Here is a 230686-nt window from a genome sequence, read left to right as displayed (position 1 = left end):
GTCGTGTCGACGAGCACGACCTTGATGCCCGCCGCCTCCGCCGCCGCGATCGGCGCCTGCATGGCCGACACGTCGGTCGGGGCGATGAGCAGCGCGTCGGGCTTCGACGCGACGATCGCGTCGACGATCGGCTTCTGCAGGGTGGGGTCGAACTTCTCGGGACCCTGGGTGGTGACGGTGGCGCCTTCCTTGGCGGCTTCGTCCTGGATGCCGCACTGCATGGAGATGTAGAACTCATCCCCCGCGACGCCCTGCACGAACGCGATCTTGTACCCGCCCTCCGCGCCGCCCGACGCGGAGCCCGACGAGGCTCCGCCGGAGCACCCGGCGAGGACGAGGGTGGCTGCGGCGCCGAGGGTGGCGAACGCGAGAACCTTGCTGTTCCACTTCATTGTGATGACCGTTCTCTCTTGGTGGGGTCGGATGCCGGGCCTCAGCCGCGGCGTCCTCCGCTGACGAACTTTCGCCAGAGGCTTTGGGTGTTGCCGCGGGTGGCGGCGGTGCGGCGTACCTGGTCGACGTAGACGGCGGTGATCAGCACCGCGCCCACGGCGACCTGCTGCCAGAACGGCTGCACGCCGGTGATGACGAAGCCGTTCTGCAGCACGGCGGGGATGAACAGGCCCACGACCGTGCCGAAGATCGTGCCGACACCGCCGAACAGGGACGTTCCGCCGATGACGACGGCGGCGATGACGTTGAGGTTGGTCTGCGACTGTCCCGCGATGGCGGTGGTCGAGAACTGCGAGAGGGCGAGGATGCCGGCGAGGCCCGCGAGTGCTCCCGACAGGGTGTAGACCGAGATGAGGTGGCGGTCGACTTTCACGCCGACGCGGCGGGCGGCCAGCTCACTGGAGCCGACGGCGTAGGTGTAGAGCCCGAACTTGGTGAAGTGCAGCACGATCGCCCCGATCACGACGACGACGAGGGCGATGACGCTGATGATCGGCAGCGACCCGAACACGTTGCCGTACCCGATCGACACCGTCAGCACGGTGGGAACGTCGCGCACGTCGACGCCGCCGGTGAGGATCTGCGCGAGGCCCAGGGCCATGCCGAGCGAACCGAGCGTCACGATGAGCGGCGGGATCTTCGCCTTGGCGATGAGGAAGCCGTTCAGCAGCCCCCAGCAGACGCCGCTGAGGATCGACACCAGGATGCCGATCGTGGCGACGCCCCACCCTTCACCGCCGAGCGCTCGCATCACGAGGGCCGAGACGACGCCGGAGAACACGAGCACTGATCCGATGGAGAGGTCGATGCCGGAGGTGATGATGATGTACGTCATGCCGACGCCGAGGACGGCGAGGATCGAGGCGTTTTGGATGATGAGGCGGAAGTTGGACCACTGGGCGAACGAGTCCGGCGCCAGGGCGCTGAAGATCAGCACGATGACGATGAGGATGATGAGGATCTGGAAGGCCTGCGCCTTCAGCAAACCGACGAAGAAGTTCGGTTTCGAATCGTCGAACGTGCCGATCGCGACGGTCTCCGTCGGAGGTGTCGTGGTGCTCATTTCTGGTCGTCCTTCGTGACGGCGCCGGTCATGAGCCCGACGAGTTCTTCCATGGAGGTCTGTTTCGCGTCGATGTTCGCCACCCGGGTCCCCAGGCGCAGCACCTGGATGCGGTCGCACACCTCCATCACGTGCGGCATGGAGTGGGAGATCAACACCACCGCGATGCCCTTGTCCCGCACCCGCCGGATCGTCTCGAGCACATTCTTCGTCTGACGCACACCCAGAGCAGCGGTGGGCTCGTCGAGGAACACCAACCGCCCCGCCCAATGCACCGCACGAGCGATCGCGATCGCCTGCCGCTGCCCACCCGACATCTCCCCCACCGGCGACGTCAACGAACGCACCGTCGCGCCAAGCTCATCGAACGCCGCCCGCGAGGCGACGGCCATGTCCTTCGTCTTCATGAACCCCAGCGCACCGGCCAGGCCCGGGCGGCGGATCTCGCGGCCCAGGTACATGTTCTGCACCGGATCGAGATGCGGGGCCAAGGCCAGGTCCTGGTACACCGTCTCGATCCCCAACGCCGACGCGACCTGCGGATTCGACATCTCGATCGGCTGCCCATCGAAGAGGATCTCGCCCTCGTCGACGGCGAGATTGCCCGACAGGGCCTTCACGAGCGTCGACTTTCCGGCGCCGTTGTCACCGATGAGCGCGGTGACCTCCCCCGGATAGACCTCGAAATCCACATTGCTCAACGCCCGGACAGAACCGAACTGCCGCGACAGTCCCCGCGCCTGCAGCACGGGAACGGCGGTGGTGACTGACGACATCGTCAGCTCCTTTCGTTGGTGAGAAGAGGGCTCTCGTCCGCGACGAGAGAAGAAGAGAGGAACGCCTCGGCGACGTCCTCGAAGGACCGGGATGCCGCGTCGGCGGCGAACGCGGCGAACAGCGCCGCGCCGTACGCGGTGCCCTCGTCGTGGGTCGAAACGGTGACCTCGGGCAGCAGCGCCGAGCGCGAGCGCACGACGGACGCCATGGTCGACCAGCCACCGGTGAGCACCGTCGAGGTGGGCGGTGCGACTTCGCGGTCCATCACCGCCATGCACTCCGCGAGCATCTCGTTGCCGTGGCGCAGGCTGGTCGCGAACAGTTCGGCGGGGCTGAGTCCGTCGCTCTGCGCGACGATCCTGAGCACGCCGTCGTCGTTGCGGGCGCCCGACACCTCGAGACCGCCGTCGGCGAGCGTGCCGTCCACGGGAAGAGCCACGGCCGCGTCGTCGATGACCGCGCGCCCCGTGGCATCCGTGATCCCGAGCAGCTGCAGCACCCGCCGCATGAGCAGTCCCGACTTGGTGCCCGCGAGCAGCACGTACTTGCCCGGGATGACGTGGCGCACGCAGTTGATACCGGCGTGGGCGAGACGCTCGCGCGCGGCGAACGGAAGGGTGTCGTCGAGCACGCGCACGAGCGCTTCGGCGGTGCCCATCGAGTCGTACAGCTGTCCCGTGTGGGTGGCGCCGACGGCGACGGCCGAGACGAGGTGGTCGTGCCCCGCGATGGTGAGGGCGGCGCCGCGGAAGCCCGCGGGCATGGCCGGGTCGCTCAGCGTGCCGACCGCCTCGCCGGCGCTGACGCGAGCGCCGAGGATCGTCTCGTCCACCCCGAGCACGTCGAGCGCCGCCTGCCAGGGGGTGCTGTCGTCCTGGTCGATGAGTCCGGTGCGCGAGACGAGCGAGTACTCCGCCACGCGGGGCCCGCCGAGGGCGTGCACGACGAACTCCGGAACGTTGAGGAAGGTCGTCCCGGCGAGCGCGATCCCCCGGTCCCGCAGGTGCAGGAGCTTGGCGATGGATGCCAGGGGCCCGACCGGCAGCCCCGTGCGGCCGGGGAACTCGGCGCGGAACGCGTCGGGGGTCGCCGCGATCTGAGCGGCGCCGCGCGGGTCGAACCACGCCATGATCGGGGCGAGCGCGGTGCCGTCGGCGTCGAGCAGCACTCCCGCCTCGGCCATGCCCGACACCCCGAGGGCGACGATGCGATAGCCCGCGTCGAGGCGTTGGTCGGCCTCGGCCGCGAGCTCGCGGACGACGGCGATGGCACGGTCGGCGGGCATCTCGGCCTGGCCGTGGTCGAGGTTGGTCCAGGGTGAGCGGCGGCTCACGACGAGCACCTGGCGCCCGTCTGGGGTGGCGACCAGCAGCTTGGTGCTGGTGCTTCCCATGTCGATGCCGACGACGTAGTCGCTCACCGCACTCCTCCGCCGCGCAGGGTCCCGGGCCAGCCGGCGCCGGGCGCCGCGACGAGCACGTCGGCCTCCCCCGCCAGGCGCCAGGCGCCGAAGGCGTGCGGGACGGCGTAGACCTGTCCGCGCTCGACGTCGACCGAGCCCGCGTCCGACACCAACGCGCCGGACCCTTCGCGCACCAGCACCACCGCGAAACCGGCTTCACGGGCGGCGGTCTCGCCGGCCGCGTCGAACAGGCGGAAGTACGGGTCGGCGGCGGCGGGCAGCAGCGAGCGGAAGTCGGTCCCCGCCGGCGTCGTGCCGGCCGTGCTGATCAGGGCGTCGAGGGCTGCGGCGTCGAGCTTCTCGGTCGACACGGCGGGCATGACGGCGTCGAAGCCCAGGTCGAGGTGCGATTCATCGCGGGTCGAGGTCGTCACCGACCACTCGAGCAGGATCGAGAAGTCGGTGGGCTCCTGCACCTCGGCGACGAAGATCCCGCCGTCGATCGCGTGCACGGTGCCGGCGGGCACGAGCACGCCCATCCCGGGGCGGACGACCACGCGGTTCATCCGCGAGAGCATCCACTCGCTGTCCTGCGCGTCGCGGCGGCGGTCGAGCTCGTCGCGGTCGACGGCCCGGTTCCAGCCGACGTGCACGGCGCAGTCGGCCTCGGTCTCGAGCACGTACCAGGCCTCGGTCTTGCCGTACGGGCAGTCGAGGTGCCCGCGCGCGAACTCGCGGTCGGGGTGCACGTGCACGGGAAGACGCTGGCGCGCGTCGAGCAGCTTGACCAGGATGCCGAGATCCGCGGCGTCGCGTCCCCCGCGGGCCCCCACCCACGCGGCGCGGTCGGCCGTGACCAGGTCGCGCAGGAACGCGCCGTCCTCGGCGATCGCGAGGCCGATGGTGTCGGAGCCGAAGCGCGAGACGGTCGAGCCGAGCCACTCCTCGGGCTGGCGGTCGGTCTCGGGCACGATGCCGCGGAGGGCCGCGATGCGGTCACCGCCGAGGTAGAAGTGCTGCACGGGGTTCGGGGGCAGCAGGACGGGCTTCATCACGAGGCTCCGATCGGTTCGGAGGACGACACGGCGGCGACGCCGGAGGTCTCGGTGCGGGCGAGGGCGAAGGCGGTCGCCACGAGCGCCGCGGCGGGCTCGATCACGGCGACGGAGAGGGCGGCGGCTTCGGGCGGGGCGGGCTGCCCGGCCGACGCTGACGGGGCGGGCTGCTCGGCGGACGCCGACGGGGCGGGCTCCCCGGCAGGCGCCGAGGGCACGGCGGACCGCCCGGCGGACGCGGGCTGCGCGACGGACGCCCCCTCCGCGGCGACGGCGGGCAGGGATCCGGCACCGACGCCGACCTCGCCCGATCCCCGCGGGACGAGGCGGGTCGGCACGACGATGCGCGCGGGACCCTCGTCGGGGCGCGCGGCGCGCTGCCGCAGCAGCCGGAACGCCGCGACCGCGAGCAGGCGCGGGTCGTGGTCGACGTAGGTGATCGCCGGCTCCAGCACCTCGGCGAGGGTGAAGTCGCCGAACGAGATGAGCGCCGGCATGCGCAGGCCCTTCGCGCGGATCGCCCGGACCGTTCCGATCGCCGCGAGGCTGGTCGCGCAGAGCAGCGCGGTGGGGGCGTCGCCGCGTTCGAGCAGGCGCGAGGCCTCGGCGGCCTCGCCTCGGCCGAAGCGCTCGTGGGTGACGACGAGCGAGGGGTCGAACGGCAGACCCGCCGCTTTCAGAGCCGAGCGGTAGCCGGCCAGGCGATCGTCGACCGTGGGATAGGGCACGTCCTCGCCCATGAAGGCGATCCGACGGTGCCCGTGGGCGACGAGGGCGGCGGTGGCCTCGGCGGCGGCGCCGAAGTCGTCGATCACGACGGCGTCGATACCCGGGCGCGAGCGGTCGATGCAGACGACCGGAAAGCGGGTGCGCAGCCCCGCGAGGGTCGCGGCGTCCACGGCGACGGGCGCGACGATGAGGCCCGCGAGGCGGTGCCCGGTGAGGCGGTCGAGCTGGGTGCGCTCGTGGGCGGCGTCGTAGCCGGTGCTGGCGAAGATGACGCTGAGTCCCTCGGCGACGGCGAGCTCTTCGACGACGCTGACGAACGCGGCGAAGAACGGGTCGCTGATCGCGTCGATCAGAATGCCGATCGTGTCGGCGTCGCGCCGCTTGAGTTCCCGAGCGCTGCGGTCGGGGACGAAGCCCAGTTCGCGCACGGCCCACAGCACGCGATCGCGGGTGGCGGGCAGCACGCCGGCTTCGTCGTTGACGACACGGGACACCGTCTTGGGGCTGACCCCCGCGGCCGTGGCGACGTCGATGAGTCGGGCGCGCGACCGGGGCGCCATGGCCTCGGTGGCCGCCGTGGCGGCCGGTCGCTCGTCGTGCGTCATCGCATCTCCGACATCGTTGTCATGGGGACGAAACCCTCGGGCGGGCTGCGCTGGAGTCAGCATGAGCCCGATGGGACAACGTTGTCAAGTCACGGAAGCATCTCGGATGACAGCGATGTCGAGACCGAGCTCCCACGAGGCTCCGGGGGCGAGTGCGCGCAGCAGCCCCCTCGCCCGCGCGTCGCCGCGACCGAGGATCGTCGCGGCCGTCGCCGGCTCCACCCCGAGCACCACCCCGCCCTCCTGCGCCACGCGCCACTGGAACATCCCCGGCAGCACCGAGGTGTCGAACGAGATCCGGATGCCGAGCCCCGACGGCGCGATCACCTCGGCGCTCACCCGACGGTCGGTCGGCAGGTCGTGCGCGAACACCTGCTCGGGGTAGTGCGCGACGGGTTCGGGGAACTCCGCCCACGACGACAGTCCCGCCTCCGCCGCGGCGTCGCGCGGCCGCACGCCCGTGGCGGGAGAGCGCAGCACCGAGCCCGTCTCCACCAGCGGCCAGCCGAGGTTGACGTGGTACAGCACCATGGGCTCCACCTCGCGGGAGCCGCGGTTGACGATCTCGTCGCGCAGCTCGATCCGCCCCTCACCGAGCGGAACCCGCACGCTCCGCCGCAGCTCCAGATGGGCACCGAGCACCGTGGCCTCCACGACGACCGCCTCGACCACCACGGCGTCCGGGGTCACCTCGGCCCGGGTGACGGATGCCGAGAGCCCGCTGTACCGCCCGTGCTGGGGGTGCTCCCCCTCGGCGTCGACCGACGGCGGGCCGAACGACAGCAGGCCGCAGGTCGTGACGAGACCTCCCCCGAACGAGGCGCCGAAGCCCCCCGCTCCCGGCCGCGGCCAGCCCGTGGGCGACACCCAGGCGAGCGGCACACCACGGTGACGCACCTGACCGAGATCGAGGCCGCGGTCGGGCAGCAGCTCGACCTCGAGGTCGCCCGCGATCACGCGCAGGCGCCGGGTTCCGACATCCGGTCCGTCGGTGCGCACCGATGCCTCCACGCTCGCGACCTGCGCCGTGCACCCCGCCCTGCGGCGCGCCTCGTCGATCGTCGATCCGTACAGCTCGCCCATGAGCGCCGCCTTCCTCGCCGTTGCGCGGCCCACGTTAGCAGTCGTTGACAACGTTGTCTCGCGCCCCGCATACTGACGGTCGAGCGCAGAGCCGCGCCCCGACCCGACGTCTCGGAGACCCACACCCCATGTCGAAACCCCGCCTCCACCGCCTCTTCAACGCGACCTCCGGCCGCGCGCTCGACGTCGCCGTCGACCACGGCGCGTTCCACGAACACGGCTTCCTCACCGGTATCGAAGACATGGCCGCCACCGTCCGGACGCTCGTCGAAGCCGGCCCCGACGCCGTGCAGCTCACGCTCGGCCAGGCTCCGCTGCTGCAGAGCGTCCCCGGCAAGCAGAAGCCCGGCCTGGTGCTGCGCACCGACATCGCCAACGTGTACGGCGACCCGCTCGAATCCCCCCTGCACAGCATCCACGTGCCCGACGCGATCGAGGTCGCCGTGCGCCTCGACGCCGTCGCCGTGTGCGTGAACCTGCTCGATCTGCCCGGCGAACCGCAGGTGCGCGAGCAGTGCATCCGCTCGATCCTGGCTCTTCGAACCGACGCCGAGCGGTACGGGATGCCGTTGATGATCGAGCCCCTCGTCATGCAGACCAAGCCCGGCAGCGGCGGGTACGGCGTCGACGGCGACACCGCCAAGATCGTCACCCTCGTGCGTCAGGCACGCGAGCTCGGCGCCGACCTCATCAAGGCCGACCCCACCGACGACATCACCGAATACCACCGGGTGATCCAGGCCGCCGGGGACACCCCCCTGCTGGTCCGCGGCGGGGGACGCGTCGACGACCGCACCCTTCTGGAGCGCACGCGCGCCGTGCTCGAGCAGGGCGCCCGCGGCATCGTCTACGGCCGCAACGTCATCCAGCATCGCGACCCCGCCGGCATCACCGCGGCCCTCATGGCCGTCGTGCACGACGACGCCTCGGTCGACGAGGCCCTGAGCCTGATCGGCGGTGCCGCATGACCGGCAAGAAGGTGGGCATCGGCATCATCGGCGGAGGACTGATGGGCCGCGAGATCGCCGCGGCGCTGCGCCGCTGGCCCGCCCTCATCGACCACCCCGTCGAGCCCGAGCTCGTGGCCGTCTGCGACATCAACCCCGCGGCGCTCGAATTCTTCGAGCGCATCGACACCGTGCAACTGACCACGACCGACCACCACGAGCTGCTCGCCGACCCCCGCGTCGACGTCGTCTACATCGCGGTGCGCCACGACCTGCACGAGCGGTTGTACGTCGACACCATCCGCGCGGGCAAGGCCCTGCTCGCCGAGAAGCCGTTCGGCATCGACCGGGCCGCCGCCGACGCGGTCGTCGCCGCCATCGCGGAGAACCCCGTGTCGTTCGTGCGGGTCTCGAGCGAGATGCCGTTCTTCCCCGGCGCCCAGTGGGCCGTCGACTACGTGCGCTCGGGAGCCCTGGGCCGCATCGTCGAGGCGAACTGCTCGTTCCTGCACTCCAGCGACATCGACGTGGACAAGCCGTTGAACTGGAAGCGGCAGAAGCAGTTCTGCGGCGACGCGGGCGTGCTCAACGACCTCGGCATGCACACCTGGCACGTGCCGCTGCGGCTGGGGTGGACGCCCGAGAAGGTGGTCGGCATCCTGCAGGACATCGTCACCGAGCGCCCCGGTCCCGACGGTTCCCCGCAGCCGTGCGACACCTGGGACAACGCCGTGATCCACTCCTGGGCCCGCCACGACGGCGCCCCCTTCCCGCTCACCACCCAGACCAAGCGCATCGCGCCGGGCCACAAGAACACGTGGGAGTTCGAGGCCATCGGCATGTCGGGTGGCGTGCGCTTCAGCACCAAGAACCCCAAACAGGTCGAGGTCTTCGCCGTCATCGACGTTCCCGGGGTCGGGCGCGAGCAGAGCTGGCAGAAGATCGACGCGGGCAGCCAGTCGGTGTGGCCCACGGTGACCGGAGCCAACTTCGAGTCCGGCTTCTCAGATGCCATCCTGCAGATGTGGGCGGCCTTCCTCGCCGAGTACGTGGGCGAGCTCGGCGACGGCTTCGGCTGCGTCCGCCCGGATGAGGCCGCGCTGACGCACCGGCTGTTCGCCGCCGCCATCGCCTCGCACGAGACCGGCGCGCTCGTCGCTCCGAGCTCTGTCTGACCTGCTCCCGCCAAACCCGTTGAGTGTCCAGGACTCGCCGCATCCGTCGCGCTGGCAGCGGCGTGTCTTGGACACTCGACGGGCGCATCAGCCCCCGCCGACGCGCGGATCCCGAAGTCGGCCCGCCCGGATCCCGAAGTCGGCCTGCCCGGGTCCCTATGCTCGGAGGATGCCGTGCCCGACGGCATCCGAGGAGACTCATGCGCAAGACCGGCCGCCCCACGATGGTCGACGTGGCCGCCGACGCGGGCGTGAGTCTCAAGACCGTCTCGCGGGTCATCAACGGCGAACCGAACGTCGACCCCGCGATGACCGAGCGGGTTCAGTCGGCCGTCGCGCGACTCGGCTACCACCGCAACGCCCTCGCCGCGAGCCTGCGCTCCGGCAATCGCGACACGGTGGGCTTCATCGCCGCCGACCTGTCGAACACCTTCTACATGGCCGTCGCCGCCGCCGTCTCGACCGTCGCGGCCCGCGAACGCATGCACCTGGTCATGGCCTCCAGCGAAGAAGACGCCGACACCGAGCGCACCCTCGCCCTCGACCTGTGCCAGCGTCAGGTCGGCGGACTCATCGTCGTGCCGACGGCCGACGACCACTCTTACCTGCGGCGCGAGGTCGAGCTCGGCACCCCGGTCGTCTTCCTCGACCGTCCCGGCAGCGGTGTGCCCGCCGACGCGATCCTGCTCGACAACCGCGGCGGGGCGCGCGCCGCCGTCGCCGAACTGCTCGAGGCCGGACACCGCCGCATCGCCGTCCTGATGGACGCCCGCGGGATCTACACGATGGCCGAGCGCTGGGCGGGGGTCCACGAAGCCTTCCGCGCCGCGGGACGCGAGCCCGATCCCGCGATGGTCGTCGACGGCCTCCACACCCCGGCGGTCGCCCGTGAGGCGATGCAGCGCCTGCTCGACCTCGACGATCCGCCCACGGCCGTGTTCTGCGCGAACAACCGCGTCACCATCGGCGCGCTCGAGGCCATCCTGCCCCGCGGAGCCGACGTCGCCATCGCCGGCTTCGACGACTTCGAACTCTCACGTCTGCTCCCCCGGCGCATACGGATCGTCGACTACGACGTGGCCGACCTCGGCACGCGCGCGGCCGAGACGCTCCTCGCCCGCAGGGCCTCTCCCGCGACGGGGTCGCACACGCACCTCGTTCCGACGCGTCTGGTGGACCGGGGCGGCGTGCGCTGAGTCGACGTGCCTCGCGCACGTGCGGTGGCGAGGGAACGCGCGTCGCGGGTGATGTCGCGGACGAACTTCTCGTCGCCGTCCGACGGCGGAGGGCGCACATCGATCCGCGCGCGCCGCGGCACGCGGAAGAGTGAGAGATCGCCCACCACCCACCCGGGAGCGTTGCATGAGTTCTTCCCCGCCCGCCGACGGGTGGTTCGCGATCGCCCACGGCGCCCTCGACGTGCGGGGGTCGGCCCTGTTCGACGCCGGTGCCGAGATCCTGATGGTCCCGACCGACCCCGGTGACGCCCTGTGTCTGGTGGGCGCGGGCGCCATCCTCTGGCGTCGACTGATCGAGCGGGCCCCCGTCGGCGACGGCGACCTCGAGCCGGCGGAGCGCGAGATGCTGGCCCAGATGAGCGTCGCGGGCCTCGTCTCCCGCGATCCCTCCCACCCCGCGCGAGTGCTCCGGCTCGACCCGCCGACGCTGTCGTCGCCGCTGCACGAGCTCGTCTACGCCCTGACGGCCCGCGTGGCCGCGCAGCACGGCATCCCCTGCGTGTTCACGAAGGGCCCGGCGCTCTTCCTCCAGGGGTTGCGCGAGCGCGAGCACTCCGGCGACGTCGACGTGTGGTGCGACCCGGCTCAGGGCGACATCCTGGCCGCGGCCCTCGAGCCGTGGGGGTGGTCGCGTGAGCCCGATCCGTGGCGCGGCACCTCGGTGCACCACACCGCCACCATGACGCCACACGGCTGGGGCTGCGAGATCGACGTGCATCGCCGCTTCCCCGGTCTCACCCTCGCCGACGCCGACGCTCTCGCGATCGTGCTCCGCGACGCCGAGCCGATGCGCTTCGCCGGCGTCGAGATCCGGGTGCCGCGCGCCGACACGCACGCCGTCCTGGCCGCCGTGCACGCCGTGCGCCCCGTCATCGGGGCGGGACCGCGCACGCGGGCGACGTCCGACACGGCCGCCCTGCTGCTCGCCCGGGCACCCGGTTCCCTCGATCGCGCGCGCGAGCTCGGCGCGGTCGGCGTGCTGCGCGACGAGCTCGCACCCCTGGCTCCCCCGGGGTCCCTCGACGGCGACCACGGCGTCCCGCGCGACTGGGCCTGGCGCGCCGAGTCCAGCCGGGCCCGCGCCTACTGGGCGGCGCTTCGGGGCGAGCCCCCGACGACGCGGGCGGGTCTGCTCCTGCGCTTCGTCTGGCCGCCCGACGACATCGCGCTCGCCTCGGCCCGCCGCGCGGGTGAGGCCACCGACGACCCCGACCGGGCGCGCCGCCGGCGCCTCGTGCGGGGCCTGCGCGAATGGCTCCGCGCGCGCGGGTGACGACGCGCCCGGCGTCGAGGGGTGAGGAGCAGCGTGAACGAACGGTGAGCACCGCCGCCGCGCGTATCCCCCTCCGCCGACGAACCCGGGCGCGGCCCGCGCTTCACCCGGGTGATCACCTTTCGGGGCGCGCGAACCGCGGCGAGCGCAGCGCCGAAGCTGAGACGTCGTCGCACCGTGTGTGCCCGCCCTGCCCACTCACCGCCGTCTCACTCCGGAGCCCTCCCGCATGTCTGCTTCCGACACCCCGCTCGTCGTCAACGGCCGTTTCCTCACCCACCCCACGACGGGGGTCCAACGATTCGCCCGCGAGATCGTCCGCGAGCTCGCCCCCCTCACCGACCTCGTGGTCGTCGCCCCACCGGGTCGTCTCCTCGACGCCGACCTGGGCGTCGAGATCCGACAGGTCGGACGCCGCGGCGGTCACCTCTGGGAGCAGATCGATCTGCCCGCGCACCTCCGCCGATCGGGCACTCCGCTGCTGCTCGGCCTGGCCACGACCGGACCGGTGCGCTATCGGCCGCAGATCGTCGCGCACCACGACATCACCTACGTGCGTCATCCCGAGAGCTTCGCGCGATCGTTCCGCCTGCTCTACCGCGCCTTGATCCCGCCCCTGCTGCGCTCGAGCGCCCGCGTCATCACCGTGAGCGGGTTCTCGGCGCGCGAGATCGCCCTGCATTACCGAGTGCCGGCCGACAAGCTCCGCGTGGTCGCCAACGCCGTCTCGAGCGACTTCCCCGCCGACGGCCCCGCGCACGACGAGGGGTCCCCGTACCTGCTCGCGGTGTCCTCACCGAACCGTCACAAGAACTTCGACGCGCTGCTCACGGCCTTCGACCGGGCCGACCTGCGGCAGATACGCCGCCTGCTCATCGTCGGCAACCAGGCGAAGGCCTTCCACGCGTCGATGAGCGCCACCGCCGGCGACCGGGTGCGCTTCCTCGGTCGCGTCGACGACGACGAGCTCGCGCGCCTGTACCGCGGCGCGACGGCGTTCGCCTTCCCGTCGCTCTACGAGGGCTTCGGGATCCCCCCGCTCGAGGCGCAGCGCATGGGTACGCCGGTGCTCGCCGCGCGGGCGGCCTCTCTTCCCACCGTGCTCGGCGACTCCGCCCTGTGGGTCGACCCGAGCGACCCCGACGACATCCGCCGGGGGATCGAGCGCCTCGACGGCGACCCCGCGCTGCGGGCCGAGCTCTCCCGTCGCGGTCGCCTGAACGAGAGCCTGTACTCGTGGGCCGACTCCGCCGCGCGCGTGGCCGCGATCGTGGCGGAGGTGCGCGCCGAGCTCCGCCCCTGACCGGCGCCGTTCCGCGGGCGCGTCAGACGACGGCCCGTCAGCGAGACCCGCCGTCGGCCACCTCGCCGAACCACGCGCGCTCCAGCGCCACCCGCTGCGCCCGCGCGGTGCGGTCCCCGAGGTAAGCGCTCCAGGCCGCGTGATTCGCGTCGCTCCACGCCCCGAGCCGGCCGGCGCGAACGGCATCCACGAAGCCGCCGAGACCCTGCTCGATCGTCAACGCGGGCGCAAGCCCGGGCAAGGCGGGAATGGCGCGCGCGAGGATCGGCGCCCCTACCGCGTGGGCATCGAGCAGCGCGATCGGGAATCCCTCCCACGCGGCGGTGTGCAGGTAGAGGTCGAGCTCTCTCAGCTGCGCACCGACCTCGGTCGCGGGGAGCCATCCGGTCACGTGCACCCGCGGCTCATCGTGCCCCGCGGCGGCGGCGCCCCCGTCGGCGCTGCCGATCCATCGGGCCTCCACCGGTTCGGCCAGCGCCGCGCGCAGCTCCTGCACCCGCGCGCGGAAGTAGTCGGGGTCCTTCTGGGCCGCCCAGCGTCCCAGCATGCCCACGCGCAGCGACGCTCCCGCCGTCCGCGTGCGCCGAGCGGCGATCGGCGCGGCGGCGTCGGGAAGCGACGAGACGTTCGGCACCGTGACGATGTGCTCCGGCGCGACACCCAGGCCGAGGGCCTCGGCGCTCTCCCCCGGGCCGCACGCGGCCACGATGGTGGCGCGTCCGCGCAGTAGCGTCTCGACGGCGCGGAAGGCCGCGCGCACCGGTGGGGCGACGTCGGTGCGCACGAAGGCGTAGCAATGAGGGGTGTAGACGACGCGGGCGCGGCGCGGCGCCCCCCACAGCCGGAGGTACGCACCCGGAAAGGTCGAGTGCGCGTGCACCACGTCGAACGACGCGGTGCGCAGCAGGTGTCGCAGCCCGAGAACCGCCCGCCCCACCGATGCCGTGTCCCACTCCCGATGGATCGCGGTGGTTCCTTCCCACACCGCGGCGGGGGCGCCGTCCGAGAACGGCGCGGCGATGACATGGTCGACGCCGGCCGGGGAGTTCGCGACGTACGTCCGCACCGCGACGGGGACACCTCCCGTCACCCGGTCGACGAGGTGCAGGACACGGCGGGGCGCGGGGGCGGTCACCCGTCGACGCTAGGGATCCTCCGCGCCGTCACCGGCGGGCGAGGGCGGCGGCGCCCCCGGGTGAAGCGTGGCGTGCGCGGCATCCGCACGTCCGTCAAGGCCCCGACCCACACGGGGGCCGGTGCGTACCGTCGGGCCATGACTTCCGCTCGCGACCAGTTCACCTTCGACAACCCGGTCACCCGCTACGCCCGCGTCGAGCCGCCCGTTCAGCATCAGCCCGAGCCCGGCGTGCAGGCAGACATGACCCCCGTGCCCGACCTCGGCGAGAAGACCTACCGCGGCCTGGGCCGCCTGGTCGGACGCAAGGCACTCATCACGGGCGGCGATTCCGGCATCGGCGGGGCCGTGGCGATCGCGTTCGCCCGCGAGGGCGCCGATGTCGCGATCGTTCACCTGCCCGCCGAGCAGCGCGACGCCGACCACATCCTGCAGCAGATCCGGGATGCCGGGCGCACGGGCGTCTCGATCGCGATCGACATCTCCGATCCGAGCGCGTGCCGTGAGCTCGTCGCCCAGGCCGCCGAGGCGCTCGGCGGCCTCGACATCCTGGTGAACAACGCGGGCAAGCAGGTGATGGTCGACAAGGTCGACGACCTGTCCGACGAGCAGTTCGAGCAGACGTTCCGCACGAACGTCTTCGCCCCGTTCTGGATCACCAAGGCCGCGCTCGCGCACCTTCCCGAGGGCGGCACGATCATCAACACCGCGTCTCTCGAGGCCTACGTCCCCGCCCCCGACCGCCTCGACTACGCCGCCACCAAGGCGGCGATCAACAACCTGTCGAAGGGCCTCGCCCAGCAGCTCGCCCCCCGCGGCATCCGGGTCAACGTCGTCGCCCCCGGTCCCACGTGGTCGGCGCTGCAGGTGAGCCAGGGCGTCTCCGACGACCAGATGGAGCACTTCGACGACGAGAGCACCTACCAGCGCGCGGGGCAGCCCGCCGAGATCGCCCCGGCGTTCGTGTTCCTGGCATCGGCGGAGTCCAGCTACGTCTCGGGCGAGACGTTGAACGTGAACGGCGGCATGGTCACGCCCTGACCGGCCCGCCTCGCGCCCGGCCCCGCCCCGGGCCGAACTCCTGACTTCTCCACCTCCGCCGATGCCGCGCGCCCTTACGCGCCCGGTGGCGCCGGTTTCTCAGGAGTTCGGCCCGCATCCCGCCTCCACCGCCGCGAGGCCCGCGGTGCCCTTGCGCAAAACGTCCCGATCCGCAACCGACCCTTCCGCACCCCCGCGGTAAGCGAGCGTGAAGACATGCCCTCCGAGAACGCCGTCGCCCCGGGCGAGGCGCCCGTCACCCTGTACATGCTGCACGCGCTCGGCGCGAGCGCCGACTCCTTTGATCGCGTCGCCGCACAGCTCTCGGGCCGGGTGCGCGTCGAGGGCATCGACCTCCCCGGCTTCGGCTCGGCGGCGGCCGCGACGGACTCCTCCCTCGACGCCACCGTCGCCCACGTCGTCCACCACCTCGCTGCCCACGCGCGCGGCCGGTGGATGCTGGGCGGCCACAGCATGGGCGGCAAGATCGCCGCACTCGTCGCCTCCCAGGTCCTGCGCGGAGACGCCCCCCTGGTCGGCCTGAGCGGCATGGTGCTGATGGCGCCGTCGCCCCCGCGTCCCGAGCCGATGGACGAGGAGCGCCGCGAGCTCATGCTGTCGTGGGTGTCCGACGGGGCGATCTCGCAGACGGATGCCGAGACCTTCCTCGAGCAGAACACCGCCGAGCCGCTCGATCCCGAAGCCCGCCGCCTCGCCCTGGCCGATCTCGGACGCACCTCTCCCGCCGCGTGGCGCGCGTGGCTCGAGACGGGCAGCCGCATCGACGCGACCGCCGAGGTCGGCACCCTCGACCTCCCGGCGCTCGTGCTGGCGGGCACCGACGACGCCGATCTCGGAGCCGCGGCGCAGCCGGGCCTGCTCGCCGCGGTGTACCCGCGCGCGCGGTTCGTCCCCCTCGACGACACGGGGCACATGATCCCCCTGGAGCGCGCACCCGAAGCGGCCGACGCGATCGCACGGTTCGCGACCGACGAGGCGCTGCTCGGCCCCGTCGTCCCCGCAGAGTGGGCGACCCTCATCGCCGGCGACCGCGTGGATGCCCGCGTGCGCGGCATCCTGAACCGTCGCGCGGTTCCCGACGACCGCGGTTACGCCCCCGAAGTGCTCGACGTCGCACAACTCATGCTGCTCCGCGAGATCGCCGACATCGTCGTCCCGCAGGAGGGACCGGCGATCGACCTCGCCGCCCGCGTCGACGCGCAGCTCGCGCGCGGTGAGGGTGACGGGTGGCGAAACGCCGACCTGCCGCCCGACCCCGAGGCGTATCGAGCGGGGCTCGACACCCTGGCATCCGTGTGGCCGACCGACCCCGTCGCGCGCGAGGACGTTGTGCGCGCCGCGATCGAGGGAACGACGGCGGCGACGGGCTCCTTCGACGCCGCTCAGCTGACGGCATGGCTCGAAGACGCCCGCAACGACCTCGTGCGACAGTGGCTGGCCCACCCGGCGAGCATGGCGCGCGTCGGTTACGACGGGTTCGCCACCGGCGGCAGTCCGATGCGCGGCTACGTGGAACTGCGGCTGGGACGCCGAGAAGACTGGGAGCCCGCCGGTGTCGGCGGCTCGATCGCGGCGGGAGACGCAGCATGAACCTCGAGCAGATGCGCACCTTCACCGACGACGAGATCGTCGACGTCGTCGTCATCGGTACGGGCGCCGGTGGCGCGCCCCTGACGGCGGAGTTGGCGGGCAAGGGCCTCAGCGTCGTGGCGCTGGAGGCCGGACGCCACTTCTCGCTCGATGACCTGACCCCCGACGAGACCGAGGCCGTCGAGATCAACTGGATGTCCGAGCGCCTCAGCGGCGGCGACGATCCCACCGCGTTCGGACCCAACAACAGCGGGCGCGGCGTCGGCGGCTCGATGCTGCACTGGGGGGCGTTCACGCCCCGCCCGGACCGCCGTGACCTCAAACTGCGCGCCGAGTCGGGTCAGGGCCGCGACTGGCCCGTCGACCCCGACGAACTGCTGGCCTATGTCGAGCGCGTCGAGGGCGACATCGGCGTCTCCGGCCCGACGCCGTACCCGTGGGACCCCAGCCGCCGGTACGCCTACGCGCCGGCGAAACGCAACGCACCGGCGAACCTCGTGGCGAAGGGCTGCGACGCCCTCGGCATCCGCTGGGCCGACGCGCCGGCGGCCGTCCTCACCCGGGCGCGCCTGCAGGATCACCACGGCGAGCGCGGCGCGTGCATCAACTGCGGCGAGTGCCACCAGGGATGCCGGACGGATGCCAAGGCCTCCACCGCCAACACGTATCTGCCCGCGGCGGTCGCCGCCGGGGCCGAGATCCGCAGCGAGGCGATGGTGCACGGGATCGAGCTCGACGCCCGCGGTCACGTCGAGGCGGTCGTCTACCGCAAGGACGGTGTCGACCGACGCCAGCGCTGCCGGACCCTCGTCCTGGCCGGAGGCGGGGTCGAAACGCCCCGACTGCTGCTGCACACGGGTCTGGCGAACGACAACGGTCAGGTCGGCCGCAACTTCCTCGCGCACGGGGCGACGCAGGTGTGGGGCCGGTTCGACGAGCCGGTGCGCGGGCACCGCGGGTATCCGTCGTCGCTCATCAGCGAAGACATGATGCGTCCCGCCGACGCGGACTTCGCCGGGGGCTACCTCGTGCAGAGCCTCGGCGTCATGCCCCTCACTTTCGCCACCACGCTCACCCGCGGGGGCGGCCTGTGGGGCCCGGAGCTCATGCAGCGTCTCGACCAGGCGCGCTTCATGGCCGGCATCGGCATCAACGCCGAGTGCCTGCCGTCCGACGACAACCGGCTCGAGCTGGTCGACGAGACCGATGAGTTCGGCATCCCTCGCGCTCGGGTGACGTTCACCGCGGGCGAGAACGAGAAGGCGATCGACCGCCACGCCACCGCGTTCATGCTGCGGGTGATGCAGGCTGCGGGGGCGCGCGAGACGATGGTGCTGGCCCGCTCGGCGCACACCATCGGCACGTGCCGCATGTCGGACGATCCCTCCGACGGAGTGGTCGACGCCGACGGTCGCTCGCACGAGATCCCCAACCTCTGGATCTGCGACAACTCGGTGTTCCCGTCGGCGATCGCGGCGAACCCGGCGCTGACGATCATGGCCCTGTCGCTGCGCACCGCCGACCGTATGCTCGCCTCAGCCGCCTAACCCGCCGCGCCGCGCCGCGCCCGCCCCGACGCCGTGCCGCCCACCCCCCTGTTGAGTGTCCAAAACACGCCGCAGGGCCCGGTGCGCGGGCGGCGCGTCGTGGACACTCAACGGGCTGCCGCCGAACACGCGAGAATGGATGCTATGAAGCTCGAGCACCTCGTCCGGTTCACCGCCCTCGCCGAGGAGCTGCACTTCCCCCGCGCGGCGGAGAAGCTCCGCATCCCCCTCGCCTCGCTGTACACGACGATCGACAAGCTCGAAGAAGAGGTGGGGCAGCCGCTCGTGTCGCGCACCCCGCCCACGCAGCTGACCCCCGCGGGCCAGTTGCTCCTCACCGAGGCCCGGCACCGCATCGCCGACGCGCCGCCCGCGGCTCCCCGCCAGAAGGCACCCGGCGGAGGCAAAGCCAAAGCGTCGAAGGGAAAGGGCCGCGCCCCCATCGTGAAGGGCGAGCCCAAGCCGTACAAGAAGCGCCAGGGCCGCTGACCCCCGCCCTCCCCACGCATAAACGCTGATCCTGCACATAAACGCGCTGTCTGAGCGTTTCCGCGCAGGATCGGCGTTTATGCGGGTCTCGCTACAGCTCGGTCACGACCCCGGCTTCGACGCGCCAGCGCCGGTCGGTCTGCACCGCGGCGAGCATGCGCCGGTCGTGCGTGACGAGCAGCAGCGTGCCGGTGTACGACTCCATCGCCTGCTCGAGCTGCTCGATGGCGGGCAGGTCGAGGTGGTTGGTCGGCTCGTCGAGCACGAGCACGTTGACGCCGCGGGCCTGCAGCAGGGCCAGCCCCGCGCGCGTGCGTTCCCCCGGCGACAGCTGATCGACGGGGCGGGCGACGTGATCGGCCTTGAGCCCGAACTTCGCCAGCAGCGTCCGCACCTCGCCCGCGTTGAGCTCGGGCACGAAGCCCTCGAAGGTCTCGGCGAGCGGGCGCTCCCCCACGAACAGCGAGCGCGCCTGGTCGATCTCGCCGATCTCGACGCTGGCGCCGAGGCTCGCCGAGCCCTCGTCGGGCGCCTGACGACCCAGGATGCCGCGCAGCAACGTCGATTTGCCGGCACCGTTGGGGCCGGTGATGCCGATGCGCTCGCCCGCGTTGACCTGCAGCGACACCGGGCCGAGGGTGAAGTCGCCCTGCCGGAACACCGCGGCGGACAACGTAGAGACGACCGAGCTCGACCGTGGCGCCGACCCGATCGTGAACTCGAGCTGCCATTCCTTGCGGGGCTCCTCGACCTCGTCGAGCCGCGCGATCCGGCTCTCCATCTGTCGAACCTTCTGCGCCTGCTTCTCGCTCGATTCGGCCGCGGCCTTGCGGCGGATCTTGTCGTTGTCGGGTGACTTCTTCATCGCGTTGCGCACACCCTGACTCGACCATTCGCGCTGGGTGCGAGCCCGCCCGACCAGGTCGGCCTTCGTCTCGGCGTACTCCTCGTACTTCTCGCGCGCCTGCCGGCGCACCGTCGCCCGTTCCTCCAGGTAGGCGTCGTAGCCGCCCCCGTACACGCGGTGGGAACTCTGCGCCAGGTCGAGCTCGAGCACTCGCGTAACCGAGCGCGCGAGGAACTCGCGATCGTGGCTGACGAGCACCACGCCGCCCCGCAGCCCCCTCACGAACGTCTCCAGTCGCTCGAGGCCGTCGAGATCGAGATCGTTGGTGGGTTCGTCGAGCAGCGCGATGTCGAACCGCGAGAGCAGCAGCGCCGCGAGCCCCACGCGCGCGGCCTGCCCTCCCGAGAGCCCGGTCATCTCGGCATCCGGTCCCACCTGCAGGCCGAGGTCGGCCAGGACCACCGGCATCCGCTCGTCGAGATCGGCGGCGCCACTGGCGAGCCAGCGTTCGAGTGCGGTGGCGTAGGCGTCGTCGGCCCCCACCGCATCGGGATCTCCGAGCGCGGCCGCGGTGGCGTCCATCTCGCGTGTCGCCTCGGTAGACCCGGTGCGGCGGCCGATGTACTGGGCGACGGTCTCGCCGGGCACGCGTTCGTGCTCCTGCGGCAGCCAACCGACGAAGGCGTCGGCCGGAGCGAGGGTGATCGACCCGCCCTGCGGCTCGTCGACGCCGGCGAGCAGACGCAGCAGCGTGGACTTGCCCGCACCGTTGGCCCCGACGACCCCGATCACGTCCCCGGGGGCGACGGTGAGGTCGATGCCGTCGAACAGGGTGCGGTGTCCGTGGCCTCCGGCGAGGCCCTGTGCGACGAGCGTTGCGGTCATCCCTCTAGTCTCTCAGGGCACGCTGACGCCCCCGTCACCGCGCCCGCGGATGCGACGTGGCATACACGTCGCGCAGCGCGTCGACCGTGACGTGCGTGTAGATCTGCGTCGTGGCCACCGACGCGTGGCCGAGCAGTTCCTGCACCACCCGCACGTCCGCCCCACCCTGCAGCAGGTGCGTCGCGAACGAGTGCCGCAGCGTGTGCGGCGAGACGTGCGCGGTGAGTTCGGCGCGCTCGGCGGCGGCCTGGATGATCAGCCAGGCGCTCTGTCGCGACAGCGGCGCCCCGCGCACCCCGAGGAACAGTCGCGGTGTGGCGCGTCCCCGGGATGCCAAGCCCGGACGCACCCGCGTCAGGTACGCCTCGATCGCGGCACGCGCGTAGGAGCCCACCGGCACGATGCGCTCCTTGTCGCCCTTGCCGCGCACCCGCAGCAGGTCACCGTGCGCGGTGTCGTCGACGTCGAGCTGCACGATCTCCGACACCCGCGCGCCGGTCGCGTACAGCAGCTCCAGCAGTGCCCGGTCCCGGATCGCCGACGGTTCCGCCGCTGAGGCGTCTTCGGTCTTGGGCGCGGGACCCGCGGCATCCAGCAGCAGGTCGACCTGGGCGATGGTGAGCGCCTTGGGCAGACGGCGGGGTGCCTTCGGGGGCCGCAGTCGACCCGTCGGGTCATCGTCGGCGCGCCCCTCACGCACGAGGAAACGGTGCAGTCCCCGCACCGACGACTGCAGGCGCGCGAGCGACGACGACGCGGGAGGAGGTTCCGCCGACGCGCGTTCTGCGGCGAAGTCGGCGATGAGAGCCGGCGTCACGGCATCGATCGTCGTCACCCCTCGCTCCCGCAGCCAGGCGACGTACACCGTCAGGTCACGGCGGTACGCGGCGGACGTGTGGTCCGAGAGCCCACGCTCGAGCGCGACGTGGCGGAGGTAGGTCTCGACCGCGCGCTCGAGCTCCACGTCAGGCCGACGCGGCCTCGCGGCGCAGCACCTCGGCCGCGGCGAGCGCGCCGGTGGCGAGGATGCCGTTGCGCAGGCGCCCCGACAGCACACCGTCGATGACATCGGCCAGCGGCACCCGCTCGACGCGCATGTCGGACTCTTCGTGCTCGCGCTGGTAGTCGGTCTCGACCGTCGTCAGTCCCCGCGCGAGGAAGAGGTGCACGACTTCGTCGTTGCCACCGGGGGTGGTGTGCATCGACACGAGGTGCTGCCACCGCGACGCCTCGAGGTCGACTTCTTCGGTCAGCTCGCGCTTCGCCGTCTCGAGCGGGGGTTCGCCGGCCACGTCGAGGAGCCCGGCCGGGATCTCCCAGTCGCGTTCCTTGATCGGGTGCCGGTACTGCTGGATGAGAACCACGCGCCCGTCGTCGTCGATGGCCACCACCGCGGCCGCTCCCGGGTGGGCGACGTACTGACGGGTCATCTCGCCGTCGCCGTAGCGCACGGTGTCGGAGCGGACGTCCCACACCGCGCCCTCGTAGACGAGCTCGCTCGAGAGCACCTCGAGCTCGACGGATTCGTCGCGCAGTTCTTCCACGTCAGTCCTCCTCGACGTCGAACAGCTCGCTCGAACGGTGACGGTCGAGAGCCGCCGCGACCAGGCCGCTGAACAGCGGGTGGGGCTCGGTCGGGCGCGAGCGCAGCTCGGGGTGGGCCTGGGTGGCGATGTAGTACGGGTGCACGTCGCGCGGCAGCTCGACGAACTCGACGAGGTCGAGGTCGGGGTTGAGGCCCGAGAACACCAGACCGGCGTCGCTCAGCTGCTGGCGGTAGGCGTTGTTGACCTCGTAGCGGTGACGGTGGCGCTCCGAGATCTGCGACTGCCCGTACAGGTCTGCGGCGAGCGAGCCGTCGGCGAGGGCGGCCGGGTACAGGCCCAGGCGCATCGTGCCTCCGAGGTCGCCGCTCTCGAGGATGTCGACCTGCTCCGCCATGGTCGCCACGACGGGGTGGACGGTGTCGGGGTCGAACTCGCTGGACGAGGCACCCTCGAGACCGGCCATCGTGCGCGCGTACTCGATGACCATGCACTGCAGACCGAGGCAGATGCCGAGGGTGGGAATCCCCTGCTCGCGCGCGAAACGCAGCGCGCCGAGCTTGCCCTCGATGCCGCGGATACCGAACCCGCCGGGCACGATGATGCCGTCGACAGCCGCCAGAGCCTTCTCGGCGCCCTCGGGCGTCTCGCACAGGTCGGACGGGATCCACGTGATCGTCACGTGGGTCTCTTGGCCGAAGCCGCCCGCCTTGATCGCCTCGGTGACCGACAGGTAGGCGTCGGGGAGGTCGATGTACTTGCCGACGAGCCCGATGGTGACTTCGTGCTTGGGGTTGTGCACCGCCTGCAGCACACGCTGCCACCGCGACCAGTCGACGTCGGCCGCCTTGTCGAGGTCGAGCGCGTCGACGATGTAGGCGTCGAGACCCTGATCGTTCAGCATCGAGGGGATGTCGTAGATGCTGGGCACGTCGATCGCGTTGACGACCGCGTCTTCGTCGACGTCGCACATGAGCGCGATCTTGCGCTTGTTCGACTCGGTGACGGGACGGTCGCTGCGCAGCACCAGGGCATCGGGCTGGATGCCGATGGAGCGCAGCGTCGCGACGGAGTGCTGGGTGGGCTTGGTCTTCTGCTCGCCCGACGCGCCCATGAAGGGCACGAGCGAGACGTGCACGAAGAAGACGTTCTTGCGGCCGAGCTCGTGGCGGATCTGGCGTGCCGATTCGATGAAGGGCTGCGACTCGATGTCGCCGACCGTTCCACCGATCTCGGTGATGATCACGTCGGGCTGCGGGCTCTCACTGGCCTGCAGGCGCATGCGGCGCTTGATCTCGTCGGTGATGTGCGGAATGACCTGCACCGTGTCGCCGAGGTACTCGCCGCGGCGCTCGCGCGCGATGACCTGCGAGTAGATCTGGCCGGTGGTGACGTTGGCCGCCTGGCTCAGCTCGATGTCGAGGAAGCGTTCGTAGTGCCCGATGTCGAGGTCGGTCTCGGCACCGTCATCGGTCACGAAGACTTCGCCGTGCTGGAACGGGTTCATCGTTCCCGGATCGACGTTGAGATACGGGTCGAGCTTCTGCATGACCACGTGCAGGCCTCGCGCCGTGAGGAGATTGCCGAGGCTTGCCGCCGTCAGGCCTTTTCCGAGGGAGGAGACCACTCCTCCGGTGACGAAGATGTGCTTCGTCGTGAAGATCTTGTCGTCTGAATGTCCCGCGTCCGAAGTCTGCATCACGGGCTTCGATCCTATCAGTCAGCTCGGTCGATGGTTCTCGCGGATCTCATCCGCCTCGTTCGGGAGTCTCGCACCACCCTCCGACATCCGCATCACCGCAGCGTGAAGATCGTGCGGCGAGCGCGCGTCACCGAACGGAGCGTCCCGTTTGCAGCAGCTCCCGGGCGTGGGTGAGGGCGGCGTCGGAATCGCTCAGGCCCGACAGCAGGCGAGCCATCTCGGCCTCGCGTTCTGCGCCGTCGAGTCGCCGGACACTGGATGCCGTGACCGCACCGTCGTTGCCCTTGACGACGGTGAGGTGGTTCCCGGCGAAGGCGGCGACCTGGGCCAGGTGGGTGACGGCGATGACCTGCGACGACTCCGCCAGCCGTGCCAGACGGCGGCCCACCTCGATCGCCGCGGCGCCGCCGATCCCGGCGTCGACCTCGTCGAAGACGAACGTGGGAACCGGGTCGACTCCGGCGATGACGACCTCGATGGCGAGCATGACACGGCTGAGCTCTCCGCCCGAGGCCCCGCGCGATACGGCTCGCGGATCCGCGCCGGGGTGCGGGGCGAGCAGGATCGTGACCTCGTCGCGGCCGTGCCCGGCGGGAACAGCGGGGGCGACCTCGACCGTGAGCCGGGCGTCGGGGAGCGCCAGAGCGTGCAGCTCCTCGGTCACCGCGGCACCGAGGCGCGCGGCGGCGTCCCGTCGCGCGGCGCTCAGGTCTTCGGCGGCCGCATCCAGTTCTGTCGCGGCCGCGTCGCGCTGCGCGCTGAGGCGTTCGATCCGGTCACCGTCGTCGTCGAGTTCGACCAGACGGGCCGAACCCGTCTCGAGCAGCGCGATCGCGGCATCCACCGATCCGTGGGCGCGAACGAGACCCGCGAGCACGCCCCGTCGCTCGTCCACGGCCGACAGCTCATGCGGACCGGACTCGTCGAGATCGGCGAGGTACCCCGACAGCGCCACCGACGCGTCGGTGGCGCGGTAGCCGAGATCGGCGACCTGCTCTCCGATCGCCGCGAGCGCGGCGTCGCTGCCCGCGATGCGTTCGAGGGCTCGGCGCGCCTCGGCGAGCAGGGTGACCACGTCAGGGGTGCCGTCGTCGTTAGACAGCGCCGCGTGCGCGGTGACCGCCGCCAGGCGCAGTTCCTCGGCGTTCGCCAGACGCTCCGCGCGCCGAGCCAGTTCGTCTTCTTCGCCTTCGACGGGGGCAGCGGCTTCGATCTCGGCGATCGCGGCTCGCAGCTGCGCGGCTTCTCGGGCGCGATCGTCGCGATCGGCGGTGAGGGTGGTCAGCTCGGCGTCGAGGGCGCGCCAGAGGTCCCACGCGCCGCGGTAGGCGGTGCGGGCCGCCGTCACCGGGCCGCCGCCGAAGCGGTCGAGTGCGTCGCGCTGTGCCGACGAAGACTTCAACCGCAGCTGGTCGGACTGCCCGTGCACGACGACGAGATCGTCGGCGAGGTCGGCGAGCACACCGGCCGGAGCGGTGCGTCCGCCGACCGTCGCGCGTCCTCGTCCCTCGCTCGAGACGGTGCGACCGAGATACAGCTCAGCGCTGCCGCCGCCCACCGGTTCGACGTCACCGCCGGCCTCGCGCACGCGGGAGGCCACGGGGCCGTCCTCGGGAACGAGCCAGACGCCCTCGACCGTCGCCTGCGCCGCGCCCTTGCGCACGGCGCTCGAGTCGGCGCGCTGGCCGAGCAGCAGTCCGAGACCGGTGACGACCATCGTCTTGCCGGCGCCGGTCTCGCCCGTGATGGCGGTGAATCCCCGTCCCATGGGCAAGGTGGCGTCGGCGATCACACCGAGATCGCGCAGGCGCATCTCTTCGATCATGACGGTCCCCCCGCCACTCCCCGCCAACCCGTCACGGGGAGGTGGAACTTGCGCACGAGGCGATCGGTGAAGGCGGCCGGGTGCAGCCGTGCCAGCCGCACGGGCCGGGACGACCGGCGCACGACGACGCGCGCACCCGGGGGCAGGTCGTGCGAACGGCGACCGTCGCACCACAGGATGCCGCTGCCGCTCGTGCGCTCCAAGACCTCGACCGCGACAGTGGCCTCGGGGCTCACCACCAGGGGGCGCGCGAAGAGCGCGTGCGCCGACAGCGGCACGACGGCGATCGCCTCGACGGTCGGCCAGACGATGGGGCCCCCGGCCGAGAAGTTGTAGGCGGTCGAGCCGGTCGGGGTGGCGACGACGACGCCGTCGCAGCCGAACGACGACAGCGGGCGACCGTCGACGGCCATGACGACCTCGAGCATGCGCTCGCGGCTGGCCTTCTCGACGGTGGCCTCGTTGAGCGCCCACGTCTCGAAGATGACACGGTCGTCGGCGTCTTCGATCTTGACGGCGAGCGCGAGGCGCTCCTCGACCGTGTAGTCCCGGTCGATCACCCGACGCACCGCGTCGTCCATGTCATCGCGTTCGATCTCGGCGAGGAATCCCACGTGCCCCATGTTGACGCCGAGGATGGGGGCCGTGCTTCCGCGCACCATCTCGGCCGCGCGCAGGATGGTGCCGTCCCCGCCGAGGACGATGGCGAGCTCGACGTCGTCGATGCCCACGTCGACACCCAGGGTCGCCACGCCCTCGAGGCCGAGGCGCTCGGCGAGTTCGGGGCGGTCCTCGGCCGAGACGACGGGAGTCGCCCCCGCCGCGCAGATGGCCGTGATGATGCGTTCGGCGGCATGGACGGTGTCGTCACGGCGCGCGTGGACGACGAGGAGGATTCGGCGATCGCTGGGGGTCATCGGCTTCCGGTCAGTCGGGTCACGGTGCTCTCCCATTGTGAGGGCTCTGTGCCGTGGACGGCCGAGAACCACGCGACGTACTCCTGGTTGCCATGGGTTCCGACGATCGGCGACGCGATGAGACCCGCGGTGCGCAGGCCCACGTCCCACGCGGCCCACAGCACGCCGTGCACGGCGTCGGACCGCAGAGCCGGGTCGGTGACGAGCCCACCCTTGACCGCGGTGCGGCCGACTTCGAACTGGGGCTTGATGAGCAGCACGACGTCGGCGGTCGGATCCATCGTCTCGACGATCGCAGGAAGAACGTGGTGGAGCGAGATGAACGAGAGATCACCGGTGACGATGCGTGGCCGCTCGTCGACGCCCGTCGCGGCGGCGAGAGAGGCGGCGGTCATGAACCGCACGTTATACCCCTCGACCGACACCACGTCCGGGTCGGACTCGACGACGGTGGACAACTGCCCGTGGCCCACGTCGACGGCCAAGACGGGGCGAGCGCCGCGTTCGCGCAGAACCTGGCTGAAGCCGCCCGTCGACGCGCCCAGGTCTACGGCGACGACACCGTCCACGACGATGTCGAAAGCGTCGAGCGCCGCGAGCAGCTTGTGGGCTCCCCGACTGACGTAATGGTCGGATCCGGCCACGTCGATGACGCTGTCGTCGCCGACCTGCGCCGACGTCTTGACGACCGGACGCCCGTCGACGCTCACGAGCCCGTCGACGACGAGCTGAGCGGCGTGCGAGCGGGAGCGGGCGAGCCCTCGGGCGGCGAGCTCCGCATCGAGACGGGGAGTCACGCCCGCCGCGCTGCCGGGGTGTCGGTCGGTGCCGATTCGAGGCGGCGCGCCAACTCGTCCTGCACGGCGGCGTAGGCCTCCGCGCGCGCTCCCAGCGGCTGCTCCTCGATCATCCGCAGACGATCGACGAGTTCGGGAACGGCATCGGGGGCGGAGCTGTCCGACATGGATGCCATGCTACCGACGTCAGCGCACGCGGAACGGGTCCGCGTACAGCTGTTCGGGTACGCGGAAGCCGAAGATGGCGCGTCCGGAGTTCCAGATCGCCGCGGCTCCGGCGCGCAGAAGGTCGATCTGCCGACCGCCCTCCGCGACGATGCGCAGGTCGACACCATCGACCTCGACGATCGCGTCACCCACGCGGGTGCGTGCGCCCTTGACGATGGTCTCGGGATACGGTTCGAAGAGTTGGCGCAGATCCTCGACGATGTAGTCGGGACGCTGCGACGCAATGGCGGCGAGCACCTGCTTCGGCCGGTCGATCCCGGTCAGTACGAGCAGCGAGGGCATGCCCGCGGTCCGCGCTCCCTGGATGTCGGTGTCGAGCCGGTCTCCGATGAACAGCGGCGCCTTCGCCCCTGTCCGGGTGATCGCCTCGTCGAAGATCGGACGCTCGGGCTTACCGGCGATCGTCGCCAGGCGTCCCACCGCCGTGTGCACGGCCGACACGAGGGTGCCGTTTCCCGGGGCGATGCCACGCGCCTGCGGAATGGTCCAGTCGGTGTTCGTCGCGACCCACGGGATGCCGCCGTCTTCGACGGGGGTGGCAAGCGCGTAGGCCGCCTCCGCCAGGTGCGCCCATCCCACGTCGGGGGCGAAGCCCTGCACGACGGCCGCGGGGGCGTCGTCGGCACTGCGGGTGACGACGAAGCCGGCCTTCTCGACCTCGACGACGAGACCCTCGCCGCCGATGACGAGAAGGGTGGAGCCCGCGGGCACGAGGTCGCGCATGAGCCGCATGGCCGCCTGCGGACTCGTCGTGACGTCCTCGGCGGCGACGCGGAGTCCGAGCGACGAGAGGTGCTCCGCGACCGATGCATCGGTGCGCGAGGCGTTGTTGGTGATGTAGCCGAGCCGGCGCCCCTCGTCCTGGGCCCGGTTGAGACTGTCGACGGCGTGCGGGAGCGCACCGGGGCCCGCGTACACGACGCCGTCGAGGTCGGCGAGCACGACGTCGATGCCGTCGAGCGGAGTCGACGCCGTCCTGCCGCGGCCGAAGATCATCGCGCGTCCTCGTCGGGGGCGGAGGACTCCGTCGAAGCGTCAGAGTCAGCGTCAGCCTCGTCGACGTCCACTGCGCCAGCAAAAACCGCATCGGCGTCAGCATCAGTGACATCGGCGTCGTCAGCGGAGGTGGAGGTGTCGCCAAGGTCTTCGATGTCGTCGACGCCGAGGTCTTCTGTCGGGATGACCCCGGATGCCACGTCCACACCGCCCTCGTCGTCGATGAGTTCGATCTCCTCGACGACGATCACTTCGCGGTCGGCGACGCCCGCTGCGGCGTCGAGGGCGTCGGCAGCGATCTGTGCACGGCGTTCCCACTCCGCCGCTTCGGCGTCACGCCCGAGCTCCTCGAGCACCGCGGCGCGAGCGCTGAACAGCGCGGGGCTCCACTCGAACGCACGGTCGGGGTCGGCCTCGGGGATGTCGAGTTCCTGGAGCGCCCGTTCCGTTTCTCCGAGGTCCAGACGAGCACCGGACATCGCGATCGCGAGCTGCACACGGACCGGGACCGAGAGCTTCGAGCGGTCCACCGCGCGGCCCTCTTCCAGCGCGCGATCGGGTTTGCCGACTCCTCGCTCGCTGTCCACGATGAGCGGCACCTGATCGTCGGAGCCCGTGATGCGACGGTGGGTGCGCAGCTCTCGCAGGGCGAGGGCGAAGTCCCCCACCGCATAAGCGGTGATGGCGACCGTCTCGCGGACGACGCCGACACGGCCGGCGCTCCGAGAGGCCGCCAACGCGTGCTCGTGCGCGAGCGCGGGGTCTTCGTCGATGAGACGCGCGGCCATCGCGAGATGGCGGGCGACGTTCTCGGCGTTGTCCTTGCTCAGCGTCTTCAACTCGTTGCGTGCCGCGCCCGGCAGATCCCAGGCCGTGATCTCTTCGGGGATCTCCGGACCCCGCTCGCGCCGGTCCTGCGGCGGACGCGTGGCACGTGCGTCGTCACGATCGAAGCGGCGGGGTGCGCCCGCACCGGGACGCCGGTCACCTGAGGGACGACGGTCATTCCCGCCGGCGAAACCGCGATTGTCGCCCTCGCGACGATACGGACGATCACCGTCACGCGGCGGACGCGAGTCATTGTCGCGACGGTAAGGGCGATCGCCATCACGCGGCGGACGCGAGTCATTGTCGCGACGGTAGGGGCGGTCGCCGTCACGCGATGGACGGGAGTCACCCGAACGGGGCGGACGTGAATCGTTGTCGCGACGGAACGGGCGGTCACCATCACGCGGCGGACGCGAATCATTGTCGCGACGGTAAGGACGATCACCGTCACGCGATGGACGGGAGTCACCCGAACGGGGCGGACGCGAATCGTTGTCGCGACGGAACGGGCGGTCACCATCACGCGGCGGACGCGAGTCATTGTCGCGACGGTAAAGACGGTCACCATCACGCGGCGGACGCGAGTCATTGTCGCGACGGTAGGGGCGATCACCGTCACGCGATGGACGGGAGTCACCCGAACGCGGCGGACGCGAATCGTTGTCACGACGGAACGGGCGGTCGCCATCACGCGGCGGACGCGAGTCGTTGTCGCGACGGAACGGGCGATCACCGTCACGCGATGGACGAGAGTCACCCTCACGCGGCGGACGCGAATCCCCCGAACGCGCAGGACGCGAATCATTGTCCCGACGGAACGGGCGGTCGTTGTCGCGCGGAGGACGGGCATCGCCCTCACGACGGAATGGACGGTCACCGCGTGGCGACGCCCCGTCCCTTCCGGAAGACTGCCCGCGACCGGACGCGCGGTCGCCCGAGCGTCCTTCGTTGCTCTTGCGATCGTTCGCGTCATTCGTCGACATGACTGGCCTTCCCGGGAAATGTGCCCGTAAATGCGAAATGGCCACCCAACATTGGGTGGCCATTCCGACTAAAAGAAGTCCGGCGGTGTCCTACTCTCCCACAGGGTCCCCCCTGCAGTACCATCGGCGCTGAGAGGCTTAGCTTCCGGGTTCGGAATGTAACCGGGCGTTTCCCTCTCGCTATGGCCGCCGAAACACTATTGATGTTTCAAAAACCAACAACGACATCATCATTGTTGAGTTCCCGACCGTACATCGAGAACCACTCAGTGGACGCAAGCACCAAAAACGGTGTGTTATCAAGTCATCGGCTTATTAGTACCGGTCAGCTTCACGTATTGCTACGCTTCCACATCCGGCCTATCAACCCAGTAGTCTGGCTGGGAGCCTCTCGCCCCGAAGGGCATGGAAGTCTCATCTTGAGGCCGGCTTCCCGCTTAGATGCTTTCAGCGGTTATCCATCCCGAACGTAGCTAATCAGCGGTGCTCCTGGCGGAACAACTGACACACCAGAGGTTCGTCCAACCCGGTCCTCTCGTACTAGGGTCAGATCCTCTCAAACTTCCTACGCGCGCAGCGGATAGGGACCGAACTGTCTCACGACGTTCTAAACCCAGCTCGCGTACCGCTTTAATGGGCGAACAGCCCAACCCTTGGGACCTACTCCAGCCCCAGGATGCGACGAGCCGACATCGAGGTGCCAAACCATGCCGTCGATATGGACTCTTGGGCAAGATCAGCCTGTTATCCCCGAGGTACCTTTTATCCGTTGAGCGACAGCGCTTCCACAAGCCACTGCCGGATCACTAGTCCCGACTTTCGTCCCTGCTCGACCTGTCAGTCTCACAGTCAAGCTCCCTTGTGCACTTACACTCGCCACCTGATTGCCAACCAGGTTGAGGGAACCTTTGGGCGCCTCCGTTACATTTTGGGAGGCAACCGCCCCAGTTAAACTACCCACCAGGCACTGTCCCTGAACCGGATCACGGTCCTAAGTTAGATATCCAGAGTGACCAGAGTGGTATTTCAACAATGACTCCACACTCACTGGCGTGAATGCTTCACAGTCTCCCACCTATCCTACACAAGCCACACCGAACACCAATACCAAGCTGTAGTAAAGGTCACGGGGTCTTTCCGTCCTGCTGCGCGTAACGAGCATCTTTACTCGTAATGCAATTTCGCCGAGTTCGCGGTTGAGACAGTTGGGAAGTCGTTACGCCATTCGTGCAGGTCGGAACTTACCCGACAAGGAATTTCGCTACCTTAGGATGGTTATAGTTACCACCGCCGTTTACTGGGGCTTAAATTCTCAGCTTCGCCTTACGGCTAACCGGTCCTCTTAACCTTCCAGCACCGGGCAGGCGTCAGTCCGTATACATCGTCTTGCGACTTGGCACGGACCTGTGTTTTTAGTAAACAGTCGCTACCCACTAGTCTCTGCGGCCACCACACCCTTTCGGAGCAAGTCCTAATAAGTGGATGGCCCCCCTTCTCCCGAAGTTACGGGGGCATTTTGCCGAGTTCCTTAACCACGATTCTCTCGATCTCCTTGGTATTCTCTACCTGACCACCTGAGTCGGTTTGGGGTACGGGCGGCTTGAACCTCGCGTCGATGCTTTTCTTGGCAGCATAGGATCACCCACTTTTTATCCGCATCGTGTCTCAGCCTCAATGAGTGACGGATTTGCCTATCACTCGGCCTACGCACTTGCACCAGGACTACCATCGCCTGGCTTGGGCTACCTTCCTGCGTCACACCTGTTAATACGCTAGCCGCACCAGCATGGGGTCGAGCGTTCACACAGACGTCCATCACCCCGAAGGGATCCAAACAATTCTGAGCTAGGACTCTTAGCACCACTGGATTAACTTGGGCGGTTCTTCGCCGGTACGGGAATATCAACCCGTTGTCCATCGACTACGCCTGTCGGCCTCGCCTTAGGTCCCGACTTACCCAGGGAAGATTAGCTTGACCCTGGAACCCTTGGTCTTTCGGAGGACGTGTTTCTCACACGTCTTTCGCTACTCATGCCTGCATTCTCACTCGTGTGGCGTCCACGGCTGGGTCACCCCGCCGCTTCACTCGCCACACGACGCTCTCCTACCCATCAACACGGCTGGACCACGAAGGCCTACCAAAAATGCTAATGCCACAACTTCGGTGGCGTGCTTGAGCCCCGTTACATTGTCGGCGCGGAATCACTTGACCAGTGAGCTATTACGCACTCTTTCAAGGGTGGCTGCTTCTAAGCCAACCTCCTGGTTGTCAAAGCAACTCCACATCCTTTCCCACTTAGCACGCGCTTAGGGACCTTAGTTGGTGGTCTGGGTTGTTTCCCTCTCGACTATGAAGCTTATCCCCCACAGTCTCACTGCTGCGCTCTCACTTACCGGCATTCGGAGTTTGGCTGACGTCAGTAACCTTGTAGGGCCCATCGGCCATCCAGTAGCTCTACCTCCGGCAAGAAACACGCAACGCTGCACCTAAATGCATTTCGGAGAGAACCAGCTATCACGAAGTTTGATTGGCCTTTCACCCCTATCCACAGCTCATCCCCTCAGTTTTCAACCTAAGTGGGTTCGGTCCTCCACGACGTCTTACCGTCGCTTCAACCTGGCCATGGATAGATCACTTCGCTTCGGGTCTAGAACACGCGACTCAAACGCCCTATTCAGACTCGCTTTCGCTACGGCTACCCCACACGGGTTAACCTCGCCACGTATCACTAACTCGCAGGCTCATTCTTCAAAAGGCACGCTGTCACCCCTACTAAGGAGGCTCCAACGGTTTGTAAGCAAACGGTTTCAGGTACTATTTCACTCCCCTCCCGGGGTACTTTTCACCTTTCCCTCACGGTACTTGTCCGCTATCGGTCATCTGGGAGTATTTAGGCTTATCAGGTGGTCCTGACAGATTCACACGGGATTTCTCGGGCCCCGTGCTACTTGGGATACTTCTCACGCCAAGAACAGGCATTTCGACTACGGGGTTCGCACCCTCTATGACCGGCCATTCAAAACCGTTCGTCTATACCTACTTGTAACGTCGACTGCTCGGCAGAACAATCAGAAAAGTCCCGCAACCCCCAACGTGCAACACCTGCCGGCTATCACACACGCTAGGTTTAGCCTCTTCCGGTTTCGCTCGCCACTACTTACGGAATCGCTTTTGCTTTCTCTTCCTGTGGGTACTGAGATGTTTCACTTCCCCACGTTCCCTCTACCCGCCCTATATATTCAGGCGGGAGTCACCAGGTCGGCACGCCGCCCAGCGGGGTTTCCCCATTCGGACACCCTCGGATCAAAACTCGCTTATCAGTTCCCCGAGGCTTATCGCAGATTGCTACGTCCTTCTTCGGCTCCAGATGCCAAGGCATTCACCGTTTGCTCTTAAAGACTTGAAATCACATGAGTTGAATCGTCAAAAAATTGACTAATGATCTTTAAGATCATCTTCACGACACCATCCCGAAGGACAATGTCGAAGATGCTCGCGTCCACTGTGTAGTTCTCAAAGTACGGGCGGTACCCCACCCCAACCACCGGAACACCGGCGCCGAGACGAGGCCCACAAGGAAACAGCCACCAACCACCCCAGCCCGAAGACTGACGCAATCAGCGCCCGGTCCCTCAGGACCCAACAGCGTGCATGTGCAAAAAACTCCGACCCAGATCATTCCAATAGCAAGCTACGTACTAGACCCGGAAACATCGTCCCTCACACCTCATCAAATGTTCCACCCATGAGCTACCGGCAGACACATTCGGTCTGATCCGGCGCCTGGACACCACACGCTCCAAAGAACACGTGATGCCAGATGCTCCTTAGAAAGGAGGTGATCCAGCCGCACCTTCCGGTACGGCTACCTTGTTACGACTTAGTCCTAATTACCGATCCCACCTTCGACGGCTCCCTCCACAAGGGTTGGGCCACCGGCTTCAGGTGTTACCGACTTTCATGACTTGACGGGCGGTGTGTACAAGACCCGGGAACGTATTCACCGCAGCGTTGCTGATCTGCGATTACTAGCGACTCCGACTTCATGAGGTCGAGTTGCAGACCTCAATCCGAACTGGGACCGGCTTTTTGGGATTCGCTCCACCTCACGGTATTGCAGCCCTTTGTACCGGCCATTGTAGCATGCGTGAAGCCCAAGACATAAGGGGCATGATGATTTGACGTCATCCCCACCTTCCTCCGAGTTGACCCCGGCAGTATCCCATGAGTTCCCACCATTACGTGCTGGCAACATAGAACGAGGGTTGCGCTCGTTGCGGGACTTAACCCAACATCTCACGACACGAGCTGACGACAACCATGCACCACCTGTTTACGAGTGTCCAAAGAGTTGACCATTTCTGGCCCGTTCTCGTATATGTCAAGCCTTGGTAAGGTTCTTCGCGTTGCATCGAATTAATCCGCATGCTCCGCCGCTTGTGCGGGTCCCCGTCAATTCCTTTGAGTTTTAGCCTTGCGGCCGTACTCCCCAGGCGGGGAACTTAATGCGTTAGCTGCGTCACGGAAACCGTGGAATGGTCCCCACAACTAGTTCCCAACGTTTACGGGGTGGACTACCAGGGTATCTAAGCCTGTTTGCTCCCCACCCTTTCGCTCCTCAGCGTCAGTTACGGCCCAGAGATCTGCCTTCGCCATCGGTGTTCCTCCTGATATCTGCGCATTCCACCGCTACACCAGGAATTCCAATCTCCCCTACCGCACTCTAGTCTGCCCGTACCCACTGCAGACCCGAGGTTGAGCCTCGGGATTTCACAGCAGACGCGACAAACCGCCTACGAGCTCTTTACGCCCAATAATTCCGGATAACGCTTGCGCCCTACGTATTACCGCGGCTGCTGGCACGTAGTTAGCCGGCGCTTTTTCTGCAGGTACCGTCACTTTCGCTTCTTCCCTGCTAAAAGAGGTTTACAACCCGAAGGCCGTCATCCCTCACGCGGCGTTGCTGCATCAGGCTTCCGCCCATTGTGCAATATTCCCCACTGCTGCCTCCCGTAGGAGTCTGGGCCGTGTCTCAGTCCCAGTGTGGCCGGTCACCCTCTCAGGCCGGCTACCCGTCGACGCCTTGGTGAGCCATTACCTCACCAACAAGCTGATAGGCCGCGAGCCCATCCCAGACCGAAAAATCTTTCCAAACACGACCATGCGATCACGTCTCATATCCAGTATTAGACGCCGTTTCCAGCGCTTATCCCAGAGTCCAGGGCAGGTTGCTCACGTGTTACTCACCCGTTCGCCACTGATCCACCAAGCAAGCTTGGCTTCACCGTTCGACTTGCATGTGTTAAGCACGCCGCCAGCGTTCATCCTGAGCCAGGATCAAACTCTCCGTAAAAGAAAAATGCCCACCCAACCGGAATAAGGTCAAGGCAAGCGAGTTCAATCTGACCAAACAGGAAGTCAAAACTGACTATCCAGATGCCAACCCCCAAAAAGAGGATTGGACTTTGATCCAAAGGAATTCTCGCGATCCGAAGACCAACGAGGAATAAATTGGCATTTGACAAGTGCACGCTGTTGAGTTCTCAAGGAACGGACGCACCCACAGAAACAATCTCTCGACCTACCCGTGAGGCAATACGCCTAACACCACCGACACAACCACAACACCACGCCCGAAGACGACCAGTGAAGGATGTACACGCCGAGTGGCAGGATCCCAACCTTAGACCAGAGAACCGAAACTCTCAAGACCACAGATCAGGAAGTGGTTCGCTACATGAGGGGCTGCGGGGCCTTTCGGCCGCTCCGCTCTCCCCTGTGGGGCGAACAAGTAAAAGATTACGTGCCACCCGCCCCCTCAGCCAATCCAGCCACATCCCGGGCGTGTCGCACCCCCACACTCCCGGAAACACGCGGGTGTGGGCCGATCAGACGAAGCGGTCGACGCCGCCCCACCCGCCGACCCACGCCTCGAGGTGGGGCTCGTCCCTCGTCGGATGCACTCCGTCAGCCACCCGGGTGTCTCGGCGGAAGGCCGCCGACGTTCCCCATCGGTGGGTGCGCCGACGCGACCGACGCGACTCCGCGAGTCCGAATCGAACGCCCTCCGCGGTGACCAGGTCGAGCGAGCCGATCTCCCCGTCATCGAGCGATGCCACCGCGTCGATGAGGGTGGTGGCATCCAGGATCACCACCGCCCGGGTCAGGTGCAGGGTGATCCGCGCGTCGGGGGTGGAGGCGTCACCGGAGAAGAGCACGCGGGGATCGGCCGTCCATGCGTGCTCGCGCAGGGAAGAATCCACCGCCACGGACGCCTGCGGGAACGCCGCGAGGACGGAATCGACGCAGAGGAAGGCCGCCGACGGGGTGACCGCATCGGGCAGACGGACGAGGAGGTCGGGCACCGCGGGGAGAAGACCCCTCCCCCGTGACCCCCGCACCGGGATCTTCGCGGCGAGGACCTGCGTCTGGCGATTGCCCTCGGCCGCGCGGTCGCGGTCGTCGCGTGCGGCCCAGTCGGGACCGTCGTGCCAGGCCACGGCATCCGGGATGTGTGCGAGCACTGCGCCGGCCTGCCAAGCACGATGCGCCCACTCCCAGTCCTCGCCGCCATAGGAGGAGAACGACTCGTCGAATCCCCCGATCTCGTCGAAGATCGCGCGGGAACACGCGGCCACCGCGCTGATGACATACCGGTAGGAACGGTCGTCGGCGTGGAGGAGGTTCGCGGTGCGCGCATACGCCTCGACGAGCCACTCGGGTTCGGTCAGCTCCCGCGGCGGGGCGACCTCGGCGATCGGGAGGCCGGCGGGCACTTCGGACAGGTCGGCGTGACGACGGCGTCCGACGGTCACCGCGTCGGGGAGCAGAGCCGGGAGGCGCGACATCCGTCGGATGTACTCGGGCTCGGGCGTCGTGTCGGCGTCGAGGAAGCAGAGGACCTCACCCGTGGCGGCCGCGGCCCCCAGGTTGCGTGCGGCCGCGGCACGGAAACCCCGATCGTCCTGGCGGACGAGCCGAACGCCGCGGGGGACGACGGGCGACTCGGGCGAGCCGTCGTCGGCCACGATGATCTCGAGCCGGTCGGCGGGGTGGTCCTGCTGCTGCAGCGCCGCGAGGGTGCGGGCCAACTCCTGCGGCTGCGCGTAGTGCGTGACGATCACGCTGACCCGCGGCGGATCCGGCTCGCGATGCGACACCAGGTCCCACCGGTTGCCCGGAACCCACGGCATCCGATCGTTCCATCCGCCGTCGTCCGCGTTCACCACGACACGTCCGCCCACCAACGGCGGTAGGCCCGCGCGGCATCGGCGCGGCCGAACGGGACCGGGTCGACGCCGTGCCAGGTGCGGCCGGCATCGGCGCGCGCGGCCGCGACGGCCGAAGCGAGATGCTCGGGCTCGACGACGTCGAGCGTTCCGGGCCGGAGGGCGGCCATCTCGTCGACGTAGCGGTTGCGCACGGCGACCGGCCGGCGGCCCCACCCGATCCACGAGGCGAGAGACCCCGACGCCGACACGTGACGGTGCGCGATCACCGGGACCGCGACCCGCCGCGCCCGCGCGATCATGTCGGCGTCGTCGAGCCACCCGGTCACCTCGACGGTGACACCGGCGGCGGCCGCGGCGCGGACGAACGCGTCGAGGTCGGCCGCGTGGCCCTCGGACGCGCGCCCGAGCACGCTCAACCGCGTCAACCCCGAGGCGGCGGTCGCGGCGAGTGCCTCGTCGTGCCCCTTGCCGGGGTAGAAGTAGCCGAGGACGCCGACCGCGTCGTCGGAGGGAGCGGAGACCGAGGGCGGAACGCTCGCGACGGGGAGCGGCACGACCGTCACCGGACCGTCCCACACCCCCTCTTCCCGCAGGAGCTCCCGCTCGTGCGCACTGTTCACGGCGACGGCGCGCGCCGCCTCGCTCACGGATCGGTAGAACGCCCGACGCCGGGGACGGTTGCGCTCCCCGTCGGAGGCCTGCGGCACATCGTGCAGGGTCGCGGTCAGCGGATGCCGCCGGGCCAGAGCCTCGACGGTGCGCGTCGCCTCTTCGGGCGAAGCCCCCCAGAGCCGGTCGGTGATGTGCGCGTGCACCGGCGTGCCCGGGGCAAGGGAAGCCGCCTCGTCGGGCGTGATAACCCGCACCCCGGGGGCACCGCTCACGACTTCGGCGGCCATCTCGCGCGCGTACACGGCGACGCCGTGCGGCCCCGGGTGGGCGAGCAGCACCGGGAGGGTGGCATCCGGGATCGACGTCGTCATGCAGCCTCCGCCCACGTGCGCAGCAGCGGAGCCAGACGTTCCGCGACGGCGGCGAGCAGCGCGGGGCGCTCGGCGTAGTACGCGAGATGCGCCTCGCGCACGAGGGCGGCCGGCACCGTCTCGCCGTCGACGATCCAATCGGGCCGCGGGGCGGTGTCGAGATCCCACGCGTCGACGACCCAGCTCTCGAGCGGCGCACGGACGGCGGCGAGGATCGAGCGGCCCGGGTCGACCACCCGGCCGGGCGCCCCGAGTGCGGCGACGATGCGCTCCCCCAGGGGGAGGAAGAGCGCGTTCCCGGGATGATTCACCGTGCGGGCGAGGTCGTCGACCACCGGAGCGAAGAGATCGGATGCCGCGACGTCGAGCCCCCGGGCCTCGCGGCGCCGCAGTTCCGCGATCGAGGCGTCGGCGATCGCGCGGACCGTGGCGGCCGGCACGCTCGACGCGACCGGAGTACCCAAGGCCTCGGCGACGATCCGGACGTCGTGGTACGCGACGAGCGGCGGATCCTCGGGGAAGTCGGGGAGGCGCAGAACAGCCTGGAACGGGTGCAGTCCGGCGAAGCGCACGGCCGGGACCGTGACGGTGCGGGCTGCGGCGGGAAGAGCGGCGCGCAACTGGGCGGTACCCAGCGGAAGGCCGCGGTAGTCGTCGCGGATCGGCTGCGCGACCAGGAACGCGGCATCGGCGAGGAGGACGTGCAGGCGCCGGGCATCGTCGGCGGTGAGCTCGTGCACCGCGGGGACGCGCACGGCGGGAAGAACCTCGGACGAGATCACCAGCCGCAGTGACTCCGCCTGGCAATTGCCCACCACCAGGCCGAAACCGTCGGCCGGGGCCTTCTCGCCGTAGAACTCGGCGTAGTGGCGACGGCGCGCTATCACCGCGTCGCCGTGGTCCGCAAGGCTTCGCAGTCGCGCCCTCTCACCACCCATGATGTGAAGGTATCCGTCGGTGTCATCGTCGTCCCAACCGCCCCGTTGCATTGCGATGTGCCTGGCGATGCGGTACGCGCACCGTCACGCACGCAAGCACGAGGAGAACACGAGATCGTCGTCACCACCGTCCCCCCGGTCCGGGTCGCGGCCGTCCCCTCGGCCCACCCCTATGTCGCCGCCATCACCGACCGCGACCACGTGACGCTGCTGTCGGACCCGCCGCCGCCGGGAGCCCCCGCCGGCCAATGGTGGCCGCCGCAGGTGCTGCTGCCCTCGTGGCTCGAAGCGCACGCCGACGACTTCGACCTGGTGCACGTGCACTTCGGCATCGAGTCGTACAGCCCGGACGAACTGCGCGCGACGGTCGAGACGCTCCGTCGGATCGGGCGACCCCTCGTCTACACGGTGCACGACCTCGAGAACCCGCAGCTGAGCGAGCAGGACGCGCACCGGGCGTCGCTCGCCGTCCTCGCCGCGGGCGCCGACGCCCTCGTCACCCTCACCGACACGGCCGACGCCGAGGTGCGCGGGATCGTCCACCGACCGACGACGGTGATCGCCCACCCCACGCTGCTCGGCGACGCACCACGCCCCACCGGTCACGTCCACGACGTCGCCCGCATCGGCGTGCACCTGCGCGACCTCCGCCCCAACATCGATGGGGTGGGGACCACCGCGACCCTCGTCCGCGCCGTCGCCGCCCTGCGCGCGGAGGGCGCGCGGATCGAAGCCGTCGTGCGGATGAACGAGCGGGTGCGCGACGCCGAGGCGGCGGCATCCATCGACCTCCTCGTCCGTGATGCCGACGGTGTCAGCGTCGAGCGCGGAGCCCGTCTCGACGACGACGCCCTCGCCGAGTGGCTTGCCGACCTCGACGCGTGCGTACTGCCGTATCGACACGGCACCCAGTCGGGCTGGGCGGAGCTCTGCTACGACCTCGCCGTTCCGGTCGTCGGCACCCGCATCGGCCACATCGCCGCCCAGCATCCCGGCGACTTCCACGCCTTCGACGTCGGCGACCCGCTCTCGCTCGCACGCGCGATGGTGGAGGCCACGGCTCCGGCCTGGTCGACGCCGGGATCGACGTCGCGCGCGGCCGAGGTGGACCGGCGACGGGCCGAACGTCTCGCGGAACGGAGCGAGGTGCGTGCCGCGCACGTCGCCGTGTACCGCCGCGCACTCGACACGGAGGTGGCCGCATGATCCGCGGCGCACGGTCACTGCGGGTGCTCGTCGTCGCCCCGTCGCGCTACCCCCTGCGTCAGCCGCACGCCGGCGGACTGGAGGCGTGCGTCTGGGACCGCGTGCGCTGGCTGCGCGCGCGCGGGCACGAGGTGACCCTGTGCGCCGCCGAGGGCTCGGACTTCCTCGGTGACACGCCGGAGTTCTCGCTGCCCGCTCCCGCCTGGACGCGGCCGGAGGCGGCATCCGACACCGAGTACCCGGCCGGGTACGCGGCGGCCGTCGACACCGCCTTCGATGCGGCCCGCGACCGCCTCATCGCCGACCGCCACCTGTACGACGTCGTGGACAATCACAGCCTGCATCCCGCGCCCATCCGGTGGAGTCGAGAGGCGGAGATCCCGGTCGTCACGACCCTGCACACGCCGCCCCTGGAACACATGCTGGAGGCCGCGGCCGACGTGCGCGACAGCCCGCACCGTTTCATCGCCGTGAGCCAGGCGACCGCGCGCGCGTGGTCGGTCGAGGGGGTCGACGCCTTCGTCTTCCCCAACGGCATCGACACCGACCAGTGGACGCGCGGCGCCGGCGGACCGTCGTGGGTCTGGTCGGGGCGCGTCGTGCCCGAGAAGGCACCGCACCTGGCCATCGAGGCCGCCCGCTCGGCGAACGCCCACATCGTGCTCGCCGGCCGGATCGGGGACGTCGACTACTTCGAGCAGGAAGTCGTGCCCCGGCTCGGCGTGCACGCGCGCTACGTGGGCCCGCTGCATCAGCCCGACCTCTGCCGCCTCGTCGGATCGTCGGCCGTCGCCCTGGTCACGCCCATGTGGGAGGAGCCCTTCGGCCTCGTCATCGCCGAAGCGCTCGCCACCGGCACCCCCGTCGCGGCCTTCGACATCGGCGGGGTCTCCGAGGTGCTCGCGGGCATGCCCGGATCGGCGACGGTCATGCCCGGCGACGTCGTCGCGTTGGGCAAGGCCGCGGCCGAGCTCGCCGCGCAGGGCGCGCGCGAACCCCTCACCCGCGTCTGGACCCGCCGGGCGGCCGTGCGACAGCACTCGCTCACGGAGCGCTACCGCGAAGTGGAGCGGGTGCTCACCCACACCGCTCAGCCCGTCGCCGCGCGACGCGTGCCGGCGGTGTCGCGGTGATCGGCTGGTACGTCCACCACCACGGCTTCGGCCACGTCGCGCGTTTCCTCGCCGTGCACCCGCACCTGCGCACCCCCGTCGTGGCGTTCTCGTCGCTCGCCCGTCCCGCCGGACTCGCCCCCGAGACCCAGTGGGTCGTGCTCCCGCCGGACGCCGATGTGGTCGAGGCCGCCGACGGCACGGTGCTCGACCCGCGCGAGGCGGAACCGACCGCCCGGGGGAAGCTGCACTGGGCACCCCACGGGCACCCGGGACACCGCGCACGACTGGCCATGATCGCCTCCGCGGCGGTCGACCTCGATCTCGACGTCTTCGTCGTCGACGTCAGCGCGGAGGTCGTGGCCCTCGCGCGACTTCTGGGGCTCCGCACCGTCGCGGTGACCCAACCCGGCGCGCGCACCGACGCGCCCCACGCCCTCGCCTACGCCCTGGCCGATCGCATCGTGGCCCCCTGGGCGCACGGCGCGGTGCCCACCCCCGCCCTCGCCGAGCACGGCGACCGCGTGGTGTGGACCGGGGGCATCTCACGCTACGACGGACGCACCCCGCCCGAGTCCGCGACCGAGCGGTCAGTGCTGCTGCTCGGCCGTGTGCTCGAGCCGGAGGTCCGCGACGAGGCCACCGCACGTCTTTCCGCCCGCGGCTGGCGGGTCACCGCGATCGGGCACGACGAGGCCTCCCGCGTCGACGACCCCTGGCCGTTGCTGGCCGGCAGCACGGTGGTCGTGAGCGCCGCGGGCCAGAACAGCGTCGCCGACCTCGCGGCATCCGGAGCCCGCGCCGTCGTCATCGCGCAGGACCGCCCCTTCGACGAGCAGCGTGCGACCGCCGACGCCCTCGCCCGCTGGGGCCTCGCGCAGCGGGCGGACGACACCGTTTCGGCCTCCGACCTGGTCGATCTGGTCGAGCGGGCCGCTTCGACCGAACCGGACTGGTCGCGCTGGCAGGTCGCGGGCGCGGCCCACCGCATGGCCGCCGCCCTCGAGGCGGTGCGGCCGTGAGGACGGCGCTCATCACGGTCGCCTCAGCGGCGCGGCGCGAACACCTCGAGCGCCAGCGCCGCGTGATCGCCGAACTCGCCGACGACATCGTGCGCGTCGAGGCGTGGCTGGACGAGACGCCGCCGGACGGTGTCGCGGAGGCGGGGACGCTCACCGTGCTCGTGCCCCCGGGGCCGCACGGACTGCGGGTGGGCGAGGGGCGGAACCGCGCGGCGGACGCGGCGATCGCCGCCGGCGCCGAACTGCTGGTGTTCCTCGACGTGGACTGCCTGCCCGGGCCCGACCTGCTGCCCGCCTACCGCGCCGCCACCCGCGCGCACCCCGACGCGGTGCTCTGCGGAGCGGTGACCTACCTGTCGAGCGTGCAACGGCCGGAGAACCTCGACGACCTGCCCTTTCTCACCCGCCCGCACCGCGCCCGCCCGGCGCTCGGACCCGGCGAGACGCGGCGGGCCACCGACCGGGAGTACGACCTGTTCTGGTCGCTGTCGTTCGCCGTGACCCCGGCGACGTGGGACCGCATCGGCGGCTTCCACCCCGGGTACGAGGGGTACGGGGCCGAAGACACCGACCTCGCCTGGTCGGCTCGCGCTGCGGGCGTCGAGATGCAGTGGGTCGGCGGGGCGGACGCGTACCACCAGTGGCATCCGGTCTCTTCTCCCCCGTGGCAGCACCTCGACGACATCCTGCGCAACGGGGGCACGTTCTTCGAGCGGTGGGGAGCGTGGCCGATGGGGGGATGGCTCGACGCCTTCGCCGCCGCCGGGGCCATCGAGCGCCGCGGCGACGGCTGGGTGCGCGTGCGCTGAGCCGGGGCGTGACGGCGTTGAGTGTCCGGGACACGCCGCCCTCGCGCGGCGCGCTACGGCGTGTTATGGACACTCGACGGGTGTTTCGTCGACGCGGGGGGCGGGCGGACGACGGGCGTGCGGCCGTCGCGGGGCGGAGGGCGTGTGGCCGACGCGGGACGTGAGCGTGCGCTGAGCCGTTGAGTGTCCGGGACACGCCGCCCTCGTGCGGCGCATGACGGCGTGTTCTGGACACTCAACGGGTATCCGTGGCGCGGGGCGGAGGGCGCGGGAAAGCCCCGGCGCGGACGCCGGGGCTTTCGGGGCGGGTCAGGCGCCGCGGAGCCAGGCCGTGGTCTCGCCGGGCAGCGTTTCGCCGTCGAGCGCGACGCTGGCGAGCAGCACCTCGCCCGCGGGCAGCGCCGCGGGCTCGGTGCCGAAGTTCGTCACGACCGTCCAGCCGTTCGGGCGGGCGAACGCCACCACGTCGTCGCGACCCGTCTCGATCCACTCCATCTGCTCGTCGGTCTGCAGCTCGTGCCGCAGGTCGAGCGCGCGGCGGTAGAGCGACAGCGTCGAGGCCGGGTCGCCGTCCTGCAGGTCGACCGCGTACGTGCCGAACCACTCCGGCTGCGGAAGGTGCGCGCCCGCCGTACCGAACCCGAACGCCGGGCCGTGCTCGGTCCAGGGCAGGGGCACGCGGCATCCGTCACGGCCCTGATCGACGCCGGGGCTGCGGAAGAACGTCGGATCCTGACGGTCGGCGTCGGGGATCTCGGCGACCTCGTGCAAGCCCAGCTCCTCGCCCTGGTACAGGTACGCCGAGCCGGGAAGGCCCAGCACGAAGGCTGCGGCGGCGCGGGCGCGGCGCTCCCCGCGGCGCGAGTCGAGAGCCGGCGACTGCCCGCCGGAGAGCAACCACTCGTTGCCGTGCTTGAGGGTCGGACGCCCGTCGGCGGCGCGCTCGGCGTCGGGGAGTCCGTACCGCGTGGCGTGGCGGACGACGTCGTGGTTCGACAGCACCCACGTGGTGGACGACCCCGACTCCGCGGCCAGCGCGAGGTTGTCGGCGACGATGCGCCGGAACTGCGCGGGGTCGAAGTCGGCCTCGAGAAGGTCGAAGTTGAACGCCTGGCCGAGGCTGTCGGCGCTGGCGTACAGCGGCACGCGCGAGGGGTGCACCCACGCCTCGGCGACGGCGGTGCGCGGCGGGTCGTAGGAGTTGAAGACCGCGCGCCACTCGGCGTAGACCTCGTGCACGTCGTCGCGGTCGATCATCGGGTGGGTGCCGTCGTGCGGCAGTGCCTCGAGCTCGGCGCGCGAGCGCAGGGGCTCGCTGAGGTCCTTCGTGAGCATGTGCGCCACGTCGATGCGGAACCCGTCGACCCCGCGGTCGCTCCAGAAGCGCAGCGTCGTGACGAAGTCGGCGCGCACCTCGGGGTTCGCCCAGTTCAGGTCGGGCTGCGAGACGTCGAAGTTGTGCAGGTACCACTGCCCGTCGGCGACCCGCTCCCACGCCGACCCGCCGAAGAGCGACACCCAGTCGGTGGGCGGCTCGGCGCCGTCGACGCCCGACCCCTCGCGGAAGACGTAGCGCTCGCGCGCCGCCGAGCCCCGGCCCGCCGCCAGCGCCTCCTGGAACCAGACGTGTTTGTCGGAGGTGTGGTTGGGGACGATGTCGACGACCACCCGGATGCCGTGGGCGTGCAGCTGCCCGATGAGCTCGTCCATGTCGGCCAGGGTGCCCAGTCGCGGGTCCACGTCGCGGTAGTCGGCGACGTCGTACCCGCCATCGGCGAGGTCGGAGGGGTAGAAGGGGCTCAGCCAGACGGCATCCACCCCCAGCTCGGCGAGGTACGGCACGCGCGAGGTGATGCCGCGGATGTCGCCGAGGCCGTCGCCGTCGCTGTCGGCGAAGCTGCGGGGGTACACCTGGTACACCACCGCCTGACGCCACCAGTCGGGGGCGTCGGACAGCTCGCGGGTACGGGCGGAGGGGGATGCGGTCGTCACGGGGAGGGTTCCTTTCGAGGGGAGGGGAGGGGGAGGGTGTCAGCCCTTGACGGCGCCCTGGGTCACGCCCGCCATCACCCAGCGCTGGGTGAAGAGATAGGCGACGATCGCGGGGGCCATGGCCATGAGGTAGGACGCGAAGGCGACGTTGTAGTTGTTGCTGAACTGCGTCTGGAAGAGGTTCTGCCGCACCGGAAGGGTCTGCAGCGTCGGGTCGCTGATGATGAGCGAGGGCATCATGAAGTCGTTCCACGCGTAGAGGAAGGCGAAGATGCCGACCGTGGCGCTCATGGGAGCCAGCAGCGGGAAGATGAGCTGCCAGAAGGTCTGCCAGGTCGTCGCGCCATCGATCCGCGCGCTCTCTTCGAGTTCGAGCGGGATGGAACGCAGGAACGCGGTGAACAGCAGCACGCTGAAACTCAGTTGGAACATCGTGGCGAGGATGATCACGCCGAACGGGTTGTCGAGGCCCACCCGGCCGGTGAGCTGGATCTGCGGCAGGGCGACGACCGGGAACGGGATGAACATCGCCGCGAGCAGGTAGAAGAACGAGTAGCGGAAGAGCTTGCGCTCCCAGTTGCGGGCGATCGCGTACGAGGCGAAGGCGGCGAGGACGATGGTCGCCACCACCGTGCCGGCCGTGACGAGGAGCGAGATCGCGAGGCCCACGGGGAACTTCGTCAGCGTCCACGCCTGCACGAAGCCGTCGAAGCTGATCGGCGAGGGGAACGAGAACGCGTTGCCGTCGACGATCTGCGTGCCGCTCTTCAGCGCCATCGAGACGGTGACGTACAGCGGCAGCAGGACGGTGAGGGAGCAGAGCACCAGGATGGTCGTCGTCGACCAGTTGATGCGCTCCATGCCGACGCGACGGATGCGGCGCTTCTGAGGCCGGTCGGCGGGGACGGCGAGTTCGGCCTGCTCGAACGCGAGCGCGGGCTGGTTGAGAGCGGTCATGACAGGGTGTTCCTTCCCCGGGTCAGCGAGAGCTGCAGGAGCGAGATGACGATGGCCACGACGAAGAAGAGCGCCGCGTTCGCCATCTGGTACGCGTAGTCCCCGCCGTTGAAGCCGAGGATGATCGACATCGCGACGCTGCGGGTCGCGGTGCCGGGACCGCCACCGGTGAGGCCGACGATGATGTCGTAGGCGTTCAGGAAGCCCTTGAAGCCCAGGATGATGTTGATGACGACGTACCCCGCCACCAGCGGGAGCGTGATGCGCAGCAGCTGCTGGGTCTTGCTCGCCCCGTCGAGGCCCGCGGCCTCGTAGACGTCGCCGGGCACGGACAGCAGGCCCGCGATGTAGATCAGCAGCGTTCCGGGGATCGCCTGCCACGCGGTGACGATGACGATCGCGACCCACGCGAGGTCGGGGTTCGCCAGGAGCGAGGTCTCGAGCCACGGGATGCCGAGCGAGGCTCCGGCCTCGGGCACCGAGTTGCTGAAGAGGAAGTTGAAGACGTAGGCGATGATGATGCCCGAGATCACCATCGGGATGACGAAGACCGTGCGCAGCGCCTTCTTGAAGCGGATCTGCGAGGTCAGTCCCACCGCCAGCAGGAACGCCGCGATGTTGACGACGATCACCGTCGCGACCGAGAAACCGAAGGTGAACAGGTAGCTCTGCAGGATGGCCGGGTCGCTGAAGATCGCGATGTAGTTCGTCAGCCCGGTGAAGTTCCACTCGCCGAGGCCGATCGAGTCGGTGAAACTGAAGAAGATCCCGATGACGCCCGGCACCGTGATGGCGAGGGTGAACAGCACGAGGGTCGGCAGCAGGAACAGGTAGTAGATCGGTTCGACGCGGCGGCTGCTGCGCCGAGCGGTCGTCTTCCCGCCGGTCACGATCGTGGTGGTGGTGGTCATCGCGCGTCCTCCTCGACGGCTGCGTCGGTCGTGGACGCGGGCGGCTGACGGAACGCGAGGCGCGACCAGTCCTCGTCCATGGTGCGAAGCGTGGCCTCGGGCGAGGCGCCGAAGATCATCGCCTGGGCGTAGTTGAAGGTGGGGATGGTCTTGGGCACGAGCACCGAGGCGCCCTGGTAGATGCGGCCCTCGTCGTAGTACGGGATCATCCCCGCGACGCGGGGGTCGCTCGGCGACGGGGCGTCCTTCGTCGGCGCGAAGCCGAGCTGCGACTCGTTGTAGGCCTCGATGATCTCGGGCTGGTACAGGTACTCGAGGAAGTCGCGCGCGGCATCCTGGTGTCGGGAGGCCTCGGGGATGATCGCCGCGAGGTCCATGTTGACGCGGACGGCGAGGTCGTCGGGGTCGTCGGTCATCGGCAGGGGGAACGTGCCGACCGCCAGGTCGGGCGCGGTCTTCGCGATCTCACCCAGCGCCCACGGGCCCTGCAGGTACATCGCGGCCTCACCCTGGGCGAACGCGAGGTTGCCGTCGCCGTAGGCCCGGCTCTCGGCATCCGGATTCGTGTAGTTCTGGGCGAGCTGCATCATGCGGTCCATCGGCTCGGTGAAGTCCTTGGCGAACGAGACCTGCGACTCGGGCCCCACCTCGGCGCCCTCCGCGGCGAGGCCGTCGAAGAAGTCGAGGACGTCGAGCGAGCCGCCGACGGAGTAGTCGTACCAGCCCTGCGCCACGGTCCAGTCGTCTTTGAAGGTGCCGTAGAACGGCGTGATGCCGTTGGCTTTCAGGGTGTCGGCGACCGCGAGGAGCTCGTCGTAGGTGGTGGGGACCGACAGACCCAGCTGCTCGAACATCTGCGTGTTGTAGATGACGGATGCCGCCATCACCGAGTACGGGAGCGCGCTGGTGCGCCCCGCGCAGGAGCCGTACTGGTCGAGCAGCGGCTGCAGGTCGTCGCGCACGCTGGCCGCCGCCTCGGTACCGCCGAGATCGCTCAGCGCGCAGCGCTGCACGAAGCGGGCGACCTCGTAGTTGTAGTTGGCCAGCATGATGTCGGGCGGGTTGCCGCGTACGAAGCTCGCCGACACGACGTCGACACCCGAGCTGTCCATCTCGACGCGCACGCGATCCTGCGAGGCGTTGTACTCGGCGACCACGTCGTTCATGAACGACAGCGCCTCGCGCTTGCTGAAGGTGAATCGAATGGTCTCGCGGCCGTCGGAGGAGCAGCCGGCCAGCATCGCCATCCCGAGCACCCCCACCGTCGCCGCGGCGACCCATCGTCGGCCCGCTCTGGTCTTCGTCGACACGTGTTCCTCCTTCGCTGCACTGCGAATATGTTGTCCCGTCGAGTAAATCTACTCGTCAAATCAATGTCGTGCAGGCAGTATTGCAGCAGAACGAAAGGGGGTCAAGAGTGTCGATGGATGCCATCACGACGACGCCGTCGCTGCGTCGCCACAACCTCGATGCGGTCCTGGGCTACGTCTGGGACGCCGACGCCTTCACCGCGAGCGACGTCATTCAGGCCGTGGGCGTGACGCGCTCCACCGCCATCGACGTGCTCGACGAACTGACCGCCCGCGGCCTGCTCACCGAGATGCCGAACGCCCGAGCGGTGGGCGAATACTCCAAGGGCCGACCGGCCCGACGCTTCGCCTTCGACCCCGGCGCGGGCCTGGTCGTCGGCGTCGACGCCGGCCGGGGCCACCTCACCGCCACCGTGGCCGACCTGCGCGGACGAGCGCTCGCCACCTCGCGGCTGACCGTCGACCCCGAGCTCGATTCGCCCGAGCGACGCCGGCGCGCGGCCGAGGCGACGGTGGACGCCGCCCTCACCCGCGCACGACGCGCGCGCACCGAGATCATCGGACTGTGCGTCGGTGTGCCCGCCCCCGTCGCCCGCTCGGGGCGCTCGCCCGTGCACCACGACGGCTTCTGGGCGCGCATGAACCCCGACTTCATCGACAGCTTCGCCGCGTGGGCGCCCGTGGTGCGCGTCGAGAACGACGCCACCCTCGCTGCCGTCGCCGAGCGCACGCACGGAGCCGCGATCGGCAGCGACGACTTCGTCGCCCTTCTCGCCGGCGAGCGTTTCGGCGCCGGCATCAGCGTCGACGGACGCCTGCTGCGCGGCGCGCACGGCGGAGCGGGCGAGACCGTGGCGTTCGATCGCGTGGACGGGGTCGGCAGCGCCTGGGGCCTCGCACCGCGGTGCGTCGACGCGGCGCGCGAGGCCCTGGCCTCGGGATCCCTCCCCCGCGACAGCGCGCTGCGCGACATCGACCCCGACACCCTCGACGCCAAGACCGTGCTCGACCTCGCCGCCGCCGGCGACGCGGGTGCCCTCGGCGTCGCGCGGGCGGTGGGCCCGGCGCTCGCCGGGGTGGCGGCGGTGTTCGGCAGCCTGTTCGACGTGGAGCGCGTGGTGGTCTCGGGCGCGATCGCCGCCGGAGCCGGACCCATCATCGACGCGGCCATCGGCGCCCTGCCCGCGTCGCTGCACCTGCCGGCCCCGCGCATCGTCGCCTCGACCCTCGGGGCGGACATCGTGTCGATCGGGGCCGTGGCCGCGGCCGTGGAGACGGCCCGCGCGCACGCGCTCGACCTCGACGCCTTCGCCCTGCCCGCCGATCGCGCGCGGGCGTGACGGGGAGACCCTCGGGGGAAGAGAGGGTGGCGGGCCGCGGCATCCGAAGCCGACGCCGACCGCACGACGAGAGGTCGGGCGGCGGCAAGCCCCCTCGCCGGATCCGACGCTGCGGATAGCGTCGGGACCGTCTCATTCCCGATCGAGAGGAAACCGGATGCCCGCGTGGCCCGAGCACGTCTTCTGGTGGCACGTCTACCCGCTGGGATTCGTCGGCGCTCCCATCCGCGACGACGTCGACCCGGATGCCGAACCCGCACACCGCCTCGACCGCTTCGAGCCGTGGCTCGACCACGTCATCGAGCTGGGGCTGAACGGCTTGCTGCTCGGCCCGGTGTTCGCGTCGGAGACGCACGGCTACGACACCGTCGATCACTTCCGCATCGATCCCCGCCTCGGCGACGACGAGGACTTCGACCGTCTCGTGTCGGCGGCGCGGGAGCGCGGCATCCGGATCCTGCTCGACGGCGTCTTCAATCACGTCGGCCGCGGGCACCCGGCGTTCCGCGCCTTCGCCGACGGCGGCGACGACCCGGGGCTGTTCCGCGCTCGTCGCGTCGACGGCCGGGTCGAGGCCGACGTCTTCGAGGGGCACGACGCGCTCGTGGCGCTGGACCACTCCTCGGAGGCCGTGGCCGATCTCGTCGTGGAGGTCATGTGCCATTGGCTGGAGCGGGGCATCGACGGCTGGCGATTGGATGCCGCCTACGCGGTACCCCCGGAGTTCTGGGCCCGGGTGCTCCCTCGCGTGCGCGAGCGGTTCCCCGAGGTGTGGGTGGTCGGCGAGGTCATCCACGGCGACGGCGCCGAAATCGTTCGCGCCTCGAGCATGGACGCGCTCACCCAGTACGAGTTGTGGCAGGGCGTCTGGCACGGGATCTCGGACCGCAACCTGTTCGAACTGAGCCACGCGATCGAGCGTCACGACGAGCTGCTGGCGACCTTCGTGCCCCAGACCTTCGTCGGCAACCACGACGTCACGCGCATCGCCTCGGCGGTGGGCCCCGACCTCGTGCCCCACGCCCTCGCGGTGCTGTTCACCGTCGCCGGCACGCCGTCGGTCTACGCCGGCGACGAGTTCGGATGGACCGGGGTGAAAGAGCAACGCCTCGGGGGCGACGATGCGGTGCGGCCCGAGTTCCCCGCCGATCCGGGCGAGGTCGACGCCGACGTGCGGATCCTGCAGGCGCACCAGGAGCTCATCGCCCTGCGGCGGCGGAAGCCGTGGCTCTGGCGCGCCCACACCGACGTCATCGAGGTGACGAACACCGCCGTCGCACTGCGGACGGCCGTGGACGACGACGCCGTGGTGGTGGCGCTGAACATCGGCGACGAGCCGGTGACCCTGCCGGTCGCCGACGGGCGGACGGTGGTCGCCGGCGAGGGCACCCCGGCCGACGGGCGGCTCGAGCTGGGCCCGCGCGGGTGGGCGGTGCTGGAGGCCTGAGTCGGCGGCATCCACCTCGTTTCCGCCGGGCATGTCCCGAAATGTGCGAGTTCGGCGGGCTGGAGCTGCACGAAGTGGGACATGCGAGGTGGCGACGGCGACGCAGCAGCAGCGGCGGCGACGTGGCAACGACGACGCAGCGGCGACGGCGCCGCTCAGGCGCCGACGCGGAAGCGGTGCTCGGGGCGGCCCGTCGAGCCGTACCGGAGGCTCACCTGCACCAGGCCGCGCTCGGCCAGGGCCGTCAGGTGCCGCTGCGCGGTCGCACGCGAGACGCCGATGCGCTCGGCCACCTCGCTCGCCGAGGCCTCGTCGGCGCCCAGAGCCGCCAGCACGGTCTGCTCGGTCGCCGAGCGGGCGAGCGACGGCCCCTCGCGCTCCCCGCGCATCACGGATGCCGCGCGGTCGATGTCGTCCTGCGACAGCGGCCGCGAGTTGGAGAGCAGGTTGCGGTACCGGGCGTAGCGGTCGAGACGCTCGGCCAGCACGCGCGTGTCGAAGGGTTTGACGAGGAAGGCCAGCGCCCCGGCGGTGAACGCGCGGCGGACGGTCGCGGCATCGGTCGCCGCGGACAGCACGAACGCGTCGACGCCGACCGAGCGCACGAGGTCGACACCGTCGCCGTCGGGCAGGTACACGTCGGCCAGCAGCAGGTCGGGCTGGTGCGAGGCGACCGCGGCGCGGGCCTCGCCGACCGTCCGCGCCGGCTCCAGGGCGACGAAGCCCGGGCGGGCCGCGACGGCGTCGCGGTGCAACCCCGCCACACGGAAGTCGTCGTCGACGACCAGGACGCGGATGTCGGTCATTCGTTCTCTCCTCGCAGGACTCCCGGCAAGCGGGCGGCCACGACGGCACCGTGGCCGTCACCACCCGGGTCGACCACCCACACCTCGCCCTCGCGACGGCGGGCGAACTCGCGCGAGAGCGGCAGCCCGATCCCGAGGCCGTGCACCGCGGTCGGGTCGTCGTCGCGCTCGCGGGGGGCGAAGACGGCATCGACGTCGGCGATGCCCCCACCCGTGTCGGCCACGGTCATCACGATGGCGTCGCCGTCGCCCAGCACGGCGACCTCGACTCCGCGCGGCGCGGGGGCCGAGGCCGCGGCGGTCACCGCGTTGTCGACGAGGTTGCCGAGCACGGCCACGACGTCTTCGACGTCGTCGACGGTGCCCCGCAGGAACGTGTCGTCGGAGACCCTCAACGTCACCCCGCGTTCGCGCGCGGCGAGCGCCTTCGCCCCGAGGAAGGACTGCAGCATCGCGTCGCCGACGAGGTCGATCCCCGGCACCGCCCAGTCGACCGAACCGCGGTCGACGAGGTCGGCGAGGAAGGCGCGGGCCTCGGCCGTACGCTCCGCATCCAGCAGGCCCACCGCCGCGTGCAGACGGTTGGCGTTCTCGTGCCGCTGCACGCGCAGGGCGTCGCCCATCGCCCGGACGCTGTCGAGACGCCCCGACAGCGCGGCGACGTCGGTACGGTCACGCAGAACCGCGACGCGCCCGAGCGTGCGCGCACCGCGGCGGACAGGGCGCACGTCGATGAAGACGACCCGGCCGCCGACGGGCAGCCCCGTGCTCGCGCCGGTGCCGGCCAGGGCGGTGGCGACGGCGGGCGCGAGGGCGAGGGCGGAGAGGGGGCGGCCGACGGCATCCGTGATCCCGAGCAGGCGTTCGGCCGCGGCGGTGCAGACCCGCACGACCCCCGCGTCGTCGAGCGCGAGCACTCCCTCGTCGGCGCCCTCGAGCACGGCGGTCTGGGTCTGCACGAGGGCGACGAGCTCCTCGGGCTGCACCCCGAGCGTCAGTCGCTCGAGCCGGCGGCGCATGAGCAGCGCGACGGCCGCGCCGATGGCGACGGCCAGCAGCACCGCGACCGCGATGCCGACGAGGAGGGCGGGGAGATCGTCGAAGACGCTCGCCCGCTCGAACCCGACGCTCACCTCGCCGACCGGGGCACCGCCGGCGGGCGGATAGACGGGGACCTTGGCGCGGGCGGACTCCCCCAGGGTGCCGACCTCCCACGTCACGACCTCGCGGCCCGCGAGCGCGTCGGTGAAGCTCGTGCTCACCACCTCGCCGAGGCGGTCCGGATCGGGGTGGGCCAGACGGATGCCGTGATCGTCGGTGATCACGACGAACAGGCCTTCGGTGCGGGCGGTGACGTCGGCGGCGTACCGCTGGAGGACACCGTCGCGGAGGGTCGCGGCGACCGGCGTGCCGGGGTCGGCGGAGTACTCGGCGACGAGGTCGCGCACCTGGGGCGACTCGGCGACCGAGCGCGCGATGTTCAGCGCCGAGGAGTCGGCCTCGGCTCTCAGCTGCTGCACGCCGAGCCACGCGAACACCGCGGTGCACACCGCGACCACGGCGACCTGCGTGGCGACCTGCACGACGAGCATCCGGGTGGCGAATCGCATACGCACCTCCGGGCTCGTGCTGCGCGAAATGCGCAGAACACACGGTACGCGCATAACCCGCCGCAATGCGAGCAAGCGCGCGCCCGGGGGCACGGCATCCGTAGTGTCGCCGGATCGAGAGCGCGAGAGCCGCGCCCGTCACGACGAAGGAGTCGCGATGACCCCCCTGATCCTTGCGGCCGAAGCGGCCGAGTACCCGGTGGCCTATACGCCCGCCGACGGGGTGCTCGTGGCCCTCGGCTTCCTCATGGTCCTGTCGTTCATGGCGCTGATCATGACGCGGCGCCTGACCCCCATGGTCGCCCTCATCGTGGTTCCCACGGTCTTCGGCCTCATCGCCGGCGCGGGCCTGGGCCTCGGCGACATGGTCATCGACGCGATCAGCACGATGGCGCCCACCGCGGCCCTGCTGATGTTCGCGATCATGTACTTCGGCATCATGATCGACGTGGGGCTCTTCGACCCGCTGATCCGCGTGATCACGCGCGTGCTGGGCGACGATCCGGCCAAGATCGTGCTCGGCACCGCGATCCTCGCCGCCGCCGTGTCGCTCGACGGCGACGGGTCGACCACCTTCATCATCACCACCTCGGCGATGCTGCCGCTGTACCTGCGGCTGGGCATGAGCCCCGTCGTGCTCACCTGCGTCGCGGGACTCATGAACGGCACGATGAACATCGTGCCGTGGGGTGGCCCGACCGTGCGCGCCGCGACCGCCCTGGGCCTGCAGCCCACCGACGTGTTCGTGCCCATGATCCCCTCGTTGATCGCGGGCCTGGTCGTCGCGCTCGCCTTCGCGTGGTTCCTCGGTCTGTCCGAGCGCAAGCGTCTCGCGGGCTCGGTCGACACCTCGAAGCTCGACGCCCCCGGTGGATTCGGTCGCCTCGGCGCCCCGAAGATCTTCCGCGGCGCGGAGCACAAGCCCGGCGCGGTCGCGTCGCTGCGCACCGGCAACATCGTCACCGTCCGCGGCGGGCGCGACGCCGTCGCCGCGACCCAGCTCGTCGACACCGCCGACACCGCGATGGCCGACACCATGCTCGATCCGAACCGCGCGACCCTGCGCCCGAAGCTCATCTGGTTCAACCTCGCGCTGACGGCCGCCGTCATGGTGCTGCTGGTGATGGACCTGTTCCCGCTCGCGTTCGTCTTCATGGTCGGAGCCGCGGTCGCCCTGATCGTCAACTTCCCTAAGCTCCGCTCGCAGGCCGACGAGATCGTCGCCCACGCGCCCAGCATCGTCGGCGTCGTGTCGATGGTGCTCGCCGCCGGCGTGCTCGTCGGCGTGCTCAACGGCACGGGCATGGTCACCGCGATGGCATCGTGGATCACCGAGGTGATCCCGACGTCGATGGGCCCGTTCCTCGCCGTCATCACCGGGGTGCTGTCGATCCCGTTCACGTTCTTCATGTCGAACGACGCGTTCTACTTCGGCATTCTGCCCGTGCTCGCCGAGAGCGCCGCGAACTACGGCATCGCCCCGGTCGAGATGGCGCGCGCCTCGATCACCGGCCAGCCCGTGCACCTGCAGAGCCCGCTGGTTCCCGCCATCCTGCTGCTCGTCTCGCTCGCCGGCGTCAACCTCGGCGACCACCACAAGAAGGTGCTGTGGCGCGCGACGATCGTCTCGCTCGTCATGCTCGGCGTCGGCGTGCTGGTGGGCGCGGTGCCGCTGCTGGGCTGAGACCGCGTGCTCGAACGAAGACCCCGGATGCCTCGGCATCCGGGGTCTTCTCGGTTGACGGCGTCAGCGCGCGAGAGGCGCCGACGACCGCACGACGAGACGGGTCGGCAGGGGGGTGCTCTCGGTCGCGGTGTCGGGCTCCTCGACCAGCAGCAGGACCTTCTGCATGAGGATCTCGCCGAGGGCGGCGAAGTCCTGCCGCACGGTCGTCAGCGAGGGGTACACGAACGCGGCCTCGGGCACGTCGTCGAATCCGACCACCCCGATGTCTTCGGGCACGCGCAGCCCGCGCTCGCGCAGGGCCGAGAGCACGCCGATCGCCATGTGGTCGTTGGCGACGAAGATGCCCTCACCGGGAGACAAGTCGGCCTCGGACGCGATGCGGTACCCGCTCGCCGCCGACCAGTCGCCGTGCACCGCCGGCGTCGACTGCGCGCGCGCGGCGGCGATCTCTTCGCGCCATCCGCGGATGCGCTCGACGGCGTCGGGGTTGCGGGCCGGACCCGCGATGTGGCGAACCGTCTCGTACCCGGCCTCGAGCAGGTGGCGCACCGCCCCGCGCGCGCCCCGGTACTGGTCGATCGCGACCAGGCGCGGGTGGGGGCGGGCGCTGGCGGCCGCGGCGACGATGGGGATGTCGAGGTCGAGGGCCTGCACGGCGGCGAGCACCTCGGTGTCGACGACGACGAGCACGATGGCGTCGACGCGCTGCTTGAGGAGCCCGTCGATCGCGGCCCGCACCGGGGCGACGTCGCTCTGGGGCGAGCTGATCGCGTCGACGTTGTACCGCGCGGCGCGGGCGGCGAAGTTGAAGTTCGTCGCGATCGACGAGGGGCCGTAGTCGACCGTGCCGGGGGTGACCAGCCCGATCGTGCGGGTACGCCGCGTGACGAGCGCGCGCGCCGCGGGCGAGGGGCTGTACCGCAGCTGGGCGATGGCCTGCTCGACGCGCGCGCGGGTCGCCGGTCGCACGTTGGGCATGTTGTTCAGTACGCGCGACACCGTCTGATGCGACACCCCGGCCAGACGGGCGACGTCGAAGATGTTGGCGGTGCGCGAGGCCTTGTCGTCAGCCACCCAGGTCCTCGTCCCCGCTCGTGTGCCCCGCGACCAGGGCCAGCAGCGCGTCGGAGGTGAGATCGGCGGCCGGCACGATCTGCGCGAGCACGCCGTCGCGCATGACCGCCACCAGGTGCGCGACGCGCAGCACTTCGTCGAGCTCGGCCGAGATGTAGACGATCGACAGACCGTTGTCGCTGAGCTCTCCCACCAGCCGCTGGATCTCGGCCTTGGCTCCGACGTCGATGCCGCGGGTCGGTTCGTCGAGCACGATGAGGCGGGGGGACAGGGCCAGCAGCCGCGCGAGCAGCACCTTCTGCTGATTGCCGCCCGACAGCGTCGACACCCGCCGATCGATGTCGGTGGGGCGGATGTGCAGCGCCTCGACCCAGCTCATCGCGAGCTCGCGTCGACGCGCGGTGCTGAGGCGGTGCAGCACTCCGCGCTGCGCCTGCAGTGCGAGCGTGATGTTGTCGAGCACGCTGAGATCGCCGATGACGCCCTCGGTGCGCCGGTTCTCGGACGAGTACGCCACCCGGCGACGGATCGCCTCGCGCGGGTTGCCGAGCTGAGCGGTCTCGCCGTCGATGCGCAGGTCGCCGGCGTCGGGGCGGTCGACGCCGGTGAGGGCCCGAGCCAGCTCGCTGCGGCCCGAGCCGAGCAGTCCCGCCACCCCGATGACCTCGCCCTCGGCGATGTCGAGGTCGGCGGCGCGCAGACGGCTTCCGGATGCCAGACCGCGGGCGCTGAGCAGGCTCGGCCCGTCGGCGGCCTCGACCTCGCGCTGCCCGAGCGGGGCGAGGGTCTCGACGGTCGCGCCGAGCATCTTCTCGACCAGGTCGATGCGCAGCAGCTCGCGCGTGCCGTACTCGCCGACCAGGCGACCGCCGCGCAGCACGGTGACGCGGTCGCAGATCTCGTACACCTGGTCGAGGAAGTGCGACACGAACACGATCGCGATGCCCTGCGACTTCAGGTCGCGGATGACGCGGAACAGTTCGGCGACCTCGTCGGCATCCAGGCTCGAGGTGGGCTCGTCGAGAACGAGCACCTTCACCTCGGTCGACACCGCGCGGGCGATGGCCACCAACTGCTGCACGGCGAGCGGGTGCGACGAGAGCACCGAGGCCGGGTCGACGTCGACCCCGAGAGCGGCGAGCGCCGACTCGGCCCGCGCGCGCATCTCGCGGTGATCGATCACTCCCCAGCGGCGGGGTTCGCGCCCGAGCGAGATGTTCTCGGCGACGGTGAGGTTGGGGAGCAGGTCGATCTCTTGGTAGACCGTCGAGATACCCACCGCCTGCGCGTCGGCCGGAGACGCGAAGCGCATCTCGTGCCCCTCGAGCAGGATGGAGCCGGCGTCGAGACGCATCGCGCCCGTGAGGGCCTTGATCAGCGTGGATTTGCCCGCGCCGTTCTCGCCCATGAGCGAGTGCACTTCGCCGGGGAGGAGGCGGAAGTCGACGTCGGCGAGCGCGGATTCGACGCCGAAACGCACCGTCGCCCCGCGCACCTCGAGGAGGGGCGGGGCGACGGCGGACATGGGCTCAATCATGCCCGCGCCGACGCGGGAGTGCGAACACGACCCGGCTGATTCAGCGGCTGAGCGCGGAGCGCGAGACGATCACGCGCTGCACCACCACGAACAGCAGCAGAAGGGCTCCGACGGTGATGCGCGTCCACGACTGTTCGGCTCCCGAGAACGAGATGATGGTGCGGATCAGGCCGTACACGAAGACGCCGATCATCGAGCCGACGACGAACCCGCTGCCGCCGGTGAGGAGAGTGCCGCCGATGACGACCGCGGCGATCGTGTCGAGCTCGGTGCCGACGCCGTTGAGGGGGTAGCCGGCGCCCGAGTAGGCCGTCAGCACGATCCCCGCGAGTCCCGCGCACACGCCGCTGATGACGTAGACCGAGAGCTTCGCCCGCACCACCGGCAGACCCATGAGCCGCGCCGACTGCTCGTTGCCGCCCACGGCGTACACCGTGCGGCCGAAGCGGGTGTAGCGCAGTACGAACGCGGCGAGCGCGACCGTGAGCAGGGCAATGATCCCCGTGGGGGTGATGTACCAGCCCGCGAACGAGAAGCGCGTGGACTGCAGCCAGAGCAGTCCTTCGTTCTCGACCTTGATCGACTCGAGGCTCACCACGAAGGCGAGGCCACGGGCGAGGAACATCCCCACGAGCGAGGCGATGAACGGCTGCACGTCGAAGAACTGCACGAGGATGCCGATGAGCAGGCCGATCGCCGCGCCGATGAGCACCATCGCCGGCAGCGCGACGGCGACGGGTACGCCGTCGCCGAGCATCTTGGCGCAGAGGATGCCGGTGAAGGCCATCACCGCGCCGACCGACAGGTCGATGCCGCCGGTGAGGATGACGAAGGTCATGCCCACCGCGAGCACCAGCAGATAGGCGTTGTCGAGCAGGATCGACGACATGATGCGGTTCAGCTGGAAGTTCGGGAAGTACCACATCGACCCGGCGATCATCAGAACGAGGATGATCACCGCGGCGAACACCGGCACCCACGAGATGTGACGGCTGAGGAAGCGGCGGTACGTGCTCGCCGGTGCCGCCGAGCCGTGTCGTTCTTCGGTGAGAGTGGCCATCAGGACAGCACCTTTGCGTCGGGACGTCGGGTCAGGGAGCGGATCTGGAAGTAGGCGCGGAAGCGGCTCGACTGCAGCAGCACCACGATGAGCACGGCCGCGGCCATGAACACCGGGCTGACCGCCGGCGGGACGCCGAGGAAGGTGATCGTGCTCTTCAGCGTCTGGATGGTGAACACGCCCACCACGGTTCCGGCGAGACTGAATTTGCCGCCGGCGAGGGAGGTGCCGCCGAGGACGACCGCGAGGATGGCGTCGAGTTCGATGTACAGACCGGCCGCGTTGGCGTCGGCCGCCATGATGTTCGAGCTGTAGAGGATGCCGGCCATGCCCGCGAGCGCGCCGCTGGCGATGTAGGCCCCCCAGATGATGCCGCGGGAGCGGACGCCGGCCAGGCGGCTGGCCTCGGGATTGATGCCCACCGCCTCGGTCAGCATGCCGAGGGCCGTGCGGCGCTCGATCACGCCGATGAGGATCACCGCGACGATCGAGACGTAGAAGGCGAAGGGGAGGCCCAGCACGTACCCGCCGGCGATGAACTTGTAGGGGTCGCTGTTGATCGTGGTGATGAACCCGCCCGTGATGAGCAGGGCCACACCGCGACCGGCGAGCATGAGCACCAGGGTGGCGATGATCGGCTGGATGCCGAGGACCGAGACCAGGAAGCCGTTCCACACCCCCAGCAGCAGAGCGACGCCCACCGCGGCGGCGATCGCGGTGAACACCACGCCGAGGTTGCCCGGTTCGGGCGAGGCCTCGATGACGGTCAGCGCGACGGCCCCCGACACCGCCATGATCGCTCCGACCGACAGGTCGATGCCGCGGGTGGCGATGACGAGGGTCATGCCGAGCGCGACGAGCATGAGCGGCGCGCTGTTGCGCAGGATGTCGATCAGCGAGCCGTAGAACTGACCGTTCTGCATGGTGATGCTGAGGAACGACGGCCGCGAGATGGTGTTGACGGCGATGAGCGCGACGAGAGCCGCGATCGGCCACACGAGGCGGTGCGAAAAGAATTTCTTCATGCGATCTTCTCCCGATCGGACGACGGTGTCTCGGGGGCGGTGGGGGATGCGGCGGTGGGCTGGCCCTCGGCGATGTAGGACACCAGCGCATCGAGATCGACGTCTCGGGTGGCCAGTTCGCCGATCTTACGACGGTCGCGAAGGACCGCCACGCGCTGAGCGAGACGCAGGACCTCTTCGAGTTCCGACGAGATGAAGACGACCGCGAGGCCCTTCGCGGCGAGCTCGGCGACCTTGCGCTGGATGTCGGCCTTGGCGCCGACGTCGATGCCTCGGGTCGGCTCGTCGAGCAGGAGGAGCTCGGGCGCGGTGGCCAGCCATCGTGCCAGGAGCACCTTCTGCTGGTTGCCGCCGGAGAGGTTGCGGATCAGCGCGTGGGGGTTGGCCGGGCGCACCCCGAGGGCGGTGATGTACTCGTCGACGATGGCCGCGGTCTCGGCGGCGCCGACCTTGCGCAGCGCACCTCGACGCGCCTGGATGCCCAGGACGATGTTCTCGGCGACGGTGAGGTCGCCGACGATGCCCTCGGCGCGGCGGTCCTCGGACGAGAAGGCGATGCCGCGGTCGAGCGCGTGTCGCGGAGACCCGGTGCGGGTGGCGGTGCCACCGACCTCGATGGAGCCGCCGTCGGGCCGGTCGGCGCCGGCGATGAGGCGCGCGAGCTCCGTGCGCCCCGAGCCGAGCAGGCCCGCGAGCCCGACGATCTCGCCCCCGAAGACCTCGAGATCGACGGGCTCGAGGGCGTTCTTGCGCCCGAGCGACAGGGCGCGCAGCACCGGGGTGCCCGACCGGTCGATCGGGCGTTCGGCGCTGGCCGAGATGGCATCCAACTCGCCCAGTTCGCGGCCGATCATCTTGGCCACGAGCTGTTCGCGACCGAGTTCAGCGATGGGGTATTCACCCACGAGCGCTCCGTTGCGCAGCACCGTGAGGCGGTCGGAGATCTCGTAGATCTGGTCGAGGAAGTGCGAGACGAAGAGGATCGCGACACCGCGGTCGCGCAGGTCGCGGACGACGCCGAAGAGCTGCTCGACTTCGCCGCGGTCGAGGCTCGAGGTGGGTTCGTCGAGAACGAGCACCTTGGTGTCGACCACCATCGCCCGGCTGATCGCGACGAGCTGCTGCACGGCGATCGAGTGGCTGGCGAGGATCGAGCGGGTGTCGATGTGCACCCCCAGGCCCGCCAGGTGCGTGGCCGCGGCGGCGTGCGTCGCCTTCCAGTCGACCATGCCGGCGCGGCGGATCTCGCCGCCGAGCATCACGTTCTCGCCGACCGTGAGGTTCTGGCAGAGGTTGACCTCTTGGTAGACGGTGGCGATGCCGGCGGACTGCGCATCGGCCGTGGAGCGGAACTGCCGCTCCTGGCCGTCGACGAGGATGGTGCCCTCGTCGATGCCGTAGACCCCGGTCAGGGCCTTGATGAGAGTGGACTTGCCGGCGCCGTTCTCTCCCATGAGGGAGTGGACTTCGCCCGCGTGGAGGGTGAAGTCGACGCCGTCGAGCGCCTTCACCCCGGGGAACTGGATGCTGATCCCGCGCATCGCGACGACGGGCGCACGTTCGGTTGTCATGCTCGATCGCTTTCTCGGATCGTGAGGCGTGCGGGGTCGGACTCGCCGACCCCGCACGCCGGGGAGGATGTTCCGTCGATGCCGGGGCGATCGGACGGGGTGCCGCCGAGGGGGAGCTCGGCGACGGGATCCGAACGGATCAGTAGGGGCGGCTGTCCAGGACCTTCTTGGCCTGCTCCTGGTCGAACGCCTGGTCCTCGACGACGTAGCTCTTGTCGACGGACTCGCCGGCGACGACCTTCTTGACGACCTCGGCGGTCTTCTCACCCAGGAGCGGGTTGCACTCGACGATGTAGTTGAACTCGCCCGCGGCCAGAGCGGTCATGCCGTCCTTCACCGCGTCGATCGTCACGATCTGGATGTCCTTGCCGGGCGTCATGCCGGCGGCCTTGATGGCCTCGAGCGCGCCGAGACCCATGTCGTCGTTGTGGGCGAAGAGCAGGTTGATCTCGGAGCCGTACTTCTGCAGGAAGCCCTCCATGACCGTCTTGCCGTCGGCGCGGGTGAAGTTGCCCGTCTGCGAGTCGAGCACCTTGATGTCGGTGCCGGCGATCGCGGAGTCGAAGCCTTCGGCGCGGTCGGTGGCGGCCGACGAGCCCGTGGTGCCCTCGAGCACGACGAGGTTGGTGGGCTTGTCCCCGAAGTTGTCGGCGGCCCACTTGCCGGCCGTCTCGCCTTCCTTCTTGAAGTCGAGGCCGATCCAGCTGGCGTAGAGGTCTTCGGATGCCGAGACGGTGCGGTCTTCGAGGACGACGGGGATGTTGGCATCCTTCGCCTCCTGCAGCACGTCGTCCCAGCCGTCGGTGACGATCGGCGCGAGCACGATCGCGTCGACGCCCTGGTTGATGAAGCTGCGGACCGCGGCGATCTGCGCCTCGGGCTTGTTGTCGGCCGCGTTGAAGATGAGGTTGAAGCCGTTGGCCTCGCTGAACGCCTCTTTCATCGACTCGGTGTTGGCGCTGCGCCATCCGCTCTCGGAGCCAGTCTGCGCGAAGCCGACCGTGATGGTGTCGCCGCTGCCGCCACCGGCACCGCCCGCCGCGCCCCCGCCGCCGGCACAGCCGGTCGCGGTGAATGCGATGGCGCCGACCAGGGCCACGCCCGCAATGATCTTGTTCGCCTTCATGATGAAACCTCCTCGTTTCGCCGGCTGCGATGCCGGTTCATGTGATGCAGCCCCTCGGGTGAGCCGTTGCTGAATGTTAGCGCTCACACAACCAGGAGTGTCAAGCGATTTCCTGCCGCGAAAAGTCACGGATTGATAAATGTGAAGCCTCACACTGAGCCGCCCGGCGGGGTGTCGACGGTTTCGCCGTGTTGCGCCGACGATGCCGACCCCCGCGTAAGCGCCTACCGTCGTAGTCATGACTTCGCTTCCGCACGGGGACCACGAGAGCACCCCCGCGATCGGCACCACCGTCTCGGCGGACGACTTCAAGCGCGCGTTCCGGGGCCACCCGGGCGGCATCGCGGTCATCACGGCGTACGGCGAGAACGGCCCCGTCGCACTGACCGCTTCGTCGGTGTCATCGGTCAGCGCCGACCCGCCGCTGCTGATCTTCTCGGTCTCGGCGCTGTCATCCGCGACGCCGACGATCATCGCGGCCGACACGATCGTGGTGCACCTGCTCGACGCCGAAGACATCGGGCTCGCGCGAACGGCCGCCACGAGCGGTCTCGACCGCTTCGCCGACACCTCCACCTGGTCGCGGCTGGCCACGGGCGAGCCCGTGTACCACGGGGTGCGCGCGTGGCTGCGGTGCCGGATCGTGAGCCGCATGGATGCCGGCGGCTCGACGGTCATCGCCGCTCAAGCCCTGCAGGTCGACGTCGAACGCGACCTCGAACCCGGCGAGTCCGGCGCCGCGCTGGTCTACCACAACCGCGCCTGGCACCGCCTCGGCGACCACTCCCGCCTGGACGACTGAGCCGGGGCGACGGTCGCGCGGCGCGCCGTCAGCCGCGAGAACACACGTTGTCGCCGAGCGCACACGCCGTCACGTGTGCGCTCGTGCAGAGCGTGTGACCTCGCGAGTGCGGCGGGCGGCGCGGTCGCGCGGCCGGCGGGCGGCGCGGTCTGGCGGCCAGCGGGCGGCGCGACCGCGCGGCGACGACCCGCGTCAGGCCCAGGCCACCTCGGCCGTCGCGAGCACGACCTCGCCGGGGCCGAGTGCCACCACGCGGGAGGCGTCGGCGGTGCCGCACAGGCGGATCGCGGTGTCGACGAAGGCCGGCGCGGTCATGCGCACGCGCAGCGCCGTGATGCGTCGATCGGGGGCATGACGGCGAGCGGCGTCGACGAGCAGGATGCGCAGCAGCGGACCGTGCACGAGCAAGTCGTCGAGCCCCTCCTCGTCGCGCGCCCAGCGGCGGTCGTAGTGCACGAGGTGGGTGTTGAACGTCAGCGCCGAGAAGCGGAAGAGCTGGCGGGCGTCGAGGGTGACCTCGTCGATCCACGCGGCCTCGGCGGCGGCCGCGGGGTCGGTCCGGGGCGGGCGGGCGGGGCCCGAGGCCGCTCCGAGGAAGACGTCGTGCCAGGTGCTGCGCACCACGACCTCGCCTCCCACGGCGATCGCGCGCTCGATGTCGGCGAAGACCAGTCGGCCGCTCGCTCCCGTCTTCTCGACGAGCGAGCCCGCCGTCGCCGTCTGCGCCGCGACGTCGCCCACACGCAGGACGCCGGGGAACACCGTGTCCTCGCCCGCGTACATCCGCCGGGGCAGATCGATCTCGGGCAGGATGCCATCGCGCGCGGGCGTCCCATCGGGGCGCAGGTCGTCGAGCGCGACGGCGAAGGGGAAGAAGACGCCCTCCCACCCGGGCGGGAGCGTCGCGCCCTCGGCACGCACCGGGTCGGCGGGGGCGAACGTGCCGCGGAAGGCCTCGACCGGCACGGCATCCAGGACCTGCGTGCGGGTGGTGCTCACGACAGCGCGCCCGAGGCGCGCAGCGCCGCGATCCGGTCGGCGTCGTACCCGGCGAGACCGGTCAGCACGGCATCGGAGTGCTCGGCGAAGCGGTTCGCGACGCGCGCCGGCGTGGCGGGGGTGGCGCTGAGCTTGATGGGCTGCCCGAACATGCGCAGCACCCCCAGGTCGCCGTAGTCGGCCTCGACGATCATGTCGCGCTCGGCAATGCCGGGGTCGTCGACCACCTCGCCGATCGTCTTGATCGCGGTGAGGGGGATGACGTCGCCGGCGAGGGCTTCGAGCTCGGCCTTGGTGCGGTCCCGGAGCCACCCCGCCACCACCGGCTTCACCCGGCGCGCGTACACCTCGGCGTCGAACCTCTTGCGCATCGTGTCGATCTCGGGATCGTCGGCCACCTCGGGCGACCCGAACAGCTCGCAGCTCGCGCGCCACAGCTTGTCGGTGTAGGCACCGAAGAACACCTGACCGTCGGCGCAGTCGAACAGCTCGTACGGCCGCACCCACGCGTGCTCGTTCCCCGCGGGCTCGGCCTCGACCCCGCGCACGGTGTAGTCCACGACGGCGGTCTCGGTGAGCGCCAGGATGCTGTCGACCTGGGCGACGTCGACGAGCTGGCCCTCGCCCGTGCGCTCCGCGTGCCGGAGGGCGGCGAGCGTGCCGATGACGGCGAACAACGTCGCCGAGAGATCGCCGATCGTCACCCCCACGCGCACGGGCGGCTGCCCGGGGTAGCCGTTCATCGACCACATGCCGCCGGCCGCCTGCGCGGTGTTGTCGAAGGCGGGGCGGCGGCTGCGCGACCCGGTCTGGCCGTAGCCCGAGACGGCGACGTAGACGAGGTGCGGGTTGGCCGCGCGCAGCACGTCGTAGCCGACGCCGAGCTTGTCCATCGTGCCGGGCCGGAAGTTCTCGACCAGGATGTCGGCCCGTCGCACGAGGTCGAGGAGAGTCTCGGTGCCGCCCGGAGCGGCGAGGTCGAGGCCGACGCCGAGCTTGCCGCGGTTGTACTGCGCGTAATAGGCGCTGAACTCGTCGTCGCCGTGCGTGAGGTACGGCGGGAAGCCGCGGGACACGTCGGGATCGCGGGGGTTCTCGATCTTGATGACCGTCGCGCCTAGGTCGGCGAGCGTCTGCGCGGCGTAGGGTCCGGCGAGCACGCGCGACAGGTCGAGCACGACCACGCCCGCGAGGGAGCCGGATCCGGGGGCCAGGGGAATGCTCATGCGGGGGTCTCCTCCAGGGGGACGGGGGCGGTGCGGGTGAGCGCGGCCGCGACGCGGGAGACGTGCGGGCGCCCGCGGACGCCCGCGAGCCACGCGCTCGTGCGGGCGAGGGCGACGAGGTCGAGACCGGTGCGGATGCCGAGACCCTCGAGCATCCACACCAGGTCTTCGGTGGCGAGGTTGCCGGTGGCACCGGGGGCGTAGGGGCAGCGGCCGAGGCCGCCGACCGAGGAGTCGAACTCGGTCACCCCGTTCTCCACCCCCGCGAGGACGTTCGCGAGGGCCTGACCGTAGGTGTCGTGCAGGTGCAGGGCCAGGGCGGAGCGCGGGATGCCGGTACCCGCCACCGCCTCGATGACCGCCTCGACGTGTCCCGCCGTGGCGACCCCGATCGTGTCGCCCAGGGCGAGGGTGCGGCATCCGGAATCGTGCAACGCGGAGGCCGCGTCGACCACGGCGGCGAGGTCGACGTCGCCCTCCCACGGGTCGCCGAACGCCATGGAGACGTAGCCGCGCACCGGGACCCCCTCGGCCCGGGCGGCCGCGACGACGTCGGTCGCCCGGGACACCGCCCCGGCGCGGTCGGTGTTGAGGTTGGCGCGGGCGAAGGACTCGGTGGCGCTCACGACGACGGCGACCTCGCGGATCCCGGCGGCGAGGGCGTCGTCGAGGCCGCGGCGATTGGGTACGAGGGCCACCGCGCGGCTCGCGGCGGGGACGGCGACCGACGCCACGAGGGGGCGCGCGTCGGCGAGCTGCGGGATCCACGCGGGCGGGACGAAGCTGGTCAGCTCCAGCGCCGTGACGCCCGCGGCGTACAGGCGTCGGCAGAGCTCCGCCTTGACCGCCGTGGGAACGACGTCGGTCTCGGCCTGAAGACCGTCGCGGGGACCCACCTCGTAGACGGTGACCTCGGCCGGCATTCCCGCACGGGCGACGACGCGGGGGAACGAGCGGGGCGCGAGGCCCGTCACGACGAAGCTCCGCGCAGCTCGGCGAGCACCTCGCGCGCGTCCTCGACGCGGATGCGGCCCTCGGCGACGATGCGGGCGGCGACGGCCGCGACCTCGTCGACCGCCGCCCCCGCGCTGGCGGCGATCGTGCGGGCGTGCAGCGTCATATGACCGCGCTGGATGCCCTCGGCAGCGAGCGCGCGGCACGCGGCGAGGTTCTGGGCGAGCCCCACCGCCGCGATGGCGGCGGCGAGCTCGCGCGCCGAGCCGACGCCCAGCAGCTGCACGGCCGCACGGGCGGCGGGGTGCGCGCGCGTCGCTCCCCCGACGAGCCCCACCGCGAGCGGCACCTCGAGGGTGCCCACCAGGTCGCCGTCGGCGTTCTGCTCGAACCGCGAGAGGGCGCGGTACGCGCCGGTGCGAGCGGCGTGCGAATGGCATCCGGCCTCGACCGCCCGGGTGTCGTTGCCGGTGGCGAGCACGACCGCCGAGATGCCGTTCATGATGCCCTTGTTGTGCGTGGCGGCGCGATAGGCGTCGGCCTCGGCGAAGGCGCTCGCCGCGACGATGTCGGCCACGACGCGCGGCCCGCCGAGCAGGTCGGCCGGGAAGACCGCGCGAGCGCGCGTGAGGCGCAGCTCGGCCTTGTTGGTGAGGATGCGCAGCAGTGTGCGGGCTCCGGCGATCTCGGCGATCCGGGGGGCGAGGGCCTCGGCCATCGTGTTCACCGCGTTGGCGCCCATGGCGTCGCGCACGTCGACGTGCAGGTGCAGGATGACCTGCACCCCGGCGCGGGTGGCGAGGGTGCGCACCGACACGTCGACCGCTCCCCCGCCGAGCGACACGAGCATCGGGTCCTGCGCGTCGGCCAGGGCGAGCAGCTCGTCGCGCGCCTCGAGCAGGCGCAGGCACGCCCCCTCGGGATCGACGGCGTCGAGCACCTGCACCTGGGCGATCATCACGTCGCCGGTGGACGAGGTGAAGAAGCCGCCCGTCTCGCGGGCGATGCGTGCGGCGTTCGAGGCGGCCGCCACGACCGAGGGTTCTTCGGTGGCCATCGGCACGAGCCGGTCGACGCCGTCGACGCGGAAGTTCGTGGCGACTCCGACCGGGATGCCGATGAGTCCCACCACGTTCTCGACGAGGTGGTCGGCCTGCGACAGCGACAGGCCGTCGCGGGGGTCGAGGGCCGCAAGGTCGTCGGCCGACAGACCGGCGGCCTCGGCGACGCGCGCGCGTCGATCGAGCGGCTCGTGGTCGCGGAGGCCCGGGAGGCGGCTGTTCGTGGTCACGGGGGCTCCTTCGCGGGCGGGATGCCGCCGCGTCGACCGCGGCGTCTGTTCGACGCTAAGACGAGACCCGGTGGCGGCATATGGACCGCCGACACACCGGATGACTCCCCCACTGCGTCGATCACCCATCGCCGCGCGACCCCAGCCGCTCGCGCAGTTCGTCGAGGCGGACCGCCGTCGACAGGCGGAAGAAGCGCTCGTCGTCGCGCCACCCCTCGCCCAGCAGCGCGTCGAGCTTCTCGAGGCGCTGGAGGATCGTGTTCGTGTGGAAGGTGAGGGCCCGCGCCGTGCGCGTGGGGCTGGCGCCGTGGCGCACGAAGGCCCGCAGGGTCGCGAGCAGATCGCTGCCGCGGGACGCGTCGTGCCGCCGGACGGCGCCGAGCATCGTGTCGAGGAAGGCGTCGAGCACCCGCCGGTCGGCACCGATGGTGGCCGCGTACGGCAGGAGGTCGTCGGCGGGGACCCGCGCGTCGTCGATGCCCAGGGCCTGGGCGAGGGAGAGGGCGGAACGCACGTCGGCGGCCGCCCGCACGAGGGCTCCCGCCTCGACGCGCACGGTCACGGCCAGCACCTCGGTGTCGACGAGGGAGCGCACCGCCTCGTACGAGACGGGGTCGAGGGGATCACCGTGGGCGGCCAGCACCAGGCCGTCGAGCTCACCGACGAGGGCGGCGGGCCCCAGCCGGCGGGCAACCACGCGGGCGATCTCGGGACGACGCTCCGCCGGCACGGCGAACGCCGTCACCGCCCCCACGGCCGTCTCGTCGATCCCCGCGCGCCGCGCGGCCGCCGCGACGTCGGCACGACGCTGCGGCGAGGCCGTGACCAGATCGAGCAGCAGGTCGGAGCGCTGCCGGTGCCCGGCCTCGGCGACGGCCTCCTCCGACAGGGCGAGCAGCGCCGCCACCTGCCCCGCCCGTTCGACGGTGCGCAGGTCGACCTCGTCGAGCGATCGTGCCGGAGGCCCCACGACGATCGCCCCGAACACCCGTCCGCCGGCGACGACGGCGCTGACGATCCCGGCATCCGGGAGCCGGATGGGTCTCCCCTCGGCACGGCTGTGGTCGAGCGCGCGCTGCACCGCCGCCGTCGGGGTCGCCGCGTCGCCGCCGCCGGCGCGCACGCCCCCCGCGGCGTCGACGATCGTCACGGCCGCCTGCAACGCCGTCGACAGCGTGGCGGCCACGGGCGCCAGTCCGCCGCCGGCCAGCACCGCGTCGACGAGCTCGCGATGCACGCGGTTGGCGCGGTCGCGCGCGGCGACGTGCGCGGTCAGCTCGGCCACCGCCGCCTCGGCGCGGAGCGCCTGCGTGCGGGCATCGGCCAGCGCCGCCGCCGTCTGCAGCACCACCGACGCGTGGGCGGCGAGGGCGGCCAGCAGCGCGATGTCGTCGGGGGTGTAGGCGCGCTCGTGCCGTTCGGCGACGAAGAGCACCCCCAGCACGGCGGAGTCCGAGAGCAGGGGAACGCCCAGCAGCGACACGATCCCCTCGGCCTCGACCGCGGCGTCGATGCCCGAGGCGTGCCGCTCGGGGGCGACGGCGTCGTACCGCCGCACCGCCCGGGGCAGCCGTGTCTCGGCGATCGCGCTCACCAGGCCGCGCCCGGGGGGGACCTCGAGGTCGCGCAGTGCGCCCGTCACCGCCCCGCGGGTCGCGCGCACGCGCAGCGCCCCGTCGACGCCGTCGAACTCCGACAGGTAGGCGACGTCGGCGGCGAGCAGCTCCTGCGCCCGCTCGACGAGACGCTCGAGAACGGCGTCGGCGTCGCGCATCGCGGCCAGCTCGCGCGCGCTGGCGTAGAGGGCCGCGAGCTCGCCGGCCCGGCGACGCAGTCCCTCGACCTCGCTGCCGACGGCGTCCGCGGACCGGTCGGGGTGGATCACGGGATCGCTCAGTCCGTCGTCATCCGCACGCCGAGCACCGGCACCGCGTCGAGCAGGTCGAGGGTGTACCTCTCGGTGGGCGCGGCCAGCAGCTGCTCGGTGGGGCCCGACTCGACGATGCGCCCGTGACGCATGACGGCGATCTCGTCGCTGACGTAGCGGACGACGGCCAGGTTGTGCGAGATGAAGAGCATCGACAGGCCGAAGCGCTCCTGCAGCTCGCGCAGCAGGTTGAGCACCGAGCCCTGCACCGACACGTCGAGGGCGCTGGTCACCTCGTCGGCGATGAGCACGCTCGGCTCGCCCGCGAGAGCGCGGGCGATCGTGACGCGCTGCCGCTGGCCGCCCGAGAACGCGGCGGGCAGGTCGCCGGCGCGGTCGGGATCGAGGTGCACGAGCCCGAGCAGCTCCCGCACCCGCGCGACGCGGGCATCGCGAGAGAAGGACTTCCCGCTCGCGCGGAGGGCCTCGGCGATCGACTCGCCGATGCTCATGCGCGGATCCAGCGCCGAGAACGGGTCCTGGAACACCAGCTGCAGACGGCGACGCGCCTCGCGTGCGTCTTTTCCCCGACCGGATGCCACGACCCCGCCGACCCGCACCTCTCCGGCGGCGGGCGGCACGAGGCCCACCGCGGCCGCGGCGATCGTGCTCTTGCCCGACCCCGATTCGCCCACGAGGCCCAGCGTCCGTCCCGCGGGGACGACGAGCGAGACGTCGTCGACGACGGTGGCCCGGCCGTATCGGACGGACAGGCGGTCGATCTCGAGGGCGTTCACACCCCCACCTCCTCGGCGAGGGCAGCGGCGGCCAGTTCCGGCGGGATGACCGGAAGAGGGCGCGTGCGGTCGGACGTCATATCGGGCAGGCACGCGATCAGCGCGCGCGAGTACGGGTGGGTGGCGTCGTCGCGGATGCGCTGGGCGTCGAGCTCCTCGACGATCAGGCCGTCCTTCATGACGAGGACGCGATCGCAGAACGCCGAGACGAGCGCGATGTCGTGCGAGATGAAGACGATCGCCGCGCCCGTGTCGCGCTGCGCCCGGCGGAGCACGCCCATCACCTGTCGCTGCACGGTGACGTCGAGGGCGGTGGTGGGCTCGTCGGCGATGATGAGCTTCGGTCGGCCGGTGAGGGCCTGACCGATCATCGCGCGCTGGCGCATCCCGCCGCTGAACTGGTGCGGGTACTGCGACAGGCGCCGCTTCGCGTCGGCGATGCCGACGGCCTCGAGCGCGGCGGCGGCGTGCGCGCGGGCATCGGCGCGCGACATCTTGAGGTGCACCTCGGGAACCTCGGTGAGTTGGCGGCCGATCGTCAGCGCGGGGTTCAACGAGGTGAGCGGGTCCTGGAACACCATGCCGAGCTCCACACCGAGCGTGGAACGATCGGCCGCGGTGAGCGGGCGCGTCATGTCGATGCCGTCGAAGGTATGAGCGCTCGTCGTGATGCGCGCATCGGTGCCGAGCAGACCCGCGAGGGCCATGGCCGTGAGCGACTTGCCCGAGCCCGACTCGCCCACGATGCCCACGACCTCGCCCGGGAGGATGCGCAGCCCGACGCCGCGGACGCGCTCGACCTCGCCGCCGTCGGGGGTGGCGAACGCGATGCGCAGGTCGGCGATCTCGGCGACGGGTTCACCCGCCGTCGCCGCCGGTCGTGCGGGGGCGGCGCCGACCCCGGAGCGACGCAGCGGGGCCACCGCGCCGAGGGCACGTCGGGCCACGGCCGCTCGGCCCCCGCCGCGCGCGTCGCCGAGCGCCTCGCTCACGAAGGTGAACACCAGGCCCGCGAGCACCACGGCGATGCCGGGACCGATCGCGGCGAGCGGGTTGACGTAGATGCGGGTGATGCCGTCCTGCAGCAGTCGCCCCCAGTCGTACTCGGGCGCCTGCACACCGAGACCCAGGAACGACAGTCCCGCGAACGACAGCAGCGTCACGCTGGCGGTGGCCGCGGCGTTGACGAACAGCGGGTTGGCGATGTTGGGCAGGATGTGGCGCACCAGGATGCCGAACGGTCCGACGCCGACGACGCGGGCGGCCCGCACGTAGTCGCGGCCCGAGACCGACGACGCCAGGTTGTAGACCAGACGCGCCATGAAGGGGATGCCCGAGATGCCGATCGCGAGCATCGCCGTCACGGCGCTCGCGCCCCAGATGACGGTGAAGAACAGCACCATCAGCAGCCAGGGGAAGGCGAGGAGAACGTCGAGCAGGCCGGTGGCCAGTCGACGTGCGTGCCGCGGCAGGATCACGGCGATGAGGCCGTAGGCGATGCCGCCGACCGTGGAGACCACCGTGGCGCCCAGGGTCAACAGCAGCGAGATGCGGGCGGCGACGAGCACGCGCGCGAAGATGTTGCGGCCGAGGTCGTCGGTGCCGAACGGGTGCGCGAGGCTCGGCGGCAGCAACCGCGCGGGGACGTTCGAGGTCTCGGCCGCGGCGAGGAAGAGCGTGGGTCCCGCGGTCGCGAGGAACAGGAACAGCAGCACGCCGACGAGAGCGGCGATGCCGGCCGGAGACAGCAGTCGTGAGCGCCAGGTCATGGGTCAGCCCTCCGTGATCGAGGACCGCGGGTCGACGGTCACCAGGATGAGATCGACGACGAGGTTCACGCCGAGGATGATGAGCGCGTAGACCACGACGAGCCCCTGCACGATCGGGTAGTCCTTCGCTCCGACCGCCGGGACCATGACCCCGCCCATTCCGGGGATCGCGAACACCGTCTCGATCAGCACGGTGCCGGCGATCATGCCGCTCAGCAGCAGCCCGCTCACCGTGAGCGAGGCGGTGATGATGTTCGGCAGCGCGTGGCGCAGGTAGACGAGCCGCCCCGGAAGACGCTTCGCCCGCGCGGTGGTCATGTAGGTCGCTCCCAGCACACCCGACATCTCGACCTGCACGATGCGGGCGAGGTAGGCGAGGGGCCCGAGGGCGAGCGCGAGCACCGGCAGCACGGCATCCTCGGGCTTTCCCCATCCGGCTGCGGGGAGCCATTTGAGCTGCACGGCGAAGAGGGCGATGAGCCCGACGGCGAGCAGGAAGCCGGGCACCGCGATGAGCATGCCCAGCACGCCCGAGATGAGCGCGTCCGCGACCTTGCGACCCGGACGCTGCAGGGCGACGGCGGCGCCGATGCCGATCGGGACCGCGGCGACCAGGGCGAGCAGGAAGCTCAGCACCCCCAGCGTGACGGTCGCCGGGAAACGTTGACCGATGGTCTCGGAGACCGACCGGCCGGTGCGGATCGACTCCCCGAAGTCGCCGCGCAGCAGGTGCGCGACGTAGTCGAAGAACTGCTGCGGCAGCGGCTTGTCGAGACCGAGCTCGGCGCGGGTGGCCGCAACCAGTTCGGGCGAAGCCTGGATGCCGAGGGCAGCCCGCACGGGATCGCCCGGAACGAGGTGGATGAGGAAGAACGAGGCGACGACGACGACGGCGAGCGAGACGAGCAGTCGCCCCAGCCGTCGCACGAGGAACGCCGCGCGAGGAGAGAGCCGCGGACCGCGGCCGCGCCCCTCCGCCCGCACCGCCAGGGCGGCGGTGGGGGCGCCGGCCAGGTCGGCGACGACGGGCGGAGGGGTGGCGGTCATGGGATCAGCCCTGCATCCGGATCGAGGTGGGGTTGAGGAAGTTCGGCTGCTCGAACGTCGCGCCGCTCATGTAGTTCGGCAGGATGTTGTCGATCACCGGGAAGGTGTCGAAGCGCTCGATGAGCTCCTTCTCGGCCTGCTGCCACAGTCCGCACGCGGCGTCGGGGGTGGCGGTCTTGGCCTGGGTGGCCAGGGCGTTGTACTCGGGGTTGTCGACGAACATGAAGTTCAAGCCACCCTGGTCGGGAGTCGCTCCCCCGAAGAAGAGGTCGAGCACGACGGGGCTTCCCGGCCCGATCTGCACCCACCCGGTGTCCCAGTCGAAGCTCGTGTAGAGCTGGTCGGACCAGGCCGCGGCGTCGTTGGCCGACAGCTCGGTGACCACGCCGAGTGAGTCCCACGTCTCTTTGACCAGTTCGGCGGCCGGAGCGTGCGAGGCGGTGGGGGCGTCGTAGATGAACTTCACGTTCAGCGGCTGTCCGTTCTTCTGACGGATGCCGTCGCTGCCGAGGGTCCAGCCGGCTTCGTCGAGCAGTTCGCCGGCGCGATCGAGGTCGGTGGCCGGCAGGCTCCAGCTGGGCGGGTCCTGCACGCACAGCAGCGGCGTCTTCATGACGAGACCGCTGGAGGGCAGACCCGTGGCGCCGGCGATGACCGGGCCGACCTCGTCGCGGTTGATCGCGGTCGAGAGGGCCTCGCGCACGAGCGGGTCGGAGAAGGGCCGGCCCTCGCGCTCGTTGAACAGGATCTGACCGACCGGGTTGCGCACGCCCGCGTAGGTGATGCCGGCGCCCTCGAGGCGGTCCTGGTCGGGGCCGGTGACCACGCCGGAGTTCAGCTCGCCCGAGAGCAGCAGGTTGGTCACGGTGCTCTGGTCGGACACGATGCGCGCCTCGATGGTCTCGGGCAGCCCCTCGGTCTCGTTGGTGACGCCGTAGGGGCCCCATGTGTAGCCGTCGCGCTGGGTGAAGACGTACGCGTCGCCGGCGCGCGCCTCGCTCAGCTGGAACATGCCCGTGCCGTTCGTGGTGTCCGACAGCGAGGCGACGTCGGCCAGACCGGCGTCGCACACCATCATGATCGTGCCGAGGTTGACGGCCAGGAACGGGTCGTTGACCGTGCTGGTCACGGTGACGACGTTGCCCTCGGCCGTGGCCGACACGGCCTCGGTGATGACGGTGCCGTACGAGAAGGTCGCGTTGGCGGGGTCGGCGTTGTAGTTGAGGTTGTCGGCGACGGTCTGCGCGGTGAACTCCGAGCCGTCGGCGCAGGTGATGCCGTCCTTCAGCGTGAAGGTGGCCGAGGTGCCCTCGTCGGTCCAGCTCTCGGCGAGCCAGGGTTCGTACTCGCCGTCGGGGGTGACGTAGATGAGCGACTCGTACGCGATGGTGACGACGTCGAAGGTGTCGGGCGAGACGGCCTTCATCGGGTCGAGGTCGCCCGGGTCGTCGCTGATCGCCTTGACGAACGTGCCGCCCGAGACGACCGAGCCCCCTCCCCCGCTGCCGTCGGAGGGCGCCGCGCACGACGCCAGTGTCAATGCGAGAAGGACGACCCCGGCCGCGGCCGGGGCGAGAGTGCTGCGTTTCATTGCCATGCTCCTTGATTCGGGGGAAGCGACGGTGGTGCAGGGGTGGTGCAGGTGTCAGCGCGCGGGGATGGGTGCGGCGAGATGGCTCAGGGGGCCGGCGGCTTTGACCGAGACCTTGAGGGTGGGGCGGGTCGTGTACGACAGCGACGTCTCGAGGACGTCGACGATCTCGACCGCGAGGGGATCGGCCCCCGCCTGGATGGCCTTCGCGATCGCCGCTTCCGAGGCGGCCGCGATCGCGGCATCCCGGTCTTCGGCGTCGGAGATCTGGTCGGCGCGGCCCCCGGCGAGCGAGATGGCCGCTCCGACGGCGTTGGCGACGTCGGCCCGGTCGGGGCGGAGCACGTCACCGGCCCCCGGCAGATCGTCGGGAACGAGTTGGGCGCCGCCGCCGACGACGATCAGCGGCAGGTCGACGCGGCCGAGCGACAGCCGTTCGACGGCCTCCTCGATGCGTTCGTGCGCGTGGGCGAGGGCGCGGGCCAGCATGTCGCGGTGACCCGCCGAGAGCGGGGGAGCGAACGACCCCGGATGCCGTGCCCCGCGGCCGCGGCGGCATCGGTGAGCGTCGGGGTGGAACCGCCGAACAGCAGTCCCTCTTCGGCGATGCGGTACCCCACCGATCCCGGGCCGACGGCGCCGGTGCGGGGGTCGATGATCGTGCCCCCGCCGATGCCGAGGCTGAGGATGTCGGGCATGCGGAAGTTGGTGCGCACGCCGCCGATGTCGCGGGGCAGGGTCGATTCGCGGGGGAATCCGTCGACGAGCACGCCGAGGTCGCTCGTGGTGCCGCCGACGTCGACGACGATGGCGTTCTGGGCGCCCGAGAGGAAGGCGGCTCCGCGGAGGGAGTTCGCCGGCCCCGACCCGATGGTCAGCACCGGGTAGCGCACGGCGTAGTCGAGCGACATCAGGGTGCCGTCGTTCTGCGCGAAGAAGGTCGAGACGTCGAGACCCTCCTCGGCGACGACGTCGACGAGGGCGCGGGTCACCTCGCTCGCGACGCCGCGCAGGGCCGCGTTGAGAACCGTGGCGTTCTCGCGCTCGAGCAGTCCGTCGGGACCGATGTCCTGGCTGAGGAACACCGGCACGTTCTCGCCGATGTGGTCGTGCACGAGCTGCTCGACGTCGCGCTCCTGCTCGGGAGACGAGGGGGCGAAGATCCCGCACACCGCCACGCTGTCGAACCGTCCGTCGAGGCCGTCGAGGAACCGCCGGATGCCGTCGCGATCGAGCGGCGAGATGGGCGTGCCGTCGACCATGTGCCCGCCGCCGAGCATGGCCGCCCCCGCCAGCACCTGGGTGCTGAGGTCGGTCGGCCAGCCCGTCAGCGGCGGCCACTCGGTGGCCGCGGGAGCCCCGAGCCGCACTAGCGCGACGCGGTCCAGGCCCCGGCGGGCGACGATCGCGTTGGTCGCGTGGGTGGTGCCGAGCATGACGCGCGACACCCGGTCGCGGTCCTCGGCGAGCTGCGCGAGCACGGCGGCGATACCGGCACGGATGCCGCCGATGACGTCGGCCGTGGTCGGCTGCTTCGTCCAGGCGATCACCGACCCCGTGGCATCCACGACGACCGCGTCGGTGTTGGTGCCGCCGACGTCGACGCCGATGGACAGGTCGCGAACGGCGATCATCGCGCGTCCTTCCGCTCGAAGGGGACGTAGGGCAGGTCGTAGCCGAAGGCGCGGGGGCCGGCGATCTCGAGGCCGCGCTCGGTGCGCCACAGGGGGTCGCACGCCCAGGCCAGCACCGACACGCGCTGGCCGTAGCGCAGCATCTCGGTCGAGATGGCGTGACCGGTCTCGAGATCGACGACGGTGATGAGGTCGGGCACGGTCGCCAGCACCTCGCCGTCTTCGAGCACCACGAGGTTCTCGTTGCGCAGCTCGACGCGCTGCAGGCGCCCGCGGTCGTCGCCGATCCCGGCGATCGTGATCGAGCCGCGCACGAACCCGCCCTCGGTGCGGCGCGAGACGTCGACGATCTTGCCCGAGATGAGCACGTCGGCGTCGAGCTCGTCGGCGATGGCGGCCACCGGCTCGGCGGCCGAGAGCAGCGCGCGTCCGACGCGGATGGCCGTGCTGATCGTGCCCGGGATGACCGCTCCGCGAGCCGTCTCGGCGGTGAGCAGGTAATGGGCGCCGAGGCAGATTCCCCCGGCGGCCACCGTGACGGCGCGGGCGTGCCGCTCGAGCCAGCCGAGGTCGACCGTGCGCAGGGTCACGACGTTGCCGACGACGTCGCTCAGCACCGCGAACTCGCACGGGACGCCGGCGACGTTGGTGGAGATCATGGTCGCCTCCGGGAACGCGCGGCCCATGCCGTCGGCATCCAGCAGGGCGACGCCCAGGCGAGCGGCCCATCCGGCGGGCGAGACGCCGTTGCTGCCGCCGATCTCGGCGGGCATGATCGCGGTGATCGTGCGCCCGGCGACGCGTTCGGCCTCGCGCAGCAGGGTCTCGACCTGCTGCACCGACGAGAGCATCTCGATGCCGACGGTCGGTGCGCCGATGCCGCTCATCATGATGACGGCGTCGTCGGGTCCGAGGTCGTCGAGGCTCAGCAGCCGCACCGGCCCGTGCTCGCGGATCGCGCGCTCGGTCGTCAGCTGCGAGGTGTAGACGGCGCCGCCGCCGCCCGTGCCGAAGATCGCCGCGCCCGCGGCGAGCGCGGCGATGTCGTCGGCCGTGACGTGCTCGGGGGCGCGGGCCGCGGTCGGCGTGACGGGAGACGGAAGTGCCATGACACGACACTAAGCACCGTCTCCGCGAGCGACAATGTGGTGAGCAGACAGGGAATTGGCGTACATTGTGCTGGTGGCACAGCTCACCACTTCCGACCTTCTCGCTCAGACCGAACGCCTGGGCATCGCGCACGCCGCCGGCCCCGAGGGCGGAGCGACGATCGAACGCGTCGACGTGTCGACCCTCGCCGATCTGCCCGGCCTGACCGCGGGCACCCTGGCCGTCGTGGCCGGCGACGACCCGCCCGCGCCGTACCTCGTCGACGTGGCCCTGCGCCAGGCCAGCGCGCGCGGGCTGGCGGGCCTCGTCATGCCCGCGGGCTTCACGGCGACCGAGACCGCGACCGTGCTGGCGCTGCGCGGCGGCGTTCCCGTGCTCGTGTCGCTCGCGGCGCCCGCTCCCGACCTCGCCGTGGCGATCGACCGGGTGATCAGCGGGGGCGCGGCCGAGTCGATGACCCGCGCGGCCTTCGCGGTCGAGAAGGCGACGCAGGCCGCGGCTGCGGGCGAGGGAGACGCGGTGGCGGCGATCCTCGACGCCGCGGGCACCGCCCTGGGCGTGCGGGTGAGCGTGCGCGAAGACCTGGCGACCTCGTGGACCGACGCCGACGCGGTGTTCGCGGGCGAGGTGCCCATCGGCAGGCTGGTCGCCGAGACCTCGGATCCGGCCGCCACCGTCGCGCTGCCGGTCGTGGCCTCGCTCGTGTCGCGGGCCATGCAGCGGCACCTGCAGGACCGCTTCGCCCCGAATCAGTCGCGCGCCGACCTCATCGTCGAGCTGATCCTCGCCGAGGCCGGTCGCGTCGACGGGTTCGTCGCTCCGGCCGCACGCCTCGGTCTGCCGCTGCAGCTCTCGCACGCCGTGGCGTGGATGCGTCCGCAGCACCGCACCGACCCGGGGCTGCGCGCCCCGCGCTTCGTCGAGGCCGCGCTCGAGCTGTTCACCCTGCAGCTCATCGAGGACCGCCCCGAGCTGTGGCACATCGCCTTCCTGCAGGACGACGTCCTCGTCGTCAGCAGCGAGGACCACGGCGCGGGCGACCATCAGCGGCGCCTGCGCGACGTCGTGTCGCGCGTGCAGGCCCAGGCCCGCCGTCTCATCGGTGACGACTGGACGTACACGGTCGGTCTCGGCACCCCGCAGACCGGAGCCGCGGGCCTGCGGCAGTCGGCTGCCGAGGCGCGCGTCGCCGCCGACTCCGCCATCGCCGGCGGTCGACTGGATGCCATCGAGCTCACCGACGTGACCGGGCTCCGACGTCTGCTGCTCGACTTCTACGCCTCGCCGGTGAGCCGCAATCTGCTCGACGACATCCTCCACCCGCTCGACGTGCTGGGCCCCGAGAAGGCGACGACGGCCGTGCGCACGCTGCTGTCGTACCTCGGCCACCGTCATTCGCTCGCGCGGGCCGGGCGCGAGCTGAACCTGCACCCCAATGCGGTCGGCTACCGCATCCGACGCGCGCGCGAGCTGCTCGGGGTCGACCTCGACGACCCCGACACCCGCTTCGCGGTCGAGCTGGCGTGCCGCGTGCGCCTGCTGGGCTCGGGGCGCTGAGGAGGGCGTCGGGGCCTGATCTCGGCGCCGGCGTGGGGCGGTGGCCGTCCATCACCCCGGCGCCCGCTGTGCCGACGGCACACTTCGACCCGGTGATCCTGTGCCCGGGCGACGATGAGGTTCGAGGGACCCCGGGGTAGCGTCGATGACATGCTCTCCACCGATTTCCGCGCGCTCGGGCTCGAGGACATCCTCGGCACGCTGGGCGAGCCGGAGGGCCCCTCGCTGCAGAAGATCACCGACCACCTCGATGAGAACTGCCTGCGCTTCCTGGCCCACTCGCCGTTCGCCACCCTCGCCACCGCCGATCGCGACGGAACGTGCGACTGCTCGCCGCGCGGCGACTACCCCGGTTTCGTGCGGGCGATCGATGACCGCACCGTCGTGCTTCCCGACCGCCTCGGCAATAAGATCGCCGACTCGATGCGCAACATCGTCGACAACGGCCACGCCGCCCTGCTGTGCTTCGTGCCGGGAATGAGCGAGACGCTGCGCATCAACGGCACCGCGTTCGTCACCGACGACCCCACCCTGCTGCGCTCCCTCGAGCAGGACCACACCGTGCCCGACCTCGCGATCGTGCTGCGCGTCGAGCAGGTGTACCTGCACTGCGGGCGCGCTCTGCTACGCGGCGGGATCTGGGACGCCGACATGCAGGACCTGGCCACGCAGGTGCCGACCTCGGGCCAGATCTGGGCGAGCACCTCGGGATGGGATGCCGCGGTCGGCGACGTCATCGACGAGGCCATGTCCGGCGCCTACCGGGCGCTGTACTGAGGTGCGCAGCCGCGAGGGACTGATGCCCCTGGTGGTCCGCGAGATCATCCGCCAGACGCCCGACATCGTGAGCATCCGCCTGCAGAACGTCGATGGATCCCCCCTCCCCGCCTGGAACCCCGGCGCCCATATCGACCTGCAGCTGATCACGCGCCACGAGCGGCAGTACTCGCTGTGCGGCGACCCCGCCGACACCGCGTCGTACCGTATCGCCGTGCGCCGCGAAGAACTGTCGCGCGGCGGCTCGCACTACATCCACGCGTTCCTGCGCGAGGGCAGCACCGTCTGGGTCCGCCCGCCCCGCAATCTGTTCGAGCTCGGCGAGGCCCCCGCGTACCTGCTGCTGGCCGCCGGGATCGGGGTCACGCCGATCCTGTCGATGGCCCGTCACCTCGCCGCCGTCGACGCCGACTGGAGAATGATCGTCGTCGCCCGGGAGCGCGACGGCGTCGCCTTCGCCGACGAGATCGCCGCCCTCGGCGATCGCGCCACCACCCACGTCAGCCGCGAGCAGGGGCGTCTCGACCTCGACGCGGTCGTCGGCGGGATCGCCCCCGGCACCGACGTCTACGCGTGCGGGCCGGCGTCGTTCGTCGACGCGCTCTGGGCGCTGACCCCGACACTGCCCGAGGGGTCCGGCATCCATCTCGAGCGTTTCGAGCCCCGGAAGCGGGAGTTCGGGCCGAACGAGGCCTTCACCGCCACCGCCGCCCGGTCCGGTGTGACCGTCGAGGTGCCCGCGACCCGGTCGCTGCTCGAGTCGCTCCAGGGCGCCGGGGTGCCGATGAACGGCTCCTGCCTGCGCGGGGTCTGCGGCTCGTGCGCCGTGCCCGTGCTGGATGGGGCGGTGGACCACCGCGATTCGCTGACGGTGGACGACGACTCCCGCATCATCTACCCCTGCGTCTCGCGCGCTCGTGCGGGAGAGACGCTCGTCCTGAACGCCTGAACGCTCCGCGCGGGCGGGAACGCGTCGACCGGGCGCGGGAATCGCGTTCGTGCACGCGCCGAGGCGCGACGCACCGGATCGTCGAGCGTCCGCACGCGACGGCCCCGCGCGACGGCTGGCCTGTCGGGGGCGGCCCGCCGCCCCCGACGAGCCCGGTCACACCGCCCGGTGCGTGAACCGCCCGCCGAGAAGGGTCGCCGCCACGGTCATCTCGCGCAGGTCGTCGCGGTCGCACGCGAAGGGGTCGCGTTCGAGCACCACGAGGTCGGCCGGCTGCCCGACGGCGAGGGTGCTGCGGCTGCTCGCCGCCAGCGCGACGTCGAGCGGAAGGCGTTGTTCCGGATGCCAGGCCTCGCGGTCGCCGCGGCTGCGCGAGGTCGCCGACGCGATCGCGTGCCACGGGTCGAGCGGGGCGACGGGGGCGTCGGAGCCGAGGCGCAGGGCCGCGCCCGACCGATGCAGAGAGCCGAACGCGAAGGCCCGGTCGGTGCGTCCCGACCAGTGCAGGTCGGCGATGTCGCGGTCGTCCATCGCGTGCTCGGGCTGCACGCTGGCGATGAGGCCCACCCGGCGGAATCGGGCGAAATCGCCGTCGCTCACGAGTTGCGCGTGCTCGATGATGCCGGGCATGCCGAGGGTCTCGAGCACACCGATCACCTCGGCGTTCGCGCGGTCGCCGATGGCATGCACGGCGGGGAGGATGCCGCCCTGCTTCGCGCGTCGGAGCAGTCGGTGCAGCTCGTCGACCGAGACGCTCTGCACGCCGCACGCGTGGGCGTGCAGGGGGTCGGCACCGGGGTACGGGTCCCAGCACCACGCCGTGCGCGTGTTGAGGGAGCCGTCGACGACGACCTTCAGCCGGCCCATGGTGACGAGTCCGTCGGCGTCGAGCGGGTCGCCCGTCCGCAGGCCCGCGGCGATGGCCTGCTCGAGTCGGTCGGGCCACACCGAGGCGTCGACCCGCAGCGCACGCACGCCCGCGGCGACCCGCTCGGGCCACTCGAGGAAGTTCGGGACGTTCTCGTAGTCGACGATGCCGACCACACCGCGCCGGGCAGCGGCGTCGGCGACCTCGCCATATGCCTCGACCGGAATGAATGCCGCCTGCTGGAACCGCTGCAGGGCGGCGATCCACTCGAGCTCGGCGACGACGCCGCTGGCGTCGGGGCGGAGGCCGAGGCGTTCGGCCCCGCGGGAGTTCATCCACCCGGCGTGCAGGTCGCCGCTGACGAGCACCACCGGAACGTCGGGGAACGCGTCGTCGAGGAGTCGGAGTGTGGTCGGAGTGGTCCACAACCCGTCGCGGTAGCCGTAGCCGACGAGCACCCCGTCGGTTCGCGGCGCCCCGGCGACGAGCGCCCGACGCACGGCATCCACGACCTCATCGGGGCTGTGCGTGCCGGCGACGTCGACGCGGCGGCTCGAGATGACCCACTGCGAGAAGTGCACGTGGGCGTCCCAGAGGCCGGGACCGATCGCGCGGCCGTCGAGCTCGACGACCTCGCCCTCGGCCGGCGCGGAACCGGCCGGGACGATCGAGGCGATGAGGCCGTCGCGCACGACGACGTCGACGGGCTCGCCGCCGTACGGCCGGCCCGAGCGCAGGGTGAGCGCGCTCACAGAGCGGGCACCGGGGCGCCGACGAGGCCGAAGAGGTCCTTCGGATCGTCGGGGGCGGCCACGAGGTCGATCTCGAGCGCCAGTTCGGTGCCCGCGACGCTGTCGCGCAGGAACCGCAGCGCCGAGAAGTCCTCGATTGCGAAGCCGACCGAGTCGAAGACGGTCACCTGGTCGTCGGAGGTGCGCCCCGGCGCGCGGTCGGTGAGCACCTCCCAGAACTCCGTCACCGGGAAGTCGGCGGCGACCCGCTGGATCTCGCCCTCGATCCGGGTCTGCGGGGCGTACTCCACGAACACCGGTCCGCGCGACAGGATCGCGGGGTCGAGCTCGGTCTTACCGGGGCAGTCGCCGCCGATGGCGTTGATGTGCATTCCCGCTGTCACGTCGGCATCGCTGAGCACCGTCGCCGCCGCCTTGTCGGCGGTGCAGGTCGTGACGATGTCGGCGCCGCGAGCGGCCTCGGCCGCCGAGTCGCACACCTCGATGTCGAAGCCGAGCGGGGTGAGGTTGCGCACGAGCTTGGCGGTTGCCGCGGGGTCGACGTCGAACACGCGCAGACGATCCACGCCCAGCACACCGCGGAACGCGAGGGCCTGGAACTCCGCCTGACTCCCCGCGCCGATCATCGCCATCGTGCGCGGGTCGGGGCGGGCCAGTCGGCGCGCCACCATGGCCGAGGTCGCGGCGGTGCGCAACGCCGTGAGCAGCGTCATCTCCGACAGGAACACCGGGTAGCCGTTGTGCACGTCGGCGAGCACGCCGAACGCGGTGACGGTCTGGTATCCGCGGCCGGGGTTGAAGGGATGCCCGTTCACGTACTTGAAGGCGTACGTGTCGGGATCGCTGATGGGCATGAGCTCGATCACCCCGAACGGGGTGTGGCTGGCCATGCGCTCGACCTTGTCGAACGACGACCAGCGACGGTAGTCGGCCTCGAGGTACGCGACCATGTCGGTCATGAGCCGCTCGGCTCCGTTCGTCGCGACCCAGCGCACCATGGCATCCACGCCTACGAATCCGGTCATCGTTCTTCTCGTTCCTCTCGTTGGCGGATGGTGTCCATCCGACCGGCCAGGGCCGGGTTCTCATAGGGGCCGGGAGCGCACAGCGCCGCGACGATGCGGTCGACGACCGCGGCGGGCTTGTCCTGGCTGAGCTTCTGCTTCGCCTCGAACCGTGCGACGGGCAGGCGGAACCCGACCGTCCCGTGCACGATCCGCTCGGCGTACGCGGTGTTCTCGAGGCTCCGGTGCATCAGGAAGGGGTTCGGCAACGGTGCCTCGAAGTGCGTGACGAGCCGGTCGAGCACCGCGAGGTTCTCGTCGTCGCTCAGCAGCTCGGGCGTGCCGTACAGGTGCGCGACGACGAAGTTCCAGGTCGGCACGGCCGGCGACACGTCGTACCAGCCGGGCGAGACGTACCCGCTCGGTCCCGACACCACGACCATCACCTCGTGCGCGCCGAGCTCGTGCAGCGCCTCGTCGGGGCGCCCCACGTGGCTCACGATCGAGAACCCGTCGCCCGCGTCGTCGACGAGCACCGGATAGTGGGATGCCACGAGCCCCCGCCCGGGCACATGACTCACCAGCGTGGCCCAGGGGTTCTCGCGCACCAGCTCGCGCACCGCGTCGAGGTCGGTCAGGGCGTAGTCGGGGGCGTGTCTCACGGCGTCTCCTCCGGGGCGGTGGGCGGCGGGGCGGCGGGCGGCGTGGTGGTGGTGGGCGCGGCGGTCGTCGGCGGGCCGAAGATCAGCACGAGCTCGGCCGGGGCGTCCGAGGCATTGCGCACGCCGTGCACCATGCCCGCCGGGGCGTACGCGCCGTCTCCCGCCCTGAGCACCCGGTCGACCCCGTCGGCGGTGAAGACGATCTCGCCCGCGGTGACGACGTACATCTCGTCGCTGCTGTCGGCCGAGCAGCTGTCGGCGGCGCCGGTGAGGTGGCGGTGCTCGCCCTCCGAGGCACCGGGGGCCAGGTGGTAGAGCATCACCTGGGCGCCGAGGGCCGTGGCATCCGGGAAGTACCACTCGATGCCCACGCGCCCCTCCCCCTCGTAGAGGGTCCAATCGTGGTGGCCGTCTCCGCGGCGCTGAATCTGCACGGGGGTCCTCACATCGCCGGGGCGACGGTCGCGTCGACCGCGAACGCCGACAGGTCGTCGGTGGTGTCGCCGCCCATCGCGAGCTCGGCCAGCGCCAGACCGATCGCCGGGGTGAACTTGAACGCGTGGCCGGCGCCCAGCGCCACGATGATGTCGGGCTGCTCGACGAGGGGGCCGATGACGAAGCGGCGGTCGGGGGTCAGCGCGTACTGGCACGTGACGGTGCGCAGCACCGGGCCGCTCGCGGGGATCGTCGCCGAGAGGAACGCCGCCAGCTCGGCCGTGCGCTCCTCCGACGGGACGAACGTGCGCTCCGCCGGTGACATGTGCACCTCCGAGACGTCGCGCGCCGCCTTGATGGTGGGCTCGCCGTAGGTCGGGAAACCGTAGAAGCACTGCTCGTCCTCCCAGATCCAGACGGGGAACCGGTCGCGCTCGAACGCCTCGGGCTCGGATGGCGCGAAGTAGCTCACCTGCTCCTGCATGACCTCGAGCGGGATCCGGATGCCGAGCGGCTCGAGCAGCGTGTTCGTCCACGCGTCGGCGGCCACGACGACGCGGCGAGCGCGCACCTCGCCGGACGAGGTCGAGACGATCACGCCGTCGCCGTCGGGGATGAGGCGGTCGACCCGCGTGCGGTCCCGCAGGTCGGCGCCCCGCACCCGGGCGTGCATCTGCAGCGTCGCGACCGTGCGGGCGGCGTGGGCGATTCCCGAGTCGGGCGTGTAGACGGTGGTGACGCCGGCGGGCAGCGAGAACTGCGGCCACCGCTCGTGCACCTCGTCGGGGCCGAGCAGGTCGAACGGCACGTCGTTGTCGGTCAGGCTCCGCGCGAAGTCGGCGGCGTCGTACGGGCCGCCGTCGGGGATGAACACGACGCCGCCGGTGATGCTCAGCAGTCGCTCCCCCGTGGCCGCCTCGAGCGCCGCCCACTCGCGGTACGCCGCCTGCGCGAAGCGCACGTACGCGGCCGAGCCGTACGAGGTGCGCACGATGCGCGAGGTGTCGTGCGAGGCGCCGCGCACGTGCCCGAGCTCGAACTGCTCGAAGGCGACCGTGCGCGCGCCCCGACCGGCCAGGTGGTACGCGGCGGCGCTGCCGAGGGCTCCGAGACCGACGACGGCGGCGTCGAACTGCTCCATGGCGGGTCCTTTCGAGGGGCCGGTCGGGCGCCCGGCGAATGTCAGCCATTATTCGAACCCCGCGCGGCGGGGCTGTTACGGTCACCGTGAGATGCAAAACGCCACGGTCGAGATTGCGATCCTGGCGGGAGGGATGCCATGAGCGCGAGGATCGAGCACGCGATCGCCGCCCTGCGCGCGGTCGCGGCACGCCCCGACCCCACCCGGCCGCTTCCGCTGTCGTCGATCGCCCGCGGCGCACGCGCGAGCCTCAGCACCGTGTCGAGGCTGTGCGCCGAGCTCGCCGACCTCGGCCTACTCGCCCGGGCCGACGACTACGGCAGCTACCGCGTCGGATCCCGCGCCCTCGCCCTGTCGGGTCGAGCGTCCGCGGCGCTCGCCCCGGTCGTGCGGTTCGAGCTGCACCGCATCGCGCAGGAGACGACCGAGACGGTCGTCCTCGCGGCCCCCGAGACGGGCGGGGCGCGCGTGCTCGCGACCGTCGGTTCGGGGTGGACCCTGCACGTGCCCGTGACCCTCGGCGAACTCGTCACCGACGAGCGTCGCGCCCTCGTGCGGGCCACGCGCGGCGGCGACGGCCTCGTCGAGTCGCAGCTCGGCCGAGCGGTCGAGATCGCCGTCCGGCTCACGACACCCGACGGGCGCACGGTGGCCGCCCTCGCGGTGAGCCTCCCGGTCTATCGCGCCGCCCGCGCCCGCCCCCGCGTGCGCCGCGTCCTCGGCGATGCGCGGCGCGCGTTCGAGCAGGCCCTGGCCGAGGCGCACGTCGGGCCCGTCCGCGGGGACGCCGCCGCCGTCGAGCCGACCCGCGCCCTCGAGGCGGCGACGCGCGTGCTCGAACACCTCGCCGACGGCCCCGACTCGGTGGCGGGCATCGCGGCCGCCGCGCGACTCCGCCCCGACCGCGCGCGTCGAGTGGTCGACGCCCTCGTCCGCGCGGGAACGGTCGCGCACGACGCCGAGTCCGACCGCCTGCATCTCGACCTCGCCCTGCACGCCTGGCATCGCGCAGCGACCGAGCCCCTCCTCGCGCGCACCGGCCCCGCCCGTGCCGCCGCGACCGCGGCCCGCGCCGAGGCCTGCGTCTTCGTCACCGCGCTCAAGGGCATGCGCAGCTTCACCCTGGTCGAGCACATCGAACCCCTCGCCGAGGGCCTGATCATGGCGCCCTGGCTGGGCCGCCCGCATCCGCTCGTCGGCTCCGACGGAGGACCCACCCTCGCGATGGACTTCACCCTCGATCAGCTGGGCGCGCTCTTCCCCCGCCGGCACGGGGCCGCCGAGTACGCCCAGTTCACCGGACGCGTCGAGCGCGTGCGCGCCGACGGGGTGCTGACCATGGAGTCCATCGACGAGTTCGGCATCACCTCGATCTCCGCCCCCGTGCGCGACGCCGCGGGCCAGGTCGCCGCCGCCGCCTGCATCGTCGGGGCGACCGAGAACGTCAAACCGCGCCTCACCGGCCTCGAGGCCGCGGCCCGCGCCCTCGCCGCGGAGCTCTCCGCCGACCTGCACGCCCCGGGCTCGGCATCCATTCCCACCCTCGCCCCGATGGGCGTTGCGCCCATACCGCCGCGTCGCTGACGCGGCTATCGTCGCTCGCACCCCGAACGAAGGACCCCGGATGCCGTTCACCCCCGACCCCGCGATCTTCTACGACACCGCCGGTGACGCCGACGACCCGACGGTGGTGTTGATCGCCGGCGGCGGCGCGCAGCTCATCGCCTGGCACGTCGACCTGGTCGCCCGACTGGTCGAGCGGGGTCTGCACGTCGTGCGCATGGACAACCGCGACGTGGGGCTCTCGGCCCGTTTCGGCGGACCCGACGACATCGACGGCGGGTACGGCCTCGAAGAGATGGGCGACGACGTCGTGCGCGTGCTCGACGACCTCGGCCTCGACGCGGCGCACCTCGTCGGGCACTCGATGGGCGGGATGATGGCGCAGATGGCCGCGATCCGGCATCCCGAGAGGGTCCGGAGCCTGGGTCTGCTGTCGACCATCCCGGGGCGCGATGCCCGCTACGTGCTCCACGACGAGAGGCCCGAGCTCATGCGGGCTCCGCTGCGATACTCGCGCGCCGAGATCACCGCCGGGGCCGCCGCCTTCGCCTCCGCGACCGCGGGCGAGCGCTACCCGCTCGACGTCGAATGGAACGCGTGGGCGGCGGGCGAGGCGTTCGACCGCGGGTACTTCCCCGAGGGCTTCTCGCGGCAGTGGTCGGCGTTGCTGCGCGCGCCCGAGCGGCTCGAGGCCCTCCGCGCCCTCGACGTTCCCGCCCTGGTCTTCCACGGCCGCGACGACGACGTGCTGCACTGGAACGCAGCGGTCGACATGGCCGCGGCGCTTCGCGGCGCCGAGCTGCAGGTGCACCCCGGCATGGGGCACTTCATCGCCCCCGAGCTCTGGCCCGAGCTGATCGGCGGGATCGTCCGCGCCGTCACCGCCGGCGAGTCCCGCGCGTAGCCGTCGCTGCCGCGGCACGCGCGCGGCGAACCGCGCAAGCGTGCGGCCGCCGGGGCGGGTCAGTGGGCGGCGTCGGCGGGGGCGTCGCGCTTCACCAGGCGCGTGACCCCGGTCATGATGCCGACGATGATGAGCCCCAGGATCAGGCCGAACACCGCCGACATCGCGGTCTCGACGATCCAGACGATCACGGGGCCGGCGGCCTCGATCGCGTGGGTCACGAGGTGCACGACCTCGTACGGTCCGGCCCACAGCGTCTCGGAGAGGTTCTGCAGCACCAGGTGCCCACCGACCCACAGCATCGCGACCGTGCCGATGACGCTGATCACGCGGAACACCGCGGGCATGGATGCCACGATCCGCACGCCGAAGCGACGCACCCCGCGTGATGCGCTCTTCATCAACCGCAGGCCGATGTCGTCGACCTTCACCAGCAGGGCGACCGCGCCGTAGACGACCACCGTCATGGCCAGGCCGATCACGAGCAGGGCGCCCAGCGTCATCCAGATGCCGAAGCCGGGGTCGAGGCTCGACAGCGCGATCAGCATGATCTCGGTGCTGAGGATGAGGTCGGTGCGCACCGCACCCAGAACGAGCTTCTTCTCGTCGCGGGGACCGTCGTCGTCGTGCGCGCCGTGATGCACGCCGAACCACTCGAGCACCTTCTCGGCGCCCTCGAAGCACAGGAACCCGCCGCCGATGATGAGCAGGTAGGGAAGCACCCACGGCGCGAACGCGGTGAGCAGCAGCGCGATCGGGATGATGATCACGTACTTGTTGATGATGCTGCCGAGCGCGATCTTCCACACCACGGGCAGTTCGCGCGCGGGGGTGAGCCCCTGCACGTACTGGGGCGTGACGGCGGCGTCGTCGATGACGACTCCCGCGGTCTTCGCGCTGGCGCGCATGGCGGCGCTGAGGATGTCATCGACGACGGCGAGCAGACCGACCGACATGTGTGGTTCTCCCGGGGGTACGAGGGTGCGGACGCGAACGGCCCACAGCCCCGAGGTTAGCGGGCGCGAGACGGTCCCCCGCCGTGTGGCCGGTTCGCGAACGTCCGCGGCCGCGCGTCGAGACCGGCCGTCCGATCCCCGTGCGCATGGCTTCGCCCCGGGCCCGACACGCTCCGACACCCGGCATCACGACCCTGTCGGCCGGGGGGCGGCCCTGGCTAGGGTGGGCAGACGCGACCAGCAGGGAGTCCCATGTCGTTCATCACCCGCGGTTTCTCGGGCCGGCGCCGCGAGCGCGATCCTCGGCTGCCCCCGGGGCAGACACTCGTGGCCGACTGGCCCGTGCTCTCGGCGGGGCCCACGCCAACCGTCGCCGACGACGCGTGGGAGTTCGTGATCGGCACCGAGAACGACGTGCACCGCTGGACCCGAGCCGAGCTCGAAGCCCTCGGGGTCGAAGACGTCACCGTCGACATCCACTGCGTCACGCACTGGACGAAGCTCGACATGGCGTGGCGGGGCGTCTCGCTCGACCGCGTCTTCGCCGAGGTCGAGACCGCGCACCGCTTCGCGATGGTGCACTCGTTCGGCGGGTACACCACCAATGTGGCGCTCGACGATCTGCTCGGCGGAAAGAGCTGGATCGCGTTCGAGGCCGAGGGCGCACCCCTCACCGCCGAGCACGGCGGCCCCGCCCGGCTGCTCGTGCCCCACCTGTACTTCTGGAAGAGCGCGAAGTGGGTGCAGGGCCTGGTCACCATGCCCCGCGACTCGCCGGGCTTCTGGGAGCAGAACGGCTACCACCCGCACGGCGATCCCTGGCGCGAGGAACGGTACGAGTGAACCGCCGCCCCGCCTGGCACGTCGCGACCGTCGTCGAGAGTCGACCCGAGACGACCACGGCCCGCCGCCTCGAACTCGAGGTGCCCACGTGGCCGGGCAACGACGCGGGGGCGCACGTCGATGTGCGCCTCACCGCACCCGACGGCTACCAGGCGTCGCGCTCCTACTCGCTCGCCTCGTCGGGCGACGGCACGCGCGTGACGCTCGCCGTCGATGAGATCCCCGACGGCGAGGTGTCGCCCTTCCTCGTGCACGATCTGCGCGTCGGCGACCGCATCGAGCTGCACGGCCCGCTGGGGGCGTTCTTCGTGTGGCGTCCCTCCGACGACCCGGCCCCCGTGCAGCTGATCGCGGGCGGGTCGGGGGTGGTGCCGCTGTACGCGATGGCCGCCGCGCACGCGCGGAGCGGCGAAGCCACCCCGCTGCGACTGCTGTACTCGGTGCGTTCGCCGGGCGACGTGTTCTTCCGCCCCGAGCTCGAGGCGCTCGCCGATCGCGGTCTGCCCCTCGACCTGGTCTACACGCGCACCGCCCCACCGGGCGTCTCGGCACCGCCGGGACGCCTCACCGCCGAGGGGCTGCGACGAGCCGTCTTCCCCGCCGCCCAACGGCCCCGGGTCTACGTCTGCGGGCCCACGCCGTTCGTCGAGGCCGTCGCCGGCTGGCTCGTCGACGATGGGCACGACCCCGCGGCGGTGCGCACCGAGAGGTTCGGGGGCGCCTGACGGCCGCTCCTCGACGACGCCCGGGAATGCGAAAAGCCCCGGCGAACCGGGGCTTTTACGCTGGTTTTGAAGCCAGGAACGACGATCTCCCGCTCGATTCCTCCTGCCACTCCGAGGGGAGAAGGGCTCTTCGGGCGGGAGACAGAGTGCTCCCGCGCGCTGAAACCTCCGCCGACGCCGAACTGGCCGACACGCTCCGGCGCCAGCACACGCTCAATCTGCTCATGGCGCAAGTGACTACACCTCGTCGCCGCCCGGGGCGGATTCCTTGGTCGACTTGCTGCCGATGATGAAGAAAGCGTCCGCCAGAACCGCGAACGGGAGGGCGATCGCCCACCTGTCCATCGTGATGAGCGGCAGGTTGTGTCGTCAGAGCGACAGATCATGCACGACGTCGGGGTGCTCCGGCGCGCCCATGATTGTCTGAATTCCGGCCCCTGCGGAGCCTCTTCACGCCGTCGTCAGAAAGCCTGCCATGTTCACCCGGATCACTCGTCGTTGGTCGAGCTTCGAAGCTGCGAAACCGACCCTCGCGCAGCTCATCATCTTCATGATCTTGAACGTCGGCATGACCGTGCTGCAACTCATCCTCATGCCGGTCATCAAGATGCTCTTCGAACTCACGCCGCTCGTGGAAACCGGCTTCCAGGCTCTGCCGATCGGAGCGCCCAGTGATTCCGGTCAGTATTTCGTCTTCGATTACGCCGCCGGAGCGCTTCCGGACGGAGGCGGCGGACTCGCTTACTTCCTCGCCGTCCAGATCACCCTCGCGATCGCGCAGGTGATCAACTTCTTCGCCCAGCGCAACATCACGTTCAAATCGAACAGCAACCCGTGGGTCGCCGCCGTCTGGTACGCGCTCGCCTACGTCGTCATCACGTTCGGCGCCGCGGCGTTGCAGGGCTTCTACAAGGCGCCAATCTACGACCTGTTCATCACGACGTGGGGGATGGGAGCGACGGGCGAGGCCGCGGCCGACATGGTCACCATGCTGATCAACGCGCTGCTGTCCGCGGCGGTGTACTTCCCGATCTTCAAGATCATCTTCCGGCGCGACCCCGAGATCGACGCGACCGCCGACGCGGCCGGCGAACGCGATCGAATTCCGGCCTAGGCGGACGACGCAGACCCGCGCCGAGGGAGCAGCACACGCACCGAGAACCAGCCGTCGTCCTGCCCGAGCGACACCGAACCGCCGTACTTCTCCGCGGCGGCCTCGATGTTGCGCAGCCCATACCCGTGGCCCTCGCCCTCTTTGCGCGTCACGATCCGACCGGCGCGGCGGGACACCCGGCCATCGAAGGTGTTCTCCACGCGCAGCATGACGAAATCGTCGTGTGCGAACAGCGAGAACCTCACCATCCGTCGTTCCTGCTCGGGAAGCCGCATCGTCGCCTCGAACGCGTTATCGAGCGCGTTCCCGACGATCGAGGTGAGATCGAGAGGTCGAACGAAGTCGACCAGCCGGCCGTCGGCGACCACGACGACCGGGATGCCCTGCTCCCGGGCATACATCTGCTTGCCCGTGAGCACCGCATCCAGAACGGCGTTCCCGCTGTGCACCTGCGCTCCGTACCCGCGGATCGACGTCTCCAGCTCGTCCAGGATCACGAGGCGCTGCTGGGCGTCCTGCTCGGCACGGACGGCATCGAGGTGGTGCTTCATGTCGTGGTACTTGCGGTTGACCTCGTCGATCGTCCGGCGCGAGATCTCGTACTGATCGTGCTGGCTCGTGAGCAGGCGGGCCATCGCCTCCGACTCCCGTCGGGCCTGCAGACTCCGCCGTACCTCGTGCTGCACGTACAGCGCGATGAAGCCGCACAGGTCGACGAGGGTACGGATGTAGAGGATCTCTGGGCCGAGGCGACCGCTGAACGGTGTCGAGGCGTTCACGAAGCTGAGGTTCGAGATGCCGAACGTCGCCCCGGCGATGGCCAAGGCGCTCACGAGGTCCGGGACGCCGACGTCGACGTGCGTGCCACGGGGCATGTGGCGTCGTTCGACGTACCACGCCGCCGTCAGCACGCCGGCGTAGACGAGCACGAGCAAGCCCGCTTTCACCGCATCCGGAGCATCCGCGTAGAACCGGTCCAGCTGCCAGTGGATGGATGCGGTGAGTTCGGCGAGGACGAACGCCCGTGCTGTGAGGTACCCGGCGGTCACCGCGGTCACCCGCAGGACGCCGAGCAGGAGCGCGAACATCGTCGCCACGGCCGCCAGCATCCCGGGGATCCAGAGCGTCACCGAGAGGAGGCCGGCGACGGTCTGCACCGCGAGCAGCGCACCGAGGCCACCCAGCATCGTCGCGGCGGTCGCCAGCCACGGCATTCGACGCGCCACGATCAGCACGAACACCATGCAGGCGCCCCATTCGGCCAGGGCGGTGTACGTGCGGGGGATGTTCGCGACCACCTCGGGTATCACGTGGTAATGCCCTTCGCGCCGATGTACGCGGCCAACGCGGCGAGGAAGACCTTCTTCCGCGGCCGGCTCACCTGCACGTGCACGCCGCCGCGAATCGAGCAGTCGTTACCCTCGATCCCGGTCACATGACGCAGGTTCACGAGGTAGCCGCTATTGCACCGGAAGAAGTCGTCGCCGGCGAATTCGGCCTCCATCGCCTTCAGCGATGAGACGACCGAATGGTCGCCGGTCAGCGTATGGATGACGACCTGATGCTTGGCGCTCTCGACGTACAACACGTCGGCGACATCGACGCGGTGGCGGTCGCCGTCGACGGTGGAGAACAGGATGTGGCGGCGTTCGCGTCGTCGCAGCCGAATCAGGCATCGTTGGAGTTCCTGTTCGAAGACCGGGTACGACACGGGCTTCAGCAGGTAGCTGAGGGCATCGACTTCGTACCCGCTGATCGCGAACTGCGGCGAGCTGGTGACGAACAGGATGAGGACTTCGGCGTCATGCTCCCGGATGCGGCGGGCCGCGGTCATCCCGTCGACGCGCTCCATCTGGATGTCCAACAGGAGGATGTCCCAGTCCGGGCGGTAGTCCTCGATGATGTCCCGACCGTCCCGGAACGCACCCACGTGGAACCGTTCGCCGTGTTCGCGCTGGAACTGATCGAGGTGGGAGATCAAACGGTCGATGCTCGCGGGGTCGTCTTCGACGACACCGATCCGAATCATCGGTTGCTCCTCTCCCGCTCGCGCGATCCTAACTGAACCCGACGACGCGCCGTGCGACGTGGTATGCCAGCGATGTGACCCGGCGCCCGGCGCCCCCCGGGAGATTGCTGCTCGTGCCCATGAAGCTCCGCCGCATCCGGGTGTGCACCCAGGGATTCTCGTGTTTCACGTGCGACCAGAAGGCGTCTCGCTTCGCGAGGTGCGTGTCATCGCCGCCGCGCGCGAGGGTGGCGGACGTGACCGCGCACAGCGCTTCGACGTAGTGGAGCAGCGCGGCATAAAGTTGCACGGGAACCGAACCGGCCGCGACGTCGGCCGCGGGCGGAAGGGCGCCCAGAGCGAGCTTGTTCACGAGGAGCTGCTGGTCGACCCGCGCGAGCATCACGTTGACGTCGACGGACTGCCCGGCCCGCCCGATGAAGTAATGGTAGAGCTGCACGGGCAGGTAGTACATCGTGCGGACGTGCAGGAGCGGCCGGACGACGTAGAGGTTGTCGACGTAGAAGGTGTGCCGCGGCAGCGCGAGCTCGCTCGCCCGGAGCAGCGAGGTGCGGTAGATGATGGCGTGCATCATCAGGTGCTGACGTTTTCCGAACCGTTCCGTCTGCTCCCACCCGAAGCGCCTGTCGCTCGGGAAGACGGTGTCGAACCGGGAGACACGGTTGCTCTTCCCGGCGCGGTCGTAGACGAAGTCGGTGAAGAGCGCATCGACGCCGCCTCCTCGGGCCAGGTCTCTCAACGTGGCGAGCACCGACAGCAGCGCCGATGTGTCGAGCCAGTCGTCGGCATCCAGGACCTTCACGTACTCGCCGCGCGCGATCGCGATCCCCGCCTCGATCGCCGCCCCGTGCCCGCCGTTGCGCTGATGAACGACACGCACGAGGTCAGGACGCGCGGCCGCGTACGTATCCGCGAGGACCCCGGTCGCATCGGTCGAGCCGTCGTCGACCACGATCACCTCGATCGTGCGAGTGGAGGCGTCGCACAGCGGGTCCAGGGCGCGCGCGAGGTACGCGTCGGCGTTGTACGCCGGCACGATGACGCTCAGCAGCGGGGTGGGGACGGTGTGCATTCGAGGTGTTGCGGGTCGATCAGGCGGAGGCGCCGGTGAGCGTCGGCTCGACGGTCTTCTGCCGGAAGATGACTTTGAAGATCGGGTAGAACACCCAGAACGAGATGGCCGAGTTGATGATCACCGTGATGACGTCGGCGACGACCGCGCCGGTCGCGCCCCAGCCCCAGATGTTCATGAGCAAATCGTAGATGGGCGCCTTATAGAACCCCTGCGCCGCGGCGGCGACGAACGTGATCACGACGTACGCGAGCGTGTACCACCCGGCAGCGATCCAGGCCGAGGTGTTCGATTTGAAGGTGATGTTGCGCTGCAGGAAGAAGTTGATCACCTGCGCGATCAGCAGGGTGATCTGCACCGACAGGAAGTACGACAGGCCGCCGCCACCTTCGGGAAGCGGGCCCGCAGCATAGTTGAACATGTAGTACTGGCTGCCATCCACGTTCGACCCGATGGGCAGCACCTGGAACGAGACCTGCGTGAGATCGGTGAACGCGTCGAATGCCCAGCGGAACAGGGGCATGAGTGCGATCTGCAGGAGGGTCACGCCGTTGGAGAAGACGAAGAACATCAGGAACTTCGACAGCTCCGGGTGGCCGTCCGCGAATGTGGTCCAGCGGGTCTTGATGGCGGTGAACATCACCGGCTCCTTCGGGTCGTGCGGGGGCGTTCGGATGCGGCGCGGAAGCGCTCACGGCTCGTCTTCTCGAGACGTCGCCCGCGGAAGTAGGCGGACACGACAGCTCCCACGCCGCGGACGACCTGACCGTTGACGACCGTGAGGACGGCCTCGGTGAGACGACGGGTGGCGAGGCCGCCACTCATCTTCGACAGGACGCGGAACGGCGCGTTGAACATGAACAGGATGTTGAGATCCGGGTGGCCAGATGCCTCCGCCTTGCGGCGGCGCCGGTCGAGGATGCGGAACACGAGCCGGACCAGCGCGCTCTTCGACGTCGAGATGCGATCGATCGGATCGTTGTACCCGAGCGATCCGTTCCCCCACGCCGATGCCGGCACGTCGTGGCCGAGGAGCGTGGCGAACTCGGAATCCGTGAGGGCGCGGGTCGCCTTCGTAGGCGTCTCGCGCGAACCATCCGCGGCCGCCCCACCGGAGGTCGTCTCCTCGACGTGCACTGTCGCCGACAACGTGGGATCTCCCGGGTGGCGTCCCACCGACACCTCGTACTCGCCGCCCTCGACCTGCCACGAGTCGAGATCGGCGTCGAAGTATCGGAAGGCGCGGTCGCCGAGCGGCACACGCACGGTCGTCGACGCGCCGGGCTCGAGGCGCACCTTCGAGAAGCCCTTCAGCTCGCGCGTGGGCCGCGGCATCCGGCTCGGCGCGGAACGCCCGACGTAGACCTGCACGACATCGCTGCCGGCACGCTCGCCGGTGTTCGTGACGGTCACCGTCACGACGCCGTCCTGTACCCGCAGGTCGCTGTACGCGAAGGTCGTGTATCCGAGCCCGAACCCGAACGGGAAAGCGACGGGAGTGCCGGATGCGTCGTACCAGCGGTAGCCGACCGACAGCGCTTCGCGGTACTCGGCGGTGCGTGCGGTGCTGGGGAACCTGCCCGCGGTCGGGGTGTCCGCCAGCCGGAGCGGCATCGACTCGGCAAGGCGCCCGCCGGGCTCGACGACACCGGTGAGGACATCGACCATGCCCTCCGCGCCGGCCTCGCCACCGAGGTAGCCGTGCACGAGAGCGGCGGCGCCGTCGAGCGGCGGCACCTCGACCACACCGCCGGCGCTCAACACGACCACGACACGGTCGTGGACGGCGACGACGGAGTTCAGCAGGGCAATCTGGTCGGCAGGAAGGGCGAGAGTTCCGCGGTCGGAGCCTTCGGACTCGGCGATCTCCGGGAGCCCGAATGCGAGGATCACGACGTCGGCGGATGCGGCGAGGCGTCGCGCCTCCGATACGAGTGCGGCATCGGCGACGCCGTCGCGGCGGAATCCGCGGGCGGTGCCGACAAGGTCGAGTGTGCTGGCTCCGAGCGCCTGCGCCAGGGTGGAGACGTCGCGCGCGTTCACGAGCGACGAGCCGGCGCCCTGGTAGCGCGGCGTGGTCGCGAAGTCGCCCATCAGCGCGACGCGGGTGCCCGCGGCGAGCGGCAGCACCCGGTTCTCGTTGCGAAGAAGTACGGCGGATTCGGCGGCCGCGCGGCGCGCGAGCGCGCGATGAGCGGTGACATCGACCGCCGCGGGGACGGTACGCGCGGTCACCCGCTCCACAAGCGTGAGGACCTCGCGTACCCGCGCGTCGAGGTCGGCTTCATCGAGATCACCCGATCGCACCGCCGCCTCGATCTCGCGTGCGGAGTCGAAGCCGGGGGAGGGCATCTCGATCGTTCCGCCCGCGCGCACGGCGGCGACCGCATCGTTGCTGCCGCCCCAGTCGGAGACGACGGCCCCGCCGAAACCCCATTCGTCGCGCAGGACGCGCTGGAGCAGATGGGCGTTCTCGTGCGCGTACGCGCCGTTCACGAGGTTGTATGAACTCATAACGGTCCACGGGGCGGACTCGCGGACGACGATCTCGAACGCCGTGAGGTACAGCTCCCGCAGCGTGCGTTCGTCGATGATGGAGTCGCTCACCATGCGTCGGAGTTCTTGGCTGTTGACGGCGAAGTGCTTGGGGGACGCGGCGACGCCCTCCGACTGGATTCCGCGGACGTAGGCGGCCGCGAGACGCCCCGCGAGTTCGGGGTCCTCGGAGAAGTACTCGAAATTGCGCCCGCCGAGCGGGCTGCGCTTGATGTTCAGCCCGGGTCCGAGGAGGACGTGCACGCCCTGCCCGGATGCTTCGCGTCCGAGCGCAGCACCGATCTCCTCCGCGAGCGACTCGTCCCAGCTGTTGGCGATCGTGGCGGCCGTCGGGAAGCAGGTCGCCGGTTCGGACCCGTTGATGCCCAGGTGGTCGGCGGAACCGACCTGCTTGCGCACTCCGTGAGGGCCATCGGCCATCCAGATCCGCGGAACGTCGGCCGCGGGGATGGCGCGGGTCTGCCAGGTGTTCTCGCCGCTCAGAAGAGCGGCCTTCTCGGTGAGGCTCAGACCGGCGAGGGTGTCGTTCACGTCAATCACGAAATGCGTTCTTTCTGTTCGGGGCCGGAGAAGGGTGAACTCCTCCGGCCCCGTTCGGTGTCGGATGATCAGGCCGACGCGGTCTCGTCGGCGATCATGACGGGTCGATTGCGGTGCCGGCGCACTCGGATGACCATCCAGACGATTCCTGCGATGACCAGGATGCCGAGGACGATCGTGACGACGCTCACCCAGATCTCCCACGCCGCGGGCTGGTAAGCCAGGGTCGCGCCCGGCGCCATCCCGTTGACCGCGTTCGAGTTGGCGACCGTGTAGAGCACGTTGTGCGCGGCGTACCGGATGTTCGACTGCGCGAACGCGCTCTCCGTGTCCTCGACGGTCTTCGTGCCCGAGAACGTCAGCATGTGATCGGTCCCGCGTGCGGCCCACGCCTCGTCGACGTACATGTACGGGTACAGGTTGAAGTCCGTGATGACGAAGCCGGTGAAGCCCCACTCCTCGCGGAGCACGTCGTGCATCAGCGCGGACGAGCCGCCCGCCCAGGTCGCCCCGATGCGGTTGAACGAGCTCATCATGGCCGTCGCACCGATCTCGGTCGTCTGCTTCCGGCCGTCCGCGTCGTACCAGCTGAGTTCACCCGAGGCGTCTTTCACGATCATCTCGAACGGCTTCAGGTAGATCTCGCGGATGGTCTGCTCCGTGGCCCACGTCGCGATTCCCATGCCGTTGACGCGGTTGGTCTCCTGATCGTTCATCGCGAAGTGCTTCGTGAATGAGTAGACGCCCTTGGTGAGCGCTCCGTCGACGGCCGCGGTCGCCAGCATCCCCGACAGGGTCGGGTCTTCGGAGTAGTACTCGAAGTTGCGACCCGCGAACGGCGAGCGGTGGAGGTTCGCGGCGGGCGCATACCAGCCGTTGGCGCCCATCGTCAGCGCCTCGTTGCCGATCGCGACGCCCATCTTCTCGGCGAGATCGACGTTCCAGGTCTGGCCGAGCAGGTACTCGGCCGGGAACGCGGTGCCGGTCCACAGATCCGGGTTGATGAACGAACTGAATCCGGCTGGACCATCGAGGTCGTTCGTGCGGATCTTTCCGATCTCCGGCAGCGCTGCGGTGTTGTACGCACCGGAGGTGAGCATGTCGACGATGTCGGTCAACTCGAGCTGGTCGAGGAACGCGTCCCAGGCCGGGTCGTCCCACGCGAGCCCGCGCATGTCGATGAGCGACAGGTCGCCGTCGGCGCCCCAGGTCGGTGCCTCCACGTCGCCGTTCTCCTCGGCCGCAGCCGCGGCGTCGTACGGAGCGAACGCGGCGAGGGTCTCCTCGCTCGCGATGAGGCCGTCCCCCTCGGGTGCGCTCGGGAAGGTCCCGGCGAAGTCGGCGCGCGAGAACTCGGTCAGGGTGCCGTCGGTGAACGGCGCCGTCGCATCGGCGAACTGGTTCGTTGCCGGAGTCTCGTCGCTGGCGCGACCGTCGGTGTACGCGACCGTCTCGGCGACCGTGTACGCGATCGGAGAGGTCCCCGGCGCGACGGTGTGCGAGTCGGTCTGCACCTTGATCTCGTAGGTGCCCGCATCGAGCACGTACGCACCGGCGCCCTCACTGTCGTACGAGGCCATCTGCTCGACCGGGATGCTGAGCGTCATGGTCTCGGATGCGCCGGGCTCGAGGACATCGGTCTTGGCGAACGAGCCGAGCACGACGGACGACTTCTCGATGCCGCCGGGAGTGTAGGGCGCCGTGTAGTAGAGCTGCACGACGTCCTTGCCCGCGGTGTCACCGGTGTTCGTTACCGCGACGTCCACGGAGATCTCCCCGTCGGTGGCCCCGAGGGTCTGCCCGGTAATGGCGTAGTCGAACTCGGTGTAGCTGAGTCCGTAACCGAAGGGGTAGACGACGGCCTCGTCGTAGTCGATGAAACCCTCGACGGCAGCCGTCTCGTAGTAGCGGTAGCCGACGTAGATGCCCTCTTCGTAGTCCACGAAGTACGCGTCATCGACGTTGCTGTAGGCGTAGTCGCCGAAGTTGGCGAACGTCGGGTCGGCGGTGAAGTCGCGCGAGAAGATGTCGACCGTGCGTCCCGACGGGTTGATCTCGCCGGCGAGGATCGGGCCGAGGGCGCTGAAGCCGACGGCGCCGGGAGACCCGGCGAGGAGAACACCGTCGATGCCCTCATCGTCCTGGAGTGCGCCGAGCTCGAGCGAGGTCGAGGCGTTGACGACGACGACCACGTTCTCGAAGTTCGACTTCGCGAGTTCGAGAAGGTCCTTCTCGTCCTTGTTCAGCTCGAGCTGGTGCTGGCCGGGCTCGGCGTTCGCGTCCCACTGCTCCATGTTCGTGGCCAGATCGCCGCCCTCGCCGCCGCCACGAGCGATCACGACGACCGCGGCGTCGCCGAACTCGGCGAAGCTATTGACGGAGTCCTGTGAGTACTGGTCCACCGGCATCTCGCCGATGTTGTAGTTGGACTCATCGGGCTTGTCCATGATGATGTTGGTACGACCGCCGTCGGCCGCAGGGTTCGCCTGGGCGAATTCGGCGAGCTGGTCGTAGACGGTTCCGTTGACGGTGAACCCGCCGTTCTCGACACCCGCGCGGATATTGACTGCCGTCCGGGTGTCTGCGGTACCCGAGCCGGACCCGCCGTACACGGGATCGGCTGCTCCGCGGCCGAGCAGCGTGACAGCACCCGCAGCGAGCGGGAGCGTGCCGTTGTTCTTGACGAGGGTCATGCCTTCGCCGGCGATCTCCTCGACGATCGTGCTGGATGCCGCCTTGGCATCATCGACCGTTTCGTAGTCGGCGCCGTAATACTCGGTGTCGAGCTCCGATCCTTCAGCGGTGTTGCTGATGTCGTAGGTCCCGGCCCCCATGTACGACTCGATCGCGCCTCGGAACATCCCGATCGCGATGTTCGCACCGATGGCCACAATGGCCACCACGGCGACGATCGGGATCCAGACCGCGAGAAACTTCTTGTTCGACATCGGCCGCTTAGCCGTCGCTGAACTCACTGTGTACTCCTCTGTGTGCAGATCCCCGACGATGGAGATCGGCGCCCTGCCTCGGCGCAGTGGTGCCAGCAGTCATTTCATCGTGGTGCGCGCCGGTCGCCCGCCCTGCCGCACAATCTGTCGTTTTCGCCGCATGAACTGTCGCCGACGGGCAGACACCGCCGGTACGTACGCGCGTGCGGGACCGTGTCCATCTCCACACCATGCCCCGACAGCAGGGCACAGCACGCGAGTAGTTGCTCATCGAACGCCTGCAACCCGACCGTCCGCGCTGCCGCCTCGCGGAGCAGGGCCAGGAGGAGGTCAGGATGAGCGAGAGCCCGGAGGGCGTCGTACAGACCGGACCGGCACCGTTGTTCTCCTCCGAGGAGGAGACGGCGGCGCAGCTCGTTCGGGAGCGCAAGCAGAAGCACTTCATCGAGACGAGCAGCCCGTTAGCTCCGAAGCGGTCGTTCACGCTGCAAAAGCTGGTGACGATGTTCTTCGCCGCACGACAGGGCGGCAACCCGCACACCGTCGACACCGACCTCGATGCGATCGCCGCGAAGATGCTCGCCCTCGCCCTGGCCCTGACCTGGGAAAAATGGCGGAGACGGAGGGATTTGAACCCTCGGTCCCCTTACGGGGACTCCACCTTAGCAGGGTGGTGCACTAGGCCTGACTATGCGACGTCTCCAGGTGATCGACGCCTTTCGGCACGAACACACCGGTCCATACTAACCGGTCGCCGCCCGGCATCCGAACCACGATCCGGATGCCGGGCGGCGGGGGTCAGCGCACGTTGCCGTTCGAGCAGGTGGCCTGCGCGGCGGTCTGCCCGGCGATGCCCGAGGGCAGCACGATCGCCTCCGACGTCGGCGCCGGGGTCGGCTCGGTTCCGTCGGTGGGCGCGGGGGCTGCGGTCTCGGTCGGAGCCGGAGCGCCGTTCTCGTCGACCACCACCCCGTCGCCGTCGCTGAGGTTGCCCGAGAGCTGCAGCGGCTGGTTCGCCGCGAGCGCGGCCCACAGCGTGTCGGCGTCTTCGCGGTCGGGGACCACGCGGTTCGCGTCGGACGGGTCGGTGTAGGTGGGGTACTGCACGAAGACGATCTCGTTGAACGGCACGTCCTTCACGGCCGAGGCGATCTGCACCAGCGTGAGGGGGTTGGTCAGCGAGGTCGACGGGTCGACGTTGCGCAGCGCGGTCGAGGCGAGCTTGTACAGCGTCGCCGGGTTCGACAGCACCTCCTGGCTCTTCAGCTTGTTGGCGAGACGCGACATGTACTGCTGCTGGTTCGAGATGCGCCCGAGGTCGCCGCCGTCGCCGACACCGTGGCGGGTGCGCAGGAACTGCAGGGCGTCGAGGCCGACGACCGTGCGCGTTCCGGCGGGCCAGTCGATGCCGGTGTAGGGGTCTTTGATGCCGTTCGCGATGCAGACGTCGACGCCGCCGATCGCGTCGGTGATGTTGATGACGCCGCCGAAGCTGACCTTCGCGGCGAACGGGATCTCGAGGCCGCTGAGCTGCGAGATCGTCTCGACGACGCACGAGAGCCCGCCGTACGAGAACGCACTGTTGATCTGCTGCTTGCTCATGGCCGAGTTCTCGTAGCCGTCTTTGTCGGTGCACGCCGGGATCGGCACCATCAGGTCACGCGGGAACGAGATGACGGTCACGCGACGAGGGGCGTCGGAGATGTGCACCAGCATGTTGACGTCGTTGAGGCTGCCCTCGGCGTCGTCGCCCGTGCACCGATCCCCGAAGAGCTGGGCGAATTCGGGCTCGCACTCATCGGTGCCGATGAGCAGCATGTTCACCCCGCCCTTCAACTCCCCGATGTCCGGCGGGACGGCCGGCTGGTTCTTCAGCTCGACCGCGTCGGCGGTGAAGCTGCGGGTCAGGTCGATCGCGGCGTAGGCCAGAACGGCACCGCCCGACACCAGCAGCACGGCGAGCACGATGGCGAGGCCGCGGAACAGTTGCGCCAGCGGCCCCGGCGACGTCAGCCGGCCGTGGCGCGCGATGGTCTTCTGACCGCGCGGTGTGGTCTTGCTCACTCGGGTCCTCTCGAACGGATGCCACCGGCCCGGCAGCACGTCGACTCCGGCGCAGGGCAGGAGGTCGCAGTAATACTAGGGACGCGCGGCTGAGAATGCCGTGACTGTCGCGAGGCGCGAGGCACATCACCCGCGATAGGCATCACGGCGGTGCGCGATCGACACCATTTCGATCACCAACTGCTGGTCGACGATCAGGTAAATGACTCGATACCCGCCGCGGCGAGCGGAGTACAGCGGCGCGAGCGGCTCTCGCAGCGGCTTGCCCACTCGCCGCGGGTTCCGGCGCAAAGCGCCCGCGATGAACTCGAATGCCGCAGCGGCGACCTTCTCGGGAAGGTCTCGTTCGAGCGCGCGCCGGGCGGCCCGCGTGAAGACGACGTCGTACTCCGGGTTCACGAAGACAGGCGTCCGCGCCGGATCATCGCCGCCCGAACGTCTTCGAGAGAAGACTTTTCCCCGGAGGCAAGATCGGCCAGACCCTCACGCACCGCCGCAACCTCATCCGGGCGGCTGAGAATGTCGACCGTCTCGAGGAGAGCGTCGTAGTCATCAGCGCTGAGCAGCACTGCGACACGGTCACCGTTCCGGGTGACGTCGAAGCGCTCGTGTGTCGTGACGGCCGACTCGACCAGCTTCGACAGGTTCGCCCGGGCGTCGGCGAGAGAGAGGGTGGTCATGTACAGAATTCTAGCGCCTTTGCGTGAGCGATCCGCGAGAAGAACCCCGCCCAGGCTTTCGCTGGGGCGGGGTTCGAACAACGCACATCTGGCGGAGGGTGTGGGATTCGAACCCACGGGACATCTCTGCCCACTGGTTTTCAAGACCAGGTCCATCGGCCGCTCGGACAACCCTCCCGGTCGTTCGAGTCTACCGAGCGTGTGCACCCGAGCGTGCTCCCCGCCCGCGTCCATCCCCCGTCGCCCGCGGCGCGCGCTGGATATCGTCGACCGCATGGCGATGACGATCCGCGGCTCCCTGGCATCCTTCTTCCTCCGTCTCGGGCGGCAGGTGTGGGTGCGCGCGGCGATCTTCACGCTGACCGCCGTCGTCGTCGCCCTCGCCGCGAACGTCCTCGGCCCTCTGCTGCCCTTCGAGTTCGGGATCGACCTCGCGCAGAATTCGGTCGGATCGCTGCTGCAGATCATCGCCACGGCGATGCTCACCGTCAGCACCTTCTCGGTGACGGCGATGGTCACCGCGTTCTCGGCGGCCACGACCACGGCGACGCCCCGCTCGACGCCCCTGCTCATCGCCGATCCGACGTCGCAGAACGCCGTCTCGACGTTCATCGGGGCGTTCACCTTCTCGCTCGTGGGCATCGTCGCCCTGTCGACCGGGTACTACCTGCCGCAGGGGCGCACGATCCTCTTCGTCGCCACGCTCGTCGTCATCGGCATCGTCGTGTTCACCCTGCTGCGCTGGATCTCGCACCTGTCGACGTTCGGGCGCATGTCCGATGTCATCGATCGCGTCGAACGGGCCGCGACCACGTCGCTCGAGCTCCACGCCGCCGCCCCCACCCTCGGCGCGCGGCCGGCGGTCGCCGTGCCTCCGGATGCCGTGGACGTCCACGCCGAGAAGGTCGGGTACGTCACGCACGTCGACGTCGCCGCGCTCGACCGCCTCGCCCGCCGGCACGGACTCGACATCCACGTGCGCGCGACACCCGGGCGCATCGCCGATGCCCGGGTGCCGCTCGCGGCCGTGACAGGGTCGGTCGACGATTCCGTGCGCACCGGCCTCCGTCGTGCGTTCCGCATCGAGAACCACCGCACGTTCGAGCAGGACCCCCGATTCGGTGTGATCGCCCTGACCGAGATCGGCAGCCGCGCCCTCTCGGCCGCGACGAACGACCCGGGCACGGCGATCGAGGTCATCGCCTCGCTGCAGCGGGTGTTCGCCCGAGCGCTGGCGGCCGAACCCGACGCCGACGTGGCGTACGAGCGGGTCTGGGTCCCCGCCCCGATGCTCACCGATCTCGTCGACGACGCCTTCCGTCCGCTGGCGCGCGACGGCGCGGCCGACGTCGAGGTGCAGGTGCGCCTGCAGAAATGCCTCGCCTCGCTCGCGGCATCCGCTCCCGCACGCGCCGGAGTGTTCCGCGATGCCGCCCGCGCGGCGTTCGCTCGCAGCCGACGCGACCTCGACCCGGCCGACACGCGGATGCTGCGCGCGGCCGTGCGGGAGGCGTGGGGACGCTGAGCCCCGGGGGGCGTGAGGCGACCGATCCCGTCGACGGGCTCAGGAACCTCTGCGGCGGGATCTAGAGCGCGCGGAGGATCGCGGCGACGCCGCCCTCGCTCACCGACAGGCCCACCTCGCCGGCCGCGGCGTGCACCTCGGGCGGCCCCTGGTGCATCGCGATCGCCCGGCCGCCGTGGCGCAGGGCCCACTGCATCATCTCGATGTCGTTGCGTCCGTCGCCCATGACGAGAACCCGTCCGGCCGCGATGTCGAGCCACCCGCGCACCAACTCGAGGGCGGTGGACTTGTCGACGCCCTGAGGCGCGATGTCGAGCCACGCCGTCCAGCCGATCGCGTACGAGACCTGGGTGAGGCCGATGCGTTCGACGAGCTCGAGGAAATCCTGATCGGTCTGCTCGGGGGCGACGACGACGACGCGGCACACGGGCTGGTTCGACAGCTCGGCGAAACTCACCTTGTTGGCGCCCTGCAGGTTCCAGTCGTCGAGGTAGTCGGTGAACAGCCGCGAGCCGTCGGGGAGTTCGACCAGGAAGTGGGCGCCCGAGAGGTGCTCGCCCAAAAGCGTGAGCACCTGGGTCGGGTCGAACGTCTCGACGTGCGCGCGTTCGTACACCGCGGCGTTGCCGTCGCCGACGCGTCGCATGACGATGGCGCCGTTCGAGCACACCGCGTACTCGGGCTGGATGCCGAGGCGCTCCATGATCGGGTGGGTGCTGTCCCAGCTGCGCCCGGTGGCGAGCATGACCTCGTGGCCCGCCGCGTGCGCTCCGGCGACGGCCTCGACCACGCCGGGGCTGAGGGTGTCGTCTTCGAGCAGCACGGTGCCGTCGATGTCGAGGGCGATGAGCATGCGCCCGACGGGTGCATCGTCGGCGATGCGCTCGACGACGTCGACCGCCTCGTGCTGCGCGGCGATCTCGACGTCACCGGTCTCGGGCAGGGCGGCCTCGCGACTCACGCGACCGGCTCCATGACCTCGAGCCCGCCGAGGTACGGGCGCAGGACCTCGGGGACCGTCACCGATCCGTCGGCCCGTTGGTGAGTCTCGAGCAGGGCGACGATCCAGCGGGTGGTCGCGAGCGTGCCGTTCAGCGTCGCCACGGGCTGCGTCTTGCCCCCGCCCTCGGGCCGGAAGCGGGTCTCGAGGCGACGCGCCTGGTACGTCGTGCAGTTCGACGTGCTCGTGAGTTCGCGGTACGCGTCCTGCGTGGGGACCCAGGCCTCGATGTCGAACTTGCGCGCGGCGCTGGAGCCGAGGTCACCCGCGGCCACGTCGATGACGCGGTACGAGAGGCCGAGGTCCTGCAACATGCCCTCCTGCATCGCGACGAGGCGGTCGTGTTCGGCCTCGGAGTCGGCGGGGTCGGTGTAGACGAACATCTCGAGCTTGTTGAACTGGTGCACGCGGATGATGCCGCGGGTGTCCTTGCCGTACGAACCCGCTTCGCTGCGGTAGCAGGTGGACCAGCCCGCGTAGCGCTTGGCGCCCCGCTCGAGGTCGAGGATCTCGTCCATGTGGTACCCGGCGAGGGGGACCTCGCTCGTGCCGACGAGGTAGAGGTCTTCTTTGGGCAGGTGGTACACCTCGTCGGCGTGCTGGCCCAGGAACCCCGTGCCGCGCATGACCTCGGGGCGCACGAGCGTCGGCGGGATCATCGGGGTGAAGCCCGCCTGCAGCGCCCGGTCGAGGGCGAGGGTCATGAGCGCCAGCTCGAGACGCGCGCCGATGCCGGTGAGGAAGTAGAAGCGACTGCCCGACACCTTGGTGCCGCGCTCCATGTCGATCGCACCGAGCTTCTCGCCGAGCGCGAGGTGGTCGAGCGGTTCGAAGTCGTACGTGGGGATCTCGCCGTGGGTGCGCAGGGTGACGAAGTTCTCTTCGCCGCCGGCGGGCACCCCGTCGAGCACGATGTTCTCGATGCGGCCGAGGGCCGCGTCGGCGGCCGCCTCGGCTTCGCCCACCGCGTGCTGCGCCGCCTTGACCTGCTCGCTGAGTTGCTTCGCCTCGGCCACCAAGGCGGCCTTCTCGTCTTTCGGCGCCTGCGCGACGCGCTTGCCGTGCGCGTTCTGCGCGGCGCGCAGCTCTTCGAAGGCGGTGATGGCGGCGCGGCGGTCGCGGTCGGCGGCGAGGGCGTCGTCCACCGAATCCGGCGACTCCCCGCGGGCGATCTGGGAGCGCTTCACGAGCTCGGGATCTTCACGCAGCAGAGTCAGGTCGATCACGCGTCCATCCTATGGTCGGCATCCCCCGGGGATCCGCCCCGACCTCGACCGTGAACGGCAGGCGGTCGGCCGCGGAACGGCGTGTGCACGCCCCGTGACGCATGGGCCATCGGCATCCCCCCGTCAAGCCCGGTCCGGCTGCCGGGTCGCGGCCCACCGCGGTCCTAGGGTGGACCCATGGCCGCCCCTGACGAGCCGCGTGACGACGCGGAGTCCCCCGAGACCGTCCCCTCCGATGCCCCCGCCGCGGTGAAGGCGGATGCCGCTGCGGCCGAAGGTTCGAGCGACGACTTCCACGCCGCGCGACTCGGCGACGACGTCGACGACCACGTTCACAAGGACGCTCCCGACCCGAAGGACGCCGCGGAGCCCGACGACGTCATCCACCAGCCCGAGGATGTTCAGCCGGACACCTCGGACGAGAGCTCCGGCGAGGCCCAGCGCGTCTCGGCGGACGGCGACGAGGCACCCATCGACGCCGAGCCCACCGCGAAGAAGCGCGCCGCGCTGATCTACAACCCCACCAAGGTCGAGCCTGAGCAGCTGCGTGCGCGCGTGGCCGAGATGGCCGCCGCGGCGGGCTGGGCCGAGCCTCTGTTCTACGAGACGACCGTCGACGACCTCGGCGACGACTCGACGCGCGCCGCCCTCGAAGAGAAAGTGGATGCCGTTGTCGTAGCCGGCGGCGACGGCACGGTTCGCGCGGTCGCCGAGGCGCTGACCTCCTCGGGCGTCCCCCTCACGATCGTGCCGAGCGGCACGGGGAACCTCCTCGCCCGCAACCTGAACCTTCCGCTGAGCGACACCGACGCGATGATCCGCGCCACGTTCGAAGGCGACATCCTCCCCATCGACACCGGACTCGCCCGCATCCGCCGGGCCGACGGCGAGATCGAGGAGCACGGGTTCTCGGTCATGGCTGGCATCGGCCTGGACGCCGCGATGATCCAGAACACGCGCGACGACCTGAAGAAGCAGGTCGGCTGGGTCGCGTACGTCGACGGAGCGGCGCGGTCGCTCGTCTCGGCGAAGCCCTTCCGCGTCATGTACCAGCTCAACGGACACCGCCTGCACTCGGCGAAGGTGCAGAGCGTGCTGTTCGCGAACTGCGGCGCCCTGCAGGGCGGCGTGGCGCTGATCCCCGACGCCTCCGTCGCCGACGGCCGACTCGACGTGGCCGTCCTCCAGCCGAGCGGCGTGCTGGGCTGGTTGGGTGTCTGGCGGAGCATCGTGTGGGACAACTCCGTCCTGCGCAAGTTCCGCGCGGGGCGCCGCGTGCTCGAACGCCGCAAGGACACCTCGGTGCGCTACCTGCGCGGCACGGGCATCGAGTTGGCGACGTCCCCCGCACAGCCGATCGAACTGGACGGCGACGAGTTCGGCGAGGCGACACGCATCTACACGCGCATCATCGCCGGAGGTCTCTCCGTGGCGCTGCCGAAGGGTCACGACGTCTCGACGCTCTGACGCGCGCGCCGCGCGCGGCCCCTCGTCGAGAACGCACTCGTTCGTCGAGGACGCACGCGTTCGGCGACCGGCGGATGCGGTCTCGACAAACGTGTGCGGTCTCGTCGGGCGCGGGCGGGCCGAGGCGGGCGGCGGCGGCGGCGGCGGCGGCGGCGGCGGCGGGCGAGTGTCAAGCCCGGACGCACGGATGCCGTGGCGGATACCGTCGAACAATGGCAACGCCCTCGATCGTCTGGTTCCGCGACGACCTCCGGCTCACCGACAACCCGGCGCTGCGCGCGGCCCTCGACCGCGAGGAACCGATCGTGGCGCTCTACGTGTTCGACGAGGAGTCCGACGGGGTCCGCGAGATCGGCGGAGCCGCCCGCTGGTGGCTGCACGGGTCGCTGACCTCGCTCGGTGAGCGCCTGGCGGAACGCGGCTCCCAGCTCGTGCTGCGCCGCGGCCGCGCGGCGGAGGTGGTCCCCGCCGTCGTCGACGAAGTGGGCGCCGGCGCGGTGTTCTGGAACCGCCGCTACGGCGGCGTCGAGCGCGAGATCGACGCGGGCATCAAAGAGGCCCTGCGCGATAGCGGGGTCACCGTCGCGTCGTTCGCCGCGAGCCTCCTCTACGAGCCGTGGACGGTGCGCACGCAGGCCGACAAGCCCTACGGCGTCTACACGCCCTTCGCCCGCGCCGTGCAGAAGCTGCCGGCCCCGCGCCCGCCGATGGCCGAGGCGCGCAAAGTCCCCGGCTTCGACGGGCGCGTCGACGGGGACGACCTCGGCGCCTGGTCGCTGCTGCCGACCACGCCCGACTGGGCCGGCGGCTTGCGCGAGACGTGGGAACCGGGCGAGCCCGCGGCGAAGGCGCGACTGAGGGAGTTCCTCGAGGACGACCTCGGCGGGTACTCGCAGTACCGCGACGAATTCGCGGGCGGTGCGACGTCGAACCTCTCACCGCGACTGCGCTGGGGCGAGCTGAGCCCGTACCAGGTGTGGCACGACACCGTTCAGCACCGTGGATCGGGCGAACACGCGAAGAGCGCGAGCGGATTCCTCTCGGAGGTCGTGTGGCGGGAGTTCGCCTGGCACGTGACCTTCTACGCCCCCGACATCGCGACCAAGAACTGGCGTCGCGAGTACGACGCCTTCCCGTGGCCCCCGCTCGATTGGTCGCACCTCGAGGCCTGGCAGCAGGGTCGCACCGGGGTCGCCGTCGTCGACGCGGGCATGCGCCAGCTGTGGAGGACCGGGGTCATGCACAACCGCGTGCGCATGGTCACGGCGTCGTTCCTCATCAAGAACCTGCTGATCGACTGGCGTGAGGGCGAGCAGTGGTTCTGGGATTGCCTGGTCGACGCGGATGCCGCGAGCAACCCGTTCAACTGGCAGTGGGTCGCGGGGTCCGGCGCCGACGCCGCACCGTACTTCCGCGTGTTCAATCCCGACACGCAGCGCAAGAAGTTCGACAAGCACGACCAGTACGTGCGCGAGTGGGCGCCGGAGTATCTCGGTGAGAATCCGCCGGAGCCCATGGTCGACCTCGGCGAGACCCGGCGTCGCGCGCTCGACGCCTACGCCGAGACCCGGCACGGGCACTGACGCGGGCGGGCCGGCCGTCCCCGGGCGTCGGCACCGTCGCGATGCGCCGGGTGTCGGCATCCGGGCACGCGAAAGGGGCGCCACCTCTCGGTGACGCCCCTTCGAAAGCGATCGTCAGTTGACGCGGGTGTCGTCGACCTGCTCCTCGTCGTCTTCGCCCGGGATGAAGACGTCGACCACGGTCACGTTGATCTCGGCGACCTTCATGCCGACGAGCTCCGTGATGGCCTGCGAGACGGCGGCACGCACGTTCGACGCGACGCGCTGGAGCTGCTCGGGGTAGTCCACCTGGATCGAGATGTCGGCGGCGACCTCGGTCTCGCCCACCTCGACGCTCACGCCCTGCGCGTGGTCCTTGGCACCGACGGCCTGGCGGATGTTGCCGATGACGCGAGCCGCGCCACCGCCGAGGGCGTGGACGCCCGGAACCTCAGCCGCGGCGATACCGGCGACCTTGGCGACGACGGCGTCGACGATGACCGTGGAGCCGCCGTCCTTCTTGGCAGTGGTGGGGGTGGCGGTGGTGATGGTGTCAGCCATGAGCGCTTCCTTCCGTCGTCTCCGGGACCGTCTGTCCCGCGATGTCATAGAGGAGACGCAGCGGGCGACCGATTCGTCACGACTTTCTTCCTGAGAGAAAGCTGAGCACCGCTCACACGTCGAAGAAGCCGCCGAACGGGTCTTCGGAATCACCGGTGTCGCGGGGGTCGTACTGCACGGTCTCGACGGCGAACAGAACGCGCGTATGGGCCGTGCAGAGCACGCTCATCCGGCGGTTGCCCACCACGACGAAGCTCTCGAATCGCCCTCCGCTGTGGACGGCGCTCTCGATGCGTTGCTGCAGATCCGCCAGATCCTGCCCCTGTGCGAGGGAGAAGGTCGCGTCGTCGACGACGATCTGAGCGCGCACCATCGTGTGCGCGTCGGTGTCCTGCACGTCATCCGTCTGTGGGCCGTCGAGCGGCGTCCCCGCGGAGTGCGATTCGCTCATAGCGGGACGCTACGCACGATGAACGGGATCACGGACGGGGGTTGCGGCTCTTCTCGAGACGGAATAGCGGGCGGCCCACGGAGGTTGTCGTCGAGGTGACCGACGCGATCCCCTCCCTCTCTGTTCTCGACCTCGTGCCCGTGCGGCACGGGCAGACCAGCGCGCAGGCGGTGAGCGCCGCCCTCGACCTCGTCGAGCGCGCCGACCGCCTCGGATACACCCGCTACTGGTTCGCCGAACACCACAACATGCCCGCCGTGGCCTCGACCACTCCCCCCGTGCTGATCGCCGCCGCCGCGGCGCGCACGTCGCGCATCCGCGTGGGCTCGGGGGGCGTCATGCTGCCGAACCACTCCCCCCTCATCGTCGCCGAGCAGTTCGCCGCCCTCGAGGCCCTCGCCCCGGGTCGCATCGACCTGGGCATCGGGCGCGCCCCCGGCAGCGACCCCGTCATCACACAGTTGCTGAACCGGTCGGGCACGACGAGCGACGTCTCGCGCTTTCCCGACCACGTGACCGACATCATCGCGCTCACCTCCCCCGAGGGCGCCACCGTGCGATTCACCTCGGGCACCGAGTATCAGGTGAAGGCGACACCCGCGGCATCCGGGATGCCGCAGGTGTGGCTGCTGGGCTCCAGCGACTACTCCGCGCAGCTCGCCGCCAGCTTCGGCCTGCCCTATGTGTTCGCGAACCACTTCTCGGGCGAAGGGCTCGAGCACGCGCTGCGGTTGTACCGCGACCAGTTCCGACCCAACGACTCGGGCGAAGGCCCGCGCACGTTCGTCACCGCCAACGTCGTCGCCGCCCCCACCGCCGAAGAGGCCGAGGAGCGCGCGCTGCCGCAGCTGCGCATGATGGCGCGACTGCGCACCAACCGTCCGCTCGTGCCGCTCGAGACCGTGGAGCAGGCCAAGGCCGATCCCTTCGACGCGATGGCGGAGTCGATCATGGCGTCCACCCGGCAGAAGTGGTTCGTCGGCACCGGCCCCGAGGTGCAGGGACAGCTGGCTGCCTTCGCCGCGCAGTACGGGGTCGACGAGATCATGGTCTCGCCCGTCGCCGGCGCCTACGACAGTGAGGCTCTCGACTCGGTCGAGGGTCGCGCGCAGACCCTGGAGCTGATCGCCGAGAAGGCGGCCGTCGCGGCCTGACCCGGGGCGGGCTGCCGCGCGGTGATGCGTCGCGGCGGGGCGGCAGCGATCTGGGCGAGAGCACACGTCACTGCCGAGAGCACCCGCTCTGACGTGTCATCTCGGGTGGCGCACCGCGCGCGTCAGGCCTCGGGCTCGCCGCTCAGCAGGCCGCGCAGCCAGTCGCGCGCCTCGACGAACACGTCGTCGCTGTAGCGCTGCGGGTACCGCACGATGGCGCGGTCGGCGCGCGCGTACGAGCCCAGGAAGATGACCTTGGGGCTGAAGCGGCGAAGACCCAGCAGCGCGTCGGCCATGCGCTCGTCGAGCACGTGCCCGTCGGCGTCGATGACGAAGCGGTAGCGGCCGAGGGCGTCGCCGATGGGACGGGATGCCAACAGGCTCAGGTTGATGCCCCGGGTGGCGAACTGCTCGAGCAGCTCGAGCAGGGCACCCGGGTGGTCCTCGGGGAGCTCGACGATGAGCGACGTCTTGTCGGCGCCCGTCGGAGGAGCCGGGGCGACCGTGCGGCTGACGAGCACGAAGCGGGTCACCGCGTTGGGGTTGTCGCCGATGTTCTCGGCGAGGACCGTGAGGTCGTGGTGGGCGACGACGCCGGGGGCGGCGATCGCCGTGTCGGCGCCGCTCGTACCGTCGAGCACGCCGAGGGCGCTGGCGACGTTGCTCTCGGCGGGTAGGTGCGCGTGGGCGGGGACGTTGTCGCTGAGCCAGCCGAGGCACTGCCCGTACGCGACGGGGTGGGCGGCGATGAGCGAGACGTCGGCCAGGGTCGCCCCGGGCTTGCCCACGAGCACGAAGTTCACCGGCACGAGGTACTCGCCGACGATGCGCAGGCCCGGCACGGTGGCCAGGGCGTCCTGCGCGGTGGACACGCCCCCGTCGACCGAGTTCTCGATGGCGATCATCGCGGCGTCCGATCGTCCCTCGACGACGTCGGCCAGCGCCTCGCCGACATTGCGCACCGGCCGCCAGATCTGGTCGCGCGCTTCGGGGACCTGGGCGAGCGCCGCCTCGGTGAAGGTTCCCGCGGGACCCAGGTAGCTGTAGGTACGGCGGGCCGGATCGGGAGTGCTCACGGGGACTCAGCCTAGATGCTCGACCCTCCCGCGGGCACCCGAGGCCGTCGTGCGCCGCAGAACCCCCGATACCGGTGGTCGAAGCCGCCGCTCGCGCCGCCGGAATGCGCCAGAGTCGCCCCTGTGGCGTCGGCCCCGCGCGGCTGGCGCCCTTCCGGTGCGACCCGACGCGCCGGATGCCAGGGAGAGAGACACCCGTCATGCGCCACACCTCTACCGACGCCCGCGTACCCCGGAGGCAGGGCGGGACCGACCGCGACCCGCGTCCGCAACCGGTCACCCACCCGCGCCCTTCGCCCGGCCGCATCGCCCGTGCCCGTCTGGCGCTGGTCGCGTGCATCGTGCTGTGGGTGCTCTACCTGGCCACCGTCGTGGTCGCGCTGTCGCGCGGCGGTGCGCTGGTCGACGCCGAGCAACTGGTGACGACGACGGTGTTCCTCGTGTCGGTGACGTTCCTGACGCTGTCGGCGTGCATGTACCTCCTCGCCCGCTCGGGTGCCCTCCCGCGCCTGGCCGCTCACCGTCGGGTGCGGCGCATCGACCTCGACGAGCACTTCTCCGGACGCGAACCGCGAATGACCGCGCTCCTGCCCTCGCGCGCCGAGGATCCGGCGCTGGTGCGCATGGGGCTGTGGTCGGTCGCGTTGCAGGAGTTCCCCCGCCTGAACGTCGTGCTCCTGCTCGACGACGACGTCGATCCCGTCGACGACGCGGCGCGCCTCGACCTCGAGGGATGCCGCGCCCTCACCGACGAGCTGACGAGCGCGTTGCTGCCCGTGTTCACCCGGGTGGATGCCGCCGCGGCCCGCGCCCGAGACGAGTCCCTCTCGTCTGCCGAGGTCACCGAGCTGGCGATGCGCGAGCACGCCGCGTGCGCCCAGTGGCTGCGCGCGCAGGCCGACGCCGCACCCACCCGCACGCACGTCGAGGTCTTCTTCGCCGAGGAGGTGCTGCGACGACTGGCCGATGACCTCGATGCGACGGCGGCGGCGCTGCGGGAGGCCGCCGACAACGGGGCGGCTCCCCTCGAGCGCGATCGCGCGGCGCAGGTGCTCGAGCGTCTCGTGCGCGTGTTCCGCGTCGAGGCCAGCACGTTCGAGAGGCGGCGGTACGCCTCGCTGTCGCACGCGGCGAACAAGGCGATGAACCTCAACTCCTACCTCGGACTGATCGCCGGCCGCTATCGCGAGACCGTGATCGCGGGCCGGCTCGTGCTGGAGGATGCCGGCGAGGGACCCGCCGACCTCGAGGTGGCCGCGTGCGACTTCGTGCTCACCCTCGACGCCGATTCGATGCTGCTCCCGGGCTACTGCGCCCAGCTCGTGCACCTGCTCGAGCAGCCCGAGAACGCGCGGATCGCCGTCGCCCAGACGCCGTACAGCGCCTACCGGGGCGCACCCACGCGGCTGGAACGTCTGGCCGGTGCGACCACCGATCTTCAGCACATGGTGCACCAAGGGCTCACCGCGTTCGATGCCACGTTCTGGGTCGGGGCCAATGCGGTGCTGCGGTGGGAGGCCGTGCAGCAGCTCCGCCGGGTGAGCATCGACGACGGCATCCCGGTGGTGCGGTTCATCTCGGATCGCACGGCGATCGAAGACACCGAGTCCTCGATCGACCTGGCCGCGCACGGCTGGTCGCTGGTGAATTACCCGGAACGCCTGAGCTACAGCGCCACCCCGCCCGACTTCGGCACGCTCGTCATCCAGCGGCGCCGATGGGCCGACGGTGGGCTGCTCATCCTGCCGAGGCTCCGCGCCCTCATCCAGCAGCGCCGTCGCGAGGGGCGCCCGGTGACGCTGGCCGAGAAGCTGCTGCGCACCAACTACCTCGGCTCGGTGGCCTGGGTGACGCTGGGGCTGATCGCCGTGCTCACGCTCTATCCGATGAACGGCCAGCTGGTCACCCTGCTGCTGCTGCTCATCGCCGTGCCGTACTTCACCGAGATGGCCTCCGACCTGCACGCGCTCGGCTACCGGCGCCGCGACGTCGTGGCGATCTACGGTCTCAATCTGCTCCTGCTGCCGGTCAACCTGGCGGGCAGCATCGGCTCGGTGGCGCAGGCTCTGAGCGGCCGCAAGGCGCGCTTCGCCCGGACGCCGAAGGTGGCCGCGCGCACCCGCGTGCCGGCGCTGTACCTGATCGCCCCGCTCCTCATCGCCCTCGCCGCCGCGGCGATCGGGGTGCGCGCCGCGTACGTCGACGCCTGGGGGACGACGGTGTTCGCCGCCTTCACCACCCTGTCGATCGTGTGGGCCCTGCTGCGGCTGGTGGGGGTCGGACACACCGTGTCGGATCTGTGGTTCGCGTGGATGGACTGGATCTGGGTCGCCCCACCCGCGGAGGCACCGGTCGCTCCCGTCGCCGCCGATCGCTGGACCGCCGTTCTCGACGACGGCCCCCGCGAACTCGTCGGGGCCGCATCGTGAGCCCGGTGACGGCTCGGGCGCGGTCGCCGTTCGCGGGTCGGCGCCTGTCGTTCGCGCGGCTCGCGATGAGTGCGATCGTCGCGGTCGCGCTGAGCGGCGGCGTCGCGGCCGTGGCCGTGCTGCCGACGCTCCCGACCCCGGTGGACGGAACGCCGACCACCGACCGATGGTTCGCCGGCTACTACGACGTGACGCTCGACTCGGGCGATCAGCTCGCACGGAGCGGGATGACCGAGGGCCCCGGCGGCGTGGTGCTCGCCTTCGTGGTCGCGGCGGGCGACGAGGACTGCACCCCGACGTGGGGGAAGGCGTACACCCTCGACGACGCGGCGGACCGCTTCCAGCTCGACCGTCGCGTCGAGCGCGTGCGACGCGAGGGCCGCCCCCTGGCCGTGTCGTTCGGCGGTGCGGCGAACTCCGAGCTCGCCCTGGCCTGCGACACCGTCTCGTCGCTCGCCGACGCGTACCGCGAGGTGATGGAACGCTACGGGGCCGATGTGATGGACCTCGACATCGAGGGCGACGCCCTCGACGACGAGGCGGCGACCGCGAGACGCAACGCCGCGGTCGCCCAGCTGCAGCAGGAGCGCACCGCAGCCGGGCGACCGCTCGATGTGTGGCTCACCCTCCCGGTGGCTCCGGACGGTCTCACCGACCGGGGGCTGACGCAGATCACGGAGATGCTGAACGCGGGGGTGAACCTGGCCGGTGTGAACGCCATGACCATGGACTTCAACGCCGACGACCGCAGCGTGTCGACGTCCGACCTGGCCATCGGAGCCCTCCGGCAGACGGCCGCGCAGGTCGCCGACGTCTGGCGCGCCGCGGGGCGCGACCTGCCCCCGGGCGGCGCCTGGGCGCTGCTGGGCGCCACCCCGATGATCGGTCAGAGCGACATCGAGCGCGAGGTGTTCACCCTCGACGACGCACGCGCCCTCGAGACGTTCACCACGCAGCAGGGCGTCGCCCGCATGTCGCTGTGGTCGCTGAACCGCGACCGCACCTGCGGCAGCAACTACCCCCGCCCGAAGGTCGTGTCGACGTCGTGCAGCGGGGTGGAGCAGGCGGGCGAGAGCTTCGCCGGCATCCTCGGGGCGGACCGCGACGGCACCCCCTCGGGTCGACCGGCTCCGCAGGAGGAGTGGCCGATGATCGCCGACGACGCGGACACGAGCCCCTTCCCGGTGTGGTCGTCGCAGTCGTTCTACTCCGCCGGCGTCTTCGTCGTCTGGCACGGCTCGGTGTACGTCGCGAAGTGGTGGAACGAAGACGGGGCGGTCCCCGACGACCCGACTCTGGATGCCGCCGCCTCGGCCTGGACGTATGTCGGCCCCGTCCTGGCCGACGACGTGCCCTTCGCCCTCCCCGAGCTGCCCGCGGGCACCTACCCCGACTGGAACGTCGACGCGCTGTACAACCAGGGCGACCGCGTGCTGTACGACGGCAGCGGGTACGAGGCGCGCTGGTGGTCGCGCGGCCAGCGTCCCGACCGTTCGGTCCTCGACCGCGACTACTCGCCGTGGAAGCTCATCGAGGCACCGGCGGAGGCACCGTGAGCGCACCGTCGAACAGCGACACGCGCCCGTCGACGGCGATGCTGGCCTGCATGGCACGGTGGGGCGGATGAAGCCGGCCCACCACGTCGCGCCGGGCTTCGCCGACGGCCGCCGTCATCCACGCGAGGACCGCGACCAGCACCTGCTCGTCGACGACCTCGCCGCTGTCGTCGAGCAGCACCACGTCGACCCCGCGACCGCGCGCCGCGCCCACCGCGGAGCGCAGCGGCTCTCGCGACAGGCCTCCGGCGCGCAGTTCGTCGCGCAGGCGCCCCTCCCAGGCCGCGTACTCGCGGCGCTGCTGCTCTGAGGCGGGACGAGCCGCACCGATCCGCTCCATCAGCGGCACCACCGTCTGCACGAGCTCGTCGGTGCGCCGGCTCAGCTCGACACGGGCCGCCCGCGACCAGCTCTCGTTCTCGGCGGCGATCACGGCCTCACGGTGCAGCGCCGCGATCCGCCGCCGCATCCGCGCGACGACCAGGAGCATGGCGACGGCGACGACCACGATGACCGTGGGGCGGGCCGCCAGCTGCACCGTCTGGCCGACGGGGGCGCCGTCGAGAACACCGCGCGCGGCGATGACGACCGCGATGAGCAGCGCTCCCCCCATCGCGGTTCCCGTCCGTCCGCGCAGAGCCAGCACGACCAGGAAGAACGCCAGGGCCACCACCGGCCAGAGCGGACCGTACGAGAACGGAGCGGTCCACACCGCCCCGACGGTGCCCCCGACGACCACGGCGGTGATCGCGGCCGCACGCGGCCACGACGGTGTCGCCCATCGCACGCTCCACATCAGCGGGGTGGCGAGCAGCACGACCGCCAGCAGCACGGCCTGCCGCGCCCACGACTCGGGGGCGGCGAGGGCGGCGGCGACGGCGCAGAGAACCTGCAGCGCGACGAAACCGGCGGCGAGGAGCACGAGGGCGCGCCCGCGCGGACGACCCTCGGCGGCGGCATCCATCTCGGGTCCGGGATCGGGCCGGTACCGCAGCACCACCCGGGTGCCCTTCCCGTGACCCGACTGCACCTCGGCGCTGCCGCCGTTCACACGCGCCATGCGCCCGACGATGCTGTGCCGGATGCCGAGGCGATCGGCGGCGATGTCGGACACCTCGAATCCCGCACCCTCGTCGGCGACGACCACCTCGATCGTCGCGTCGTGCACCGTGAGGGTCACGGTTCGCGACGCGTCCTCGGCGTGCCGGACGGCGTTGCCGAGCGCCTGTCGACACGCACCGACGATCGCCTCGCGCACGGGGTCGGACACCTGCACCGGGCCCTCCACGCGCGCGGCGAACAGCGCGTCGTGACGACGCGCCTCACGGGCGAGGGCGGCTTCCAACGGCCACGAGTCCTCGGATTCCTCGTGCGACAGACGCGTCACCATGAGCGCGGCGCGACGGGCCTGGGCGGCGAGGCGGTCGAGGGGGACCGCCACGGCCGACGCGGCCAGCGACAGGGTGGCCAGCACCTCGTCGTGCACGAGCGCGGCGGTCCGGGTGCGCGCGGCCAGTCGCCCGCGCTCCGCCGACTCGCGCTCGCCGGCCTCTCGGCGCGCGGCGGCCGCGGCATCGAGACCGCGTCCCGACGAGAGCACGAAGCCCCCGAGCGCGCAGATGACCGCCGCCGTGAGAAGCGCATGGGCGTCGTTGACGACACCATCCAGGTCGAACCCGCCGAAACGCAGGCGGTAGACGACCCCGGCGACCGCCGCCAGCGCCACGGTCACCCAGCCCAGCCCCGGGCCCGCGGCGACGAGGGCCGCGGCGACCCCGGCGCTGGAGGCGGTGAGCAGCCAGGGCATGCGATCGACCTGCCCCGCCTCGGCGGCCACCGGGAACAGCGCCACGACGGCCAGGTACGACGCCACGGCGGCCCCCGCGCCCGCGCGCAGCACCCGCTCGTTCAGCAGGGGAGCCGCGAGCGCGAGCACGACCGTGAGCGCCGCCGACCACCACGCCATCGCGTGGAACCAGAGGGGCAGACCGCGTTGCTCGCCGCTCGCGAGAAAGCCGAGGGTCACCACGGCCACCGCCGTCACCAGGAACCCCGAGGCCCCGGCGATCACCCGACGAGCGGCGAGCGAACCCGCGTGGAGGTCACCCACGGCGAGGGCGGGGGACGTATCCGTCTTCCACCCCGCGTTGATACAGCTCGACCTTGGTCGCCGCCGGCCGACCCACCAGCTGATACACGGCGCGGATCCGCCGCAGGTGATCGTTGACGGTGTTCTCGGAGATGAACAGCTGAGCGGCCACGTCGCGGGCGCCGAGACCCGAGGCGTAGAGGCCGAGCACCTGACGTTCCCGCTCCGTCAGGGGGGCGCCGTCGAGCAGGGGGTCGGTGTCGAGGGCCGACGCCCACTCGGTGGTGGCGACATGATCGCCGCGCGCGGCGGCGACGATCGCGGCGAGCAGAGCCGTCGACGGGGCGGACTTGCGCACGATGCCGCACACATCGCTGCGCGAGGCCGCGCGCACGAGGAAGGGGTCCTCCCCGAGGTGAGCACGAGCACGTGAGCGCCCCAGCGGCGGATCGCCGCGACGTTCTCGCCCGGCGAGGAGTCGTCGCGCAGGCTCAGATCGAGCAGCACCAGCTCCGCGTCGCACGCGCGCGACACGAGGTGCGAGACCGTCGGGGCGTGGCGGGTGAAGCGCAGACCCTCGGCGCCGGCGAGCAGTCCCTGCATCGCGAGGGCGACGAGTTCGTGGTCATCGACGACCGCTACGCGCGCGACGTCCACTTCAGTCATGGCACGAGTATGTCTCACCCGAACATCGGCGCCGTGTCTAGAACGCCTGCTCGATCCACGCGTCTCCCGAGACGCTCTCGCCGAGGAAGGTGCCCGTCGGTTCGGCGGTGCCCTCGTAGATCGGCGCGCCGCTCGCCGAGAACTCCTGGTCCTGGAGCCGCGTCGAGATCAGCATGTCGGCGTCGAACGACGGGATCTCCACCCGGAACTGCTGCGCGTAGCTGTTGCCGGTCGAGGGGCTCGTCCACAGCTCACCGACCGGGGTCATCGTGCTGGCGACGTAGTAGATCTGACCGTCCGGTTCCTGGATCGTGGCGAACGCGTCGACCGACACCCCGATCTCGGGCTTGTACCCCTCGCCGATCATGCCCGCGGTCGACAGCGTGTACCCGTTGTCGAGCTGGATGTCCTGCAGCAGCCAGCGCACGCGGGTGTCCGACGAGTTGCCGCCGAAGAACCCGTACTCGTGGTCCATCCAGGTGGTGCCGGTCACCTCGAAGGTCTCGCCCCCGAAGGTGATGGTGCCGGATGCCTTCAGCCGGGTGAAGGAGAAGTAGTAGTTGTCCTTCTTCAGGCTCTGGCTCGTCGCGCTGGGCTCCACGCCCGTTCCGAAGACGAACATCGGTCGACCCTGCTGAGAGAACGTGAGGTCGAACTCGACCTCGTCCAGCGTCTTGGCGTCCTGGAGGACGGCCGTCACCGAGATGTCGCGCGTCGGGTCGGCTTGGGGCGCCGTCATGACGACGGAATGCCGCACGGCCACGGCGGTGGCCCCCGAGCCGCCGCCTCCGACGAGGGTCACGGTCGGGGTGGTCGTGTACCCCGAGCCGGGCTTGAGCAGGATGATCTGGGTCACTCCGCCCTCGTCGTCGAGGATCGCGACGGCCGAGGCCCCGGTGCCGTCACCCTCGAAGTGGACCGAGGGCGCCTCGGTGTAGCCGGAGCCGGTGTTCGTGACGCTGAACCCGCCGACGAGCCATGTCGGATCACCGAGTCGCGCGTACCACGGCTTCGACGGGTCGCCCTCGGCCCAGGTGTGGACGTCGAACACCCCGATGGGCGTCGGGCCGTAGACCTGCGTGCGCTCGTAATGACGGTCGCCCTGCACGTCGCTCAGCGAGATCTGCGACATGCCGAAGTGCTGGCCGGTGAAGGATGCGGCGTTGATGTCGAAACCGAACACGCGGTCGCCCGCCCGGAGCGTCCCGATGTGCCACCACCACTCGGTCGGGGCCCCCGCGTGCCGGTACATGTCCTTCGGCAGGCTGAGGACGACGTTCTGCTCGGGGACGGGAGCAGGCTTCATCGTCCCCTTCCACAGCGGGTTGTCGGGAACGGGGACCGACGGTGCGGTCACTCCGCTCGGTTTCCCCTTCACGATCGCCACGATCGCCGCCACGACAAGTCCGATCCCGACGAAGCGGGCCCCCCACGACATACGTCTCATGGTCGGAGTGTAGTGACGACGGGTGTCGAGTGGGGTGTCGGTCTGTGGCGGCGCGATTCGACCGCCCCCTCACCGTCGAACGGGCCCGGCGGCGAGCGTCGTGCGCACGATCGGAAGCGGTGCACCGAGCAAGGGATTCCCGCAGAATTGCGTCACGGCGTGTGCGCATGTCGGACGCAGCGGGCAGACTGGGCGCATGAGCAGTCGCGCAGGGAAGCCCGCAGAGGCATCCGATCTCATCGACATCGACGAACTGATCGCGGCGTATTACGACCGCAAACCGGATGCCGCGGTGCCCGAGCAGCGCGTCGCCTTCGGCACCAGTGGTCACCGGGGCTCGTCGCTGAGCACCAGCTTCAACGAAGACCACATCCTCGCCACCACCCAGGCGATCGTCGACTACCGCGCGGCGCAGGGCATCACGGGGCCCCTGTTCCTCGGCCGCGACACCCACGGACTCTCGCTGCCCGCCGAGCGCAGCGCCATCGAGGTGCTCGTCGCCAACGGCGTCGACGTGCGCGTCGATTCCCGCGACGCGTGGGTGCCGACGCCCGCTCTCAGCCACGCGATCCTCGCCTACAACAAGGGCCGCGCGGCCGACGACCCGGGCCGCGCCGACGGCATCGTCGTGACCCCCTCGCACAACCCTCCGCGCGACGGCGGCTTCAAGTACAACCCGCCGCACGGCGGCCCCGCCGACACCGACGCCACCGGCTGGATCGCCGACCGTGCGAACGAACTGATCGCCGCGGGCCTGTCGGGCGTGCAGCGCACTCGCCACGCCGACATCGACCTCGAGAACCTCGGCCAGTACGACTTCCGCGACGCGTACGTGCGGGATCTGGCATCCATCATCGACATCGACGCCATCAAGAGCGCGGGCGTCCGCATGGGCGCCGACCCGCTCGGCGGGGCCTCGGTGGAGTACTGGGCGCTCATCGCCGAGGTGTACGGCCTCGACCTCACCGTCGTGAACCCCGAGGTCGACCCGACCTGGAAGTTCATGACGCTCGACTGGGACGAGAAGATCCGCATGGATCCCTCGTCGCCGTCGGCCATGGCCTCGCTCGTCGCCGCGCGCGCCGACTACGACATCCTCACGGGCAACGACGCCGATGCCGACCGCCACGGCATCGTGACGCCCGACGCGGGACTGATGAACCCCAACCACTACCTGGCTGTCGCGATCGACTACCTGTTCTCGCACCGTCCGGGCTGGCCCGCCGACGCCGCGATCGGCAAAACGCTCGTGTCGTCGATGATCATCGACAAGGTCGCCGCCTCGCTCGGCAAGACGCTGCTCGAGGTGCCCGTGGGCTTCAAGTGGTTCGTGCCGGGGCTGCTCGACGGCTCCGTCGCCTTCGGCGGCGAGGAGTCGGCCGGGGCGTCGTTCCTGCGCAAAGACGGCACGGTCTGGACCACCGACAAAGACGGCATCCTGCTGTGCCTCCTCGCCGCCGAGATCCTCGCCGTCACCGGCAAGACGCCGTCGCAGCGGTACGCCGAGCTCGAGGCCGAGTTCGGCGCCTCGGCCTACCAGCGCGTCGATGCTCCCGCGACGCCCGCGCAGAAGTCGACGCTGTCGAAGCTGTCGCCCGATGCCGTGAGCGCCACCGAGCTGGCCGGCGAGCCGATCGTCGCCAAGCTCTCGCACGCTCCGGGTAACGGCGCGGCGATCGGCGGCCTCAAGGTGCAGACCGAGTCGGCCTGGTTCGCCGCGCGCCCCTCGGGCACCGAAGACGTCTACAAGCTGTACGCGGAGTCGCTGCGCGGCGAAGACCACCTGCGCGAGGTGCAGGAAGAGGCCCGCGCGGTCGTGTCCGCCGCTCTCGGCCAGGCCTGACGCGCGAGAAAGCGGCGTCGCCCTTCGGGGCGGCGCCGCTTTCTCGTGCTGCTCGCGGGCCGGGGCACGTCGCGGGCCCGGGCGCGTTGCGGGCCGGGGCGCGTTGCGGGCCGGGGCGCGTCGCGGGTCGGGGGCGCGTCGCGGGTCGGGGGCGCGTCGCGGGTCGGGGGCGCGTCGCGGGTCGGGGGCGCGCGGGTCGGGTGCGCGTCGCGGGTCGGGGTTGCGCCCGGGCCGGGGCGCGTCGCCGGCCGGGGTTATGGCATCCATAAACGCTATTCCTGCGCATAAACACGACGCCTGCGCGTTTGTGCGCAGGAAGAGCGTTTATGCGCGGGTGGCCCGGGCCGCGCGCGGGGGGCCGGGGCCCGCACGCCGGAGGGGGCGAACAAAGGCGTCTGCCGCGCGTGCCCGCGACGGGATGCCGCGGCCCCGGCGCTCCGCGGAGAGTCGCGGGCCGGGCGCGTCGCGGGCCGGGGTTATGGCATCCATAAACGCTATTCCTGCGCATAAACACGACGCCTGCGCGTTCATGCGCAGGAAGAGCGTTTATGCGCGGGGGGCCGGGGCCCGCGCCGGTGGCCGGGGCCCGCGCGCGGGTGGCGCGGGCCCGCGCGCCGGAGGGCGGGGCGAACAAGGGCGTCTGCCACGCAGGCGTGCCCGAGACGGGATGCCGCGGCCCCGGCGCTCCGCGGAGCGTCGGGGCCGGGGCGATCGGGATCAGGACGCGAAGGTCGCCGCGTCGATGACGAAGCGGTAGCGCACGTCGCTCTTCAGCACGCGCTCGTAGGCCTCGTTGATCTGGTCGGCCGAGATGACCTCGACCTCGGGGGCGATGCCGTTCTCGGCGCAGAAGTCGAGCATCTCCTGGGTCTCACGGATGCCGCCGATCGACGAACCGGCGAACGAGCGACGGTTCGTGAACAACGTGAAGACCTGGATGGGCAGCGGCTCCGGCGGGGCGCCGACGTTGACCATCGTGCCGTTGAGCGTGAGCAGTCCGAGGTACTTCTTCAGCTCGAGGGGGGCGCTGACGGTGTTGACGATGAGGTCGAAGGTGTTCTTCAGCGTCGCGAAGGTCTCTTCGTCCTTGGTCGCGTAGTAGTGGTCGGCGCCCATCTTGAGGCCGTCGTCCTTCTTGCTCAGCGTCTGCGAGAGCACCGTGACCTCGGCGCCCATGGCGTGGGCGATCTTGACGGCCATGTGGCCGAGACCGCCGAGGCCGACGATGGCGACCTTCTTGCCGGGGCCGGCGTTCCAGTGGTTCAGCGGCGAGTAGGTCGTGATGCCGGCGCACAGCAGCGGGGCGGCCTTGTCGTAGGGAATTGACTCGGGGACGCGCAGCACGAAGTGCTCGTCGACGACGATCTTCTCGCTGTAGCCGCCCTGCGTGATCGAGCCGTCGACGTCCTTACCGGCGTACGTGCCGATGTTGCCCTTCTCGCAGTACTGCTCCTCGCCGGCGAGGCAGTTGTCGCACTCGCGGCACGAGTTGACCATGCAGCCGACGCCGACGCGGTCGCCGACCTTGTGCGAGGTGACCTCGGAGCCGATCTCGGCGACCGTTCCGACGATCTCGTGGCCCACCGTCAGGGGGTAGGGCACGTCGCCCCACTCGCCGCGGATGGTGTGGATGTCGGAGTGGCAGATGCCGGCGTAGGCGATGTCGATCAGGACGTCCTTCGGGCCGACGTCACGACGCTCGATGGTCGTGGGCTCGAGGGGCGAAGTCGCGGACGACGCCGCGTAGGCGTTGACGTGCATGGGTCTCCTCAGGAGGGGTCGATGCGGATGCTTCCATCCTCCCCCGGGCACGCCGAGGTCGGCGCGGGCTTGCACGGATGTGCGCGAGGTGCCACGCGCGGGGGCGGTGGGGGGCTAAGACGGGCGGGTGAGCAGGGTGGCGAGGCGCGGGAGCTGCGCGGGGTCTTCGAGCGCTGATCCGACCGCGGCGACGCGCACCCCGGCATCCAGGAACTCGGCCGCGTTGCCGGCGTCGAGTCCCCCGGTGGCCACGAACCGCACGTCGGGGAACGGCCCGCGGATCACGCGGAACCACGCCGGACCCAGCCACGAGGCGGGGAACGCCTTGAGCCAGCGGAGCCCCAGCGACACCGCGAGCTGCACCTCGCTGGGCGTCGCCACCCCCGGCAGGACCGGGATGCCATGCGCCCGCGCCGCGGCCACCACGGCCGGGTCGAGGCCCGGTGAGACGAGGTACGCCGCGCCCGCGGCCTGGGCGACGGGCACCTGCGCCGGGTCGACGATCGTGCCGGCGCACACGCGCAGCCCGCGCTCGGCCGCGGCGGCGCACACCGCCCGCAGCGCCTCTTCGTCGGCGGGGGTCTGGAGGGGCACCTCGACGGCGTCGATGCCGAGGTTCCACGCGGTGGCCGCCACCGCGAGCGACCGCTCGCGGCCCATGCCGCGCAGGATCGCCATGAGTGGGGCTCCCGCGAACCGGGCGTCGAAGAAGGCGGTGGTGTCGTCAGCGGGAAGCATGGTCGCTCCGATCGAGAGTGCGAAGAGTGGATGCCGGCAGGGCGGCCGTGTCGTGCAGGGAGTCGCCGAGGGTGCGCAGGGTCAGTGCCGCGCGTTCGTGTCCCGCGGCGAGCCGATCGGCGACCCCGAGCCCGCGGGAGCGGGCGGCGAGGTACCCGCCGGCGAAGGCGTCTCCGGCCCCCACCGCGTCGAGCACCTCGACCCGCAGCGCCGGGACGAACGTGCGCGCCTCGCCGTGGAAGGCCGTGGCGCCGACGTCGCCGTCTTTCACGACGAGTTCCGCGACGCCGTCGAGAAGCGCCCGCACGTCGCTGTCGCGCGGGGTCGCCCACAGCGTCTCGGCCTCGTCGCGGCCGACGAAGACGACGTCGGCGGCCGTTGCGAGGTCGGCGAGGACGGGGCCCGCGTCCGCCGCCGACCACAGCGCCGCGCGGTGGTTCACGTCGAAGCTCACCGTGACCCCGAGCGCACGCGCCCGCGCCATCGCCGCGACGAGGAACGCCCGGGCGGACGACGACAGGGCGGCGGTGATCCCCGAGACGTGCAGCACGTCGACCCCGTCGAGGGCCAGGTCGTCGGCATCGTCCTCGGCGAGGGCCGAGGCCGCCGACCCGCGGCGGTAGTACCGCACGCCCCGGCCCGGGTCCTTCACGTACAGCCCGGTGGGGCGGTCGGGGTCACGAACGACCGACGCCGCGTCGACGCCCCGAGCGGCGACCTGCCGCTGCACGCGATCGCCGAGGGCGTCGGCGCCGAGGCGACTGTGCCAGCGCGCCGTCATCCCGAGGGCGGCGGCGTGGGCGGCGACGTTCGATTCCGCCCCGCCCGCGTCGACGAGGAAGGCCGCGGCATCGACGACCCCTCCCCCATCGGAGGGCGCGAGCATCGCCATCGTCTCGCCGACGGCGAGCAGCACCCCCGTCATCAGCGCAGGTCGGTGATGGGCGCGGCATCCATGTCGTCGAAGGCCTGGTTCTCGCCCGCCATCGCCCACACGAACGAGTACGCCGCCGTGCCGACACCCGAGTGGAGCGACCAGCTCGGCGAGATGACGGCCTGGCGGTCGCCCACGATGAGGTGACGGGTCTCGTCGCGCTCGCCCATCAGGTGCACGACGCGGGCGTCGGCGGGCACGTCGAAGTAGAGGTAGCACTCGGTGCGCCGGTCGTGCGTGTGGGCCGGCATCGTGTTCCACATCGAGCCCGGGTGCAGCTGGGTCACGCCCATGACGATCTGGCAGCTCTGCACGCCGTTCTCGTGGATGTACTGGTTCAGGGTGCGACGGTTGCTCGTGACCTGGTCGCCGAGCTCGCGCACCGTTCCCTCACCGGGCGACACCAGCGCCGCGGGGTAGCTCGTGTGCGCGGGCGCCGAGAAGAGATAGAACTGCGCCCCGTCGGCGTCGGTGCCCGCGTCGGCGAACACGACGTCGCGGATGCCGCGTCCCAGGTACAGGCACGCACCGGTGACGAGCTCGTACACCTCGCCGTCGGCGGTGACGGTGCCGGCCCCGCCGACGTTGACGATGCCCACCTCGCGGTGCTCGAGGAAGTACTCGCTGCGGATCTCGGGATAACCGGTGAGGGGCAGCGGAGCGCCCGCCGGCACGGCACCGCCCAGCACGATGCGGTCGTGGTGCGTGTAGGTCAACCGCACCTCGCCGGCGACGAAGAGGTCGTCGATGAGGAAACGCTCGCGCAGGTCGGCGGTGTCCATGCCGGGGATCTGCGCGGGGTGGGTCGCGTAGCGCTGGGGGATGGAGGCGGTCATGCGATTCTCCTGGGGTTCGGGGTCGGGAAGGCGAGGGGCGGAGCGGGCGGTGTCAGCGCACGAGCCAGCCGCCGTCGACGGGGATCACCGTGCCGGTGACGTAGGCGGCGGCATCGGAGGCGAGGAACACGAACGCGCCCTGCAGGTCGCCCGGGGTCCCCCAGCGTCCGGCGGGGATGCGCGCGAGGATCGAGGCCTCGCGGTCGGCGTCGGCGCGGATGGGGGCGGTGTTGTCGGTCGCCATGTAGCCCGGGGCGATCGCGTTGACGGTGACCCCCGAGGCCGCCCACTCGTTGGCGAGCGCTTTGGTGAGTCCCGCGACGGCGTGCTTGGAGGCCGCGTAGCCGGGCACGAGGATGCCGCCCTGGAACGACAGCATCGAGGCGACGTTGACGATGCGCCCCCAGCCCTGCGCGATCATGCGACGGCCGGCGGCCTGCGAGAGGTGGAACACGGCGTCGAGGTTGACGGCGAGCACGTCGTCCCAGTCGGCGGCGCCGTGCTCGGCGGCGGGGGCGCGGCGGATGGTGCCGGCGTTGTTGACGAGGATGTCGACGCGGCCGAGGACGTCGACCGCCTCGTCGATCGCCGCGGCGAGCTCGTCGCGTGTGGCCGAGACGAAGTCGCGGTGCACGGTGTGCACGCGCCGACCGAGCCCGCGAGCGAGTTCCGCGGTGTGCTCGGCGTCGCCGCGGTCGATGAGCACGAGATCGGCGCCCGCCTCGGCGAGCGCAAGGGCCGCGCCCTGGCCGAGGCCGCGGCTCGAGCCGGTGACGACGGCGACGCGGCCGTCGAGGCGGAAGGTGTCGAGGATCATGCGGGTGCTCCCGAGGGTGAGGTGAAGACGGTGGTCAGCTCGCCGATCCCCGCGACGCGCACGGTCACGGCGTCGCCGGGGGCGAGCGGTCGGTGCGCGGCTTGTGCGGCGGCCAGCTTCTGCGGCGTGCCGGTCGAGACGACGTCGCCGGGCTCGAGGGTCAGCACCTGGCTGAGGTAGTGCACGACGAAGGCGACCGAGAAGATCGTCGTCGCCGTCGACTGCGACACGGTGACCTGCCCGTCGCGCACGACCTCGACAACGAGGTCCTGCGGGTCGATCTCGTCGGCGGTGACCATCCAGGGCCCCAGCGGCGCGAACCCGTCGAAGCACTTGCCCAGCGCCCACTGGCTCTGTCGGCGCTGCCACGACCGGTCGGACACGTCGTTGAGCAGGGTGTAGCCCGCGACGTACGACAGGGCGTCGTCGAGCGGCACGCCGTGCGCCCGTCGGCCGATGACGACGGCGATCTCCCCCTCGTAGTCGACGTCGTCGGCCACGGCGGGGATCACGACGGGATCGGCCGGACCGCCCAGCGTGTTCGCCGTCTTCACGAACACGTCCGGCGTGGCCGGGTCGTCGGCGGTGGGGTCGACCCCGTCGGGCACGTGCCCGCGGTAGTTGTACCCGAGGCACAGCAGCGAGCGCGGCACCACCGGCGCGCGCAGCGCCGAGGGGTCGAGCGGCGGCAGGGTCTCGGCATCCGCGGTGGCGACGAGATCCCGGATGCCGTCGAGCTCGGCGAACAGCTCGGGCAGCGGCCGGGGGCCGAGGTCGAGCAGGCGGTCGCCGGAGCTCGCCGACAGCACGGCGATCGAACGCTCACCGCCGTCGGTGGCGACCCGCGCGAGCCTCACCACACCGGCCGCCAGTCGGGACGGGCGGCGCGGGCGAGCGCCTCGAAGTAGAAGTAGTCGCCCCAGAGGGTGCCCTCGTCGACTCCGACGTTCTTGGGCAGGTCGTAGACGCTGTGCAGCAGCACCGTGTCGGCGTCGGCGGCCTCGGCCGGGGTGTAGCGGGCGATGAGCGAGGTCAGGATGCGGTCGGCCGCCGCGCGCCACCGTTCGGCGTTCGCGGGATCGGCGGCGGCGAGCTCGTACAGACCGCACACCGCGATCGCCCCCGCCGAGCTGTCGCGGGGGGCCTCGGCGCCGTCGTTGTAGACGAGGTCCCAGTAGGGCACGTCGTCGGCGGGGAGGTGCGCGAGGAAGTACTCCGCGCACGTGCGCGACGCGGCCAGCAGCGAGTCGTCGCCGGTCGCGCGGTGGTTCAGCGCGAAGCCGTAGATGCCCCACGCCTGCCCGCGCGCCCAGCACGAGTCGTCGAACGCCCCCTGCTCGGTCGCCCCGCGCAGGGGCTCGCCCGTCGCGGCATCCCAGTAGAAGGTGTGGAAGGTCGAACCGTCGGGCCGCAGGATGTGTCGACGCAGCTCGGTGGTGTGCCGGGCGACGACCTCGCCGAAGCGGGGATCGCCGGTCTGCTCGCCCGCCCAGGTGAGCAGCGGCATGTTCATGAGGCTGTCGATGATCGTGCGTCCGCGCTGAGCGGGGTCGGCGAGGTTGCCCCACGCCTGGATCACGCCGGCCGACGGCAGGTACCGCGACATGAGGTCCTCGGCCGCCGAGAGCGCGGCGGCACGGGCGTCCCCCGCACGCTCGTCGTCGGCGAGCAGGCGCGTCGGGGCCACGCACGACAGCGTGTACAGGAACCCCAGGTCGTGCGTGTCGAGGTCTTCCTCGTCGCGCACGCGGCGGCCGAAGTCGGCGGCGTGCGCGAGGGCCGCGTCGCGGAAGTCGGCGTCGCCGGTGAGGTCGAAGGCGATCCACTGCATGCCCGGCCAGAAGCTGGTGGTCCACCCGCGGTTGGCGCCCTCGTCGAATCCGGGCACCGCCGGTCGCAGGTCGTACCGGTTGTCCCGGGTGGTGTCGTCGGGGTAGCGCGTGCCGAACGCGGCGATGTTGGCCCGGATCGTGGCCAGCACCTGCGCGATGGCGCGGTCGGTGTCCACCCGCGCGGTGGGAGGGGAGGTCGTCATTCGGGGAATCCTTCTGATCAGACGGCGACGGTGGCGTCGGCCGGAAGCACGGGGCGGAGGGCGAAGCGGGCGTTGGCCCAGACGAGGTACAGCGCGGGCGCGGCGGTGAGGCCGAGAGCCAGCGCGGGCGAGGTGGTGAACAGCACGGCCTGCCCCGCGAGCACGAGCAGGCTCACCGCGCTGAGGTACCAGCGGCGCACCGCCAGCACCGCGGCGGTCGAGAGCAGCACGCGCAGCGGCGTACCGGGGGCCTCGACGAGGGCGGTCAGCGCCACCGGCGTCGTCGCGAGGGCGAGCAGCGCCACCGTCGCGCAGAGGGGGACGACCACGACGGCCCAGGATGCCGCCGACACGGCGCGCACGTCGACCACGACGATCGCGAGCACCACCGCGACGAGCGCGCCGATGACCAGGGCCTTCGGGGCGCTGGCGCGCCACCCCGCCCAGAAGGTGCGGATCACCCGTCCGTCGCCGAGGCCGTGCGCGCGGAAGGCCGTCAGAGCCCCGGCGAGGGCGGGCGCGGCGAGGGGAGCGGCGATCGCCAGCAGGGGCCACGACATCACCGGGTCGGTGGTGAGCAGCAGGAACACCAGGGGCGCGCAGCCGATCAGCAGCAGCAGATTGACCATGAGCCCGAGGTAGACCGTCGAGAAGATGTTCGCGTAGGTGTCGTGAGAGATGCGACGCATGGCTCAGCCCTTCATTCCGCTGGTCGCGATGCCCTCGACGAAGTACTTCTGCCCGAAGAGGAACACGATCGCGATCGGCACGACCGACATCGTCAGACCCGCGAACAGCAGGGCGTAGTTGGCGTCGTACAACGTGCTGACGAAGCTCTGCAGCCCGAGCTGGATGGTCCAGAGGTCGGGGCTGCGCAGGTAGATCAGCGGCCCGAGGTAGTCGTTCCACGTGCCGACGAAGGTCAGCATGGTGAGGCTGGCGATGGCGGGGACCGACAGGGGCACCATGATGCGCGCCCAGATGCCGTACTCGCTGAGGCCGTCGAGACGCGCGGCCTCGGAGAGGTCTTCGGGGATGGTGTCGTAGTACTGCTTCATGAGGAACACCCCGAAGGCGCCGAACGCCTGGATGAGGATGATCGCCCAGAGGGTGTTCGAGACCTTGGCGTTGGAGAGCAGGATGAACTGCGGGATCATGTACGACTGCCACGGCACGGCGATCGTGCCGATGTACACGAGGAACAGCACGTCGCGTCCGGGGAACCGCATGCGCGAGAAGCCGTAGGCGGCGAACGAGCCCGTCAGCACCTGCAGGAAGGTCACGACGACCGCCAGCACGAGGGTGTTGCGGATCCACGTCAGCATGCCGGACTGCGTCCAGATGTCGATGTAGTTGCTCCACACCCACGTCTCGGGGAACCACTTCACGGGAGCGCTGAACACGTCGTTGGGCGTCTTCAGCGAGCTCATGATCATCCAGAAGAACGGCATGAGCAGCGCTGCCGCGGCGAGGATCATCACGGCGTAGCCGACGATGCGCCCCACCCGGCGGACGGGTCGCGCGGAGCCGGCGACAGGTCGGCGACGCGGCGGCTTGGCGCCGGCCGTCACGAGCGTGCGGGTCGCGTCGGGAACGAGGAGATCGGTCATCAGGCGTCCCGCTTCTTGTTGAGGAAGAACTGCACCAGGGTCACCACGATGCACAGCAGGAAGAGCACGATCGAGGCCGCCGAGGCGTACCCGAACTGGTTCTCCTGGAAGCCCTTCTGGTAGATGAACTGCGAGAGCACGAGCGTGGACTGCCCGGGCCCGCCCTGGGTCATCACGAGGATCAGGTCGAAGATCTTGAACGAGTTGATGGTGAGCATCACCGTGACGAAGAACGTGGTCGGCCGCAGGCACGGGAGGGTGACGTTCACGAAGCGCTGCCAGACGTTGGCGCCGTCGACGCGGGCCGCCTCCTGCAGCTCGCGCGGGATGGTCTGCAGCCCCGCGAGGAAGAGGATCATGTAGTACCCCATGTCGCGCCAGGTACTGATGATGACGACGGCGGGCATGGCCCACTCCGACGAGGTGAGCCATCCGGGCGGGTTCTGCAGCCCGAAGAAGCGCAGGATCTCGTTGATGGGGCCGTACTCGGGGCTGAAGAGCAGGTTCCACACCACGGCGATCGCGACGATCGAGGTGATGTAGGGGAAGAACGCCGCGGTGCGGAAGAACGCGACCCCGCGCAGCTTGTTGTTCAGCAGCAGCGCGAGTCCCAGCGCGACGATCATCGTCAGCGGGATGTGCAGCGCCGCGTAGTAGAGCGTGTTGAACAGGGCGATGCGGAAGCTGCCGTCGCCCAACAGTCGCTCGAAGTTGGCCAGGCCCACGAACGCCGACGAGCCGAAGACGTTCCAGTTCGTCATCGACATGTAGAACAGCGTCACGACGGGCACGAGCGTCAGGGCGGCGAAGCCGAGGAAGTTGGGGAGGATGAAGCTCCACCCGATGAGGGTGCTGCGCAGCGTCAGCCGCGAGCGGCGTCGCTCGCCGTGACGCCCGGTCTTCGGCGCCCGCGGGCGCGTGTCGGCGATGGTCGCCATGGTGTCTCCAGATCTCGAGGGGATCTCAGGGGTGGCCGGCCCGGACGTGGGCGCCGGGCCGGCCACCGGTGGTCGCGTCAGCCGACGCCGACCTCGCTCTTGACGCGGTTCTCGGCGGTCGAGATGGCGTCTTCGATCGACGTCGAACCCGACATCACGGCGGTGTGCAGGTCGAGCAGGATGTTCTGCACGGCCGCGGTCTTGGCCGAGGTGGGGTTCTCGGGCTTGGTGTCGTGCGACGACCACGCGAACGACGACAGCTCGTCGGCGGGGGCGCCCTTCACCGCGAAGTACGTCTGGGCGACGGTGTCGCTGGTGAAGGCCGGCGTGATGCCGAGGCCCGCGAGCACCTGCGCGCCCTCTTCACCGGCGGCGAAGGCGAGGAACTTCTTCGCGGCGGCGAGCTTGGTGGCATCCGCCGCCTTGTTCACGGCGAACCCGGTCGGGTCGCCGAAGGTCACCGGCGTCTTCGAGGTGCCGGCCGTCGACGAGTCGAACTGCGGGATGGGCGCGAAGCCCCACGAGAAGGCGTCGGCCTCGCCCTTGGCCTGCTGGGCGATGAGCGTGGCCGCGTACCAGGTGCCCATGGGCATCATGGCCGCCTGCTGCTTGCCGAACTCGGCCTGGTAGGTGAGCTTGTTGGCGGTGACGGTGTTGTACTCGACCTGCGCGCCCGCCTGCTGCAGGGCGAGCGAACGCTCGTAGTAGGGCTCGAGGTAGCCGAACTCGCCGTCGAGGATGTTCACGTCGGGGCTCTGCGCGTTGGCGAAGCCCTGCACCGTCGACTGCCAGTTGTGCTGGTAGGTGCCGAGGGCGGCGGAGCCGGCGGCGCCGAGCTGGGTGGTCAGCTCTTCGGCGGCCTTCTCGTAGTCGTCCCAGGTCCACGACCCGTCGGGCTCGGCGACGCCGGCCTGCGTGAAGAGGTCCTTGTTGTAGAAGAGCACCCAGGAGTCCTGGCGGTACGGCACGGCCCAGGTGGAGCCGTCGACGTCGTAGGCGTCGGCGCCGCCGATGCCGTCGGGCAGCGTCACGTCGGAGACGTCGGCGAGCTGACCGCCGGCCTGGTACGTGATGAAGGTCTTGAGGTTCTTCTGCGTCACGATGTCGGGGCCGGTGCCCGCGGCCAGGTCGGCCGTCATGAGGGTGTCGTAGTTGGTGGAGTCGTACTCCTTGACCTCGATCGTGACGTCGGGGTTGTCTTCGTGGAACTTGTCGGCGAGGGCCTGGAACTCCGGCGTGGTGCTGAGGCTCCATCCCGACATCGACAGCGTGACGGGGCCACCCTCGGCGGCGGCGTCCGAGGATCCCCCACTGCAGGCGGTCAGCGACAGGGCGGCGACAATGCCCATCCCGGTCGCGACGACGATCTTGCGCTTCATACGTGCTGCTCCTTTGCGATTGCGTACGGGGCTCCGGTGCGGGCCCGTGAATGCCGGTGCGCCCATCGAGAGGCTCCGGAGTCTGTGAGAGGGGTGCGCGTGCACCGGCCGTCGGGCCAGGTGACGACGGCGACGGGCTCGTCGCCCTCGATCTCGAACGCGGCGTCGCGGGTGTCGGCCGTGGTGTCGCCGCTCAGCGAGACGAGGGCGACGAAGGGCCGGCCGACCTGCGCGTCCCACGTCAGCACCGGCACCACGGCGACCTCGCCGAGCGGGCTGGCGTGGCGGCGCACGATCACGCGCGAGGTGGCGTCGGGGGTGAGGGCCCGGATGCCGGACACCCGGCCGTGCGAACGCACCTCGGCGGCACCCGTGTCGGTGGAGTGCGCGGGGTCGGCGCCCGCGATCGGCCACCCGCCGACGCGCACCCGCAGGGTGTCGACGTCGATGCCGGGGGCGAGGTCGTCGACCGAGACGATGCGCACCTCCCAGGCGCCGCGCACGAGCGAGCGCACCGTCACCCGGCCGACGTGGTTCACCGAGCCCGTGAGACCGGCACCGTGGCGGTGCGCGGTGGGAACGGCATCCACCGTGTGCACGTCCGACGTCGACGCCGCGACTCCCACCCCGTCGACCACGTGCGCGCCCAGGGGCACGAGCGCCGTGCGGTGTGTCGCGCGGCCCGACGCGTCGACCAGGGCGACGGCCTGTTCGAGGGGGTCGGTCCAGGCGAGCTCGTCGAGCAGCGGCGCGGTGGCCGTGGAGTAGCCGATGCGGGCGTACAGCGGAGAGTCGGCGCTGCGAGCCCCGGGGCGCGCCTTGTCGGTGCCGTGGTTGATCACGCGCACGATCCCGTCGGCCCGCGTTCCCGAAACGATCCAGCCGGCGGCGGCCACGGCCCGCAGGTCGTCGACCTCGACGACGGGGAGGGGCTCGTCGGGCGCCGCCCACACCGGGTGGTCGGCGGGCAGGGCGATGCCCATCAGACCCTTGACGGCCCAATACGGCGAGCCGGGACCCGAGTACGACTGGGCGAGGGCGCGCCACTCGCCGTGCCATCCGAGGGTGAGCACGCCGTCGACGCCGGGGGCCCCGTGCGACACGAAGTGGTCGACGATCGCGCCGGCCGCGTGGCGCAGACGCCCCGCGCCGGTCGAGGGGACCTCGGCGATCACACCGGCCCAGAAGGGGGCGGCGGCGGCGAAGCGGTAGATGAGGCTGCGTCCCTGCAGCAGCGGCGAGCCGTCGGCGCCGACCAGCCGAACGGCGTCGACGAGGAAGCGGTCCAGGAGCGCCACGTCGGCCGCGGCGCGGTCGCCCGCGAGGGCCTCGGCGCCGGTCATGCGCGGCCACAGCACGGGGTACACGTGCAGCGCCCACCCCACGTAGTGGTCGTACGCGCGTTCTTCCCCGTCGGACATCCACCCGTCGGCGCGGGCGAACGAGTCGTGCCGGGCCAGGTCGGCGGCGATGTCGGACGCCGACCAGGGGCCGCCGACCGAGCGCAGGAAGGTCTCGACCACGATGCGGAACCACACCCAGTTGGTCTGCGGGTAGGTCTCGTCTCCGACGACGGGGGCGAGGTAGGCGATGACCCGCTCGCGGGTGCGCGCGTCGAGGGCGTCCCAGATCCAGTCGCGCGTGAGGTCGAGGGCGAGGGCGAGCGATGCCGCCTCGACCTTGGCCTGCGCGTGCTCGTCCATGCGCACCCAGCGGTCGGGGGCCTCGGGGTCGACGCCGGTGCGCACGCCGGCGGTGAAGAAGGCGATGAGGTCGTCGACGCCCTGGCCGCGCGCCCCGGCGATGCGGAACCCGGCGAGGAGGAAGACGCGGGCGAACCCCTCGAGGCCGTCGACGGCGGCGCCGTATCCGCCCTCTTCGCCGGGGAAGACGATGCGTCCGCGACCGGGGCTCGCGTGGCGCTGCGCGGCGGTGAGCAGCGCATCGGCGACGGCGAGCCAGTCGCTGCGCTGTCCGCCGGCGAGGCGGGGAAGGGCGGAAGTCGCCACGGGTTCTCCTTCGAAGACCGTCCGTTCACCGACACGGGAGTGGTGAACGTTGGCGAGCGTATCAATCAAAAAACAACACCACAACATCTTTTCTGAATCTTCATGATCGTTTATGATCGTTTGTAGCGGGACCATCCCGTTCGAAGGAGACCGATGCCGTTCCCCACCGCCGCCTTCCGCAGGCCGCTCGCGACGCTCGTCGAGGGCATCACGCTCCGAGCGCCCGCCCAGGCCCTGCCCGTGCCCCCGGCATCCGACCGCTCCGTGTGGGACCCGCGGGCGGGATCGGCCGATCGCATCGGCATCGACGACCTCGTCGCCCGCGCCGGCGGCGAGCGCGCGACGCCCTGGCCGCAGCCCCGGGCGAGCGACGCGGCCCGCGTGCACCGCGACGGCGACCGCACCGCCTGGGAGGACGCAGCCTTCGAGAGGCAGCGCCGCCTCAGCCGCGCCGCGGTCGCCGCAGCCGCGACCCTCGACGAGACCTGGATCGACGAGGTCGTCGACGGCGTCGTGCTGCTGTGCGAGCAGAGCTCGTGGTGCTGGCCCGCCCACGACGACACCCGGAGCGTGCACGGCTCGGTGCTGGCCACGGTGACCGATCCCTTCGTCGACCTCGGCGCGGGGGAGGTCGTCGCGCAGCTCGCCTGGATCGACCACCTGCTCGGCGAACAGCTCGACGCCCGCGCCCCCAGGCTCCGCGCGCGCATCCGCCACGAAGCCCGCACGCGCGTGTTCGCGCCGTTCCAGCGGCGCCGCGACTGGCACTGGATCGGCCTCGACGGCGACGTGCACAACTGGAACCCCTGGATCCACGGCAACGTCATCGTCGCCGCCCTGCGCCTGCTCGACCGGCCCGATGAGGCCATCGAGCGCGACCGGATCGTCGCCCTGGCCGTCGAGGGTCTCGACCGCTACGTCGCCGTCCTCCCCGCCGACGGGGCCATCGACGAGGGGTACGCCTACTGGTGGAACGGGGCCGCGCGCGCCCTCGAAGCGCTCGACGTCCTCGCGCACGCCACCGACGGCGCGGTCGACACCACCGCGGTGACGGCCCTGCGCGAAACCGTCGCCTTCCCCCATCGCTCGCACCTCGGCGGCGACTGGTTCGTCAACCACGCCGACGGGCAGGCCCGACCCCCCGCCGACCAGCCGTGGCACGCGTTGCACCGCGCCGCCCGGCGCCACGGCGACACGGCGGCCGCGGCCCTCGCCGCCTCGCACCGCCGTCCGGGCACCCCCGCCGCCACCGAGCGCGAGGGCCTGGGCCGGCTGCTGCGCGGGCTGACCGATCCCGCCTGGGTATTGGCATCCCCCGCCCCGCCCCCGCTCCCCCGCGACGTCTGGCTGCCCTCCACGCAGGTGTTCCTCGCCCGTGAGCGCGCCGGATCGAGCGACGGGTTGGCCCTGGTCGCGAAGGGCGGGCACAACGGCGAGCACCACAACCACAACGACGTGGGCGCCGTCGTCGTCGCCGTCGACGGGGTGCCCGTCCTGGTCGACGCCGGGCGCCCGACCTACACCGCCGCCACGTTCGGCCCCGACCGCTACGACATCTGGACGATGCAGAGCGCGTGGCACAACGTGCCCGTCGTGCGCGGCGTCACCCAGCCGGCGGGGGCCGATGCCGTCGCCCGCGACGCGCACGCCGAGGCGACCGACGACCTCGCCGTCTTCCGCGTCGACCTGGCCGACGCCTATCCCGACGCGGGGCTCGCGTCGTGGCGGCGCCGCGCGGCGCTGGACCGCACCCGCGGACGCATCGAGATCGACGACGCCTGGCACTTCAGCGACGACGCCCCCACCGCCGACGACACGCGCGCGCATCTGCTCGTCGCGGGCGAGGTGACCCTCGAGCGCGGGGGCGCCCGCGTCGTCCCGATCGAGGGGGCTCGTCCGGTGCGTCTGCGCTGGCCGAGCGACATCAAGGTGACGGCGGAGGTGCGGGAGCTCGACGATCCGCTGCTCACCGAGGTGTGGGGCGAGCGGCTGACCCACCTCGCCCTTCCCCTGGCGTCGCGCACTCACGTTCAGCTCACGGTAGAACTGGACACACCGACCGAGGATCTTCGATGACCGACACCACCCCGCACCAGCCGCTCGCCGCGGAGCGCCGCGCCCACATCCTGAGCGCCCTGCACAACGACGGTGCCGTGCGCATCTCGCAGCTCACCGACGACCTGGGCGTCGCCACGGTGACGCTGCGGCGCGACCTGGCCCAACTCGAGAAAGAGGGGGTGCTGCGCCGAGTGCACGGCGGCGCGGTCGCCGGGGCGAACACTCCGGCACCCGCCACCCGCGCCGACGAGACGCAGACCGGATCGATCGCCGTGCTCGTTCCGTCGCTCGCCTACTACTGGCCGGGTGTCGTGCGGGGCATGGAGACGGCCGGTCGGCGCCTGGGTTACAAGATGCTCCTGCGCGGCGCCTCGTACGAGCTGCAGGACGAGCGGCCCGTGCTGGAACGTCTCGTCGCCAACGGCGACGTGCGCGGACTGGTCGTCGCACCCAACACCGACACGGCGCACGCCGCCGACGTCATGAGCTGGCTCTCCGACTGCCCGGTGCCGAGCGTGCTGGTCGAACGCGATGCGGTTCCGGGAGCGGGCGGCATCCCTAGGGAGTCGGTGACGACCGACCACGCGCTCGGCGCCCTGCTCGCCGCCCGTCACCTCGCCACCCTCGGACACCGCAAGGTGGGGCTGATCCTCTCGCGGCACTCGCCCACCTCGCGAAAGATCGCCGGCGGGTGGCAGACCGCCTGCGAGGAGCTCGCCCTCACCCCCGCCGATCACTTCGAGCAGACCCTGCCCGACCGCACGAGCCCCGACTTCTCCGACGTGGTCAACGCCACGCTGGACTCGGCCCTGGCCACCGGCGTGACGGCCCTGCTCGTGCACTCCGACCCCGAGGCGATGGCCTTCGTCGATCTCGCACTGACGCGCGGCATCTCGGTGCCCGACGACCTGTCGATCATCGCGTACGACGACGAGGTCGCCCAGCTCTTCACCCCGGCGCTCACCGCCGTCAGTCCGCCGCGCGCGAGCGTCGGCGAGGCGGCGGTCGAGCTGCTGGCCCGGCGCATCGCCGAGCCCGATCGCCCCGTGCATCGCGTGCAGCTCAGCCCGCGCCTGAACGTGCGTGCCTCCACGGCGGCCCCGCGGTCATGACCGCGCCGTCGTCGTACGACTTCTCGCCGTGGACGTTCGACGGCGACGCCGCACCCGAGGACCGGGATCGCCAGCGGGCGCACCTCGCGGCCCTGCGCGCCGCCCATCCCGACTGGCGGATCGGGGCCGACGTCTTCGTGTCGGAGCACGCCGGGGTCGACCCCGACGCCTTCTCGATCGGCGACCGCTCGTACGTCGCGCTCGGCGCCTACCTCACCGGCTCGGTCCGCATCGGCGCCGACTGCTCGATCAACCCGTACACGGTCGTGCGCGGAGACGTGCACCTGGGCGACGCGGTCCGCGTGGGGGCGCACACGTCGATCATCGGCTTCAACCACTCGTTCGAACCGGGCACCGAGGTCTTCCGCCAGCCGCTGACCTCACGCGGCGTGCGGATCGGGTCGGACGTCTGGATCGGATCGCACGTGATCGTGCTCGACGGCGTGACGGTCGGCGACCACGCCGTGCTCGCGGCGGGAGCCGTGGTCACCAAGGACGTCGCCGCCGGGGCGATCGTCGGGGGCAACCCGGCCCGGGTGCTGCGCTGGCGAGTGGCTCCGACGGCGGTCGCCGATCCGCGTCGTGACGACCTCGCGCGCTTCGCCGACGTGGCGCGCGCCGAACTGTCGTCGGTGCTCGAGCGGGGAGCCGTCGACGGCGGGTTCCGCAATCGCCCCGACGCGCCCGCGTCGCTGCGGGCGACCTGCGACGCGATCGAGCTCTCGGCCCTGCTGCACGGCGGCCCGCCCGCGGGTGCCGACCGCGCCGACTGGATCGACGTGCTCGGGGCGCAGCAACGCGCCGACACCGGGCTGATGACCGACGCGGCGTCGCTGTGGGACGCTCCCGACGCGGCGTACGGCGTGCTGAGCGCCGGCTACGCCCTCGACCTGCTGGGCGGTGGCTTCGCCCACCCCCTGGCCGACGTCGTCGCGGCCGACGCCGCCGGTCTCGTCGCGCGCCTCGATGCCCTGCCGTGGGGCGACGACCCCTGGCGCGCCGGTCATCACGTCGACGCGATCGGCACCGCGCTGCACTGGAGCCTGCGCCGGGCGGATGCCGTTCCCCCGGCGTTCGCCGAGACCCTGTTCGGGTGGCTGTCGCTGCGCGCCGACGCCCGCACCGGAATGTGGGGCCGACCAGGCGCCGACGGCGACCTGCGGCTGCTGGTCAACGGCTTCTACCGCGCCGCGCGCGGCACCGTGGCGCAGTTCGGCGTCGACGTCGCCCACCCCGAAGCGGTCGTCGACACGGTGCTGCGTCACGCGCGCAACGACCGCTGGATACGGCCCGAGCGCCGAGACGCGTGCACGGTGCTCGACATCGCCCACCCCCTGTGGCTCACACGGGCGAACGGATACCGCACCGACGAGGTGCGCACCCTGGCCGCCGACCTGCTGCGCCACGCGCTGAGCGGCTGGCGCACGGGAGCCGGGATGGCGTTCCGCCTCGACGGCGACGATCCGGGGATGCAGGGCACCGAGATGTGGCTCGCCATCGTCTGGTACCTCGCCGACCTCCTGGAGTGCTCCGACGCCCTGGGCTACCGCCCGCGCGGCATCCACCGCCCAGAGCCCGCACCCCGCTGACCCGCGGGTTCGCGCGAGGTGCCAGAAATCGTCGCCCGAGACTTTCCGGAAGCGACGATTCCTGGCGCCTCACGCGCCCGCGCTCAGGCCCGGGACCGGCGGCGGGCCATCCGCACGCCCGCTCCGAGAGCGAGCAGCAGCAGCGCTACGGCGAACAGGGCCGTCATCCCCGCGGTGTCCTGACCCGTGGATGCCAGATCCCCGCCGTCGGGGTTCTGTCCCTGACCCGCGTCGCCACCGCCCGGCTGACCGGGAGCGCTCGGCTGACCCGGAGCGCCGGGATCCCCGGGCGTCCCCGGCTCACCCGGCGTCCCCGGCTCACCCGGCGTCCCCGGCTCACCGGGGGTGCCCGGCTCGGCCAGGGTCACGGTGACCGTGGTGGTGCGCACCGTGCCGTCGGGGGCGGTGACCCGCACGGTGCCGACGCCCGCGGCATCCCGGGGCTGCGTGATCTCGACGACCGCGTCCTCGTCGACGGCGAGCGCGAACAGCGACGGCAGCGCGTCACCCTCGACCGTCGAGGCGTACTCCGTGACCGCGGGGTCGAAGCCGGGCACCGGCTCGTCGCCCACCGTCAGGCGCGCCAGGTCGGCGAGGCCGGCGGGCGCGGGGGCGTCGGCCAGGATCTCGACCTCCGACACGATCATGTGCTCGTTCTCGCGCGCCTCGAGCACGACCCGCACCTCATCGGCGCGGGCACCCTCGACGGGCACCTCGACCCTCGGGGCACCGGCCTCGGGCACCGGCACGGCGACCGGCTCGCCCTCGACCCATGCGCCGCCGTCGATGCGGTGGTCGACGCGCACGGTGTCGGCCCAGCTCGGGCCTCCGTCTCGATAGAACTGCACGGAGACTCCGCGCAGGGTCTCGTCGGCGGCGAGCGCGTAGCCGAGGGTGTCGCGGGGGTTCTTGGCATCCGATCGCCAGTTCGACCAGCCCTTGTCGGACGGGTCGCCGTTGATGGTGCGCTCGACCCCATAGCCGGTCTCGGTGTACGTGGCCGAGGGCGTGCTGTCGGGTGCGACGTTACGGTCGACTGCGGTCGTGACGATCACCGTCAGACGCGCGTCGAGCCCGTCGTCAGTCGTGCCGGCCACGTCCACCGTGCCGGGCTCGGCGAAGGCGTCGTCGTCGAGGTCGCCCCAGGCCCATTCGACCGGAACCGGGTATCCCTCGCCCGAGGGGCGGATCTCGGCGAGCACGGTGTCGTCGGCCTGCGCCTGCACGGCGGCCGGGGCGCTGCCCTCGACGACCGTCACCGAGCGGGGACGGGTGACGGTGAACGCCCCCACCTCGACCTCGGCGCGGGCCTCGACGGTGGCGCCGAACACCTCGGTGGCCGTTCCGGGCACCGTCACGGTGCCGGCGGACCCGAAATCGAGCCCGTCGGTGTTCCAGGTGACGGCGGCCGTGCGCCCCACTCCCCCGGCGTAGCGGACCGTGACGGTCTCGGGCAGGACGGGAGCCGTGCCCACCGGGGTCGCCACCGAGACCGGGTCGCTGGCGACGGCGGTGGTGCTCACGAGACGCCAGGTCTGGTTGCCCGCGCCGTTCGAGGTCCACAGCCCCACGCCGGCGCCCGGCTCGCGGCTCTCGCCGCCCACGTCGAGCACGCGCTCGGCCGCGACATTGAGCACCGAGTACGTCGAGCCGTCGAGGGTCGAGCCCATCCACTGCGTCGCCGGGTCGGCCGCCGCGGTGGCGGGGTCGGTGTCGACGAGGGCGGTCGCCCCGTCGCGCGAACCGAGGAACAGCCCGTCGCCGTTCTCGAGGGTGAAGCGGTGACGGTTCGTCCCGGCGCCGTCGACGGTGCGCACGGTCCACCCCTGCGCCCTCGCGGCCTCGGGGGTGGCGGCATCCTCGTCGATCGTGAGGGCCGATCCGCCCTGCAGGGCGAGTCCGCTCTGCACGCCGACGAGCTGCACGCGGTCCTGGTCGCGGAACGCCGGAGCGTCGGCAGCCACACCCGAGACGCCGTCGACCTCGAACGTGACGACCGACTTCGCCGGCACGGTGAGGGTCGCGATGCCGGATGCCGCGTCCACGGTCACGGCGTCGCCGGCGCGGAGCGCGTTGACGGTGGGCTCGTCAGCGGTCGACTGGGTCGTGACGACCGGGGTGACCGTCGCGCCCGCGGCGATCTCGCCGAAGCCGCGGAGGTCGAGTTCGACGACCTGCTCGGTGTCGTCGGCGTTGACGTGGACGATCGACGCGCCCTGTCCGTCGGCGTCGATGGCCGCGGTCGAGTTCGTGTCGTCGGTGGCCATGAGCCGATCGCCGGGCTGGATGTAGTGCGTGAAGTTGCGCACGGTGTTGAACTTCTCGTTCGTGAGCACCTGGCAGCTCGGGTCGGCGTCGCCGTCGGCGATGCGGCGCTCCGAGAGACCCTCGGCGTTGCAGTCGAAGTCGATGAAGACGCTGCCCCAGTTGAGCTTCTCGACCTTCTCCATGTTGTAGAGGTCTTCGACCGGCTGCCAGAACACCCACGCCTCGGGTTCGAGCTCGCGCAAGTCGCCCACGATGTGCGAGGCCATGCCGAGTCCGTTCTCGATGTCGTCGGTGACGAAGCCGCGGCCGGTGTCGGTCCAGTTGCCCTCGACCTCGCTCATCCACAGCGGCTTGTCGGACGCCTTGGCGATGTCGCGGACGACGGGGCGCCCGCCCGTGCCGTAGGTGTGCACGTTCAGCTGGTCGACGGCATCCTTCGACGCCTCGGACCAGGTGTTCCAGTTCGTGGCGAAGATGCCCGGGTTGGTCTCGTCCATCGCCGAGATCACGGCATCCGTGGTGGTCGATCCGGCGGCGAGGCGCTCGGCGAGCGCGCCGATCATCTCGTCCTGACGCTCGGGGCCGATGTGCGCGCCCTCCTGGCGACCGCCCGTGGGCCAGGTCGCGCCCTCGGGGATCTGCGTCTGCCAGTAGTTCGTGTTCGGCTCGTTGAAGGGGTCGATGGTGTCGAAACGGATGCCGTGGGCTCTCTCGAGCTCGTCGACGACGCTCACCATGTACCCGGCGAAGGCGTCCATGTCGGCGGGGGCGAGCTGCTCGCTCGTGGCGTCGTTGATCCCGCCCGAGACGAAGCCGCTGTCGGTGAGGAAGTACGGAGGCGAGTTGCTGAAGGCCTCCCAGTGGGTGACCTTGTCCTTCAGGGCGTCGAGCCACCAGCGCTGGGCCGAGTCGGCCGAGAAGTCGTAGTGGGTCGGGTCGTCGGAGTTCCACGCCTCGCGGTAGCGGTCGCGGTCGGCGTAGGTCGAGGTGATCTCGCCCTCGGCGTCGGTCGCGGGCAGCTCGGGGTTCCAGAAGCCGGGCACCGCACCACCCGGGCGCAGGTAGGGCGGCACGTCGGAGGCGTTGCCGCCGCCGACGTTGTAGCGGGCGATGTTGAGGTTCAGCCCCTCGTCGCCGAAGACGGCGTCGAAGAGCTTCTGCCGCACGTCGGCGGGGTAGTTGCCGGTGGCGTTGGCGAACCACACCAGGCTGGTTCCCCACCCCTCGAAGGCCTCGGTGGCCGACGCGGGATTCGGGGTGATGCGCACGGCCGCGGGGTCGTCGGCCGCGCGCGCGGGGGGCGGCGCGGAGGCCGACCCGACGGTCAGGGCGCCGGCGACCAGGGCCGCGGCGCAGGTGAAGGATAGGACACGAGACGTCATCGTCGGTTCCGTTCCGGCCGCTCCGATGCGGCCTGTGGGGGGATGTTGACGTCAACATGTTGACGTCAACATCGAGCCTAGGCGAGCCCCGGCGACGAGCGCAACGACTTTCGACCGAACGGTCCTCCCGCGCGTCGTGGGCGGAGAGGCGGCTACACCAACCCGACGCGCGCGCACATCGCGGACCTCCTTTGGGTGAGGTGGGCGCCCCGCGGTGTGGATTCTCCCCCGCCGGCGTCGAGAGAATCGTGCACTAACAGTCGTACGAGCAGCTAGGCATGAGTGGCTGCGGTTCGTCCATGTGAACGAACGGCGATCACCTCGCGGGGCGCTCCGCTTGATCAGCGGGGATCGTCTCAGTTCGCAAGCTACGTTGGTGCGGTGACGGCCGACGCGGGGGACCTTGAAGCGGTGCATCCGGAACCCTCGATAGACCGATGGGCTGGCATCGCCACCGCATCCGCCATCATCCCCTGGGCCGCTTTCGCGGCCATTCTTGGCGTGGCATGCTTCACGACGCTCAGCGGCACGAGCGATGAGGGCGAGGAAGGCATCACTGTCGTCTTTGGTCTTCTGCTGCTTGCTGCCGCGGGCGGATTGTGCCGAGCGACCGGCAAGGCTCTCACCCGCCTCAGCCGCAGGGTGACGGTCGGCCTGGGGTTCATGCTCGCCGCCCTCATCGTCTCCATGTGGGTCATCGGCTGGTCGATAGGGGCAGCATCACGCGGGGAAAGTCCCCCATCCGAGCTGCCGGTGTGGACTTCGACGATCGTTCTCACCGGCTTCACTTTGCCCGTGGCTCTCGTCGGCCTGCTCGCGACGCTCGCCGTCGCCCTTCTTCGCCGCCGTCGCTAGACGCCCTTCACCTGCGGGCGCCCTCAATCTTGCGAAACCGATCGGTTTCGCATCGGGAGCACGCTCGCGACGCCGAAAACCCCGAGTGCGTTACCCCTGTCCGGGTGCCCCATACGTCGAGCCGTCGGGCAGTGGAGGGCAGGAGGCGGTGTCGGTTTGTGCGGCGACCTCCGCCCGGATCGCAACGTCCCCCTCCTTCTTCGCGAGCGTGTAGACGATCCCTTCTTGCGCACCGGGCGCGGGGATGTATCCGACGACCGCCGAATCGACCGGTCCCCGTTCCTCGGTCGCGGGAGCGAAGTTCGTCGTAACGAGGTCGGCGGTGGGGTTCTCGATCAGCCAATTGGCCGCGTCGACCACGGTCGTGTCGGGGATGACCCAGAATCCTTCCGACTGCTCGTAGGGGCCGCATGGCCACCCGGTGTAGGAGTTGAAATCGCCGGGCGAGGTGTCCGTGCGTACCGCTCCCGGTGGGAGGTTCGCCGCGTCGAGCCATGCCTGGGCTTGCGCGAGCGCCGCGGCATCTCCCGCGACACCCGCGGAAGATTCGCTGGGCTGAACTGGAGCAATCCGATCTTCGTCTCCGGCGCCCGGGACGACATTCGCACCGGACGCACACCCGGTGAGAGCCAAGACGACGATGACAAACGCACTGGGTATGACGAGAAGTCGACGCCGCATAGCCAACACCGTACCGCCGGACGCGGTGTCAGACGGCGCGGGAGATCAGCGCGAATGCGGTCCCCCTTTCGGACTACAGACGGGATGCGCGATGACCCGTACCGTGGACACTTCCTGCCCCCGGGAAAGCACTACAGCACCGCGAAGAACTTGAACTGCTCGCCAGCATGACCCACCTCGACCCCCCATCAAGGTATGGCCCCGTGAGCGATGTCCACGTCACACCCAACTCCGCTCAGCTTGCCCCGATCGATATTTCTGCGGCAACCGTGACCGCCCTGGTGATCATGTGTGACCTGGACGAAGCGACACATGCTCCTGACGAACGACTACTGCTGATGCAGATCACGCAGTTCCTCCGCTTGTCAGATGGGTCTCTCATTCGACTGGACATGGACCGGGGCCTCTCGAGATACCGGCACGGTCCCACCGAGCCAATCTCGTGGAAACGGCCTGCCCGCGAAGTCGTCACCGAAGTCGTGACCCTCGTTCAATCAGAGGCCCTCGAACCCAACGCATTTCCCTGGGACCTGTACGCGGAGGCCGCGCAGCGTCGCGGCATACGCACGAACGCCGCTGACCTCTCTGACATCCCGTGGTCAGTGTTCCTATCCACTCAGCTCGCCGAGGCATACGAAATGTAGACGTCGATCGTTTCACGGACGAATTTGCACAGAGGGACCGGGCCGATTGAGCCCGGTCCCTCTGTCGTTGGCGATCATCGCGGCTGGAGAGGGACTAGTTCGAACCCGCTTGCTCGCCTTCGATATCACCAGGTTGCTCGAGGAGAAGTCCCGCACAACGGCGGCGAGCCGTTCGAGCCGAGGGGAACCCGCGTGATGACGGACGGCCGAACCCGCTCTAAAGTGCCAGGGTGAGCTACCTCGTTGACGACGACCGTGACCGTGTCGACACGGACATGGTCTGGGGTGCGCTGCGCGAGGCTTACTGGGGGAAATGGCGCAGCCGAGAAGACGTCGCCACTCAGATTCGTGAGGCGTGGCGAGTGATCGGGGCCTACGACGCGCAAAGCGGCGAGCAGGTCGGCTTCGCTCGCGCCGTGTCTGACGGCCTCGGTTTTGCGTATCTTGCCGACGTCATCGTGCTGGAGGAGCATCGCGGAAACGGTCTGGGTAAGAGGATCGTCAAGGCGATGATCGACGACGGCCCCGGCGCTCATTTCCGCTGGACGCTTTTCACGAGCGACGCGCACGGCCTCTATGAGCAGTTCGGGTTCACCGACCCCGGGCCGACGGCCCTTGTTCGCCCAGCGGGAGAGCTCCCCATCCACGCCACCCAGGCGCCCGTGCACGACTGAGATCCCGATTGCCCTCACACCGCGTTCGCACGACGCCCTCAGGGGCCGTTATGAGCGACGTCGCCCACCCCCACAGCTCGCCCGCCGGCTCGACGCGATCACGCGGCCCTTCGTCGGTGCAACGCAGTTCGATCGTGTCGGCCGTCTCGTCACGAGCGTTCACCACGACACCGCTCTTCCCCGTCCCCCGGCACGAGGAGGGCGCTCTCAGCCGCGGCGACCCGAGCTCGCGCGCACCACGAGCGACGTCGGCACGAGCGTGCGGGCGTGCTCTCCCCCGGTGCCCTCGATATCGGCGATCAACGCGCTCATCGCCTCTTCGCCGACGCGCTCGAAGCGCTGGCGCACGGTGGTGAGTGGAGGCCAGAAGTTGGCCGCCTCGGGCATGTCGTCGAAGCCGACGACACTGACGTCGCCCGGCACGTCGCGGCCGGCCTCGTGCAGGGCGCGGATCACGCCGAGCGCCATCTGATCGTTCGCGGCGAACACCGCCGTGACGGCGGTGTCGTGCGCGAGGGCGGCGCCGATGCGATGCCCCGAGTCGGCGGTCCAGTCACCGATCTGCACCGCGGGCACACGGCGTCCGCGGTCCTCGAGGGCGGCGTGCCACGCGTGACGGCGACGCTCGGCGGCGAAGGACTCCGGCGGCCCCGAGACGTGCCAGACGGTCGCGTGACCGAGGTCGAGCAGATGCTCGGTGGCCAGACGGGCGCCCTGCGCCTGGTCGTTGTCGACGACCGCGTACGGGTAGTCGGCGCTCGAGTCGACCACCACCACGGGCAGCCCGGTGGGCAGCGACAACTCGTTCTCGCCGAGGCGGTGGGTCTCGATCAGGATCACCACGCCGTCGACGGCGTGTTCGCGCAGACGCGAGAACGCCCCCGACACGTCGGACTGCGAGGCCGAGTGCACGGTGATGAGGGTGATGGAGTACCCGGATGCCGCGGCCATCGACGCGAGCGCATCGAGCGTGCGCGTGTTGCCGTACGAGCTCAGCGAGAACATGATCACGCCGATGCTGCGGAACCGGCCCGATCGCAGCGCTCGCGCCGCACTGTTGGGGCGGTAGCCGAGCGACGCCATGGCGTCGAGGACGCGCTGACGCGTATCGGGATCGACGTTGGTGCGGCCGTTGGCCACGCGCGAGACCGTCTGGCCCGACACTCCGGCGGCGGCGGCCACATCGGCCATCGACACCTCGCGCCGGCGCTCTCGCGCCGGTGTCGCGGTCGACGCCGTCGTCGTCTCGCTCATGCCTGCCCCCTCGGGATGTTGACGTTGACACCTTAGCGGGGGTCGAGTTATGTTTACGTCAACATTCCGACCGCCCGGCCCGAATGCGCATCAACGAAGAGGCACTGGACGATGACGACCACCGCGGCACCCCCGCCCGCGCTGCGCACCCCGCGGCGCAAACGGCGCACCCGAATCGACGACCGCGGCTGGCTGTTCGTCGCCCCCTTCGCCGTGGTGTTCGCGCTCGTGTTCCTCGCGCCCCTGGCGTACTCGATCTACCTCAGCCTGTTCCGCGACCAGCTGGTCGGCGGCAACGCGTTCGTCGGCTTCGAGAACTACGTCACCGCCTTCGGAGACGAGAAGTTCTGGGACGGTCTGGGCCGGGTCTCGATCTTCCTCGTCGTGCAGGTGCCGATCATGCTCCTGCTGGCCCTGGCCGCCGCCCTCGCGATCGACAGTGCGCGCCTGCACGCCGCCGGCTTCTACCGCATGGTGATCTTCCTGCCCTACGCGGTGCCCGCCGTCGTGGCCGTGCTCATGTGGGGCTACATCTACGGCGACCAGTTCGGCCTGACCCGCAACCTCAACGATCTGCTCGGCGGGAACGTGGTCCAGCCGTTCCTCCCCGAATGGATGCTGCTGTCGATCGGCAACATCGTGACCTGGCAGTTCGTGGGCTACAACATGCTCATCTTCTACTCGTCACTCAAGACCATTCCGGGCGAGCTGTACGAGGCGGCCTCGATCGACGGCGCGGGCGCCTGGCGCACGATCTTCTCGATCAAGATCCCGGCGGTCCGCGGTGCCGTGGTCATCGCCACGATCTTCTCGATCATCGGCAGCTTCCAGCTCTTCAACGAGCCGAACATCCTCAAGCCGCTGGCCCCGAACACGATCTCGACGTTCTTCACGCCGAACATGTACGCCTACAACCTCTCGTTCGCCGGCCAGCAGTACAACTACGCGGCCACGATCGCCATCATCATGGGCGTCATCACCGCCGTCATCGCCTACGTCGTGCAGCTGCGCGGCTCACGTCAGGAGGCGCGATGACCACCGCGACCGCACCCCGCACCGACACCGTCTCGGTGACCACCCCGCGTGCCGGCGGCACCCGCCGCCGCTTCGCCCGCACCTCGCCCACCCAGGGCAAGAAGTCGATCGTGCTGGGCATCGTCATGGGCCTGTACTTGCTGTACACGCTCGTGCCGCTGGCGTGGCTGGTCATCAACGCCACCAAGACCCAGCCCGACCTGTTCACGACCTTCGGGCTCGGCCCCGGAAACAGCTTCGCGCTCTTCGACAACATCGCGCAGACCCTCACCTACCGCGACGGCATCTTCCTGCGGTGGCTCGGCAACACGCTGCTGTACGTCGCGGTCGGCGCCGGCGGGGCGACGCTGCTGGCCACGCTCGCCGGCTACGGCCTGGCGAAGTACAACTTCCGGGGGCGCAAGGCCGTGTTCGCCGTCGTGCTCGGCGCGATCGCGGTGCCCGGCACGGCGCTGGCGGTGCCCACCTTCCTGCTGTTCAGCCAGCTGGGCATCACGAACACCCCGTGGGCGATCATCATCCCCTCGCTCATCAGCCCGTTCGGCCTGTACCTCATCTGGGTCTACGCGACCGACGCCATCCCCACCGAGCTGCTCGAGGCCGCCCGCATGGACGGCGCGGGCGAGTTCCGCACGTTCTTCACGATCTCGATCCGTCTGCTCACCCCCGGCATCGTCACGGTGCTGCTGTTCGCGGTGGTGGCGACGTGGAACAACTACTTCCTGCCCCTGATCATGCTGAGCGACCCGCAGTGGTACCCGCTCACGGTCGGTCTGAACCAGTGGAACGCGCAGGCCACCGGCGTCGGCGCGCAGCCCATCTACAACCTCGTGATCACCGGCGCGCTGCTGTCGATCATCCCGATCGTGGCCGCCTTCCTGCTGCTGCAGCGCTTCTGGCAGTCGGGCCTGAGCGCCGGCAGCGTCAAGCAATGACCCCCTGACTCCCCCTGAACGCGCGCGCCCCTCTCGGGGCACCGCGTCTGCACCCGCACCACATCCACAACAACGAAGTAGAGGAATCCGATGACATTCATGCGTTCTGGCACCGCCCGGCGGGCCGTCTTCGCCGTCGCCGCCACCGCCCTGACGGTGGGCGCGCTCACCGCCTGCTCGGGTGGCAACACCGGCGGCGGCGCCGCCGCCGGCACCGCCGACGACATCGAGAAGGCCCTCGAGGCCGGCGGCGAGCTCACGTACTGGTCGTGGACCCCCTCGGCCGAGGCGCAGGTCGCCGCCTTCGAGGCCAAGTACCCCAACGTGAAGGTGAACTACGTCAACGCGGGCACCAACACCGAGGAGTACACCAAGCTCCAGAACGCGATCAAGGCCGGCTCGGGTGCCCCCGACGTCGTGCAGATCGAGTACTACGCCTTCCCCCAGTTCGCGCTCTCGGACTCGCTCGTCGACCTGTCGTCGTACGGGTTCGCCGACCTGAAGGACGACTACAGCACCGGCACCTGGGGCTCCGTCGACTTCGACGGCAAGATCTACGGCCTCCCGCAGGACTCGGGCCCCATGGCCCTGTTCTACAACAAAGAGGTCTTCGATCAGTTCGGCATCGCCGTGCCCACCACCTGGGACGAGTACTACGCCGCAGCGCAGAAGCTGAACGCCGCCGACCCCACCAAGTTCATCACCGCCGACACCGGCGACTCGGGCTTCACCACGAGCATGATCTGGCAGGCCGGGGGCACGCCCTTCACGACCTCCGGCGACGCCGGCACCGACGTCGCGATCGACCTGCAGGACGATGGCTCGAAGAAGTTCGCCGACAACTGGAACCGCCTCATCGAGGGCGGCCTCATCTCGGACACCCCCAGCTGGAGCGACGAGTGGTTCAAGGGCCTCGGTGACGGCTCGATCGCCTCGCTCGTGATCGGCGCCTGGATGCCGGGTGTGCTGGAGTCCTCGGTCGCCGACGGCGCGGGCAAGTGGGCCGTGGCCCCGATCCCGACCTACGACGGCACGGCCGTGACGTCGGAGAACGGCGGTGGCGGCCAGGCCGTCACGAAGCAGAGCAAGAACCCCGCTCTGGCAGCCGGCTTCCTCAAGTGGCTGAACAACGACGAGGAGAGCCTGCAGATCTTCGCCGAGTCGGGCGGATTCCCCTCGACCACCGCGCAGCTGAGCGACCCCGCCTTCGTCGACAAGGAGTCGGAGTACTTCGGTGGGCAGCAGATCAACCAGGTGCTCACGCAGGCCTCGAGCGAGGTGCGCGAGGGCTGGAGCTACCTGCCGTTCCAGGTGTACGCCAACAGCATCTACGGCGACACCGTGGGTCAGGCCTACGCCAACAAGAGCGACCTGAACGCCGGCCTCACCGCCTGGCAGGACCAGCTCGTGCAGTACGGCAACGACCAGGGCTTCTCGGTCAACAAGTAAGCAATTCCCGGGGGCGGGTCGCATCGTTCGCATGCGGCCCGCCCCACCCGTTCCCCCGCCTGGAGAACCCATGAGCACCCCCACCCGCATCGTCGTGGACCGCACCGCCGTCGGAGCCGTCGTCCCCCGCCGCCTGTTCGGCTCGTTCGTCGAGCACATGGGTCGCTGCGTGTACGACGGCATCCATTCGCCGGAGCACCCGAGCGCCGACGCCGACGGCTTCCGCGCCGACGTGCTCGAGCTGGTACGCGAGCTCGGTGCCACCGTCGTGCGCTACCCCGGCGGCAACTTCGTGTCGGGCTACCGGTGGGAAGACGGCGTCGGCCCCCGCACCGACCGACCGGTGCGCCTGGATGCCGCGTGGCACAGCACCGAGACCAACCAGGTCGGTCTGCACGAATTCGCCACCTGGGCCGACGCGGCCGGCGTCGAGCTGATGGAGGCGGTGAACCTGGGCACGCGGGGAGTGGCCGAGGCCGCCGACCTGCTCGAATACGCCAATCACCCCGCCGGCACCGCGCTCAGCGAACGACGCCGCGCGAACGGCCGCGACGAGCCCTTCGGCATCCGGCTGTGGTGCCTCGGCAACGAGATGGACGGCCCCTGGCAGATCGGCCACAAGACCGCCGACGAGTACGGCCGCCTCGCCGCCGAGACCGCCCGCATGATGCGCTTCATCGACCCCACCGTCGAGCTGGTGGCCGCCGGCAGCTCGAACCACGAGATGCCCACGTTCGGCGCCTGGGAGCGCGGCGTGCTCACCCACACCGCCGGTCTCATCGACCACATCTCGGTGCACGCGTACTACGAGGAAGACCCGGCCGACCCGGCGAGCTTCCTCGCCAGCGGCGCCGCTCTCGACCGCTACATCGGCGACGTCGCCGACATCATCGACGAGGTCGGTGCCACGACCCCCGACGGGGGCACCGTCGGCATCAGCGTCGACGAATGGAACGTGTGGAACCAGACCCGGTGGAACGAGGTCGACAAGCCGCGCGTGTTCACCGGCGACTGGCCGATCGCCCCCCGCCTGATCGAGGACGACTACACCGTGACCGATGCCGTCGTCGTGGGGTCGTTGCTGATCACCCTCATCCGCCGGTCGGAGCGCGTGTCGATGGCCAACCTCGCGCAGCTGGTCAACGTCATCGGCCCCATCCGCACCGAGCCCGACGGCGGAGCCGCCTGGCGCCAGAGCACGTTCCACCCCTTCAAGCTCACCGCCGAAGCGGCATCGGGCCGGGTCGTGGTCCCCCTCGTCGAGGGCGCCACGATCGACACCGCCCGCCACGGCACCGTCGACGCCGTCGACGCGGTCGCCACGATCGACGGCGAGCACGTGTCGGTGTTCCTCGCCCACCGCGACCTCGACGCCCCCACCGAGGTCGCGCTCGAGCTGGGCGCCATCGCCGACGTCGAGGCGGTCGTCGTCACGATCCCCGCGGGCGGCGACCGCCACACCACCAACTCCGCCGACGCCGAACCCGTCGCCCCCGCCGAGCTCCCCGTGAGCGTCGGCGACGACGGCATCCTGCGCCTGACCCTCCCCGCCCTGGCCTGGGCGCGCATCCGCGCGCGGCTGGTCGACTGACACCCGAAAGACACCGTGACGACCTTCACCATCGGCGAGACCGACTTCCTGCTCGACGGGCGACCGCACCAGGTCATCTCGGGGACGCTGCACTACTTCCGCATCCACCCCGAGCACTGGGCGGATCGCATCCGCACGGCCAAGGCCATGGGCCTGAACACCATCGAGACCTACGTGGCGTGGAACGCCCACGAATCCGTGCAGGGCGAGTGGGATGCCACCGGGGCCAACGACCTCGGACGCTTCCTCGACCTCATCGCCGACGCGGGCCTGCACGCCATCGTGCGCCCCGGGCCCTACATCTGCGCCGAGTGGCACAACGGGGGGCTGCCGGTGTGGCTCACCTCGACGCCGGGGATCGGCATCCGTCGCTCCGAACCGCAGTTCGTCGCGGCGGTGACGGAGTACCTGCGCCGCGTGTACGAGATCGTCGCTCCCCGCCAGATCGACCGCGGCGGCAACGTGGTGCTCGTGCAGATCGAGAACGAGTACGGCGCGTACGGCTCCGACAAGGAGTACCTGCGCGAGCTCGTGCGGGTGACGAAGGACGCCGGCATCACCGTGCCGCTGACCACCGTCGACCAGCCGATGCCCTGGATGCTCGAGGCCGGGAGCCTGCCCGAGCTGCACCTCACCGGCTCGTTCGGCTCGCGCTCCGAGGAGCGCCTGACGACGCTGCGCGAACACCAGCCCACCGGCCCGCTCATGTGCAGCGAGTTCTGGGACGGGTGGTTCGACTGGTGGGGCAGCATCCACCACACGACCGACCCCGCGGCATCCGCCCACGATCTCGACGTGCTGCTGGCGGCCGGCGCCTCGGTGAACATCTACATGGTGCACGGCGGGACGAACTTCGGCACCACCAACGGCGCGAACGACAAGGGCCGCTTCGACCCCATCGTCACCTCCTACGACTACGACGCGCCCATCGACGAGTCGGGCCACCCGACGGCGAAGTTCCACGCCTTCCGCGAGGTCATCGCCCGGTACGCCCCCGTCGAGGGCGAGGTGCCCGCCGAACGTGCGGCGGCCCCCGCGCTCGAGGTCGCCCTGACCGGCGAGGGCGAGTGGATGCCGGAGGCCGGCGAGGCCGCGATCACCGACGCCCCCGCCAGCTTCGAGCAGCTCGGACACCTCGGCGCGCTGGTGCGCTATGACGTCGACCTGCCCGCGTTCGACGACGCGGCGGGAATCCTCGTCTTCGGCGAGGTGCGCGACCTCGCGTGGGTCGAGGTCGACGGCGTGCCGGTCGGGCGACTGTCGCGGTCGCTGCACGAGCGCGCCCTCGCGATCCCCGCGGGCGCGCACCTCACGGTGCTCGTCGAAGACCAGGGGCGCGTGAACTACGCCGATCGTCTCGGCGAGGCGAAGGGGCTCATCGGCGACGTGACGATCGACGGGCAGCCGCTCACCGGGTGGACCTCGACCCCGATCGAGGTGACGGCCATCGCGGCCGCCCGCTCGGGCTCGGACTCGGGCGTCGTGGGCCGCTCGGCCCTGCGCGGGTCCTTCTCGCTCGACGCTCCGGCCGACCTCTTCCTCGACACCGCGGCCTGGGGAAAGGGCTACGCCTTCGTCAACGGGTTCTTCCTCGGCCGGTACTGGCGCACCGTCCCGCAGAACACGATGTACGTGCCCGCCCCCGTCACCCGGGCCGGCGCGAACGAGATCGTCGTGCTCGAGCTCGAGCAGGTGCTCGAGCCCGTGGCACGGTTCGTGGCGGCACCGTCGCTCGGGCCGCGCGAGGAGTAGGTCGCGCGGCCGACGTCCGCGCGACGCGACGGACCGGTCGACACGACAGGTCCACTTCCCCGCGCTCCCGGTGAAGTACGGTCAGAGAAGGCCTCTCTCGTCGAGCGGAAGTGGGGAAACGACGGTGCCGCTGTTCGAGATGGAAGTCAGCCCGCGGGGGCGGTTCCGCGTCTTCCTCCGGGCTCAGCTCCCCTTCACGCTCGGGGTGGCGTTCCTCGTCGGCGTCGCCGGTCTCGCGGTCCCCTCGATCGCCACCACCGGGGTCGTCGTCGCCGGCCTCGCCGTCACCCTCGTCGCGACCGTGGCGGCGCTCGTCGTGCCGTGGGAGCGCCTCCCCCTGGCGTGGATGATGGCGGTCGCGGGTCTCGACCTGCTCGCCGTCGCCCTGCTGCGCGCCGAGTTGCTCGCGCTCTTTCCCAGCGTCACGATCCTCGCGATCTTCCCCGTGCTGTGGCTCGCCTACGGCTTCCCCTGGTACGGCATGGCGGTCGCCGTATTCGGGGCCGGGTTCATCACCTCGTTCCGCTTCGCCTACGTGGGCGCGTGGCCCGCGAACGCCGTCGAATGGGTCACCGTCGTGACCCTGCCGACCTTCATCGTCGGCGTCGCGGTCATCGTGTTCGTGGCCGCGCGGCACCTCCGCCGCAACTCCCGGCGCCTCGCCGATTCGTATCGCGCACAGGCCGCCGCCCTCGAGGAGGCACGGGATGCCGAGACGGTCGCCCGCGCCATCGTCGACACCGTCAGCGCGGGGGTGGCGTTCTACGGACCGACCGATCGGCTCGAGGTCGCCAATACGCGCGCGCACCGCTTCGCCGAGCTGGGCGGGTTCGACCTCGACACCCGCCCGTTCGCGGGACCCCACGTGCTCGCCGCCGATCGCGCGACGCCGATCCCCCCTCGGGCGCAGGTCCTCCCCCGCGCCCTGTCGGGCGAGACCGTCGTCGACGAGCTGCAGTGGTGGGGAGCGGCCGGGTCGCAGGCCGCCGTGCTCGTCTCGTCGAGCCGACTGCGGCGACCCGACGGGCGCATCCTCGGAACGGTGGTCGTGATCCACGACGTCACCGAGCTCGCCGAGGCGATCGAGGTGCGCGAGGAGTTCCTACACACCGTCTCGCACGAGCTGCGCACCCCGCTCACGAGCATCACCGGGTTCCTCGACCTCATCGATGAGGCGATCGACCCCGAGCAGGTCACCCTGCGCCGCTACGTCGACGTCGCGACGCGGCGCACCGCCGACCTGACGCAGCGGGTCGGCGAGCTGTTCGCCGCGGGCGAGAGCGAGAAGACCCTGCGCCCCGCCTCCGTCGACCTGGTCGATGTCGTGGCCGCGGCGGTGCGCGGCGTCACCTCGCTCGCCGAGACGCACGCGCACACGATCGAGACGACCTCGACGGGCCCCTCGCACGCCCATGCCGACCGCGCCCAGCTCGTGGTCGCCATTCGCGAGCTGCTCACGAACGCCGTGAAGTTCGGCATCCCCTCCCGCCCCATCACCGTCGCCCACGGGGTCTGCGAGGGACGGGTGCGCATCGCCGTGACCAACACCGGGCCCGGCATCGGGCACGCCGAGCAGCGCCGTGCGTTCGACCGCTTCTACCGCACCCCGCTCGCACGCTCGCGCGAGATCCAGGGGTTCGGGCTCGGGCTCACGAACGTGCGGTCCATCGCCCTCGCCCACGGCGGCACGGTGCACATCGACAGCGTGCCCGGCGAGTTCACCACCGTCACCCTCGACCTGCCCGCGACGGCACCGGCCGCCTGAGCGCCCCGCCCGGCGGGCGGGCGGGCGGGCGGGCGGGCGGGTCGGTGGGGTGAGGGCTTGGCGGGCGGGCGCGACGGGCGGGCGGGTGCGGCGGCCATGGGGCGCGTTTCGTGCACCGGGGCGCACATTGACCGCCCCGCTGCACCGATCGCGCCCCACACGCGGCCCGGGACGAGCCGCTGCGCGGCAGGCGCAGCGGGCAGGCGCGGCGGGCGGGCGGGCGCGGCGAGTTTGGGGCGCATTCCGTGCACCGGGGCGCACGGTGACCGCCCCGCTGCACCGATCGCGCCCCACACGCAGCCCGGGACGAGCCGCTGCGCGGCAGGCGCGGCGGGCAGGCGCGGCGGGCGGGCAGGCGCAGCGGGCAGGCCCAGCGGGCGGGGCGCGCGGGCGCGGCGGCTATGGGGCGCATTCCGTGCACCGGGGCGCACATTGACCGCCCCGCCGCACCGATCGCGCCCCACACGCAGCCGGGCACCGGCCACAGCGCGGCAGGCGCGGCGCGCGGGCGGGGCGCCGCGGGCGGGCGGGTTCCGCGAGTTTGGGGCGCATTCCGTGCACCGGGGCGCACGGTGACCGCCCCGCTGCACCGATCGCGCCCCACGCCCGGCCCGGCACGAGCGCTGCCCGGCAGACGGGGCGCGACGGACGCGACGGCCTCAGCCCGCGACGCTGCTCTCGCGCACCACCAGCGAGGTCGGCACCGACTCCGCCGCCGGCTCGCCGCCCTCGATCGCCGCGATCAGCGCGACGACGACGCGCACGCCGAGGGCGTCGAAGTCCTGGCGCACGGTGCTCAACGGGGGCCGGTACTCGCCGGCATCCACGATGTCGTCGAAACCGACCACGGCGATGTCGTCGGACACGCGCCGTCCCGCCTCGGCGAAGGCCCGCAGCGCCCCGAGGGCCATCTGGTCGTTCGCGACGAAGACGGCGGAGGCCTCGACCAGCGCACGCGCGGCGCGGTGACCCGAGGCCGAGGTCCAATCGCCGCGGACCGGTTCCGGCACAGTGACACCGGCCTCGACGAGGGCCGCGCGCCACCCGCGCTCGCGCTCGGCGGCGGCGAAGGAGCGCACCGGACCGGCCAGGTGGTGCACGGTGTCATGGCCGAGCGACAGCAGGTGCTCTGTTGCGGCGCGCGCCCCGGCGGCGTGGTCGGTCTGCACGATCGAGAAACGCGGGTCGGGCGGGGAGTCGACGACGACGAGGTGCAGATCGGCCGGGGGCTCGACGTCGCGCGCCAGCTCGGTCGCCTCGTTCAGCACGACGGCGCCGTCGACGCCCTGCGAGCGCAGCCGGGCGAAGGCGTCGCGGATGCCGCGTTCTTTGACCGTCACGACGGCGAGGGCGTAGTCGCGGGCCTCGGCCGCCTCGGAGATCGCCTGCAGCATGCGGGAGTTGCCGACCGAGGCGAGGGTCGACACGACGAGGCCGATGGTCGAGGTCTGGCCGGTGCGCAGGGCGCGGGCGGCGCGATGCATGCGGTAGCCGAGATCGGCCATGGCCTTCTCGACGCGGGCGCGGGTGGCCGGATCGACCCGGGGGCTGCCGTTGGCCACGCGCGACACCGTCTGCGCCGAGACCCCGGCCCGGACGGCCACGTCGGCCATGGATACGCGCATCATTCTCCTCGATGTTGACGATAGCATGGCCGCGTTGTAGCGTGTTATCGTGAACATGCACACCCCCTCCGCGGTGCGTCTCGGCGCCGGAGTCGTCAAGCGCCCGACGCTGCTCGCCGACGGCCGCGAGCTCATCTACTTCGACGATCCCGGCACCGCGCTCGGCGCCGAGCGCTCGGTCGACGCCCGCACGCTCGACCCGCGGCCGACCACCGCGACCATGCGCCAGGACGTGCTGACCGGCGACTGGATCACCGTGGCATCCAACCGCCAGAACCGCGCGTTCCTGCCCCCCGCGCATCTCGACCCGCTGTCGCCGCAGACGCCGACGAACCCGTCGGAGATCCCGTCGCTCTACGACGTCGCGGTGTTCGAGAACAAGTCCCCGTCGTTCGGTCCCGCGCTCGACGTCGCGCTCGGCGACGTTCCCGCCGCCGTCGACCCGCCGCGCGGCGACGACGACCTCGAGCACCTCGGACTCGGTCGCACCCGCACCTCGGTCGGTCGCTGCGAGGTCGTCTGCTTCAGTCCCGCGCACGAGGGCTCGTTCGGTTCGCTCTCGCGCACCCGCGCCCGCACCGTGATCGAAGCGTGGGCCGACCGCACGGCGGCGTTGTCGGCTCTGCCCGGCATCCGCCAGGTGTTCCCGTTCGAGAACCGGGGGCAGGAGATCGGGGTCACCCTCGCCCACCCGCACGGGCAGATCTACGCCTACCCGTACGTCACCCCGCGCACGCACCGCCTGCTCGACACGATCTCGCGCAGCTCGAACGATCTGTTCCAGCGCATCCTCGAGTTCGAGTCGGCCGGCGACCGCGTCGTGCTGCGGGGCGAGCACTGGACGGCGTTCGTGCCCTTCGCCGCGCGCTGGCCCGTCGAGGTGCACGTGCTGCCGCACCGCCACGTCGCCGACCTGGCCGAGACCACCGACGCCGAGCGCGACGAGCTCGCCCCCTTCTACCTGCGGCTGCTGCGCGGCATCGATGCGCTGTACGACTCCCCCACGCCCTACATCGCCGCGTGGCACCAGGCCCCGGTCGGGCGCGGACGCAAAGCCGTGCGCCTCAACCTGCAGATCACCTCGCCCCGCCGTGCCGCCGACAAGCTGAAGTACCTCGCCGGATCCGAGGCCGCCATGGGCGCCTGGATCGGCGACGTGACCCCCGAGTCGCAGGCCGAGCGTCTGCGCGCCGCCCTCGACACCGTTCCGGAGGTGACGGCATGACCGCCGTCGACGACGCCCGCACCCTTCTCGCCACGCTGACCGATCGCCCCCTCGCGGGAGTGTGGTCGGCCCCCGGTCGCGCCAACCTCATCGGCGAGCACACCGACTACAACGAGGGCTTCGTCTTCCCCTTCGCGATCGCCCAGCGCACCGCCGCCGCCGTGGCCCTGCGCGACGACGACCTGATCCGCGTGCGTTCGACGTTCTCCGACGACACCGTGGAGGTGTCGCTCGCCGACCTCGACGCGCGCATCGCCGCCGGAGGCCTCGACTGGGCGGGCTACCCGCTGGGCGTCGCGTGGGCGCTGCGGCGGGCGGCCCCGGATGCCGTGACCCGCGGCGTCGACCTCGCCCTGGCGTCGGAGGTCCCCGTCGGCGCCGGACTGTCGTCGTCGGCCGCGATCGAGGGAGCCGTGGCCTCCGCCCTCGACGACGTGTGGGGCGCCGGGCTCGACAAGGTCGCCCTCGCCCGGGTCGGCCGCGTGGCCGAGAACGACGCGGTCGGCGCCCCGACGGGCATCATGGACCAGATGGCGTCGATGCTGGGCGTCGCGGACGCCGCGACCTTCCTCGACTGCCGCACGCTCGAGACCCGCCCCGTGGCGCTCGGGTTCGCCGAGGCGGGGCTGTCGATCCTCGTCGTCGACACGCTGGTCGAGCACGCGCACTCCTCGGGCGGCTACCGCGAACGCCGTGCCTCGTGCGAGAAGGGCGCCGCCGCTTTCGACGTGCCGGCACTGCGCGACCTCACGGTCGACGATCTGCCCCGCGCCGCAGAGATCCTCGATGACGTGACCTTCCGCCGCGTGCGGCACATCGTCACCGAGAACCAGCGCGTGCTCGACACCGTCGCCGCCCTCGACGCCGACGGTCCCTCCGCCATCGGCGACCTGCTCACCGCCTCGCACGTCTCGATGCGCGACGACTTCGAGATCTCGGTCCCCGAGCTCGACCTGGCCGTCGAGACGGCGCTGGCCTCGGGCGCCCTGGGCGCCCGCATGACCGGCGGCGGCTTCGGCGGAGCGGCGATCGCGCTGATCTCCACCGACCTCCTCCCTGCGGCGACCGAGGCCGTGCGCGCCGCGTTCGCGGCATCCGGGTTCCGCGCTCCGAACATCTTCACGGTCACCCCCTCGGAGGGCGCGCGCCGCGACGCGTGACGACGCGGCCGCGGGTCGCGGCCGGGGCCTGTACGCACCACGGGCCGCGGGCGTACCCTGCCGACAAGCGGGAGGGACCATGAACGACGACGACGTGCTCGCCTGGCTGGCCGACAGCGACCCGAGCCTGCGGTGGAAGGTCGAGCGCGATCTGCTCGACGCACCCGAGGAGCGATGGCGGGCCATCCGCGCCCGCGTCGCCCACGAGGGGTTCGGCGCACGCCTGCTCGCCGCCCAGGGCGACGACGGGCTCTGGGCCGGTGGCGCGCACTTCCCGGCGGACTTCACCGGGCAGGAGCCGCAGCCGTGGACCGCTACGTCGTGGTCGCTCATGAGCCTGCGCGAATGGGGAGTGGATGCCACGGCCCTGCGCCCCGACACCGCCGGTCTCCTGGAGCGCAACGCCCGCTGGGAGTACGAGGACCGTCCTTTCTGGCACGGCGAGGTCGATGCGTGCATCAACGCGTTCACCCTCGCGAGCGGAGCGTGGCTGGGAGCCGACGTCGACGGCATCCGGACCTGGTTCGTCGCCCACCGACTGCCCGACGGCGGGTGGAACTGCGAGTGGGTCGAGGGGTCGACCCGGTCGTCGTTCCACTCGACGATCAACTCCGTCATCGGCATCCTCGACGACGAGTGGCGCACCGGCGGAACGCCCGAGCTGCACGCCGCGCGCAAGGCGGCAGAGGAGTACCTGCTCGAACGGCGTCTGCTCCACCGCCTGTCCACCGGCGAGCGGCACGTCTGGGCGCATCACCTGGGCTATCCCTTCCGTTTCCGCTACAGCGCGCTGCGCGCGCTCGACCACTTCCGCGCCGCGGCGCTGCACGACGGTGACGACCCCGACCCGCGTCTCACCGACGCGATCGACCGGGTGAGGGCCTCGCGCGACCCCGACGGCACCTGGCATCAGGCGTACCCGCCCGAGGGCCGGGAGTGGTTCCCCGTCGACGTGCCCGCCGGCGAGCCGTCACGGTGGCTGACGTTCTTCGCGCTGCGCGTGCTGCGGTGGTGGGACGGGGCTTCGGGCACCTCGCGCGCGGGGGACGGGCGCGACGCGGCAGGATGAGGGGATGGATGCCGCTCCCCTCGCCGTGACCTCGAGAGGGGCGGTGCGCGGGTTCCGACGCGGGACCACCGCCGTGTTCCTCGGCATCCCGTTCGCCCAGGCGCCCGTCGGGGCCCTGCGCTTCGCCGCGCCGACCCCGGTCGAGCCCTGGGAGGGTGAACGCGACGCGACGACGTACGGCCCCACCGCCCAGCGCGGCGACGCGGGCATCACCCTCATCCCCGAGCCGAGCGTGCCCGGAGACGCGACGCTGAACGTCAACGTCTTCGCTCCGGTCGACGCGACCCCGGATGCCGCCCTCCCCGTGCTCGTGTGGATCCACGGCGGGGGCTACACCTCGGGGTCTCCCGCCAGCCGCTGGTACGACGGCGACGCGTTCGCGCGCGACGGGGTCGTCACGGTCGTGATCTCGTACCGCATCGGATTCGACGGATACGGACTCATCGAGGGCGCTCCCGCGAACCGGGGCCTGCGCGATCAGATCGCCGCACTCGAGTGGGTGCGCGACGAGATCTGCGCGTTCGGGGGCGACCCCTCCCGCGTGACGGTGGCGGGGCAGTCGGCAGGGGGCGGGTCGGTTCTCGCGCTGATGACGAGCCCCGCGGCATCCGGACTCTTCCACGCCGCCCTGGCCCTCTCGCCCGCCATCGGCGCGGTGCATGCCGACCAGGCGCGGCGCTTCGCCGACCGCGTCGCCGCGCTCGGCGGGGTCGCGGCCGATCGGCGGGGGTTCGCGTCACTCCCGGAAGAACGGCTGGTCGTCCTGCAGAAGGCGGCCGGCACCCCGGAGCGCGGGCATGTTCTGGCCTCGATCACCGCGCTGCTCGACGACGGGCTGCCGATCGGCCCGGTGATCGACGGCGACCTGGTGCCGCGGCATCCGCTCGACGCCCTCGCCGACGGGGTGGCCGCCGACATGCCGCTCCTGATCGGATCGACCGACGACGAGTTCACCATGCTGACCGCGAGGTTCCGTCGCGTGCTGCGCCTCGTCCCGGTGCCGTTCGCCCTGGCCGTCCTGGGGCTCGGCCGTTCGAGGCGTCGGGCGTATCTCGCGCGCACACGGCGGCGCGGGGCCGCGGCGGTGCTCGGCGGCTACGCGTCGGATCGGGTGATCCGCGCGACGGTGCTCCGCGTCGCGCGAGCGCGGAGCGGTGCGGCCACGTGGGTGTACCGCTTCGCCTGGCGGTCGCCGTCGCCGAAGCTCGGGGTCGCCTGCCACTGCCTCGACGTCCCGTTCTGGTTCGACCACCTCGACGCCGACGGGGTCACGACCATCGCCGGAATCGCACCGCCCTCCGACCTGGCCGCCCAGCTGCACGGCGCCGCGATCTCGTTGGTGCGCGACGGCGATCCCGGGTGGCCGGCCTGGGATGCCGCGTCCCGACGCGCGCGCGTGTTCGACGCTCCGGCAGCCGTTCCGCCCGTCGAGCTCGACGCCTATGCCGAGGTGGCTCCGCTGGTCTGACGTCCCGCTCGCCCGCAGGTGCGGGGTCGCGACGCGTCGCCCTGGACGATGCGGGGCCGCGCTCGACCCGCCCGGGGCCGGCCGCCGGCTCAGAGGTGCGGGATGACCGCGCGCTCGAACAGCGAGATGCCCGAGGTGTCGTACGCCGCCTCGGGGAAGTAGTGGATCGCGTAGCCGAGGCCGTGGGCGGCGCGTTCGCGCAACCGCTCGACGATCTGCTCGGGCGTGCCGAAGCCGTCGGAGGAGCGGTAGTCGGCCTCGATGGCGTCTGCCCGCTCGTCTCCCACGTGCGGGCGCAGCCGCGCGACGACCGCCGCGAGACGGTCGTTCGCCTCGGCCTCGGTCGCGGCGACGATCGTGTTGAAGTTGGTCGAGCGGGTGATCTCGCCGGCATCGCGACCGAGCGCCTCGCAGTGCCCGCGCAGGACCTCGGACTTGTGGTCGAACTCGTCGAGCGAGCCGCCGAAATTCGTGTACGAGGCGTACTTCGCCGCGATCTTGAGCGTGACCTTCTCGCCACCGCCGGCGATCCACAGCGGAATGCCGCCCGGCTGCAGCGGACGCGGCTGCACGATCGCGCCGTCGACCTCGTAGTACTTGCCCGACAGGGTGGCTTCACCGGTGGTCCACGCCTGGTGCATGATCTCGACGCCCTCGCGCAGGCGCCCGAGACGCTCGGCGATGGGCGGGAAGCCGTAGCCGTAGGCGCGCCATTCGTGCTCGTACCAGCCGCCGCCGATGCCCATCTCGGCGCGACCTCCCGAGATGATGTCGACGGTGGCGGCGACCTTGGCGAGGTACGCGGGATTGCGGTAGCCCATGCACGTGCACATCTGACCGAGGCGCACGCGGTCGGTCGCCGCGGCGAAGGCGGCCATGAGCGTCCAGGCCTCGTGGGTCGCCTCGGCGCTGGGCACCGGGGTGGTGTGGAAGTGGTCGTAGACCCACAGCGACGCCCAGGGCCCGTCGTCGGCGCTCTGCGCGAGCGAGTTCATCACCCGCCAGTGCTCGGCGGGGTCGATGCCCACCAGATCGAAGCGCCAGCCCTGCGGAACGAAGATGCCGAATTCCATGCGCTCACCCTAGGCGCGGCCGCCGACATCGCGCACCCCCCCCCGGCCGGGTCCCGCCGCACCCCGATGCGAGACGCCGCGGTGCCGCGGGACGGAGCCCGCGGACCGGAGGCTCAGGGCCCGACGCGACGCTGCTGCCAGGGGAGGCCGCCCATCATGTTCAGCACGGCGACGATCGCGATCCCCAGGGCCGCGGCGGCCCCCAGCAACGGCGCGACCACGGGCGGCAGGCCACCCCGCGCGGGCGGCACGAGACCGGCCGCCTGCGGCTGGGTGGTCACCGGAGCGTTCATCGCGAGGAACGAAGCCGCGGACGCGGCGGCGGGGATGCTCGCCGGCGCGCGGCGCAACGGGTTCTCGGGCGCCGCCCCGGCGACCCCTCCGGCGCCCCCGCTCGAGGGGGGAGCCGCGACGGGCGCGGTGGCGTCGTAGCTCACCGTGACCGGCGACGCCGGCTTCGCGGCATCCCGGACTCCCCCGGTGGTGAGCCAATATCCCTGCTGCCCCGTCTGCCGGTGGAAGTCGACGAACGACTGCGGGAACGATCCCCAGTAGGCCTCGTTGATCCCCGAGCGGGCCACCTGGCCGGCTCCGACGCTCACCACTCCCCGGAACTCGGGCGTGACCGAGAAGCCGCGGTCGGCGCCCACGTCGGCGGAGCGGATGTCGGCGAGCACCACCTCTTGCTCGGCGATCGGATTCCACACCGTGACATCGTCCATCGACGTGCCGAACCCGCTCGCCGTCGCGACCAACCGGCCCGCTCCCGAGGCGTCGAGCGTGAGCCGAGGGTCGGTCACACTCCAGTACGTCATGCCGCCGTAGAAGGCCACGGTGAACGACCCCGACCACCGGATGTCGAGCGCTCCGTCGCGGCGCTGTCCGGTCCCGCCCTCGATGACGATCTGATTGCCCGTCGTGCTCGAGGTCGACGACACCGTCACGGCGGCTCCCGTCGGATCGAGGCACTTCGTCTCCCACAACGCGGTGGCGAACCTGCCGTCGGCGGTGGGCTTCTCGACGCGCACCGCCCCCTCCTGCGCGCGGTAGAGCCCGTCGTCGCGCGTCCACACCCGGGATCCCCCCGCGTCGCCCGCGCGTCCGGCGCTGAGGAAGTTGCATCCGCCCGCGAAGGCTCCCCCACCCGACTCGGCGTTCAGCCCCCACCGCAGTTGCGCGTTCGAGATCGCGCCGTCGCCCCCGCCCGATCCCGTCGGCCCCGGCACCGTGACGATCACGTCGCCCGGGCCCGCGGCCGCGGCCGACAGGGGGACGCCCGCCACGAGGGCCACCGCGACGGCTATCCCCGCCCGCAGCATCGTCATCGACCTCATCGGGGTGCTCCCGCCGAGAGAGGCAGGGGTTCGGTCGGCGACGCCGCGGGCGCCCCCGAGCCCGCGGGCGGCGCCGACGCCCCCGCGGGCGCGACCCGAGGCGCGCGGCGGGCCCGACGGCGCGCGCGAGCACGGACGAGGGCGGTGATGACGCTGGTGACCACCAGCGCCATCGACAGCACGATGCACGCCAGCAGCACCACGATCGCCCAGGTCGGAACGACCGGCGTCGTCTCGGCGACGGTCGCGCTCGTTCCCCCCGTCACGCTCACCTCCGCCTCGGCGACACCGCCGGAGCCCGCCCCGCGCAGCGTGATCAGATGGGTCCCGTCGCGGATGTCGCGGGGAACCGGGAGGGCGGCGGCCACCTCGCCCTGCGTTCCGGCGGTCAACGGCCCCACCGCCGTGAGCCCGCCGTCGAGGGCGGCGACGATCTGCTCCCCGGGGGTGAACCCCTGCCCCGTGAAGACGATCGAGGAGCCGGCGACGACGCTCCCCGCCTCGACGCCGACGCGCACCGCTCCCGCCGCCGCCGGCGCCGACCCGGCGGGTGCCGATTCGGCGGGGGTCGATTCGGCGGGGGCCGCCGCCTGGAAGGACAGCGGGGTGAAGGTCTCGTTGTTGGCGTTCTTCACGCCGTGCGCTCCGATGGTGATGATGCCGCACGTGACACGCCGGCAGTCCACCTCGCTGATGCGCCCCTCGCGATCCTGACTCTCGAACACCGCCCCCGGGATGACCATGCCGATGGACCACGACCCGTCGGCGCCGAGCGTGCCGTTGGCGGAGCTCTCGGTCTGGCTGCCGGGGAAGGCGAGGAACCGCTGATACCCGTTGTTCTCGGCGGACTCCGCGTCGGGGACGTACCGGTAGTCCTCGCCGACGACACCGCCCGCGCTCGGTCGCCACGACCCGCCGCCGGCGTCGTCGACCCAGCCGAAGAGCACGTAGATGCCGCCGAAGCCGTTCGGGATCGACTGGAAGCCCGACCCCGACACCGTCACCTCGGTGGCGTAGTCCGCATCGACCGAGGCCGAGCCGGAGGGGCCGGTGACCGACACGGACCCGGCGGCCCACGCGGGGGCGTCGGTGACGGCGACGACGCTCGCCGCCACGACCAGCGCGGTCGCGACGGCGACGAAGGAGCGGGTGAGGTTCTTCATGCGATGCGTTCTCCGGGCTCGGGAGGAAGGGCGAGGGAGGGGGCGACGACGACCAGCAGCGTGCCGCGAGGTCCGTCGATGACGTCGATCGGATGCCGGTACACCCGCGTGAGCTGGGCCGGATCGAGCACCTCGCGCGGCGGCCCGGCGGCGACGACGCGACCGTCGTCGAGCAGGGCGATGCGGTCGGCGTAGGCCGCGGCGAGTCCCAGATCGTGCAGCACCACGACGGCGGCTCCCCCGGCATCCACCCGCTCGCGTGTGCGCGCGAGCACCCGGTGCTGATGGCGGATGTCGAGGCTCGCGGTGGGCTCGTCGAGCAGCGCGATCGCGCACTCCTGGGCGAAGGAGCGGGCGAAGGCCGTGCGGGCGCGCTCACCGCCCGAGAGCGCGGTGACGGGTCGTTCGGCGAATGCCTCGACCTCGCCGGCGGCCATCGCCTCGGCCACCGCGGCGTCGTCCCGCGAGGCCGCGGGATGCCGGCGCCAGGGTGCCCGTCCCATCCGCACCACGTCGTGGACGGCGAAGGGGAACGACACCTCGTTGCTCTGCGTGAGCACCGACCGTCGCCGCGCGCGCTCGGCGACCGGCCAGGCGTCGAGCGTCGCTCCGTCGAGCTCGACGGAGCCCTCCACCGGCGCCCGGTCTCCCGCCAGCACCGACAGCAGCGTCGATTTGCCCGCGCCGTTCGGTCCGACCAGCGCGAGCAGCTCGCCCGCCGAGAGATCGAGGTGGACGCCGTCGAGGACCCGGCGTCCGCCCACCTCGACCGACACTCCGCGTGCGCGCAGCACCGGCGTCATCCCCATCCTCCCGATCGGCGACGCGCGCGCCGCAGCAGCCAGAAGAAGAAGGGGCCGCCGATGAGGGCGGTGAGCATGCCGATCGGCAGCTCGGACCCCGGCACGGCGGTGCGCGCGACGAGGTCGCCCGCCACGAGCAGCACCGACCCGCCGAGCGCGCTGGCGGGGAGCAGCAGCCGGTGCCCGGGGCCGAGCACCATGCGCATGAGGTGCGGCACGACGAGGCCGACGAAACCGATGATCCCGCAGAAGGCGACGGCCGCACACGTGAGCAGCGCGATCACGACGATGGCGACGACGCGCAGCCGCTCGACGCGCACACCGAGATGCTCGGCCTGACGCTCGCCGAGGGCGAGCAGGTCGAGGCTGCCCGCCAGGAACAGGCACGCGGTGATCCCCACCGCGGCGATCGGCGCCACGATCGCCAGGTCGTCCCAGCGGGTGCCGTTCAGCGACCCGAGCTGCCAGAACACGATCTGCTCCCGCTGCTGCGTCGACCCGAGGTAGGTGAACAGGGCGATCGCGGCTCCCCCGACGGCGTTGACGGCGATGCCGGTGAGCACGAGCGTGACGACCTCGGTGCGCCCGTCGGCGCGGGCGGAGGCGTACACGATGACGATCGCGACCAGTCCGCCCGCGAAGGCGAGCACCGGAAGGGTGAGCGGTCCGAGGAACGTCAGCCCGAAGACGATGGATGCCGAGGCCCCCACCGCCGCTCCCGACGAGATGCCGATGACCCCGGGCTCCGCCAGGGGGTTTCGGAAGACGCCCTGCATGACCACACCGGCGGCGGCGAGCGTGGCCCCGACGAGCACCGCCATGATCAGGCGGGGCATGCGGATGAGCCACAGCGTCGCCTCGCCGTTGACGTGCGCGATCGCCGCCCCCGGGGCCACCGCGAGCGCATCCAGCCCGAGAGCGCGCACACCGTCGTTCCAGGCACGCGCGAAGGCGCCCAGCACCTGGTCGGGTGGGATCGAGAGCTGACCGCTGCCGGCCGAGACGACGACGAGGACCACCAGCGCCGCGGACAGCGCGCCGAAGACCGCGGGGATTCGCAGGCGGGACCGCGCCGCGGGCGCGGCGACCCGCACCCGCTCGCGCGGGACGACGCCCGCGCTCACCCCGCGGCCTCCGGCGCGTACACGGCCACGGCGAGCGCGTCGAGTACGTCGGCGGCGGCGGGGCCGAAGCTCAGCACGGTGGTGTCGGACATGTCGACGATGCGGCGGTGGCGCCCGGCGTCGGTCTGCGCGACGGCGGGCAGATGCTCGACGAGCCCGTCGACGCCGTCGACCGACTCGAGGCCCTTCGTCATCATGATGAGCAGGTCGGGATTGGCGTCGACGAGCGCCTCGTCGGTGATGGGCCGCATCCCCGTCCACCCGATCTCGCCGGCGACGTCGATGCCGCCGAGCGCCTCGATCAGGCTGTCGGCGCCGGACTCCTCGCCGAAGAGGTAGTAGACGCCCGACTGCCCGCGCACATAAAGGAACATCATGCGGAGCTTGCGGGCGGGGTCGGCCGGTGCCACCGCCGCGATCTGGGCGATCTTGGCCTCGACATCGGCGGTGCTGCGGGCGGCGAGGGCCACCGCGCGCTCGGGGACGCCCAGCGCGGTTCCCACCTGCGCGATGAGCGACCCGATCGAGTCGAGCGAGCGGTGGGAGTCCACGACCACGACGGGGATGCCGGCATCCCTCATCTGAAGGATCGTGTCCCACGGCCCGAGGCTCGAGTCGGTGAGGATGACGGTGGGGGCGGCGTCGAGGATCGCCTCGGCGTTGAGGTCGTGCCCGTTCTCGGTGACCACGGGCAGGTGCGCCGCCTCGGGGAAGGCGCTGGACACGTCGCGCGCGACGACGTGATCGCCGAGGCCGAGTTCGAACACGATGCGCGAGAGCGAGCCGTAGATGTCGAGCGTGAGGATGCGCGTGGCGTCGGTGACGGTGACGGTGGTGCCCTGCGCGTCGGTGACCGTCGCCGGCAGCGTCTGCGCACCGTCGGTGACGGGGTCGATGGGGGCGGAGGCGGCGACCGCGGTCGATGGGCCCTCCCACGCGAGCGGGTCGCCGAGCGGCGTCACCTCGGCCAGCGGCGGCGTCGCGACGGCCTCGCCCCCGTGCGCCGATCCGGCGGCGTCGCATGCCGTCACGGCGAGGGTGACCACCATCGCCAGGGCGAGCGTGGCGAGGGCGCGGGTCGTTCGACGAGTCATGAAAAGACCTCCAAGTAAGGTGAGCCTATCCTTAACATTGCCCCGCCGCGCGCCTTCTGCTTAGGTAAGGCTAACCTGTCCTCTCGCACCCACCCTCGGGTGCATCGACGCACGCCGTCGGGCCGCACCGGGGACAGAGAAGGGAATGACCGTGGACTCCTCCACGCGCAGGCACCGGTTCGCACGCCTCTCGGCAGCGACCCTCGCCACCACCGCACTCGCCCTGGGGGGCGCTCTCGTCGCGGCCCCCGCGCACGCCGCCGAGACGAGCATCGACGACGCCGTGTTCCGCTGGGGCATCAACGCCGAGTCGAACGCCGCCGCCTTCGCCCCCGGCACGGTGAACCTGCTCTCGGCCGGGATCGTCACGGCCACCTCGGCGGCCGACCGCGTGACCTCGTCGAACTGGAAGCAGAGCGACGGCAACACGTCGATCCTGAAGCGTCAGTCCGACGGAAGCTACGCCGCCGCCACCTTCGCGGGACTGCGAACGGATGCCGCCGGCACGACCATCACGACCGGCAACGGCCTGAACTCCGGACACATCGCCGAGATCACCGGCGGAACCGGCACGGTCGACGTCGACGCCAACACGGCGGTCATCCAGTGGACCGGCTCGTTCACCTCGGCCTACTACTCGGGCATGACCCGCTCGTGGATCACCGACCCGAAGCTCACCGTCGCCCCCGACGGCACCGGCACCGTCACCGCCACGCTCGGCGGCTACGGCACCTCGATGGACGACCCCGACAAGTTCGAGACCCTGACCCCGGCGACGAACGTGGTCGTGGCCACCCTCACCGGTGTCGACGTGACCCCCACCGGCTTCACCGTCACCCCCGACTACCTCGGCCGCACGATCACCGTGCCCGAGGGCTCGGTCGCCCAGGTCACCGGTGGTGCGAACGCCGGTGCGTTCCCCCAGTCGTTCGTCGACTTCCAGGGCAAGACCGGCCAGGGACCGTACTGGTACTCCTCGGGAGGCGCCGCCGACGCGCGCAAGCCCGCCAGCGCCCTTTCGGTCGCCTACACCGCAGCCCCGGTCGCCGCGACCCCCACGGTCACCGTGTCGAAGACCTCCGGCCTCGCGCAGGGCGAGACCGTCACCGTCAGCGGGAGCGGGTTCCTGCCCTCGGGCACCGCCACCAACGGCACGCGCCCGCCGCTCGCCGGGCAGTTCAGCGGCACGTACGTCATCTTCGGCAAGTTCGCCGACACGTGGAAGCCCTCGGCCGGAGCCGCCTCGTCGGCGCGCTCGGTGATCGCCCAGAAGTGGGCCGTGCCCGCCGCGAGCATGGCGACCATCGGCGGCGTGAACGGCGGCGCGGTCGAGCTGAACGCCGACGGCACCTTCTCGGTCGACCTGGCCCTGACGACCACCGAGGCGCAGAACCTCGCCGCGGGCACGTTCGGCATCTACACCTACGCCGGCAGCGGCGCCGTGTACGCGCCCTTCGAGACCGCCACCCCCGTCACCTTCGCCTCGTCGTCCGACGTCATCGTCGAGGTTCCGGCGTGGGTCGAGAGCCCCACCGGTTCCTTCGGCTGGGCGTTCGAGGGCACCTCGCCCGCCAACCTCGGCACCGCCGTGCAGGACGGCGCGAACTTCGTGGCATCCGGATCGCTCACCAACCTCGTCGTGACCGACACGCGCGCCGGGGGCTCGTCGCCCTACACCTGGAGCATCTCGGGCCAGGTCGGCGACTTCGCGTCGTCGTCGGGCGGGTCGTTCTCGGGCGGACTGCTGGGGTGGAAGCCCAAGGTGGTCTCCGCGGGCAACAGCGTCGCCGGTGGCGCCGAGGTGACCTCGACGCGACTGGGCGGCACGGGCCTGGGCGCCTCGCGCGTGCTGGCCTCGTCGACCTCGGCCGTCAGCGCGACCGTGGGCGCCGACCTCTCGCTGGTCATCCCGGGCACCACCCCCGCGGGCGACTACACCAGCAAGCTCACCATCACCGCCCTGCAGTAAGACACTCTCCGGGGGTCCCGGCTTCGGCCGGGGCCCCCTTTCCCATCGACCCGGAAGACACCGTGACCGCCTCGCCCTCCCTTCGCGTCCTCGCCCTCGCCGGCACCCTCGTCCTCGGACTGTCGACCCTGCCGCTCCCCGCCGCGGCGGCCGACGGCGGTGTGGCGTGGAGCGTGCAGACCGCCGACAACGCCAACGGCACCGGACGCGCCAACTTCTCGTACGACGTCGACCCCGGCGCGGTCGTCACCGACACCATGGTCGTCGTCAACACCGGCACCGAGCCGCTGCCCCTGGCCGTCTACGCGGCCGACGCGTTCACCGCGCCGAGCGGCGAGATCGACGTGCTCGTCGACGGGGCACCCTCGCTCGGCGCCGGCACGTGGGTCGCCGTGCCCCCGACGGCCCTGCAGCTCGCACCCGGCGAGTCCGCCGACGTCGCGTTCACGATCACCGTGCCCGCCGACGCACGCCCCGGCGACCACGCTGCCGGGATCGTCACGTCGCTGACGAGCCAGGACGCATCGAGCACGCTGTCGGTGGACCGCCGCCTCGGCACCCGCATCAACCTGCGCGTCGCCGGGGAGCTCACCCCCGCCGCCGCGGTGACGGGCGTGACCGCGAGCTACGAGGGCTCGTGGAACCCCTTCGATTCGGGCCGCCTGATCGTGCGGTACTCGCTCGAGAACACCGGGAACACCCGGCTGACGGGCCTCGAGACGGTCACCACCTCGGGCCTGGCCGGGGTGCTGTCGTCGACGACGACGCCGACGCAGGTGACCGAGATCATCCCCGCCTCCACGATCGACATGGAGCGCGAGATGCCGGCCTTCTCGCTCGGCTGGATCACCGGCACGCTGACGATCGCCCCCGCGGGCGTCGGACTCGGGGCCGGAGCCGTGAGCGAGGTGGTCACCGACTTCGCGATCCCGGCCGTGCCGTGGAGCCTGTACGGCCTGATCGCCCTCGTCGCGGGTGCGGCCGTCGCGATCGCCCTGGTCGTGCGACGCTCGATGCGCCGCCGCGACGCGGGTCGCCCCGCCGCGGACGCTCAGGCGGTCTGAGCGGCCTTGGCCCGCGCCAGGTCGACGAACAGCTCGGTGTTGAAGCGGTAGGCGACGAGCACCTCGGCGATGACGCGCTCCTTCTCGTCGTCGTCCCAGGGGGCGGCGTCGAGCTGCTCGCGGTAGACGCTCTTGAAGGCCTCCGGGTCGGCGATGTCGCCGAAGAGGTAGAACCCGATGCCGTTGGTGTCGAAGCCGAAGCGACGCTGCATGAGGCGACCGATGAACTGCCCCCCCGACAGGTCGCCGAGGTAGCGCGTGTAGTGGTGCGCGACGAAGCCGCCGGGCCAGGTCGCCGCGACCCGGCGGATGCGCGAGACGTAGGCCTGGGTGGTGGGCAGCGGCGAGACGAGGTCGCGCCAGTCGGCCCCGAGCAGGAACGCGAGGTCGGCCTCGAGGGCGGGGAGGCGCGTGAGCTTGTCACTGAGGAACACGGATGCCACGGGGTCGCGGCGCATGCGATCGGTGGCCTCCTCGAGCGCCTCGTAGATGAACCAGTGCTGCACGACGAGGGCGACGTAGTCCTCCCGCGTGCCGGCACCGCTCATCAGGTCGTTCATGAACCCGGCGTGCTCGCTCGTGGAGTGGGCGCTGCGCGAGCGCTCACGAAGAGCCGTGGAGAAGGAGATGAGGTCGCTCATGGGGCCATCATACGCAGGAAGTTAGGTTCACCTAACCTCCATTTTCCGATCAGTGGGGGCGTGGCGTCAGGCCCAGTCGCGCGCAGGCCGCGTCGTACAGCGCCACCACCTCGCGGCGCACCTCCCGGCGCTCGGTGATCGACCCCGCCGGCCAGGGAATCCGCACCGACGACGTCGCCCCCTCGTCGGAGGTGACGTCCCAGTCGCCGCCGTCGCCGTCGAATCCGGTCATGACCGCGGCCGACACCACCGGGTGCGGTCCGAACGCGCGGACGATCAACACGTTGTCGTCGAGGTGGTCGGCGTTCATGTGCGCGAGGACGGCGCGACGGGTGTCGGGGTCAAATTCGTGCGTCATTAGGCAAGCCTAACTTGGCACCCTGCGGCACGCAGAGAGTCGCGTCGTCCCCGCCCCCGGCGGGTCGACATCCCACGACTGCAGGTCTCGCTCCCAGACATCGGGGCGCAAAACGTGCGCCGGGGCGGTCACCAAACGCCCCAGTGCACGAAACACGCCCCGCTTCCCCCGCACACCCCACCACGAACGACAGGCGAGAACGCTCCCCACGGGCGGCGCCGTCGGCGCCCTCGCGCCTCAGCCGCGCACGGAGGCGTGGGGCAGACGCTTTTGCATCACGGCCACCGCGTCGGCGTTGTCGTCGATGAGCACCGCGTCGCGCCCGAGGGGGGCGGCGACGGCGCCGAGGGTGCCGCTGCCGGCGAACATGTCGAGCACGCGGTCGCCGGGGCGGCTCGACGCCTGCACCATGCGGCGCAGGACCCCCTCGGGCTTCTGCGTCGGGTAGCCGGTCTTCTCGCGTCCCGTCGTCGGCACGATCGTGTGCCACCAGACGTCGGTGGGCATCTTGCCGCGGGCGGCCTTCTCGGCCGTCACCAGCCCGGGGGCCATGTACGGCTCGCGGTCGACGGCGTCGGAGTCGAAGAAGTACCGCTGCGGGTTCTTCACGTAGACCAGGATCGTCTCGTGCTTCGTGGGCCAGCGGCGCTTGGTCTTCGCGCCGTAGTCGTAGGCCCAGATCAACTCGTTGAGGAACTGGTCGCGCCCGAACAGCGCGTCGCACATGACCTTCGCGTAATGCACTTCGCGGTAGTCGAGGTGCAGGTACAGCGTGCCGTCGTCGGCCAGCAGGCGCCAGGCCTCCACCAACCGGGGTTCGAGGAAGCCCCAGTAGTCGTCGAACCGGTCGTCGTAGGTGCGCAGGTCACCGCGCAACCGCGCGTACTCGCGCCCGTGGAAGCCGCGCTGCACCACGGGGGGCGGCGGCGGCTCCTCTTCGGGGAACACGAGCATGTTCGGGTCGTCGACCGATGCCGCCGCCTCGGGCTTCTCGGCATCCGGGGTCTCGTCGACCGGGGCCTTGCGCGTGGCCGACTCGACCGCTTTGGAGCGCGTGCGCCCGGTGTTGAAGGGCGGGTCGAGGTAGACCAGGGCGAAGGAGCCGTCGGGGTAGCCCGGGGTGACGGCCAGGTTGTCGGCGTGGTGGATTTCGACGCCGCCCGGCTCGGGGGCGTCGGTGGGGATCGGGGCGCTCACGGGACGCGCTGCAGCCACGCGTCGGTGGCGAACTTCGACTGCACGAGCGCCTCGGCCTCGGCGTACTCCTCGTCGGTGATGTGACCGGGGGTCGCGCCGTAGAGGGTCGTGAACGTCTGGATGAAACGCGCGATGACCTCGTCGCGCGGCAGGCCCGTCTGACTGCGCAGCGGATCGACGCGCTTGGCGGCCGAGACCGTGCCCTTGTCGCTGAGCTTCTCGCGGCCGATGCGCAGCACCTCGGTGAGCACCTGGCCGTCCATGTCGTAGCTCAGGGTCGCGTGGTGCAGCACCCCGCCGTTGGCGAGGCGCTTCTGCGCGGCCCCGCCGATCTTGCCGTGGGGGCCGGCGATGTCATTGAGCGGCTGGTACACCGCGTCGATGCCCAGCGAGCGCAGCGCCTGCAGCACCCAGTCGTCGAGGAACGCGTACGAGTCGGCGAAGGTCATGCCCGCGACGAGGGAGGCCGGCACGTACAGCGAGTACGTCACGATCGAGTTCGCGGCCATCAGCATGGCGCCGCCGCCCGAGATGCGACGCACGACGTCGAAGCCGTGCTTCTCGGCGCCGGCGGGATCGACCTCGTTGCGCAGCGACTGGAACGAGCCGATGACGACGGCGCTCTCGTTCCACTCCCACAGGCGCAGCGTGGGTGTGCGCAGGCCCGCGCCGACGCGGGTGGTGAGCACCTCGTCGAGGGCGAGGTTCATGCGCGGCGAGACGGGGGCGTCGTGCACGACCTCCCACTCGAAGTCGGCCCAGCCGGGGGCGGTGACGAGGGCGCGGCGGATGGCCGTGGCGACCGACTCGGGGGTGAAGCCGAGCAGCTGCGCCCCCTCGGGCAGCGCGGCGCGGATCGCCGCCGCGATCGTGGGGACGTCGGACTCCACCGGCAGACCGGTGACGGCCGCGTCGATGTCGTCGAGGGCGTCGTCGGGCTCGAGGAAGAAGTCGCCCGCGAGGTGGAAACCGTGGATGCGGCCCTCGCGCTCCTCGAGGTCGACGACGACCAGCTTCCCGCCGGGGACCTTGTACTCGCCGTGCATGCTCTCAGCCTACGGCGACGGCGGCGCGACGAGCACGGGGCCATCCATCGCCCGGGGCTCCCGCTCGGCGAGCGCGCGGCGGTGTCGGCGCTCGATGGCCTGACCCGCGTACGACGCGGCGATCACCAGCGCGGCGCCCGCGAGGCCGGGGAGCCCCACCGCCTCTCCCCCGATCGCCACCCCCACCGCCAGCGCCCACACCGGCTCGGTGCCCATGAGGATGCTCGCGCGCGTCGCCGAGGTGCGGCGCACGGCCCACAGCTGCACGACGAAGGCGAACACCGAGCACATCAGGCCGAGGAACAGCACGTGGGCCCATCCGGATGCCGTGAGCCGTCCGACCGCCGAGGGCAGGTCGGCGCCGGCCACCGCCGACGAGGTCGCGGCGCACACGACGAGTTGCACGAACACCACGGCGAGGGAGCTGTCGGAGCGTCCGCGCGTGAGGCGCGCGCTGGCGGTGACGTGCACCGCCCGCACGACGGCGGCCGCGATCACGAGGGCGTCGCCGATCGTCGGGGCACGCAGACCTCCGCCCGACACGAGCAGCGCCACCCCCACCACCGCGGCCACCGCCGCGACGAAGTACGACCGCGGCAGCCACGATCTCGCCGCGAGGCTCTCGAGCACGGGGGTGAAGACGAGGGCCAGGCTGATGAGCACGCCCGCGTTGGTCGCCGAGGTCAGGTGCACGCCCGCGGTCTCGAGGCCGATGACCGCCGCCTGCGAGCAGCCGAGCAGGGCGGCGACGGCGAGGCCCCGACCCCGCGGCATCCGCTCGCGCCGCGCGAGGCAGATCGCCCCCAGCGCCACCGCGGCCACGACGAAGCGCAGCGCCACGGCGGGGGCGACGCCCACCTCGTCGGTGAGCGCCTTGGCCGAGAGGAAGCTGGCCCCCCACACCGCCGCCACGGCGAGCAGCAGCACGTCGACGACGATCTCGGCGGGGCGGCGGGTCATGTCTCCAGCGTCGTCGCGCCCACTCGGAAGAACAACGACCAATGTCTTCACCGTCACGTAAGTTGTGACTTATGGATGCCGCTCACCTGCGCCTGCTGCGCGAACTCGGCGATCGGGGCAGCGTGGCCGCGGTCGCCGCCGCCCTGCACATCTCGGCCTCGGCGGTGTCGCAGCAGCTCGCGACCCTGCAGGCCCACGCTCCGGTGCCGTTGACCGTGCGCCGGGGGCGCGTGCTCACCCTCACCCCCGCGGGCGAGGCCCTCGCCGCCGCGGGCACCCGGGTCGATGAGGCGCTCACGGCCGCGCGCGAGGCGGTCGGAGCGTTCCTCGACGCCGCGGATCGCCCGGTGCGGGTCTCGGCCTTCCACAGTGCGGGGCTGGCCCTGTTCGGTCCGCTGCTGCGCGAGCTCGACGGCACCCCGCCCCTGCAGCTCGCCGACGCCGACGTCGCGCACCGCGACTTCCCGGGCCTCACCGCCGACCACGACCTCGTCATCGCGCACCGCCTCGCCCACGATGCGCCCTGGCCGCGCGACCGCGTCATCGCCACGGCGCTGCTCGCCGAGCCCCTCGACATCGCACTGCCCGAGGCGCATCCCCTCGCCGCGCGCGATCGCCTGCGCGCGGTCGACCTGGTCGAGGAGACGTGGGTGTCGGTGCACCCGGGGTTCCCGCTCGCCGGGGTGCTCGACCACCTCGCGGCGCACGTCGGTCGGCCGCTGCGCATCGCCCATCGCATCAACGAGTTCTCGGTGACGGCCGAGGTGGTGCGCACGGGCGCGGCGATCGCCGTGCTCCCCCGCACGACCGCGCTCCCCCTCGCCGTCGACGGACTCGTGCTGCGCCCCCTCGCCGACCTCGAGCTCGTGCGACACGTCGACGCCCTCGCCCGCCCGGACGCCCTCGCGTACGCCGCGGTGCGGCACGTGCTGCGGGCGCTGCGGACGGTGGCGGAACGGGCGACGGCCGCCGCGGGCTGAGACGCCGCGCGATGAGTTCGGCGGCACCCGTCGTCCGCTGTCGGGCCCGCCTCAGGCGGGAAGGAACGCGGCGGTGAACGACTCGGGCGAGAGCGCGTGCTCGATGGCCAACATGCTCGCCCCCCGCACACCGGCGTGCTCGGCGGCGACCGACTGCACGATCGAGAGGTACTCCGTCGCCAGCGGCGTCGAACGCGAATAGACCACTTCGCGCACCCCCGCGATGAGGTGCTCGCCCACGCGCGCCATCGACCCGCCGACGGCGATGACCGAGGGGTTCATCAGGCTGACGCAGGTCGTGAGCACCTCGCCGATGTCGCGGCCGGCCTGGCGCACCGCCTGGATCGCGTCGATGTTGCCGCGCTTGACGAGGTCGACCACGTCGGAGCCCGTGTGCGCCTCGATGCCCTGCGCGCGCAGAGCGCGGGCGATGGCGGGACCGGATGCCAGGGCCTCGAGGCATCCGCGATTGCCGCACTGGCACGGGATGTCGGCGCCGCGCGCGACCTGCACGTGCCCGATGTCGCCGGCGATGCCCTGCGCGCCGCGCTGCAGGCGGCCGTCGGAGATGATGCCGGTGCCGATACCGGTGGCGATCTTGACGAACATGAGGTGGTCGACCCCCGGCCAGGCGAGCCCGCGCTCGCCGAGCGCCATGATGTTCACGTCGTTGTCGACGAGCACGGGAACCGGCATGTGCTCGAAGATCCACGCGGGGATGTCGAAGTGGTCCCATCCGGGCATGATCGGCGGGTTCACCGGCTGACCGGTCGAGTGCTCGACGGGCCCGGGAACGCCGATGCCCATCGCGGCCACGTCGTCGACGGTGCGTTCCACCGAGGCGAGCAGTTCGCGCGCTCCGTCGACGAGCCACGTCAGCACGGGCTCGGGCCCGAGGGAGATGTCGAGGGACGCGCTCGTCTCGGCGAGCACGGTGCCGGCGAGATCGACGATCGCGACGGTCGCGTGCGAGGCGCCGAGGTCGGCGGCGACGACGACCTTGGCGGCCGGGTTGATCGCGAACTGCGACGGCGGGCGCCCGCCGGTCGACACGGCATCGGCCACGGGGGTGATCAGTCCCATGCGCATGAGCTCGTCGACGCGGACGGCGACGGTGGATCGCGCGAGACCCGTGGTCTTCGCCAACTCGGCCCGGGTGCGCGGGATCCCATCACGCAGCAACTGGAAGAGCTGACCGGCACCGTTGGCCGTCTGCACCGCATCTGTGCTCATCCGCTTCACGCCCTCAGTACACCATCACTTGCTATCGACACGATCCGCGAGCCGACGGCGACTGCACGGAAAGCGCAATCACCGTCGACAGGAGTCGCGCCTCAGCCCCGGCCCGGCGGGCGGGAGAAGCGCTGCTGCAGAAGAACCGCGACGACGATGATGACACCTTTCGCGACGGCCTGGACCGACGACGACAGGTTGTTCTGGATGAACACGTTGGTCAGCGTCGCGAAGATCAGCACACCGAACACCGTGCCGGTGATCGTTCCGCGACCGCCCACGAGCAGGGTGCCGCCGACCACGACCGCCGCGATGACGTCGAGTTCGAGCAACTGCCCGTTGGTCGAGCTGCCCGCCGTCGTCCGGCCCAGGAACATGACGCCGGCGATACCCGACGCGAGCCCGACGAGCACGTAGAGCCACATGACGTGACGCCGCACGTCGATGCCGGCCAGTCGCGCGGCCTCGCGGTTGCCGCCGATGGCGACGGTGCGACGCCCGAACGTCGTGCGGTTGAGCAGCACCCACCCGAGCACGGCGACGATCGCGAAGATCCAGATGAGCATGTTCACCCCGAGGATGTCGGCGTTCATGAAGGTGATGAACCCCCGGTCCTGCACCACGAGGGTGCGCCGCTCGGCGAGGATCTCGGCCAGCCCGCGGGCGCCGACGAGCATGGCCAGGGTGGCCATGAAGGCGACCACGTTCCCGTAGGCGATGACGATGCCGTTGATGAGGCCCGCCACCGCACCCACCGCGAGCGCGAAGAGCACGAAGACGATCCAGTGCATCGAGTCGGCGAGGTCCTGCACGACGGCGAGGGTGCCGACCACCGAGGCCAGCCCGGTGACCGAGCCGACCGAGAGGTCGATGCCCCCGGCGATGATCACGAGGGTCATCGCCACCGCGATCACCCCGGTGATCGAGGCCTGACGCAGGATCACGAAGACGTTGTCGACGGTGAGGAACGTGCCCGGCGCGGTGATCGCTCCGACGACGAACATCACCAGCAGCGCGATGACGAGTCCGATGTTGCGCCCGGCGGAACCGGACAGGATGCGCCGCCACGCCGGGGTCGAGGTGGCCGACGGGGAGAGTCCCGCTTCGGCGGGGACCGTGCGTGCACGGGTCGGGGTGGTCGGCTCGCTCACGCGGCGGATCCTTTCATGACGAGGTCGAGCACGCCGTGCTCGTCGATCTGGTGGGAGGGGAGGGTGTCGAGGATCCGACCGTCGGCGACGACGAGCACGGTGTCGGCGAGGCCGAGCACCTCCTCGATCTCGCTCGAGACGATGACGACCGCGTTGCCGGCGGCGGCGAGGTCGCGGATGAGCGTGTAGATCTCGGCGCGGGCACCGACGTCGACACCGCGGGTGGGCTCGTCGAGCAGCAGCACGGTCGTGCCGTGCACGAGCCACCGCGCGAGCAGGATCTTCTGCTGGTTGCCGCCCGACAGGGTGCGGGCGGGGCGATCGGGGTCGGCGGGACGCAGTTCGAAGGCGTCGATCTGCTCGCGTGCCACGCGGCGGGCGGAGCGGTCGTCGAGGAACCCGCCCTTCGCGAACCGCTTCATCGAGGCGAGCGCGATGTTGACGAAGATCGGCTCGTCGAGCACGAGCCCCTGGCTCTTGCGCTCCTCGGGGGACAGTCCCATGCCCGCACCGACCGCGGCGCGCACCGATCCGCGGGGCAGCACCGCGTCGCGCACGGCCACGCGTCCGGCCGAGGACTTGCGCGCCCCGTAGACCGTCTCGAGGATCTCGGAGCGCCCCGAGCCCACGAGGCCGGCGAGACCCACGACCTCGCCCGCGCGCACAGAGAACGACACGTCGGAGAAGACCCCGGCCAGAGCGAGTCCCTGGACGTCCAGCACGACGGGGGCGTCGGGTTCGATCGGCGCCCGCTCGGGGAAGACGTTGGCGATGTCGCGGCCCGTCATCAGGCGGATGAGTTCGGCGGTGGGGGTGTCGGCGGCAGCGAGACCCACGGCCGTGGTGCGTCCGTCCTTCAGGACCGTGATGCGGTCGCCGATCTCGCGGATCTCCTCGAGCCGGTGCGTGATGTAGACCACGGCGATGCCCTCCGCGGTGAGCTCGCGCACGACCGCGAACAGGTTCTTCACCTCTTCGGTGTCGAGGACGGCCGAGGGCTCGTCCATGATGATGAGCCGGATGTCGTGCGACAGCGCCCGCGCCATGCTCACGATCTGCTTGTTCGCGGCGCTGAGGCTTCCCACCTCGGTGTGCGGCGACAGGTTCGCGTGCCCCAGGCGCCTCAGCAGTTCGGTGGTGCGCCGGGCGGCCTCGGAGCGATGGGTGAAACCGCCGCGCGAGAGCTCGTGCCCGAGGAAGACGTTCTCGGCGATGGTGAGCCCGTCGACGACGTCGAGTTCCTGGTACATCGTGGCGATGCCCAACTCGATGGCCGCGTCGGGGTCGGCGATCTCGACGGTCTCGCCTCGCCACACGAGTTCTCCCCCGTCGGGACGGTGCACGCCGGCGAGCGTCTTGATCAGCGTCGACTTGCCGGCGCCGTTCTGCCCCAGCACGCAGTGCACCTCGCCGGGGACGATGTCGAGATCGACGCCGCGCAGGGCCTGGACGCCCCCGAACGACTTGGTCACGCCCCGGGCGACGAGTAATGACTGTTCATGGTCAACTTTGATCACGCGGCGAACATAACACGGTCGCACGCCGGACGCGAGAGGCGTTCGATCCGCGCCGACGGCAGCACATCCGCCGCGGTGATGAATCGTATGGCCCCTGGATTGCGGCGCTCGGCCCGCGTATTTCGCTTTTGACGACGCTCAAACAAAAGTTGACTATTCGAAGAACCATTCTGCTAGCGTGAGCCCCGTCAAAGTGGACTCCTCCTCGGATCGGGGCCGCATTGGCACCTGCCGCATCACATTCAAGGAGGAAAGACATGCGCTCACAGCTGACTTCGCGCTCCCGCCTCATCCTGACGGGAACCGCCTTCGTCGCGGCCATCGGGCTGCTGGCCGGCTGCACCGGTTCGAGCGGCGACAACCAGAACGTCGTCGACCAGGGCACCACCACCGAAGAGAACGCCGCCAGCGGTGACACCGTCACCATCGGCTTCTCGGGCCCCGCCGCCGACCACGGCTGGCTCGGCGCCATCAACTCCGGTGCGCTCGCCGCCGCCGAGAGCTTCCCCGACGTCGACCTGCAGGTCGCCGAGGGCACCAACGACGTGAACGCGCAGATCGCCGCGGTCGAGACCTTCATCAACAACAAGGTGGATGCCATCGTGCTGCTGCCGAGCGACGGAGCCGCCCTCACCGAGGTCGCCACCCGCGCGATGGAGGCCGGCATCCCGGTCGTCAACGTCGACCGGGAGTTCTCGAGCCCCTTCGCCGCCCGCTCGACCGTGCTCGGCGACAACTACGGCATGGGCGTCAGCGCCGGCACCTACATCTGCGAGCAGCTGAGCGGCCAGAGCGACGCCGTCGTCGCCGAGATCGCCGGCATCGACTCGCTGCCGCTCACGCAGGACCGCTCGGCCGGGTTCAAGGACGCCCTGGCGGACTGCGGTCTCGACGTCGGCCCGCGCGTCGCGGCCGACTTCACGGTGGCCGGTGGCGAGGCCTCGACCTCGCAGCTGCTGTCGGCCAACCCGAAGATCGACGCCATCTGGAACCACGACGACGACCAGGGCATCGGCGTCCTCGCCGCCATCACGGCGGCCGGTCGCGACGAGTTCTTCATGGTCGGCGGCGCGGGCAGCCGCAACGCCATGGAGGCCATCCAGGCCGGGGACACCCCGCTGCAGGCGACGGTGATCTATCCCTCGACCCAGGCGGCCGACGGCATCGCCCTGGCCCGCCTGATCGCGCAGGGCAAGACCGCCGGCGACCTGATCACGCCGAGCGTCCCCAACCGCATCGTGCTCGACGCGCCGGTGGTGACGAAGGACAACGTGGACTCGTACATCGACCTGTCGTTCGAGTCCTGATCGATCGAACCACCACGGGGGCGTCTGCGACCGACGCGGGCGCCCCCCTCCCCTTCCCCCATCGAAAGGCCGCGATCATGATCTCGCCCCTCCGCATCGCCATGATCGGCGCCGGATTCATGGGTGCCGCGCACTCCCAAGGGTGGCGCGTGGCACCCCGCTTCTTCGACCTCCCCCTCGCCCCCGAGATGAGCGTGCTCGTCGGTCGCGACGCCGCACGCACCCGGGATGCCGCCGACACCTGGGGCTGGAACGAGAGCTCCACCGACTGGCGCGAGATCGTCGAACGCCCCGACATCGACGTCGTCGACATCGTCACCCCGGGCGACTCCCACGCCGAGATCGCCCTCGCCGCCCTGGCTGCCGGAAAGCACGTCCTGTGCGAGAAGCCCCTCGCCAACACCGTCGACGAAGCCCGCCGCATGGCCGCGGCCGCCGACGACGCCGCCACCCGCGGCATCCGTTCGATGGTGGGGTTCACCTACCGACGCCTGCCGGCCACCACCTTCGCGCGCGACCTCGTCGCCGCGGGTCGCCTGGGCGAGATCCGCCAGGTGCGCGCCGAGTACCTGCAGGACTGGCTCAGCGACGCCGACGCGCCGCTCACCTGGCGCCTGCAGAAGGACCGGGCCGGCTCCGGCTCCCTGGGCGACATCGGCGCCCACGCCGTCGACCTCACCGAGTACATCACCGGTCAGCACCTCACCCGCGTGGCGGGAGTCCTCGAGACGATCGTCTCGGAGCGCCCGGTGCTCGCCGCGTCGTCGGGACTGTCGGGCACCGCGGGCGCGGACCGCGGACCCGTCACCGTCGATGACCTCGCCCTGTTCACCGGGCGTCTCGAGAACGGCGCCCTCGCCTCGTTCGAGGCGTCGCGCTTCCGCCTCGGCCGCAAGAACGCCCTGCGCGTCGAGATCTCGGGCAGCGACGGCGCGCTCTCGTTCGACCTCGAGAGCCCCAACGAGCTGCAGTTCTACGACGCCACCCTGCCGGCCTCCGAACAGGGCTTCCGCCGCATCCTCGTCACCGAACCCGAGCACCCCTATATGGGGGCGTGGTGGCCGACCGGTCACATGCTCGGGTACGAGCACGGGTTCACGCACCAGGCGAAGGACTTCGTCGAAGCCGTCGCCGACGGCCGCGATCCCCGCCCCTCCTTCGCCGACGGCCTGCACGTGCAGCGGGTGCTCGACGCCGTCGCGCAGAGCTCCGGCGCCGACGGCGTCTGGACCGGCGTGGACCGGGCGAGCGCCCCCGCCTCCGACAGCCGCGCGTTCGCGGCATCCTGAATCGACGAGAGGACTGACGCGATGACGCGACCGATCACGCTCTTCACCGGCCAGTGGGCCGATCTGCCCTTCGAGGAGGTGGCCCGCCTCGCCGGCGAGTGGGGGTACGACGGCCTCGAGATCGCCTGCTGGGGCGACCACCTCGACCCGTGGCGGTGGGACGACGACGCCTACGTGCAGGGCAAGCTCGACGTGCTCGAGCGCAACGGCCTGAAGGTCTGGACGATCTCGAACCACCTCAAGGGCCAGGTCGTGTGCGACGACCCCATCGACCAGCGCCACCGCGACATCGTGTCGGACCGCGTCTGGGGCGACGGCGACCCCGAGGGCGTGCGTCAGCGCGCCGCCGAGGAGCTGAAGAACACCGCGCGCCTGGCATCCAAGCTGGGGGTGAAGACCGTCACCGGCTTCACCGGGTCGAGCATCTGGAAGTACGTCGCGATGTTCCCGCCGGCCACCGAGGAGATGGTCGAGGCCGGGTACCGGGACTTCGCCGACCGGTGGAACCCCATCCTCGACGTGTTCGACGAGGTGGGCGTGCGCTTCGCCCACGAGGTGCATCCGTCCGAGATCGCATACGACTACTGGACGACGAAGCGGGCGCTCGAGGCCATCGGCCACCGCGAGGCATTCGGGCTGAACTGGGACCCCTCGCACATGGTGTGGCAGGACATCGACCCGGTCGCGTTCCTGTGGGACTTCCAGGACAAGATCATCCACGTGCACTGCAAGGACACGAAGAAGCGTCTGACCAACGGCCGGAACGGCCGGTTGTCGTCGCACCTGCCGTGGGCCGATCCGCGGCGCGGGTGGGACTTCATCTCGACCGGTCACGGCGACGTGCCGTGGGAAGACGCGTTCCGCATGCTGAACGCGATCGGCTACGACGGACCGCTGTCGGTCGAGTGGGAGGACGCCGGCATGGACCGGCTCGTCGGCGCACCCGAAGCGCTCGGATTCGTGCGACGGCTGTCGTCGTACGAACCGTCGGGTGAGGCCTTCGACGCGGCGTTCAGCCAGCGCTGAGACCCGAGGGGGCATTCGGGAGCAGGGGGGCGTGGGGCCGGGCGCGGGGGGTGCGTCCGGCCCCACCGTCGTTCCCGGGCCCCTCCCCCTCGCAAGATCACGCGCCGTCGTCGAGACACCACGGCACGACGGGTGATCGCGCCGACGCCGTGTGATCTCGGCGTCCGGTCCCGCGCGCCCGGTCAGGCGGGAGCGGGGAGGCGCGCGTCGAGCCAGGCGAGCAGATCGGCGCGCACGTGCGCCTGATCGATCTCGGCGAAGATCTCGTGGCGAGCGCCCGGGTAGACCAGCGTCGTGATGTCGGTGAGTCCCGATCGATCGCGGTAGGCGTCGGCCAGCAGGTGCACGCTCCGCGGGCCGCCGACGGTGTCGTCTCGACCCACCAGGAGCAGCAGCGGAAGGTCGACGCCGAGATCGCGACGCGGGCGGCCGAACAGCTTCGCGGCCTCGATCGGCCCGAAGAGCGCGAGCAGGGGCTTCGAGTTGGTCAGCGGGTCGGCGACGAAGTCGCGCCCCACCTGCTCGTCACTCGAGAGCCACTCCATGCCCGACCCGCGCTGATGCTTCCACGGAGCGTTGAGGTCGCCGGCGTTCAGCGCCCCCGGCCACCGCAGGGCCGAGCCGCTCAGCACGACCGCGTCGTAGGCATCCGGATGCCGATCCACCAGCATCTGCGCGAGGAACGACCCCCACGAATGCCCGAGCAGCACCAGGGGCAGGTCGGGGTTCTCTTCGCGGATGCGCTGGCTCAGCGTCCAGACCGCGTCGCGGGCGGCGCCGAGACCGCCGGGCCCCAGCCGGCCGAGCTTGCGGTGATCGCCGTCCCACTGGCGCAGTCCGGTGCGCCCGTGCCCGCGGTGGTCGTCGGCGTAGACGGTGTACCCGTCGGCGACGAGGGCCTCGGTCAGGGCGCCGTACCGACCGGCGTGCTCTCCGACGCCGTGCAGCAGCTGCACGATCGCCCGCGGCGTCTCGGCGACGTGCACGTCGTAGACGATCGTGATCCCGTACGCGTCGACGAACTCCGGCATGGGGTGAGTCTAGGGGCGGGGTGAGGGTGACCGGCCGGCCGAGTCCGCCCGCCATCGGTGGGCCGGAACACGCTCCCGGCGGGCCGGGTGACGCGACCGCCATACCGTTAGCAAGACTAATGAGCTAGACTAACGATCACGAATATGAATGACAGCGTCGACGAATCCCCCCTTCACGACCTGACTTCTGCCCGCGGCGCTGAGCCCTCGCACGATCTCAGCGCCGCGGCATCGCAACTGCGCATGGCGACGTTCCGGCTCGCCCGGCGCCTGCGGGCCCAGCGGGCCGTCGACACCATGAGCGACGGGCAGTTCGCCGTGCTCGCCGCCCTCACCGTGCACGGAGCGCATACCCTCGGCCAACTCGCCGACCGTGAGCGCGTCACCGCCCCGTCGATGAATCGCACGGTGTCCCTGCTCGAAGAGGCGGGATACCTCACCCGCACCCCCGACGAGGTCGACCGGCGCAAGGTCACGATCGACCTCACCGACGACGGACGCACCGTCGTCGACGAGACCGTACGCCGCCGAGACGCCTGGCTCGAAGAAGCCCTGGCGGGGCTCTCGCCCGACGACCGTCGCACGCTGGCCCAGGCCGCGGAGATCATGAGAAAGGTGGCCGAGAGATGAGCACGTCGATGTTCCGGTCCCTGTCGATCTTCAACTACCGCGTCTGGTTCTTCGGCGCCCTCGTCTCCAACGTCGGCGCGTGGATGCAGGCGACGGCGCAGAACTGGGTCGTGCTCACGCAGCTGACCGACAACGACGCCGCCGCGATGGGCGTCACCATGGCACTCCAGTTCGCCCCGCCCCTGCTGCTGGTGGGCGTGACCGGCTGGGTGGCCGACCGCTTCGATCGCCGCAAGCTCATCATGTGCACGCAGGCGTCGCTGCTGCTGCTCGCCCTCGCGCTGGGGACACTGCTGCTCACCGGCCTGATGACCCTGCCGATGATGTACGGCTTCGCCCTGGCGCTCGGCGTCGTCACCGCGTTCGACAACCCCGCGCGCCAGGCGTTCGTGTCCGACCTCGTCGCGCAGGAGAACGCCTCGAACGCGGTGGCCCTCAACGCCGCGTCGTTCAACACCGCCCGCCTCATCGGCCCCGCGGTGGCCGGCGTGATGATCGTCGTCGTCGGCACGGGATGGGTGTTCCTCGTCAACGCGGTGACGTTCCTCGCAATGATCGCCGCGCTACTGCTCATGCGCCCCCACGAGCTCGTGGTGCACCACCGTCGTGGCGGACCCGCGCGTCTGGCCGACGGCTTCCGCTACGTCGCGCGCCGCCCCGACCTGATCGTCACGTTCGTGATGGTCTTCCTGCTCGGTGCGTTCGGCATGAACTTCCCGATCTTCGCCTCGACCATGGCGCTCGAGTTCGGTCGCGGGGCCGACGGCTTCGGGTTGCTGAGCTCGTTCGTGGCCATCGGCTCCCTCGCCGGAGCCCTGCTGGCCGCCCGCCGCGAGCGCGCGCGGATGCGCGTGGTGATCCTGGGCGCCGGCGGCTTCGCCGTGGCATCCACCCTCTCGGTCTTCGCCCCCAGCTACGGCGCGTACGCGGCCACGCTCGTGTTCACCGGCTTCGCCGTCGTGACCACCCTGACCACGGCGAACGGCTACGTGCAGACGACCACCGATCCGGCGCTGCGCGGACGCGTGCTGGCGCTGTACATGGCGATCCTGCTCGGCGGCACGCCGGTGGGCGCCCCGATCGTCGGTGCGATCGCGAGCGAGTACGGCCCGCGCGTGGCCATCGCCCTGGCCGCCGCCGTCGCGCTGATCGCGTGCGGCATCGGCGTCGTCTGGACGCTCGCCTCGGGGCGCGTGCACCGGCACGAGACCAAGCGCTTCCGCCTCACGCTGGATGAGACGCAGCCCCTGCACACCATCACGCCCGAGCCCGAGGACTTCAGCGACGAGGTGGCCGGCACGACGCCGCTGCCGCTTCCGCCGGCGGATCGCACGCCGCGCCTGACGTCGCGCCCGCGCCACGGCGGCTGAGTCACGGGGCCGGAAACGCAGCGGCTGGGTCACGGCGGCTGAGTCACGGGGCCGGGGTCACGCCGCCGGGCGGCACCCGGCGCGATGGGTCGTGCGCGAGAAACGGGCTAGATAGCTAGAAAAGCTAGCGATATACTCGTCGCATGGACACCGTCGGGAACCGCACCGGGCGCCGCTGGGCGGGGCTCGTCTTCATCAGCATCGCCGTCTCGCTGATCATCGTCGACTCGACGATCGTCAATGTCGCGGTGCCCTCGATCGTCGAGGACCTGGGGATCTCGTCGACCGAGGTGCAGTGGGTGCAAGAGGCCTACACCCTCGTGTTCGCCTCGCTCCTGCTCGTGTTCGGCAGCCTCGCCGATCGGTTCGGGCGACGCCGACTGATGCTCGTCGGCGTCGTCGTCTTCGCCGCGGCCTCGATCGCCGCCTCGTTCGCCCCCACGGGCGAGCTACTCATCGCCGCGCGCCTCGTGCAGGGGATCGGCGGGGCGATGATCCTGCCCACCACCCTGTCGCTCATCAACGCCACCTTCCGCGGGCGGGAGCGCGGAATCGCCTTCGCCGTGTGGGGCTCGACCATCGGGGGAATGGCGGCCGTCGGCCCCCTGCTCGGCGGCTGGCTGACCACCGCGTTCTCGTGGCGGTGGGCGTTCGGCATCAACATCCCGCTCGGGGTGATCATCGTCATCGGCGTGCTGCTCACCGTCGCCGAATCGCGCAGCGATCGCGCCGAGCGCATCGACGGCGTCGGTGCCCTGCTGTCGGTGCTGACCATGGCTCCCCTGGTCTTCGGCCTGATCGAGGGGCGCACCTACGGCTGGTGGACGGTCGACACGGTGCCGCAGGTCGGCGGGTGGACCTGGCCGTTCGCCCTGTCGCCCGTTCCCCTCGCCTTCGCCCTCGCGCTCGTCGCCCTCGCCGCCTTCATCGCCTGGGGCCTGCACCGGCAGCGGCAGGGACGATCCACGCTGCTCGCGTTCGCCCTCTTCCGCATCTCGTCGTTCCGCAACGGCAACATCGCCGCCGCCGTGGTCTCGCTGGGCGAGTTCGGCATCATCCTGGCGCTCCCGCTCTGGCTGCAGTTCGTCGTGGGCTTCGACGCCCTGCAGACCGGCCTGCTGCTGCTGTCGCTGGCCGTGGGCTCGTTCGTCGCGAGCGGTGTCGCCGGAGCGCTCAGCGGCCGGGTCGCCCCGGTCTGGGTCGTGCGCGCGGGTCTGCTGGCCGAGATCGTCGGCGTCGCCGGCGTCGCCCTCACGATCGGTCCGGATGCCACGTGGGGACCGCTCATCCCGCTGCTGTTCGTCTACGGACTCGGGGTCGGCCTGGCCACCGCCCAGCTCACCGGGGTCGTCCTCGCCGAGGTTCCGCCCGCGGCCAGCGGACAGGCGTCGGGCACGCAGTCGACCTCGCGGCAGTTGGGTGCCGCTCTGGGCGTCGCGATCCTCGGCACGGTGCTGTTCTCGACGACGGCCGGGGTTCTCGCCTCGTCGCTCGATCAGCGGGGACTCCCCGCCGATCAGCGCGATCAGGTCGTGTCGCAGGTGGTCGACAGCGCCGGCGCCGCGATCGCCGGTCTCGCCCAGTCGCCCCAGACCCAGGGCGTCGCCGCCGACGCGCGCGCCGCCTTCAGCGACGGCACCCGGGCGGCGGCGTTCACCGCCGCGGGCTTCCTCACCCTGGGCCTGGCGTCGACGCTCGCGCTCGGCGCCGGCGGCTCCCGCCGGCGTCCGGAAGGCGCGCCGGTCCACGAAGCGGGGAAGACGGACGCCTGACACCGCCCAAGCGGAATCGTGCCCGACTCCGCCGCCTGGGCGGACTCGTCGGCCCGGTTCCGGTCACGGCGGCCCGTTCGGATCCGGGCGGCCGTTCTGCCGCCGAGCATCCCCGGCCGCCCGTCGGCGGCCGGGGTGCGACTCAGAGGGTGCGGGCGAACGGGTCGAAGTCGCGCGGCACCGCCGGCACGGGCCCGCTCAGCGAGCTCCGCACCGGCACGAAGCCCGCTCCCGCCACCGACTCCTCGGCCGAGAGCAGCACGTCGAGGACGTGGTGCCCCAGCTCGCCGGTCGCCACGTGGGGGCGTTCTTCGGCGATGGCCCGCACCATGTCGAGCACCCCGAGCCCGCGCCCGACGACGACGCCCTCCTGCGGCACCGCGATCCGCGGCTGCTCCGGCCGGTCGTCGTCGAGCAGCACCCCGAGCGGTTCGATGCGGGCGATTTCGCCCTCGAAGTGGTTCGGGTCGGGCAGCAGCAGCGTGCCCTCGGTGCCGTGGATCTCGAGCACGCCCGCGCGCTCGAGCGCCGAGTCGAAGCTGAACTGCCCCTGCGCCTGCTGACCGCCCTCGAACGCGGCGATGAGCTGCACGGTGGTGGCGACCTCGACGTCGAACACGTCGCCGGCGGCGGGCCCGGTGTGGATGCGGCGCTGCCGACGCGGTCGCGTGCCGACCGCGGCCACCCGATCGACCGGTCCCAGCAGGCTGACCAGCGCGCTGACGTAGTACGGCCCCATGTCGAGCAGCGGTCCCGCGCCGCGCGCGAAGAGGAACTGCGGCCCCGGATGCCAGAGGTCGGGCCCCTGCGTCTGGAACGACGCCTGAGCGAACAGGGGTTCTCCGATCGCCCCCTCGAGGATGGCGCGCTTGGCCGACTGGAACCCCGGACCCAGGAGGGTGTCGGGGGCGGAGCCGATGCGCAGCCCCGCAGCCTCGGCATCGCGGAGCAGCTGCGCGGTGCTCTCGCGGTCGAGCCCCAGCGGCTTCTCGGTCCACACGTGTTTGCCCGCGTCGATCGCGGCGGACGAGACCTCGACGTGCACGGCCGGGACGGTGAGGTTCACGACGAGCTGCACGTCCGGGTGGGCGAGCACGTCGTCGGCCGTGCCCCACGCGGGCACGCCGTACTGCTCGGCGCGCGACCGCGCGCGCTCCGGGTCCAGGTCGGCGACGATGAGCACCTCGACGTCGGGGAACGCCGTGAGGTTGCTCAGGTAGGTGTCACTGATGACGCCGGCTCCGATGATGCCGACTCCCACGGAGCCGCTCATACCGCGAGGCCGTTCTCGAGCAGGAACGCGTGGCTGGCGGCGATGTCGTCGAACACGTCGCCGGGCGACTGGTCGTACTCGATGACGGCCCACCGCACGGCATCCGTCGCCCGCATCGCCTCGACGAGCGGAACCTCGCCCTCGCCCGGGCGGCGCTGGTCGAGGTGACGGGTGACGGCACGGTCGACGTCGGGGGCGAAGGGGTTCTCGGCCGGGACGAAGCCGTCCTTGACGTGCACGGCGAGCAGACGCGAACCGAGACGCTGCACGAGGGCGGGCACGTCCTGGCCCCCGGTGAGCGCCCAGAACAGGTCGAGCTCCACGGCGACGCGCTCGTCGGTGTGGGCCACGACGTACTCGAGCGCGCTCGCGCCGTCGATGTCGACGAGGAACTCCTGCGCGTGGTTGTGGTACCCCACGGTGAGTCCGTAGCCGGCCGCCAGATCGGCGACGGCGTTGAGACGATCGGCGATCTCGGCGACGCCGTCGACGGTCGCCCAGCGCGCGGGCTCGACGAAGGGGTCGATCACGGTGCTCAGCCCCAGGGTCGCCGCCGCCGCCAGCACGGCCTCGGGCTCGGGCGTGGGGATGGAACCGTGGGGAGTCCACAGCTCGGTCGACAGCAGGGGCGCGTGCCCGGTCGGGGCGGTGAGCCCGCTGGCATCCAGAGCCGCGCGGATCTCGGCGGGGCGGCTCACGAAGTCGAAGGCCTCGACGTGGCGCAGGCCGATCGCGGCGAGGCGGTCGAGCGAGCGAGCCGGATCGGCACGGAATTCGTCGACCAGCGTGTAGAGCTGGACGGAAGAGGTGGGGAGCGACATCGGGCCTTCCTTGTTCGTCGTCGAACGGCGCGGGTGTCCGGCGCCGGTGGGAACGCTACCATTAAACCATCCAGTGGTCACTTTTCAGCGGTCTACACTGACGGGATGCGGCGCGACGACGAGACCCCCGACGCCGGCGACCCGGTCGACCCGGCGGGCGACGGCGCCGCCCACGCCGCCGACGATCGCCTCGGCCGCTCCGGCGCGTACTCGAAGGGCGTCGCACGGCGGCAGGAGATCCTCGACCGCGCCATCGGCGTCTTCGCCGAACGCGGCGCCGAGGGGGCGTCGCTGCGCAGCATCGCGCGCGCCCTGGGCGTCTCGCACGCGGCCCTGCTGCACTACTTCGACTCGCGCGAGCAACTGCTCGTCGCCGTGTACGACCACGCCAACCGGCAGACTCCCCCGGCACCCGACGCCACCGCGCTGTCGTCGCTCACCGACGCCGCCGCCCACAACACCTCGGTGCCCGGCCTCGTCGAGCTGTACACCACGCTCGTCGCCGCCTCACTGAAGGACGACAGCGCGACGGCCCGCGCCTACTTCACCGAGCGCTTCGCGCGCCTGCGCGGAGAGCTCGCCGCGCGCCTCCGCAGCGAACAGGCCGAGGGACTCGTGCGCGCCGACCTCGACCCCGACCAGGTCGCCGCCCTGCTCATCGCCGCCTCCGACGGCCTGCAGGTGCAGTGGCTGCTCGAGCCGTCGATGCCCCTGGCCGACGTGCTCGGGGCGCTGGGCGGCCTGTTGGCGCCCGCCCGCTGACCCGGGCCCGCGGGTCTGCGCACGGTCCGCCATCGACATCGACTCCGCGTATACGGCGCGGGGCCGCGCCGGACACGACCTCAGCGATACGCCCGACCTCAGCCGCATCCGCACGCATCGCGCGGAGGATGCGCGCATCACGGATCCCGTGCACGCCGCCGCGCGGGTCGCGCCCGCGCGGATCACACCCGCGCGTCGGTCCCCTGACCGGCGACGGGCACCAGGCGCGTGAGCTGCGTGACGTGACGCGGCTCGAGCTCGTCGAGCGACGAGACGCCGAGCAGCGTCATCGTGCGCTCGATCTCGCTGCGCAGGATCTCGATCGTGCGATCGACGCCCTGGCGCCCCCCGGCCATGAGGCCGTACAGGTACGCGCGCCCGATGAGCGTGAACTTCGCGCCCAGGGCGATGGATGCCACGATGTCGGCGCCGTTCATGATGCCGGTGTCGACCATGACCGTGGCGTCCTTGCCCACCTCGCGCACAACCTGCGGCAGCAGGCGGAAGGGGATGGGCGCGCGGTCGAGCTGGCGTCCACCGTGGTTCGACAGCACGATGCCGTCGACGCCCAGGTCGACCAGGCGGGCGGCGTCGGTGACGTTCTGCACGCCCTTGACCACGAGCTTGCCCGGCCACATGGCGCGGATGATGTCGAGGTCGTCGTAGCTGATGGTCGGGTCCATGGCCGCGTTCAGCAGCTCGCCGACGGTGCCGCCGGTGGTGCTGAGCGAGGCGAACTCCAGCTTGGGGGTGGTCAGGAAGTCGACCCACCACCACGGCCGCGGAATGGCGTTGACGATCGTGCCCACCGTCAGCTGCGGGGGGATCGAGAACCCGTTGCGCTTGTCGCGCAGGCGGGCGCCGGCGATCGGGGTGTCGACGGTGAACTGCAGCGTGTCGAAGCCCGCCGCAGCGGCCCGCTCGACGAGGCCGTACGAGATGGCGCGGTCTTTCATGACGTACAGCTGGAACCAGTTACGCCCGACGGGGTTGGCCGCTTTGACACCCTCGATCGAGGTCGTGCCGAGCGTCGACAGAGTGAAGGGGATGCCGGCCGCCGCCGCCGCGGACGCACCGGCCGTCTCGCCCTCGGTCTGCATGAGACGCGTGAAGCCGGTGGGGGCGATGCCGAACGGCAGAGCGGACGGGCCGCCGAGGATCTGGCACGAGGTGTCGACGTGCGCGGCCGGGCGCAGGATGTCGGGGTGGAACTCCACGTCTTCGAAGGCGCGGCGCGCGCGGTCGAGCGAGAGCTCGCCCTCGGCCGCCCCGTCGGTGTAGTCGAAGGCCGCCTTGGGCGTGCGCCGCTTCGCGATCGAGCGCAGGTCGTCGATCGTCAGCGCCGCGTCGAGACGCCGTTTGCGCGCATCGAGCTCGGGCTTCTTGAACTGCATGAGCTCGAGGAGCTCGCCGACCTTCGGCAGCTGACGCTGAACCATGGGAATGCTCTCCTTCGTGTGGTCTGACCACATACTAGGGCCAACCGGACGTCGCCGGGAGGGGGGTCAGGAACGCGGATCGAAACGCCGCGGCGGGAAGGCCTCGGCCACCCGCGCACGCAGGTCTTCGAGAGAGGCGCGGCGGCCGAAGACACCGAGCGCTCGGGCCTGCACGAGCACGTTGCCGAGGGCGGTCGCCTCTACCGGCCCCGCCAGCACGACGCGTCCCGAGCGGTCGGCCGTGGCCTGGCACAGCAGGGCGTTCATCGCCCCACCCCCGACCAGGTGCACGACGTCGATGCGCCGATCGGCGAGATCTCCCGCGATGCGCAGCGCCGCCGCGAAGGCCTCGGCGATGCTCTCGACGATCGCCCGCGCGAAGGCCGGTCGCCCCTCGATGCCCGGGACCTCGCCGCCGAGTAGGGCCGCGATGCGCGTCGGCATGTCGCCGGGGGCGGCCAACGACGGGTCGTTCGCGTCGAACAGGTGCGGGGGCTCCGGGGCCCCCGCCGCGGCCTCCAGCAGCGACGGCAGATCGACGGGAGCACCGTCGGCCTCCGACCACGCGCGCACCGTCTCGCTCAGCAGCCAGAGTCCGGTGACGTTGTGCAGGAACCGCACGCGCCCGTCGACCCCGCCCTCGTTGGTGAAGTTCGCCGCGCGGGCGGCATCCGTCACGATCGGGGCGTCGAGCTCCAGGCCCACCAGGCCCCACGTGCCGCACGAGATGTAGGCCGCGTTCGGGCTCGACAGCGGCACCGCCACGATGGCCGAGGCCGTGTCGTGCGACCCGACGGCGATCACGGGCCGCGCGCCCAGGGCGTTGGAGGTCGTGCCGATCGTGTCGCCCGGATCGACGAGCGGCGGCAGCACGCGCACCGGGATGCCGAGAGCCTCGGCGAGCGCGGTGTCCCACTCCCCCGTGTGCACGTCGAGCAGTCCCGTGGTCGAGGCGTTCGTGCGCTCGGCGACGGCGCGCCCGGTCAGCCGGTGGGCGAGCAGGTCGGGGACGAGCAGGCTCGTCTCGGCCTCGGCGAGACGCGCGTCGGCGGCGTACTGGTACACGGTGTTAAAGGGCAGGAACTGCAGGCCGGCGCGGCGGTACAGCTCGTCGAACGGCACCGTGGCGTGCACGAGGTCGACGCCGCGCGCCGTGCGCTCGTCGCGGTAGTGGAACGGCTCGGCGAGCAGTTCGCCGTCGCGGAGCAGCCCGTAGTCGACCGCCCACGAATCGATGCCGATGCTCTCGATCGCGGGTTCGCGGCGCAGCGCCTCGGCGAGCCCCGCGCGCACGTGCTCCCAGAGCGCGTCGATGTCCCAGTGCCAGCCGTCGGCGCGCGGCACCGGACCGTTGGCGAAGCGGGCGACCTGCTCGAGTGCGAGAGTGCCCTCGCCGACGCGGCCGATCATCACGCGGCCACTGGTGGCGCCGAGGTCGACGGCCGCGACCGCGCGGGTACGACTCATCGCAGGAACGCCGCGGCGACGCCGGAGTCGACCGGAACGTGCAGTCCGGTCGTGCGCGTGAGCTCGGGGCCGGTGAGCACGTACACCGCGTCGGCGACGTTCTCGGGAACGACCTCGCGCTTGAGGATCGTGCGGTTGGCGTAGAACTGCCCGAGATCCTTCTCGTCGACGCCGTAGGTCGCGGCGCGGTTGGCGCCCCAGCCCGCGGCGAAGATTCCGGAGCCGCGCACGACGCCGTCGGGATTGATGCCGTTGACCCGCACGCCGTACTCGCCGAGCTCGACCGCGAGCAGGCGCACCTGGTGCGCCTGATCGGCCTTCGTGGCCGAGTAGGCGATGTTGTTGGGACCGGCGAACACGGAGTTCTTCGACGAGATGTAGATGACGTCGCCGCCCATCCCCTGCGCGATCAGGGCTCTCGCCGCCGCCTTCGACACGAGGAACGAGCCCTTCGCCATGACGTCGTGCTGCAGGTCCCAGTCCTTCTCGGTGGTCTCCAGCAGCGGCTTCGACAGCGACAGCCCGGCGTTGTTGACGACGAGGTCGACACCGCCGAAGGCGAGCACGGTGGCGTCGATCGCGGCCTGCACGCCCTCGGCATCCGCCACGTTCGCCGCCACGCCGATGGCGACGTCGCTCGACCCGAGTTCCGCGGCGACCGCTCGTGCCTTCTCGAGGTCGAGGTCGGCGACGACGACGCACGCACCCTCGGCCGCCAGACGGGTCGCGATGGCCTTGCCGATCCCGGATGCCGCACCCGTGACGAACGCGACGCGACCCTGGTGGGTCTTGGGCTTGGGTGCGCGCAGCAGCTTGGCCTCTTCCAGCGCCCAGTACTCGATGCGGAACTTCTCGGCATCCGAGATCGGCGCGTACGTCGAGAGGGCCTCGGCCCCGCGCATGACGTTGATGGCGTTGACGTAGAACTCGCCCGCCACCCGCGCGGTCTGCTTGTTCGCGCCGTACGAGAACATGCCCACGCCCGGCACGAGCACGATGAGCGGGTCGGCGCCGCGGATCGCGGGGCTGTCGGCGTCGGCGTGGGCGTCGTAGTACCCCTGGTAGTCGGCGCGATAGGCGGCGTGCAGCTCGCGCAGACGCGCGATCGAGTCCTCGACGGAGGCGTCGGCGGGCACGTCGAGGATCAGCGGCTTGACCTTGGTGCGCAGGAAGTGGTCGGGGCAGCTCGTGCCGAGCGCGGCCAGGGCGGGAGCCTTCTCGGATGCCAGGAACTCGAGCACGACGTCGGTATCGGTGAAGTGGCCGACCATCGGCTTGTCGGTCGAGGCCAGACCGCGGATGGTCGGAGCCAGGGCTGCCGCCTTCGCGCGTCGTTCGACCTCGGGGAGCGCCGAGAAGCCGTCGCGCACGCCGCCGAACGGTTCGGCGACCCCGTGCTGGTCGATGTAGGCCTGGGCGGTGTCGATGATCCAGAGGCTGTTGCGCTCGGCCTCCTCCGACGTGTCGCCCCAGGCCGTGATGCCGTGCCCGCCGAGGATCGTGCCGATCGCCTGCGGGTTCTTCGCCTTGATGGCCGCGATGTCGAGTCCGAGCTGGAAGCCCGGGCGACGCCACGGCACCCACACGACCGCGTCGCCGAAGATCCGCGTGGTCAGTTCCTCGCCGTCGGCGGCGGTGGCGATCGCGATGCCGGCGTCGGGGTGCAGGTGGTCGACGTGCGCGGCATCCACGAGTCCGTGCATGGCGGTGTCGATCGAGGGCGCGGCCCCGCCCTTGCCGTGTAGGCAGTAGTCGAAGGCGGCGACCATCTCGTCTTCGCGCTCGACGCCGGGGTACACCTCGACGAGCGCACGCATGCGGTCGAGCCGCAGCACGGCCAGCCCCTTCTCGGTCAGGGTGCCGAGGTCGCCCCCCGAGCCCTTGACCCACAGCAGCTCCACCGGCTCACCCGTGACGGGGTCGATGTCGGTGCCCTTGGCGGAGGTGTTGCCGCCGGCGTAGTTGGTGACCTTCGGGTCGGAGCCGAGGCGGTTGCTGCGGGCGACGAGGTCGGCGGCGGTGGAGCGGGTCATGACGGTCCTCACGGAATTCGAAGGGGTGGGCGGCGGCACGACGGGCCGCGCGAGAAGAAGCGCCGGGGCGATGCGGGCGTCGCCCCCGCGGGGCGGGGTCAGGCGCCCCAGCCGGCCTGGGTGCCGCCCGCGCGCTCGTCGGCGAGGCGGGCGAGGTGGCCCGAGGCGGCGAAGGCCGCCATGGGGTCGGCGGGGAGGTCGCGCGATTCCCGCCACTCGGCGAGCGCCGGGCGCACGTCGGTGTAGAACGCGTCCATGAGCACGGCGTTGGCGCCGAGCACGTCGTTCGCCTGCTGCGCGGCGGCCAGAGCGTCACGGTCGACGAGCAGGGCGCGCGCCGTCATCTCCTGCACGTTGAGCACCGAGCGGATCTGGCCGGGGATCTTGTCCTCGATGTTGTGGCACTGATCGAGCATGAACGCCACGTCGGGGTTGTTCAGGCCCCCGCCGCGGACGACCTCGGTGAGGATGCGGAACAGCTGGAACGGGTCGGCCGATCCGACGATGAGGTCGTCGTCGGCGTAGAAGCGCGAGTTGAAGTCGAACGAGCCGAGCTTTCCGAGGCGCAGCAGCTGCATGACGATGAACTCGATGTTGGTGCCGGGCGCGTGATGACCGGTGTCGAGGCAGACCATCGCCTTGTCTCCGAGCGACGCCACCTGCGCGTACGACGTTCCCCAGTCGGGGACGTCGGTGTGGTAGAACGACGGCTCGAAGAACTTGTACTCCAGCACCAGGCGCTGGTCGTCGCTGAGCCGGGCGTAGATCTGCTGCAGCGAGTCCTGCAGGCGGTCCTGGCGACCGCGCATGTCGTTCTGCCCGGGGTAGTTGGACCCCTCGGCGAGCCAGATCTTCAGATCGCGCGAGCCCGTGGCATCCATCACGTCGATGCACGCGAGGTGGTGGTCGATGGCCTTTCGGCGGATGACGTCGTCGTGGTGCGTGAGGGCGCCGAACTTGTAATCCTCGTCCTGGAAGGTGTTCGAGTTGATCGTGCCGAGGCGCACGCCCAGGTCGTCGGCGTGGCGGCGCAGCGCCCCGAAGTCGTCGACCAGGTCCCACGGGATGTGCAGGGCCACGCTCGGCGCGAGGGCGGTGAGGCGGTGGACCTCGGCGGCATCGGCGATCTTCTCGAACGCGTCGCGCGGGGTGCCCGGCGTCGGGAACACGCGGAAGCGGGTGCCGGAGTTGCCGAACGCCCAGGAGGGCAGCTCGATCGCCTGCTGTTCGAGGGCGGAGAGGATCTCGGGGCCGAGAGTGGTCATGACGGGTTCCTTCCCGCGTATGCGAGCTGGTCGGCGAGGTGGAAGACCTCGGTGAGGGCGGTGGCGGCCTGGTCGGGACGACCCTCGAGGCCGAGGAAGAACGGGGCCATCTCGGCCTCCCACGCGGCCGCGATCGGCGAGGCGGCCAGGTACGCCTGGGCGGCCGCGTCGTCGTCGGTCTCGTAGTAGCCGATGAGCCGCCCGTGCTCGCCGAGGAACAGCGAGTAGTTACGTCGCCCGGCCGCGGCGATCTCGTCGAGCATCTCGGTCGGCACGGGTGTGTGCCGTGCGACGTACTCGTCGATCAGCTCGGGCCGGACGCGGAGTTCGAAGCAGACGCGCGTGGTCTGTGCGGACATGGGGCGGGTTCTCCTCCTCGAGAATGAATCGTTTCATCGCACGATAGCACAGCGGGTGTGCGCGTGCGATATCGTCGTCGGATCATGGCGGTCAAGATCACGGACGTCGCGGCGCGCGCGGGGGTCTCGGTGGGCACCGTGTCGAACGTCCTCAACGGTCGGGCCACGGTGTCGGCCGCCGCCGCCGAGCGCGTGCGCGCGGCCATCGACGCCCTCGGGTACGTGCGCAACGACGCCGCCCGCCAGCTGCGCGCCGGTCGCAGCCGCAGCATCGCGCTCATCGTGCTCGACGCCGGCAACCCCTTCTTCGCCGCCGTCGCCCGCGGCGCCGAAGCCCGCGCCGCCGACGACGGCTACGTCGTGCTGCTCGGCTCCAGCGGCGCCGCCCCCGACCACGAGCGCCTCTACCTCGACCAGTTCCGCGAGCAACGGGTGGCCGGGGTGCTGCTCACCCCCGCCGACGCCGACGGCGACGTCGTCGAACGCCTGGCGGCCGCCGGCATCCCCGTCGTGCTCGTCGACGAGCAGATGCACGGCTCCGACGTCTGCGCCGTCTCGGTCGACGACGTCGAGGGCGGCCACCTGGCCGTCGCGCATCTGCTCGCACGGGGACGCCGCCGGATCGCCTTCGTCGCCGGCCCCCTGACCACGCGCCAGGTCGCCGATCGCCTCGCCGGAGCACGCCGCGCGGTCGCCGAGGTCGACGGCGCCGAGCTCGAGGTGATCGAGGCCGATGCCATGACCGTGCTCGCCGGCCGCGCCGCGGGTGAGCGCGTGCGCGAGCGCGCCGACCGGCCCGACGCCGTCTTCGCCGCCAACGACCTGCTCGCCGTCGGCGTGCTGCAGGCCCTCACGATGCTCGGCGACATCCGCGTGCCCGACGACATCGCTCTCGTCGGCTACGACGACATCGACTTCGCCGCCGCCACCGTCGTGCCGCTCACCTCGGTGCGTCAGCCCGCCGAGGCCCTGGGTTCCACGGCCGTCGACCTGCTGCTGCGTCAGCTCGACGGCGAGCTCGACCCCGCCGAGCGCCAGGTGAGGTTCCGTCCCGAGCTGATCGTGCGGGCGTCGAGCGGTTAGTCGCCGGATGCCGCGGCCTTCTCGGCCGCCGGGCCGTCGGCGCCTCGACGCGCGCCCGCCCCTTCGCGGTACCGCGGGCGAGGGAATGCCGGTGAGGGGTGCACTGACGGGGCGTCCCTGTCGGCCAGGTTCGGGCGTAGCGTCGACCGCATGGACGACAGGGCCGACGGGCGCGGGGTCCGCGTCGCCGTACCGGAGTCGAGCAGTTCCGAGCGGATGCGGCGGCGCGCCGCCTGTCCGTCGACGACCGACGCCGAGTCCCGGGGTGGACTCGCACACGATGCCGCCGCGGCGGCGCGGGAGGAGTGACAGCATGCACACACGGACTCTGGGACAGGGCCTCGAGGTATCGGCGGTCGGGCTCGGCTGCATGGGGATGTCGCAGTCGTACGGCCCGAACCCCGGCGACCGCGACGAGATGATCGCGGTGCTCCGGTCGGCTCTCGATGCGGGCGTCACCTTCTTCGACACGGCGGAGGTCTACGGCCCCTACGACAACGAAGAGCTGGTCGGCGAGGCACTGGAGCCGATCCGCGATCAGGTCGTCATCGCCACCAAGTTCGGGTGGGACATCCGCGAGGGGGCGATGGCCGGGCTCGACAGCCGCCCCGAGCAGATCCGACGGGTGGCGGACGCCTCGCTCACCCGCCTCCGCACCGACGTGATCGACCTCTTCTACCAGCACCGCGTCGACCCCGACGTCCCGATCGAAGACGTCGCGGGAACGGTCGGCGAACTCGTCGCCGCCGGCAAGGTCCGCCATTTCGGCCTGTCCGAGGCGTCGGCGACCACCGTCCGCGCCGCCCACGAGACGTTCCCGGTGACGGCGCTGCAGAGCGAGTACTCGCTGTGGACGCGAGACCCCGAGGCCGAGATCCTCCCCACCCTCGCCGAGCTCGGCATCGGGTTCGTGCCCTTCAGCCCGCTGGGCAAAGGCTTTCTCACGGGCACCGTCGACACCTCGACGACGTTTAGCGACGGCGACATCCGTACGCGTGTCCCCCGCTTCGAGGCCGACAACCTCGCCGCGAACCAGGCGCTCGTCGCGCACGTGCGCGAGCTCGCCGCGCGAAAGGAGTGCACGCCCGGGCAGATCGCCCTCGCGTGGCTGCTCGCCCAGGGAGCGCACATCGCCCCCATCCCCGGAACGCGCCGCACCGAGCGGATCCACGAGAATGCCCGCTCGAGCGAGATCGCCCTCTCGGCGGACGACAGGGCCGACCTCGACGGCCTGGCCCGTCGCATCGGCGTGCACGGCGACCGCTACAACGCGCAGCACATGGGATTCGTGGGCCGCTGAGGGCGAGGGCGGGCTCGTGCCCGCCGATCCCCGGTGCGACGCGTGCCGCGCTCCTTCCCCGTGGCCGCGCGCGCCACGCCGCGAACGACCGAGGCCCCGACCGCCACGAGGGCGGCCGGGGCCAGGGGCGGGGCTTCGGATCAGAAGTCGAAGTCCGCGATGTTCGCCGAATCGAACACGTACGGGTCGCCCAGCAGCACCGTCGCGTCGGCGCCGACGGTGAACTCGCCGAGCTTGCCGGCTTCGAAGGTGTCGCCCTCGGCGCCGGTGATCTGCCCGTCGATCAGCGCCTTCGTCGCGAACGCCGAGAGGTATCCGAGGTCGGCGGGGTTCCACAGCGCGAACGCGGTGATGGTGCCGTCCTGCACGTACTCGCGCAGCTGGTTGGGCGTGCCGAGGCCGGTGAGCGCGACCTTGCCCTTGTACTCCGAGGTCGACAGGTACCGGCCGGCCGCGGCGATGCCCACGGTGGTCGGCGAGACGATGCCCTTGAGGTTCGGGTAGGTCTGGAGCAGCGCTGCGGTGCGGTCGAACGAGGTCTGGTCGTCGTCGTCGCCGTAGACGACGTCGACGAGCTCGATGTTCGGGTGGTTGGCGGCGAGGTCGGTCTTCATCAGCTCGATCCAGGCGTTCTGGTTCGTGGCGTTCGCGGCCGCCGACAGCACGGCCACCTGACCGGAGTCACCGATCTGCTCGGCGATCAGGTCGACCTGCACCTTGGCGATGCCCTCGGCCGTGGCCTGGTTGATGAAGAGGTCGCGGCACTCGGCGTCGGTGTCGGAGTCGAAGGTGACGACCTTCACGCCGGCGCTGCGGGCCTCGTCGAGCGCGTCGCAGATCGCCGAGGGGTCGTTGGCCGAGATGACCAGGCCCCCCACGCCCTGCTGGGCCGCGGTCTGGATGTACTGCACCTGCGAGGTCGGGGTCGCCTCGCTGGGGCCGACCTGTTCGAAGGTGCCGCCGAACTCGCCGATGGCTTCTTCGCCGCCCTTGTTCGAGGTCTCGAAGTACGGGTTGCCGAGGTTCTTCGGCAAGAAGGTGATGGCCAGGTTTCCGCCATCCCCTCCGCCGGTGGATCCTCCGCCGCTACCGCCGGAGCAGCCGGTGGCGACGAGGGTGACCGCCAGGGCGAGGGCGGCGGCAGCGGTGCCGACGCGGGTCTTGCGAGTGAATGCGAACATCGTTGTTTCCTTCCGTTGTGCAGATGTGTGGCGCGGGTGGTGTGCGGGTCAGACGGTCGACGCCGGAGCGGTCGAGCGTGACCCCTTCCTCTTGCCGAGCGCGGTTGCGCGTCGAGATTGCAGCCAGGCGAGAAAACTGGCGGACACCACCGAGAGCACGAGGAGGGCTCCGGTGATGACGTTGATGATGTCGCTGGTGACCCCGGCCAGGCGCAGGGCGCTGCCCAGGGTGCCGATGAGCAGCACGCCCGCGATCACGCCGTGCAGGGCTCCGCGACCGCCGAAGATCGACACGCCGCCCAGCAGCACCGCCGCGATGATCTGCAGCTCCATTCCCATGGCGTTCTCGCCGCGGGCGTTGCTGTAGAGCAGGGTGAAGTACACCCCGGCGAAGCCCGACACCGCGCCGCTCAGCACGAACAGCAGGAACTTGGTGCGGGCGACGTCGATGCCCGAGAACTGCGCCGCTTCCTTGTTCAAGCCGATCGCGTACAGCGAGCGGCCGAACGGGGTGAGGTGCAGCAGCACCGCGAACACGATGGCGAGCACCGCGAAGGGCACCATGATCAGCGGCAGCGGCGTGCCCGGGATGTTGGCCTTGGCGAGGTCGGTCCACGTCTCGGGGAACTCGGTGACGGCCTCGGTGCCCAGCAGCCCCACCGCGATGCCGCGGAACAGGGCCAGGGTTCCGATCGTCACCGCGAGCGAGGGGAGCCCCACGACGGTGACGAGGAAGCCGTTGATCGCCCCGGCGACGAGGCCCACCACGATCGCGGCGAGGGCGGCGATCTCGAACGGCCAGCCGGCCTGGGTGAGCACGCCCACCGTGACGCTCGAGAGTCCGACGATGCTCGCGACCGACAGGTCGATCTCTTCGGTGATGATGATGAGCGTCATCGGCAGGGCGATGAGCAGGATCGGGGCGATGTCGCGCAGCAGATACGTGACCGTCAGCGGGCTGTCGAAGTTGCGCACGGTCGCGATCGACACGACGATGACCAGCAGCAGGATGCCGATGATGGCGGCCTCGCGGGTGAGCAGGGCCCGACGCCAGAACGGGCGGGCGTGCGCGCGGTAGGTGCGCGCGCGGTCGTCGACGGTGGTGGAGGTCATCGACCCGTCTCCCTCTGTGCGGTGAGCGTGCGGGACTGGCGGACCGCGAGCACACGGTCGAGCACGATGGCGCCGAGGATGAGCGCACCCACGACGGCCCGCTGCCAGAAATCGTCGATGCCGAGGATCGGTAGCGCGCGGTTGATCGTGAGCAGCAGGTAGGCGCCGATCGCGGCGCCCCAGACCGTTCCCACGCCGCCCGAGATGGCGACGCCGCCGATCACGGCCGCGCCGATGGCCTGCAGTTCCCAGCCGAAGCCGGCGTTCGAGGCGACGGTGCCGTAGCGCGCGGCGTACAGCACACCCGCGAGGCCCGCCAGGGCACCGCTGGTGACGAAGGCGCCGATGATGCGGCGGTTGACCTTGAGTCCGTAGAGGTGGGCGGCCGCCGGGTCGGACCCGAGGGCGTAGAGCTCGCGACCGCTGCGCAGGTTGCGCAGGTACCAGGCGGCGGCGATCAGCACGATCACGGCGAGGATCGTCAGCAGCGGGATGCCGAGGATCTGCCCGGTCCCGAGTCCCCGGAAGTCCGCGGGCAGGTCGCCGGCGTTGACGCGGTTGCTTCCCGCCCAGGCGACGTTGAGGCCGCGGTAGATGTACATCGTGCCGAGCGTGATGACCAGGGCGGGGACCTTGGCGTAGGCGACCAGCGCCCCGTTGACGAATCCGAGGATGCCGCCGACCACGATGCCCGCGAGGAACACCACCACGAGCGGGAGTCCCGGCACGTCGATGAAGAGCCGGCCGGTGAGGTACGCGGTGATACCCACGACGGAGCCGACCGAGAGGTCGACGTTGCGCGTGATGATGACGATCGCCTGGCCGACGGCCACGAGCAGCAGCAGCGAGGGGGTCAGCAGCAGGTCGCGGAAGCCGTCGGGAGAGAAGAGGAAGGTGGGGTTGTTCACTGTCGCGACGACGACGATCAGCACGAGCGCGAGCACGATGCCGCTCTCGCGCGCCGTGGCGACGTGCGAGACGAGTCGTGCCGCGGGGCTCGTGCCCGGACGGATGGGGGTGGCGGTGCTCACGAGGTGGCCTCCACATCGGCGGTCGCGGCGAACATGATGGTTTCGGGGGTGGCATCCGCTCGCGAGAACTCGCCCGTCAGCCGCCCCTCGCGCATGACGAGCACGCGGTCGGCCATTCCGAGGACCTCGGGCAGCTCGCTGGAGATCATGAGGATCGCGAGCCCCTGCTGGGCGAGTTCGGAGAGCAGCCTGTGCACCTCCGACTTGGTGCCCACGTCGATGCCGCGGGTCGGCTCGTCGACGATGAGCACGCGCGGCTGGGTGGCGAGCCACTTGCCGATGACGACCTTCTGCTGGTTGCCTCCGCTGAGCGTTCCCGCGGTGGCATCCAGAGCGGCGGTCTTCACCTCGAGCCGGCTCGCCCACTCGCGGGCGGCACGGTTCTCGTCGGTGGTGCGCAGCAGACCCCACCGCGAGAGCTTCGTCCGGATCGCGAGGGTGATGTTGCGCGAGACCCCCTCGTCGAGCACGAGACCCTGCTTGCGGCGATCCTCGGGGACGAGGGCGAGGCCTCGCGCGGTGGCGAGGCGGACGCTTCCCTTCGGCAGCGCTGCACCGCTCAGCCGCACGGTGCCCGATTCGTAGGTGTCGACGCCGAAGATCGCGCGGGCGACCTCGCTGCGGCCCGCACCGACGAGTCCCGCGAGACCGACGATCTCACCGGCGCGCAGCGAGAACGACACGTCGCGGAACACTCCGCGGCGAGTCAGCCCCTCGACCTCGAGCACGACCTCGCCCGGGGTGGACGGCAGCTTGGGGAACAGCTCGGTGACGTCGCGTCCCACCATCTGGCGCACGAGGTCGTCGACCGTGGTGTCGGCCAACGACGTCGTGTGCACGTACGCGCCGTCGCGCATGACGGTGACGGTGTCGCACAGGGCGAACACCTCGTCGAAGCGGTGCGAGATGAACAGCAGCGCGCGCCCCTCGTCGCGGAGGCTGCGGGCGACCACGAACAGTCGCTCGACCTCGACGCCGCTGAGGGCGGCGGTGGGCTCGTCCATGATCAGCACGCGGGCATCGAGCGAGATGGCCTTGGCGATCTCGATGATCTGCTGGTCGGCGATCGAGAGCCCCTCGGTCACCCGGTCGGGATCGAGCGAGACACCGAGACGCGCGAAGATGCGGGTCGCCTCGTCGCGCATCTTCCCCCGGTCGATGCGCCCCAGACGCCCGGTGGGCTGGCGTCCCATGAAGATGTTCTCGGTGACCGACAGGTCGGGGAAGAGCGTGGGCTCCTGGTAGATCACGGCGATGCCGGCGGCCTTGGACTGCGCCGTGCTGGCGAAGTCGACGCTCTCGCCGTCGAGCAGGAAGTCGCCGTCGTCGCGGCGGTACAGCCCCGCGATGATCTTCACGAGCGTGGACTTGCCCGCGCCGTTCTCACCGATCAGGGCGTGGATCGATCCGCGGTCGAGCGTGAGGCTCCCCGACCGCAGAGCAACCACGGGGCCGAACGATTTCATCACGCGCCGGAGCTCGAGGGCGTGGTGGGGCGTGGCGGGTGTCGCGTCCATCGCGTCAGCCATGCGGCCTCCTCATCGAGGGTGGAGCCGGGTGCCCGGCACAATCTGAATCGTTTCAGATTGGATGCCAGTCACTGTAGGGTGAGCCCGACGACGCGGTCAAGTCGGGATCGCGCCGAGACCGGATCGTGACGTGAGGAGGCGCCGTGTCGATCAGCATCCGCGACGTCGCCACCCTCGCGGGCGTCTCGGTGGGCACCGTCTCGAACGTGCTCAACAGACCCGACGCCGTCTCGGCCGCCTCGATCCAGCGGGTGAACCACGCCATCGAAGAGCTCGGGTACGTGCGCAACGACGCCGCCCGGCAACTGCGCGCGGGCGTCAGCACCACCGTCGGCTTCGTCGCCCTCGACGGGCGCAATCCCTTCTTCGCCGACGTCGTCGGCGGCGCCGAGAACGAGGCGACCGCGCGCGGCCTGGCGCTCCTGCACGGCAACAGCGACGAAGACGCCGCGCGCGAGACGCTGTACATCGACCTCTTCGAACAGCAGATGGTGCGGGGGTTGCTCATCGCCCCGTTCGGCGACGTCACCGCCCGACTCACCCGGCTGCGCTCGCGCGGCATCCCTTCGGTGCTCATCGACCGGTTCTCAGGCGACGCGCGTTTCTCGTCGGTGTCGGTCGACAGCGTCGCCGGGGGCCGACTCGCGGCCGAGCACCTGCTCGCGACCGGGCGCCGCCACCTCGCGTTCGTCGGCGGATCCTTCGACATCCGGCAGGTGACCGACCGCCTCGCCGGCGCCCGCAGCGCCGTCGAGAACAGCGTGCATCGTGCGAGTCTCGAGGTCGTCCCCACGCACGCGCTCACCGTCGACGAGGGCGTCGCCGCCGGTCGACGCCTGCTCGCCCGCGACAGATCGGACCGACCCGATGCGGTGTTCGCCGCGAACGACCTGCTCGCCCTGGGGCTCCTGCAGGGGCTCGTCGTCGACGGCCGCATGCTCGTCCCCGACGAGATCGCCGTGGTGGGGTTCGACGACATCCCGTTCGCCGCCGCCGCCGCGGTGCCCCTCACCTCGGTCCGTCAGCCCAGCGCCCTCATCGGCGGCACCGCGATGCGCATCCTGCTCGACGAGGCCGACGACCCCGACCGCCCGACGCGGCAGACGGTGTTCGCGCCCGAGCTGGTGGCGCGGGCGTCGACGGGGGTGCCGTAACGGGGGCGTCGGCGCGCCGCCCGAGCACGACGAAACGCCGCTCCCGCGCGCACCGTCGGACGGCCCGCGCGGGAGCGGCGTGGAGACGTCAGTGCGCCGGCATTGCCTCGGCGTCGTCGACCTGGGCCGGCGTCCGCACGAACGCCGCCAGCACGATGACCGCCAGCGACAGGCACGCCGCGACGAAGAACGCGGTGTGGATGCCGGATGCCGTGGCATCCACGGCCGACGCGCCCCGGTCGGCCACGGCCGACGCCGCGCCCACGGTCATGAGCGTGACGAACACCGCGGTGCCCGCCGCGCCCGCGAGCTGCTGAACGGTCGACACGATCGCGGAGCCGTGCGGGTAGAGACGGCGCGGGAGCGATCCGAGCGCCGCGGTCATGAGCGGCGTGAACATGAACGCCAGGCCCAGGCTCAGCAGGCAGTGCACGGCGATGACGAAGCCGATGGGGGTCGAGGTCGACAGGGTCGCGAAGCCCCAGAGCGCGACGCTGGCCACGATCGCGCCCGGCAGCACGAGCGGGCGCGCGCCGAACCGGTCGAACAGGTTGCCGACGAGCGGGGCCATGAGCCCCATCAGCAGACCGCCCGGCAGCAGCATGAGGCCGGTGGGCAGGGTCCCCAGGCCCAGCACGTTCTGCAGGTACAGCGGCAGCAGGATGAGCACGCCGAACAGCGTCGTCATCGCCACGACCACCAGCACCACGGCGACGCTGAAGGTCGAGTGCCGGAAGACGCCGAGGTTCAGCAGCACGCGGTCGGTCGCGCCGAGGCGCAGCTGACGCACGATGAACGCCACGAGCGCGACGGCGCCCAGGACCAACGGCATCCAGACGGGGACGATCTCGTGACCGCTCGCCGCTTCGCCGATGCTCGACAGGCCGAAGATGATGCCACCGAAAGCCAGGGCCGACAGCACGACCGAGAGCACGTCGAGGGTCACGCGGCGCGTGTCGGTGAGGTTCTGCACCCACCGGGCGCCCAGGGCGATCGCGACCAGCGCGATCGGGATCATGACGATGAACATCGCCCGCCACGGGAAGACCGACAGGATCAGACCCGAGACGGTGGGACCGACGGCCGGGGCCACCGAGATCACGATCGAGATGAGTCCCATCATGCGTCCGCGACGGTGGGCGGGAACGACGTTCAGAACGGTGGTGAACAGCAGCGGGATCATGATCGCGGTTCCCGACGCCTGGACGACGCGGCCCAGCAGCAGCACGCCTAAACCGGGGGCGATCGCGGCGATCACGGTGCCGAGGGTGAACAGCCCCATCGCGGTGAAGAACAGGGTGCGAAGCGGGAAGCGCTGGATGAGGAACCCGGTCGTGGGGATGACGACGGCCATCGTCAGCAGGAAGGCCGTGGTCAGCCACTGCGCGGAGGCGGCGGTGATGTCGAGCTCGCGCATGAGCTCGGGAAGGGCGACGCCCATGATCGTCTCGTTCAGGATGACGACGAAGGCGGCGACGACGAGCAGCGCGATGACGGCGCCGGGGCGCGCGGCGGGCTTCGCGCCGACGCCGGGCGGGGCGGTGGGGACGGTTCCGGTGGAGACCATGGAGGACCAATCTGAGCAGGATGAGACAACTTGGCAGCTACTGCCAATAAGACATCGACTACTGTATCGGACATGAGCCCCCTGTCAGCCCCCGCGGGTGGAGGTCTGCGCGACCGACGCCGCCGCGAGACGGCGGTCGAGATCTGCGCGGCCGCCCTCGACCTGTTCGAGCAGAAGGGCGTCACCGGCACCACGGTCGACGAGATCGCTGCCCGCGCGGGCGTCTCGCCCCGCACGTTCTTCCGCCTGGCCGGCACGAAAGAAGACGCCGTCTTCATCGACGACGGCCGCTTCGCCGAGGCGCTCGCCGGCGTCGGCGCGCCGGGCGACGACATCGCCGCACTCACGACGGCGCTGCGTGCCGTCTTCGCGCGCGAGCTGCGCGGTCTGGATGCCGATCCTCAGGCGCGCGAGAGGTTCCTCCGCGTGCGTCGGCTCATCGGCCACGAGCCCGCGCTGCTGGGTGCGGCCGTGCGCCGCGAGGCCACGTCATCCGACCGCTTCATCCCCGAGATCGCCGAGCGCCTCGAACGCCCCGACCTCGACGTGCGCGCCGCGCTCGGCCTCGCCGGCCTCGAGATGCGCACGACCCTCGACGAGTGGGCACGCCGCCACGACCGCGGCCAGGCGAGCAGCCTGGTCGACCTGCACCGCGAGGTGCAGCAGCAGATGGGCCGAGCCGCCGGCGCCTGACCGCTCAGGTCTCGCGCGTGGGCGCCTCGGCTCCCCCGGCGGCGGATTCCAACGCCGCCTCGACGACAGCAACGGCCACGTCCGGCGTGACCCGCACGAGGCACTGATGCCCCAGAGCGCGAGTCCACTCCGTGTGCGTTGGCACATCCACGAAGCTGACCTTCGACGCACTGGTGAGGGGGCCGAGCCGTCGGAAGATGTCGAGCGCCTCGCCCGTGATCTTCGACGCTTCGGCGAGGGCCCAGAGGTCGTAGAGATCGCGAGCGGCACCGCGATCACTCCACGCTGCCAGCTTCGACGCCACGAACGACGCGGCCGTGAGAACGCGAAGGCGCGCCGGCGGAGCATCTCCGTAACGCTGCTCGATGGACACCACCTCGGTCGGCCAGGCAGGATAGCCGACCGCCGAAACCAACTGCACTTGGATTCGCGTCTCCCCCACCTGCAGAACGGAAGCATGAGGATGTCGCGACTCAGTGAGCCGCGGAGTGAACTGCACGGCGCCGAACAGGCGCCCCAGTCGCCGCGAGAGAATGCCCTCGATCTGTTGCGCGACGTGTCGCCGCTCACCCAGGGCGATGAGATCGATGTCTTCGGACAGCCGAGTCTGCGGGAGGTGCGTTCGAGAGAGCGCCGTTCCGCCTGTGGAGTTGCTCGTTCAATGGCGGCGTTCTGTGATCGCTAAATGTCGCCGGTCAGCTTCCGATGACGAGGACGCTGGCGGCCGCTTCGACGACGTCGTCGGTGATCGTCTCGAGTTCGTTGATCTTGAGCACGCGGCTGATCTGAGGGAAGAGTCGCTCGAGGAGGCGGAAGTTTCCGCGGGTGATGCGTTCGATTGCGGCGATGGCTTGGGCGTCGGTGAAGTCGTCGGGGTTGAGGGTGCGTCCGAGGCGTTTCCAGTGTCGGTCGAGGACGAAGAGGAGTTCGTCGCGGCCGAGGGCGCGGTAGCGGTGAGAGAAGCCGAGGCGGCTGTAGAGCTGTGGGTAGTGGCGGAAGCGCTGGTCGATGCCGGGCATGCCGATCAGGATCATCGCGAGGTGGGTGCGGTCGTGTTCGTCGCGGAGCAGCTCGAGCGCGGTGGGCGTGAGCCGCTCGGCTTCGTCGACGATGAGCATCTCGACCCACCGAGTGGTGTCGCCGTTGTGCACGCCGGCGACCTTCCCGATCGTGCGGAGGTGCTCATCGATGCAGATGCCGAGGTGAGCCTGCCACTTGCCGATCTCCCGCATGAGGTCCTTGGGTCGCGACAGTACCTCGGGCGTGTAGAAGACGGTGCGGGAGCGATGCACGAGCGCGTTGTGTTTCGCGTCGTCCTCGCCGCGCGGGCCCCACGCGGTGAGGTAGGGCTCGAGGGTGTCCCAGTTCGCGTAGCGGCGGGCGGAGTTGGTCTTGCCGACGCCGACGCCGGCGTCGCCGTGGCAGATGCCGATGGTGCGCTCCTTCTTCACCGCGTTCGCGAACTCGGCGAACCGGCGGTGTTCCTTGGTGACGATGAAGCTCTGGCTCATCACTCCCCTCGTAGGTGCGGAGTCGTTTCTTGCGCGGGGTGGGGTCCGCGAGGTGGGGTTCCTCGCGGTGGGCGACGGTGGGAATGCGGTCGTTGATGGTGCGGCGGAGTTCGTGGCGGCGGGCGCGGCGGGCGGCTTCGATGTCGCGGAGGCTGAGGCGGATGTTGGGGTGGGCTTCGTCGACGGCGACGCAGAGGAATGTGTCTCGGTCGTAGACGCGGATCTCGGAGACGTCGCGGGGGTCGTAGCGGATGGTGACGGTGTGCCCGACGAACGGGGCGAGGGTGGGCGCGAGGTAGCGCTGACCCTGGAAGTGGATTCCGTCTCGTTGCACGGTCCGATGCGTGGGCGCGGTGAGCAGCAGGCCGTCGAGCTCGTCGAGGGTGTCGGGCATGCGGGGCATCCACCCGTCCGCGACCCACGCATCTCGCGGGGAGATACCGAGCTCCTGGTGGGTGCGCTGATTGTAGGTGGCGATGAAGGCGCCGATCGCCCGGTCCACGCCCGGGAGATCGAGCACGGGCTGCGGGCTGCGGTTCCCGGGGCCGAGGTGGCCGGGGAGGGTCGGGAGGACTTCGGTGTTGATGGTGCCGAAAAAGCGCTCGATCTTGCCTCGCCCCTGAGGCCGGCCGACGGTGGAGAAGATGAGCCGGAGGTGCAGCTCGACGGCGGTGCGCTCGAGGTGGTGGCTGGTGAAGTCGGAGCCGTGATCGACGTGCAGCACGTCGGGGATCCCGCACATCGCCCACGCGGGGTCGGTCTTCCGCCAGATCGCCTGCCGCAGCGCGAGAGCGGTGTTCAGTGATGAGGGTGCTCCGGTGAAGAGCATGTAGCCGCAGATCGCGCGGGAGTGATCGTCCATCACGGTCGTCAGCCAGGGGCGGTCGGGCTTGCCGTTAGCGCCGACGATGAGAATGTCGAGTTCGGTGTGGTCGGCCTGCCATGTCTGGTTCGGCCGTTCCGCCCGACGCCGGAACACCAACTCGTGCCGGTCGCGATAGGAAGCCGGGCCCTCCAACGCAAGGGTGACGAGCCCGGGGTCAAGGGCCTGCACGATCTGACGGACCGTCGCGTAGCTCGGCGCCGGCCGGCCGTCGCGCAGGCACTCCTCGACGGTGAGGCGATGCAACGTCGCGATCGACGGACGAGGCCGGGTCAGGGCGAGCCGCTCGATGGCGGCGACGGTCGCCGGATCCGTGCGCCGATCGCCCTTGTCCGTCCTCGCAGTGTCGTCGAGCCCGGCGAGCCCGTCCCTCTTATAGAGCTGATGCCAGCGCTGCAGCGTCCGCGTGCCGATGCCGCTCTCGCGGGCGAGGGCCGCGAGGGGGACCTGATCTTCGACGTGAAGTCGAAGGATCCGCCACCGCTCGAGGCCGTCCATCAGTCGCTACATCGCTGCACTCTCACGGGCTGCGTGAGCCTGCTGGTGGCGATAGAGCGTCGCGCGACTCCACCCGACGAGCCGAGCAGCGTCCTCAGCGGTGCGACCGCGCGCTCGCGCATCTGCGGCGATCGCGAGCTTGTCCGCGATCACGACCGGATCCGACAGAGGCCGACCGAATCGTGTCCCGTTCGCGCGGGCGGCCGCGATGCCGGCGTTGACCCGTTCCACGATGAGTTCTCGCTCGTACTCCGCGAGCGTGGCGAGCATGTTCAACATCAGCCGTCCCGTCGACGTCGACGGATCGATGCCGTCCGAAATCGACCGGACCTGCACACCACGCTCGCGCAGCAGGTTCACCGTGTTCAGCACGTCGATCAGGGAGCGGCCGAGGCGGTCGACTCGCCACACGACCACGGTGTCGCCGTCCTCGGCGTACTCGAGGAGCTTCTTCATCCCGGTCCGCTCGATCGCGGTCTTGCTCCCCGAGGTGACATCCGCGAAGACGTCACGCTTCTGCACGCCGGCGGCGACGAGCGCGTCGAGCTGCAGCTGCGCGTCCTGACTCGACGTACTCACACGTGTATAACCCAGAAGCCTCACGACCTCATTCTGACTCGGGAACACCCTCCGCGTCCCCTGCTGAGACGAAACGCGTCAAGACGTGTTTCCGAGACAGCGGACGTCCCGAGAATCCGGATCCGTTGAGCGTGGTGCGACCGCCGGATGGTGCGTCTCAAAAAGCTACTTTTTTTCGAGATGTGGAGAAGAGCGCTCCACCCGGTACCTGGCGCGCGTTCGTCGCTGCCAAAGAGGCTCACCCGGCACAGCATGACCCCGTTACACAATGGAGACGCTTGGCCGCCCTCGGCCGCTGTCCTCGCCACCTGTGGACTGATAGAAATCTCATCGGGCTCAGCCCCAGCGCTACCACGACCGAGCCGATCGGGACGACCGAAGCCGCGCCCGACGGCCTGGTCGTGCACCTCGAGCCCCTGACCCTCCGCGACTGCGTCGTCTCCGGAGAGATCCGAGTGGTCGCGACCGCGACGCTCGACGGCGACAGCGACTACACGCCGCCGATCTCGCGCTGGTACGACCTCGCCGAGTTCGTCGACGGAGGAGACATCCCGCTCGCTGTACCCGCCGGCAGCTACTTCGTCTTCGCCGAGTACATCGCCCGCGCCGAGGGCGAGCCCGACCTCGAGCACTCCTTCTACGTCCACTACGTCGACGGGAACCCCGCCTACTTCGTCGTGCCACCCATGCCTGCAGCCACCACCCCGACGGCCCACCCGGCCGCGACGACGCCCGGCGCGCGCCTCGCCCAGACCGGAGCGGATGCGTCCGCACCGCTCCTCGGCGCCGGCGTCCTGCTCGCTGCCGGTGCCGCACTCCTGATCGGACGCCGGCGAGCCGCACGGGCCTGACGAGAGGTCGGGGTGTCCGTGCGGCGATGACTGCGGCGGGCACCTCGACGCTCTCCAGCACTGCAACTTCACCCGCGGCCGAAGCGCGGTGTCGCCTGAGCAAATTCCAGCGAATGGGTACGACTAATCGGCGGCACTTGACGACAGGTAGCAATCACCGAAAGCCGCCACGGAGCAGGCAACTCCACAGCGGAAATCCGCGGTAGAACCGCGACATCTACCGCCGCGAGAACACCGATCGGATCGCCCTCCAAATGCGTCCCGGTGAACGATCCCCTTACGGGACGCCACTGGTCATCGGACCGCGCTTCCCGCAACGGCACGGACGGCGGACGGCGGTGCAGGTTGGGTGGTCAGAGGCCGAGTGCTGACAGGAACGCGAGCTTCTTCTCGTTGTAGGTGTCGGTCCAGGTGCCTGGCATCGCCATATAGCCGTGGCCCAGGATCGCCGAGCTCGCAGGCGGGACGTCGACGGCGTTCGTCACTCCGAGCTGGTCAAGGCGCTCGTGCAGGTTCTCGGCCTGATCCGGGAACGTGCCGGTGTTGCCGTCTGCGATGAAGGTGGCAGGGAAGTCTGCGGTGACGTGGTTGGTGATGGACGCTTCCTCGTTCAGGGCCGTAGAGGTGCCGACGTAGCTGCGCGCAGACAGCCCGAAGATGAGGTCCTTCACCGGTTGCGGGGTCTGCGTTTCGCCTGTCTTCTCCAGCTCGAGCGCAGGACTGTCGAGCACTACTGCTCGCAGAGCGTCGCCGATGACCGGTTGCACTCCGATCTGAGCGGCGTAGGTCGGGTTGGTCTGGATGTTGGCGAATTGGCCGGCGAGCTGTCCGCCGGCGCTCCCTCCTGCGATGACGACGTCGGACATGTCGAGGCCGTACTGCTGGGCGTTCTGCTGGAGGAAGGCGACTGCCTGCGAGATCTGCTTCACCTGCGTGGGGTACTCGACGGTCGGGGCGAGGCCGTAGTCGAGGCTGACGAAGTTGAATCCGCCGTCGAGGACGGGGTCTGTGGTGACGGCGAACCCGCCACCGGGTGCGTTCGGGTCGCCGTCGGATTTGGTCCCGCCGATCCATCCGCCGCCGTGGATGTAGATGTAGGTGGGGCGGGTGACGGATGCGTCGTCATCGGCGATGTAGACGTCGAGATAGCTGCTGGGGTACTCATCGCCGTATCGGACGTCGCTCGTGAGTCCGTCTCCGTTCGCGGTCACGCTGACAGCTCCTTCGGTTCCTCGGGGCTGGAACGACGGTGTCTGACCGGCGGCGGCTTGGATCGGGATGGCCACCGCGGCGGGGGCAGCGGCGACCAGGAGGACGACAGCGGAGGTCGCCGCGGCGAGGACGACGAGGACGCTGCTCACGACGCTCTGCAGGATGCTGAGGAGGGATCGAGCCGGCGGAGTCTCACGCTCCTGCGCGAGGGCGCGGCGGCGCGTTCTGCTCAGCTTCCCGAAACCGGCGAAGCAGGAGAAGGCGACCACCAGCGCGAACCCCAGGGCCAGCGCCCATGCGGGGTACCAGGCGGTCACGAGCCACACGATCTGCGCGCCGGCGCTGATGATCGCCGAGAGGATCGTCACCCACGCGGCCTTGCTGCCGTGCGGGCGGCGCCAGGCCACAACTGCGGCGAGCAGGCCCACGAGCAGGAAGGATCCTGCCGGTGGGTAGCGCACGAAGAACGGCTCGATCCAGGCGACGAGGAGCACGTAGAGGCCGACGACGAGCAGCGCCCAGCGGGTCCATCGGGGGCGTTCGATGCGGGTGGGAGTGGGGTCGATCACGAGTCCTCCAAAGTTGCGGTTTACTGCAACTATACGTTGCAGTGCAGAACTGCAGAGGCGGTAAGGTTGCCGGATGGCTGCAACTTCGCTTCGAGAGCGCTCGAAGGAGCGCCGGTACCGTGCTGTTCTCCTCGCCGGTATGCGGCTGTTCGCCGAGCAGGGCTACGACGCGACGACGGTGGCGCAGATCGCCGAGGAGGCGGAGGTGTCGACCCGCTCCGTGTCGGCGTACTTCCCGACGAAGCTGCACATCGCCACGGCGTCCTCGTCCGCGGCGGCTGATCGCCTGATCCTCGCGTTGCGCTCCCGAGACGAGGGCGCGTCGGTCGTCGATCGTGTCGTTCAGTGGCTCCGCGAGGAACCGGCCTTCGTTCCCGAGGAGGAGTGGCGGCTGAGAGCCGCGATGCTCGAGCGCAACCCCGTGCTGCAGGGGTCCGGGCCGGAGGACTCCCCTCCCCTGCTCGCGATCGCGGCGGACGCGATCGCGGAGGACCTCGACGTTCCGCTGGATCACCCGGGGGTGCAGATCACCCTGGGCATCCTGGCGGGGATCGTCGTGCGGGTGGAGCTGCTCTTCGGATCACACCGCGAGAACGAGGAGACTCTGGCACTCATTCACGATGCCCTCGCAGGCGCCGTCGACGCGGTCAGGCGAAGCAGCCGTTCTTCGGCCTGAGCGCAGGTCGCGCCGCCCTCGCGGCGGTCGTGTGCTCAGGCTCGTAGGAACGCCAGGAACGCGCCGAGGTGCGCGGCGACGTCGACGGTGGGGTCGTAGAGCCACTGCATCTGGAGCCCTCGCGCCATCGCCGTGAGTTGACGCGCAGTGAGGTCGAGGTCCAGGTCTGCGCGCAGACGACCCTTCTCCTGCTCGCGCTCGAGCTCCCGGCGAACGTCGGCATTGAAGAGATCGATCCGGCGATGGGTGAACTCGTGCCCCGGGTGGTCCTTGCGAATCGCTTCCGCCTGCATGGTGGCGTCGAGTTGAACCAGTCCCGGGAAATCCTCGTTCTGTCGCACGAGCTCCGGGAGTGCCGCCAGCAAGCCCTGCTCGGAGAGCGACTGCTCCAGCAGGGGCCGATCCCGCTCCGCCTGACGGTCGAAGACGGCCTGCAGCAGGTCCTCCTTCGAGGGGAAGTGGTAGCTGAGGGCGGCGTGGCTGACCCCGAGCTCCTCCGCGATCTTCCGCAACGACAGGCGTTGGAAGCCGTGCGTCGCGAAGATCTCGAACGCGCGATCGATGAAGTCGTCTCGTCGCTGCCGACCGTTCGCATAGCGCCCGCGCCGCTTCACCGACGCCGGCTGCTCCGTCGCCTCCACCGTCATCGGCTCTCCTTCGATCCGCGCGAACCGCGCCCCGCATCTCATCCTCGCACGAACTTTTGCCAGATGAATATTTACCACCACGAATGCTTGCCATACTGGACAATATTGATCTAGGGTAAGCCGCAGCCGGATTCGCCGGCACCCGCGACGAGGTCCGGCCTCGACGTCTTCGAAGGAGAAGGTCATGACAGAAGCGATTCCGGCGCCCCCTCGCACGGTGAACGCCTGGTGGGTGGGGACCGTGGCCGGCATGGCGTCCTTCGTCGATGGCGCAGCCCTGAACGGTGTCGGTTTCGCGCTGGTGATCCTCCAGCAGACGATCGGACTCACCCCCGGGCAGATCGGCGTGCTCACCAGCGCCCTCACCTTCGGGGTGGCGGTCGGAGCTCTGATCGGCGGTCGCCTCGGCGACCGCTTCGGGCGACGGCGGGTGTTCGTGGTCACGATGATCTTCATCGCCCTCGGCGCATCGGTCCCGATCGTGGCGACCGCGTTCCCTCTGCTGCTGCTGGGGCTGGGTGTCCTCGGCGTAGCGATCGGCGCCGATATCCCCGTCTCCCTCGCGACCATCGCCGAAGCGGCGACAGATCAGAACCGCGGCAAGATCCTCGTGATGTCCAACCTCCTCGCCGGAGTCGGCATCGGCGCCGTCGTCCTCGTCGCCACCCTCACCGGCGGGACCGGGATCTTCGCCGCGCAGGCCATCTTCGGCCTCATCGCCGTCGTCGCGGTCATCGTGCTCGCGCTGCGGCTCACCATCCCCGAGTCCACCAGCTGGCGCGCTGCCCGCCTGGAACAGACGCAGGGCGTGCACACCGTGCGCGCTGACCGGTCGAAGCTGCGGGATCTGATCACGCCCCCGCTGCGCTTCCCGTTCCTGATCCTCGTCGGCTTCTTCACGATGGTGAGCATCCCGATCACGCTCTTCGGCTCCTACGCGGCCTACATCGGAGCGAACTTCACCGGCACGCCCGTGTCCGAATTCTCCGTGTTCGTGCTGTTCCTCGTGCCGCTCGCGATCATCGTGCAGGTCATCTTCATGCGAGTGGTCGACACCCGCTTCCGCCTCACCTTCTTCATCCTCGGCGGAATCCTCTACGTCGCGGCGTACCTCATTCCCGTCATCCTCGGGATGAACCTGGCCACGCTCGTCACCACGGTGCTCGTCTCCGGCATGGGCACCGTCTTCTGCGGAGAGCCCATCTTCCGCGTCTGGGTGAACGAAGCGTTCCCGACCATGCTCCGCTCCACCGGCCAAGGCGTCATCTTCGCCATCGCCCGCATAGTGCCCGCACTGCTCCTGGCTCCCGTCCCGGTCCTTCTCGCGAACTCGATCAACGGCTTCCTGATCGCCCTCTCCGTCCTCGCCGCCGCCGGGATCGCCGTCGGCTGGTGGGGGGTGCGCAGCGGACGCCTCATCAACGAGTTCCACCACGAGACCGAGAGCATCGACATCACCGCCGCCACCGCATCCTCGGCGTCCTGACCACCTCCACCCAGAAGGCCTCCACACCACCCATGAGCACTCCCGCCCCCCCCATCCACGGACACGTCGAACCCGGATTCCAGCGCGTCGCCGACGCGTTCACGCAGAACTTCACCGAACGCGGCGACACCGGCGCCGCCTGCACCGTCTACCTCCACGGCGTCCCCGTCGTCGACCTCCACGCCGGCGCCTTCCGCCACGGACCCTGGACCGCCGACACCCGCAGCATCCTCTTCTCCGTCAGCAAAGGCGTCACCACCATCTGCCTGCTCATGGCCGTCGAAGCCGGCCATCTCACCCTCGATGAACCCGTCGCCACCTACTGGCCGGAGTTCGCCGACCGCGGCAAGAGCGCACTGACCGTCCGGCAGCTCCTCGCTCACCGCGCCGGACTCATCGCCCCCGACGAACCCCTCACCGTGGAGGACCTGCGCGCGTGGCACCCGGTCACCGAAGCCCTCGCCCGGCAGAACCCGCTCTGGGAGCCTGGGACCGCACACTCGTACCACGCGCTCACCTTCGGCTGGCTCGCCGGCGAAGTCCTCCGCCGCACCACCGGACTGCGCCCCGCGGACTGGCTCCACCAGCACATCGCCGGCCCCCTCGGCCTCGGACTCACCTTCGGGACCGACCCCGACACCGACCCGGACTTCGCGCTGCAGGAGCAGCCCCTCCCCGACACTGCCGCACCGCCGTGGAAAACCCCGGACCTGGACATGCTGGCGCGCGTCATGGGGATGAACGGAGCCATCGACGGCCTCAACCTCTTCGCCTCCGCGAACACCCCCGACCTCCTCGGCTTCGAGAACCCCGCCGCGAACATCGTCGGCACCGCCCACGACATCGCCCGCCTCTACGCCGCGACCATCGGCGAGGTCGACGGGATCCGCCTTCTCCAGCCCGCCACCACCCGCGACGCCCGCCTCCCCCAATCGGTCGGCGCACCGTTCTTCGGACCCGACTCGGGGCTCCGCTGGGGCACAGGATTCATGCTCGACTCCAGCCCCCGAGGCATGGCCGGCCCCGGCAGCTTCGGCCACGACGGAGCCGGAGGCCAGCTCGGCTTCGCGCACCCCGAATCCGGCGTCTCCCTCGGATACGCCACCGTCCGCCCCGGCGGCTACCCCGACGACCGCGCCGAAGCCCTCTGCCGCGCACTGCGCGACAGTCTCTGACACCCCACCTCTTCGAAGGAGAAGACCCATGCCGCTCGACCCATTCCTCGTCCCCCTGCTCGAGACCATGCCGCCCGTCCCCGCCGAGATCGAGGACATCGCCGCCTTCCGCTCGCAGGAGAACGCCGCCGCCGCCGCACTCGCCGAGCAGCTGCTCGAACCCGCCCCACCCGTCCGAAGCAAGCGCACCGCGAGACTCCCCGTCCAGGACGGGGAGATCACCCTCAACGTCTTCCACCCCGACAGCGACGGCCCCCACCCCATCCACCTCTACTTCCACGGCGGCGGATGGATCGGCGGCACCATCCACTCGATCGTCATCGACATCCTCTGCCAGGAACGCGCCGCCGGAGCAGACTGCATCGTTGTCGCCGTCGAGTACCGCAAAGCCCCCGAACACCCCTTCCCCACCGCCCTGAACGACAGCTACGCCGCGCTGCTCTGGGTCGCCGAGAACATCGAGAACCTCGGCGCCCGCGCCGACCTGATCACCGTCGGCGGAGGATCCGCCGGCGCCAACCTCGCCGCCGCCCTCTGCCTAAAAGCCCGAGACAACAACGGCCCCGCGATCGCCTTCCAACTGCTGGAAGTCCCCGCGCTCGACTTCACCTTCAGCAGCCCCTCCATCCGCCGAAACGCCACCGGCTACGGACTCACCGAGCAGACCCTGCACCTGTGCCGACGCCTGTACCTTCCGCCCGAGGCCGACGCGACCAACCCTTACGCCTCACCACTCCTCGCCGAGAACCTCAACGACCTGCCCCCGGCGCACATCATGTCCGCGGAATACGACCCCATCGCCGACGACGGCGCACGCTACGCCGAACGCCTCACCGCCGCCGGAGTACCCGCCACGTTCTCCCTCCAACGCGGGCACATCCACGGATCCAGCGCCTTCACGAAAGTCATGGCCTCCGCTCAAGCCTGGCGAGAAGAGGGACTGCAAGCCCTCCGAGCGGTCCACGCTCGACGCGCACTCAGGAGCTGAACCGCGACCGGTTGGCCATCCCCTTACGGGACAATCGGCTCGGCCCCCGGGTAGCCGTCAGGCGCACGCTCTTAACGGGGGATACGCCGATCCTCGGGTGATCGATGGGAGATGCGTCACACTGAGCGCGTCGAGTGTCGCGTCCCCCGCGCACGTCGACCGGACCGTGCCGACGCTGCGCGGCACGGACACCGGACCGCCCCACGTCTCGCGGCCGCCGCTCCTTCCGATCCCGATGCCGGACCGACCGCTGCGGAGCGCAGCACCCACGAATGAGCACGACGACGCCACCACCGACCAGGCCGGCCCCTCGCGCCGCCGTGTCGCGCAGGCCGCCGGCTGGTCTGTGCCTCTCGCCATCGCCGCCGTCGGCGCGCCCTCCGCGCACGCGAGCACGACCCCGCCGCCGCCGTTCGACAGACTGACCGGCACCTGGAGTACGCCGGAGTTGACCCAGTTCGGCCTCACTCAGGCGGTGTTCACCATCACCAACACCTCGCAGGAGACGCAGGTGTTCAGCGCGGTGCGTTTCGTCTACTCGACACGGGATGATCGGCGCTCGCTGATCGTCGGCGTCGACAACGGTGGAGGGGAAAGCCAAGCGTTCAATCTCAGCGGCTCTGGCAAGCCGAATGCTGTCGAGACCTACGGCTTCAGCCCGCTGGACGCGGGGCAGAGTCTCCGCTTCCTCTGCATCATGAATCGCAGCGGCGACTCCGCCACGATCGCCGTCACGGCGTCCGACTCCTCCGCGCAGACCTCCTTCGCGGCAGTGTTCATGCCGGACGGTCGCTGATCCGCAGGCGGAGCACACGTCCCGCAACTCGCCGGCCGTGATGCTCACGATTCGTGCTCTCGGTCGATCGATCGGCGTCGACCTCAGCGCGGTATCCACGAAGGACCGCGAGGGCATGACCGCCCTATGGCAGCGCACGCGCCACGCGAGACCCGATCTTCCGAGCCACAGCTCCTTCACCATGGTGAGCACGCCGGATGCGTTCGAGCATCGGGCGGCGCAGGCGATCGCGGAGGTGACGCTGCGGGTGATCGAGGCCGCGCAGGGCTCTCTCCTGATGCTGCATGCCTGCGCCCTCGCGGACCGGACCGGCGCGGCGATCGTGCTCGTCGGCCCGTCCGGTCGCGGGAAGACGACGGCCGCCGCGACCCTGGGCCGCTCCTACGGATACCTCACCGACGAGACCACCGGGATCACCCCGGACGGGCGGATCCTCCCCTACGAGAAGCCTCTCCTCCTCCGCACCGCGGAGGGCATGCCCAAGCGGCCCTTCTCCCCCGACGCGCTCGGCCTCCTCCCCGCGCCCGCGCACCCGCGGCTGGCCGCGCTCGTGATCCTCGACCGCGACCCGTACCTGATCGGGGCGGCGCAGCTGGAACTCCTCGACCTGGCCGACGCGATCCCGCTCCTGGTCCCCGAGACGAGCGCCCTGCCGGCGCTCGAGAACGGCATCCCGATCCTCGCCCGCCTCGCCGCCGGCATCGGCGGCGTGTACCGCGTCCGCTACCGCGACGCCGAGCAGCTCGTCCCGATCACCGCCGGCCTCCTCGCAACTCCGCCCGCACAGGAGGACCGCTGGTCGGAGATCCCCGGGCGCAACGCGGTCACGGACGGGCAGCGGGTCGTCGTCCTCGCCGCCGACACCGTGCACGTGCTCGACGGGATCGCGGCGACCATCTGGCACCACCCGCGCCTGCACGGCGACGCTCTCACTATGGCCGTCACCGCTCAGCACGGGCACGCCGACGACGCGCCCAAGCGCGTCCGCGACGCGGCTGCACACCTGGTCGCGATCGGTCTGCACGCCGAGGCGTAGACGCGAGCGACCACCACCCCTGCGATACGAAGTGATCACAGAACGCCGCCACAGAAAGAGCAACTCCACACGTTCCGCCGAAGAAGACGACATGGTTCGTACTCAGCTCGGCTATGGCCGCCAGCGCATGGGAGACGACATGATCTCGGGCCACCTGCTCTGCGGCGACACCGAAGAGCCGTTGAACCGCGCGCCGCTCTTCCTCGTCGAGGACACCGACCGTAGGTCCACGACCACCGAACGTCGGGCGCGCCTCACTCATACTTCTCTCGCAGGCGTTCGAGTGCGGCGCGAGCAGCTTTGCCCGGGCGAGCAGAGCGTGCGAGGACATCCGCGTAATCGGGGACCTCGACCCGAGCGATCAGATTGTCGACTGCCCCATCGATCTCTTTCTCGAGGCCATCAGCGGGACGCCGCGAAAGCAGATCGAAAAGCGTCTGCGCCGGCGTCGTGACGAGCCCACGCCCAAGACTCGTGCGCTCCAAGACGAGATCGAGCAGATCAAAACGCCGCGGGACGAAGAGGACGGTTCCTCCGTGATCCAGTTCCAAGGCCGAGTGCTTCCCCCGGTCGACCGCGACGGTTGCTACACCGATCGCTCGGGGAAGGACTCCCCAGTAGCGGGCCGCGCTTGTTCCCATCAGGGCGGCCGACCGGCCGCCCACCCGTGCCGCAGCGATAGCCAAGGCGGTGGACTCGAGCGACGGTCGCCAAGAACGCCCGTCTTCCCCATCGGGGGGAGCGGTATAGACACCATGAGACAGTCGCACCAGCGCGCCGCGGTCCGTCAACCTCTCAACGGTTCGCCACGTGTTCCGAACGAGCGGAGGGAGGTCTTTCAGGCGGGCTGTGCGCAACGGTGACGCAGCAATCGACCGTGCGATGTCGACGTCGGCGCCCATGAACCCTCCTATACCCCTGGAACTATACGCTCTGCGTATATTTCCGGGTAACCAGCGTCAGGTCTCGCGCGTGATCGTGACCTTCACCTTGAGATTGCTCTTGCCGGGGCCGGCGTACACGCCGCGCAGCGGCGGCACGTCGTTGTAGTCGCGGCCGCGACCGACGAGTACGTGACGGTCGCCGATCTCGATGTTGTTGGTGGGGTCGAAGCCCTGCCAGTCGCCGGCGAACCACTCCACCCACGCGTGCGACTCGCCCGTCACGGCCTCGCCGACCTCGGCGGACGGCTTCGGGTGCAGGTAGCCCGAGACGTACCGGGCCGGGATGCCGACTTCGCGCAGCGCCCCGATCGCGATGTGGGCGATGTCCTGGCAGACGCCCTTGCGAGCCTCCCACGCGTCGACCGCGGTGGAGTGCACTCCCGTGACGCCCTGCATGTAGTCGATCGCGTCACCCACGGCCTCGACGATGGCGTGCGCGGCCGGACCCGGGCGGTCGTGCTGCGCGGCGATGGCACGGGCGAGCTCGGCCACCTCGGCGTGCGGGGTCGTGCGGCGGGTCTGCGTCAGCTGCTCGACCGTGGTGATCGAGCGCGCCGACTCGGACGCCAACTGCTCCCACGTGATGTCGGCGTGCTCGATCGGGCGCGGCCGCACCTCGACGAGTGAGCGCGCCGTGATCGTGAGCGCCTGGTGCGGCGACAGCACGTCGAACGCCGCGACGCGCGTGCCGAAGTAGTCGACGTACTGGTTCACCGAGGTCGAGGGCTCGATGTCGAGCGACGAACTCAGCACGAACTGGCTGTCGGTGGAGTGCGGCAGCATGCGCGCCTCGTTGTACGACGCCGACACGTCGCCCGGGTAGGCGAAGCCGGTCTGGTGTTCGATGCGGAGGCGTTTCACGAGATCTCTCCGATCCAGCTGGGCTCGGCCTGCGTCGGGAAGAACCGCGAGCGGATGGCCTCCGACGCCTCGCGCGAGACCGTCTGCACGCGCTGCATGTGTTCGGGCAACTCCGCGAGGATGTCGCTGACCGGGCGGTACTCGAGGTCGTTGCGGATCTGTCCGAGGGCGCGCAGCACCGTGTTGGAGTGTCCGACGCGGTCGGCGCGGGGGTCGATCGCGCTCATGCAGTCCTCCGCCCGCTGGATCGAGTAGATGATCGACCGCGGGAAGAGACGGTCGAGCAGCAGGAACTCGGCGGCGTTTCGCGCACTGGGCATGCCGCGGTAGGTGCGCAGGTACGCCTCGTACGCCCCGCAGGAGCGCAGGATCGTCGTCCACGACGGACCCGACACCTCGGTGAGCGAGCGGGTGGCCAGCAGGCGAGCCGTCATGTCGGTGCGCTCGATGCTGCGCCCGAGGGTGAAGAACTGCCACGCCTCGTCGCGGTTGGTCGAGGAGTCGACGATGCCGATCGCGAGGGCGGCGCGCTCGCGCACCCACTGGAAGAACTCGTGCACCTTGTCGGTCTGCAGGCGGCGCGGCATGCGGGAGTTCGTGGTGTTGAGGATCTCCCACAGTTCCGTCGACACGATCTCGCGAGCCCGGCGGGCGTTCTCGCGCGCCGCGGTGATCGAGTAGGCGATGCTCGACGGGTTCATGCGGTCGACGGCCAGACGCGCGAGCACGTCGTCGCGACGCACGGTGTCGAGTTCCTCGGGCCAGGCCGACCCCATCACGCTGAGCAGCGACCGGCAGGCGGTGTCCTCGTCGATCCACGGATCCTCGAGCAGCAGTTGCAGGTGCACGTCGAGGATGCGCGCGGTCCCGTCGCTGCGCTCGATGTAGCGCCCGATCCAGAACAGGCTCTCGGCGATCCGACTCAGCATTCCGGCACCTCTCGCGCTTGCTGCTGCTGCTCGGCCTGGGGGCCGTGCTGCACACCGGCATCCTGTTGCTGCTGCTCCTGTTGATCGCGGCCCGGGCGTTGGTCGCGGGGCGAGGTGGCGGGGGCGGGCTGGCCGTCGTAGATGATCGGGATCGACTCGGTGACCGCGGCCTGATCGGCCACGAGACCCGACACGCCCTGACCCTGGCCGTACTCGACGTGCGAGGGGGCCGATCCGCCGACGATCCACGTGTCCTTCGACCCGCCGCCCTGGCTGGAGTTGACCACGAGCTGTCCCTCGGGAAGGGCGACGCGGGTCAGGCCGCCGGGCAGCACCCAGATGTCGTCGCCGTCGTTCACCGCGAAGGGACGCAGGTCGGCGTGCCGCGGGCGCATGCCGTCTTCGACCAGCGTGGGGATGGTCGACAGCATGACCACCGGCTGAGCGATCCACCCGCGCGGGTCGGCGAGCAGGCGCTTGCGCAGCGTGTCGAGTTCGGCCGGCGAGGCGTCGGGGCCCACGACCAGACCCTTGCCGCCCGAGCCGTCGACGGGCTTCACGACCAGTTCGGGCAGACGATCGAGCACCTCTTCGAGGGCGCCCGGGTCTTCGAGCCGCCACGTGTCGACGTTCTTGAGGATGGGCTCCTCGGCCAGGTAGTACCGGATGAGCTCGGGCACGTAGGTGTAGAGCAGCTTGTCGTCGGCGACGCCGTTGCCGACGGCGTTGGCGATCGTGACGTTGCCCAACCGGGCGGCGAGCATGATCCCGGGGGCGCCGAGCATGGAGTCGGCGCGGAACTGCAGCGGGTCGAGGAACTCGTCGTCGACGCGACGGTAGATCACGTCGACACGCTGGGGGCCGCGGGTGGTGCGCATGAAGACCTTGCCGCCGATGCACAGCAGGTCGCGCCCCTCGACCAGCTCCACGCCCATGAGGCGCGCGAGCAGCGTGTGCTCGAAGTAGGCGGAGTTGTAGACGCCCGGGGTGAGCACGACGATGTTCGGGTCGTCGATTCCGGGCGGGGCCGACGCGCGCAGCGCCGACAGCAGCTTGTTCGGGTAATCGCCGACCGGGCGCACCCGCATCGAGACGAACAGCTCGGGCAGGGTCTGCGCCATCACGCGGCGGTTCGAGATGACGTACGAGACCCCCGAGGGAACGCGCACGTTGTCTTCGAGCACCCGCATCTCGCCGTGCTCGTCGCGGATCAGATCGATGCCCGACACCTGGATGCGCACGCCGTTGGCACTGCGGATGCCGGCGGCCTGGCGGTAGAAGTACTGCGACGACGCGATGAGACCGGCGGGGAGGATGCCGTCGCGCACGCAGTGCTGGTTGCCGTACGCGTCGTCGAGGAAGGCCTCCAGCGCACGGACGCGCTGTTTGACGCCGGCCTCGATGCGCGACCACTCGTCGTACGCGATGACCCGGGGTACGGCATCCAGGGGGAAGGGCCGTTCCTCGCCCGCGAAGTCGAACGTGACGCCCTGCGCCAGATACGAACTCGCGAGGGACTCGGTGCGACCGCGCAGTTCTTGCTGCGTCATCTTCGCGAGCGTCTGGTACAGCTCCCGGTACGCCTCGCGCGAGGGCACGGCGTCTCCGGGACCAGCCGGACCGCCGAACATCTCGTCGTACGCCGGAACGCCGGATGCGGTTTTGCGCGGCGCCAGCGTGGAGCCGTAACCGTCGAACAGGTCACCCATGCGATGACTCTACTCAGCGCCGTGTTGCCGACACGTTTCCTCCGCCGGTGACACGTGCGCGGACACGGGCGATCGATAGAGTGACGCCAACGTCCGCCGCCACGATAAGGGTGCCTCCATGCGCGTGCTCGTCACCAGTTCCCGCAACACGTTCGCTCTCGACCTGATCCGCAAGCTCGGCAGCGTCGGGCATACCGTCTTCGCCAGCGACACCTACGACGGGGCCGTGGGCAACCACTCGCGCTTCCTCGCCGGGCACCTCGCGACGCCCTCCCCGCGCTTCGAGACCGACGCGTTCATCGCCGCGGTCTCCGACTACGTCGAAAAGCACAGCATCGACCTGATCATCCCCACGTTCGAGGAGGTGTTCTACCTCGCCGCGCGCGTGGCCGACCTGCCCTCGAGCGTGCGCCTGTTCGCCGGGGACTTCGCCGACCTGGCCCGCCTGCACGACAAGGCCAGCTTCCAACGCCTGGCCCAGGATGCCGGGGTGCCCATCCCCGAGACGGTCGTCGTCACCTCGCCCGACGAGCTGCGCGCCGCCATCGACAGCTTCCCCCGCTTCTTCGCCCGCGCGGCCTTCTCGCGCGGCGGCGTGGGCCTGCTGACCAACACGGGTCCGCTCGCGGGCAAGATCCCCGTCGAGGAGTGCGTGCCCACCCCCGAGCAGCCGTGGCTCGTGCAGCCCTTCGTCGACGGGCCCATGGTCTGCACGTACAGCGTCGTCGTCGACGGCAAGGTGCTGGCCCACACCACGTACAAGGCCGCCGAGCAGTGGGCGCACTCCACGGCCATCGCGTTCATCGCCGTCGACAGCACCGACACCCTGCGCTACACGCAGCAGCTCGTCGACGCGCTCGACCCCGGCTTCTCGGGCCAGATCTCGTTCGACTTCGTCGACCACGGCAGCGAGGCCGCGCCCGACTACAAGATCATCGAGTGCAACCCGCGTCCGACCAACGGCGTGATCCTGC

190 protein-coding genes, 2 tRNA genes, 3 rRNA genes and 2 pseudogenes (2 of these 197 cut by a window edge) are annotated in these 230686 nt (G+C 70.8%); 70 read left to right on the top strand and 127 right to left on the bottom strand.

The annotated features are described in order from the left end of the window. The 7 genes from BJP65_RS11765 to BJP65_RS11735 all read right to left on the bottom strand — a co-directional run. A protein-coding gene (locus BJP65_RS11765) for an ABC transporter substrate-binding protein (protein ID WP_070409271.1) crosses the window boundary here: on the bottom strand, positions 1 to 392 show its 5' end (the start). The gene continues 598 nt to the left of window position 1, outside the view; only the first 392 of its 990 coding nucleotides appear in the window; the start codon lies at positions 390 to 392; its stop codon lies off the left edge, out of view. A gap of 41 nt (positions 393 to 433) precedes the next feature. After that, on the bottom strand, positions 434 to 1516 hold the full coding sequence (locus BJP65_RS11760; RefSeq protein ID WP_070409270.1) for an ABC transporter permease: 1083 nt from the start codon (positions 1514 to 1516) through the stop codon (positions 434 to 436). After that, the gene (locus BJP65_RS11755; RefSeq protein WP_070409269.1) at positions 1513 to 2292 is read right to left on the bottom strand and encodes an ATP-binding cassette domain-containing protein; all 780 of its coding nucleotides are present in this window, start codon (positions 2290 to 2292) and stop codon (positions 1513 to 1515) included. The genes BJP65_RS11760 and BJP65_RS11755 overlap by 4 nt, the downstream gene beginning before the upstream one ends. A 2-nt stretch (positions 2293 to 2294) precedes the next feature. Further along, on the bottom strand, positions 2295 to 3713 hold the full coding sequence (locus tag BJP65_RS11750; RefSeq protein WP_083285836.1) for an L-fuculokinase: 1419 nt from the start codon (positions 3711 to 3713) through the stop codon (positions 2295 to 2297). Next, complete coding sequence (locus tag BJP65_RS11745) at positions 3710 to 4750, bottom strand: class I mannose-6-phosphate isomerase (RefSeq protein WP_219811349.1); 1041 nt, start codon at positions 4748 to 4750, stop codon at positions 3710 to 3712. The genes BJP65_RS11750 and BJP65_RS11745 overlap by 4 nt, the downstream gene beginning before the upstream one ends. Beyond that, positions 4747 to 6084 (bottom strand): LacI family DNA-binding transcriptional regulator, encoded by a 1338-nt coding sequence (locus BJP65_RS11740; RefSeq protein WP_070409267.1) that lies wholly within the window; start codon positions 6082 to 6084, stop codon positions 4747 to 4749. The genes BJP65_RS11745 and BJP65_RS11740 overlap by 4 nt, the downstream gene beginning before the upstream one ends. A gap of 84 nt (positions 6085 to 6168) precedes the next feature. Continuing rightward, positions 6169 to 7167: an aldose 1-epimerase family protein gene (locus BJP65_RS11735; protein WP_070409266.1), complete on the bottom strand. Its 999-nt coding sequence runs from the start codon at positions 7165 to 7167 to the stop codon at positions 6169 to 6171. A gap of 128 nt (positions 7168 to 7295) precedes the next feature. Between BJP65_RS11735 and BJP65_RS11730 the strand changes: the two genes are divergently transcribed. The 5 genes from BJP65_RS11730 to BJP65_RS11710 all read left to right on the top strand — a co-directional run bounded on the left by BJP65_RS11730 (position 7296) and on the right by BJP65_RS11710 (position 13103). After that, positions 7296 to 8135, top strand: coding sequence for a class I fructose-bisphosphate aldolase (locus BJP65_RS11730; protein ID WP_070409265.1), 840 nt, complete (start codon positions 7296 to 7298; stop codon positions 8133 to 8135). Beyond that, positions 8132 to 9289 (top strand): Gfo/Idh/MocA family protein, encoded by a 1158-nt coding sequence (locus tag BJP65_RS11725; RefSeq protein ID WP_070409264.1) that lies wholly within the window; start codon positions 8132 to 8134, stop codon positions 9287 to 9289. The genes BJP65_RS11730 and BJP65_RS11725 overlap by 4 nt, the downstream gene beginning before the upstream one ends. Positions 9290 to 9489: 200 nt before the next feature. Then, positions 9490 to 10485, top strand: coding sequence for a LacI family DNA-binding transcriptional regulator (locus BJP65_RS11720; protein ID WP_055840007.1), 996 nt, complete (start codon positions 9490 to 9492; stop codon positions 10483 to 10485). 166 nt (positions 10486 to 10651) lie between these two features. Then, positions 10652 to 11800, top strand: a complete 1149-nt coding sequence (locus tag BJP65_RS11715) for a nucleotidyltransferase family protein (protein ID WP_070409262.1) — start codon at positions 10652 to 10654, stop codon at positions 11798 to 11800. Between the two features lie 229 nt (positions 11801 to 12029). Then, positions 12030 to 13103 (top strand): glycosyltransferase family 1 protein, encoded by a 1074-nt coding sequence (locus BJP65_RS11710; RefSeq protein WP_055939267.1) that lies wholly within the window; start codon positions 12030 to 12032, stop codon positions 13101 to 13103. A gap of 37 nt (positions 13104 to 13140) precedes the next feature. Here the strand turns inward: BJP65_RS11710 and BJP65_RS11705 are convergent, their stop codons facing one another. Beyond that, positions 13141 to 14238 carry a glycosyltransferase family 4 protein gene (locus tag BJP65_RS11705; protein WP_070409261.1) on the bottom strand — a complete coding sequence of 366 codons (1098 nt, stop codon included), beginning with the start codon at positions 14236 to 14238 and terminating at the stop codon, positions 13141 to 13143. 138 nt (positions 14239 to 14376) lie between these two features. Between BJP65_RS11705 and BJP65_RS11700 the strand changes: the two genes are divergently transcribed. From BJP65_RS11700 to BJP65_RS11685, 4 genes are all read left to right on the top strand, one after another. Next, the gene (locus BJP65_RS11700; RefSeq protein WP_055839994.1) at positions 14377 to 15279 is read left to right on the top strand and encodes an SDR family oxidoreductase; all 903 of its coding nucleotides are present in this window, start codon (positions 14377 to 14379) and stop codon (positions 15277 to 15279) included. Between the two features lie 216 nt (positions 15280 to 15495). Further along, positions 15496 to 16890, top strand: a complete 1395-nt coding sequence (locus BJP65_RS11695) for an alpha/beta fold hydrolase (protein WP_070409260.1) — start codon at positions 15496 to 15498, stop codon at positions 16888 to 16890. Then, a complete protein-coding gene (locus tag BJP65_RS11690; protein ID WP_070409259.1) occupies positions 16887 to 18437 on the top strand; it encodes a GMC family oxidoreductase in 1551 nt (516 codons plus the stop codon). Before BJP65_RS11695 ends, BJP65_RS11690 begins: the two co-directional genes overlap by 4 nt. 144 nt (positions 18438 to 18581) lie before the next feature. Continuing rightward, positions 18582 to 18926: a LysR family transcriptional regulator gene (locus tag BJP65_RS11685; protein ID WP_055839982.1), complete on the top strand. Its 345-nt coding sequence runs from the start codon at positions 18582 to 18584 to the stop codon at positions 18924 to 18926. Between the two features lie 91 nt (positions 18927 to 19017). On the opposite strand, the gene BJP65_RS11680 is transcribed toward BJP65_RS11685, so the two are convergent. The 16 genes from BJP65_RS11680 to BJP65_RS11600 form a co-directional block, all read right to left on the bottom strand. Further along, a complete protein-coding gene (locus BJP65_RS11680) occupies positions 19018 to 20658 on the bottom strand; it encodes an ABC-F family ATP-binding cassette domain-containing protein (protein WP_070409258.1) in 1641 nt (546 codons plus the stop codon). Between the two features lie 34 nt (positions 20659 to 20692). Continuing rightward, complete coding sequence (gene xerD, locus BJP65_RS11675; protein ID WP_055939282.1) at positions 20693 to 21622, bottom strand: site-specific tyrosine recombinase XerD; 930 nt, start codon at positions 21620 to 21622, stop codon at positions 20693 to 20695. A 1-nt stretch (position 21623) separates the two neighbouring features. After that, complete coding sequence (locus tag BJP65_RS11670; protein WP_055839970.1) at positions 21624 to 22202, bottom strand: NUDIX hydrolase; 579 nt, start codon at positions 22200 to 22202, stop codon at positions 21624 to 21626. Between the two features lies 1 nt (position 22203). Further along, positions 22204 to 23901 (bottom strand): CTP synthase, encoded by a 1698-nt coding sequence (locus BJP65_RS11665; RefSeq protein ID WP_070409257.1) that lies wholly within the window; start codon positions 23899 to 23901, stop codon positions 22204 to 22206. Between the two features lie 130 nt (positions 23902 to 24031). Next, positions 24032 to 25729, bottom strand: coding sequence for a DNA repair protein RecN (gene recN, locus BJP65_RS11660; protein WP_070409256.1), 1698 nt, complete (start codon positions 25727 to 25729; stop codon positions 24032 to 24034). Continuing rightward, the gene (locus tag BJP65_RS11655) at positions 25726 to 26646 is read right to left on the bottom strand and encodes an NAD kinase (RefSeq protein WP_070409255.1); all 921 of its coding nucleotides are present in this window, start codon (positions 26644 to 26646) and stop codon (positions 25726 to 25728) included. The genes recN and BJP65_RS11655 overlap by 4 nt, the downstream gene beginning before the upstream one ends. Beyond that, positions 26643 to 27443: a TlyA family RNA methyltransferase gene (locus BJP65_RS11650; protein WP_070409254.1), complete on the bottom strand. Its 801-nt coding sequence runs from the start codon at positions 27441 to 27443 to the stop codon at positions 26643 to 26645. Before BJP65_RS11650 ends, BJP65_RS11655 begins: the two co-directional genes overlap by 4 nt. Beyond that, a complete protein-coding gene (locus tag BJP65_RS16825) occupies positions 27440 to 27610 on the bottom strand; it encodes a hypothetical protein (RefSeq protein ID WP_181015925.1) in 171 nt (56 codons plus the stop codon). Before BJP65_RS16825 ends, BJP65_RS11650 begins: the two co-directional genes overlap by 4 nt. Positions 27611 to 27629: 19 nt before the next feature. Beyond that, positions 27630 to 28667, bottom strand: a complete 1038-nt coding sequence (locus BJP65_RS11640; RefSeq protein ID WP_070409253.1) for an HAD-IIA family hydrolase — start codon at positions 28665 to 28667, stop codon at positions 27630 to 27632. Continuing rightward, complete coding sequence (locus tag BJP65_RS17020; protein ID WP_181015924.1) at positions 28664 to 30478, bottom strand: primosomal protein; 1815 nt, start codon at positions 30476 to 30478, stop codon at positions 28664 to 28666. The genes BJP65_RS11640 and BJP65_RS17020 overlap by 4 nt, the downstream gene beginning before the upstream one ends. A 77-nt stretch (positions 30479 to 30555) precedes the next feature. Next, a 5S ribosomal RNA gene (gene rrf, locus BJP65_RS11625) occupies positions 30556 to 30672 on the bottom strand. A 101-nt stretch (positions 30673 to 30773) separates the two neighbouring features. Continuing rightward, positions 30774 to 33885 (bottom strand): 23S ribosomal RNA (locus BJP65_RS11620). A 425-nt stretch (positions 33886 to 34310) separates the two neighbouring features. Further along, a 16S ribosomal RNA gene (locus tag BJP65_RS11615) occupies positions 34311 to 35832 on the bottom strand. Together the 16S, 23S and 5S rRNA genes form the textbook arrangement of a ribosomal RNA operon. Before the next feature lie 535 nt (positions 35833 to 36367). After that, positions 36368 to 37708, bottom strand: coding sequence for a glycosyltransferase family 2 protein (locus BJP65_RS11610; protein WP_258027466.1), 1341 nt, complete (start codon positions 37706 to 37708; stop codon positions 36368 to 36370). Then, positions 37702 to 38694, bottom strand: a complete 993-nt coding sequence (locus tag BJP65_RS11605; RefSeq protein ID WP_083285834.1) for a hypothetical protein — start codon at positions 38692 to 38694, stop codon at positions 37702 to 37704. The genes BJP65_RS11610 and BJP65_RS11605 overlap by 7 nt, the downstream gene beginning before the upstream one ends. Beyond that, complete coding sequence (locus BJP65_RS11600) at positions 38691 to 39581, bottom strand: WcbI family polysaccharide biosynthesis putative acetyltransferase (RefSeq protein ID WP_258027465.1); 891 nt, start codon at positions 39579 to 39581, stop codon at positions 38691 to 38693. The genes BJP65_RS11605 and BJP65_RS11600 overlap by 4 nt, the downstream gene beginning before the upstream one ends. 108 nt (positions 39582 to 39689) lie before the next feature. Between BJP65_RS11600 and BJP65_RS11595 the strand changes: the two genes are divergently transcribed. The 4 genes from BJP65_RS11595 to BJP65_RS11580 are packed head-to-tail and all read left to right on the top strand — an operon-like array spanning position 39690 to position 43781. Next, positions 39690 to 40838, top strand: a complete 1149-nt coding sequence (locus tag BJP65_RS11595; protein ID WP_181015923.1) for a glycosyltransferase — start codon at positions 39690 to 39692, stop codon at positions 40836 to 40838. After that, positions 40835 to 41971, top strand: coding sequence for a glycosyltransferase (locus BJP65_RS11590; protein WP_070409250.1), 1137 nt, complete (start codon positions 40835 to 40837; stop codon positions 41969 to 41971). Before BJP65_RS11595 ends, BJP65_RS11590 begins: the two co-directional genes overlap by 4 nt. Continuing rightward, complete coding sequence (locus BJP65_RS11585) at positions 41968 to 42972, top strand: hypothetical protein (protein WP_070409249.1); 1005 nt, start codon at positions 41968 to 41970, stop codon at positions 42970 to 42972. Before BJP65_RS11590 ends, BJP65_RS11585 begins: the two co-directional genes overlap by 4 nt. After that, a complete protein-coding gene (locus tag BJP65_RS11580; RefSeq protein WP_070409248.1) occupies positions 42969 to 43781 on the top strand; it encodes a galactosyltransferase-related protein in 813 nt (270 codons plus the stop codon). Before BJP65_RS11585 ends, BJP65_RS11580 begins: the two co-directional genes overlap by 4 nt. 309 nt (positions 43782 to 44090) lie before the next feature. Here BJP65_RS11580 and BJP65_RS11575 read toward each other — a convergent pair whose 3' ends face one another. Genes BJP65_RS11575 through BJP65_RS11560 form a run of 4 tightly spaced genes read right to left on the bottom strand, consistent with a single transcriptional unit; the run spans position 44091 to position 48888 of the window. Next, the gene (locus BJP65_RS11575) at positions 44091 to 45773 is read right to left on the bottom strand and encodes an alpha-amylase family glycosyl hydrolase (RefSeq protein WP_070409247.1); all 1683 of its coding nucleotides are present in this window, start codon (positions 45771 to 45773) and stop codon (positions 44091 to 44093) included. A 39-nt stretch (positions 45774 to 45812) separates the two neighbouring features. Continuing rightward, a complete protein-coding gene (locus BJP65_RS11570) occupies positions 45813 to 46730 on the bottom strand; it encodes a carbohydrate ABC transporter permease (protein ID WP_181015922.1) in 918 nt (305 codons plus the stop codon). Continuing rightward, positions 46727 to 47641 carry a carbohydrate ABC transporter permease gene (locus BJP65_RS11565; protein WP_070409246.1) on the bottom strand — a complete coding sequence of 305 codons (915 nt, stop codon included), beginning with the start codon at positions 47639 to 47641 and terminating at the stop codon, positions 46727 to 46729. Before BJP65_RS11565 ends, BJP65_RS11570 begins: the two co-directional genes overlap by 4 nt. Continuing rightward, on the bottom strand, positions 47638 to 48888 hold the full coding sequence (locus tag BJP65_RS11560) for an ABC transporter substrate-binding protein (protein WP_194716851.1): 1251 nt from the start codon (positions 48886 to 48888) through the stop codon (positions 47638 to 47640). The genes BJP65_RS11565 and BJP65_RS11560 overlap by 4 nt, the downstream gene beginning before the upstream one ends. A gap of 176 nt (positions 48889 to 49064) precedes the next feature. Here BJP65_RS11560 and BJP65_RS11555 point away from each other — a divergent pair, with 176 nt between their 5' ends. Further along, positions 49065 to 50291 (top strand): ROK family protein, encoded by a 1227-nt coding sequence (locus BJP65_RS11555; RefSeq protein WP_070409244.1) that lies wholly within the window; start codon positions 49065 to 49067, stop codon positions 50289 to 50291. Between the two features lie 157 nt (positions 50292 to 50448). Next, positions 50449 to 51738 (top strand): alpha-amylase family protein, encoded by a 1290-nt coding sequence (locus tag BJP65_RS11550; protein WP_070409243.1) that lies wholly within the window; start codon positions 50449 to 50451, stop codon positions 51736 to 51738. A 155-nt stretch (positions 51739 to 51893) separates the two neighbouring features. Here the strand turns inward: BJP65_RS11550 and BJP65_RS11545 are convergent, their stop codons facing one another. After that, positions 51894 to 52544: a response regulator gene (locus BJP65_RS11545; RefSeq protein ID WP_070409242.1), complete on the bottom strand. Its 651-nt coding sequence runs from the start codon at positions 52542 to 52544 to the stop codon at positions 51894 to 51896. After that, positions 52541 to 54154 (bottom strand): ATP-binding protein, encoded by a 1614-nt coding sequence (locus tag BJP65_RS11540; RefSeq protein WP_181015921.1) that lies wholly within the window; start codon positions 54152 to 54154, stop codon positions 52541 to 52543. The genes BJP65_RS11545 and BJP65_RS11540 overlap by 4 nt, the downstream gene beginning before the upstream one ends. A 157-nt stretch (positions 54155 to 54311) precedes the next feature. Between BJP65_RS11540 and BJP65_RS11535 the strand changes: the two genes are divergently transcribed. Next, a complete protein-coding gene (locus tag BJP65_RS11535; RefSeq protein WP_055940633.1) occupies positions 54312 to 55838 on the top strand; it encodes a CitMHS family transporter in 1527 nt (508 codons plus the stop codon). A gap of 63 nt (positions 55839 to 55901) precedes the next feature. Here BJP65_RS11535 and BJP65_RS11530 read toward each other — a convergent pair whose 3' ends face one another. From BJP65_RS11530 to BJP65_RS11505, 6 genes are all read right to left on the bottom strand, one after another. Continuing rightward, the gene (locus BJP65_RS11530) at positions 55902 to 56915 is read right to left on the bottom strand and encodes a LacI family DNA-binding transcriptional regulator (protein WP_055833022.1); all 1014 of its coding nucleotides are present in this window, start codon (positions 56913 to 56915) and stop codon (positions 55902 to 55904) included. Continuing rightward, positions 56908 to 58440: a sugar ABC transporter ATP-binding protein gene (locus tag BJP65_RS11525; protein ID WP_055833020.1), complete on the bottom strand. Its 1533-nt coding sequence runs from the start codon at positions 58438 to 58440 to the stop codon at positions 56908 to 56910. Before BJP65_RS11525 ends, BJP65_RS11530 begins: the two co-directional genes overlap by 8 nt. A 52-nt stretch (positions 58441 to 58492) precedes the next feature. Then, complete coding sequence (locus BJP65_RS11520; protein ID WP_055833017.1) at positions 58493 to 59512, bottom strand: ABC transporter permease; 1020 nt, start codon at positions 59510 to 59512, stop codon at positions 58493 to 58495. Then, a complete protein-coding gene (locus BJP65_RS11515; RefSeq protein WP_055833015.1) occupies positions 59512 to 60537 on the bottom strand; it encodes an ABC transporter permease in 1026 nt (341 codons plus the stop codon). Before BJP65_RS11515 ends, BJP65_RS11520 begins: the two co-directional genes overlap by 1 nt. After that, complete coding sequence (locus tag BJP65_RS11510; protein ID WP_055833013.1) at positions 60534 to 62108, bottom strand: sugar ABC transporter ATP-binding protein; 1575 nt, start codon at positions 62106 to 62108, stop codon at positions 60534 to 60536. Before BJP65_RS11510 ends, BJP65_RS11515 begins: the two co-directional genes overlap by 4 nt. 139 nt (positions 62109 to 62247) lie before the next feature. Next, a complete protein-coding gene (locus tag BJP65_RS11505; protein ID WP_055940627.1) occupies positions 62248 to 63234 on the bottom strand; it encodes an ABC transporter substrate-binding protein in 987 nt (328 codons plus the stop codon). 238 nt (positions 63235 to 63472) lie between these two features. On the opposite strand from BJP65_RS11505, the gene BJP65_RS11500 reads away from it, so the two are divergent. Next, positions 63473 to 64036, top strand: a complete 564-nt coding sequence (locus BJP65_RS11500; RefSeq protein ID WP_055833010.1) for a flavin reductase family protein — start codon at positions 63473 to 63475, stop codon at positions 64034 to 64036. A gap of 192 nt (positions 64037 to 64228) precedes the next feature. Here BJP65_RS11500 and BJP65_RS11495 read toward each other — a convergent pair whose 3' ends face one another. From BJP65_RS11495 to BJP65_RS11445, 12 genes are all read right to left on the bottom strand, one after another. Continuing rightward, complete coding sequence (locus tag BJP65_RS11495) at positions 64229 to 65035, bottom strand: hypothetical protein (protein ID WP_070409240.1); 807 nt, start codon at positions 65033 to 65035, stop codon at positions 64229 to 64231. Further along, the gene (locus BJP65_RS11490) at positions 65032 to 66261 is read right to left on the bottom strand and encodes a CaiB/BaiF CoA-transferase family protein (protein WP_070409239.1); all 1230 of its coding nucleotides are present in this window, start codon (positions 66259 to 66261) and stop codon (positions 65032 to 65034) included. The genes BJP65_RS11495 and BJP65_RS11490 overlap by 4 nt, the downstream gene beginning before the upstream one ends. Beyond that, positions 66258 to 67235 (bottom strand): hydroxymethylglutaryl-CoA lyase, encoded by a 978-nt coding sequence (locus BJP65_RS11485; protein ID WP_070409238.1) that lies wholly within the window; start codon positions 67233 to 67235, stop codon positions 66258 to 66260. The genes BJP65_RS11490 and BJP65_RS11485 overlap by 4 nt, the downstream gene beginning before the upstream one ends. Beyond that, on the bottom strand, positions 67232 to 68506 hold the full coding sequence (locus BJP65_RS11480) for a hydroxymethylglutaryl-CoA reductase, degradative (protein ID WP_070409237.1): 1275 nt from the start codon (positions 68504 to 68506) through the stop codon (positions 67232 to 67234). The genes BJP65_RS11485 and BJP65_RS11480 overlap by 4 nt, the downstream gene beginning before the upstream one ends. 121 nt (positions 68507 to 68627) lie before the next feature. Continuing rightward, positions 68628 to 70391, bottom strand: coding sequence for a GAF domain-containing protein (locus tag BJP65_RS11475; protein ID WP_070409236.1), 1764 nt, complete (start codon positions 70389 to 70391; stop codon positions 68628 to 68630). Positions 70392 to 70399: 8 nt separating this feature from the next. After that, the gene (locus tag BJP65_RS11470) at positions 70400 to 71170 is read right to left on the bottom strand and encodes an ABC transporter ATP-binding protein (protein WP_070409235.1); all 771 of its coding nucleotides are present in this window, start codon (positions 71168 to 71170) and stop codon (positions 70400 to 70402) included. Further along, positions 71167 to 72939 carry a dipeptide/oligopeptide/nickel ABC transporter permease/ATP-binding protein gene (locus BJP65_RS11465; protein ID WP_070409234.1) on the bottom strand — a complete coding sequence of 591 codons (1773 nt, stop codon included), beginning with the start codon at positions 72937 to 72939 and terminating at the stop codon, positions 71167 to 71169. The genes BJP65_RS11470 and BJP65_RS11465 overlap by 4 nt, the downstream gene beginning before the upstream one ends. 3 nt (positions 72940 to 72942) lie before the next feature. After that, the gene (locus BJP65_RS11460; RefSeq protein WP_082509749.1) at positions 72943 to 73986 is read right to left on the bottom strand and encodes an ABC transporter permease; all 1044 of its coding nucleotides are present in this window, start codon (positions 73984 to 73986) and stop codon (positions 72943 to 72945) included. A gap of 4 nt (positions 73987 to 73990) precedes the next feature. Then, positions 73991 to 75577, bottom strand: a complete 1587-nt coding sequence (locus BJP65_RS11455) for an ABC transporter substrate-binding protein (RefSeq protein ID WP_070409233.1) — start codon at positions 75575 to 75577, stop codon at positions 73991 to 73993. 54 nt (positions 75578 to 75631) lie between these two features. Next, on the bottom strand, positions 75632 to 76066 hold the full coding sequence (locus tag BJP65_RS16885) for a hypothetical protein (RefSeq protein WP_219811348.1): 435 nt from the start codon (positions 76064 to 76066) through the stop codon (positions 75632 to 75634). Beyond that, on the bottom strand, positions 75979 to 77211 hold the full coding sequence (locus BJP65_RS11450; protein WP_219811347.1) for a hydantoinase/oxoprolinase N-terminal domain-containing protein: 1233 nt from the start codon (positions 77209 to 77211) through the stop codon (positions 75979 to 75981). The genes BJP65_RS16885 and BJP65_RS11450 overlap by 88 nt, the downstream gene beginning before the upstream one ends. Then, entirely contained in the window at positions 77208 to 78320 is a 1113-nt protein-coding gene (locus BJP65_RS11445; protein WP_055832995.1) for a DUF917 domain-containing protein, read from the bottom strand. Before BJP65_RS11445 ends, BJP65_RS11450 begins: the two co-directional genes overlap by 4 nt. Before the next feature lie 73 nt (positions 78321 to 78393). Between BJP65_RS11445 and BJP65_RS11440 the strand changes: the two genes are divergently transcribed. The 3 genes from BJP65_RS11440 to BJP65_RS11430 all read left to right on the top strand — a co-directional run bounded on the left by BJP65_RS11440 (position 78394) and on the right by BJP65_RS11430 (position 81604). Next, positions 78394 to 79878, top strand: a complete 1485-nt coding sequence (locus tag BJP65_RS11440) for a CdaR family transcriptional regulator (RefSeq protein WP_070409979.1) — start codon at positions 78394 to 78396, stop codon at positions 79876 to 79878. A gap of 150 nt (positions 79879 to 80028) precedes the next feature. Next, positions 80029 to 80655: an MSMEG_1061 family FMN-dependent PPOX-type flavoprotein gene (locus BJP65_RS11435; protein WP_070409232.1), complete on the top strand. Its 627-nt coding sequence runs from the start codon at positions 80029 to 80031 to the stop codon at positions 80653 to 80655. A 22-nt stretch (positions 80656 to 80677) separates the two neighbouring features. Beyond that, positions 80678 to 81604 (top strand): PDR/VanB family oxidoreductase, encoded by a 927-nt coding sequence (locus tag BJP65_RS11430; RefSeq protein ID WP_070409978.1) that lies wholly within the window; start codon positions 80678 to 80680, stop codon positions 81602 to 81604. A 156-nt stretch (positions 81605 to 81760) separates the two neighbouring features. On the opposite strand, the gene BJP65_RS11425 is transcribed toward BJP65_RS11430, so the two are convergent. Genes BJP65_RS11425 through solA form a run of 5 tightly spaced genes read right to left on the bottom strand, consistent with a single transcriptional unit; the run spans position 81761 to position 86466 of the window. After that, positions 81761 to 83224, bottom strand: a complete 1464-nt coding sequence (locus tag BJP65_RS11425; protein WP_070409231.1) for an amidohydrolase — start codon at positions 83222 to 83224, stop codon at positions 81761 to 81763. After that, positions 83221 to 84249: an ornithine cyclodeaminase gene (locus BJP65_RS11420; RefSeq protein WP_070409230.1), complete on the bottom strand. Its 1029-nt coding sequence runs from the start codon at positions 84247 to 84249 to the stop codon at positions 83221 to 83223. The genes BJP65_RS11425 and BJP65_RS11420 overlap by 4 nt, the downstream gene beginning before the upstream one ends. Further along, a complete protein-coding gene (locus tag BJP65_RS11415) occupies positions 84246 to 84890 on the bottom strand; it encodes an FMN-binding negative transcriptional regulator (RefSeq protein WP_070409229.1) in 645 nt (214 codons plus the stop codon). Before BJP65_RS11415 ends, BJP65_RS11420 begins: the two co-directional genes overlap by 4 nt. Beyond that, a complete protein-coding gene (locus BJP65_RS11410) occupies positions 84887 to 85324 on the bottom strand; it encodes a cupin domain-containing protein (RefSeq protein ID WP_070409228.1) in 438 nt (145 codons plus the stop codon). The genes BJP65_RS11415 and BJP65_RS11410 overlap by 4 nt, the downstream gene beginning before the upstream one ends. An 8-nt stretch (positions 85325 to 85332) precedes the next feature. Then, on the bottom strand, positions 85333 to 86466 hold the full coding sequence (solA, locus tag BJP65_RS11405; protein ID WP_070409227.1) for an N-methyl-L-tryptophan oxidase: 1134 nt from the start codon (positions 86464 to 86466) through the stop codon (positions 85333 to 85335). Positions 86467 to 86604: 138 nt separating this feature from the next. Between solA and BJP65_RS11400 the strand changes: the two genes are divergently transcribed. Both BJP65_RS11400 and BJP65_RS11395 read left to right on the top strand, forming a co-directional pair. Next, complete coding sequence (locus BJP65_RS11400; protein WP_070409226.1) at positions 86605 to 88050, top strand: IclR family transcriptional regulator C-terminal domain-containing protein; 1446 nt, start codon at positions 86605 to 86607, stop codon at positions 88048 to 88050. Between the two features lie 40 nt (positions 88051 to 88090). Continuing rightward, positions 88091 to 88933, top strand: coding sequence for an alpha/beta fold hydrolase (locus BJP65_RS11395; RefSeq protein WP_070409225.1), 843 nt, complete (start codon positions 88091 to 88093; stop codon positions 88931 to 88933). Positions 88934 to 88992: 59 nt separating this feature from the next. Here BJP65_RS11395 and BJP65_RS11390 read toward each other — a convergent pair whose 3' ends face one another. Further along, entirely contained in the window at positions 88993 to 89889 is an 897-nt protein-coding gene (locus BJP65_RS11390) for a DUF808 domain-containing protein (protein WP_070409224.1), read from the bottom strand. Between the two features lie 252 nt (positions 89890 to 90141). On the opposite strand from BJP65_RS11390, the gene BJP65_RS11385 reads away from it, so the two are divergent. The 3 genes from BJP65_RS11385 (at position 90142) to BJP65_RS11375 (ending at position 92571) form a co-directional block, all read left to right on the top strand. Continuing rightward, entirely contained in the window at positions 90142 to 90732 is a 591-nt protein-coding gene (locus BJP65_RS11385; RefSeq protein WP_070409223.1) for a molybdopterin-dependent oxidoreductase, read from the top strand. Beyond that, positions 90729 to 91457: an FAD-binding oxidoreductase gene (locus BJP65_RS11380; protein ID WP_070409222.1), complete on the top strand. Its 729-nt coding sequence runs from the start codon at positions 90729 to 90731 to the stop codon at positions 91455 to 91457. Before BJP65_RS11385 ends, BJP65_RS11380 begins: the two co-directional genes overlap by 4 nt. Before the next feature lie 475 nt (positions 91458 to 91932). Further along, positions 91933 to 92571, top strand: coding sequence for a hypothetical protein (locus BJP65_RS11375; RefSeq protein ID WP_070409221.1), 639 nt, complete (start codon positions 91933 to 91935; stop codon positions 92569 to 92571). Here BJP65_RS11375 and BJP65_RS11370 read toward each other — a convergent pair. The 12 genes from BJP65_RS11370 to BJP65_RS11320 form a co-directional block, all read right to left on the bottom strand. Beyond that, positions 92568 to 93881: a GHKL domain-containing protein gene (locus BJP65_RS11370; protein WP_070409220.1), complete on the bottom strand. Its 1314-nt coding sequence runs from the start codon at positions 93879 to 93881 to the stop codon at positions 92568 to 92570. The two genes, BJP65_RS11375 and BJP65_RS11370, sit on opposite strands and share 4 nt — an antisense overlap. After that, a complete protein-coding gene (locus tag BJP65_RS11365; protein ID WP_258027464.1) occupies positions 93878 to 94552 on the bottom strand; it encodes a LytTR family DNA-binding domain-containing protein in 675 nt (224 codons plus the stop codon). Before BJP65_RS11365 ends, BJP65_RS11370 begins: the two co-directional genes overlap by 4 nt. A 76-nt stretch (positions 94553 to 94628) precedes the next feature. After that, positions 94629 to 95672, bottom strand: coding sequence for a glycosyltransferase family A protein (locus tag BJP65_RS11360; RefSeq protein WP_083285830.1), 1044 nt, complete (start codon positions 95670 to 95672; stop codon positions 94629 to 94631). Between the two features lie 19 nt (positions 95673 to 95691). Beyond that, positions 95692 to 96312 (bottom strand): hypothetical protein, encoded by a 621-nt coding sequence (locus tag BJP65_RS11355; RefSeq protein ID WP_070409218.1) that lies wholly within the window; start codon positions 96310 to 96312, stop codon positions 95692 to 95694. Then, positions 96312 to 98768 carry a glycoside hydrolase family 3 protein gene (locus BJP65_RS11350; protein ID WP_219811346.1) on the bottom strand — a complete coding sequence of 819 codons (2457 nt, stop codon included), beginning with the start codon at positions 98766 to 98768 and terminating at the stop codon, positions 96312 to 96314. The genes BJP65_RS11355 and BJP65_RS11350 overlap by 1 nt, the downstream gene beginning before the upstream one ends. A 68-nt stretch (positions 98769 to 98836) precedes the next feature. Further along, positions 98837 to 101743, bottom strand: a complete 2907-nt coding sequence (locus tag BJP65_RS11345) for a glycoside hydrolase family 3 N-terminal domain-containing protein (RefSeq protein ID WP_070409217.1) — start codon at positions 101741 to 101743, stop codon at positions 98837 to 98839. Positions 101744 to 101820: 77 nt separating this feature from the next. Further along, positions 101821 to 102156 (bottom strand): hypothetical protein, encoded by a 336-nt coding sequence (locus tag BJP65_RS17140; protein WP_374754257.1) that lies wholly within the window; start codon positions 102154 to 102156, stop codon positions 101821 to 101823. A 171-nt stretch (positions 102157 to 102327) separates the two neighbouring features. Beyond that, positions 102328 to 102419 (bottom strand) — tRNA-Ser (locus BJP65_RS11340). Between the two features lie 95 nt (positions 102420 to 102514). Beyond that, a complete protein-coding gene (locus tag BJP65_RS11335) occupies positions 102515 to 103780 on the bottom strand; it encodes an LCP family protein (protein WP_055832953.1) in 1266 nt (421 codons plus the stop codon). A 126-nt stretch (positions 103781 to 103906) separates the two neighbouring features. Then, positions 103907 to 104179: a type II toxin-antitoxin system RelE/ParE family toxin gene (locus BJP65_RS11330; protein WP_070409216.1), complete on the bottom strand. Its 273-nt coding sequence runs from the start codon at positions 104177 to 104179 to the stop codon at positions 103907 to 103909. Then, positions 104176 to 104460, bottom strand: coding sequence for a type II toxin-antitoxin system Phd/YefM family antitoxin (locus BJP65_RS11325; RefSeq protein WP_083285828.1), 285 nt, complete (start codon positions 104458 to 104460; stop codon positions 104176 to 104178). Before BJP65_RS11325 ends, BJP65_RS11330 begins: the two co-directional genes overlap by 4 nt. An 89-nt stretch (positions 104461 to 104549) precedes the next feature. Next, positions 104550 to 104637, bottom strand: a tRNA-Ser gene (locus BJP65_RS11320). A 97-nt stretch (positions 104638 to 104734) separates the two neighbouring features. Between BJP65_RS11320 and BJP65_RS11315 the strand changes: the two genes are divergently transcribed. Then, positions 104735 to 105985, top strand: coding sequence for a DUF2254 domain-containing protein (locus BJP65_RS11315; protein WP_083285827.1), 1251 nt, complete (start codon positions 104735 to 104737; stop codon positions 105983 to 105985). Between the two features lie 61 nt (positions 105986 to 106046). Here the strand turns inward: BJP65_RS11315 and BJP65_RS11310 are convergent, their stop codons facing one another. Next, entirely contained in the window at positions 106047 to 106946 is a 900-nt protein-coding gene (locus BJP65_RS11310) for an HAD family hydrolase (protein WP_083285826.1), read from the bottom strand. Beyond that, positions 106943 to 108211 (bottom strand): serine--tRNA ligase, encoded by a 1269-nt coding sequence (gene serS, locus BJP65_RS11305; protein ID WP_070409215.1) that lies wholly within the window; start codon positions 108209 to 108211, stop codon positions 106943 to 106945. The genes BJP65_RS11310 and serS overlap by 4 nt, the downstream gene beginning before the upstream one ends. A 177-nt stretch (positions 108212 to 108388) precedes the next feature. Between serS and BJP65_RS11300 the strand changes: the two genes are divergently transcribed. Together BJP65_RS11300 and BJP65_RS11295 are read left to right on the top strand one after the other, a co-directional pair. Next, positions 108389 to 109678: a diacylglycerol kinase family protein gene (locus BJP65_RS11300; RefSeq protein ID WP_083285825.1), complete on the top strand. Its 1290-nt coding sequence runs from the start codon at positions 108389 to 108391 to the stop codon at positions 109676 to 109678. Between the two features lie 212 nt (positions 109679 to 109890). Beyond that, positions 109891 to 111261 carry a deoxyribodipyrimidine photo-lyase gene (locus BJP65_RS11295; protein ID WP_070409214.1) on the top strand — a complete coding sequence of 457 codons (1371 nt, stop codon included), beginning with the start codon at positions 109891 to 109893 and terminating at the stop codon, positions 111259 to 111261. A 114-nt stretch (positions 111262 to 111375) separates the two neighbouring features. Here BJP65_RS11295 and BJP65_RS11290 read toward each other — a convergent pair whose 3' ends face one another. Next, positions 111376 to 111801, bottom strand: a complete 426-nt coding sequence (locus BJP65_RS11290) for an Asp23/Gls24 family envelope stress response protein (RefSeq protein ID WP_055832939.1) — start codon at positions 111799 to 111801, stop codon at positions 111376 to 111378. Positions 111802 to 111913: 112 nt separating this feature from the next. Next, positions 111914 to 112252, bottom strand: a complete 339-nt coding sequence (locus BJP65_RS11285; RefSeq protein WP_235560627.1) for a hypothetical protein — start codon at positions 112250 to 112252, stop codon at positions 111914 to 111916. A gap of 95 nt (positions 112253 to 112347) precedes the next feature. Here BJP65_RS11285 and BJP65_RS11280 point away from each other — a divergent pair, with 95 nt between their 5' ends. After that, positions 112348 to 113406, top strand: coding sequence for an LLM class flavin-dependent oxidoreductase (locus BJP65_RS11280; RefSeq protein ID WP_070409213.1), 1059 nt, complete (start codon positions 112348 to 112350; stop codon positions 113404 to 113406). Between the two features lie 122 nt (positions 113407 to 113528). On the opposite strand, the gene pheA is transcribed toward BJP65_RS11280, so the two are convergent. Beyond that, positions 113529 to 114482, bottom strand: coding sequence for a prephenate dehydratase (gene pheA / locus BJP65_RS11275; RefSeq protein WP_070409212.1), 954 nt, complete (start codon positions 114480 to 114482; stop codon positions 113529 to 113531). Positions 114483 to 114682: 200 nt separating this feature from the next. Between pheA and BJP65_RS11270 the strand changes: the two genes are divergently transcribed. Both BJP65_RS11270 and BJP65_RS11265 read left to right on the top strand, forming a co-directional pair. Beyond that, positions 114683 to 116911 carry a glycosyltransferase family 2 protein gene (locus BJP65_RS11270; RefSeq protein ID WP_083285824.1) on the top strand — a complete coding sequence of 743 codons (2229 nt, stop codon included), beginning with the start codon at positions 114683 to 114685 and terminating at the stop codon, positions 116909 to 116911. Continuing rightward, the gene (locus BJP65_RS11265; RefSeq protein WP_083285823.1) at positions 116908 to 118467 is read left to right on the top strand and encodes a chitinase; all 1560 of its coding nucleotides are present in this window, start codon (positions 116908 to 116910) and stop codon (positions 118465 to 118467) included. Before BJP65_RS11270 ends, BJP65_RS11265 begins: the two co-directional genes overlap by 4 nt. Here the strand turns inward: BJP65_RS11265 and BJP65_RS11260 are convergent. From BJP65_RS11260 to BJP65_RS11250, 3 genes are all read right to left on the bottom strand, one after another. After that, complete coding sequence (locus tag BJP65_RS11260; protein ID WP_070409211.1) at positions 118439 to 120577, bottom strand: sensor histidine kinase; 2139 nt, start codon at positions 120575 to 120577, stop codon at positions 118439 to 118441. The genes BJP65_RS11265 and BJP65_RS11260 overlap by 29 nt on opposite strands. Continuing rightward, the gene (locus tag BJP65_RS16880) at positions 120570 to 120950 is read right to left on the bottom strand and encodes a helix-turn-helix domain-containing protein (protein ID WP_219811345.1); all 381 of its coding nucleotides are present in this window, start codon (positions 120948 to 120950) and stop codon (positions 120570 to 120572) included. Before BJP65_RS16880 ends, BJP65_RS11260 begins: the two co-directional genes overlap by 8 nt. 309 nt (positions 120951 to 121259) lie before the next feature. After that, entirely contained in the window at positions 121260 to 122669 is a 1410-nt protein-coding gene (locus BJP65_RS11250) for a lipocalin-like domain-containing protein (protein ID WP_083285822.1), read from the bottom strand. A gap of 196 nt (positions 122670 to 122865) precedes the next feature. Between BJP65_RS11250 and pgm the strand changes: the two genes are divergently transcribed. After that, complete coding sequence (gene pgm, locus BJP65_RS11245) at positions 122866 to 124512, top strand: phosphoglucomutase (alpha-D-glucose-1,6-bisphosphate-dependent) (RefSeq protein ID WP_070409209.1); 1647 nt, start codon at positions 122866 to 122868, stop codon at positions 124510 to 124512. Positions 124513 to 125229: 717 nt separating this feature from the next. Here the strand turns inward: pgm and BJP65_RS11240 are convergent. The 12 genes from BJP65_RS11240 to BJP65_RS11185 all read right to left on the bottom strand — a co-directional run bounded on the left by BJP65_RS11240 (position 125230) and on the right by BJP65_RS11185 (position 137569). Next, positions 125230 to 126273: an NAD(P)-dependent alcohol dehydrogenase gene (locus BJP65_RS11240; RefSeq protein ID WP_055940535.1), complete on the bottom strand. Its 1044-nt coding sequence runs from the start codon at positions 126271 to 126273 to the stop codon at positions 125230 to 125232. A 114-nt stretch (positions 126274 to 126387) separates the two neighbouring features. Then, positions 126388 to 127011, bottom strand: coding sequence for a bifunctional 4-hydroxy-2-oxoglutarate aldolase/2-dehydro-3-deoxy-phosphogluconate aldolase (locus BJP65_RS11235; RefSeq protein WP_070409208.1), 624 nt, complete (start codon positions 127009 to 127011; stop codon positions 126388 to 126390). Beyond that, entirely contained in the window at positions 126998 to 127936 is a 939-nt protein-coding gene (locus tag BJP65_RS11230; protein WP_070409207.1) for a sugar kinase, read from the bottom strand. The genes BJP65_RS11235 and BJP65_RS11230 overlap by 14 nt, the downstream gene beginning before the upstream one ends. Beyond that, positions 127936 to 128781, bottom strand: a complete 846-nt coding sequence (gene kduI / locus BJP65_RS11225; protein ID WP_070409206.1) for a 5-dehydro-4-deoxy-D-glucuronate isomerase — start codon at positions 128779 to 128781, stop codon at positions 127936 to 127938. Before kduI ends, BJP65_RS11230 begins: the two co-directional genes overlap by 1 nt. A gap of 52 nt (positions 128782 to 128833) precedes the next feature. Then, positions 128834 to 129598, bottom strand: a complete 765-nt coding sequence (gene kduD, locus BJP65_RS11220) for a 2-dehydro-3-deoxy-D-gluconate 5-dehydrogenase KduD (protein WP_070409205.1) — start codon at positions 129596 to 129598, stop codon at positions 128834 to 128836. Beyond that, a complete protein-coding gene (locus tag BJP65_RS11215; protein ID WP_083285821.1) occupies positions 129595 to 130458 on the bottom strand; it encodes a fumarylacetoacetate hydrolase family protein in 864 nt (287 codons plus the stop codon). Before BJP65_RS11215 ends, kduD begins: the two co-directional genes overlap by 4 nt. Then, positions 130452 to 131633 carry a glycoside hydrolase family 88 protein gene (locus tag BJP65_RS11210; protein WP_070409204.1) on the bottom strand — a complete coding sequence of 394 codons (1182 nt, stop codon included), beginning with the start codon at positions 131631 to 131633 and terminating at the stop codon, positions 130452 to 130454. The genes BJP65_RS11215 and BJP65_RS11210 overlap by 7 nt, the downstream gene beginning before the upstream one ends. Positions 131634 to 131650: 17 nt before the next feature. Continuing rightward, positions 131651 to 132322, bottom strand: coding sequence for a ferredoxin-NADPH reductase (locus BJP65_RS11205; protein ID WP_070409203.1), 672 nt, complete (start codon positions 132320 to 132322; stop codon positions 131651 to 131653). A 3-nt stretch (positions 132323 to 132325) separates the two neighbouring features. Then, positions 132326 to 133243 (bottom strand): carbohydrate ABC transporter permease, encoded by a 918-nt coding sequence (locus BJP65_RS11200; RefSeq protein ID WP_055832913.1) that lies wholly within the window; start codon positions 133241 to 133243, stop codon positions 132326 to 132328. Beyond that, positions 133243 to 134181, bottom strand: coding sequence for a carbohydrate ABC transporter permease (locus BJP65_RS11195; RefSeq protein ID WP_055832911.1), 939 nt, complete (start codon positions 134179 to 134181; stop codon positions 133243 to 133245). Before BJP65_RS11195 ends, BJP65_RS11200 begins: the two co-directional genes overlap by 1 nt. A 77-nt stretch (positions 134182 to 134258) precedes the next feature. Further along, the gene (locus tag BJP65_RS11190; RefSeq protein WP_070409202.1) at positions 134259 to 135560 is read right to left on the bottom strand and encodes an ABC transporter substrate-binding protein; all 1302 of its coding nucleotides are present in this window, start codon (positions 135558 to 135560) and stop codon (positions 134259 to 134261) included. Beyond that, a complete protein-coding gene (locus BJP65_RS11185) occupies positions 135557 to 137569 on the bottom strand; it encodes a DUF2264 domain-containing protein (protein WP_070409201.1) in 2013 nt (670 codons plus the stop codon). The genes BJP65_RS11190 and BJP65_RS11185 overlap by 4 nt, the downstream gene beginning before the upstream one ends. A 153-nt stretch (positions 137570 to 137722) precedes the next feature. Here BJP65_RS11185 and BJP65_RS11180 point away from each other — a divergent pair, with 153 nt between their 5' ends. The 3 genes from BJP65_RS11180 to BJP65_RS17100 are packed head-to-tail and all read left to right on the top strand — an operon-like array spanning position 137723 to position 142328. After that, positions 137723 to 139645, top strand: a complete 1923-nt coding sequence (locus tag BJP65_RS11180; RefSeq protein ID WP_070409200.1) for a heparinase II/III family protein — start codon at positions 137723 to 137725, stop codon at positions 139643 to 139645. Continuing rightward, the gene (locus BJP65_RS11175; protein ID WP_055832907.1) at positions 139642 to 140739 is read left to right on the top strand and encodes a substrate-binding domain-containing protein; all 1098 of its coding nucleotides are present in this window, start codon (positions 139642 to 139644) and stop codon (positions 140737 to 140739) included. Before BJP65_RS11180 ends, BJP65_RS11175 begins: the two co-directional genes overlap by 4 nt. Further along, complete coding sequence (locus BJP65_RS17100) at positions 140736 to 142328, top strand: DapH/DapD/GlmU-related protein (protein ID WP_070409199.1); 1593 nt, start codon at positions 140736 to 140738, stop codon at positions 142326 to 142328. The genes BJP65_RS11175 and BJP65_RS17100 overlap by 4 nt, the downstream gene beginning before the upstream one ends. Positions 142329 to 142411: 83 nt before the next feature. Here BJP65_RS17100 and BJP65_RS11165 read toward each other — a convergent pair whose 3' ends face one another. Then, positions 142412 to 145978 (bottom strand): glycoside hydrolase, encoded by a 3567-nt coding sequence (locus BJP65_RS11165; protein WP_070409198.1) that lies wholly within the window; start codon positions 145976 to 145978, stop codon positions 142412 to 142414. Positions 145979 to 146359: 381 nt separating this feature from the next. On the opposite strand from BJP65_RS11165, the gene BJP65_RS11160 reads away from it, so the two are divergent. Next, positions 146360 to 146833, top strand: coding sequence for a hypothetical protein (locus BJP65_RS11160; RefSeq protein WP_070409197.1), 474 nt, complete (start codon positions 146360 to 146362; stop codon positions 146831 to 146833). A gap of 90 nt (positions 146834 to 146923) precedes the next feature. Here BJP65_RS11160 and BJP65_RS16600 read toward each other — a convergent pair whose 3' ends face one another. Next, complete coding sequence (locus BJP65_RS16600) at positions 146924 to 147466, bottom strand: hypothetical protein (protein WP_156784881.1); 543 nt, start codon at positions 147464 to 147466, stop codon at positions 146924 to 146926. Positions 147467 to 147717: 251 nt separating this feature from the next. Between BJP65_RS16600 and BJP65_RS11150 the strand changes: the two genes are divergently transcribed. Together BJP65_RS11150 and BJP65_RS11145 are read left to right on the top strand one after the other, a co-directional pair. Next, positions 147718 to 148158, top strand: a complete 441-nt coding sequence (locus tag BJP65_RS11150; protein WP_156784880.1) for a hypothetical protein — start codon at positions 147718 to 147720, stop codon at positions 148156 to 148158. 230 nt (positions 148159 to 148388) lie between these two features. After that, on the top strand, positions 148389 to 148832 hold the full coding sequence (locus BJP65_RS11145; protein WP_258027463.1) for a GNAT family N-acetyltransferase: 444 nt from the start codon (positions 148389 to 148391) through the stop codon (positions 148830 to 148832). Positions 148833 to 149039: 207 nt separating this feature from the next. On the opposite strand, the gene BJP65_RS11140 is transcribed toward BJP65_RS11145, so the two are convergent. After that, positions 149040 to 150086, bottom strand: a complete 1047-nt coding sequence (locus tag BJP65_RS11140; RefSeq protein WP_070409194.1) for a LacI family DNA-binding transcriptional regulator — start codon at positions 150084 to 150086, stop codon at positions 149040 to 149042. Between the two features lie 111 nt (positions 150087 to 150197). Here BJP65_RS11140 and BJP65_RS11135 point away from each other — a divergent pair, with 111 nt between their 5' ends. From BJP65_RS11135 to BJP65_RS11110, 6 genes are all read left to right on the top strand, one after another. Continuing rightward, complete coding sequence (locus BJP65_RS11135; RefSeq protein ID WP_070409193.1) at positions 150198 to 151121, top strand: carbohydrate ABC transporter permease; 924 nt, start codon at positions 150198 to 150200, stop codon at positions 151119 to 151121. Positions 151122 to 151246: 125 nt separating this feature from the next. Continuing rightward, the gene (locus BJP65_RS11130; protein ID WP_055940671.1) at positions 151247 to 152056 is read left to right on the top strand and encodes a carbohydrate ABC transporter permease; all 810 of its coding nucleotides are present in this window, start codon (positions 151247 to 151249) and stop codon (positions 152054 to 152056) included. Positions 152057 to 152146: 90 nt separating this feature from the next. Further along, the gene (locus tag BJP65_RS11125) at positions 152147 to 153505 is read left to right on the top strand and encodes a sugar ABC transporter substrate-binding protein (RefSeq protein WP_181015920.1); all 1359 of its coding nucleotides are present in this window, start codon (positions 152147 to 152149) and stop codon (positions 153503 to 153505) included. Positions 153506 to 153575: 70 nt separating this feature from the next. After that, positions 153576 to 155096 (top strand): alpha-N-arabinofuranosidase, encoded by a 1521-nt coding sequence (locus BJP65_RS11120; protein WP_070409192.1) that lies wholly within the window; start codon positions 153576 to 153578, stop codon positions 155094 to 155096. A 15-nt stretch (positions 155097 to 155111) separates the two neighbouring features. Further along, on the top strand, positions 155112 to 156848 hold the full coding sequence (locus BJP65_RS11115) for a beta-galactosidase family protein (protein ID WP_070409191.1): 1737 nt from the start codon (positions 155112 to 155114) through the stop codon (positions 156846 to 156848). A gap of 124 nt (positions 156849 to 156972) precedes the next feature. Continuing rightward, a complete protein-coding gene (locus BJP65_RS11110; protein WP_070409190.1) occupies positions 156973 to 158613 on the top strand; it encodes a cell wall metabolism sensor histidine kinase WalK in 1641 nt (546 codons plus the stop codon). A 659-nt stretch (positions 158614 to 159272) separates the two neighbouring features. Here BJP65_RS11110 and BJP65_RS11105 read toward each other — a convergent pair. After that, positions 159273 to 160238, bottom strand: coding sequence for a LacI family DNA-binding transcriptional regulator (locus BJP65_RS11105; protein WP_156784946.1), 966 nt, complete (start codon positions 160236 to 160238; stop codon positions 159273 to 159275). Positions 160239 to 160293: 55 nt separating this feature from the next. Between BJP65_RS11105 and galT the strand changes: the two genes are divergently transcribed. The 4 genes from galT (at position 160294) to BJP65_RS11085 (ending at position 165160) form a co-directional block, all read left to right on the top strand. Continuing rightward, entirely contained in the window at positions 160294 to 161463 is a 1170-nt protein-coding gene (gene galT, locus BJP65_RS11100) for a galactose-1-phosphate uridylyltransferase (protein WP_070409967.1), read from the top strand. Beyond that, positions 161460 to 162623 carry a galactokinase gene (galK, locus tag BJP65_RS11095; protein ID WP_070409188.1) on the top strand — a complete coding sequence of 388 codons (1164 nt, stop codon included), beginning with the start codon at positions 161460 to 161462 and terminating at the stop codon, positions 162621 to 162623. Before galT ends, galK begins: the two co-directional genes overlap by 4 nt. 79 nt (positions 162624 to 162702) lie before the next feature. After that, complete coding sequence (locus BJP65_RS11090; RefSeq protein ID WP_070409187.1) at positions 162703 to 163692, top strand: squalene cyclase; 990 nt, start codon at positions 162703 to 162705, stop codon at positions 163690 to 163692. A 4-nt stretch (positions 163693 to 163696) separates the two neighbouring features. Then, positions 163697 to 165160 carry a carboxylesterase/lipase family protein gene (locus tag BJP65_RS11085; protein WP_070409186.1) on the top strand — a complete coding sequence of 488 codons (1464 nt, stop codon included), beginning with the start codon at positions 163697 to 163699 and terminating at the stop codon, positions 165158 to 165160. Positions 165161 to 165249: 89 nt separating this feature from the next. On the opposite strand, the gene BJP65_RS11080 is transcribed toward BJP65_RS11085, so the two are convergent. The 6 genes from BJP65_RS11080 to BJP65_RS11055 all read right to left on the bottom strand — a co-directional run bounded on the left by BJP65_RS11080 (position 165250) and on the right by BJP65_RS11055 (position 171751). Then, positions 165250 to 166233: an LLM class F420-dependent oxidoreductase gene (locus BJP65_RS11080; protein WP_055832894.1), complete on the bottom strand. Its 984-nt coding sequence runs from the start codon at positions 166231 to 166233 to the stop codon at positions 165250 to 165252. 113 nt (positions 166234 to 166346) lie between these two features. Next, positions 166347 to 167558: a hypothetical protein gene (locus tag BJP65_RS11075; protein WP_156784879.1), complete on the bottom strand. Its 1212-nt coding sequence runs from the start codon at positions 167556 to 167558 to the stop codon at positions 166347 to 166349. 5 nt (positions 167559 to 167563) lie between these two features. Next, entirely contained in the window at positions 167564 to 168730 is a 1167-nt protein-coding gene (locus BJP65_RS11070) for a hypothetical protein (RefSeq protein WP_070409184.1), read from the bottom strand. Next, positions 168727 to 169533, bottom strand: coding sequence for a heme ABC transporter ATP-binding protein (locus tag BJP65_RS11065; RefSeq protein ID WP_070409183.1), 807 nt, complete (start codon positions 169531 to 169533; stop codon positions 168727 to 168729). Before BJP65_RS11065 ends, BJP65_RS11070 begins: the two co-directional genes overlap by 4 nt. Next, complete coding sequence (locus tag BJP65_RS11060) at positions 169530 to 170657, bottom strand: FecCD family ABC transporter permease (RefSeq protein ID WP_374754256.1); 1128 nt, start codon at positions 170655 to 170657, stop codon at positions 169530 to 169532. Before BJP65_RS11060 ends, BJP65_RS11065 begins: the two co-directional genes overlap by 4 nt. Next, positions 170654 to 171751: a hemin ABC transporter substrate-binding protein gene (locus BJP65_RS11055; protein WP_070409182.1), complete on the bottom strand. Its 1098-nt coding sequence runs from the start codon at positions 171749 to 171751 to the stop codon at positions 170654 to 170656. Before BJP65_RS11055 ends, BJP65_RS11060 begins: the two co-directional genes overlap by 4 nt. 151 nt (positions 171752 to 171902) lie before the next feature. Here BJP65_RS11055 and BJP65_RS11050 point away from each other — a divergent pair, with 151 nt between their 5' ends. Both BJP65_RS11050 and BJP65_RS11045 read left to right on the top strand, forming a co-directional pair. Beyond that, positions 171903 to 173720 (top strand): hypothetical protein, encoded by a 1818-nt coding sequence (locus BJP65_RS11050; protein WP_156784878.1) that lies wholly within the window; start codon positions 171903 to 171905, stop codon positions 173718 to 173720. A gap of 62 nt (positions 173721 to 173782) precedes the next feature. Beyond that, positions 173783 to 174784, top strand: coding sequence for a WxL protein peptidoglycan domain-containing protein (locus tag BJP65_RS11045; protein WP_083285819.1), 1002 nt, complete (start codon positions 173783 to 173785; stop codon positions 174782 to 174784). On the opposite strand, the gene BJP65_RS11040 is transcribed toward BJP65_RS11045, so the two are convergent. From BJP65_RS11040 to BJP65_RS11020, 5 genes are all read right to left on the bottom strand, one after another. Then, positions 174772 to 175425 carry a heme oxygenase (biliverdin-producing) gene (locus BJP65_RS11040; protein ID WP_070409180.1) on the bottom strand — a complete coding sequence of 218 codons (654 nt, stop codon included), beginning with the start codon at positions 175423 to 175425 and terminating at the stop codon, positions 174772 to 174774. The two genes, BJP65_RS11045 and BJP65_RS11040, sit on opposite strands and share 13 nt — an antisense overlap. A gap of 49 nt (positions 175426 to 175474) precedes the next feature. Then, the gene (locus tag BJP65_RS11035) at positions 175475 to 175783 is read right to left on the bottom strand and encodes a DUF2470 domain-containing protein (protein ID WP_055832886.1); all 309 of its coding nucleotides are present in this window, start codon (positions 175781 to 175783) and stop codon (positions 175475 to 175477) included. A 237-nt stretch (positions 175784 to 176020) separates the two neighbouring features. Continuing rightward, a complete protein-coding gene (locus BJP65_RS11030; RefSeq protein WP_070409179.1) occupies positions 176021 to 176980 on the bottom strand; it encodes a site-specific DNA-methyltransferase in 960 nt (319 codons plus the stop codon). Beyond that, the gene (locus tag BJP65_RS11025) at positions 176977 to 178026 is read right to left on the bottom strand and encodes a biotin/lipoate A/B protein ligase family protein (RefSeq protein WP_070409178.1); all 1050 of its coding nucleotides are present in this window, start codon (positions 178024 to 178026) and stop codon (positions 176977 to 176979) included. The genes BJP65_RS11030 and BJP65_RS11025 overlap by 4 nt, the downstream gene beginning before the upstream one ends. Positions 178027 to 178035: 9 nt before the next feature. Then, positions 178036 to 178986, bottom strand: a complete 951-nt coding sequence (locus BJP65_RS11020; protein ID WP_070409177.1) for a DMT family transporter — start codon at positions 178984 to 178986, stop codon at positions 178036 to 178038. A 71-nt stretch (positions 178987 to 179057) separates the two neighbouring features. Between BJP65_RS11020 and BJP65_RS11015 the strand changes: the two genes are divergently transcribed. Beyond that, entirely contained in the window at positions 179058 to 179966 is a 909-nt protein-coding gene (locus tag BJP65_RS11015; protein WP_070409176.1) for a LysR family transcriptional regulator, read from the top strand. Between the two features lie 51 nt (positions 179967 to 180017). On the opposite strand, the gene BJP65_RS11010 is transcribed toward BJP65_RS11015, so the two are convergent. The 3 genes from BJP65_RS11010 to BJP65_RS11000 form a co-directional block, all read right to left on the bottom strand. After that, on the bottom strand, positions 180018 to 181199 hold the full coding sequence (locus BJP65_RS11010; RefSeq protein WP_070409175.1) for an ROK family transcriptional regulator: 1182 nt from the start codon (positions 181197 to 181199) through the stop codon (positions 180018 to 180020). A 101-nt stretch (positions 181200 to 181300) separates the two neighbouring features. Beyond that, complete coding sequence (locus tag BJP65_RS11005) at positions 181301 to 182350, bottom strand: ABC transporter permease (protein ID WP_070409174.1); 1050 nt, start codon at positions 182348 to 182350, stop codon at positions 181301 to 181303. Next, positions 182347 to 183822 carry a sugar ABC transporter ATP-binding protein gene (locus tag BJP65_RS11000; protein ID WP_055832879.1) on the bottom strand — a complete coding sequence of 492 codons (1476 nt, stop codon included), beginning with the start codon at positions 183820 to 183822 and terminating at the stop codon, positions 182347 to 182349. Before BJP65_RS11000 ends, BJP65_RS11005 begins: the two co-directional genes overlap by 4 nt. 302 nt (positions 183823 to 184124) lie before the next feature. On the opposite strand from BJP65_RS11000, the gene BJP65_RS10995 reads away from it, so the two are divergent. From BJP65_RS10995 to BJP65_RS10985, 3 genes are all read left to right on the top strand, one after another. Further along, complete coding sequence (locus tag BJP65_RS10995; protein ID WP_055832878.1) at positions 184125 to 185174, top strand: substrate-binding domain-containing protein; 1050 nt, start codon at positions 184125 to 184127, stop codon at positions 185172 to 185174. 101 nt (positions 185175 to 185275) lie between these two features. Then, the gene (locus BJP65_RS10990; RefSeq protein WP_070409964.1) at positions 185276 to 186463 is read left to right on the top strand and encodes a Gfo/Idh/MocA family protein; all 1188 of its coding nucleotides are present in this window, start codon (positions 185276 to 185278) and stop codon (positions 186461 to 186463) included. A gap of 21 nt (positions 186464 to 186484) precedes the next feature. Beyond that, positions 186485 to 187489 carry a sugar phosphate isomerase/epimerase gene (locus BJP65_RS10985; protein ID WP_055940812.1) on the top strand — a complete coding sequence of 335 codons (1005 nt, stop codon included), beginning with the start codon at positions 186485 to 186487 and terminating at the stop codon, positions 187487 to 187489. Positions 187490 to 187671: 182 nt separating this feature from the next. Here the strand turns inward: BJP65_RS10985 and BJP65_RS10980 are convergent, their stop codons facing one another. Further along, positions 187672 to 188520, bottom strand: coding sequence for an alpha/beta fold hydrolase (locus tag BJP65_RS10980; RefSeq protein WP_070409173.1), 849 nt, complete (start codon positions 188518 to 188520; stop codon positions 187672 to 187674). Positions 188521 to 188664: 144 nt separating this feature from the next. On the opposite strand from BJP65_RS10980, the gene BJP65_RS10975 reads away from it, so the two are divergent. The 3 genes from BJP65_RS10975 to BJP65_RS10965 all read left to right on the top strand — a co-directional run bounded on the left by BJP65_RS10975 (position 188665) and on the right by BJP65_RS10965 (position 192292). After that, positions 188665 to 189150: a MarR family winged helix-turn-helix transcriptional regulator gene (locus BJP65_RS10975; RefSeq protein WP_070409172.1), complete on the top strand. Its 486-nt coding sequence runs from the start codon at positions 188665 to 188667 to the stop codon at positions 189148 to 189150. After that, a complete protein-coding gene (locus BJP65_RS10970; RefSeq protein ID WP_070409171.1) occupies positions 189147 to 190520 on the top strand; it encodes an MFS transporter in 1374 nt (457 codons plus the stop codon). Before BJP65_RS10975 ends, BJP65_RS10970 begins: the two co-directional genes overlap by 4 nt. A gap of 143 nt (positions 190521 to 190663) precedes the next feature. After that, positions 190664 to 192292 carry a DHA2 family efflux MFS transporter permease subunit gene (locus BJP65_RS10965; RefSeq protein ID WP_070409170.1) on the top strand — a complete coding sequence of 543 codons (1629 nt, stop codon included), beginning with the start codon at positions 190664 to 190666 and terminating at the stop codon, positions 192290 to 192292. Between the two features lie 142 nt (positions 192293 to 192434). Here the strand turns inward: BJP65_RS10965 and BJP65_RS10960 are convergent, their stop codons facing one another. Beyond that, positions 192435 to 193565, bottom strand: coding sequence for a Gfo/Idh/MocA family protein (locus tag BJP65_RS10960; protein ID WP_070409169.1), 1131 nt, complete (start codon positions 193563 to 193565; stop codon positions 192435 to 192437). Continuing rightward, positions 193562 to 194386, bottom strand: a complete 825-nt coding sequence (locus BJP65_RS10955; RefSeq protein ID WP_070409168.1) for a sugar phosphate isomerase/epimerase — start codon at positions 194384 to 194386, stop codon at positions 193562 to 193564. Before BJP65_RS10955 ends, BJP65_RS10960 begins: the two co-directional genes overlap by 4 nt. A 105-nt stretch (positions 194387 to 194491) precedes the next feature. Here BJP65_RS10955 and BJP65_RS10950 point away from each other — a divergent pair, with 105 nt between their 5' ends. Next, entirely contained in the window at positions 194492 to 195148 is a 657-nt protein-coding gene (locus BJP65_RS10950; protein ID WP_070409167.1) for a TetR/AcrR family transcriptional regulator, read from the top strand. Between the two features lie 182 nt (positions 195149 to 195330). On the opposite strand, the gene BJP65_RS10945 is transcribed toward BJP65_RS10950, so the two are convergent. From BJP65_RS10945 to BJP65_RS10925, 5 genes are all read right to left on the bottom strand, one after another. Beyond that, a complete protein-coding gene (locus tag BJP65_RS10945; RefSeq protein ID WP_055940792.1) occupies positions 195331 to 196587 on the bottom strand; it encodes an alpha-hydroxy acid oxidase in 1257 nt (418 codons plus the stop codon). Between the two features lie 66 nt (positions 196588 to 196653). Further along, complete coding sequence (locus tag BJP65_RS10940) at positions 196654 to 198054, bottom strand: rhamnulokinase family protein (RefSeq protein WP_070409166.1); 1401 nt, start codon at positions 198052 to 198054, stop codon at positions 196654 to 196656. After that, the gene (locus tag BJP65_RS10935) at positions 198051 to 200087 is read right to left on the bottom strand and encodes a bifunctional rhamnulose-1-phosphate aldolase/short-chain dehydrogenase (protein WP_070409165.1); all 2037 of its coding nucleotides are present in this window, start codon (positions 200085 to 200087) and stop codon (positions 198051 to 198053) included. Before BJP65_RS10935 ends, BJP65_RS10940 begins: the two co-directional genes overlap by 4 nt. 98 nt (positions 200088 to 200185) lie before the next feature. Then, complete coding sequence (gene rhaI, locus BJP65_RS10930) at positions 200186 to 201352, bottom strand: L-rhamnose isomerase (RefSeq protein ID WP_070409164.1); 1167 nt, start codon at positions 201350 to 201352, stop codon at positions 200186 to 200188. After that, positions 201349 to 201711, bottom strand: coding sequence for an L-rhamnose mutarotase (locus BJP65_RS10925; protein ID WP_055832865.1), 363 nt, complete (start codon positions 201709 to 201711; stop codon positions 201349 to 201351). Before BJP65_RS10925 ends, rhaI begins: the two co-directional genes overlap by 4 nt. 84 nt (positions 201712 to 201795) lie before the next feature. On the opposite strand from BJP65_RS10925, the gene BJP65_RS10920 reads away from it, so the two are divergent. Next, complete coding sequence (locus BJP65_RS10920) at positions 201796 to 202794, top strand: LacI family DNA-binding transcriptional regulator (protein ID WP_070409963.1); 999 nt, start codon at positions 201796 to 201798, stop codon at positions 202792 to 202794. Positions 202795 to 203107: 313 nt separating this feature from the next. Further along, positions 203108 to 204094 (top strand): aldo/keto reductase, encoded by a 987-nt coding sequence (locus tag BJP65_RS10915; protein ID WP_070409163.1) that lies wholly within the window; start codon positions 203108 to 203110, stop codon positions 204092 to 204094. Positions 204095 to 204234: 140 nt separating this feature from the next. Here BJP65_RS10915 and rhaS read toward each other — a convergent pair whose 3' ends face one another. From rhaS to BJP65_RS10895, 4 genes are read right to left on the bottom strand one after another with little or no spacing between them, the layout of a single operon-like run. Further along, positions 204235 to 205275 (bottom strand): rhamnose ABC transporter substrate-binding protein, encoded by a 1041-nt coding sequence (rhaS, locus tag BJP65_RS10910; protein WP_055832862.1) that lies wholly within the window; start codon positions 205273 to 205275, stop codon positions 204235 to 204237. 48 nt (positions 205276 to 205323) lie between these two features. After that, positions 205324 to 206388 (bottom strand): ABC transporter permease, encoded by a 1065-nt coding sequence (locus BJP65_RS10905; protein WP_070409162.1) that lies wholly within the window; start codon positions 206386 to 206388, stop codon positions 205324 to 205326. After that, positions 206385 to 207419 carry an ABC transporter permease gene (locus BJP65_RS10900; RefSeq protein ID WP_070409161.1) on the bottom strand — a complete coding sequence of 345 codons (1035 nt, stop codon included), beginning with the start codon at positions 207417 to 207419 and terminating at the stop codon, positions 206385 to 206387. Before BJP65_RS10900 ends, BJP65_RS10905 begins: the two co-directional genes overlap by 4 nt. Continuing rightward, positions 207416 to 208948 (bottom strand): sugar ABC transporter ATP-binding protein, encoded by a 1533-nt coding sequence (locus BJP65_RS10895; RefSeq protein WP_156784877.1) that lies wholly within the window; start codon positions 208946 to 208948, stop codon positions 207416 to 207418. The genes BJP65_RS10900 and BJP65_RS10895 overlap by 4 nt, the downstream gene beginning before the upstream one ends. A 143-nt stretch (positions 208949 to 209091) precedes the next feature. Between BJP65_RS10895 and BJP65_RS10890 the strand changes: the two genes are divergently transcribed. Further along, on the top strand, positions 209092 to 210102 hold the full coding sequence (locus BJP65_RS10890; protein WP_070409160.1) for a LacI family DNA-binding transcriptional regulator: 1011 nt from the start codon (positions 209092 to 209094) through the stop codon (positions 210100 to 210102). Positions 210103 to 210190: 88 nt separating this feature from the next. Here the strand turns inward: BJP65_RS10890 and BJP65_RS10885 are convergent, their stop codons facing one another. Continuing rightward, a complete protein-coding gene (locus BJP65_RS10885; RefSeq protein WP_070409159.1) occupies positions 210191 to 211669 on the bottom strand; it encodes an MDR family MFS transporter in 1479 nt (492 codons plus the stop codon). Between the two features lie 72 nt (positions 211670 to 211741). Here BJP65_RS10885 and BJP65_RS10880 point away from each other — a divergent pair, with 72 nt between their 5' ends. Further along, positions 211742 to 212362, top strand: a complete 621-nt coding sequence (locus BJP65_RS10880) for a TetR/AcrR family transcriptional regulator (RefSeq protein WP_055832857.1) — start codon at positions 211742 to 211744, stop codon at positions 212360 to 212362. A 4-nt stretch (positions 212363 to 212366) separates the two neighbouring features. On the opposite strand, the pseudogene BJP65_RS10875 reads toward BJP65_RS10880, so the two are convergent. The 4 genes and pseudogenes from BJP65_RS10875 to BJP65_RS10860 all read right to left on the bottom strand — a co-directional run. Then, positions 212367 to 212993 (bottom strand): annotated as a pseudogene (locus BJP65_RS10875) (nucleotidyl transferase AbiEii/AbiGii toxin family protein); the annotation flags it as partial. Positions 212994 to 213057: 64 nt separating this feature from the next. After that, positions 213058 to 213873, bottom strand: a complete 816-nt coding sequence (locus tag BJP65_RS10870) for an AAA family ATPase (RefSeq protein WP_070409157.1) — start codon at positions 213871 to 213873, stop codon at positions 213058 to 213060. Between the two features lie 7 nt (positions 213874 to 213880). Continuing rightward, positions 213881 to 215254 (bottom strand): annotated as a pseudogene (locus tag BJP65_RS16305) (Mu transposase C-terminal domain-containing protein); the annotation flags it as partial. 6 nt (positions 215255 to 215260) lie between these two features. Then, positions 215261 to 215857, bottom strand: coding sequence for a recombinase family protein (locus tag BJP65_RS10860; RefSeq protein ID WP_070409155.1), 597 nt, complete (start codon positions 215855 to 215857; stop codon positions 215261 to 215263). A 254-nt stretch (positions 215858 to 216111) separates the two neighbouring features. Between BJP65_RS10860 and BJP65_RS10855 the strand changes: the two genes are divergently transcribed. Then, the gene (locus BJP65_RS10855) at positions 216112 to 216684 is read left to right on the top strand and encodes an LPXTG cell wall anchor domain-containing protein (RefSeq protein ID WP_156784876.1); all 573 of its coding nucleotides are present in this window, start codon (positions 216112 to 216114) and stop codon (positions 216682 to 216684) included. A gap of 353 nt (positions 216685 to 217037) precedes the next feature. Here BJP65_RS10855 and BJP65_RS10850 read toward each other — a convergent pair whose 3' ends face one another. Next, positions 217038 to 218465, bottom strand: a complete 1428-nt coding sequence (locus BJP65_RS10850; protein WP_070409153.1) for an alpha/beta hydrolase — start codon at positions 218463 to 218465, stop codon at positions 217038 to 217040. 73 nt (positions 218466 to 218538) lie between these two features. Between BJP65_RS10850 and BJP65_RS10845 the strand changes: the two genes are divergently transcribed. Then, positions 218539 to 219141 carry a TetR/AcrR family transcriptional regulator gene (locus BJP65_RS10845; protein WP_083285816.1) on the top strand — a complete coding sequence of 201 codons (603 nt, stop codon included), beginning with the start codon at positions 218539 to 218541 and terminating at the stop codon, positions 219139 to 219141. A 35-nt stretch (positions 219142 to 219176) separates the two neighbouring features. Here the strand turns inward: BJP65_RS10845 and BJP65_RS10840 are convergent, their stop codons facing one another. Continuing rightward, the gene (locus BJP65_RS10840; RefSeq protein WP_181015919.1) at positions 219177 to 219974 is read right to left on the bottom strand and encodes a TetR/AcrR family transcriptional regulator; all 798 of its coding nucleotides are present in this window, start codon (positions 219972 to 219974) and stop codon (positions 219177 to 219179) included. On the opposite strand from BJP65_RS10840, the gene BJP65_RS10835 reads away from it, so the two are divergent. The 5 genes from BJP65_RS10835 to BJP65_RS10815 all read left to right on the top strand — a co-directional run bounded on the left by BJP65_RS10835 (position 219973) and on the right by BJP65_RS10815 (position 225269). Then, entirely contained in the window at positions 219973 to 221274 is a 1302-nt protein-coding gene (locus BJP65_RS10835) for an MFS transporter (protein WP_070409150.1), read from the top strand. The genes BJP65_RS10840 and BJP65_RS10835 overlap by 2 nt on opposite strands. A 32-nt stretch (positions 221275 to 221306) precedes the next feature. Next, positions 221307 to 222449: a serine hydrolase gene (locus BJP65_RS10830; protein WP_070409149.1), complete on the top strand. Its 1143-nt coding sequence runs from the start codon at positions 221307 to 221309 to the stop codon at positions 222447 to 222449. A gap of 28 nt (positions 222450 to 222477) precedes the next feature. Beyond that, complete coding sequence (locus tag BJP65_RS10825) at positions 222478 to 223437, top strand: alpha/beta hydrolase (RefSeq protein WP_070409148.1); 960 nt, start codon at positions 222478 to 222480, stop codon at positions 223435 to 223437. A 166-nt stretch (positions 223438 to 223603) separates the two neighbouring features. Continuing rightward, a complete protein-coding gene (locus BJP65_RS10820) occupies positions 223604 to 224233 on the top strand; it encodes a hypothetical protein (RefSeq protein WP_070409147.1) in 630 nt (209 codons plus the stop codon). Between the two features lie 115 nt (positions 224234 to 224348). Further along, the gene (locus tag BJP65_RS10815; protein ID WP_156784875.1) at positions 224349 to 225269 is read left to right on the top strand and encodes a hypothetical protein; all 921 of its coding nucleotides are present in this window, start codon (positions 224349 to 224351) and stop codon (positions 225267 to 225269) included. A gap of 254 nt (positions 225270 to 225523) precedes the next feature. On the opposite strand, the gene BJP65_RS16595 is transcribed toward BJP65_RS10815, so the two are convergent. From BJP65_RS16595 to BJP65_RS10800, 4 genes are read right to left on the bottom strand one after another with little or no spacing between them, the layout of a single operon-like run. Next, on the bottom strand, positions 225524 to 226171 hold the full coding sequence (locus BJP65_RS16595) for a hypothetical protein (RefSeq protein ID WP_156784874.1): 648 nt from the start codon (positions 226169 to 226171) through the stop codon (positions 225524 to 225526). Positions 226172 to 226228: 57 nt separating this feature from the next. After that, positions 226229 to 227074 carry a transglutaminase family protein gene (locus BJP65_RS10810; protein ID WP_055832855.1) on the bottom strand — a complete coding sequence of 282 codons (846 nt, stop codon included), beginning with the start codon at positions 227072 to 227074 and terminating at the stop codon, positions 226229 to 226231. After that, positions 227071 to 228003 (bottom strand): alpha-E domain-containing protein, encoded by a 933-nt coding sequence (locus BJP65_RS10805; protein ID WP_055832854.1) that lies wholly within the window; start codon positions 228001 to 228003, stop codon positions 227071 to 227073. Before BJP65_RS10805 ends, BJP65_RS10810 begins: the two co-directional genes overlap by 4 nt. After that, positions 227997 to 229712, bottom strand: a complete 1716-nt coding sequence (locus BJP65_RS10800; RefSeq protein WP_070409145.1) for a circularly permuted type 2 ATP-grasp protein — start codon at positions 229710 to 229712, stop codon at positions 227997 to 227999. The genes BJP65_RS10805 and BJP65_RS10800 overlap by 7 nt, the downstream gene beginning before the upstream one ends. 118 nt (positions 229713 to 229830) lie before the next feature. Here BJP65_RS10800 and BJP65_RS10795 point away from each other — a divergent pair, with 118 nt between their 5' ends. Next, positions 229831 to 230686: the 5' portion of a carbamoyl phosphate synthase large subunit gene (locus BJP65_RS10795; RefSeq protein WP_055832852.1), read on the top strand. It continues 368 nt past the right edge of the window; the window shows 856 of its 1224 coding nt (coding positions 1–856); its start codon is at positions 229831 to 229833; its stop codon lies beyond the right edge, outside the window.

The sequence above is a fragment of the Microbacterium sp. BH-3-3-3 genome, assembly GCF_001792815.1.
Taxonomy (GTDB): Bacteria; Actinomycetota; Actinomycetes; order Actinomycetales; family Microbacteriaceae; genus Microbacterium.
This window is presented reverse-complemented; position numbering and strand designations above follow the sequence as displayed.

Bases quoted from the DNA above. Each gene is read 5' to 3' on its own strand.
- BJP65_RS11760 (WP_070409270.1), bottom strand. From the start codon at position 1,516: ATGAGCACCACGACACCTCCGACGGAGACCGTCGCGATCGGCACGTTC.
- BJP65_RS11755 (WP_070409269.1), bottom strand. From the start codon at position 2,292: ATGTCGTCAGTCACCACCGCCGTTCCCGTGCTGCAGGCGCGGGGACTG.
- BJP65_RS11740 (WP_070409267.1), bottom strand. From the start codon at position 6,084: ATGACGCACGACGAGCGACCGGCCGCCACGGCGGCCACCGAGGCCATG.
- BJP65_RS11735 (WP_070409266.1), bottom strand. From the start codon at position 7,167: ATGGGCGAGCTGTACGGATCGACGATCGACGAGGCGCGCCGCAGGGCG.
- BJP65_RS11730 (WP_070409265.1), top strand. From the start codon at position 7,296: ATGTCGAAACCCCGCCTCCACCGCCTCTTCAACGCGACCTCCGGCCGC.
- BJP65_RS11725 (WP_070409264.1), top strand. From the start codon at position 8,132: ATGACCGGCAAGAAGGTGGGCATCGGCATCATCGGCGGAGGACTGATG.
- BJP65_RS11720 (WP_055840007.1), top strand. From the start codon at position 9,490: ATGCGCAAGACCGGCCGCCCCACGATGGTCGACGTGGCCGCCGACGCG.
- BJP65_RS11715 (WP_070409262.1), top strand. From the start codon at position 10,652: ATGAGTTCTTCCCCGCCCGCCGACGGGTGGTTCGCGATCGCCCACGGC.
- BJP65_RS11710 (WP_055939267.1), top strand. From the start codon at position 12,030: ATGTCTGCTTCCGACACCCCGCTCGTCGTCAACGGCCGTTTCCTCACC.
- BJP65_RS11700 (WP_055839994.1), top strand. From the start codon at position 14,377: ATGACTTCCGCTCGCGACCAGTTCACCTTCGACAACCCGGTCACCCGC.
- BJP65_RS11695 (WP_070409260.1), top strand. From the start codon at position 15,496: ATGCCCTCCGAGAACGCCGTCGCCCCGGGCGAGGCGCCCGTCACCCTG.
- BJP65_RS11690 (WP_070409259.1), top strand. From the start codon at position 16,887: ATGAACCTCGAGCAGATGCGCACCTTCACCGACGACGAGATCGTCGAC.
- BJP65_RS11685 (WP_055839982.1), top strand. From the start codon at position 18,582: ATGAAGCTCGAGCACCTCGTCCGGTTCACCGCCCTCGCCGAGGAGCTG.
- BJP65_RS11680 (WP_070409258.1), bottom strand. From the start codon at position 20,658: ATGACCGCAACGCTCGTCGCACAGGGCCTCGCCGGAGGCCACGGACAC.
- BJP65_RS11665 (WP_070409257.1), bottom strand. From the start codon at position 23,901: ATGCAGACTTCGGACGCGGGACATTCAGACGACAAGATCTTCACGACG.
- recN (WP_070409256.1), bottom strand. From the start codon at position 25,729: ATGATCGAAGAGATGCGCCTGCGCGATCTCGGTGTGATCGCCGACGCC.
- BJP65_RS11655 (WP_070409255.1), bottom strand. From the start codon at position 26,646: ATGACCCCCAGCGATCGCCGAATCCTCCTCGTCGTCCACGCGCGCCGT.
- BJP65_RS16825 (WP_181015925.1), bottom strand. From the start codon at position 27,610: ATGTCGGACAGCTCCGCCCCCGATGCCGTTCCCGAACTCGTCGATCGT.
- BJP65_RS11640 (WP_070409253.1), bottom strand. From the start codon at position 28,667: ATGATCTTCGGCCGCGGCAGGACGGCGTCGACTCCGCTCGACGGCATC.
- BJP65_RS17020 (WP_181015924.1), bottom strand. From the start codon at position 30,478: ATGTCGACGAATGACGCGAACGATCGCAAGAGCAACGAAGGACGCTCG.
- BJP65_RS11605 (WP_083285834.1), bottom strand. From the start codon at position 38,694: ATGACGACGTCGATCCCGGATGCCACCCTCCCGGTGCTGCTCGCCCAC.
- BJP65_RS11590 (WP_070409250.1), top strand. From the start codon at position 40,835: ATGATCCGCGGCGCACGGTCACTGCGGGTGCTCGTCGTCGCCCCGTCG.
- BJP65_RS11570 (WP_181015922.1), bottom strand. From the start codon at position 46,730: ATGACCGCTCTCAACCAGCCCGCGCTCGCGTTCGAGCAGGCCGAACTC.
- BJP65_RS11565 (WP_070409246.1), bottom strand. From the start codon at position 47,641: ATGACCACCACCACCACGATCGTGACCGGCGGGAAGACGACCGCTCGG.
- BJP65_RS11560 (WP_194716851.1), bottom strand. From the start codon at position 48,888: ATGGCGATGCTGGCCGGCTGCTCCTCCGACGGCCGCGAGACCATTCGA.
- BJP65_RS11555 (WP_070409244.1), top strand. From the start codon at position 49,065: ATGGATGCCATCACGACGACGCCGTCGCTGCGTCGCCACAACCTCGAT.
- BJP65_RS11550 (WP_070409243.1), top strand. From the start codon at position 50,449: ATGCCCGCGTGGCCCGAGCACGTCTTCTGGTGGCACGTCTACCCGCTG.
- BJP65_RS11545 (WP_070409242.1), bottom strand. From the start codon at position 52,544: ATGACCGACATCCGCGTCCTGGTCGTCGACGACGACTTCCGTGTGGCG.
- BJP65_RS11540 (WP_181015921.1), bottom strand. From the start codon at position 54,154: ATGCGATTCGCCACCCGGATGCTCGTCGTGCAGGTCGCCACGCAGGTC.
- BJP65_RS11535 (WP_055940633.1), top strand. From the start codon at position 54,312: ATGACCCCCCTGATCCTTGCGGCCGAAGCGGCCGAGTACCCGGTGGCC.
- BJP65_RS11525 (WP_055833020.1), bottom strand. From the start codon at position 58,440: ATGTCCGCCGTCGCCCCGCCCCTCCTCGAGGTGCGCGGGGCGACGGTG.
- BJP65_RS11520 (WP_055833017.1), bottom strand. From the start codon at position 59,512: ATGGCCACTCTCACCGAAGAACGACACGGCTCGGCGGCACCGGCGAGC.
- BJP65_RS11515 (WP_055833015.1), bottom strand. From the start codon at position 60,537: ATGAAGAAATTCTTTTCGCACCGCCTCGTGTGGCCGATCGCGGCTCTC.
- BJP65_RS11510 (WP_055833013.1), bottom strand. From the start codon at position 62,108: ATGACAACCGAACGTGCGCCCGTCGTCGCGATGCGCGGGATCAGCATC.
- BJP65_RS11505 (WP_055940627.1), bottom strand. From the start codon at position 63,234: ATGAAGGCGAACAAGATCATTGCGGGCGTGGCCCTGGTCGGCGCCATC.
- BJP65_RS11500 (WP_055833010.1), top strand. From the start codon at position 63,473: ATGACTTCGCTTCCGCACGGGGACCACGAGAGCACCCCCGCGATCGGC.
- BJP65_RS11490 (WP_070409239.1), bottom strand. From the start codon at position 66,261: ATGAGCATTCCCCTGGCCCCCGGATCCGGCTCCCTCGCGGGCGTGGTC.
- BJP65_RS11465 (WP_070409234.1), bottom strand. From the start codon at position 72,939: ATGACCTGGCGCTCACGACTGCTGTCTCCGGCCGGCATCGCCGCTCTC.
- BJP65_RS11460 (WP_082509749.1), bottom strand. From the start codon at position 73,986: ATGACCGCCACCCCTCCGCCCGTCGTCGCCGACCTGGCCGGCGCCCCC.
- BJP65_RS11455 (WP_070409233.1), bottom strand. From the start codon at position 75,577: ATGAAACGCAGCACTCTCGCCCCGGCCGCGGCCGGGGTCGTCCTTCTC.
- BJP65_RS16885 (WP_219811348.1), bottom strand. From the start codon at position 76,066: ATGCTGGCCCGCGCCCTCGCCCACGCGCACGAACGCATCGAGGAGGCC.
- BJP65_RS11450 (WP_219811347.1), bottom strand. From the start codon at position 77,211: ATGATCGCCGTTCGCGACCTGTCCATCGGCGTCGACGTCGGCGGCACC.
- BJP65_RS11445 (WP_055832995.1), bottom strand. From the start codon at position 78,320: ATGGCACTTCCGTCTCCCGTCACGCCGACCGCGGCCCGCGCCCCCGAG.
- BJP65_RS11435 (WP_070409232.1), top strand. From the start codon at position 80,029: ATGCTCTCCACCGATTTCCGCGCGCTCGGGCTCGAGGACATCCTCGGC.
- BJP65_RS11430 (WP_070409978.1), top strand. From the start codon at position 80,678: ATGCCCCTGGTGGTCCGCGAGATCATCCGCCAGACGCCCGACATCGTG.
- BJP65_RS11420 (WP_070409230.1), bottom strand. From the start codon at position 84,249: ATGACCGGATTCGTAGGCGTGGATGCCATGGTGCGCTGGGTCGCGACG.
- solA (WP_070409227.1), bottom strand. From the start codon at position 86,466: ATGGAGCAGTTCGACGCCGCCGTCGTCGGTCTCGGAGCCCTCGGCAGC.
- BJP65_RS11400 (WP_070409226.1), top strand. From the start codon at position 86,605: ATGAGCGCGAGGATCGAGCACGCGATCGCCGCCCTGCGCGCGGTCGCG.
- BJP65_RS11395 (WP_070409225.1), top strand. From the start codon at position 88,091: ATGCCGTTCACCCCCGACCCCGCGATCTTCTACGACACCGCCGGTGAC.
- BJP65_RS11390 (WP_070409224.1), bottom strand. From the start codon at position 89,889: ATGTCGGTCGGTCTGCTCGCCGTCGTCGATGACATCCTCAGCGCCGCC.
- BJP65_RS11385 (WP_070409223.1), top strand. From the start codon at position 90,142: ATGTCGTTCATCACCCGCGGTTTCTCGGGCCGGCGCCGCGAGCGCGAT.
- BJP65_RS11375 (WP_070409221.1), top strand. From the start codon at position 91,933: ATGTTCACCCGGATCACTCGTCGTTGGTCGAGCTTCGAAGCTGCGAAA.
- BJP65_RS11360 (WP_083285830.1), bottom strand. From the start codon at position 95,672: ATGCACACCGTCCCCACCCCGCTGCTGAGCGTCATCGTGCCGGCGTAC.
- BJP65_RS11355 (WP_070409218.1), bottom strand. From the start codon at position 96,312: ATGTTCACCGCCATCAAGACCCGCTGGACCACATTCGCGGACGGCCAC.
- BJP65_RS11325 (WP_083285828.1), bottom strand. From the start codon at position 104,460: ATGACCACCCTCTCTCTCGCCGACGCCCGGGCGAACCTGTCGAAGCTG.
- BJP65_RS11315 (WP_083285827.1), top strand. From the start codon at position 104,735: ATGGCGATGACGATCCGCGGCTCCCTGGCATCCTTCTTCCTCCGTCTC.
- BJP65_RS11300 (WP_083285825.1), top strand. From the start codon at position 108,389: ATGGCCGCCCCTGACGAGCCGCGTGACGACGCGGAGTCCCCCGAGACC.
- BJP65_RS11295 (WP_070409214.1), top strand. From the start codon at position 109,891: ATGGCAACGCCCTCGATCGTCTGGTTCCGCGACGACCTCCGGCTCACC.
- BJP65_RS11290 (WP_055832939.1), bottom strand. From the start codon at position 111,801: ATGGCTGACACCATCACCACCGCCACCCCCACCACTGCCAAGAAGGAC.
- BJP65_RS11285 (WP_235560627.1), bottom strand. From the start codon at position 112,252: ATGAGCGAATCGCACTCCGCGGGGACGCCGCTCGACGGCCCACAGACG.
- BJP65_RS11270 (WP_083285824.1), top strand. From the start codon at position 114,683: ATGCGCCACACCTCTACCGACGCCCGCGTACCCCGGAGGCAGGGCGGG.
- BJP65_RS11250 (WP_083285822.1), bottom strand. From the start codon at position 122,669: ATGAGACGTATGTCGTGGGGGGCCCGCTTCGTCGGGATCGGACTTGTC.
- pgm (WP_070409209.1), top strand. From the start codon at position 122,866: ATGAGCAGTCGCGCAGGGAAGCCCGCAGAGGCATCCGATCTCATCGAC.
- BJP65_RS11240 (WP_055940535.1), bottom strand. From the start codon at position 126,273: ATGCACGTCAACGCCTACGCGGCGTCGTCCGCGACTTCGCCCCTCGAG.
- BJP65_RS11235 (WP_070409208.1), bottom strand. From the start codon at position 127,011: ATGCTTCCCGCTGACGACACCACCGCCTTCTTCGACGCCCGGTTCGCG.
- BJP65_RS11230 (WP_070409207.1), bottom strand. From the start codon at position 127,936: ATGACGGGGGTGCTGCTCGCCGTCGGCGAGACGATGGCGATGCTCGCG.
- kduI (WP_070409206.1), bottom strand. From the start codon at position 128,781: ATGACCGCCTCCATCCCCCAGCGCTACGCGACCCACCCCGCGCAGATC.
- kduD (WP_070409205.1), bottom strand. From the start codon at position 129,598: ATGATCCTCGACACCTTCCGCCTCGACGGCCGCGTCGCCGTCGTCACC.
- BJP65_RS11210 (WP_070409204.1), bottom strand. From the start codon at position 131,633: ATGACGACCTCCCCTCCCACCGCGCGGGTGGACACCGACCGCGCCATC.
- BJP65_RS11205 (WP_070409203.1), bottom strand. From the start codon at position 132,322: ATGCGTCGCATCTCTCACGACACCTACGCGAACATCTTCTCGACGGTC.
- BJP65_RS11200 (WP_055832913.1), bottom strand. From the start codon at position 133,243: ATGACCGATCTCCTCGTTCCCGACGCGACCCGCACGCTCGTGACGGCC.
- BJP65_RS11195 (WP_055832911.1), bottom strand. From the start codon at position 134,181: ATGGCGACCATCGCCGACACGCGCCCGCGGGCGCCGAAGACCGGGCGT.
- BJP65_RS11190 (WP_070409202.1), bottom strand. From the start codon at position 135,560: ATGAAGCGCAAGATCGTCGTCGCGACCGGGATGGGCATTGTCGCCGCC.
- BJP65_RS11180 (WP_070409200.1), top strand. From the start codon at position 137,723: ATGCCGTTCCCCACCGCCGCCTTCCGCAGGCCGCTCGCGACGCTCGTC.
- BJP65_RS11175 (WP_055832907.1), top strand. From the start codon at position 139,642: ATGACCGACACCACCCCGCACCAGCCGCTCGCCGCGGAGCGCCGCGCC.
- BJP65_RS17100 (WP_070409199.1), top strand. From the start codon at position 140,736: ATGACCGCGCCGTCGTCGTACGACTTCTCGCCGTGGACGTTCGACGGC.
- BJP65_RS11165 (WP_070409198.1), bottom strand. From the start codon at position 145,978: ATGACGTCTCGTGTCCTATCCTTCACCTGCGCCGCGGCCCTGGTCGCC.
- BJP65_RS11140 (WP_070409194.1), bottom strand. From the start codon at position 150,086: ATGAGCGAGACGACGACGGCGTCGACCGCGACACCGGCGCGAGAGCGC.
- BJP65_RS11135 (WP_070409193.1), top strand. From the start codon at position 150,198: ATGACGACCACCGCGGCACCCCCGCCCGCGCTGCGCACCCCGCGGCGC.
- BJP65_RS11130 (WP_055940671.1), top strand. From the start codon at position 151,247: ATGGGCCTGTACTTGCTGTACACGCTCGTGCCGCTGGCGTGGCTGGTC.
- BJP65_RS11125 (WP_181015920.1), top strand. From the start codon at position 152,147: ATGACATTCATGCGTTCTGGCACCGCCCGGCGGGCCGTCTTCGCCGTC.
- BJP65_RS11120 (WP_070409192.1), top strand. From the start codon at position 153,576: ATGAGCACCCCCACCCGCATCGTCGTGGACCGCACCGCCGTCGGAGCC.
- BJP65_RS11105 (WP_156784946.1), bottom strand. From the start codon at position 160,238: ATGCGCGTATCCATGGCCGACGTGGCCGTCCGGGCCGGGGTCTCGGCG.
- galT (WP_070409967.1), top strand. From the start codon at position 160,294: ATGCACACCCCCTCCGCGGTGCGTCTCGGCGCCGGAGTCGTCAAGCGC.
- galK (WP_070409188.1), top strand. From the start codon at position 161,460: ATGACCGCCGTCGACGACGCCCGCACCCTTCTCGCCACGCTGACCGAT.
- BJP65_RS11090 (WP_070409187.1), top strand. From the start codon at position 162,703: ATGAACGACGACGACGTGCTCGCCTGGCTGGCCGACAGCGACCCGAGC.
- BJP65_RS11085 (WP_070409186.1), top strand. From the start codon at position 163,697: ATGGATGCCGCTCCCCTCGCCGTGACCTCGAGAGGGGCGGTGCGCGGG.
- BJP65_RS11080 (WP_055832894.1), bottom strand. From the start codon at position 166,233: ATGGAATTCGGCATCTTCGTTCCGCAGGGCTGGCGCTTCGATCTGGTG.
- BJP65_RS11075 (WP_156784879.1), bottom strand. From the start codon at position 167,558: ATGACGATGCTGCGGGCGGGGATAGCCGTCGCGGTGGCCCTCGTGGCG.
- BJP65_RS11070 (WP_070409184.1), bottom strand. From the start codon at position 168,730: ATGAAGAACCTCACCCGCTCCTTCGTCGCCGTCGCGACCGCGCTGGTC.
- BJP65_RS11065 (WP_070409183.1), bottom strand. From the start codon at position 169,533: ATGACGCCGGTGCTGCGCGCACGCGGAGTGTCGGTCGAGGTGGGCGGA.
- BJP65_RS11055 (WP_070409182.1), bottom strand. From the start codon at position 171,751: ATGACTCGTCGAACGACCCGCGCCCTCGCCACGCTCGCCCTGGCGATG.
- BJP65_RS11040 (WP_070409180.1), bottom strand. From the start codon at position 175,425: ATGAGCGACCTCATCTCCTTCTCCACGGCTCTTCGTGAGCGCTCGCGC.
- BJP65_RS11035 (WP_055832886.1), bottom strand. From the start codon at position 175,783: ATGACGCACGAATTTGACCCCGACACCCGTCGCGCCGTCCTCGCGCAC.
- BJP65_RS11025 (WP_070409178.1), bottom strand. From the start codon at position 178,026: ATGCACGGCGAGTACAAGGTCCCCGGCGGGAAGCTGGTCGTCGTCGAC.
- BJP65_RS11020 (WP_070409177.1), bottom strand. From the start codon at position 178,986: ATGACCCGCCGCCCCGCCGAGATCGTCGTCGACGTGCTGCTGCTCGCC.
- BJP65_RS11015 (WP_070409176.1), top strand. From the start codon at position 179,058: ATGGATGCCGCTCACCTGCGCCTGCTGCGCGAACTCGGCGATCGGGGC.
- BJP65_RS11010 (WP_070409175.1), bottom strand. From the start codon at position 181,199: ATGAGCACAGATGCGGTGCAGACGGCCAACGGTGCCGGTCAGCTCTTC.
- BJP65_RS10995 (WP_055832878.1), top strand. From the start codon at position 184,125: ATGCGCTCACAGCTGACTTCGCGCTCCCGCCTCATCCTGACGGGAACC.
- BJP65_RS10990 (WP_070409964.1), top strand. From the start codon at position 185,276: ATGATCGGCGCCGGATTCATGGGTGCCGCGCACTCCCAAGGGTGGCGC.
- BJP65_RS10985 (WP_055940812.1), top strand. From the start codon at position 186,485: ATGACGCGACCGATCACGCTCTTCACCGGCCAGTGGGCCGATCTGCCC.
- BJP65_RS10980 (WP_070409173.1), bottom strand. From the start codon at position 188,520: ATGCCGGAGTTCGTCGACGCGTACGGGATCACGATCGTCTACGACGTG.
- BJP65_RS10975 (WP_070409172.1), top strand. From the start codon at position 188,665: ATGAATGACAGCGTCGACGAATCCCCCCTTCACGACCTGACTTCTGCC.
- BJP65_RS10970 (WP_070409171.1), top strand. From the start codon at position 189,147: ATGAGCACGTCGATGTTCCGGTCCCTGTCGATCTTCAACTACCGCGTC.
- BJP65_RS10965 (WP_070409170.1), top strand. From the start codon at position 190,664: ATGGACACCGTCGGGAACCGCACCGGGCGCCGCTGGGCGGGGCTCGTC.
- BJP65_RS10960 (WP_070409169.1), bottom strand. From the start codon at position 193,565: ATGAGCGGCTCCGTGGGAGTCGGCATCATCGGAGCCGGCGTCATCAGT.
- BJP65_RS10955 (WP_070409168.1), bottom strand. From the start codon at position 194,386: ATGTCGCTCCCCACCTCTTCCGTCCAGCTCTACACGCTGGTCGACGAA.
- BJP65_RS10950 (WP_070409167.1), top strand. From the start codon at position 194,492: ATGCGGCGCGACGACGAGACCCCCGACGCCGGCGACCCGGTCGACCCG.
- BJP65_RS10945 (WP_055940792.1), bottom strand. From the start codon at position 196,587: ATGGTTCAGCGTCAGCTGCCGAAGGTCGGCGAGCTCCTCGAGCTCATG.
- BJP65_RS10940 (WP_070409166.1), bottom strand. From the start codon at position 198,054: ATGAGTCGTACCCGCGCGGTCGCGGCCGTCGACCTCGGCGCCACCAGT.
- BJP65_RS10935 (WP_070409165.1), bottom strand. From the start codon at position 200,087: ATGACCCGCTCCACCGCCGCCGACCTCGTCGCCCGCAGCAACCGCCTC.
- rhaI (WP_070409164.1), bottom strand. From the start codon at position 201,352: ATGACCACTCTCGGCCCCGAGATCCTCTCCGCCCTCGAACAGCAGGCG.
- BJP65_RS10925 (WP_055832865.1), bottom strand. From the start codon at position 201,711: ATGTCCGCACAGACCACGCGCGTCTGCTTCGAACTCCGCGTCCGGCCC.
- BJP65_RS10920 (WP_070409963.1), top strand. From the start codon at position 201,796: ATGGCGGTCAAGATCACGGACGTCGCGGCGCGCGCGGGGGTCTCGGTG.
- BJP65_RS10915 (WP_070409163.1), top strand. From the start codon at position 203,108: ATGCACACACGGACTCTGGGACAGGGCCTCGAGGTATCGGCGGTCGGG.
- rhaS (WP_055832862.1), bottom strand. From the start codon at position 205,275: ATGTTCGCATTCACTCGCAAGACCCGCGTCGGCACCGCTGCCGCCGCC.
- BJP65_RS10905 (WP_070409162.1), bottom strand. From the start codon at position 206,388: ATGACCTCCACCACCGTCGACGACCGCGCGCGCACCTACCGCGCGCAC.
- BJP65_RS10895 (WP_156784877.1), bottom strand. From the start codon at position 208,948: ATGGCTGACGCGATGGACGCGACACCCGCCACGCCCCACCACGCCCTC.
- BJP65_RS10885 (WP_070409159.1), bottom strand. From the start codon at position 211,669: ATGGTCTCCACCGGAACCGTCCCCACCGCCCCGCCCGGCGTCGGCGCG.
- BJP65_RS10880 (WP_055832857.1), top strand. From the start codon at position 211,742: ATGAGCCCCCTGTCAGCCCCCGCGGGTGGAGGTCTGCGCGACCGACGC.
- BJP65_RS10870 (WP_070409157.1), bottom strand. From the start codon at position 213,873: ATGAGCCAGAGCTTCATCGTCACCAAGGAACACCGCCGGTTCGCCGAG.
- BJP65_RS10845 (WP_083285816.1), top strand. From the start codon at position 218,539: ATGGCTGCAACTTCGCTTCGAGAGCGCTCGAAGGAGCGCCGGTACCGT.
- BJP65_RS10835 (WP_070409150.1), top strand. From the start codon at position 219,973: ATGACAGAAGCGATTCCGGCGCCCCCTCGCACGGTGAACGCCTGGTGG.
- BJP65_RS10840 (WP_181015919.1), bottom strand. From the start codon at position 219,974: ATGACCTTCTCCTTCGAAGACGTCGAGGCCGGACCTCGTCGCGGGTGC.
- BJP65_RS10830 (WP_070409149.1), top strand. From the start codon at position 221,307: ATGAGCACTCCCGCCCCCCCCATCCACGGACACGTCGAACCCGGATTC.
- BJP65_RS10825 (WP_070409148.1), top strand. From the start codon at position 222,478: ATGCCGCTCGACCCATTCCTCGTCCCCCTGCTCGAGACCATGCCGCCC.
- BJP65_RS10815 (WP_156784875.1), top strand. From the start codon at position 224,349: ATGACCGCCCTATGGCAGCGCACGCGCCACGCGAGACCCGATCTTCCG.
- BJP65_RS16595 (WP_156784874.1), bottom strand. From the start codon at position 226,171: ATGGGCGCCGACGTCGACATCGCACGGTCGATTGCTGCGTCACCGTTG.
- BJP65_RS10805 (WP_055832854.1), bottom strand. From the start codon at position 228,003: ATGCTGAGTCGGATCGCCGAGAGCCTGTTCTGGATCGGGCGCTACATC.
- BJP65_RS10800 (WP_070409145.1), bottom strand. From the start codon at position 229,712: ATGGGTGACCTGTTCGACGGTTACGGCTCCACGCTGGCGCCGCGCAAA.